The sequence below is a fragment of the Trabulsiella odontotermitis genome (assembly GCF_001297775.1).
In the GTDB taxonomy this organism is placed as follows: domain Bacteria; phylum Pseudomonadota; class Gammaproteobacteria; order Enterobacterales; family Enterobacteriaceae; genus Trabulsiella; species Trabulsiella odontotermitis.
In genome coordinates, this window is the sequence record NZ_LIFX01000004.1 from 56,435 (window position 1) to 283,715 (window position 227,281).

Consider the following 227,281-nt stretch of genomic DNA (forward strand, 5'->3'; position numbering starts at 1 on the left):
ATCATCGCGTTCAGACCGCCGGTTTCGGCAATCAGCGGCGTCGGGCGGCCCTGTGCGTCGAGGCGGCTGGCGATATTGCGCTGCAACAGCGAGGCGACTTCTGTCGAGCCGGTAAACATCACGCCACGTACGCGGTTGTCGGCGGTCAGTTGCGCGCCGACGGTTTCACCGCGCCCCGGCAACAGCTGGATCACGCCTGCCGGAACACCGGCTTCGCGCAGAATGGCAATGCCCTGAGCGGCGATAAGCGGCGTCTGCTCCGCGGGTTTCGCCAGCACGCTGTTGCCCGCCGCCAGTGCCGCGGCAATCTGGCCGGTGAAGATCGCCAGCGGGAAGTTCCACGGGCTGATACACACCACCGGGCCTAACGGGCGATGGGTTTCGTTATCAAAATCGTGGCGCACCTGCCCGGCGTAATAGTGGAGGAAATCCACCGCTTCACGCACTTCGGCAATCGCGTTGCTGAAGGTTTTCCCGGCTTCACGCACCAGAATGCCCATCAGCTGCTGCATCTGGCCTTCCATCAGCACAGCGGCGCGTTCTAGGATGGCGGCACGTTCTTCCGGCGGCGTCGCGAACCAGATAGGCGCGTTGCTCACTGCGCTGTTCAGTGCCTGTTCGACTTCGCTTTCGCTGGCTTCACGCACATAACCAACCCGGTCTTTCGGCTCTGCCGGGTTGATCACGGGCGTCAGTTCGCCGTCTTCCACCGGATGTTCCAGCATCGGCAGCGCCTGCCATTTCTGCAACGCGCTGTTCAGCAGTGAAGAGGAGAGGGAGGCGAGACGGTGCTCGTTCGCCAGATCCAGCCCCGCCGAGTTGGCGCGCCCTTTGCCGTACAGATCGCGCGGCAGCGGGATTTTCGGATGCGGCAGACCCGGCTGGCCTTCCTGCGCCGCCAGTTTTTCCACGGCGTCCACCGGATCAGCAACCAGCTCGTCCAGCGGCAGGGTGTTATCGGCGATACGGTTCACAAACGAGGTGTTGGCACCGTTTTCCAGCAGACGACGCACCAGATACGCCAGCAGCGTTTCATGCGTCCCCACCGGCGCATAAATGCGGCACGGGCGGTTCAGTTTGCCGTCCGCCACTTTGCCTACCACCTGTTCGTACAGCGGTTCACCCATGCCGTGCAGACACTGGAACTCATACTGACCCGGATAGTAGTTCTGCCCTGCGAGCTGGTAAATCGCCGCCAGGGTATGGGCGTTATGGGTGGCGAACTGCGGGTAAATCAGGTTCGGCACGCCGAGCAGTTTTTTCGCACAGGCAATATAGGAAACGTCGGTGTAGACCTTACGGGTGTAAACCGGATAACCCTCCAGCCCTTCCATCTGCGCGCGTTTGATTTCGCTGTCCCAGTAAGCGCCTTTCACGAGGCGGATCATCAGGCGACGGCGGCTGCGGGTGGCAAGATCAATCAGGTAATCAATCACGAACGGGCAGCGTTTCTGGTATGCCTGAATGACGAAACCGATGCCGTTCCAGCCAGCCAGTTCCGGCTCAAAGCACAGTTTTTCCAGCAGGTCGAGGGAGATCTCCAGCCGGTCAGCTTCTTCGGCATCGATGTTAATGCCGATGTCGTACTGGCGCGCGAGCAGGGTTAATGACTTCAGGCGCGGGTAAAGTTCGTCCATCACCCGGTTGTACTGCGCGCGGCTGTAGCGCGGGTGCAGCGCCGACAGTTTAATGGAAATGCCCGGCCCTTCATAAATGCCGCGACCGTTCGACGCCTTACCAATGGCATGAATGGCCTGCTGATAAGAAACCATATACGCCTGCGCATCGGCGGCGGTCAGCGCCGCTTCGCCCAGCATGTCGTAGGAGTAACGGAAACCTTTTTCTTCCAGTTTACGGGCGTTGGCCAACGCTTCGGCGATGGTTTCCCCGGTGACGAACTGCTCACCCATCAGGCGCATCGCCATATCCACACCTTTGCGGATCAGCGGCTCGCCGCTCTTGCCGATGATGCGGTTCAGCGAACGCGACAGGCTGGCTTCGTTATGCGTCGATACCAGTTTGCCGGTAAACAGCAGGCCCCAGGTGGCGGCGTTAACGAACAGTGACGGGCTGCGGCCAATGTGTGACTGCCAGTTACCGTTGCTGATTTTGTCGCGGATCAGCGCATCGCGAGTGGCTTTATCAGGAATACGCAGCAGCGCTTCGGCAAGGCACATCAGCGCCACGCCTTCCTGAGAGGAGAGGGAGAATTCCTGCAACAGGCTCTGCACCATACCGGCGCGACCGCTGGCGGTTTTCTGGTTACGCAGTTTTTCTGCCAGCTGATACGCCAGCTTGTGCGCCTGTTCCGCTACATTTTGCGGAAGACGCGCCTGCTCGAGCAGCATCGGCACCGCATCTGTTTCGGCACGACGCCAGGCGGCGGTGATGTTCGCGCGGGTGACGGACTGCGGCAGGATCTGCTCGGCAAATTCGAGGAAAGGCTGGTGTGTTTCATCGACCGGCGCGGCCGCGTCTTCGCTTTCGTTGGCGGCGCCAGAGAGCAGCGCAGGCAGCTCCGGCAGGGCATCGTCGTTATCCAGTCTTTCGAGATAGTTAAAAATCGCCTGCTTAATTAACCAGTGCGGTGTGCGATCGATTCGGGTTGCGGCCGCTTTAATGCGTTCGCGGGTGGCGTCGTCAAGCTTAACCCCCATGGTGGTGGTGCCCATTGCCGTTCACTCCTGTGTCTGTTATTTGTGTACTTTTATTTGGTTACGCAGAAATATCTATCATGTTGCAACTTTGTGCAACCTTGTTAATTGTGACTTGAGTAGCAAGCTTAAAAATGAATGAAATGTTAATAACAAAAGAAAAATAAAAACGACGATTAACAGAACGCAAAACGTTTCCATGCGCTACTTAACAAAAATAAAAGGTGCAACTGTGAGAAGTGTGAGCGAGTGCAACCTATGCTAATTTAGCTCAGGGAGCAGGGTACAATCGTTGTAAATGATGTGTTAAATCGTTTGTGAAATTTTAAAGCTTCGGTCAGGATACGGTCCCCCTGACAGTCACAGAATCATCACTCCGTTCCGGTGATGGCACATAACGGCGAATAAAAAAGAGTTCTGGAGAGGTTTAATGGCTATTAGTACACCGATGCTGGTGACGTTTTGCGTCTATATCTTTGGCATGCTTTTAATCGGGTTTATTGCGTGGCGCTCCACGAAAAACTTTGATGATTATATTCTTGGCGGTCGCAGTCTCGGTCCGTTCGTGACAGCGTTGTCGGCCGGGGCGTCTGACATGAGCGGCTGGCTGCTGATGGGCCTGCCGGGCGCGATTTTCATCTCCGGGATCTCCGAAAGCTGGATTGCCATCGGCCTGACGGTCGGGGCATGGATCAACTGGAAACTGGTGGCCGGTCGCCTTCGCGTCCACACCGAAGTGAACAACAATGCCCTGACGCTGCCGGACTATTTCACCGGCCGTTTTGAAGACAGCAGCCGCGTGCTGCGCATCATCTCCGCGCTGGTCATTCTGCTGTTCTTCACTATATATTGTGCCTCCGGGATTGTCGCCGGTGCGCGTCTGTTCGAAAGCACCTTCGGGCTGAGCTACGAAACGGCGCTGTGGGCCGGTGCGGCAGCCACCATCATCTATACCTTCATCGGCGGCTTCCTCGCCGTCAGCTGGACCGACACCGTGCAGGCCAGCCTGATGATTTTCGCGCTGATCCTGACCCCGGTCATCGTTATTCTGACCGTCGGCGGCTTCGGCGATTCGCTGGAAGTGATCAAACAGAAAAGCATCGAAAACGTCGACATGCTGAAAGGGCTGAATTTCGTCGCCATCATCTCGCTGATGGGCTGGGGGCTGGGCTACTTCGGGCAGCCGCACATTCTGGCGCGCTTCATGGCGGCGGATTCGCACCACAGCATCGTGCATGCCCGTCGTATCAGCATGACCTGGATGATCCTGTGCCTGGCCGGTGCGGTATCGGTCGGTTTCTTCGGCATTGCTTACTTCAGCAACAACCCGTCACTGGCAGGTGCGGTGAACCAGAACGCCGAGCGCGTGTTCATCGAGCTGGCGCAGATCCTGTTTAACCCGTGGATTGCCGGTATTCTGCTGTCAGCGATTCTGGCGGCGGTGATGTCGACTCTGAGCTGTCAGTTGCTGGTCTGCTCCAGCGCCATTACTGAAGATCTCTACAAAGCGTTCCTGCGTAAAGGCGCGAGCCAGCAAGAACTGGTATGGGTCGGGCGCGTGATGGTGCTGGTGGTCGCGCTGGTGGCGATTGCCCTGGCCGCGAACCCGGCAAACCGCGTACTGGGGCTGGTGAGTTACGCCTGGGCGGGCTTCGGCGCGGCCTTTGGTCCGGTGGTGCTGTTCTCGGTGATGTGGTCCCGCATGACCCGCAACGGCGCGCTGGCCGGGATGATCATCGGCGCGGTGACCGTCATCGTCTGGAAACAGTTCGGCTGGCTGGGTCTGTACGAGATTATCCCTGGCTTTATCTTTGGCAGCATTGGCATCGTGGTGTTCAGCCTGCTGGGTAAAGCGCCGTCAACGTCCATGCAGCAGCGTTTCGCACAGGCCGATGCGCATTACCGCTCTGCGCCACCGCCGCGTTTACAGGCGGAATAATCCTCCGGAAAATCATCCTGAGCCTGGTTTTCGGGCTCAGGAATTTCTCTCCTGAATCCATCCCCATGTAATTTTTACATCCTGTCATCATTCTCACGACATTTTACTTGTGTTTATTTGCTGCGTAATGATAATCGCTATCACTAAGATTTACTTTTCTTTGCACCAGCTGACCGTGATTCACATTTAAGGACATCGGCATGTTTGTTCCATTTCTCATTATGTTACGTGAAGGACTTGAGGCGGCGCTTATCGTCAGCCTGATCGCCAGTTATCTGAAGCGCACCCAACGTGGTCGCTGGATTGGCGTAATGTGGATCGGTGTGTTTCTCGCCGCGGCGCTGTGCCTCGGTTTAGGCATCTTCATCAACGAAACCACGGGCGAGTTCCCGCAAAAAGAGCAGGAGCTGTTTGAAGGGCTGGTGGCGCTGATCGCGGTCGTCATCCTGACGTGGATGGTGTTCTGGATGCGCAAAGTCTCCCGCAACGTCAAAAAACAGCTGGAAGAGGCGGTGGATAACGCGCTGCAAAAAGGCAATCACCACGGCTGGGCGTTAATCCTGATGGTTTTTTTCGCCGTGGCGCGTGAAGGGCTGGAGTCAGTGTTCTTCCTGCTGGCGGCGTTCCAGCAGGATGTCGGCATCTGGCCGCCGCTGGGGGCGATGCTTGGGCTGGCGACGGCGGTGGTGCTCGGTTTCCTGCTTTACTGGGGCGGCATCCGGCTCAATCTTGGTGCGTTCTTCAAATGGACCAGCCTGTTTATTTTGCTGGTGGCGGCCGGGCTGGCGGCGGGGGCGATCCGCGCCTTCCATGAAGCCGGGCTGTGGAACAACTTCCAGCAGGTGGCGTTCGATTTCAGCAATGTGCTTTCCACCCATTCTCTGACCGGCACGCTGATGGAAGGCATTTTCGGCTACCAGGAAGCGCCGAGCGTCAGCGAAGTGGCGGTTTACTTTATTTATTTGATTCCGGCGCTGGTGCTGTTCGCACTGCCGCCGCGTGCCGGTACGACAGCGTCCCGTACAGCACCCTGATGTCATTCGACGCATTACACCATTTAGTTACAACATACTTATTGAAAGGGATAGGTCATGACAACTAACTTCCGCCGTAGTGCGCTGCAAGTGGGTATTGCTGCGCTGTTCGCCTCTGCTTTTGCCGCTCAGGCTGCGGATATTCCGCAGGTAAAAGTCACCGTCAACGACAAACAGTGTGAGCCGATAAGCATCACCGTCAATGCCGGTAAAACGCAGTTCATCATCCAGAACCACAGTCAGAAAGCGCTGGAATGGGAAATCCTCAAAGGCGTGATGGTGGTGGAAGAGCGTGAAAACATCGCGCCGGGATTCACCCAGAAGATGACGGCCAACCTGCAGCCTGGCGAATATGACATGACCTGTGGCCTGCTGACCAACCCGAAAGGCAAGCTGATTGTGAAGGGCGAAGCAACAGCGGCTGACGCTGCCAAAGCGAATGCCGTGCTGAGCCTCGGCGAGGCGATCACCAGCTATAAAACCTACGTCACCGCTGAAACCGCAGAACTGGTCAACGGTACTAAAGCCTTTACCGATGCCGTGAAAGCCGGGGACATCGAAAAAGCGAAAGCGCTGTACGCACCGACCCGCCAGCACTACGAGCGCATCGAACCGATCGCCGAACTGTTCTCTGACCTTGACGGCAGCATCGACGCCCGTGAAGACGATTATGAGCAGAAAGCGGACGACCCGAAATTCACCGGTTTCCACCGTCTCGAAAAAGCGCTGTTTGGCGACAACACCACCAAAGGGATGGAACAGTACGCCACGCAACTGAACACCGACGTGCTTGAACTGCAAAAACGCATCAGCGAACTGGCATTCCCGCCATCAAAAGTGGTGGGCGGCGCGGCCGGGCTGATTGAAGAAGTGGCCGCCAGCAAAATCAGCGGTGAAGAAGATCGCTACAGCCACACTGACCTGTGGGACTTCCAGGCCAACATCGATGGCGCGCAGAAAATTGTCGACCTGCTGCGTCCGCAACTGCAAAAAGAGAACAGCGCGCTGCTGGCGAAAGTCGATGCCAACTTCAAAAAAGTGGACGCGATCCTGGCGAAGTATCGCACCAAAGACGGTTACGAAACTTACGACAAACTGACCAGCGCTGACCGCAACGCGCTGAAAGGGCCGATCACTACCCTGGCGGAAGACCTTGCACAGCTGCGTGGGATCCTGGGGCTGGACTAAGCATCATGGCACAACAAAAACATGACGACGTGAACGAACCGTCACGTCGCCGTTTACTCAAAGGTATCGGCGTGCTGGGAGGCGCGCTGGCATTCAGCGGCGGGTGTCCGGTCGCTCATGCGGCAAAACCGCAGAGCGCGCCAGGCACCGTGTCGCCGGATGCGCGTATGGAAACGCAGCCGTTTTATGGTCTCCATCAGTCCGGCGTGCTGACGCCACAACAGGCATCGATGATGCTGGTGGCGTTTGATGTCCTGGCAGGCGACAAAGCCGAACTTGAGCGGCTGTTTCGCCTGCTGACGCAGCGTATCGCCTTTCTCACCGCGGGCGGCCCGGCACCGGATACGCCGAATCCGCGCATGCCGCCGATGGATTCCGGGATCCTCGGGCCGTATATCGCCCCGGATAACCTGACGATGACCGTATCGGTGGGGGATTCGCTGTTCGATGAACGTTTTGGCCTGGCCGGAAAAGCGCCGAAAAAGCTGCAAAAGATGACGCGCTTTCCGAATGATTCTCTGGATGCCTCACTGTGTCACGGCGACCTGTTACTGCAGATTTGCGCCAACACCCAGGATACGGTGATCCATGCGCTGCGCGACATCATCAAGCACACGCCGGATCTCCTCAGCGTGCGCTGGAAGCGGGAAGGGTTTATCTCCGACCACGCGGCGCGCAGTAAAGGCAAAGAGACGCCAGTAAACCTGTTGGGCTTCAAGGATGGAACGGCAAACCCGGACAGCAGCGATACGTCGCTGATGGACAATATCGTCTGGGTGACCGCCGATCAGGGTGAACCTGCGTGGGCGGTGGGCGGCTCTTACCAGGCGGTGCGCATCATTCAGTTCCACGTTGAGTTCTGGGATCGTACGCCACTGAAAGAACAGCAGACGATTTTCGGCCGTGACAAGCAGAGCGGGGCGCCGCTGGGGATGCAGCATGAGCACGACGTGCCGGATTACAGCCGTGATCCGAACGGCGACGTGATTGCCCTCGACAGCCATATTCGCCTGGCGAACCCGCGTACGCCGGAAACGCAGTCCAGTCTGATGATGCGTCGGGGGTACAGCTACTCGCTAGGTGCGACCAATTCTGGTCAGCTCGACATGGGGCTGCTGTTTGTCTGTTATCAGCACGATCTGGAAAAAGGTTTCCTGACAGTGCAGAAAAGGCTCAACGGCGAGGCGCTGGAAGAGTACATCAAACCGATTGGCGGTGGTTTTTTCTTTGTACTGCCAGCCGCGAAAGATGAGCAGCATTATCTCGGTCAGACGTTGCTGTCTGCCTGATTTATAACCTGCCCGCAAGGGCAGGTTAAATGACAGACTGGACAACAAACGCTTCACTGGCTTATTGTTATCGCAGCGCATAATTCAATTTATAATAATTCGATATTTTTTCTGATTCCAGGTGGCTGATATATTTCTGTAATATAAATGCCAGATACTTTCCCGGACTGGACGGGACACTGAACGTTATGTTCAGGTAAAAAATATGTTGCATTAATGATAATTTGTGATGTACTTATTGACATAAGCGGTAGTTCCCGGCAGTGATGTAGTTTCACGATGGAGATCGCTAATGGTAGCGTCCTGTACTGGACAAAACAGAACAGCAACAACCCGCAATACCCAGCACGGAGCCTCAGCCTCCGGCAGCGACTTCTTCACCCCTGAATTTTCCCCATTTTCAACAGCAAACGCATTCACCAGTGTGACGCACGATGCTTCGCATCGTGCGCTTACACTATCTTCAGTAGCAAGCAATGGCTTACAAGGAAGCCAAACCTCAATCGTTCGTACGCATAGTCGTGCCGTTCAAGGCACGTGTGATGAATACCTACAACGCAAGGTGCTATCCATGGGAAGACAAAAAGCAGTGATCAAAGCTCGTCGTGAAGCAAAACGTGTGCTGAGACGAGATTCACGTAGCTATAAGCAACGTGAAGAAGAATCGGTCACATCGCTTGTGCAGATGAGTGGCGTGGAATCAATTGGCATGGCACGGGAAGGCCGTGATACTTCTCCAGTTGAAGCACGCAATGACGCTCAGGTGCACTACCTGAATGCTATCGAAAGTAAGCAACTGATCTTTGCAACCGGTGAGGCCGGATGCGGTAAAACCTGGATCAGTGCGGCGAAAGCGGCGGAGGCCCTGATACATAAGGATGTGGACAGGATCATTGTTACCCGTCCGGTCCTGCAAGCTGACGAAGATCTCGGCTTCTTACCCGGAGACATTTCCGAGAAGTTTGCACCTTATTTCCGCCCCGTTTACGACGTGCTTGTGAAGCGGTTGGGGGCATCCTTCATGCAATACTGCCTGCGACCAGAGATTGGTAAGGTGGAAATCGCGCCGTTCGCCTATATGCGTGGACGTACCTTTGAAAATGCGGTGGTGATCCTTGACGAGGCCCAGAACGTCACCGCAGCGCAAATGAAGATGTTTTTAACGCGCCTCGGGGAGAACGTGACAGTCATCGTGAACGGCGACATCACCCAGTGTGACTTGCCCTCTGGCGTCCCGTCAGGGTTAAGCGATGCGCTCGCGCGTTTCGAGGAAGACGAAATGATAGGTATCGTCCGTTTCACCAAAGACGACTGCGTACGCTCTGCACTGTGCCAGCGTACGCTGAATGCCTATAGCTAAATAACGGTTCTGTTACTGTACTCAGGGCCCGGGAAACCGGGCTTTGTTTTTTTAACGGCTAATGCGGAAAGCGCAGCCAGAACGTTGTCTGGCGCTGTTCGCATGTTACGCCGCAGCGCCCCTGATGCAGTTGCATAATACTGCGAACAATCGACAATCCCAGCCCGCTGCTGTTTTCCGAGGCGTGGCGTGCGCTGTCGGCGCGCCAGAAGCGATCAAACAGCCTTTCCTGTTGCTCCTGGGGGATAGCATCACCGTGGTTGGTCACGGTAAGCAGAACGCCATCGGCCTGGTGTCGCGCCTCAATCTGTACGTCGCTATGGCTGTCGGCGTAGCGGATCGCGTTAGCTAACAGATTGGCGACGGCACGCTGTAGCAGGTCGGCATCGGCCATGATTTTCCCAGTGACCGAAAAGCGCAGGGTGATATGTCGCTCTTCTGCCGGACCTTCAAAATAGTCTGCCAGCGGATGCAAAACTGCCTCCAGCGACAGTGGCACTTTGTTAATCGCCTGGCTGGCATTTTCCGCCCGGGCAAGAAACAACATCTTGTCGATCATGGTCGACAGGCGCACCAGCTCTTCAAAGTTGGAACCGAGTAGCGCGGTGTAATAGGCTTCGGGACGTTTTTGCGTCAGCGCAATCTCGGTTTGCCCCAGCAGATTGCTGATCGGCGTGCGAAGATCGTGGGCCATATCCGCACTGACCTGACTGAGCTGTTGAAAGCTGTTTTCCAGCCGGTCCAGCATCTGATTAAAAGCACTGATCAATGGCTGCAGTTCCGTGGGCGCGCTGCGCAGTGTGATGCGCCGTCCCAGATGGCGCACGTCAATGGCCGACGTTTCCCTGGCCAGACGTTGCAACGGCCGCAGGCTGCGGCGGGCTAAAAATGCGCTGAGGATGATCACCGCCAGTGCGGCGCACAAGGTGATAAGGACAATCTGGCGAAGGTAGTTCCCCTGGATTTGTGCCCGTTCAGTCATGAGCCTGCCGGTAATAATCTCGAGCTGACGCGGAGGCTGACCAGTGATCGCCAGCGCGGCGGCTGAGATAAAAGGGACGCCATTTTGCGTTGGCTGATGATGCACGTCTGACAGACTGAGCGGCTGGCTGGCAACCACCGGAACATGCTCTGGCAACGGGCGCTGACCGGGATTCACCTCGATCAGCGGCGGCTGACCCGGGAACCGCAGCACCAGCAGGGATTCGGTGTTGCCCAGCATGTTGGTAAACAGGTGTGGCTTCTTGCGGAGCATCTGCTGGACATCTTCATCAAGCACCAGCGTGCGGATTTGATCCAGACGATTGAGCAACGCGGTGTCGTCACGAATGCTGAGTTGCTGGCAAAGCGACTGATAGAGTGCCGTTCCCACGCCGATCAACACCACCAGAACCGCGGTCCCCATCATCAGTGATAATCGGGTGCTGATCGCCAGATTTCTCATCGCTTTTCCTCACAGCAATAACCCACGCCATGCACGGTATGAATCAGCGGAAAGGCGAAGGGCGCGTCCACTTTTTGTCGCAGGCGGCGGACGGCCACATCCACCACGTTAGTATCACTGTCAAAATTCATATCCCAGACGCGCGAAGCGATAAGCGTCCGGGTCAGTACCTGGCCGGGGTTCTGCATAAACAGCTGTAATAAATTGAATTCTTTGTTGGTCAGATCCAGGCGCACGCCTGCGCGTTCCACCCGGCGCGTACTCATATTCAGGCGCAGATCGCCGACTTCCAGTTGTTCTTCCCGCTTTGCCTGACCACCACGGCGCAGCGCGGTACGGATACGCGCCAGCAGTTCGGCAAAAGAGAACGGTTTGACCAGATAGTCATCGGCACCGAGCTCCAGCCCTTTGATTTTGTCTTCCAGAGTCCCTTTGGCGGTGAGGAAAATCACGGGCGTATCAAGCTGCTTATCCAGTTGCGCCATCACCTCCCAGCCATTCATTTGGGGCATCATTACATCCAGCAGGATAAGGTCGTAATAATATTCCTGGGCCATAAACAGCCCTTCCTGACCATCTGTCGCGACATCAACCACATAGCCGGATTCGGTCAGGCCGCTGCGCATGTACTCACGCGCCTTGGGTTCGTCTTCTATCACCAGTATTTTCACTTTGGCTCCTGGACGTGTTTCCCTGCGCAGCAGCGGTAACTCAGTTCTGCGCGATGTTAGCCGCTTGCTCGATCAGCGTGGCGACTTCATTAGGGTGCGACTGATAAACGGAATGGCTGCCATCGACTTCCACGGTATGGCTTTTGGCGCGTTTAGCGTACATACGCTGCAGATCGGGATTAATGATTTTGTCCGATTTGGCGACCATATACCAACTGGGTTTGGTTCTCCATGCCGCTTCTGTCACGACAGCAGCAAGCGAGGTTGGCGACGTGGGAATTTGCGCCTGCGCCTGGAACTGCGCCAGCTCACGCGGCAGGTCGGCAGCAAAATCACCCGGGAAGTACTGTGGATCAAGCATAACGTAGCCATCCGATGTTTTAATAAAAGGATGGGCCGTGTTGGGATATTTTTTACTGATTTCTGCCCGGTTCTCCCCGGCATCCAGCGCATGGGCGGCGATATAAACCAGACCGGTCACTTTGGGATCATTACCGGCCTGCGTAATAATCGCGCCGCCGTAGCTATGGCCGACCAGAATCACCGGGCCATCCTGGCGGTCCAGAATACGCCGGGTTGCCGTAACATCGTCGGCAAACGAGGTTAACGGTTCCTGCACCAGCGTGACCGTATAACCGTCACGACGCAAAATATCATAGACCGGTTTCCACCCCGAGCCATCAACGAAGGCGCCATGCACCAGCACAATGTTTTTTACCGGTGCGGCGTGGGCGGCGTGGCTGACGCCGATCATCATCAGCGCTGCGGCGACAATACCCATAACTGCTTTGCTTTTCAGTTTCATGCTCATTTTCTCCTCACAGGAATTGACTCTGAATGTGGGAGTGAGTGTAGCGAGAGGGTTCTGACAACAGGGTGAGTGAGTTATGACAAAAAAATGACGGAGCGGGAAGGGGAGAAATAAAAGGTTGTACTCCGATCGGGCGTTCGAATCCCCCCAGCGGAGAACATAAAAGAAAAAGCCCGTACTTTCGTACAGGCTCTTATCTAGAATATGGCGGTGAGGGGGGGATTCGAACCCCCGATACGTTGCCGTATACACACTTTCCAGGCGTGCTCCTTCAGCCACTCGGACACCTCACCATATTGTCTTGTTGCCTGACCACACAGGGGGCAACGGGGCGGTACTATAGGGAGTTGCAGGAAAACGGTCAAGCATATTTTCAGCTTTCTGTATCATTCGGTTAAGCAATAATCATTCCCCGCATCGTCCATGAGGCGGGGAACAGTTGATGCTCCCGTCCGGGAGGATTACATCTGCCCAAAACGGCCGGAATTGAAATCCTGAATCGCTTCGGCGATCTCCGCTTTGCTGTTCATGACAAACGGACCATAACCGACAATCGGTTCGTCGATGGGTTCACCAGACAGCATCAACACGCTGGCGTCTGACGAGGCGTGCAGATGCAACGAATCGCCACTCTGGCTCAATACCACCAGTTGCCCCTCATGCGCGTCTGACGTGCCGTTGACCGTCACGCTGCCTTCGAGGATCACCAGCGCTGTGCTCCAGCCTTCCGGCTGTGTCAGCGTCAGGTCATGTCCCTGATTAAGCTTCATATCCCAGACGTTCATCGGCGACCAGGTGTGTGCCGGGCCTGTCGCGCCGTCATAATGACCGGCAATCACCCGCAACGTGCCGCTGCTGTCGGGCAAAGTCACCGTCGGGATGGTCTCCTGGGTGATGCTCTGATAACCCGGTGCCGCCATTTTGTCTTTCGCGGGCAGATTAACCCACAACTGGATCATCTTCAGCTCACCGCCCTTGCGCGAGAAATCAGCAGAGTGGAACTCTTCATGCAGAATACCTGCACCCGCTGTCATCCACTGAACATCACCGGGGCCGATCACGCCGCCCTTGCCGGTAGAGTCGCGATGCTCAACTTCGCCTGCATACACCAGCGTCACTGTTTCAAACCCGCGATGCGGATGCTCACCCACGCCACGTTTCACGCCATCCGCAGGGAAGGTGTGCGGACCCGCGTAATCCAGCAGCAGGAACGGGCTGAGCTGCTTGCCATGGGACTGGTAAGAAAACAGGGAACGCACCGGAAAGCCATCACCCACCCAATGCGGACGTGGCGCGGTATAAACACCGGTAATCTGTTTCATAACACTCTCCTGCGATGTGAATTTTCGATATGAATTAGCTTACATTCAGCATTAATGGATCGGTAGATCGCAAAAATGCTCTACACTGTTCTGAAAAGGGAACAATGGAGCAAATATGCAGGATCTCAACGACTTCGCCTGGTTTGTACAGGTGGTGGATCACGGTGGATTTGCCGCCGCAGGGAGAGCGCTCGGTCAGCCGAAATCAAAACTGAGCCGTCGCATTGCGCAACTGGAAGAGCGGCTCGGCGTGCGGCTGATTCAGCGAACGACGCGCCAGTTTACGGTCACCGAATTAGGGCAAACCTTTTATCAGCACTGTAAAGCGATGATGGTGGAAGCGGAAGCCGCACAGGATGCGATTGCCGCGTTGCAGGTGGAGCCGCGTGGCACGGTTAAAATTACCTGTCCGGTGACGCTACTGCATGTGCATGTCGGCGCCATGCTAGCGAAATTTATGGTGCGCTATCCGGACGTTAAACTGCAACTGGAAGCCACTAACCGCCGTGTTGATGTGGTGGGTGAGGGCGTTGACGTGGCGATCCGCGTGCTGCCCCCGCCTTTCGATGACAGCGATCTGGTCATGCGGGTGATCGCTGATCGCGGCCAGCGTCTGGTCGCCAGCCCGGAACTGGTGGCGCGGATGGGGGAACCAGGTGCGCCTGCCGAACTCAGCAACTGGCCGGGGCTGAGCCTGAGTGAGGGCAAGCATCTGCACCGGTGGGCGCTGAACGGCCCGGAGGGCGCTCACGCCGACGTGCATTTTACCCCGCGGCTTATCACCTCCGACATGCTGGCGCTGCGCGAAGCCGCCATCGCTGGCGTGGGCATTGTGCAATTGCCGCTGCTGATGGTGCGCGATCAACTGGCCTCGGGCGAGCTGGTGGTGGTGCTGAAAGAGTGGGAACCGCGCCGGGAGGTCATTCACGCGCTGTTCCCGTCCCGCCGTGGGTTGCTGCCATCTGTCAGAGCACTGGTTGATTTTCTCACCGAAGAGTATCGCGCGATGGTGGAAGATTGAGGGAAGTGTAGTCTGTAGGTCGGGTAAGCGAAGCGCCACCCGACAAGCAAACCGCACAAAAGCCAACGGTTCGAATATTGGCACTGAGTGGCATCAGGCACCGGGGGGGATTGACTCGCTTCGCTCGCCCTGCGGGCAGCCCGCTCACTGCGTTCGCGGTCTGTCCAACGTGCTAAAGCACGTTGTCGAACCCCGGTCGGGCGTTCTCATCCCCCCTTACGGAGAACATAAAAGAGAAAGCCCGTACTTGCGTACAGGCTCTTTTCTTTAAATATGGCGGTGAGGGGGGGATTGACTCGCTTCGCTCGCCCTGCGGGCAGCCCGCTCACTGCGTTCGCGGTCTGTCCAACGTGCTAAAGCACGTTGTCGAACCCCGGTCGGGCGTTCTCATCCCCCCCTGGTGCGGCGCTACATGCAAAAAAAAAGCCCGCATTTGCATGCGAGCTCTTCTTTAAATATGGCGGTGAGGGGGGGATTGACTCGCTTCGCTCGCCCTGCGGGCAGCCCGCTCACTGCGTTCGCGGTCTGTCCAACGTGCTAAAGCACGTTGTCGAACCCCGGTCGGGCGTTCTCATCCCCCCCGGCGCGGAGTTACATGCGAAAAAAAAGCCCGCATTTGCATACGAGCTCTTCTTTAAATATGGCGGTGAGGGGGGGATTCGAACCCCCGATACGTTGCCGTATACACACTTTCCAGGCGTGCTCCTTCAGCCACTCGGACACCTCACCATATTGTCTTCCCGGCATCACCGGGACGGGCGCTAATGTAGGGAAAACCGTACCGATCGTCAACTGACTTTTCGAAAAAATCGCGCAGTTAGCTAATCTTCAGGCAACTTGCTTCTAAATCGAACCGGAAACGCTTTTTTTGTCAGCAATCGGCTTTTTAAAGGCTGCGCGAAAGAAATTTGCTATGCTGATAAACCGCGACAAAACAACCAGTAACCGCATGCGTGATTGTCATTAAACCGTAAAAGCGCGTTTATCCGTCTGGAGACACAATGAACATCATTTTCTACCATCCCACCTTTGATATTCCGTTCTGGATTTCAGAACTGGAGAAACGGCTCCCTGGCGCGAAAGTGCGCGGATGGAAAAGCGGCGATAACGGGCCTGCGGATTATGCGCTGGTCTGGCATCCGCCAGTGGAAATGCTGGAAGGACGGTCGCTGAAAGCGGTGTTTGCCCTGGGCGCGGGGGTGGATTCGATTCTGAGCCAGTTGAAAGCCCACCCGGAAATGCTGCCGGAAACCACGCCGCTGTTTCGCCTCGAAGATACCGGCATGGCGCAACAGATGCAGGAATATGCTGTCAGCCAGGTGCTGCACTGGTTCCGCCGTTTCGACGATTATCAGCAGCAAAAGTACAATGTCCACTGGCAGCCGCTGCCTGATTATCAGCGTGAAGATTTTACGGTAGGCATTCTGGGCGCGGGCGTGCTCGGCAGTAAAGTCGCGGAAAGCCTGCTTGGCTGGGGTTTCCCGGTGCGCTGCTGGAGCCGCAGCCGCAAGAACTGGCCCAACGTGACCAGCTTTGCCGGGCGAGACGAACTGGCGGATTTTCTGCGCGAAACCCGCGTGCTGATCAACCTGTTGCCCAACACTCCGGAAACGGTGGGCATTATTGATAAGACCCTGCTGGCGCAGCTCAGGGATGAGAGTTATCTGCTCAACCTGGCGCGTGGCGTGCATGTTATTGAAAACGATCTGCTGCAGGCGCTGGAGCGCGGTAAAATCAAAGGCGCGATGCTGGATGTTTTCAATCAGGAGCCGTTACCGGCGGAAAGCCCGTTGTGGAAACATCCCCGAGTGGCGATAACGCCGCATGTCGCGGCGGTCACGCGCCCTTTGCAGGCAATCGAGTTTATCTCCCGCACCATCCAGCAGCTTGAGCGGGGTGAAGCGGGTAGCAAACCAGTGGATCGTCACTCAGGTTATTGAATGCCACACCCGGCGGGTCGCGTCGGGTTTTTTACTCATAAAGTTCACGCAATCCTGTTATCCTTTGCGTAAAACAGAGAGGAGAAAGCAATGTATCCCGTCGACCTGCACATGCACACCGTCGCCAGTACCCATGCCTACAGCACCCTTCATGATTATATTGCTGAGGCCAAGCGCAAAGGGATCGCGCTGTTTGCTATCACCGATCACGGCCCTGACATGGCCGATGCGCCACACCACTGGCACTTTATCAATATGCGCATCTGGCCGCGGATGGTCGATGGGATCGGTATCCTGCGGGGTATTGAGGCAAACATTAAAAATACACAGGGTGAAATTGACTGCACCGGACCGATGCTGACGTCATTAGATCTGATCATCGCCGGTTTCCATGAACCTGTTTTTCCGCCGCAGGATAAAGCCACCCATACCGAAGCGATGATCGCCACCATGGCCAGCGGCAACGTGCATATCATCAGCCATCCGGGTAACCCGAAATTCCCGGTCGATATTCCGGCCATCGCTAAAGCGGCGGCGAAATATCAGGTGGCGCTGGAGATTAACAACTCCTCGTTTGTCGCATCTCGTATTGGCAGCGAAGACAACTGCCGCGCCATCGCCGAAGCTGTGCGCGACGCGGGTGGCTGGGTGGCGCTCGGCTCTGACTCGCACACCGCGTTTTCGCTGGGCGATTTCACTGAATGCCAGAAAATCCTCGATGCCGTCGATTTCCCGGAAGATCGCATTCTCAACGTCACGCCGCGCCGTTTCCTGAATTTCATGGAATCACGCGGGATGGCGCCGATCCCTGAATTTTCTGAACTGTAATTTGTTAACTGGAATAACTGAATGAACGAGTTTTCAATCCTCTGCCGCGTGCTGGGATCGCTGTTCTACCGTCAGCCGCAGGACCCGCTGCTGGTGCCGCTGTTTACCCTGATCCGTGAAGGCAAACTGGCGGAAAGCTGGCCGCTGGAGCAGGACGAACTGCTGGAGCGCCTGCAGAAAAGCTGCGACGGGCAGCAGATCGCCACTGACTACAACGCCCTGTTTGTTGGGGAAGAGTGCAGCGTACCGCCGTTTGCCAGCCACTGGCAGAGTGAGATCAAAGAAGCGGATGTGCGCGCGTTCTTGTCCGAACGCGGTATGCCGCTCAGCGACGCACCTGCCGATCACCTCGGCACGTTGCTGCTGGCAGCCTCCTGGCTTGAAGATCAGTCGGAAGAGGATGAAAGCGAGGCGCTGGAAACCCTGTTCGCAGATTACCTGCTGCCCTGGTGCGGCGCCTTCCTCGGCAAGCTGGAAGCGCATGCTGCGACACCGTTCTGGCGCACGATGGCGCCGCTGACCCGCGAGGCGATTTCCGCCATGTGGGATGAATTACAGGAAGAAAACGAAGGGTGATGTAAATCACGTTATCAATGTAACGTAAAATCATTGCGTGATGATAATGTGCTCACAATCACAATTGTGCGCCGCGTTTCTGCTATGATCCGCGCCATGAACATACTCTTTTCTATTGCACTGACGACAGGCATTCTCTCCGGCATCTGGGGCTGGGTGGCTGTCTCTTTAGGCTTACTGAGCTGGGCCGGTTTTCTCGGTTGCACCGCCTATTTCGCCTGTCCGCAGGGCGGACTGAAAGGGCTGTTGATCGCCACCTGTACGGTGATGAGCGGTGTTCTGTGGGCGCAGGTCATTATGTATGGCAGCGCGCTGGCGCCGCATCTGGAAATCCTCAGCTATTCCCTGACCGGTATCGTGGCGTTTCTGATGTGCATTCAGGCGAAACAACTGCTGCTGTCGTTTGTCCCTGGCACTTTCATCGGCGCAGGCGCGACGTTCGCGGGGCAGGGCGACTGGCGGGTGATCGTCCCGTCGCTGGCGCTGGGGCTGTTGTTTGGTTATGCGATGAAAAACAGCGGCCTGTGGCTGGCGTCCCGGCGGCTGAAAACGGAATCGCCCTCGTTACAGGGTGAATAAAAAAGCGTGGCCCGATGCGGTGCCACGCTTTTTTTTGCCTGCAATCAGGATTCCGGCGGAACCGACATTTCGCGGTACTTCGCCAGCACCGGATTATTCACATCGGCTTTGTTTTGCAGATCCCACAGGCTGCGGTCGATGCCATCGTTAATCAGATAGATAACTCCCGTTTCAATCGCCGACATCAGGCACAACATCACCGGTTCGTTGGCGGTGTAACCAATTTCCCCTTCCAGCAGGCGCTGATAATCAATAAAGCGGAACACCCCGGCCTGCACTTCATAAGAGAGAATGGTTTTGCTGGTGTTCACCGACGACAACACTTCGCCGGTGCTGACGTTGACCACCCGCAGGTTGACCGCGATTTGATCGAGCTGGTATTGCGTGTCGGCGCCAATCCCGAAGTAACGTGCCCCCACGCCGCCCGACTTCACATTGCTCTCGTAGCCAATAATCGAGCCTTCAATCATGATATTGGCCGCGGTCAGCGACTGCAGCGGAATGCGGTTGTTGATCGCCACCGTGCCGTTTTCCTGTGCCGCGCGAATGATTTTGCGCTCGTTCAGCAGGTTTTGCAGACCCTGGCGCTCCAGCGGTACAAACCAGCGTGAATCTTTCAGCGCAGTGACCAGCATGGCGGTGGCGCTCTGCGGTACAGCCGTCGAGAAGTTACTGGCCGGGTACGGTTTGAACTGCCCGGTTTCATCCTGAATGTTGTACACCGAAACAAAAATCTTCCCGCTGGGCATCGGTAAATGGGTTAAATCGCGATAGCTTTGCGCCCTCGGCATTAACGTCGGTTTTGCGGCTTCTTTTGGCGGGGCCGTTAAACATCCGCTCAATAAACTGACGGCCAGGAGAAGTAATAAGCGCTGCATGATAGTCGTCCTGTAATAACTGAGCGTTAGAAGTCAGTGGAATTGGTTTGTAAACCTGAAACCTCAATGGTTGAGGTTTTCCCGGTTTTACGGTCGGTGACGTTTAATTGCAGCTGGCCGTCCCGGTTGGAGATATCGATGATGAAATCATTGGTCACCATCCTTCCCGGTTTGCCGGTGTTAATATTGGTGAGCAGCCCGCCTAATATTTGCGACTGGATCGCCTGAGTGAAATTATCCAGCGCCGAAGTCGGCTCCAGGCCGTAATCGTCATAGTTCGGATCTTTATACGAGTTCTGCGCCTGCGCGCTGTTGAGCAGGAAAGCGCCATTATTCGGGTTTCCGCCAAAATTCGGGTTCCGGAACTGGAATACCATATTCCCGCCCCAACTGACGGTAGGGATCAGGATGAGTGAAATCACTGTATATGCAATACGCATGACAGCCTCCGCGTTATATTCAGTTTTTTAAAATTCGTCCTGAGCTAAATCTTTAGTGCTCAGCAACGTCTGATCGATCTGCCGGCGTTTTATCGCCTCGTCAGTCGCTGCCAGCGCCTGACCCACCGTATTTTCAAAATCGTGTTTGGTTGGAAAGAGAAACGTCTGGAAAATCACATCCTGATTAATGGCGATGGTTATCCAGCTCCCCCAGCGGGCGCTGGGTCGCTCATTAATCGTCAGATTTCCCTTGTAATCACTTTCCCACTTGTCGCTGAAGGAACGATAAAAATCATGTCCTGTCGACGAGACCGTGTGGTCGGTCAATAAGCCGGGGATTTCCACCTCAACGGCGTGCAGACTCCCGGTGACGAGCAGGAGTTCTGCTGCCACAAGCCAGGCAAAATAGCGTTTCATGGGCTCACCGCCTGAGATTATCGTTGGCCCATGAGACCGCCTGAGTGCGGTTTTTAACGGATATCTTTTTGAAAAGATTATAAAGATGTGTTTTGACCGTGTTCTCGCTGATAAACAGCGAGCGGGCGATCTCGTTGTTGGAAGCGCCAATCCGTAGCTTGTTGAGGATCTCTTTCTCACGATGGGTGAGCAGCGCGGTATCCGTCCCGTTGTAGCGGTAGTTGCCGGAATGGGTAATCAGATAACTCGCTAATTTCTGTGAGAAATAACATTCGCCGCGCAGAACGCCGTGCAATCCTTCAATCAGACGCGATTCATCTTCAGAGACATAAAATACGCCATTGATATGCGGCCAGTTTTCAATATCGCGGAAAGGATATTCATCAGGAGTATTTAACAGCAGCATCCTGATATTATTGTTTTTTCTGCCTAAGTTTTCCTGCCAGTAATGAATGAGCTTTTTATCGGCTTCCATCATATCAAATAATATAATGCTATTAGCCGAAATATCATCGAGAGATCGCTGAATATTATGCAGTTTTGTCGTTAATACCAGCGAATGCTTTAAATGCTGTAGCAGGGCAGTGGCCTGCAAAGAAGGTTTAGTGATCAACAATAATGTATGACCATGAATACTATGGACTTCATTAAACATGATGAAACCCCACTTTTTGAGCGCACCTGACAGCTGCTCACGGGAAGACCGTGAGTACCAGAAGTACTGAAAGATGCGGAACTGCTGTGTGTAGAAAGTGCCATAAACCCCGCAATGGGGGCAAAAGTAAAACTAATTGAGTACGACTAATTTCAATCTAGTCATTACCAACCTTAAAGCAAGTGTTAATCGTGTAACAGAATGTAAAACTAAATATTTAAATGTGTATTTCTGGATTTTAAACTGTTTAGATTTAATAGAAAAGTTGTACATTTCAATAATTGTGCACAAATTTACCGGACGCTGGTGTGTGCATTTATCTATTGATTTAAATGGTTTTTATTGATTTTAAAATGTGGTTCAGAGTGCAATTTATTACAAAATTCTGACAGGTTGATCGGTACACGCTCACAGCTTAAGAAAAGTCGAGCGTGGTCACGTGATGATCACGAATAACCATTTCTTACGCGATGAATAGCGTCAACTTCTCTTGACGGCAGCACCTCCGGGCGATGCGTTTTTATCTGGCAAACATCAGGAAACAGGAAGAAATAAAACGCCTCTGCCGCTTCGATTACGCTTTACTCCTCATACTTTGGGGTGAATATAAGCAATAAAATACCACTGGCGGGTGAGATATTTAAAATGTTTCTCCCGACATACTCTCCAACGTAACGCCGCGTTAACAAAAAACGCAGATCGTTTACATATTATCGGTACGTTATTATTACAACAGAACCAGGTCCAGGGCGACAACATGAAAAACAAATTGTTATTTATGGTGTTAACAATACTGGGTTCGCCTGGGTTAGTCATCGCCGCAGGTAATGATCTGGCAAATTCAGAATATAACCTCGCGGTTAATGAGTTAAGTAATCCATCTTACAATCAGGCAGCCATTATTGGTCAGCAGGGTGGTTATAATAATGCCACTATTCGCCAGAGCGGTTCAAAAGTCCTTTCCGCTATTTCACAGGAAGGGTCCGGGAATCGGGCGAGAATTGACCAGTCAGGAACCTACAACCTTGCTTATATTGCGCAGACCGGCAGTAGTAACGATGCAAATATTCAGCAAGGAGGATACGGAAATACTGCGGCCATTATCCAGCAAGGATCAGGTAATAAAGCAAATATTACGCAATATGGTACGCAAAAAACCGCAGTTGTAGTGCAACGACAGTCGCAGATGGCAATACGCGTCATTCAACGCTAGCTATTCACGGCAATTAAAATCAATCCGATGGGGGTTTACCATGAAACTTATCAAAGTAGCAGCATTCGCAGCAATTGTAGTTTCTGGCAGTGCTCTGGCAGGTCTTGTGCCGCAGTACGGTGGTGGTCATGGCGGCGGTGGCAGCACCACAGGCCCTGAGTCAACCATGAGCATCTATCAGTATGGTAGCGGCAACCTGGCGACCGCGCTGCAAAGCGATGCCCGCAACTCTGATCTGACCATCAAACAATATGGCGGCGCTAACGCAGCCGATGTGGGCCAGGGGTCTGACACCAGCACTGTCGACCTGCAGCAGAATGGCTATGCAAACAATGCCACTGTCGATCAGTGGAACAGCAAAAACTCTGAAGTCGAAGTGCGTCAGTTCGGTACCAGCAATGGTGCTCTGGTGACTCAGTCTGCTTCTGATTCCAGCGTCACTGTCCATCAGGTTGGTTACGGTAACAACGCAACGGCCAGCCAGTACTAACATCCGATATTGTCATCTGAAAAACAGGGCGCTGGCCCTGTTTTTTTCTGGAGGTGAATATGCACAGCTTGTTGCTGCTGGCGGCGCTGAGCAATCAGATTGCGTTTGATGTCGCACAGCAGGGCGATATCACTACGATCGTTCCTGTCGTTACCTTAAATCAATCCTGCGTCTGCCGCGTTCAGGTGTTGACCCTGCGGGAAGGGCAGAGCGGCACCAGCCAGATACAGCAGAGTAAGACCCTCTCTTTGCCCGCTAATCAGGCGATTGATCTGCCACTGCTTCGTATAAATTTGACCCCTGAAGACACAGTTAAAGTGGTTGTCACCGTCACCGACGGGCAGGCGCTTCATTTGTCACAGCAGTGGTTGTCATCGAACAAAACGTGACCAAAAAAATTCAGTAAATCAAGTCATTGACTCGACTGGCGGAAATACGAAAACGTTAATATGCTGTAATAAATGTTAGTGACCGTGTCATGTTGTAAACACAGTAGCTATCGTCTGGTGCAATGCTTACCGCACTCAAGGATGAGCCATACTGAAGAGGTTTGACATGAAAACATTTGTGAGCACGACGCTTCCCTTACTTCTCCTCATCTCATCCACAGCAAGCCTCGCAGCGAACACCTCGCCAGGCGGAGTGATTCACTTCCGTGGCGCCATTGTCGAAGATCCCTGCAACGTCTCGCGCACTGCGGATAACCTGGCAATCAGTTGCTATCGCGATGGCGTAACAAAAACCTCGGTCTATTCCCTCGAACAGGCTGAAAAAGGCGTTAAAGGGAATAATGCGATTGCGGCGGTGAAAATGGATTACATCAACCCGCAAAAAACCATGGCGGTGTTGCGGGTCGATTACCAGTAACCAGAAAAAAGCCCCTCCTGCAGGGGCTTTGATTAACCGGCGCTGGCCTGCGCTTTTTTCGGCGCCTGCAAAGGCTTGCCGGAAAAGAGGAAGCGCAGTAGCGGAATGCGCAAATGTATCTCATATAAAATCAATGCGCAGCCGATAACAAAGATCAGCCCGGCGAGAAAGCCCAGCGTATCAGATGTAATGAAAGGCGTGATCCACGCCCCGTAGAAAAGCGTTAAGGGATGATGTACCAGATAGATAAACAGCGAAGCGTTGACGAAGTAGGTGACGCGCGACGATTGAAAATTCAGCAGTCGATGCCCGAAAGCAAACACCACATTCACCATCCACAGCCCCAACACCATCGTAATCACCGATTCCGTCTCGTACATCCATGCATCACCGGAACCGTATTGCTGATTAAGACGATAGGCGATAAAGCCCAACGCCGCACCGACCGCGCACCACGGAGAAGGGGTGGTGAACAGCGCTTTCAGCCGCGGATTGATAAACGCCTGCGCGCCAATGATAAAGAACGGCACGTAAAACAGCGTCTGCATCACGGCGAAGTTGAACAGGCCGTCGCTCAGAATGGGCGGATACAGGATAAACAACGTGCGGCGGATCGCGGCATACAGCACACCGAGCGCCAGAAACAGCAGTGTCAGTTGCCAGAGCGTCACATGTTCGAAGAAACGTTTACGGGTGCGGGTCTGGCGACGTCTCAGCCAGCGGAACACCACGATGCTTATGGTTGTCAGCACCACCAGCACCAGCAGGAACCACAGGTGCGAAATCAACTCCCACACCAGCGTGTTGTACTTGTCATACAGCGACAGGTCCTGCCAGCTGTCGGTTTTGCCCTTCACGTACTGCAGCATAATAAACTGCGGCAGCGTCAGCAGCGGAATGGCGGTCAGCAACGGGATGCCGACGCGCTCCACGCGCACCTTCCACCATTTTTTAAGCGGATAGCGCAAAAACAGCATGTAGGAAAAGTAGCCAGAGATGACGAAAAAGACCTGCATGCGGAACGAATGAATGAAATCATTGAACAGCGTCAACCACCATGATGGCTCCACGCTGTTCACGTGCCAGGCATGGCTTGAGTAGATCAACGATATGTGAAAAGGAATCCCTAATAACATCAGCCATGCACGGATAGAATCAAGGAAATATTCACGTTGTGGCGGTACTTTATTCATAGACTTACATACAATCTCAGACTTTTCGTCTTATCGCGAGTGGCGATAACGTTTAAATTCGGCAGCAACCCTACACGATGTCCGGGAACCTGTCTCCAGGATAAGCACGCAAAGTACAAAAAGGCAGCGGATCAGTCACTAATCCATGAGCCGGCGTGTTGAACATGACTGGGATTCAGTTGTCGGATTGCTTGAGTTTCCATTAAAATAGATCGGATCGATTTAAGCACACAAAGGGGGAAGTGCTTACTTATATGAAACATAAACCACAGATGATGAAACTGCGCTGGATTGGCGCAGCCGTAATGTTATCCCTGTGTACTTCATCTGCATGGGCATTTAGTATTGATGACGTTGCAAAGCAGGCAAAATCACTCGCTGGCAAAGGCTACGAGGCACCAAAAAGCAACCTGCCCTCCGCATTCCGCGATATGAAATACGCGGACTATCAAAAGATCCAGTTCAACCACGATAAAGCCTACTGGAGCAACATCAAAACCCCGTTCAAATTAGAGTTCTACCATCAGGGGATGTACTTCGACACGCCGGTTACCATCAACGAAGTGACGGCCACCGCCGTGCGTAAAATTAAATATAGCCCGGATTACTTCAATTTTGGCGATGTCCCGCACGATAAAGACACGGTCAAGGATCTGGGCTTTGCTGGTTTCAAAATCCTCTATCCGATCAACAGCAAAGATAAGAACGATGAGATCGTCAGCATGCTCGGCGCCAGCTATTTCCGGGTGATCGGTCAGGGGCAGGTTTATGGTTTATCCGCACGCGGGCTGGCTATTGATACCGCGCTGCCATCAGGTGAAGAGTTCCCGCGTTTTCGCGAGTTCTGGGTTGAACGTCCGAAACCAACTGATAAACGCCTGACGATTTATGCCCTGCTGGATTCTCCTCGCGCCGCGGGCGCTTACCGTTTTGTGGTGATCCCGGGCCGCGATACCGTGGTTGACGTGCAGTCTAAAATCTATCTGCGCGACAAAGTGGGTAAACTCGGCGTTGCGCCGCTGACCAGTATGTTCCTGTACGGGCCAAACCAGCCGTCGCCGACGACCAACTATCGCCCGGAAATGCATGATTCCAACGGTCTTTCCATTCACGCCGGTAATGGCGAATGGATCTGGCGTCCGGTCAACAACCCGAAACACCTCGCCGTCAGCAGTTACGAAACCGAAAACCCGCTGGGCTTTGGTCTGCTGCAGCGTGGCCGTCAGTTCTCGCGTTTCGAAGATCTGGACGACCGCTACGACCTGCGCCCGAGCGCGTGGATCACACCGAAAGGGGACTGGGGCAAAGGTAAAATCGAACTGGTTGAAATTCCGACCAACGATGAAACCAACGACAACATCGTCGCCTACTGGACGCCTGAGCAACTGCCTGAGGCGGGCAAGGAGATGAACTATAAATACACCATCACCTTCAGCCGTGACGAAGATAAGCTGCACGCACCGGATAATGCGTTTGTGATGCAAACCCGCCGCTCTACGGGCGACGTGAAACAGGCGAACCTGATCCGTCAGCCGGATGGCACCATCGCTTTCATGGTTGATTTCACGGGCGCCGACATGAAAAAACTGCCGCAGGATACCCCGGTAACCGCGCAGACCAGCATTGGCGACAATGGTGAAATCGTTGAAAACAGCGTTCGCTATAATCCGCTTACCAAAGGCTGGCGCCTCATGCTGCGCGTCAAAGTGAAAGATGCCAAGAAAACCACGGACATGCGCGCCGCGCTGGTCAATGCCGATCAGACGCTGAGCGAAACCTGGAGCTATCAGCTGCCTGCCAATGAATAAGACAACGAAGTACATTGACGCTCTGCCACTTTCAGAGGCTGAAAAAGCCGCGCTGCCTGACACGGATCTCCGTGCCATTCACGAAGCGCTGGATGCCGACCACCGGACGTTTGCGCGTGACGACGACACGCCCTTAGCGTCGGTGAAAGCGCGTCTCGAACACAGCTGGCCGGACTCTTTGGCGAAAGGTCAGTTTATCAAAGACGATGAAGGTCGCGATCAACTGCAGGCGATGCCGGAAGCGAAACGTTCCTCCATGTTCCCCGACCCGTGGCGCACCAACCCGATTGGGCGTTTCTGGGACCGGCTGCGTGGCCGCGACGTTACCCCCCGCTATCTGGCGCGTCTGACCAAAGAAGAGCAGGCGCGTGAGCAGAAGTGGCGTATGGTCGGCTCGATTCGCCGCTATATTCTGCTGCTGTTAACGCTGGCGCAGACGGTGGTTGCCACCTGGTATATGAAAACCATCCTGCCTTATCAGGGCTGGGCGCTGATTAACCCGGCGGATATGGTCGGTCAGGACTTGTGGGTCTCCTTTATGCAGCTTCTGCCGTATGTGCTGCAAACCGGGATCCTCATCCTCTTCGCCGTGCTGTTCTGCTGGGTGTCGGCGGGTTTCTGGACCGCGCTGATGGGCTTTTTGCAATTGCTCATCGGCAAAGACAAATACAGTATTTCCGCCTCCACGACCGGCAATGAACCGATTAACCCGGAACATCGCACCGCGCTTATCATGCCTATCTGTAACGAGGACGTGAACCGCGTCTTTGCCGGGCTGCGTGCGACCTGGGAATCGGTAAAAGCCACGGGGCAGTCACAGCATTTCGACGTTTACATCCTGAGCGACAGCTACAACCCCGATATCTGCGTGGCTGAGCAAAAAGCGTGGATGGAACTGATCGCCGAAGTGCAGGGCGAAGGGCAGATCTTCTATCGTCGCCGTCGCCGTCGCGTGAAACGCAAAAGCGGTAACATCGACGATTTCTGCCGCCGCTGGGGCAGCCAGTACAGCTACATGGTGGTGCTGGACGCCGACTCCGTAATGAGCGGCGAGTGCCTGACCGGGCTGGTGCGTCTGATGGAAGCGAACCCGAATGCCGGGATCATCCAGTCCTCGCCGAAAGCCTCCGGGATGGACACGCTCTATGCGCGCTGTCAGCAATTTGCCACTCGCGTTTACGGCCCGCTGTTCACCGCCGGTCTGCATTTCTGGCAACTGGGGGAATCCCACTACTGGGGCCACAACGCCATCATCCGCGTGAAGCCGTTCATCGAGCACTGTGCGCTGGCGCCGCTGCCGGGTGAGGGTAACTTTGCCGGCTCCATCCTGTCGCACGACTTTGTGGAAGCCGCGCTGATGCGCCGTGCTGGCTGGGGCGTGTGGATTGCCTACGATCTTCCGGGGTCGTATGAAGAGCTGCCGCCGAACCTGCTGGATGAACTCAAACGTGACCGCCGCTGGTGCCAGGGTAACCTGATGAACTTCCGCCTGTTCCTGGTGAAAGGGATGCATCCGGTACATCGTGCGGTGTTCCTGACGGGCGTTATGTCCTATCTCTCCGCGCCGTTGTGGTTTATGTTCCTCGCGCTGTCGACGGCCCTGCAGGTAGTGCACGCGCTGACCGAACCGCAATACTTCCTGCAACCGCGGCAACTGTTCCCGGTCTGGCCGCAGTGGCGACCAGAACTGGCGATTGCGCTGTTTGCCTCCACCATGGTGCTGCTGTTCCTGCCGAAGCTGCTCAGTATCATTCTGGTGTGGTGTAAAGGCTCGAAAGAGTATGGCGGCTTCTTCCGCGTGACGATTTCTCTGCTGCTGGAAGTGCTGTTCTCGGTACTGCTGGCGCCAGTGCGCATGCTGTTCCACACGGTGTTTGTGGTCAGCGCGTTCCTCGGCTGGGAAGTGGTCTGGAACTCGCCGCAGCGTGATGATGACTCCACCCCGTGGGGCGAAGCCTTCATGCGTCATGGCTCTCAGTTGGTGCTTGGTCTGGTGTGGGCCGTGGGGATGGCATGGCTCGATCTGCGCTTCCTGTTCTGGCTGGCGCCGATCGTCTTCTCGCTGATCCTGTCGCCGTTTGTCTCTGTGCTTTCCAGCCGCGCCACGATCGGTCTGCGCAGCAAGCGCTGGAAACTGTTCCTGATCCCGGAAGAGTATTCTCCGCCGCAGGTGCTGGAAGATACCGACAAATATCTGGTGCTCAACCGTGGGCGTGAACTGGAGCATGGCTTTATGCAGGCGGTGTTCAGTCCGGCGTTCAACGCGCTGGCGACGGCGATGGCCACCGCGCGTCACCGTGAAAGTCATGTGCTGGAGATTGCCCGCGACCGTCACGTTGAGCAGGCGTTGAACGAAACGCCGGATAAACTTAATCGCGACCGTCGTCTGGTGCTGTTGAGTGACCCGGTGACGCTGTCGCGCCTGCACTATCGTGTGTGGGCCGCGCCGGAAAAATATTCGTCCTGGGTAAGCTATTATCAACAGTTAGGGCTGGACCCGCTGGCGGTGAAAGTGCAGTAAGCCGCAGGTTAAGGAAAAATACCGGCCACTGTGCCGGTATTTTTTTCCCGCAGGGTATCCATCACAGCCCGTAGGACTACTCAGCGTTCATCCCATTCATCGGCCGCCGTCTGGCCTTCCTCGGTATCAAGCGGCGGCTCGAGCTGGAATTCACCTTCATCCCATTCGTGCAGGGTGTTCTCTTCCATCCACTCCTGACGAAGTTCGATTTCGTCGTAATCACCGTCAAATACGCTCTGCGCGGCCTCACCGAACAGCACTGGCAGACACTCGCCGTCATCACTTTCTTCGGCTAAAAACTCCGCCTGCCACATGATGTCGCCGTCTTCTAACACGTATTTTTGAATATTCAGCTGCTGTATATCAGCATTCTCGTCGTCGAGTTGCGGATTATCGGCGAGGAACTCTTCGCGAGCCGCATCAATAGCTTCTTCGAGCGTGGCATACATAGTCATCTCTTTTCTCCCTGCAGGTTGATGTGGTATTCAGGGAAAGAATAGCTGAAGTTTGCGTTATGCAAGGTCTGCAGACAAAAAAACGTTCTGATAAGGGTAAGGTTAGCGCTCAGCGGTGGCTCGCTGTGCCCGTGGGCGGCGCAGGGTGAGCGTCGAGTAGATGACGTTAAACAGCACCACGCCTGCCGTGACGCAGAAGACGGCGCGAAAGCCGTAGCTGGCGGAAACCGCCGCGCCGATAAGCGGCCCGGTGACGTTGCCGATGTCGCGAAACGACTGGTTGTAGCTGAACACACGCCCGGCGATCTGGTTGGTGGCATTATAGACCAGCAATGTCTGCACCGCCGGGAGCAGCGCACCGTCGGCGGCACCAAGCAGGAAGCGCAAAATCCCAAGTTGCAGGGGCGTCTGTACCAGCGCCATTGGAATTAGCAGCAGCACGGACACCACCAACGCGGCAATCAGGATCTTCTCCGGCCCGATGCGGTCACCGAGCTTGCCGAGTCGTGGCGCGCTGAGCAGGGCCGCGACGCCCGGCACTGAGGCGATCATCCCGCTGATAAACGCGATATTGCTGACGTTTCCCGCCAGATCACGGACGTAGAGCGTCAGAATCGGGGCGATAGAGCCGGTCGCCACCTGAATGATCATAGTGGTAATAAACAGGCTCAGCACCAGCCGCGGGCTCTTCAGTGAGCCGATCACCTCGCGAAAGTGGAGCATCTCTTTTTTCGATACCGGGGTAAATTGTTCGCGGATCAGCAGCAGGGTGATGACAAAGCAGACGAACAGCACGCTGGCGGTCATGTAAAAGACCGGACGCAACCCCCACGTATCCGCCAGCAGTCCGCCTGCCAGCGGTCCGAGTAGCGCGCCGCTGACAGCGCCTGTCGACAGCGTCCCCAGCGCCCAACCGCTTTTGTTGCGTGGTACCTGGGTGGCAATCAGGGCGTTGGCGTTCGGCACAAACCCGCCCAGCAGACCGAGCAGCGCGCGAAGGATCAGCAACTGCCAGACGTTCTGCGCCAGCCCCATCAGCACCATGACAATCGACATCCCCAGCGCCGAGCGCAGGAGCATGATTTTTCGACCACGGCGATCCGCAAGACCGCCCCAGAAAGGCGAGGCGATGGCGGAGAAAAGAAAGGTGATGCTAAAGACCAGACCGGACCACATGTTCAGCTCGCGCAGACCCGTTACGCCCAGCTCTTCGACGTAGAGCGGCAGAAAGGGCATGACCAGGCTAAAAGCGGCGCCGGTAAGAAAACAACCGAGCCAGGCAACGGCGAGATTGCGTTTCCAGTTAATGGGTGTCTCAGAAGAAGGCATAAAAATCCACAGCAGCGCGCAGAGCGGCTGTAATCAGCTGATTAAAAAGTCTATAGCAGGCTAATTATGCGCCTGCGGAAAGGGTTCTGCAAATCAGAGACATCAGAAAGGGAGAGGTGGCAGCCGTGAAGGCTGCCTGTGGATCAGTAACGCGAAGGAACGCCTTCCGGGCGGGTCTTGAAGCGACGATGCAGCCACATATACTGCTCCGGCGCCATCAGAATGCACTGCTCAACGACGCGGTTCATCCATGCGGCGGTGGTTTCGGCATCATCCAGCGGCGGTGAACACTCCGGCGGCAGCATGATCAGCTCATAGCCTTTACCGTCTGCCCGGCGGCGCGGCACAAACGGCACCACGCAGGCTTTCGACATCTTCGCCAGCATCCAGGTGCCGGTCGTCGTGGCAGCCTGCTCAACGGCAAAGAACGGCACAAACACGCTGCTGCGCGGACCGTAGTCATGATCTGGCGCGTACCACACCACATCACCATTTTTCAGCGCTCTGACCATCCCTTTGAGATCTTTGCGGTCGAGCATATCTTTGTTGGAACGCAGACGTCCCCAGGTTTGCAGCAGATCCAGTACCGGGTTGTCGTTAGGGCGATACACGCCGATACCCGGCCAGTTGAGGCCAAACATTCTCGCGCCCATTTCAAGCGTGAGAAAATGAACGCCGATCAGCAGAATGCCTTTCTTTTGCGCTTCCAGCTCACGTAACGGTTCGAAACCGGTCACTGTCGTCCAGCGCGCGATGCGCCTGTCTGACCAGAACCAGGCCATACCGGTTTCCATCAACCCCATTCCCACGGACTCAAAATTCTTCACCACTAACTGGTGGCGCTCCGCGTCGCTCATATCAGGAAAACAGAGTTCCAGATTACGGTAAGCGATACGGGCGCGGCGTTTCATCAGACGCATTGAAAGGCGACCCATTGAGGTGCCGACGCGATAAATGACCGGATAAGGAAGCTGCACCATCAGCCACAGGGCGCCGATACCGAGCCAGGTTAACCAATAACGAGGGTGCAGAAGCGCTGCAGAAAATTTGGGTAAATGGGTCATGTCATTCCTGTCATTACAAACAACTCCCTCTATTGTCGCATTTTTTTTCCGTCAGCCAAAATCCGTGCCAACGATGTGCGGTGATAACAGACAAATGTTGAGAGTACATATAATAAGGTGAGAGAAATGTAGCGCAAATTGTGGGGATGTAAATTGTGATTCTTTGCTATATCATGCGGCCCGACTCATATTTCCCTTAGACGATTGCAGGAACCGGACACCATGCCAGTGTTACATAACCGCATTTCGAATGAGGCGTTGAAGGCGCAAATGCTGGCGGAAACCGAGCCGCGCACAACGATCTCGTTCTATAAATATTTCACCATCACCGATCCTAAAGCGACCCGCGACGCACTGTATGTGGCGTTCAGCGCCCTTGGCGTCTTTGGTCGCGTCTATCTTGCGAAAGAAGGGATTAACGCCCAGATCAGCGTGCCGGAAAGCCGCGTGGAGGCGTTGCGTGAATTGTTGTACGGTTTTGACCCGGCGCTGAACGGCCTGCGTCTGAACATTGCGCTGGATGATGACGGTAAATCATTCTGGGTGCTGCGCATGAAAGTGCGTGACCGCATTGTGGCGGACGGTATTGATGACCCGAGCTTTAATGCCGGTGATGTCGGTGACTATCTGAAAGCGGCGGAAGTGAACGCGATGCTGGACGATCCGAACGCCATTTTCATCGACATGCGCAACCACTACGAATACGAAGTCGGCCATTTCGAAAATGCGCTGGAGATCCCCGCCGATACCTTCCGCGAGCAGTTGCCGAAAGCGGTGGAGATGATGCAGGAGCATAAAGACAAAAAGATTGTCATGTACTGCACCGGCGGCATTCGCTGCGAAAAAGCCAGCGCCTGGATGAAACACAACGGCTTCAATAAGGTCTGGCACATTGAAGGCGGGATCATTGAATACGCCCGTCGTGCGCGCGAGCAGGGGTTGCCGGTGCGTTTTATCGGTAAAAACTTTGTCTTTGATGAGCGCATGGGCGAACGCATCAGCGATGAAGTCATTGCCCATTGCCACCAGTGCGGCACACCGTGCGACACCCACACAAACTGCCTGAATGACGGCTGTCACCTGCTGTTCATACAATGCCCGGCGTGTGCGGAAAAATTCGAAGGCTGTTGCAGCGAAGCCTGCCAGCAGGAGCACAAGTTGCCGGAAGAGGAACAGCGTCGTCTTCGCGCCGGGCGTGAAAATGGCAATAAAATCTTCAATAAGTCTCGCGGGCGACTGAATACGAAGCTGGGTATTCCGGATCCGGAGTAAGCGCCTGTCATCAGGCGCTTTCACTTAACGGTTAAAGCGCGCCAGCGAAAAGGGTGTGAGGTCGAATTCCGGCGTCGTGCCCTGGGCAAACTGCGCGGCGATTTCGCCGAGCACCGGGGCAAACTTGAAACCGTGACCGCTGAGACCGCTAATCAGCAGCGTCTCACGATGGCCGGGCAGGGTGTCGATGATGAAATCTTCATCCGGCGAGTTGTCATAGGTGCAGGACGCGCCATGCAGGCAACCGCCGATCCCCGGCAACACCTGACGCAGGAAACTGAACGCCTCTGAACCGTCAGTGGCGACGGTGCCAAATGGTTTCCGCTCCGCTTCGGAGGAAATGATTTGCCCGCCGTTGTGCCTGCCGATTTTCAGTTCGTTATCTTCCGCCGGGAAGCCGTAATATTGATCCCCGTTCGGCAGTTCACCGGTAAAGGCCGGGAAATGGTTTTTACTGCTGTAACGACCGTCGGCCTGGAACCAGGCAAATACTTTGCGTACCGGCTGTACGGGCAGTTCCGGCAACAGTTTCGTTACCCAGGTTCCGGCGCTGATCAACAGTTTTTTACCGTGAAAATTCTCTTCGGCAGTCTCTACCATCACGCCGTCGGCCTGATGATGAATGGCGGTGACCGGCACGTTAAACTGTTGCGCCGCACCGGCTTCCCGCGCCAGGCGGATCCACGCTTTCACGGCCAGCTCGCTTTTCAGCACCCCGGAGGCAGATTCAAAAATCCCGCTGTAATTGTCGGGCACCCGGATTTCCGGCCAGCGGGACATGACCGCCTGCGCATCAAGCGTTTCAACCGCCAGACCAAACTGCTGCGCGCTGTGCGCGACATTAGCCAGAAATGGCGAACCAGACGGGCCGAGGTTAATCACCCCGGTTTTTTCGAAAATGGCTTCGCCGCTGAGGGTGGCGAGTTCATCCCACAGTGCCTGCGCCCGCAGCACCAGCGGGACATATTTTTCACCTTCGCCGTAGGCATGGCGGATCAGGCGGGTATCGCCATGATGACTGCCCTTGTCATGCGGCGGAAGATGGGCGTCGAGCATCAGAACATTAAGACCCGCACGGCGCGCGTAATAACCGGCGGCAGCACCGACGGAGCCGCTGCCAAGAACAATTAAATCGTATTGCATAGTCTCTTCCGGAAAATCTTTCTTAGCAGAGTAATTAATTATCAGTTGTGATACAACACTATAAATAATAAAGGCACCCGAAGGTGCCTGTGAAGCTATGCATTACGTTTAATGTCTTCGATACTCATCTTTCTGATAATCGCCTGCTTCTATTTTGGCGATGCCCGCTTCCAGAATCGAAATAAACTGGCGGGCGACATCCGTTGTCAGCCACAATGTCTGGCCGATTTCCGCGTCGTTACTGCTCGCTTGAGTGGGGTTTTGGTAGTGTAAGCGCAGCATCAGCGCATCGTAGCTGTCTACGGTGCTGATGTCCCATCCGACGAGGGGATGGGTCTGAATGACTTCATTAATTTTTTCCATCATAACCCCTTATCTACGTGTTAAATGATAACGACTCTCGAGGTTCTGCGTGTTTTATCTTTATCTGAAGCAAAGTAAGTATATCAATAAATAACCGATTACTCGAGAAATTAAATAATCTGCAACACAAATTATTTAACACTGCGCATTTTTGAATGACAATCCACCAGATTGTTCATTATTTTTTAAGAGATTAGAGAATATATCGGAAAGAGATTAAAAATTAAGCAAGGCGGGAAAACAAAAAAGCCGGGGCGACCCGGCAAGACAACACAATGAGCGAGTAATATTTAATCAGTGATGAACCAGTCATCAGCGCTTTCCCACGTTTCCTGCAGGATTTCGCTGATGCGATCTTTGTCTTCTTTGATGCCGCCGATAACGGAAAGATTATTGTTAGCCGCGTACCGGACGGTAACGTTGCCATCGGCGTCAGGGTATTGGTTGTTGATGCGGCGGGAGAGTTCTCCTGCCAGCGCGTCTAATGCTCCGGCAGGTAACGGCGTTGTTTTAGCAATCGTCACTTCAATTCGCATAGTCACGTCATCCTTCAGGCTGTTTCCTGGCAGGCGGCTTTCGCACACCCCCTGTATTTATACTGTATATGTATACAGGTAAATAAACTAACTTACAACAGGGGGTTGCGATTTTTTTATGCCTTTACCGTCCAGCGCACGGTTTCACCGGCGAGGAAGGGGATGAGCGTATCGTCCGGCAGGGCGATGCTGTCCACGACGGTACTCTCTTCGCGAACCAGTTCAATGAAGCTGTTATTGACCGGCAGATTGTAAAAGCGCGGGCCATTCAGGGAACAGAAGGCTTCGAAATGCGCAAGCGCGTTCATCTCTTCAAACACGGTGGCATAACTGCCAAGCGCGGTCGGGGCGTTGAAGCAGCCCGCACAGCCGCAACTGGCTTCTTTGCGATGACGGGCGTGCGGCGCGGAATCCGTGCCGAGGAACGCGCGGCTGAAACCGCTGGCGACCAGTTCACGCAGCGCCTGCTGGTGGATATTGCGCTTGAGGATCGGCAGACAGTACAGATGCGGGCGTACGCCACCCACCAGCATATGGTTGCGGTTAAACATCAGGTGTTGCGGCGTAATCGTGGCGGCCAGACGATCGTTGCCGTCGCGAACATATTCCGCGGCATCTTTGGTGGTGATGTGCTCAAAGACCACTTTCAGCCCCTGCAGGCGCTGACGCAGCGGCTCCATGACGGTATCGATGAAGCGCGCTTCGCGGTCGAAAATGTCGATCTCCGCCTGCGTGACTTCACCATGCACCAGCAGCGGCATTCCCAGTTTTTCCATGCGCTCCAGTACCGGCATAATGGCATCAATACTGGTCACGCCATGGCTGGAGTTGGTGGTGGCATTGGCCGGGTAGAGTTTGGCGGCGGTAAACACGCCTTCCTGAAAACCGCGTTCCAGTTCGTTCGGATCCAGCGTATCGGTCAGATAGCAGGTCATCAGCGGGGTAAAATCATGCCCGGCGGGGATCGCGTCAAGAATACGCTGGCGATAAGCGATGGCGGCGTCCACCGTGGTCACCGGCGGCACCAGATTCGGCATTACAATCGCACGCCCGTAGAGTTCGCTGGTATAAGGCACGACGGTTTTCAACATATCACCATCACGCAGATGAATATGCCAGTCGTCAGGGCGGCGGATTTTTAAAACCTGGGGTTGTGCTGTCATGAGGGGCTCCGGCTGGTTGGTTCAGTCATCAGGCTGCTTTTTGCCGGGCACTAAGGATAAGCGGAAACGTTTTCGTTTGCACTCTTTATCCGAAAAAAAACGGGCGCCTCAGCGCCCGTCAGGTCAGTCGGTGAAAGGGATGATAATTTCACCCGGTTTCACTTCAATGCCTTTCGCATATTTCTTCGCCAGCGCTTCGCCTTTGCTGGCATCCTCGCGCAGAATATACGCCGGTTGCTGGTTAAAGTAGTTTCGCAGAGACTGGTTCAGATAGGGCATCAGCGTCTGAACGACCGACTGCATTTTCTCCGGCGCGACTTTCGCGTCCACGACTTCCATCTCCTGCAGGTAAATAGCGCCTTGTTCTTTATTGAAAACCGGCTGCGCTTTGAGTTTCAGGTCGATGGTCGCTTTCTGGTTACCGAACAGGGAGGTCATGTCCAGCTTTGCAATGCCGCTCAGCGTGACCTTGTTGGGATCTTCGCGCCCGATAGCGCTGGAAAGATTAGTGAGTTGGATGTGGGCATCCGCCACGCCTGGCAAACCAATGTCTTTCGAAAAGTTATTATGCTTTTGCAGTGCCTGATTAATTTCCTGTTCACTGACGGAATACTGTGTGAGCTGATTACAACCCGCCAGCAAGCCGCCCGTGAGCAGTGCGGCAATAACCAAAATCTTTTTCATGGGGTTCCTCTACATGATGCCAGCGTTCATCCTGACACAAAGCAGCATGGTCTGTCAGCATTCAACAGACCAGCAGAATACGCTGAATTTGACGGGTGATGATCAGACTCGCGGCTCCAGCATCCCGGATGCAGCGGGTTTCTGACCGAACTGCCACCATAGCGCAATGAAGGTGATGAGGCCGATAATCGCCAGCATGATCCACGGTAATTCGGGCTGGTTGAAGGCTTTGCCGGTATCAAACAGCCAGCCGCCACCGGCATAGCCAAAAGCACCGCCGAAGGCCAGCCCCAGACGGCTGAACCCCATATAACTGCCGCGGGCGCGGGGATCGGCCAGCTCTGCGCTGAGCGTTTCACGCGCCGGTTCGGCGATGATCGAACCGATGTAAAAGGTACAAATCAGCGCGAACAGTTGCGAAAGCGTGCTGATCATCCCGATGGGCAGCATGGAAAGCGACATCACCACCAGCCCCGCCATCAGCCGTTGTTCGAGGCGGAAACGTTTTTCGCTCCAGCGGGCGATGGGGTACAGCAGTGACAGCGACAGCGCCGCTTCGATGGCGTACATCCATTTCACCGCCGAGGGCGACCCGGCAATATCGTTCACCATGATTGGCAGCATCAGCATCACCTGTACGGCCAGCATGTAGTAGCCGGTGAGCGTCAGCACGTAGGTGACGAAGCGCTTGTCATGGAGCACGCGCGCCAGCCCTTCGCGTACGGGCGTTCTGACCGTGGAGAGTTTCCAGGCGGGGAGATACCAGGCGTTAAACCCGGCACAGAGAATGAACAGCAATGCGCCAACACTGCACACCAGACGGAAATCGTATTGCAGCAGCCAGCTACCGAGCAGCGCGCCGATCACCGCACCCGCGCTGTCCTGCATCATCAGTATGGAGAAGAAACGTCCACGTTGATGCGGGCGCACCAGTTTAATCACCAGCGCTGTACGCGGTGGGTCAAAGAGGGTGCCGCCGAGCCCGGAAAGAATGCAGGAGAGCCAGAGCATCCACGGCTCCTGCGCCACCGCCATGGCGGCGAAACCGCCTGCACGCATTAGCATCCCGGTGACGATCATCGGCTTTGCGCCGAAACGGTCGGCAATGGCGCCGCCAAACATCCCGAGACCCTGCTGAACAAGCTGACGCAAACCGAGCGCGATGCCCACCATCAACGCCGCCCAACCTAATTGATCAACAAAACGGATTGAAATCAGAGGAAACACGACAAAAAAACCGAGAACCACCAGCATATTGTCAATCAACAGGAAATATTTACCCAGGCTCCTTGCCTGCGATACGCGGGACATTTCCCCCCCTGGGAAATAAAAAGAAGAGTGCCGTTCTATTCTGCGTGGTTAAGGCTTGTTTTCCCATATTGCCTGCGACAATATTTTTTTATCAAGGTACAACTTCGATAGAGGCTTTTAATCGAAAAGCCGATGTCGCGCAGAAAAATGGTATGTTGCTGTTTTCACAGAGTGCCTGTGGGCAGGTATTATAAATCAGGAAAAGGGTGAAACCTGCGGTCATTGCTTGCGTGAAGGAGTGGGGAAAATGTTTGGCTATCGCAGTAACGTGCCGAAAGTACGCTTAACAACAGACCGGCTGGTGGTGCGTCTGGTTCATGATCGTGACGCCTGGCGTCTTGCTGATTATTACGCCGAGAACCGCCAGTTTTTGAAACCCTGGGAGCCGGTTCGCGACGACAGCCACTGTTATCCCTCTGGCTGGCAGGCGCGTCTTGGCATGATCAATGAATTTCATAAACAGGGCTCCGCGTTTTATTTTGCCCTGCTCGATCCGGATGAGAAGGAAGTCATCGGTGTCGCTAATTTTTCCAACGTGGTGCGCGGCTCTTTCCATGCCTGTTATCTCGGCTATTCCATCGGGCAAAAATGGCAGGGGCAGGGGCTGATGTTTGAAGCGCTGACTGCGGCGATCCGCTATATGCAACGATCGCAACATATTCATCGCATCATGGCTAACTACATGCCGCATAATCAGCGCAGTGGCGACCTGCTCGCCCGACTGGGCTTTGAAAAAGAGGGTTACGCCAAAGATTACCTGTTGATTGACGGGGAGTGGCGCGACCATGTGCTGACGGCGCTGACAACGAAGGAATGGACGACTGGCCGCTAAGCGCCAGGGTCTTTGAGGAGAAAACATGAAGTATCAACTCACCGCTTATGAAGCGCGCGTCATTGGCTGTCTGTTGGAAAAACAGGTCACGACGCCGGAGCAATATCCGCTGTCGGTCAATGGTGTTGTGACCGCCTGCAATCAAAAAACCAACCGTGAACCGGTGATGAATCTCAGCGAAACAGAGGTGCAGGATCTGCTCGATGCGCTGGTGAAGCGCCACTATCTGCGCACGGTCAGCGGGTTCGGTAACCGGGTCACTAAATATGAGCAGCGTTTTTGTAATTCTGAATTTGGCGATCTGAAGCTGACCGCGGCGGAAGTGGCTATTATCACCACGCTGTTGCTGCGTGGCGCGCAGACGCCGGGTGAACTGCGCGGTCGCGCGCAACGCATGTATGAGTTCAGCGACATGGCGGAAGTCGAAGCGACGCTGGACGGTCTGGCGTCGCGTGAGGATGGCCCGTTTGTCGCCCGTCTGCCACGGGAACCTGGCAAACGTGAAAGCCGCTATATGCATCTGTTCAGCGGCGACATTGAAACGCTGGCGACCGTCGTGGAAGCGGTGGCGCCAGTGGGAGACGATCTGCTGGCCCGCGTCGAAACGCTGGAAGGGGAAGTGGCCGAACTGAAGCAGCGTCTGGAATCTCTACTCGCGCACCTGGGAGAATAACGGTGACAGCAAAACTTCGCGTCGGCGTCGTTGGGCTAGGCGGCATTGCGCAAAAAGCGTGGCTGCCGGTGCTCAGCGCCGCAACAAACTGGACCCTGCAGGCGGCCTGGTCCCCCAACAAAGAAAAAGCGCTGCGCATCTGCGACACATACCGTCTGCCGTATGCGGATTCGCTGACCGCGCTGGCGGCGCAGTGTGATGCAGTGTTCGTTCATACCTCCACCGCGACCCACGCGGCGGTGGTCAGTGAGCTGCTCAATGCCGGTGTGCATGTCTGCGTGGATAAACCACTGGCGGAAAAACTCACCGATGCGGAACGGCTGGTGGATCTGGCGGCGAAGAAAAAACTCACGCTGATGGTGGGCTTTAACCGTCGCTTTGCGCCGCTGTACCGCGAACTGAAAAACAACCTGTCTTCGGCGGCGTCGTTACGGATGGACAAACACCGCACCGACAGCGTCGGTCCGCAGGACTGCCACTTCACGTTGCTCGATGACTATCTGCATGTGGTGGATACCGCGCTATGGCTGGCGGATGGCGCTTCCCTGAGCGGCGGGAGTCTGCAAACCACCGATCAGGGAGAAATGCTCTACGCTGAGCACCATTTCAGCCATCCGCAGTTACAGGTCACCACCAGCATGCATCGCCGTGCCGGCAGTCAGCGGGAGTGGGTACAGGCGGTGACTGACGGCGGGCTGTTCAGCGTGACGGATATGCGCGAATGGCGGGAAGAGCGGGGCGCTGGCGTGGTTGAACGCCCGGTGCCAGGCTGGCAGAGCACGCTCGAACAGCGTGGTTTCGCCGGTTGCGCGCACCATTTTATTGAATGCGTGCAAAATCAGACGGTTCCGCAAACGGCAGGCGAGCAGGCCGTGCTGGCGCAGCGTATCGTCGAAAAGATCTGGCAGGAAGCCATCAGCGAATAAAACGCTGTAACAACTGGCAGTAGTAATTCACGACGATCCCGGTAGACTATCGCCACTTTCCACGCCTGCACTGCAGGCGTTTTGCTCCAGGGTTGTGGAATATCACTTCAATGAATCTATTAAAATCGCTGGCCGCCGTCAGCTCGATGACCATGTTTTCACGCGTGCTGGGATTCGCGCGCGATGCCATTGTGGCGCGGGTCTTTGGCGCGGGACTGGCGACAGACGCCTTTTTTGTCGCCTTTAAGCTGCCGAACCTGCTGCGCCGTATTTTTGCTGAAGGCGCGTTTTCACAGGCCTTTGTGCCGATCCTCGCCGAATACAAAAGCAAACAGGGCGACGACGCCACCAAAGTCTTTGTCTCTTACGTCTCCGGGCTGTTAACGCTGGCGCTGGCGGTGGTGACCGTTCTCGGGATGCTGGCCGCGCCGTGGGTCATCACCATTACCGCGCCGGGCTTTGCCAATACGGCAGAGAAATTCGCCCTCACCACGCAACTGCTGCGCATTACTTTCCCCTATATTCTGCTGATCTCGCTGGCCTCGCTGGCGGGGGCGATTCTGAATACCTGGAACCGTTTCTCGGTACCGGCGTTTGCGCCGACCTTCCTTAACATCAGCATGATTGGTTTTGCGCTGTTTGCCGCGCCGTATTTTAATCCGCCAGTGCTGGCGCTGGCATGGGCGGTGACGGCGGGTGGTATTCTGCAACTGGTCTATCAACTGCCGCACCTGAAAAAAATCGGCATGCTGGTGCTGCCGCGCATTAATTTAAAAGATGCCGGGGCGATGCGGGTGGTGAAACAGATGGGCCCGGCGATCCTCGGCGTGTCGGTCAGCCAGATTTCCCTCATCATCAACACCATTTTCGCCTCGTTTCTGGTGTCAGGTTCGGTGTCGTGGATGTACTACGCCGACCGCCTGATGGAGTTTCCGTCCGGCGTGCTGGGTGTGGCGCTGGGGACGATTTTGCTGCCGTCGCTGTCGAAAAGTTTTGCCAGCGGCAACCATGACGAATATTGCCGTCTGATGGACTGGGGGCTGCGCCTTTGTTTCCTGCTCGCGCTGCCGAGCGCCGTGGCACTGGGGATCCTGGCGAAACCACTGACCGTGTCGCTGTTCCAGTACGGCAAATTTACCGCTTTCGATGCGGCGATGACCCAGCGCGCGCTGGTGGCGTACTCTGTCGGGCTGATGGGGCTGATCGTGGTGAAAGTGCTGGCGCCAGGGTTCTATTCCCGGCAGAACATCAAAACGCCGGTGAAAATTGCCATTATCACGCTCATCATGACGCAACTGATGAACCTGGCGTTTATCGGCCCGCTGAAACACGCCGGACTGTCGCTCTCTATTGGTCTGGCGGCCTGTCTGAACGCCAGCCTGCTGTACTGGCAGTTACGTAAACAAAACATTTTTACTCCGATGCCGGGCTGGGGCGCGTTCCTGCTGCGTCTGGTGGTGGCGGTACTGGTGATGTCCGCCGCGCTGCTGGGGATGATGTATGTGATGCCGGAGTGGTCGCAGGGCACCATGCCGTTCCGCTTATTGCGTCTGATGGCTGTGGTGGTGGTGGGTATTGCCGCCTATTTCGCGACGCTGGCGCTGCTGGGCTTTAAAGTGAAAGAGTTCACCCGCCGGACGGTATAAATACCACGCTGCCGGTTAGCGCGAGGCTAACCGGCAGACTAATAGCATTCGTGGGGAAATCAGACGGAGAATTTTTTCCCGCCGCGGGAGGCGTTGAAAGTTTGCCCGTCCCGGCCATACAGCCCCGGTTCCTGATGCGGTTTCAGGACGTCAAGCGCCTGCTGATTGCGGGCAATCTGCCCCTCCAGCAGCCAGCCGTTGTGCTGGTTCAGATCGCGCAGATGCTGCGTTTTTTTGGTAATAAGCTGCCAGCGGTCGGTAATATCGTCATTGGCGCAACGCTGGGCTTCTTGCTCCACACGGCGCTTCTGTTCCAGATAATCGAGTGCCGCCAGCAGAGAGCTTTTCTCTTCGGTAATGCGCTGCAACGCGCTACCGTTCACGCTGCCAAAAGAGAGCTGCTGTTGCTCAGCATCCATCACCTCTTTCAGTGAGTTCAGGATGGTGGTCATTTGATCCAAAATATCTGACAACCGACTCATACGCTTATTGACTCAGTGAGTTCTGGGCTTCCTGGATCAGCGCGTCGGCGATTTTACCAGTATCCATTTTCAGTTGGCCGTTACGAATCGCCGTCTTCAGTGTCTCAACGCGTTCCACATTAATATCGCTGGCGCCAGCCTGGGTCAGTCGGGTTTGCGCATCGCTCAGCGTCACGCTGGTGCTGTTGCTCGCAGCGGATTTTTCGGTACGGTTTTTCGGCGTGCCGACGTCGTTCGGTTCGCGAGGTTGTACTGCGTTCACTGGCTTCAGGGGCGATGTACGATCAATACTCATTATGCTGTCCTCATCGAGGGTTCGTGGCACTACAGCCTGCCATCATCATTTGTTGATATTTTATCGGCAGGGGCCGCAGATTCTTTATGAACATTATAAATTAATCAGAATATTCCCATCAGCACTCACTTTCCCGCTGACTACCTGGCCCGACGGCATGCGGACCCGCGCGTTTTGCGCGACCGCGGCGTTGTTTAACGCCTGGCCTTCGCCATTGACATAAAAGCCGTCACCGCTGGCGATTACCTGCACGCGCTGACCGGCTTTCACGCGCCATGACTGACGTAACATCGACAACTGGATCGGCTGCCCCGGCGCGATATCCCGCAGACTGACCGCATCCTGCGCCTGGTTGATGTCCAGCATCGCGCGCGGCGGGAGTTGATCCAGTCGGCCGCGTTTAAGCTCAACGCTGCCAGACTGCAACTGGCTGCCACGGGCAATGGCCTGCGCCGCCACCACGTAATTTCCCACCGCCTGAACATTCACCTGAAGATAGCGTTTCTCGTTGCCGCACTGCGCCAGCACGTTCAGGTTTCCCCACAGACGGGCGCTTGCCGGAACGCTCAGCGTCGGTTGATCACACTGCGGTAACTGGTTCTGCGGCGTGCGGACGTCCACCGTCACGTCATCACTGAAGCCGGTCAGCCGCTGGGCAAAAAAGTCCTGTAGCTGCGCGCTGAGGTCCTGCGCCAGCGCCAGCGGGCTAAGCAGCAATAACGTTGCTGCCAGAGTGCTTTTCAGGTTTCGCATCGCCAACTCCAGTCTGTCCAGGGATTGGCAGGATTTTACTCGCAAGGTGATTTCTTCAACGCAATAAATAGCGACGCATTTTGCGTTTATTCCGACGATAGGGAGACAGGCCAGAGAATTAAAGTGTTAGCTGAAATTTTGTCATTAGCGGAGGAGCCATGCTCGATAAACTCGACGCTGCGCTACGTTTCCAACAGGAAGCGCTGAACTTGCGTGCCGCGCGTCAGGAGATTCTGGCTGCCAATATCGCCAACGCCGATACCCCGGGGTATCAGGCGCGCGATATCGATTTTGCCAGTGAACTGAAAAAGGTGATGGAGCGTGGCAGAGCGGAGACCAACAGCGTTGCGCTCTCGCTCACTTCTGCTCGTCATATACCTGCCGAAACGATTTCGTCGCCTGCTGTTGATCTGATGTACCGCGTTCCCGACCAGCCGTCGATGGATGGCAACACCGTCGATATGGATCGCGAACGGACGCAGTTTGCCGACAACAGCCTGCAGTACCAGACAGGACTGACGGTTCTTGGTGGTCAAATCAAGAGCATGATGAGCGTCCTGCAACAGGGGAATTAATAAATGGCATTGCTGAATATTTTTGATGTCGCCGGTTCCGCGCTGACCGCACAGTCCAAACGCCTGAACGTGGCGGCCAGTAACCTGGCGAACGCCGACAGCGTCACCGGACCGGACGGACAGCCTTATCGCGCCAAACAGGTGGTGTTTCAGGTTGATGCCCCTGTCGGTGCGGCGACCGGCGGCGTAAAAGTCGCTGATGTTGTTGAAAGTCAGGCACCGGACAAACTGGTGTATGAGCCGGGCAACCCGCTGGCCGACGCCAAAGGCTATGTGAAGATGCCGAACGTCGACGTGGTCGGCGAAATGGTGAACACCATGTCCGCGTCGCGCAGTTATCAGGCCAACGTGGAAGTGCTCAACACCGTGAAGGGCATGATGCTGAAAACACTGACGCTGGGACAATAAGGAGAAAACCATGACAATTGCCGTCAATGTCAACGATCCCACGAATACCGGTAACGATGTCCAGACCGGAGCCAATTCGCTCACCGGCAACAACGCGGCGGATCTGCAAAGCAGCTTCCTGACGCTGCTGGTCGCACAGTTAAAAAACCAGGATCCGACTAACCCGATGCAGAACAACGAGCTGACCTCTCAGCTCGCGCAAATCAGCACGGTAAGCGGTATCGAAAAACTGAATACCACGCTTGGCTCTATTTCCGGCCAGATCGACAGCAACCAGTCTATGCAGGCGGCAACGCTGATTGGTCATGGCGTGATGATCCCGGGCAACGTGGTTCTGACCGGTAAAGATGATGACGGTAACGTCAGCACGACACCGTTCGGTCTGGAGCTGCAACAGGCGGCGGACAAAGTGACCGTCACCATCAGCGACAAGACCGGTAAAGTGGTGCGTACGCTTGAGCTGGGCGAGCAGTCCGCCGGTGTTCATACCTACACCTGGGACGGCAAGCTGGAAGATGGCTCCTATGCGACCGACAGCGCCTACAGCATTTCCGTTAATGCCACCAGCGGCGGTACACAGCTGACAAGCCAGCCACTGCAGTATGCGCTGGTGCAGGGTGTTATCCGTGGCGCGAATGGTAATACCCTGGATCTCGGGGTTTACGGTTCTACCACGCTCGACGATGTTCGTCAGATTATTTAAGCCTTCAACCTTATCAGGAGAAAGACATGTCCTTTTCTCAAGCGGTCAGCGGTCTGAATGCTGCCTCTACTAACCTCGACGTCATTGGTAACAACATCGCCAACTCCGCCACCTATGGCTTTAAGTCCGGCACGGCGTCTTTCGCCGATATGTTCGCAGGCTCCAAAGTGGGTCTGGGCGTTAAAGTAGCGGGTATCACTCAGGACTTTAACGACGGGATTACCACCAGCACCGGGCGTGCGCTGGACGTCGCTATCAGCCAGAACGGCTTCTTCCGTCTGGTCGACAGCAATGGTTCGGTTTATTACAGCCGTAACGGCCAGTTCAAACTGGATGAAAACCGTAACCTGGTGAACATGCAGGGGCTGCAACTGACCGGGTATCCGGCCACTGGTACGCCGCCGACCATTCAGCAGGGCGCCAACCCGGTTGGGCTGAACATCCCGAACACCCTGATGGCCGCCAAAATCACCACCACAGCGTCAATGCAGATCAACCTGAACTCCACTGACAAGCTGCCAGCGACCACGCCGTTCGACGCAACCGACGCGGACACCTACAACAAAAAAGGTACGGTGACCGTTTATGACAGTCAGGGTAACTCCCATGACATGAACCTGTACTTCGTGAAAACCGCAGACAACACCTGGGAAGTTTACTCGCAGGACAGCAGCGTCGCCGGTAACGCCGCAACGCTTGCCACCACCATGGTGTTCAACAACGACGGCGCGCTGGTCACTGGCGGTACCGCTAACCTGACCACCGGAACCATTAACGGTGCGACCCCGGCGACATTTGCGCTGAGCTTTGCCAACTCTATGCAGCAGAATACCGGTTCCAACAACATCGTGGCGTCCGGCCAGAATGGTTATGGCCCGGGTGATCTGGTGAGCTATCAGATCAACGACGATGGCACGATTGTAGGTAACTACTCCAACGAGAAATCGCAGGTTCTGGGGCAGATCGTACTGGCGAACTTCGCTAACAACGAAGGGCTGCAGTCGGAAGGCGATAACGTCTGGTCGGCAACGCTGGCTTCTGGCGTGGCGCTACTCGGTACGGCGGGTGAGGGTAACTTCGGTTCGCTGACCAACGGCGCGCTGGAAGCTTCCAACGTCGATCTGAGTAAAGAACTGGTGAACATGATCGTCGCGCAGCGTAACTATCAGTCGAACGCGCAGACCATCAAAACCCAGGATCAGATCCTCAACACCCTGGTTAACCTGCGCTAAGCGCCTGACGGGATAACGGAATGGATCACGCAATATATACCGCGATGGGTGCTGCCAGCCAGACGCTGGATCAGCAGGCCGTCACCGCCAGCAACCTTGCCAACGCCTCAACGCCTGGCTTTCGCGCTCAACTGACGGCACTGCGTGCGGTGCCGGTCAACGGCGAGACCGTCCAGACCCGTACGCTGGTGGCAGCATCAACGCCGGGGGCGGACATGACGCCAGGTCAGCTTGACTACACCGCGCGTCCGCTGGACGTGGCGTTGCAGCAGGATGGCTGGCTTGCCGTGCAGGCTCCCGATGGCAGCGAAGGGTATACCCGTAACGGGAATATCCAGGTGACGCCTACCGGGCAACTGACCATTCAGGGGAATCCGGTGGTTGGCGAAGGCGGCCCGGTGGTGGTGCCGGAAGGTTCTGAAATCACCATTGCCGCCGACGGTACCATTTCCGCACTGAATCCGGGCGACCCGGCAAACACCATTGCGCCGGTCGGGCGTCTGAAGCTGGTGCGCGCTCAGCCGAATGAAGTGGTGCGCGGTGATGACGGTATGTTCCGCTTAAGCGCCGCGGCGCAGGCGACGCGTGGTCCGGTCTTACAGGCCGACCAGAGCATCACGCTGCAGTCTGGCGTGCTTGAGGGCAGTAACGTTAAACCTGTGGCCGCGATGGCCGATATGATCGCCAGCGCGCGTCGGTTCGAAATGCAGATGAAAGTCATCAGCAACGTTGATCAGAACGCGCAGAAGGCTAACCAGTTGCTCTCCATGAGCTAATAACAGGACCACTATGATCAGTTCATTATGGATCGCAAAAACCGGTCTTGACGCACAGCAAACCAATATGGACGTCATCGCCAACAACCTGGCGAACGTCAGCACCAACGGTTTCAAACGTCAGCGCGCGGTTTTTGAAGATTTGCTTTACCAGACCATTCGCCAGCCTGGCGCACAGTCTTCTGAGCAAACCACACTGCCATCAGGGCTGCAGATTGGTACCGGTGTTCGTCCGGTGGCGACAGAGCGTCTGCACAGCCAGGGCAACCTGTCACAGACCAACAACAGCAAAGACGTGGCGATCAAAGGGCAGGGTTTCTTCCAGGTGATGTTACCGGACGGCTCCATGGCCTACACCCGCGATGGCTCGTTCCAGGTTGATCAGAACGGTCAGCTGGTGACGGCGGGCGGTTTCCAGGTGCAACCGGCGATTACCATTCCGGCGAACAGCCTGAGTATCACCATTGGTCGTGACGGTGTGGTCAGCGTGACGCAACAGGGGCAAACCAACCCGGTGCAGGTCGGTCAGTTGAACCTGACGACATTCATGAATGACTCCGGTCTGGAGAGCATCGGTGAGAACCTGTACACCGAAACGCAATCCTCCGGCGCGCCAAACGAAACCACCCCGGGCCTGAACGGCGCCGGTCTGCTGTATCAGGGGTATGTCGAAACGTCGAACGTTAACGTAGCCGAAGAGCTGGTCAATATGATCCAGACTCAGCGTGCTTACGAAATTAACAGTAAAGCGGTTTCGACCACCGACCAGATGCTGCAAAAATTGACTCAGCTCTAAGACGTAACCGGTGCGGAATACTTCGCACCGGCTTTTTTATTCAGAAGATGAAAGCAATGCAAAAATCCGCAGCGTTTCGTTATCCGCTTCTCGCCGTCATGGCGTTCATCATGACGGGATGCGCATTGATCCCTTCCAAACCACTGGTGGAAGGTGCCACAACCGCTCAGCCTGTTCCCGGTCCGGTACCCATGGCCAATGGCTCTATTTTCCAGACCGCGCAGCCGATTAATTACGGCTATCAGCCGCTGTTTGAAGACCGGCGTCCGCGCAATATCGGTGACACGTTAACGATTGTGCTGCAGGAAAACGTCAGCGCCAGTAAGAGCTCGTCAGCGAACGCGAGCCGCGACGGTAAAACGAATTTTGGCTTCGACACCGTACCACGTGCGATGCAGGGGCTGTTTGGCGGCGATCGCGCCAATCTCGATGCGTCTGGCGGCAATACCTTTAATGGCAAAGGCGGCGCCAATGCCAGCAACACCTTCAGCGGTACGCTGACAGTGACCGTGGATCAGGTGCTGGTGAACGGCAACCTCCACGTGGTGGGCGAAAAGCAGATCGCCATCAACCAGGGGACGGAATTCATCCGCTTCTCCGGGGTGGTGAATCCACGCACCATCAGTGGCAGCAATACGGTTCCGTCCACACAGGTGGCGGACGCCCGCATCGAATATGTGGGTAACGGCTATATCAATGAAGCGCAGAACATGGGTTGGCTGCAACGTTTCTTCCTTAATCTGTCGCCGATGTAACGAGGTGAATTATGTATAAGTTCCTGGTTGGCATTGCTCTGGTTCTGGTGGCGGGTTTCGCCCAGGCCGATCGCATTCGCGACCTCACCAGCGTACAGGGCGTGCGGGAAAACTCATTGATCGGTTATGGCCTGGTGGTTGGCCTTGACGGCACCGGCGACCAGACGACGCAAACACCGTTCACCACACAAACGCTGAACAACATGTTGTCGCAGCTTGGCATTACGGTGCCGACCGGCACCAACATGCAGTTGAAAAACGTGGCGGCGGTGATGGTTACCGCCCAGTTCCCGGCGTTTGGTCGTCAGGGGCAATCCATCGATGTGGTGGTCTCTTCGATGGGGAACGCCAAAAGCCTGCGCGGCGGTACGCTGCTGATGACGCCGCTCAAAGGGGTCGACAGTCAGGTGTATGCGCTGGCGCAGGGTAACATTCTGGTTGGCGGTGCGGGCGCGGCAGCCGGTGGCAGCAGCGTGCAGGTGAACCAACTTAACGGCGGTCGCATCACCAACGGGGCGATCATCGAACGTGAACTGCCGACGCAGTTTGGCGCCGGAAATACCATCAACCTGCAACTGAATCAGGAAGATTTTGGTATGGCGCAGCAGATTGCCGACACCATTAACCGCCGCAGCGGCTACGGCAACGCTACCGCGCTGGATTCGCGCACGGTGCAAATTCATGCGCCGTCAGGCAACAGCAATCAGGTGCGTCTGCTGGCGGATATTCAGAATCTGGAAGTCAACGTCACGCCGCAGGAGGCGAAAGTCATTATCAACTCCCGTACCGGCTCCGTGGTGATGAACCGCGAAGTGACGCTGGATACCTGTGCGGTGGCGCAGGGCAACCTGTCGGTGACGGTTAACCGTCAGGCGCAGGTCAGCCAGCCGAATACGCCGTTCGCCGGGGGGCAGACGGTAGTGACGCCACAGACGCAAATCGATCTGCGTCAGAGCGGCGGCGCGTTGCAGAGCATTCGCTCCAGCGCCAGTCTGAACAACGTGGTGCGGGCGCTGAATGCACTGGGGGCATCGCCTATCGAGCTGATGTCTATCCTGCAATCCATGCAAAGCGCAGGTTGCCTGCGTGCGAAAGTGGAAATCATCTGATGCTGAGCGACAGCAAATTACTGGCGAGCGCGGCGTGGGATGCGCAGTCGCTGAACGAACTGAAGGCCAAAGCGAGCCAGGACCCGGGCGCGAACCTGCGTCCGGTGGCGCGCCAGATGGAAGGGATGTTCGTGCAGATGATGCTGAAGAGCATGCGTGAGGCGCTGCCGAAAGACGGCATTTTCAGCAGCGACCAGACCCGCCTCTACACCAGTATGTACGATCAGCAGATTGCCCAGCAGATGACCGCCGGAAAAGGACTCGGGCTGGCGGACATGATGGTCAAACAGATGGCTGCCGCGCAGGGCACGCCTGCGGAGAACGATGCGCAGGTGCCGATGAAGTTTGATATGCAGACCATCACGACCTACCAGAACGATACGTTGCGCCAGATGGTACGCAACGCGATGCCAAAAGCGCCAGCGGCCAGCGATGTCGCGCTGCCTGATGACAGTAAAGACTTCCTGGCGCAACTGTCACTTCCCGCGCGGCTGGCGAGTGAGCAGAGCGGTATTCCGCATCACCTGATTCTGGCGCAGGCGGCGCTGGAGTCCGGCTGGGGGCAGCGGCAAATCCGCGGTGAAAACGGCGCGCCAAGCTTCAACCTGTTCGGCGTGAAAGCCTCGCCAGACTGGAAGGGCAAGGTGACGGAAATCACCACCACCGAATACGAAAACGGCGAAGCGAAAAAGGTGAAAGCCAAATTCCGCGTCTACAGCTCATACCTTGAAGCGCTGTCTGATTACGTCGGCCTGCTGACCCGCAACCCACGCTATGCGGCGGTGACCAACGCGGCGACGGCGGAGCAGGGCGCGCAGGCATTGCAGAACGCCGGGTATGCGACCGATCCCAATTATGCCCGCAAGCTGACCAGCATGATCCAGCAACTGAAATCGATGGGCGAGAAAGTCAGCAAAGCGTACGGCAGCGATCTCGAAAATCTGTTCTGAAACGGCTCAAGTTCAGCGAACGCCTGCCGATAATCTTCGATAGGACCCGTGTCTGAGAGAATAAAAGGAACCAGCATGTCCAGCTTGATTAACAGCGCAATGAGTGGGCTGAACGCAGCCCAGGCGGCACTGAACACCGTCAGTAACAACATCGCCAGTTATAACGTTGCGGGCTATACCCGCCAGACTACTGTGCTCGGGCAGGCGAACAGCTCCCTGACCGCGGGCGGCTGGGTCGGCAACGGCGTGTACGTGAATGGCGTGCAGCGTGAATATAACGCGTTTATCACCAACCAGTTGCGTGCCGCACAGACCCAGAGCAGCGGTCTGACCGCACGTTATGATCAGATGTCGAAAATTAACGACATGCTCTCGGACACCACTAACTCATTGTCTGCGACGTTGCAGGACTTTTTCGCCACCCTGCAGACGCTGGTCAGTAACGCCGAAGATCCGGCGGCACGTCAGGCACTGCTCGGCAAAGCGGGCGGCCTGGTGAACCAGTTCAAGGTGACCGACCAGTATCTGCGTGACCAGGACAAACAGGTTAACCTGTCAATCTCTTCAAGCGTTGACCAGATCAACAGCTACGCGCAACAGATTGCCGACCTGAACGAAAAAATCACCAAGATGACTGGCGTTGGCGCCGGGGCATCACCTAATGATCTGCTCGACCAGCGCGATCAACTGGTCAGCGAACTGAACCAGATTGTCGGCGTGGAAGTGACCCAGCAGGACGGCGGCACTTATAACGTCACCATGGCGAACGGCTACAACCTGGTGCAGGGCAGCAAAGCAAACCAGCTGGCGGCAGTACAGAGCAAAGCCGATCCTTCGCGCATCACCGTGGCGTACGTTGATGATGTGGCGGGCAACGTGGAAATCCCGGAAAAACTGTTGACCAACGGTTCACTGGGCGGCCTGTTGACTTTCCGTTCGCAGGATCTCGACCAGACGCGCAATACCCTTAACCAGATGGCGCTGGTATTTGCTGATTCCTTCAACCAGCAGCACCGTGAGGGTGTGGACGCCAACGGCAATACCGATGTTGATTTCTTTAACTTCGGTGGCTCGTCTGTTGTATCAAACGCCAAAAACACCGGCACTTCCGCGCTGACGTCGACCATCACCGATAGCAGCCAGGTGCAGGCGACGAACTACAAAGTAGTTTTTGACGGCACTGACTGGCAGGTTACCCGCCTGGCGGATAACACTACCTTCACGGCGACAGTGACCGGCGGCAAGATGAACTTCGACGGTCTGGAAATCGATGTGACCGGGACGCCAAACGCCAAAGACAGCTTTACTGTGAAACCGGTCAACGATGTGATCGTGAACATGGAACTGGCTATCACCAACGAATCGCAGATCGCGATGGGGGCGAACGACGCCGACAACGGCGAGAGCGACAACCGTAACGGTAAGGCGCTGCTCGACCTGCAAAACCAGAAGCTGGTCGGTGGCACCAAAACCTTTAACGATGCTTATGCGACCCTCGTCAGCGATGTTGGTAACCGTACCGCGTCACTGAAAGTCAGTACCACCACTCAGGGTAACGTCGTCACTCAACTGACGAAACAACAGCAGTCGATTTCCGGGGTTAACCTGGATGAAGAGTACGGCAACCTGCAACTGTACCAGCAATATTATCTGGCGAATGCCCAGGTACTGCAGACGGCCAGTACGCTGTTTGACGCCCTGATCAACATTCGCTAAGGAGACAGCCAACAATGCGTGTAAGTACGTTAATGATGTACCAGCAAAATATGCGTGGTATTACCGACTCGCAATCTCGCTGGCTGGGCTATGGCGAACAGATGTCTACCGGCAAACGCGTGAATCGCCCGTCTGATGACCCGATTGCCGCATCGCAAGCCGTTGTGCTGGCGCAGGCGCAGGCTCAAAACAGCCAGTTCGCTACCGCACGTTCTTTCGCGACGCAGCGCGTTTCGCAGGAAGAGAACGTGATGAGTCAGGTGACAACGTCAATTACTTCCGCACAGGAAACGCTTGTTGCGGCCAGTAACGGCACCCTGAGCGACGATGACCGTGCCTCGTTTGCGGCTCAACTGCAGGGCGTTCGCGACCAGTTGATGAACCTGGCCAACAGCCAGGACGGTAACGGCCGCTATATGTTTGCTGGTTACCAGACGGATACGCCTCCTTTTGCCGATGACGGTACCTATGTTGGCGGGACAGTGAACGTCGAACAGCAGGTGGATACCTCCCGCAGCATGGTCATTGGCCATACCGGCGACAAAATTTTTGACCACCTGACCAGTAACGCTACACCCGGCACGGACAGTAACCTGTTCGTGATGCTTGATACCGCCATTGCGGCGCTAAAAACCCCGGTAGAGGGTGATGATGCGGCGGCAGCGGCGGCACAGGCGGTGATTAATAAATCCGCGGATGGACTGAAAAACTCGCTCAACAACGTCGTAACCGTTCGTTCTGAACTGGGGACCCAGCTTGTCGAACTGGGTAAGCTCGACGATTTGGGTGATGACCGGGCATTGAGTCAGACGCAGCAAATGAGCGATCTGATCGATGTAGACTGGAACGCCACGATTTCTAACTATGTCATGCAGCAGGCGGCTCTCCAGGCGTCGTACAAAGCGTTTAGCGACATGCAAGGAATGTCGTTGTTCCAGCTGAACAGCTAAACGCTTTGCCTCTTAGCATGTCCTGAAACCGGCATGTTTTATCAGCCCGCTCCCCTCACCCCGGAGCGGGTTTTTTTTAGCGTGATGCCTGCGGTGCTGACGTGCGCGGAGATCTGTCGGTCAGACGGATCAGCAGCGCAATCGCCCCTGCGGCGGTCGCCAGCATGACCACGCCCGTCCATCCGGCCATGGCATACAACTGGCTGCCAAGCGCCGAGCCGGACGCCATCCCGATAAACACCACCGTAAACAGCAACGCGTTCAGACGGCCCCGTGCTGGCGGTTCAAGGCCGTAGACCAGATTCTGGTGCGCCACTAAGCTCGACTGCAGACCGAGATCAAAACCGACGGCAGAGATCGCAATCAGCACCAGTTGGCCTTCGGCAGGCAAGGCGGGCAGGGCAAACATCAGGGCAAAGGAGAGGGTGACCAGTGCTGCACCCAGTTGCGTTACCCGTGCCGCGCCGACTTTATCCGCCAGCCCACCGGCGAGCGGAGCGGCAAGGGCGCCTGCGGCACCAGCAATGCCGTAACCGCCAGCCGCCGCACTACCCAGCCGGAAATGCTCAAACAGCATAACTGCCAGCGTTGACCAGAAGGCGCTGAAAGCAACCGACAAAAAGCCCTGCGCCAGCGCGGCACGGCGCAGTTCAGGATAACGGCGCCACAGGTGCGCCATCGAGGCCATCAGCGCCGGATAGCTCAGCGTCGAGTGGATGGCGAAACGCGGCAGGGCAAACCACAGCAACACGCCCATTGCGGCGATGCTGACCGCGGCGGCCTGATACATCTCCCGCCAGCCAAAGGCGGCCCCGACCAGCCCACTGACGGTACGCGACAGCAGAATGCCGAGCAACAGGCCGGTCATCACCGTACCGACTGTTTTCCCCTGCTTCCCGGCGGGCGACAGAATGGCGGCAGCGGGGACGATATCCTGCGCCATGGTCGCCATCATGCCTGTCAGCAGGCTGACGACCAGCAGCGTATGCAGTCCATTGCTCAGGCTGCAGAGAAACAGCAGCACTGCCAGCAGCGCGCTTTTAGTGACAATCAGCGTGCGACGATCGTGACGGTCACCCAGCGGCAGCAGAAACAGAATGCCGAGCGCATAACCCGCTTGCGTCAGCGTAGGCACCAGCCCCATACCTTCGACGCTGAGGTGCAGATCGCGGCCCATCAGCGGCAGCAGCGGCTGGGCATAGTAGATCGCGGCAACGCTGAAACCCGCGCCCAGCGCAAGTATGAAAATGATCCAGTTGGGTCTGAAAGCCTGTGTCATGATGATTCCTCGTAAACGGTATGGCGCTATTTTTCCCGGTTTACGGCTGGCACTGTAGCAGGGGCGATGGTAAAACAGTTATACGTAATGTGTATGACTAACTGATTAATGATGAAGAATGAGCGTATAGATCGCGTTGAACTGATGCGCACCTTTATCCGCATCGTGGAGGGCGGTTCGCTGTCAGCCGCGGCGAGGCAACTGGAAACCACGCAGGCGACCATCAGCCGCCGCCTGCAATCGCTGGAGACGCTGTTGGGCGCGAAGCTTATCCTGCGCACCACCCACGCGATGAAGCTTACGGATGACGGCGAGCGCTGCTACCAGCACGCCAGAAACGTGATTGATGCCTGGCTGGCGCTGGAAGATGATTTGCAGGTCGCGGAGGATGAACCCGTCGGCGTGCTGAAAGTGCGCGCGCCGCATGCTTTCGGGCAACAGCAGTTGCTCGCGCCGCTGGTGTCGTTTCTGCATAAATATCCACGGCTCTCTGTGGAGTGGATGCTTAACGACAAATCGGTCGATTTTCTCAGCGATAACATCGACTGCGCTATCCGCGTCGGCGCGAAAGTCGATCCGGCAACCGTCTCCGTTTTACTGGCGGAAGTACCGCGCAGCATGGTGGCAACGCCCGCGTTTCTGGCCCGCTATCCGGTGATCACTACGCCGGAGCAGTTGTCGGCCCTGCCGTGGATAGCCATCAGTACCTTTTATCAGCACGATGTGACACTTCAGCAAATGACAGGTGAAAATTACACGGTAGACATTGTTCCCCGCCTGAGTACAGACAGTATTTATGTTGCACGCAGTACGGCGCTGGCGGACACCGGTGTGGTTGTCATTTCCAGCTGGATGGTGGAAGAGGATTTGCGGGCAGGGCGGCTGGTGGAGATCCTGCCGTACTGGCAGGCGGCACCGTTACCGGTACATCTGGTTTATCCGTGGGCGCGCTATTACCCGACGCGGCTGCGGCGTTTCCTCGACCTGATGCGTGAAGTGATGCCGCAAATCGCCGGAATGCGGCGCCCGGAAACGGAATAAAAAAAGCCGACCCTCGGGTCGGCTTTATCGTACTTAGCGCTTACTCAATCGGCCGCGGACGCGTTGGTCCGGACTGCGCCTGTTGTGTTGCGCTGTGACCGCCAGCGGCGCCTTTGCCTTCGAAGTCAAAGGCCGGGCGAACCCAGTCGCTGTGACGCGGCGGTTCCGGGGTATATTCCGGGGCCGGTGCGCGGGTCATCGGCGCAGTGGCGTGATGATTACCGGCAGGCGCGGCTTTTTCGGCTACCACCGCAGCCGGTTTCACCTCTTCAACAGGCTCGACCGGTGCCGTGACGACAGGTTCAGCAACCGGCTCAGTCACGACCGGCTCAGCGGCAGCTTCAGCCACCGGCGTTTCTTCAACCGGCGTCTCTTCTGCAACGTCTGTAGATTCCACCGCGGCTTCGACTTCAGCGGCCACTTCTTCAGCGACGATGTCATCTTCTGCGGCGATCAGGTGCGGTTGCTCATCCACTGGCGTGGCAATAACCTCCGGATGCGTGGTTTCAACCACCGGCTCCTGCGGTTCGCTTGCCACTGGCTGCGGTTCAACCACAACCGGCTGCGCTTCCGGTGTTAACGCTGCGTCGGTAACGACAGCGGCAACGTCAGGCTGAACATCGGTGATAACCGGTGCGGCCTGCTGCGTGTCTTCCTGCTCAATCTGCTCGTCAGCCGGACGGGCAACTGGATAGCGGATCCACACTTTACCGGAAGCCATTTCCGGTGAGGCGCAGGCCACGGTCAGCGGCATCGGCGACTGCAGCGGGTAACGCTCGTCACGATAGCGGCGACGGCGCTGGCCACTGACGCGCAGGTGACGTGGTGAACGACGCGAGCGGCGCGGCATACCGGCGGTATCGCGTGCTTCGGCGTTGTCATCCTGCTCAACTGGCGTGACAATCACGGACGGCAGATCGACTTTCGCCAGTTCAGTACGCTGCGCGGTGACAGCTGGTTGCGGCTGTTCGGCGATGTCGTCGGTAACCGCAGCAGCGGCAGCCGCTTCCTGCTCAGCAGAGAGGATGCGAACTTTTTGCGTCAACTGGCGCGGCTTACGGCGCGGCATAACCTGAACGCGTTCTTCCTGTTCGGTCTCCTGCGCTGCAGGCTGCTCATCACGGCTCTGCGCTTTGGCGTCCTGCTGTGCCTGGCGTTTGTCATCGTTACGACGACGGTTACGCTCACGACGCGGCTGTTGCGGCTGCTCGTCACGATTCTGCGGTTTTTCCGTTTCATCAACCGTGGTTTGCTGACGGGCTTCACGCGTTTCGGCGTTCTGCTGCTGTTTATCGCGACGGTTACGGCGGTTATCTTCACGACCCTCGCCATTGTCGCTGCGGTTGTCACGGCGATCGTTACGGTCGCGGCGGTTGTTCTGCCGCGATTTACGACGATCCTGCTGACGTTCAGGTTTCTCTTCTTTCTTCACCGGCTCCGGTTCAACGGCCTGCGGTGCTTCGCTACCGGCAAAGAGGTTTTTCAGCGCGCCGAAGAAGCGAGACACCAGACCCGGTTCTGCCGGAGCCGCAGGGGCTTTCGGCGCAGCAGGCGCGGCAGCTTGTGCTGTCGGCGCCACGGTTTCGGCTGGCGGTGCAGGCGGAACGTCAGGCATGGCGAAGGTCGCCAGAGCAGGCTGCTCAGGACGTTTACGCTCCGCTGGCTCTTCTTCCGACGGCATAGCCATCTCTTCTTCGTGCAGTTTCGGCAGCAGATAGCTCAGGGTTGGCGTTTCTTCGCCTTTACGTACACGCAGTACGGAGTAGTGCGGCGTTTCCATTTGATCGTTCGGCACGATCACGCAGCGTACGCCGCCCTGACGGGTTTCGATGGCGCTCACGGCGCTACGTTTTTCGTTCAACAGGTAGGACGCAATCGGCACAGGGACAATCGCATGCACTTCCTGGGTGTTCTCTTTCAGCGCTTCTTCTTCAATCAGACGCAGAATAGAGAGCGACAGGGATTCGTTATCACGGACGGTGCCGGTGCCGCTACAGCGCGGGCAGACGTGATGGCTGGACTCGCCCAGCGACGGGCTCAGACGCTGACGGGACATCTCCAGCAGGCCGAAGCGCGAAATGTGGCTGATCTGAATGCGGGCTCTGTCCTGACGCACCGCTTCACGCAGACGGTTTTCAACCGCGCGCTGGTGGCGTACCGGGGTCATATCGATAAAGTCGATAACGATCAGGCCGCCGAGGTCGCGCAGGCGCAACTGACGTGCGATTTCGTCTGCCGCTTCCAGGTTGGTGTTAAACGCCGTTTCTTCGATGTCGCCACCGCGGGTTGCGCGCGCGGAGTTAATATCAATCGCGGTTAACGCTTCGGTGGAGTCGATAACGATTGAACCACCGGACGGCAGACGCACTTCACGCTGGAACGCGGATTCGATCTGCGATTCGATCTGGTAGTGGCTGAACAGCGGAATTTCACCGGTGTACAGTTTGATTTTGCTGCTGAAATCCGGACGACCCAGTGCCGCGATGTGCTGGCGTGCCAGCTCAAGCACTTTCGGGTTATCAATCAGGATTTCGCCGATGTCCTGGCGCAGGTAGTCACGGAAGGCGCGAACGATAACGTTGCTTTCCTGATGGATCAGGAACGGCGCCGGGCGGCTCTCTGCGGCTTTCTGGATAGCTTCCCAGTGCTTCAGACGGAAGCTCAGGTCCCACTGCAACGCCTCGGCGGATTTACCCACCCCGGCGGTACGCACGATAAGACCCATGCCATCCGGCAGTTCAAGGCTGGACAGCGCTTCTTTCAGTTCGGTACGGTCATCGCCTTCGATACGGCGTGAAATGCCACCCGCACGCGGGTTATTCGGCATCAGCACCAGATAGCTACCCGCCAGGCTGATAAAGGTGGTTAATGCAGCGCCTTTATTACCACGCTCTTCTTTATCAATCTGAACGATAACTTCCTGACCTTCGCGCAGAACATCTTTGATGTTGGGACGGCCATGAGCGTTGTAGCTGGCAGGAAAATACTCGCGGGCGATTTCTTTCAGGGGGAGAAAACCGTGACGTTCAGCACCGTAATCAACAAATGCGGCTTCCAGACTCGGTTCAATGCGGGTGATTTTACCTTTGTAGATGTTCGCTTTTTTCTGTTCGTGTCCTGGGCTTTCGATATCCAGATCGTACAGACGCTGCCCATCAACAAGGGCGACACGCAACTCTTCCTGCTGAGTTGCGTTAATTAACATTCTTTTCATCGTAACTTACTCATTATTCGTACATTGACGACTAAGCTGCGGGCAGAGTAATGCCTTTCCGGGGGTGAACCGATGGCCTCGTGTCTGTTCACGTCGCCAACCTCACGGTTGTCGCTCGCTTAAGAGGCGCAGAGTGTCGGCTGCCTGTGTTGTTGAGACAAACACAGCGCAATTAACAGGGGAACAGCCTGGGAAAACTCTCCAGAGTTGCTTCCATTTACCGGTAAGGACTGCAACCCGCAGCCCGCTAACTGCCTGAAAGATCAATACGTCTTACGCCATTGCTGCGTGGATGATCGGTCGGGCAAAACTGGTAATTCCGCAAATTTCCTTGTTTTAACAAGATTCAACACGGAAAACGGCATCATTATTCCATTGCTAACCTTGTTATAGCAAGATGACTTTTACCATTTGTTACCCGGTTACTCACAGTTTTTGCACCTCTCTGTCAGGATTGTTCTAATAACCAGCAATCCGGTCAGTAAGATATCTGCTGTAACCAGGTCACCATAATATAAGCATAGAAAAATGAGTGGCGCGAATGCGCCTGGCTATTTAGAATCGCCGACCATGAAAACTGAGACTCCAGCCGTAAAATTAGTCGCGATTTCTGCTGATGAAGCGGGACAACGCATCGATAACTTTTTGCGCACCCAATTAAAAGGTGTGCCGAAAAGTATGATTTACCGCATTCTGCGTAAAGGCGAAGTGCGGGTTAACAAAAAACGTATTAAGCCTGAATATAAACTCGAGGCGGGCGATGAAGTGCGTATTCCGCCGGTTCGCGTCGCCGAACGCGAAGAAGACGCCGTTTCTCCGCATTTACAAAAGGTCGCCGCGCTGAGCGACGTTATCCTTTATGAAGATGACCATATTCTGGTGCTGAACAAACCGTCGGGCACGGCGGTGCATGGCGGTAGCGGGTTGAGCTTCGGCGTGATTGAAGGGCTGCGCGCACTGCGCCCGGAAGCGCGTTTCCTTGAGCTGGTGCATCGTCTCGACCGTGATACCTCTGGCGTGTTGCTGGTAGCGAAGAAACGCTCGGCGCTGCGTTCGCTGCACGAACAACTGCGCGAAAAAGGCATGCAGAAAGATTATCTGGCGCTGGTTCGCGGCCAGTGGCAGTCGCATATGAAAGTGGTGCAGGCGCCATTGCTGAAAAACATTCTCCAGAGTGGCGAGCGTATTGTCCACGTCAGCCAGGAAGGGAAACCGTCTGAGACGCGTTTTAAAGTCGAAGAGCGCTACGAGTTTGCCACGCTGGTACGCTGCAGCCCGGTGACCGGGCGAACTCACCAGATCCGCGTTCATACGCAGCACGCCGGGCATCCCATCGCCTTTGACGATCGCTACGGTGACCGTGAATTTGATAAGCAACTGGCGTCAACCGGGTTGTCACGCCTGTTTCTTCACGCCGCGGCGCTGAAATTCCAGCATCCGGGAACCGGTGAAACGCTGCGCATTGAAGCGCCGATGGACGAGCAGTTAAAACACTGCCTGAAAGTGCTGCGTGGTTGATTGAGTGCCGGGTGGCGCTGCGCTTACCCGGCCTGGAAGGCATTGCTCATGCCAGCAACGGATTCAAATGCTCGCGCCGCAACATCTGACAGAGCGCGATAAGCGGCAGGCCGACCAGCGTGTTCGGATCGCGCCCCTCCAGTCGCTCGAAGAGCGAAATACCCAGACCTTCACTTTTAAAACTGCCCGCACAGTTCAGCGGGTTTTCTTTGCGGATGTAATCGCGAATTTCCTGTTCCGTCAGATGGCGAAAATGCACATCAAACGGTTCGCATTCGGTTTGCAGATGACCGTTCGCCGAATTATAAAGCGCCAGCCCGGTATAGAAGGTGACGATATTGCCGCTGGCTTTCTTTAATTGTGTAAACGCGTTCTCTTCCGTATGCGGTTTACCGGTAATGACGCCATCCAGAATACAGACCTGATCGGAACCAATAATAAGGTGCTGCGGGAAGCGCTGTGCGAGCGCCTGTGCTTTGGCCTGCGCCAGCCGCAAAACCAACTGGCGGGGCGATTCCTCCGCGACCGGCGTTTCATCAACCTGCGGCGCGGCACACTCGAAGGGAATACCGAGCTTTTCCAGCAGCATTCGGCGGTAGGGTGAGGTCGAAGCAAGTACAAGGTTTGGCATATTTTTTCAGTCAGGTATGGCGAATCGGTTAGCGTCATTTTAAACTACAGGCCGCAATGTGTGCGAATAAATGGCAAAAGGCGTCTTCGGGTGCCTTTTTCTTTGACTATATGACGTTACAAAGTTAATATGCGCGCCCTATGCAAAAGGTAAAATTACCCCTGACTCTTGACCCGGTTCGTACCGCGCAAAAACGCCTCGATTACCAGGGTGTCTATACGCCCGATCAGGTTGAGCGCGTTGCCGAGTCTGTAGTCAGTGTGGACAGCGATGTAGAATGCGACATGTCATTCGCTATCGATAACCAGCGCCTCGCGGTGATAACCGGCGATGCAAAGGTAACGGTAACGCTCGAATGTCAGCGCTGCGGGAAACCGTTCACGCATCATGTTCACACAACGTATTGTTTCAGTCCGGTTCGTTCTGACGAACAGGCTGAGGCACTCCCGGAAGCGTATGAGCCGATTGAGGTTAACGAATTCGGTGAAATCGACCTGCGGGCGATGGTTGAGGATGAAATCATTCTCTCCTTGCCAGTAGTTCCGGTGCATGATTCTGAACACTGTGAAGTGTCCGACGCGGACATGGTCTTTGGTGAACTGCCTGAAGAGGCGCAAAAGCCAAACCCATTTGCCGCATTAGCCAGCTTAAAGCGTAAGTAATTGAGGAGTAAGGTCCATGGCCGTACAACAGAATAAACCAACCCGTTCCAAACGTGGCATGCGTCGTTCCCATGACGCGCTGACCGCAGTTACCAGCCTGTCTGTAGACAAGACTTCTGGTGAAACCCACCTGCGTCACCACATCACCGCCGACGGTTACTACCGCGGTCGCAAGGTTATCGCTAAGTAATCACGCGAAAGCGTGAAGCTTAGTGCGGATTTCCCCGCGCATGCGGGGAGAAACGAACCGGGCAGCGACGATACCTTGACACGTCTGACCATAGCGTTAGATGTCATGGGGGGCGATTTTGGTCCTTCCGTGACGGTGCCTGCAGCTTTGCAGGCACTGGGTTTCAATTCGCAACTCTCACTTCTTTTAGTCGGCGATCCCGACGCCATCTCGCCATTACTTGCCAAAGCTGATTTCGAACAACGTTCGCGTCTGCAGATTATCCCTGCACAGTCAGTTATTGCCAGTGATGCGCGACCGTCTCATGCTGTGCGTAACAGCCGGGGCAGTTCGATGCGTATTGCACTCGAACTGGTGAAAGAAGGGCGTGCACAGGCCTGCGTCAGCGCAGGAAATACCGGCGCGCTGATGGGGCTGGCGAAATTATTGCTCAAGCCAATAGAAGGCATTGAGCGTCCGGCGCTGGTGACGGTATTGCCGCATCAGCAGAAGGGTAAAACGGTCGTGCTTGATCTGGGCGCGAACGTCGATTGTGACAGTACAATGCTGGTGCAGTTTGCGATCATGGGGGCGGTGCTGGCGGAAGAAGTCGTCGGTATCAGCAAACCGCGTGTCGCGCTGCTTAACATCGGTGAAGAAGAGAGCAAAGGGCATGAAAGCATTCGTGATGCTTCTGCTTTGCTTAAAACAGTGCCAACTATCAACTATATTGGTTATCTTGAAGCCAACGAGTTGCTGACGGGCAAAACCGATGTGCTGGTTTGTGATGGCTTCACCGGAAACGTCACGTTAAAAACCATGGAAGGCGTTGTCAGAATGTTTCTTTCGCTGCTGAAATCTCAGGGGGAAGGGAAAAAACGGTCGTGGTGGCTGATTTTATTAAAGCGTTGGTTACAAAAAAGCCTCTCCAGGCGATTCAGTCACCTCAACCCCGACCAGTATAATGGCGCCTGTCTGTTAGGATTGCGCGGCACGGTGATTAAAAGCCATGGTGCAGCCAATCAGCGCGCGTTTAGCGTCGCGATTGAACAGGCAGTGCAGGCGGTGCAGCGGGAAGTTCCTCAGCGGATTGCCGCTCGCCTGGAATCTGTATTACCGGAAAAAGACTGAGCGTACATGTATACGAAGATTATTGGTACCGGCAGTTATCTGCCCACACAGGTGCGAACTAACGCCGATTTGGAAAAGATGGTTGATACGTCTGACGAGTGGATTGTCACGCGCACAGGTATCCGTGAACGTCGTATTGCTGCGCCGAATGAAACTGTTGCCTCAATGGGCTTTGAAGCCGCACAGCGCGCGCTGGAGATGGCGGGTATCACGAAAGATGATGTCGGCCTGATTGTCGTGGCGACGACGTCCTCCACGCACGCTTTTCCAAGCGCTGCCTGCCAGATCCAGGGCATGCTCGACATTAAAGGTTGCCCGGCGTTTGACGTCGCTGCCGCCTGCGCCGGTTTCACCTACGCGCTGAGCGTTGCCGATCTGTACGTGAAATCCGGTGCGGTTAAGCATGCGCTGGTGATCGGTTCCGATGTACTGGCGCGCACCTGCGACCCGACCGATCGCGGCACGATCATTATTTTTGGCGATGGCGCGGGCGCTGTCGTGTTAAGTGCCTCCGAAGAGCCGGGTATCATCTCTACCCACCTTCACGCGGATGGCAGCTATGGCGAGCTGTTAACGCTGCCAAACGCGGATCGCGTTAATCCGGATAATTCCATTTACCTGACGATGGCGGGTAACGAAGTCTTTAAAGTGGCTGTCACGGAACTGGCGCATATTGTCGATGAAACGCTGGCAGCCAACAACCTCGACCGTTCGCAACTGGACTGGCTGGTACCGCACCAGGCGAACCTGCGCATCATCAGCGCGACCGCGAAAAAACTGGGCATGTCGATGGACAACGTGGTTGTCACCCTCGACCGCCACGGCAACACCTCTGCCGCGTCGGTGCCTTGTGCGCTGGACGAAGCCGTTCGTGATGGCCGCATCAAGCGGGGTCAACTGGTGCTGCTTGAGGCCTTCGGTGGCGGCTTCACCTGGGGTTCTGCGCTGGTTCGTTTCTAATAAGGAAGAATAAAATGACGCAATTTGCTTTTGTGTTCCCGGGTCAGGGTTCACAGACTGTCGGGATGTTGTCTGAAATGGCAACCCAGTACCCGATTATTGAAGAAACGTTTGCTGAAGCCTCTGCGGCACTGGGTTATGATCTGTGGGCGTTGACGCAACAAGGGCCTGCGGAAGAACTGAACAAAACCTGGCAGACGCAGCCTGCGCTGCTGACAGCGTCTGTCGCGCTGTACCGTGTCTGGCAGCAGCAGGGCGGTAAAACGCCTGCGCTGATGGCCGGTCATAGCCTCGGTGAATACTCTGCGCTGGTATGCGCGGGCGTGATTGCTTTCGCTGATGCCGTTCGTCTGGTTGAACTGCGTGGTAAATTCATGCAGGAAGCGGTACCGGAAGGCACGGGGGCAATGTATGCCATCATCGGGCTTGATGATGCCGCGATTGCCAAAGCTTGTGAAGAGTCGGCCGAAGGCCAGGTGGTTTCGCCGGTCAACTACAACTCGCCGGGCCAGGTGGTGATCGCCGGGCATAAAGAGGCGGTTGAACGCGCGGGTGCCGCCTGTAAAGCCGCGGGTGCAAAACGTGCACTGCCGCTGCCGGTCAGCGTACCGTCACACTGTGCGCTGATGAAACCTGCCGCGGAAAAACTGGCGGTGGAACTGGCGAAAATTACATTTAATGCGCCGCAGATTTCCGTGGTGAATAACGTCGACGTGAAATGCGAAACGTCCGCAGACGCTATCCGTGATGCGCTGGTTCGCCAGCTGTACAGCCCGGTTCAGTGGACGAAGACCGTCGAGTTTATGGCCGCGCAGGGCGTTGAGCACTTATATGAAGTCGGGCCGGGTAAAGTCCTCACCGGGCTGACAAAACGTATTGTCGACACACTGACAGCGTCGGCCATTAATGAGCCGGCAGCGATGTCAGCGGCGTTAGAACAATAACAGAGGAAAAACAAAACCATGAGTTTTGAAGGAAAAATCGCGCTGGTTACCGGTGCAAGTCGCGGGATTGGCCGCGCCATCGCTGAAACGCTCGTTGCCCGTGGTGCGAAAGTCATCGGTACAGCGACCAGTGAAAGCGGCGCGCAGGCGATCAGCGACTATTTAGGTGCCAACGGGAAAGGTCTGATGCTGAATGTGACCGATCCGGCATCTATCGAATCTGTACTGGAAAATATTCGCGCAGAGTTTGGCGAAGTCGACATTCTGGTCAATAATGCCGGGATTACTCGCGATAATCTGCTAATGCGAATGAAAGAAGAAGAGTGGTCAGACATTCTCGAAACCAATCTTTCATCAGTTTTCCGTCTGTCAAAAGCGGTAATGCGCGCTATGATGAAAAAGCGTCACGGGCGTATTATCACTATCGGTTCTGTGGTTGGTACCATGGGAAATGCCGGTCAGGCCAACTACGCTGCGGCGAAAGCAGGTCTTATCGGTTTCAGTAAATCGCTGGCGCGCGAAGTGGCGTCACGCGGAATTACTGTGAACGTTGTTGCTCCGGGCTTTATTGAAACGGACATGACGCGTGCGCTTTCTGATGATCAGCGTGCGGGTATTCTGGCGGAAGTTCCGGCGGGTCGCCTCGGCGACGCAAAAGAAATCGCCAGTGCGGTTGCATTTTTAGCTTCTGACGAAGCGAGTTACATCACGGGTGAAACTCTGCACGTTAACGGCGGGATGTACATGGTTTGATCGCGATTTGCACAATATGCTCAGGAACCACGCACTTCGTGTCATCCGGAGCAGGTTAATGTGCAAAATAATTTGCGTTATTAGGGCGAATACCCGCAAAATAGCGTAAAATCGTGGTAAGACCTGCCGGGATTTAGTTGCAAATTTTTCAACATTTTATACACTACGAAAACCATCGCGAAAGCGAGTTTTGATAGGAAATTTAAGAGTATGAGCACTATCGAAGAACGCGTTAAGAAAATTATCGGCGAACAGCTGGGCGTTAAGCAGGAAGAAGTTACCAACAATGCTTCCTTCGTTGAGGACCTGGGCGCTGATTCTCTTGACACCGTTGAGCTGGTAATGGCTCTGGAAGAAGAGTTTGATACTGAGATTCCGGACGAAGAAGCTGAGAAAATCACCACCGTTCAGGCTGCCATTGATTACATCAACGGCCACCAGGCGTAAGTGAACATCTCCAGGCGGTCACTCGACCGCCTGAGTTTTATCTATTATTCGTCCCACGAATCTCTTTTTTTATCCCTCCCTGGAGGACAAACGTGTCTAAGCGTCGTGTAGTTGTGACCGGACTGGGCATGTTGTCTCCTGTCGGCAATACCGTAGAGTCTACCTGGAAAACTCTCCTTGCCGGTCAGAGTGGCATCAGCCTGATCGACCATTTCGATACTAGCGCCTATGCAACGAAATTTGCTGGCTTAGTAAAGGATTTTAACTGTGATGACATCATCTCGCGTAAAGAACAGCGCAAGATGGATGCCTTCATTCAATACGGAATTGTCGCTGGCGTTCAGGCCATGCAGGATTCTGGCCTTGAAGTGACGGAAGAGAACGCCAGCCGTATCGGCGCCGCTATCGGCTCTGGTATTGGCGGTCTCGGTTTAATCGAAGATAACCACAGCTCGCTGGTTAACGGTGGTCCGCGTAAGATCAGCCCGTTCTTCGTTCCGTCCACAATTGTGAACATGGTGGCGGGTCACCTGACCATCATGTTTGGTCTGCGTGGGCCAAGTATCTCCATCGCGACCGCCTGTACGTCAGGCGTGCATAATATTGGTCATGCGGCCCGTATTATTGCGTACAACGATGCTGACGTGATGCTGGCAGGTGGGGCAGAAAAAGCCAGTACGCCGCTGGGCGTAGGTGGTTTCGGCGCTGCACGTGCGCTGTCTACCCGCAATGACAACCCGCAGGCGGCGAGCCGTCCGTGGGATAAAGACCGTGATGGCTTCGTGCTGGGCGACGGCGCAGGCATCATCGTGCTGGAAGAGTACGAGCACGCGAAAAAACGCGGTGCCAAAATCTACGCTGAAATCGTCGGTTTTGGTATGAGCAGCGATGCCTACCATATGACGTCACCGCCGGAAAATGGCGCAGGCGCTGCGCTGGCAATGGTCAACGCGCTCCGCGATGCAGGCATTGAACCGGGGCAGATTGGCTACGTCAACGCTCACGGCACGTCCACCCCGGCGGGTGACAAAGCCGAAACGCAAGCGGTGAAAAATGTCTTTGGTGCAGCGGCAAGCCGTGTGATGGTCAGCTCAACCAAATCCATGACCGGTCACCTGTTAGGTGCGGCAGGTGCAGTAGAATCTATCTACTCCATCCTTGCACTGCGCGATCAGGCGGTTCCGCCGACCATCAACCTGGATAACCCGGATGAAGGTTGCGATCTGGACTTCGTTCCACACGAAGCGCGCCAGGTCAGCGGAATGGAGTACACCCTGTGTAACTCCTTCGGCTTCGGTGGCACCAACGGCTCTCTGATCTTCAAAAAGGTCTGATCCTCTCTTTAAGGCCTGCTTTTGCAGGCCTTTTCTTTCAGCGCATTCCCCTTGTAACCCTTCCGGGCTGCTGCCAGACTGACAGACACAGATAAGGAGCTTCTATGTTCTTGATTAACGGTAAAGAACGGGACTCTCTGGCGGCGAACGATCGCGCTATTCAGTTTGGCGATGGCTGTTTTACGACGGCGAGAGTCCGTAACGGCAAAGTCGATTTTCTCGGGGCTCATCTGCAACGCCTGCAGGCGACCTGTCATGCGCTGATGATCCCTTTCGCCGACGACATCCCGTTACGTGAAGAGATGCAGCAACTGGCGGCAGAGCAGGGTGATGGCGTCCTGAAAGTGATCATCACCCGCGGCAGTGGCGGGCGTGGCTACAGCCCGGCGGCCTGCCTGACGCCAACCCGTATCCTCTCGGTTTCGCCCGCGCCTGCACACTATGTTCGCTGGCGAGAAGAGGGCATTACGCTGTCGTTAAGTCCGGTACGGCTCGGTCGTAACCCGCATCTTGCCGGGCTTAAGCATCTGAATCGCCTCGAGCAGGTGCTGATCCGCGCGCATCTTGAGCAGACGGATGCACAGGAGGCACTGGTCCTTGACAGCGAAGGGTGGGTTACGGAATGCTGTGCGGCTAATTTGTTCTGGCGGGCTGGCGATACCGTTTTTACGCCACGGCTCACCCATGCTGGCGTCAATGGCATCATGCGCCAGTATTGTCTCTCACGGCTGGCACAAAGCCGCTATCACGTTGTCGAAGTGAGTGCGCGTGAAGAGGCGGTACAGCAGGCGGATGAAGTCCTGCTGTGCAACGCGCTGATGCCGGTCGTGCCGGTGAAAGCGTTTGGCGATGTTCGCTACCTGTCACATGAACTGTTTGAATTTCTGGCCCCTTATTGTGAGTTGTCCGATTAGCCATGAAGAAAATGTTACGTTTTGTCCTGTTATTGCTGGTGGTGCTGGGTATTGCCGCGGGCGTTGGGATGTGGAAAGTCCGCCAGCTCGCGGACAGCAAATTGCTTATCAAAGAAGAGACCATTTTCACGCTGAAAGCTGGCACCGGGCGCAAAGTGCTGGGCGATCAACTGTATGCGGATAAGATCATTAACCGCCCGCGCGTGTTCCAGTGGCTGCTGCGCGTTGAGCCTGATCTCTCCCATTTTAAAGCGGGCACCTACCGGCTCACCCCGCAGATGACCGTGCGCGAGATGCTGATGCTGCTGGAAAGCGGTAAAGAAGCACAGTTCCCGCTGCGGTTTGTGGAAGGGATGCGGCTCAGCGATTACCTGAAACAACTACGTGACGCGCCTTACATCAAACATACGCTGAAAGACGATGCGTACGCGACCGTCGCGAAGGCACTGGAACTGGAACATCCCGACTGGGTGGAAGGCTGGTTCTGGCCGGATACCTGGATGTACACCGCCAACACCACGGATATTGCGATCCTCAAACGCGCGCATCAGAAAATGGTTAACGCCGTTGAGCAGGCCTGGGAAGGGCGGATGGACAATCTGCCGTATCAGGACCAGAACCAGCTGGTGACCATGGCGTCGATCATCGAAAAAGAGACCGCGGTCGCCAGCGAGCGTGACCGGGTGGCGTCGGTGTTTATTAACCGTCTGCGGCTTGGCATGCGTCTGCAGACCGATCCCACCGTGATTTACGGCATGGGGGCGAGTTATAATGGCAAGCTGTCGCGCAAAGACCTGGAAACGCCGACGGCGTACAACACTTATGTCATCGCCGGGCTGCCGCCGGGCCCTATCGCGACCCCGGGCGAAGCGTCGCTGAATGCCGCCGCGCATCCGGCGAAGACACCGTATCTCTATTTTGTGGCTGACGGTAAAGGCGGCCACCAGTTTACGACCAATCTCGCCAGCCATAACCGGGCGGTGCAGGATTACCTGAAAGTGCTTAAGGAAAAAAATGGCCAGTAATTACATCGTCATCGAAGGTCTGGAAGGAGCGGGCAAAACCACCGCGCGCAACATGGTGGTGGAAACGCTGAAACAGCTGGGCATTCACGATCTGGTTTTCACTCGTGAACCAGGCGGAACCATCCTCGCAGAAAAACTGCGCAGCCTGGTGCTGGACATCAAATCCGTTGGCGATGAAGTGATTACGGACAAAGCGGAAGTGCTGATGTTCTACGCCGCTCGCGTACAGTTGGTTGAAACGGTGATTAAACCGGCGCTGGCGAAAGGGCAATGGGTGATTGGCGATCGCCATGATCTCTCCACACAAGCCTACCAGGGCGGCGGGCGTGGTATTGATCAGCATATGCTGGCGACGCTGCGCGATGCGGTGCTGGGCGATTTCCGTCCGAACCTGACGATTTACCTCGATGTGACGCCGGAAGTGGGCCTTAAGCGCGCCCGTGCGCGTGGCGATCTCGACCGCATCGAGCAGGAGTCGCTGGATTTCTTCAATCGCACCCGCGCGCGCTACCTTGAGCTGGCGGCGCAGGACAGCAGTATTCGCACCATTGATGCCACCCAGCCACTGGAAAACGTCATGCAGGACATCCGCGACACCGTGACAACGTGGGTGAAGGAGCAAAATGCATGAAATGGTATCCGTGGTTGCGTCCCCATTTTGAACAGCTGATTGCCAGCTATCAGGCCGGGCGTGGGCACCATGCGTTACTGATTCAGGCGTTGCCCGGTATGGGCGACGATGCGCTGATTTATGCGCTGAGCCGCTGGCTGATGTGTCATCAGCCGGACGGGCACAAAAGCTGTGGGCAGTGCCACAGTTGCCAGTTGATGCAGGCGGGAACACATCCTGACTACTATCATCTGCTGCCGGAAAAGGGCAAAAACACGCTTGGCATCGACGCCGTACGCGAAGTGAGCGAAAAGCTGTACGAGCACGCGCGGCTGGGCGGCGCGAAAGTGGTGTGGATAAGCGACGCGACGCAACTCACCGATGCTGCCGCCAACGCGCTGTTAAAAACACTCGAAGAACCGCCGGAGAAAACCTGGTTTTTCCTCGCCTGCGAAGAGCCTGCGCGACTGCTGGCAACGCTGCGCAGCCGCTGCCGGTTACATCATCTGTCGCCGCCTGCGGAAAGCTGGGCGATGGCATGGCTTGAACGAGAAGTGACAACGTCACAAGAAGCGCGTTTAACGGCGTTGCGCCTCAGCGCCAGTGCCCCTGCGGCAGCGCTGGCGCTTTTACAGGAAAATCACTGGAATGCGCGCCAGCAGCTTTGCCAGACGCTGGACGCTACGCTCACCAGCCATGACTGGCTGTCACTGCTTCCAGTCCTGAACCATGACGACGCAGCGACGCGGCTGCACTGGTTTGCCTCGCTATTGCTGGATGCGCTCAAAATTCAGCAAGGGATTACACTGTTAACCAACGCCGATGCCCTGGCGCTGACCGGAAAACTGGCCAACATCGTGCCGGTAGCGACGCTGCGGGCCATCGTTCAGGACGCCTGCGAATGCCGCGAGCAACTGCTGAGCGTGGTCGGCCTCAATCGCGAACTGATCCTCACCGAGCGCCTGTTGCGCTGGGAGCATTACCTGCAACCGGGAGCGGTACTTCCCGTATCTCAATTCTGAGAGAGACATTATGTTTTTAGTCGACTCACACTGCCATCTCGATGGCCTGGATTATCAATCCCTGCATAAAGACGTTAACGACGCGCTGGCCAAAGCCGCCGCCCGTGACGTTAAATTTTTCCTCGCGGTCGCCACGACGCTGCCGGGTTACCGCAACATGCGTGAACTGGTGGGAAACCGTGATGATGTGGTTTATTCCTGCGGCGTGCATCCGCTCAATCAGGATGAGACCTATGACGTTGAAGCGCTGCGCAAGCTGGCGGCAGAAGAGGGCGTGGTCGCCATGGGCGAAACCGGGCTCGACTATTACTACACGCCGGAAACAAAAGCGCGGCAGCAGGAATCGTTTCGCCATCACATTCGCATCGGGCGCGAGCTGAACAAACCGGTCATTGTGCATACCCGAGACGCACGCGAAGATACACTGGCGATCCTGCGTGAAGAGCAGGTGACGGATTGCGGCGGTGTACTACACTGTTTCACTGAAGATCGGGAAACCGCAGGCAAATTGCTGGATCTCGGGTTTTATATTTCGTTTTCCGGCATCGTGACCTTCCGCAATGCTGAGCAACTCCGGGATGCCGCGCGTTACGTGCCGCTGGACCGGCTGCTGGTGGAAACCGATTCCCCGTACCTGGCGCCGGTTCCCCATCGCGGAAAAGAGAACCAGCCTGCGCTGGTGCGTGATGTTGCTGAATACATGGCCGTGGTGAAAGGTGTAACCGTGGAACAACTGGCGCAACAGACCACCGAAAACTTCGCCCGCCTGTTCCATATCGCCCCTTCCCGCCTGCAAGACGCCTGATTTCTTAGGTTATTTTAAAGCTCGTAATTAATAAGCAAACCGGGTAAAGTTCACCGCCATAAAATGGGCGGTGGACGGGTTATTTGACACATCCTGACATCACTTATGTAAAGAAACGCAAGTTTTTCGGCTGGTGCTAACCGAAACGTGATAGCCGTCAAACAACATTCAGCTGATTTATTTTACTCTGTGTAATAAATAAAGGGCGCTTAGATGTCCTGTCCACGGCACGGCTCTCCCCCCGTGCCAATGCGTGAATACGTACTAAAAGCACAAATACTCAGGAGCACTCTCAATTATGTTTAAGAATGCATTTGCTAACCTGCAGAAGGTCGGTAAATCGCTGATGCTGCCAGTATCCGTACTGCCTATCGCAGGTATCCTGCTGGGCGTCGGTTCGGCTAACTTCAGCTGGCTGCCAACCGTCGTTTCCCATGTTATGGCGGAAGCGGGCGGTTCGGTCTTCGCCAACATGCCGCTGATCTTCGCTATCGGTGTTGCACTTGGCTTCACCAATAACGATGGCGTTTCTGCGCTGGCTGCAGTAGTGGCTTACGGCATCATGGTGAAAACCATGGCGGTTGTCGCACCGCTGGTCCTGCATTTACCTGCGGAAGAGATTGCGGCGAAACACCTCGCAGATACCGGCGTGCTTGGCGGTATCATTTCGGGTGCGATCGCAGCCTATATGTTCAACCGCTTCTATCGCATCAAGTTGCCTGAATATCTGGGCTTCTTTGCGGGTAAGCGCTTTGTACCGATTATTTCCGGTCTGGCGGCTATTTTCACCGGTGTGATCCTCTCCTTCATCTGGCCACCGATTGGTACTGCTATCCAGACCTTCTCCCAGTGGGCGGCGTATCAGAACCCGGTTGTCGCTTTCGGCATCTACGGTTTCGTTGAGCGTTGCCTGGTACCGTTCGGTCTGCACCATATCTGGAACGTTCCTTTCCAGATGCAAATCGGTGAATACACCAACGCTGCGGGTCAGGTGTTCCACGGTGATATTCCGCGCTACATGGCAGGCGACCCGACGGCGGGCAAGCTGTCTGGCGGCTTCCTGTTCAAGATGTACGGTCTGCCGGCAGCGGCAATCGCCATCTGGCACTCTGCGAAACCAGAAAACCGCGCGAAAGTGGGCGGTATCATGATCTCCGCCGCGCTGACCTCGTTCCTGACCGGTATCACCGAGCCGATCGAGTTCTCCTTCATGTTCGTTGCGCCGATCCTGTACGTGATCCACGCGATTCTGGCCGGTCTGGCTTTCCCGATCGCTATCCTGCTCGGTATGCGTGACGGTACGTCGTTCTCGCACGGTCTGATCGACTTCATCGTCCTGTCCGGTAACAGCAGCAAACTGTGGCTGTTCCCGATTGTCGGTATCTGCTACGCCATCGTTTACTACACCATTTTCCGTGTGCTGATCAAAGCGCTGGACCTGAAAACGCCGGGTCGCGAAGATGCTTCTGACGATGTGAAAGCTGGTGTTTCCAGCGAAATGGCGCCAGCCCTGGTCGCCGCTTTTGGTGGTAAAACCAACATCACTAACCTCGACGCCTGTATTACGCGTCTGCGCGTCAGTGTCGCGGATGTGGCGAAAGTGGATCAGGCTGGCCTGAAGAAACTGGGTGCCGCAGGTGTGGTTGTTGCAGGTTCCGGTGTACAGGCGATTTTCGGTACCAAATCCGATAACCTGAAAACCGAAATGGATGATTACATCCGCAACAACTAAGTCAGTTTGAGGGGAGACTAAGGCAGCCGAATGGCTGCCTTTTTTACTTTTTGCCCGGTGGCGGCTGCGCCTTACCGGGCCTACAACGACCTGGATCGTAGGTCGGGTAAGCGCAGCGCCACCCGACTCTTTTTTAGAAACTGTAGCTTGCGCTGACAGAGAAATTACGCGGTGCGCCATAGACACCGTAGGTGCCCAGATAATCGTAATATTCTTCATCAAACACGTTGTTCAGGTTGCCCTGAATCGCGAAGTCTTTGGTCACCTGATAGCGGGTAAAGAGATCGACCACGGTATAGCCATCCTGGGTAATCTGCGTCACGCCATTCGGGCCGTTATCGATATCCTGCCAGGTTTTGTTCTGCCAGCGAGCACCGCCACCGACGGTCAGCTCAGGCAGCATTGGCAACTGATAACGGGTGAACAGCTTCAGCGAGGTCCGCGGCTGGCTTGGGTTCACGGCGTTACCGTCTTCATCTTCCGCAATGTAACGGCTACCGCCAAAGGTCAACTGCCAGTTGTCGGTCAGCGCGCCGTTCAGCTCGAATTCGATACCTTTACTGACGGTGCCATCAACCGATTTATAGGCGGTCTGCCCACCGGAACCCGGAATCGTTGTCCCGGTTGAAACGGCCACATTGTCCTGTTCGATACGGAACACAGATACCGAGGCGGTCAGACGGGTATTAAACCAGTCGCCTTTCACACCCGCTTCGTAGCTCTTACCGGTCGTTGGATCGATAAACTTGCTGTTCACGTCACGCTGACCCGATGGCTGGAAGATAGAGGTATAGCTGGTATAGACGGACCAGGTATCATCAATGTCGTAAATCAGACCGGCATACGGCGTGACGTCATCGAATTTTGAAGTGCGGATTTCATCGGGCTTGCGCTCGAGGTTATATTTCGCGCTCCATTCGGTGTAACGGGCCCCGAGGATCAAATGCAGCGGGTCGGCAAGCGAGAGACGTGTCGCGGCATAGACGGATTTCTGGCGAATCACGTCACGCTGGTAAAGGGCAAAATCAGACCAGGTCGGATCGGCCAGCTTACCGTTGTAATCGTAGATACTGCCCACATCCATCAAACCGAAGTTACTGTTAACCGGGAAGGAATTGTCGTAGTTATTGCGCTGACGGCTGTAACTGCCGCCCAGCATCAGCTCATGCTGACGGCCCAGCAGGTCGTAACCGCCGCGGACGAACGCATCCACGGAGTCCTGTTTCCGTTCGCCACGGTTCCAGCCGCCCCAGGCGCCGTACCATTTGGAGGCATCATACAGGCCGGTGGCTTTATCCGGGTAACCATCGATGTACATCAACTTGCTGTCGAAGTTGGTTTCCGCGTGCATGGCGTTGAGCTTCGCTTCCCAGCCGTTATCAAAGCGTTGGGTCAGGTTGGCAAAAATCTTTGTGGAATCTTTATTGGAATAAGTCCAGTCAGCGGAGGTGTTAAAACCGCGACGGAAATGGGTTTTGCTGCCGTCGCTGAACATGGACGGGAAGCCGCCCCAGGTCGGGCTGTCTTCTTCGCTTTCCTGGTAATCATAACCGACGGACAGGGTGGTGGAATCGGTGACATCGGCATCCACAACGCCGTAAATGAATTTCTTACGATAATGGTTGCGCTCGATCCAGGAATCGTTGTCCTGATAACCGGTGATCATGCGCCCGCGAACATTGCCGGATTCGGTCAGCGGTGCCTGCAGATCCAGCACGTAACGCTGTTTGTCCCAACTGCCATAGGTCGCGGAGGCTGTCCCTTTGAATTCTTTGCTGTCGGCATGTTTACGTACCATGTTGACGTAGGCGGAAGGGTTACCGGTGCCGCTCATCAGGCCCGCCGCGCCGCGCACCACTTCGATTTTATCGTAAATCGCCGTATCGCCAGCGGTATCGCCAAAGTTCCAGCGGTTATCGAGGAATGTTGGCATATCTTCATAGGCAAAGTTGCTGATGAAGAAACCACGGGAATAGAAGTTGGTACGGCTGGTATCAATGCGGGAAGCGCTCACCCCGGTGGTGTTATCCAGCACCTGACCGATGGTGTTCAGTTCCTGATCCGCCATACGCTGCTGGCTGATAACGCTAACCGACTGCGGAATATCGCGCGGAACCAGCAGCAGTTTGGTGCCGGTGGTGGTGGTTTTGACGCTGTAATCCTGATCCTGGCTGTCGCTACTGGTATCTGTAGTGCCTTCAACGACGATCTTCTCCTCCTGATCCTGGCTGGCGGCGCGCAGGGTATTGGGGAAGAGTGCCGCTGCAATACAAACTGCCAGTACTGCCGGCGCGGTGGCAGGGGAGCGCCGCTCGTCCCTGATGTTATCAATGAAAGTCATAATAAACCCTTTAATATAATTGTTGTTCTGGCTTACACCCCGTCGTCGCGGGGCCAGCGTTATGGTGAGACGCGGTTGTGCATTTTGTGCATACAAATGCAAATGAGAAATATACGCATTCGAATTACGACTGTAAACAGATGTAACCGATATCAATGAAACTTTGTTTTACGTCTGCAGAGAGGTCGGCGGGAGAAGAGTGGTTATTCCGGCAGCAGCTAACGGCTAAGAGGATAAGAAATCACGGTTTCAGGTTGAAAGACAGGGAGTAAGTCGCTCATACTCAGTGTTCTATTCTGTTTGTCAGATTACCGCACGGTGAATAATTAAAAAGGAACAGGCCATGGCAGAAGAAACGATTTTCAGCAAAATCATTCGTCGCGAAATCCCGTCGGATATCGTTTATCAGGACGATCTTGTCACCGCATTTCGTGATATCTCGCCGCAGGCGCCGACGCACGTCCTGATTGTTCCCAACCTCCTGATCCCGACGGTCAACCACGTCACCGCCGAGCATGAACTGGCGCTGGGGCGCATGATGACCGTCGCCGCTAAAATTGCCGAACAGGAAGGGATTGCCGAAGACGGTTATCGCCTGATTGTGAACTGCAACCGCCACGGCGGGCAGGAAGTCTATCATATTCATATGCACCTGCTCGGCGGTCGTCCGCTGGGGCCGATGCTGTCGAGAAAGTGAAGGTGAACATGAAGACAGGGCGTTTCACCCTGATGCTGGCTTTGCTGACGCTGGCGGGCTGCGGTTCGCACCCGGAGATCCCGGTTGGCGACCAGCAGACGCTGGTCATGGAATCGAACGTTCTGGTCGCCGGGATCAGCGCGGAAAAGCCGGAACTGACCACCTCAGAAATTCAGGCGACCGCTTCTTCTGTCATCTTCAACGAGCGCCGCGAACCGGTGACGCTTCACTATCGTTTTTACTGGTATGACGCCAGAGGGCTGGAAATGCATCCCCTCGAAGCGCCGCGCAGCGTGACGGTGCCGGGCAATGCCTCCGTGACGCTCTACGGCAGCGCAAATAATCTTGGGGCGCATAAAGTCCGCCTTTATCTTTATCTTTAAGGGGTAATCGTGATGTCAAAATTGAGTCGCTATGCATTAATGACGGCACTGGCGATCGTCCTGTCAGGGTGTGTGGGGCAACGCGAAGAGCCCGCGCCTGTCGAACAGGTAAAACCGACACCGCAGCAGCCGGTGCCACAACAACCGGAGCCGACGGTCCCCTCCGTGCCGACGATTCCGCAGCAACCCGGCCCGATTGAACAAACGGATCAGACCGGGCAGCCCGCGCCGCGTGTTCGTCATTATGACTGGAATGGCGCCGTACAGCCGATGGTCGGCAAAATGCTGCAGTCCGAAGGTGTCAACGCGGGCAGCATTCTGCTGGTCGACAGCGTCAATAACCGCACCAATGGTTCGCTGAATGCCAGCGAGGCCACTACGGCGCTGCATAACGCGCTGAGCGGTAACGGCAAATTCACGCTGGTCTCCGTGCAGCAACTGGCTGTCGCCAAACAACAGCTTGGCCTGTCGCCGCAGGACAGCCTCGGTTCCCGCAGCAAAGCGATGGGCATTGCGCGTAACGTCGGTGCCCAGTATGTGCTGTACTCGAACGCCACCGGCAACGTCAATGCACCGACGCTGCAAATGCAACTGATGCTGGTTCAGACTGGCGAGATTATCTGGTCAGGTAAAGGTGCAGTGCAGCAACAGTAAACTGACGCGTGACGCGGTCCTGTCACGCTTTTTCCCCGATTATCAGCCCGCCGCGAATGCCGTTTCTACAGGATTAAGCGGCGGTAGCTGCATCATTGAAAACGGCGACCAGCGGTTAGTGCTGCGTCAGCATCACACCCCGCAGGACGCCGAATACCATTTTCTCCGCCAGTATCATGCGCTGTCGCAGCTTCCTGATGATCTGGCGCCGCGCCCGCGCTTTTACACACCCGGCTGGATGGCGGTGGACTATTTCGCAGGCGAGGTTAAAAGCGCGCTGCCGGAACCTCGTCAACTGGCGGCAATGTTGTATTATCTGCATCAACAGCCCCGGTTTGGCTGGCGAATATCGCTGTTGCCGTTGTTGCAGGGTTACTGGCAACAAAGCGCGCCCGCGCGCCGTACACCGTTCTGGTTGCGCCAGTTGCACCGCTTGCGCAAAGCCGGTGAACCCGTTCCGCTGCGCCTGGCGCCGCTGCATATGGATATTCATGCCGGAAATATCGTCCATACGGCGGCGGGGTTGCGGCTGATTGACTGGGAATATGCCGGTGATGGCGATATCGCTCTGGAGCTGGCGGCCGTCTGGGTCAGCAGTGACGCGGAGCATCGCCAACTGGTCGGAGATTACGCGGCGCTGGCGAAGATTGAGCCACAATGCCTGTGGCGGCAGGTTCAGCGCTGGCGGCCATGGCTGCTGATGCTAAAAGCGGGCTGGTTTGAATGTCGCTGGGTACAGACCGGCGAGCAACGATTTATCACGCTGGCAGATGAGACATGGTGCCAGCTTAAGACAAATGGATAAGAGAGGTCTTTGTGGGTCCAGTAATGTTGGATGTCGAAGGGTTTGAGCTGGATGCGGAAGAACGCGAAATCCTGGCCCACCCGCTGGTTGGCGGGCTGATTATTTTTACCCGCAATTATCACGATCCCGCGCAACTGCGCGAGCTGGTGCGCCAGATCCGCTCCGCATCACGCAATCATCTGGTGGTTGCCGTTGATCAGGAAGGCGGGCGCGTTCAGCGTTTTCGTGACGGTTTCACCCGTCTGCCTGCGGCGCAGTCCTTTGCTGCGCTGCTGGGGATGGAAGAGGGCGGCAAACTGGCGCAGGACGCCGGATGGCTGATGGCCAGCGAAATGATTTCAATGGATATCGACATCAGTTTCGCCCCGGTACTGGACGTCGGGCATATCAGCGCGGCGATTGGCGAACGTTCTTACCATGACGATCCGGCCAAAGCGCTGGCGATGGCGCGTCACGTTATCGACGGCATGCACAGCGCTGGCATGAAAACCACCGGTAAACATTTCCCGGGTCACGGCGCGGTGACGGCTGATTCTCATAAAGAGACGCCGCGGGACCCGCGTCCGCAGGCGGAAATTATCGCCAACGATATGTCGGTGTTCCGCACGTTAATCGACGAGCAACGTCTTGATGCCATCATGCCTGCGCATGTCATCTACAGCGATGTCGATCCGCGTCCGGCCAGCGGCTCGCCGCACTGGCTGAAAACCGTGTTGCGCGGCGAACTGGGTTTCGATGGCGTTATCTTCTCTGACGATTTGTCGATGGAAGGGGCCGCAATTATGGGCAGCTACGCGGAACGCGGGCAGGCGTCGCTGGATGCAGGTTGCGATATGATCCTGGTCTGCAATAATCGTAAGGGTGCGGTCAGTGTGCTGGATAATCTGTCGCCGATCAAAGCAGAGCGTGTTACGAAATTGTATCATCAGGGAACATTGACGCGTCAGACGTTGATGGATTCCTCTCGCTGGAAGACGGTCAGCGCACAGCTGGAACAGCTGCATGAACGCTGGCAGGCGCATAAAGCGGATCGTTAATTCTCCCGCATCGGGATCGGAAGTGTTGTGAGGATGTGATGATTATTTATTTACACGGTTTTGACTCGAACAGCCCGGGTAACCACGAAAAGGTGTTGCAGCTGCAATTTATCGATCCGGATGTGCGGTTGATAAGCTACAGCACGCTCCATCCGAAACACGATATGCAGCATTTGTTGAAGGAAGTCGACAAGATGCTACAGCTCAACGTTGATGAACGACCGCTCATCTGTGGCGTCGGGCTCGGCGGCTACTGGGCGGAACGTATCGGTTTCCTGTGCGATGTGCGCCAGGTGATGTTCAACCCGAATCTCTATCCTAATGAAAACATGGAAGGGAGGATTGACCGCCCGGAAGAGTATGTGGATATCGCCACCAAATGCGTCAGCAATTTCCGCGAGAAAAACCGCGACCGCTGCCTGGTGATCCTCTCCCGACAGGATGAATCACTGAACAGCCAGCGTTCGGCGGATTTACTGCACCATTACTATGAAATCATCTGGGATGAAGTGCAGACCCATAAATTCAAAAATATCTCCCCACATCTGCAGCGTATCAAGGCGTTTAAAACCTTAGGTTAATCTCTTCAGGCCCGGCGGCGTTCTGTCTGCCGGGCGTCCGAATGCCCCCTCAACCGCTAAACTTATTCATCATCACAAGCGTAAAACTTGATGCATATCAATTTTGGTATGACCAATGCACCGTTCGTGTTATTCTCAGTGCTGCTGAATGGTTTCGCGCAGGTAACCTGTTGTTAATTAAAGGCTATTTAAATAACTTTTAATTAACAATTGGTTAATAATTTAAGGGGGTCACGTTGACTACACCATTGAAAAAGATAGTGATTGTAGGCGGTGGTGCTGGCGGGCTGGAGCTGGCGACTCAGTTGGGCAGAAAGCTGGGCCGTGGCAAAAAAGCAAAAATCACGCTGGTGGATCGCAATCACAGCCATCTGTGGAAACCGCTGCTGCACGAAGTGGCGACCGGTTCGCTGGATGAAGGCGTTGATGCGCTGAGCTATCTGGCGCATGCGCGTAACCATCATTTCCAGTTCCAGTTGGGTTCAGTGGTCGATATCAATCGTGAGAGCAAAACCCTGACTCTCGCGGAAATTCGCGACAGCAAGGGCGATCTGCTGGTACCGGAACGCAAACTGCCGTACGACACGCTGGTAATGGCGCTGGGCAGTACCTCAAACGATTTCAACACGCCGGGTGTGAAAGATCACTGCATCTTCCTCGATAACCCGCATCAGGCGCGCCGTTTCCATCAGGAAATGCTCAATCTGTTTCTCAAGCACTCCAGCCATCTCGGCGCGAACGGCAAAGTGAACATCGCGATTGTCGGCGGTGGGGCGACCGGCGTTGAGCTCTCCGCTGAACTGCACAATGCAGTGAAACAGCTGCACAGCTATGGCTACAAAGGGCTAACCAATGAAGCGCTGAATGTCACGCTGGTGGAAGCGGGCGATCGTATTCTGCCTGCGCTGCCGCCGCGCATTTCTGGTGCCGCGCACAACGAGCTGACGAAAATGGGCGTGCGCGTACTGACGCAAACCATGGTCACCAGCGCGGACGAAGGCGGTCTGCATACCAAAGAAGGCGAGTACATCAAAGCCGATCTGATGGTCTGGGCGGCAGGCATCAAAGCGCCGGACTTTATGAAAGAGATTGGCGGCCTCGAAACCAACCGCATTAATCAACTGGTGGTGGGTCCGACGCTGCAGACAACCCGCGATGCGGATATCTATGCGATTGGCGACTGTGCCTCCTGTGCGCGCCCGGAAGGCGGTTTCGTTCCTCCGCGTGCGCAGGCCGCACACCAGATGGCGACCTGCGCGCTGAATAACATTCTCGCGCAGATGAAAGATAAGCCTCTGAAATCGTACACCTATAAAGATCATGGTTCGCTGGTGTCATTATCGAACTACTCTACCGTCGGCAGCCTGATGGGTAACCTGATGCGCGGTTCGATGATGGTGGAAGGGCGCATTGCGCGCATGGTCTATATCTCGCTATACCGCATGCATCAGATTGCGCTGCACGGTTATTTCAAAACCGGGCTGATGATGCTGGTGGGCAGCATTAACCGCGTTATCCGTCCCCGCCTGAAACTGCATTAATTCCACGTTTTACCGCTGACCCGGACAAGCCGCCGGGTCAGCGTTTTCAGCATATCCTTCGGCATATTGCTTTTATCGCTTAAGAGTACTCTGAATCGATGCGATTTGCCGGACGATCACGCACTTTTCATCCGCTTTCTGATTTGCTTAACCCCCTTGCTCGTTGCAAAATTGTTACTAACAGCAACAAAGGAGGAACTCCCGTGAATAAATCAATGTTAGCGGGCATAGGGATTGGCGTGGCTGCCGCGCTGGGCGTGGCGGCAGTAGCCAGTCTGAACGTCTTTGATCGCGGCCCACAGTATGCACAGGTGGTTTCCGCCACCCCGATTAAAGAGACCATCAAAACGCCGCGGCAGGAATGTCGCAACGTCGCCGTCACGCATCGTCGTCCGGTGCAGGACGAAAACCGTATTGCCGGTTCGGTACTGGGCGCAGTCGCCGGTGGGGTTATCGGTCATCAGTTCGGTGGTGGGCGAGGGCGTGATGTCGCCACGGTCGTCGGCGCGCTGGGCGGGGGTTATGCCGGTAACCAGGTGCAGGGATCGCTGCAGGACAACGACACCTACACCACCACGCAGCAGCGCTGTAAAACGGTGTATGACAAGTCGGAAAAAATGCTCGGTTATGATGTGACTTACAAGATTGGCGACCAGCAGGGGAAAATCCGTATGGATAAAGATCCTGGCACGCAGATCCCGCTGGATAACAATGGCCAGCTGATCCTGAATAATAAAGCGTAAAAAAGCAGTTCCCGGAATATTCGCCCCTCATTTGCTCAGGCTGAGGGGCTTTTTTATGTCAGGCGGCGAGGATTTGCGGCCACAGACGCAGCGTGGTGTCGGTGATTTGCATCAGCGAGTCAAAGCTGGCACCGTCACGGGCGCTGATGGACATCCCCTGCAGGATGCAGCTCAGAAATTGCGCCAGATCGTTAATCTCTTTTTCCTGCGGAATTTCACCGCGCTGTTGCCGTTCGGTGAGGAACTGACGCAGCGTCTGCTCCTGCATGGCGTGGCGCGATTTAATGGTTTTCGCAATCTCTTTTGATGATGCCGCGAGGGTCGCTGAGGTGCTGATCAGAAAGCAGCCCGCCGGGGTTTCTTTGTTGGTAAAGCAGGCAGCAACCGCGGTGAAATAATCACGCAGGGCCTGTTCTAACGACTTTTCTTCGCAAAAGAGTTGAGCTTCATGCTTCGCTGCAAAACGCGCCACATAGCGGTCAAGCACTGCGCGAAACAGTCCTTCTTTATTCACGAACTCAGCGTAAAGCGTAGGGGCTTTCGCACCCGTTGCCTCTACGAGATCTGCCAGCGACGTGGCTTCATAGCCATGTTGCCAGAAGAGTGTCATGGCCTTATCAAGCGCCACATCCCTGTCGAACACTTTAGGTCGGCCACGGCTTTTTTTTGTGCAACTCGGAACGTCAGTTGTCATGGTGCCGGTGTACCTTAGTCAGTAATAAAAACGTGCCTATTATAAAAACATTTCTTATGTACGAACAGTAGCGACACCACAAAAATAAAAAAATCCTATCGGTATGAAAAATATGGATTTTTGGATTATTTTAATGATCATTAAAAAATTATATTGACGTGTGATGTGGATCACATTATGATTTCTGTATCGTTCGTTAATTTAATAATTAACGGCAGTACATAATTCATCTGCAAAGGTTTATCATCATGAAAAGTATTAAAACTCTTATCGCCGCAGCCGTTCTTAGCTCACTGTCATTTGCCAGCGTCGCGGCAGTTGAAGTGCAATCCACCCCGGCAAATCAGCATAAAGTGGGGACTATCTCCGCAACGGCGGGTACGAACCTGGGTTCACTGGAAGACGAGCTGGCGCAAAAAGCTGACGCCATGGGTGCAAAATCTTACCGCATTACCTCTGTGACCGGTCCTAACACCCTCCACGGTACCGCTGTCATCTACAAATAAGCATCGCTAACCCTTGATGCCACTGCCACAAAAAAAGCCCTGCGTTGTAAGACGCAGGGCTTTTTTACGTCGCGGGACGGAAATTACAGCGCTTGTTGCACCACCTCCCCATGACGAGTCACATCCACCGGCATACCTGAGCGTATTTCCATTACCTGGGTCATCACGTCAGCGTCCGTCTGTGGTGCATCTTTGAATGTCTGCATCGCGGATGTCAGAACAATCGGCAGTGTCTGCGGATCGTCATCAATATCCTTCGACAGCGGCTGGTGTACTTCGACCAGGCGCACGCCGCCAGGCTCCACCGAGGTTTTGATCGGCGTATTGATGATATTGACCTTCGTACCCGGCTTAATCACTCTGAACAGCGTTTCGATGTCACCATCGCGCAGGCGAATACAGCCGGAACTGACCCGCATACCGATGCCGAAATCGGCATTGGTGCCGTGCAGAAGATACACACCACCGTAAGCGGCCAGACGGATCGCGTGGTGACCCATCGGGTTATCCGGGCCTGCCGGAACCACTGCCGGCAGAATAATGCCCTGCGCCTTATAACGCGCGCGAATGTTAGCGGTCGGCGTCCAGGTCGGATTCGCGCGCTTATCAGACACCGTCGTGACCATGGTTGGCGTCAGCGTATCTCCGCCGAGCTGACCAATGCCGATCGGATAGACCGTCACCACGTTTTGACCCGGAGGATAATAGTAAAGACGCAGTTCCGCCAGATTGATCACAATGCCCACCCGCGGCGCGTCCGGCAACAGGGTTTGCAGCGGGATCGTCAGCACGCTGCCCGCGCGGGGAACGTAAGGATCCACTCCCGGGTTTGCCTGTAGCAGGGCGAGAAACCCGACGTTGTATTTTTTGGCAATCGCTTCCAGCGAGCCGCCGTTATCTTCGACGACATGAAAGCGGTTTTCGCCCACCACGCGACTGCCTTCAGGCGGTAAAGGCCAGGTATTGGCGTGAGCGGGAAGGGCGAGCGAGAATAATGAGGCGACCATTAACAGCGGTAGCCAGCGGAAAAACGCGACAGGTTTAATCATCACTGAATATCCATCATGGTAATTGTCAGCTACTGAAATAGCTAAACATCTATTATGGATTCAGTTGATGAGAAAATGTTTCAGTGGATTGCAAAGAGTTTGTAAATTAGCGTGTTGCGCGCCGGGCAACCAGTGCCACCCGGCGACATCGTCACTCAGGCGACCGCATTCTCTTCAAGTTGCTGCATGAACTGGCGCACCCAGTCCATACGGGTTTTGCGCTCGGCCAGATCCTGCATAAACCGGAGACGGGTAGGGCCGTCGAGGCGGAAATGCTGCGGCTGCTTCTGCAACAGGCCAATCAGCCATGCCGGGTTCACGTGATTTTTCTCGTTAAATTCAATCACCCCGCCTTTTTCATTGCCTTCCAGCTTGCGGATGCCGAGTTTCTGCGCCTGCTGGCGTAAACGGGCGATATCCAGCAGATTTCGCGCCGGATCGGGCAGCAGGCCGAAACGGTCAATCAACTCGACTTTCAGCTCTTCCAGCACGTTTTCACTTTTCGCACTGGCGATGCGCTTGTAGAAGGAGAGGCGCGTATTCACATCAGGAATGAAATCATCCGGCAACAGCGACGGCATCCGCAGTTCCACTTCCGTTTGCTGACTGGTGAGATCTTCCAGCGACGGTTCACGACCCGCTTTCAGTGCATCCACCGCGTTTTCCAGCAACTCCATGTACAGCGAGAAGCCGATGGTTTCCATCTGCCCGCTCTGATCTTCGCCGAGCAGTTCACCCGCACCACGGATTTCCAGGTCGTGCGTCGCCAGCGCGAAACCGGCACCCAGGTCTTCCAGCGAGGCGATCGCTTCGAGACGTTTTTGCGCATCGGTGGTCATCGCTTTCGGGTGCGGCGTCAACAGCCAGGCGTAGGCCTGATGGTGTGAACGCCCCACGCGCCCGCGCAACTGGTGCAACTGCGCCAGCCCGAAATGATCCGCGCGTTCGATGACAATGGTGTTTGCCGTCGGAATGTCGATCCCGGTTTCGATGATGGTGGTACAGACCAGCACGTTAAAGCGCTGGTGGTGAAAATCATTCATCACCCTCTCAAGCTCACGCTCGCGCATCTGCCCGTGACCAATCGCAATACGCGCTTCCGGCACCAGCTCCGCCAGCCGATCCGCCGCTTTCTGAATATTTTCCACGTCGTTGTACAGGTAATACACCTGGCCGCCACGCAGCACTTCACGCAGAATCGCTTCGCGAACCACCAGGCTGTCGTATTCACGCACAAACGTTTTCACCGCCAGACGGCGTGCCGGTGGCGTGGCGATAATCGACAGGTCACGCATTCCGCTCATCGCCATGTTCAGCGTTCGCGGGATCGGCGTTGCGGTCAGCGTCAGGATATCGACATCCGCACGCATCGCTTTAATGCGCTCTTTATGACGCACCCCGAAACGGTGCTCTTCATCGACGATCAGCAGACCGAGATCTTTCCACTTCACATCACTTTGCAGCAGCTTGTGAGTGCCAATCAGAATATCGATTTTGCCTGCAGCGGCTTGCTCCAGCACCTGTGTCTGCTCTTTGGCGCTACGGAAACGGGAGAGCATTTCGATACGTACCGGCCAGTTGGCAAAGCGGTCGCGGAAGTTGTCAAAGTGCTGCTGCGCGAGCAGGGTCGTCGGCACCAGCACCGCGACCTGTTTGTTGTTTTCCACGGCCAGGAAGGCGGCGCGCATGGCTACTTCCGTTTTACCAAAGCCCACGTCGCCGCAGACCAGACGATCCATCGCCAGCGGCTGGCACATGTCGCTGAGCACCGCGTTGATGGCCTGCGCCTGATCCGGCGTGGTTTCGAAGGGGAAGCTGTCGCAAAACAGCTGGTACTGCTCGCGGTCGTGCTTGAAGGCAAAACCGGATTTCGCCGCGCGCTGGGCATAAATATCCAGCAACTCAGCAGCGACATCGCGGACTTTCTCGGCCGCTTTCTGCCGCGCCCGCGCCCAGGCATCACCGCCAAGCTTATGCAGTGGCGCGTTATCTTCCGCACCGCCCGCATAACGGCTGATCAGGTGCAGCGAAGATACCGGTACGTACAGCTTTGCATCGCCCGCGTAGGTCAGCATCAGGTATTCGCCCTTGATACCCCCCGCTTCGAGCGTGGTGAGCCCGGCATAACGCCCGACGCCGTGCTCCAGATGCACCACCGGCTGACCCGGATGCAGCTCCGCGAGGTTACGAATGAGGGTGTCCGGGTTGATGGTCCGGCGGCTGTCCTGACGGCGCTGCGCCACGCGCTCGCCGAGCAGGTCGCTTTCACAAATGAGCGCCCGGTTGCGCAGGGTATCAATATAACCATGTTCCGCCGCGCCGAGCATCAGGTAACGGCCGCTGGCAGTCGCCTCTTCAAGAAGAAGGATACGCTTCGGCGCCAGCTTGATGCGCGCCAGCAATTCGCCCAGCGCTTCACGACGGCCCTCACTTTCCACGGAGAAAATCACCGGACCAGTAAAGGCTTCAAGGAATTTACGTAAGTTATCCAGCGGTGATTTTTGCTGCGCCTGAACGGCGAGATCCGGCAACGTCTGGTAACCCAGATTCTGATGCGCGGCTTTCTCCGTCAGGTGCTCTTTTTTCAGCTGAACGCGGGGCCATTTTTTCAGTTCGCTGAACAACGCGTCAGTACGCAGCCAGAGTTGCTCGGGCGGCAGCAGTGGGCGCATCGGATCGACGCCGCGGCTTTCAAAGCGTGCCTGCGCCTCTTTCTGAAAACGATCCGCGCTGGCCTCAAGATCGCCGGTATTCACCAGCAGCGTACTGGCCGGGAAATAGCTGAACAGGGTTGGCAGCGGCTCGCTGAAAAACAGCGGCTGCCAGTATTCGATCCCCGCCGGGAGCGTGCCTTTGCTGACCTGCTGGTAGATATGTTCGGCGTCGCGTTTGACGTCAAACTTATCGCGCCACTGGCTGCGGAATAACTCAATGGCGGCTTTGTCGGTCGGAAACTCATGCGCAGGCAGCAAGTTAATGGCGTCGACTTCTTCCAGCGTGCGTTGCGAATCGACATCGAACAGACGCAGGCTGTCGATTTCATCATCGAAGAAATCGAGACGGTAGGGCTGTTCGCTGCCCATCGGGTAGAGATCCAGCAATGCGCCGCGGGTGGCGTATTCGCCGTGTTCCATCACCTGATCGACATGCCGGTAACCGGCGCTGTCGAGTTGCGCGCGCAGGGCATCGCGCGAAAGCTGTTGCCCTTTTTTCATCACCAGCGCATGACCGTGAAGGAAACTGTGCGGGCATACGCGCTGCATCAACGTACTCAGCGCGACGATAAGCACGCCGCGCTGCATGGTCGGCAACTGATACAGCGTAGAGAGGCGGGAAGAGATGATTTCCTGATGCGGAGAAAAACTATCGTAGGGGAGCGTTTCCCAGTCCGCGAGGTTCATCACCAGCTCATCGGTAAACTGCCTGACTTCATCCTGCAACCGCAGCGCGTTCTGCATATCCGGCGCAATTAACACCACAGGACCGCGATGACGTTCAATGATTTCGGCAACTTCGGTCGCACAGGCGGCGCCGGTTAACTCGCCCAGCAGACGCTGCTCGCCTGCTTTTGCGGGCAGGACGTATCGTTGTTTTTCAGGCATAAATGACATCAGTATCTCGTAAGGATTTGCCCCGAAGTATGGGGGCAAATCGCTGAAATTCAATGCTGATTATTATCCCCGATCGTTACACATTAGCAAACGTTCGTGAGGGGGGCGTAAAAAGCACATCGCCAAACACCGCACGGGAGAGGCGGCGCGCCGCAAGCCCGGCCAGCACGCACAACCCCAGCGACAGGAACGGATAGACCAGGATTAGCCCCAGTTCGACGGCGGCGGAATCATTCGTCGCGGTCAGATAATGCAGCGCCGTCAGGCTGAAAATCTCCACCAGAATGCGATGTGTGGTGTAGATAGCGATCGTATTGGAACCTATTACATTCAGCAAACCCGCTTCCCGCGGCTCGATGCGACGTCCGACGGCGTAAAACAGCTTCATGATCATGAAAATCGACAGCAGCGACAGAAACAACGGCGTACGGGCAAACCAGGTGACCACGGCGAAAACTGCCGCTGCCGCGAGCAGTAGCCAGTAACGGCGCAGGTTGAAGCACTTCATCCACTCCATCAGCGCGGTGCCGTACCAGGCGCCCAGCGCATAGTAAATCACATTACGCAGCACGCTGTTCATTCCCCACCACGGTGAAGGGAGGAAATTAATGGCGATGCTGAGTAACGCCAGTGCGATAAGCGTCGGCGCTTTGAAGCGGTGTGTGACTTTGCAGAAGATGAAGTAGACCACCAGCGCGTAGAGGTACCACAAGCTGGTGCTGGCGGTCAGCATACCGTGCAGAAATTCGCTGGTATTGCCCGCATAGGCGGCATTGGACGCCTCGCTCAGATCGCGCTCCGGCGCCAGCCAGAGGTTGATTTCACTCAGCGCCAGCCATTGCAGTATGCCCCACAGCATCAGCACATAGAAAATCGCCCAGATGCGCTTGTTAAACCCGTCACGCCAGCTGACGTCGTCAATATAACGACGGATCAGAAAGCCTGAAATAAAGAAGAATACCGGCATACGAAACGGCGCCAGATACAAATTAAAGTAAACCCAGCACTTCGCCAGCGTCTCTGACCAGGGATGATGGAAGCCGCTCAGGTGGGGATAGAAGGTGATCACCGAGTGATACACTACCACCAGACAGATGCATAATCCCTTGATTTGGTTGATCCACAACGCTTTTTGTTTCATCGCGCTCAATGCCTTTCTTTGCCATAAATGAAAGAGGGATCGTGCCGGGCGCAGCGCGCTGAGTAATGAGTAACATTCTGTATTTTGTTCATTTTCAGATTAAGATCAGGCCCGTCAGATCTGACTTCTCAGATTTACGCTCCGCGCTTTCGCTTATATACTCGTGCATCTGCTATCAGTAACCAGACGGATTACATGTACCAACCTGTCGCACTATTTATCGGCCTTCGCTATATGCGCGGGCGTGCAGCGGACCGCTTCGGTCGCTTTGTCTCCTGGCTGTCGACTATCGGCATCACCCTTGGCGTGATGGCGCTGGTGACTGTGCTGTCGGTGATGAACGGCTTTGAACGCGAGCTGCAAAACAACATTCTGGGGCTGATGCCGCAGGCCATTCTTGGCGCGAAGCAGGGGTCGATTAACCCGCAGACGCTGCCGTCAGACGCGCTGAAATTACAGGGCGTGAACCGTATTGCGCCGCTCTCCACCGGTGATGTAGTGCTGCAAAGCGCGCGTAGCGTTGCGGTAGGCGTGATGCTGGGTATCGATCCGGCACAAAAAGATCCCCTGACGCCGTATCTGGTGAACGTCAAACAAACCGATCTCGAAGCGGGCAAATACAACATCATTCTTGGCGAGCAGCTTGCCGGTCAGCTGGGCGTGAAGCGCGGCGAGCAAATCCGCGTGATGGTGCCTTCCGCCAGCCAGTTCACCCCGATGGGGCGCTTGCCGAGCCAGCGTCTGTTCACCATCATCGGTACCTTTGCCGCCAACAGCGAAGTGGACGGTTATCAGATGCTGGTGAATATTCAGGACGCCTCGCGCCTGCTGCGCTATCCGGCCGGGAATATCACCGGCTGGCGTCTGTGGCTGGATCAGCCCTTACAGGTTGATACCCTGAGTCAGCAAACGCTGCCGGAGGGCACGAAATGGCAGGACTGGCGCGATCGCAAAGGCGAACTGTTCCAGGCCGTCCGGATGGAAAAAAATATGATGGGGCTGCTGCTGAGCCTGATCGTCGCCGTCGCGGCATTTAACATCATCACCTCGCTGGGGCTGATGGTGATGGAAAAACAAGGCGAAGTCGCCATTCTGCAAACGCAGGGGCTTACGCCGCGTCAGATCATGGCGGTCTTTATGGTGCAGGGCGCCAGCGCCGGGATCATCGGCGCGCTGCTCGGCGCACTGCTTGGCGTGCTACTTGCCAGCCAGCTCAATAACCTGATGCCGGTCATCGGCGCGTTCCTGGATGGCGCGGCGCTACCGGTTGCCATCGAACCGCTGCAGGTAGTGCTGATCGCGCTGGTGGCGATGGCGATTGCTTTACTTTCTACGCTTTACCCTTCCTGGCGCGCTGCCGCCACTCAACCCGCTGAGGCATTACGTTATGAATAAGATCCTGTTGCAATGCGACAACCTGTGCAAACGCTATCAGGAAGGCTCGGTCCAGACGGATGTGCTGCACAACGTCAGCTTCAGCGTGAAGGAAGGGGAGATGATGGCGATTGTCGGCAGCTCCGGCTCCGGTAAAAGTACGCTGCTGCATCTGCTGGGCGGGCTGGATACACCCACCTCCGGGGATGTGATTTTCAGCGGTCAGCCGCTGAGCCAGCTTTCTTCCGCGGCAAAAGCGGAGCTGCGTAACCGCGACCTGGGCTTTATCTACCAGTTTCACCATCTGCTGCCGGATTTTACCGCGCAGGAAAACGTCGCGATGCCGCTGCTGATTGGCCGGAAAAAACCGGCGGAAATCCAGCAACGCGCACTGGCGATGCTGGAAGCGGTAGGGCTGGGACACCGGGCGAATCACCGGCCGTCTGAGCTTTCCGGCGGTGAGCGTCAGCGCGTGGCGATTGCCCGTGCGCTGGTGAATAATCCTCGTCTGGTGCTGGCGGACGAACCAACCGGTAACCTCGACGCCCGCAACGCTGACAGCATTTTCCAGTTGCTCGGTGAGCTCAACGCCTCGCAGGGAACGGCGTTTCTGGTGGTGACGCACGATCTGCATCTGGCGAAGCGCATGAGCCGCCAGCTGGAGATGCGTGACGGTCATCTGTCGGAAGAAACGACCCTGATGGGAGCAGATTAATGGCTTCCCCGTTATCGTTATTGATTGGCTTACGCTTCAGCCGGGGGCGTCGTCGTAGCGGCATGGTGTCGCTGATCTCGGTGATTTCCACCGTCGGGATTGCCCTCGGGGTGGCAGTATTGATCGTCGGTCTGAGCGCGATGAACGGCTTTGAGCGTGAGCTGAATAACCGCATTCTGGCGGTGGTGCCGCACGGCGAAATTGAGCCAGTCAACCAGCCGTGGAACGACTGGAACGTCGCGCTCAGCAAAGTGGAAAAGGTCAACGGTATTGCCGCCGCTGCGCCGTATATCAATTTCACTGGCCTGATCGAAAGCGGCAGCAACCTGCGTGCCATTCAGGTGAAGGGCGTTGAACCGGCGCAGGAGAGCCGTCTCAGCGCACTGCCGAATTTCGTGCAGAATAACGCCTGGGCCAGCTTTAAAGCGGGCGAACAGCAAATCATCCTCGGCAAAGGCATTGCCGATGCGCTGCATGTAAAGCAGGGCGACTGGGTGTCGATCATGATCCCCAATTCCGACGACGAACATAAGCTGCTGCAACCAAAACGCGTGCGCCTGCACGTCACCGGGATCCTGCAACTGAGCGGTCAACTGGATCACAGTTTTGCGATGGTCCCCTTGCAGGATGCGCAGCACTATCTCGATATGGGCAGCAGCGTCACCGGTATCGCTATTAAAGTGAATGATGTGTTCAGCGCCAATAAACTGGTGCGGGACGCGGGCGAAGTGACCAACAGTTACGTATATATTAAGAGCTGGATAGGCACCTACGGCTATATGTATCGCGATATCCAGATGATCCGCGCCATCATGTATCTGGCGATGGTGCTGGTGATCGGCGTGGCCTGTTTTAACATCGTCTCGACGCTGGTGATGGCGGTGAAAGATAAGAGCGGCGACATCGCTGTGCTGCGTACGCTCGGGGCTAAAGACGGCCTGATCCGCGCCATTTTCGTCTGGTATGGTCTGCTCGCCGGGTTGCTGGGGAGCCTGATTGGCGTGGTGATTGGTGTGATTTGCGCCTTCCAGTTAACGCCGATTATCAAAGGCATTGAATCGCTGACCGGCCATCAGTTCCTGTCCGGCGATATTTATTTTATTGACTTCCTGCCGTCTGAACTGCACTGGCTGGATGTCTTTTATGTGCTGGTCACCGCACTGTTGTTGAGTTTGCTGGCAAGCTGGTATCCCGCCCGCCGCGCCAGTCGAATAGATCCAGCGAGGGTGTTAAGTGGTCAGTAATTTCGTCATGGTTTGACGGCTCTGCCGCCAAATCAGAAAGAGGAATGCGTTATGTATTATGGATTTGATATTGGCGGCACTAAAATTGCGCTGGGCGTATTTGATGACAATCTGCGCTTACAGTGGGAAACCCGTGTTTCCACGCCGCGCGACAGCTACGACGAATTTATAGAAGCCATCGCCGCGCTGGTGGCGCAGGCCGATGCGCGCTTTGGCGGCCAGGGTTCGGTGGGCATCGGCATTCCCGGCATGCCGGAAACGGCAGACGGCACGCTGTATGCCGCCAACGTTCCTGCTGCCAGCGGAAAACCGCTGCGGGCGGATCTCAGCGCACGGCTCGGGCGCGATGTTCGTCTCGACAACGATGCCAACTGTTTTGCGCTCTCCGAAGCCTGGGACGACGAATTTACCCAATATCCGCTGGTGATGGGGCTGATCCTCGGCACCGGCGTCGGCGGTGGGCTGGTGCTGAACGGCAAGTCGATCACCGGGCACAGCTACATTACCGGCGAGTTTGGTCATATTCGCCTGCCGGTGGATGCCCTTGAGGTGGTCGGCCGCGATTTCCCGCTGACGCGCTGCGGTTGCGGGCAACTGGGGTGCATCGAAAATTATCTTTCAGGCCGGGGTTTTGCCTGGCTGTACGAACATTTCTACCAACAATCACTCTCGTCACCCGACATTGTTGCTCTCTGGCAGCAGGGTGATGCGCGTGCGCGTGAGCACGTCGAACGCTATCTGGATTTGCTTGCCGTTTGTCTTGGCAATATTCTGACTATAGTCGATCCTGATCTGCTGGTAATTGGCGGCGGATTGTCTAATTTTAGTGCCATAACAGAGGGCCTTGCGGCACGTTTGCCGCGTCATCTGTTACCCGTCGCTCGTGTGCCGCGCATTGAACAGGCGCGCCACGGGGATGCAGGAGGAATGCGCGGAGCCGCGTTCCTCCATCTTACTGACTAATAACAGGGGTTGTGTTGTTATGCTGACGCGTCGCTTACATCGACTGAGTCGTTTTCGCCGTAACAAACGCCGGCTGCGCGAACGTCTGCGTCAGCGGATTTTTTTCAGAGATAAAGTGATGCCGGAAGCGATGGAAAAGCCGAGAGTCGTTGTGCTGACCGGGGCGGGGATTTCCGCCGAATCCGGGATCCGCACGTTCCGCGCGGCGGACGGGTTATGGGAAGAGCATCGGGTGGAAGATGTGGCGACACCGGAAGGTTTCGCCCGCGATCCGGCGCTGGTACAGGCGTTCTATAACGCCCGTCGTCACCAGTTACAACAACCGGAAATTGCGCCGAACGAAGCACACAAAGCGTTAGCGCGTCTGGAAGAAGCGCTCGGCGATCGCTTTACGCTGGTGACGCAGAACATTGATAACCTGCATGAAAGAGCCGGGAGCCAGCGTGTGATCCATATGCACGGCGAACTGCTGAAGGTTCGCTGTTCATGGAGCGGCCAGGTGCTGGAATGGACGGGTGATGTCACGGCTGACGATAAATGCCACTGCTGCCAGTTTCCGGCGCTGTTGCGCCCGCATGTGGTGTGGTTCGGCGAAATGCCGCTCGGTATGGATGAGATCTACAGCGCGCTGGCAACGGCGGATGTGTTTATCGCCATCGGCACGTCGGGCCACGTCTATCCTGCCGCCGGTTTTGTGCATGAAGCGAAACTGCATGGCGCGCATACCGTTGAACTGAATCTCGAACCAAGCCAGGTCGGCAGTGAGTTTGAAGAGAAACATTACGGACTGGCAAGCCAGGTGGTGCCTGAGTTTGTCGAGAAATTACTGAAAGGACTGTGATCAGTGATTCACCCTCTCCAGAGCGGAGAGGGTGATGCTATTACCGGCCCGCTTTCAGCTTCTGGTAGTAATCTTCATAAAGACGGCTGGCATCGCCGACGTCGTTCTGCCATTCGCCATGTTTGATGGTTTCCGCATCCGGATAAAGTGACTTGTCATTCGCCACTTCCGGGCTCAGCAATTTACGTGCTGCCAGGTTTGGCGTCGGGTAGCCGATGGTTTCCGCCACCTGTTTTGCCACATCAGGGCGCAGCAGGAAGTTAATCAGTTTCAGCGCACCATCAACGTTTTTCGCATTAGCCGGAATAGCAAGGCTGTCCATCCAGAAAATACCGCCTTCCTGCGGCCAGACCACTTCCAGCGGCGTGCCTGCCTGACGCGCCACATACGCAGAGCCGTTCCACACCATCCCCAGATTCACTTCCCCTTCCATGTACGGGTTCGCCGGGTTATCGGAGTTGAACGCCGCCACATTCGGCATCAGCTTTTTCAGCTCGTTATAAGCCGCTTCAATCTCTTTCGGGTTGGTGGTGTTACCGGAAAGCCCCAGCTTGCGCAGCGCCACCTGGAACACTTCACGGGCATCGTCGGTCAGCAGCAGGCTGCCTTTGTATTCCGGTTTCCATAAATCAGCCCAGCGGGTGACGGTTTTCGGGTCAATCGCGTCGCTGTTCACGCCAATGGTGGTTGCGCCCCAGATATACGGGATGGAATAGTCGTTACTCGGATCGAACGGCTTGTTGAGCATGTCAGGATCGAGATTATGGAAGTTGGTCAGCTTCGTTTTGTCGATCTTCTGAATCATGCCTTCTTTGCGCATTTTGTCGACGAAATAGGTGGAAGGCACCACCAGATCGTACGCGCCGTCTTTATAGGTTTTGAGCTTGGCGTACATGGTTTCATTCGATTCATAGGTCGAATAGATAACCTTAATGCCCGTCTCTTTCGTGAATTGCTCCAGCAGTCCCGGCGGCACATATTCCGTCCAGTTGTAGAAATAGAGCGTTTTGCTGTCGTCCGCGTGTGCCGCGTTCATGCCCAGTGCGAGAGCGCCTGCCGCGAGCAGGTGGCGTGACCATTTTTTCATTTTAACGTCCCCTGAATAGCGAGCCTCACAGGCTCTTTGTTTTATCTCGAGCAATAACCTGGCTGGCAATGACCATCACCAGCGACAGAACCAACAGAATGGTCGCCAGCGCGTTCACCTCAGGTGACACGCCGACTTTCACCATTGAGTAAATTTTCAATGGCAGAATTTCATAACCCGGCCCGGTGACGAATGACGAAACGACAACATCGTCCATCGACAGGGTAAAACTCAGCAGCCAGCCCGCCGCGACGGCAGGCATTGCCAGCGGCAGAATGATTTTGCGCAGAATGGTTATCTCGCTGGCGCCGAGATCTTTCGCCGCTTCCAGCATCCGCACATCAAAACCGTTCAGTCGCGAAAAGACCGTCACCACCACAAAGGGCAGGCAGAAGGTGATGTGCGAAAACAGCAGCGACCAGAAGCCTAACTGGACACCCAGCAGCATAAACAGCACCAGCAGGGAAATCGCCATCACGATATCCGGCGACATCATCACCACGAACAGCATGCCGCTGACAAAGGGCTTACCGCGAAAACGGTAGCGATACAGCGCGACGGCAGTGAGTGAGCCAATCAGTGTCGCAAAAGTCGCAGAGAACACCGCCATGGTCAGTGAGTGCTGTGCGGCCTGCAGCAGGCTGTCGTTATTCAGCAGCAGGTTATACCAGTCAGTGGTAAACCCCTGCCAGTTGATGCCGAAACGCGAATGGTTAAACGAATTGACGATCAGGATAATGATCGGGATATACAGGTAAGCGTAAATGGCGGTCATGAAACCGCCGCGAAGCAGTCGGCCGATCATTCCAGTTCCACCTTTTTATTCAGCATGCGTGAGACGCGCCAGTACACCAGCAGCATCAGCCCCATCACCACGGTCAGCGTGATGCTGGTGGCGGCACCGAACGGCCAGTCGCGGATATTGAGGAACTGGCTCTTGATGACGTTACCCACAAGCAGGTTTTTCGCACCGCCCATCAGATCGGAAACGTAAAACAGCCCCATCGCCGGGAGCATCACCAGCAGGCAACCGGCAACGATCCCCGGCATGGTCAACGGGATGATGATCCGGGCAAAGGTCTGGAATTTGCTGGCGCCCAAATCTCTCGCCGCTTCCAGCAGCGGTTTATCCAGTTTTTCAATGCTGGAATAAAGCGGCATCACCATAAATGGCAGCAGAATATACACCAGACCGATAATCACCGCGCCGGGGGTATACATGATGCGCATCGGCGTATCAATCACCCCCAGCCACAGCAGAAACTCGTTAAGATAGCCTTTGGTGCTGAGGAAAATTTTCAGGCCGTAGATGCGGATCAGCGAGTTGGTCCAGAAGGGGACAATCAGCAGAAACAGCAGCAGTGGCCGGACTTTTTTCGGCAGTTTAACCAGAAACCACGCAAAGGGATAACCCAGCACCAGACAGGCGAGGGTGGCGATCACCGCCATATTCAGCGAGTGCATCAGCACATCGAAATAGAGCGGATCGAGCAGGCGCGTATAGTTGTCCAGCGTAAAGACCAGGCTGACGAAACGGGTATCGTCGCGGGTCAGAAAACTGGTGCCAATGATCATCAGGTTGGGCAGGAAAACGAACAACACAAGCCAACCGACGATAGTGACGATCACCACATTCTGGAATTTACTTGTGTTCTTCATCAGCCAGTACCACCTCCCAGCTTTCTACCCAGTTGATCGCCATTTTTTGATCGAGGGAGTGGTCAAAATCCGGGTCGTCTTCGTTGAAGAACTCGCTGACCAGCACCATTTTACCGCTTTCCAGCTCGACCACCGACTCCAGCGTCATCCCCTTGTAGTTACGCTCGCGTACGTAACCGATCAGCCCTTCGATGTGGTTGTCATGGTTGATTTCATCAACGCGTAAATCTTCCGGACGTAACAGCACATTCAGCTTCTGGCCTGTCTCAACGGCAAAATTGACGTAGATATTACACTCGCGGCCTTCCACGTTCGCGCGAACGCGGTGTTCGTCGAGACGTTCAATCACCGTGGCGTCGAAGTGGTTTATTTCGCCGATGAAGCTGGCGACAAACAGGTTTTTCGGCTCTTCATAGATTTCACGCGGCGAACCGTCCTGCTCAATACGACCGTCGCGCATCACCACGATGCGGTCGGACATGGTCAGCGCCTCTTCCTGGTCATGAGTGACAAACACGAAAGTGATGCCAAGCTTACGCTGCAGGGCTTTGAGTTCGTTCTGCATCTGCTTGCGCAGCTTATAGTCGAGCGCGGAGAGGGATTCATCGAGCAACAGCAGGCGCGGTTTGTTGACCACGGCGCGGGCAATCGCCACACGTTGTTGTTGACCACCGGAGAGCTGATGCGGTTTGCGTTGCGCGAACTCTTCGAGCTGCACCATTCGCAGGGCGTCAGTCACACGCGGAGGGATTTCAGCCGCCGGGGTTTTTTGCATTCGCAGACCAAAGGCGACGTTTTCAAAAACCGTCATGTGCGGGAACAGCGCGTAACTCTGAAAGACTGTGTTGACGTGGCGATCTTCAGCGGGAACATCAGTGATGTCGTGGCCTTCAAGGTGGATCCTGCCGACATCAACATTTTCCAGCCCGGCAATCAGGCGCAGTACAGTGGTTTTACCGCAGCCAGACGGCCCCAGCAGGGTGAGAAATTCACCGTTTTTGATGGTCAGATTCAAATCTGCGATGACTGCTTTCCCATCAAAGCTTTTGCAAATCCCCGCCAGATGTACCAGCGGTGACAGCGAACACGGTTGTGTAGTCAATTTTTTACTCTGTCCCTTATCAACGCAACGGAAATTGCCGATGCGGGGTGTGTGGTTAACCACCTTGGTGACTCTTAATGAGGGCGGACATTCTACGGCAAACCACAGTAATCTCCAATCCTTGTTATACATTGATAAGCGACCTTTATTTCATTTCATCGCGGAATGAAAAAAATTGGCGCTTGCAGGTCTAAAAGTGACCTGACGCAATATTTGTGTTTTCGCGCTTCCTGATAATGTTGTCACAAAAAATGAGGGTGACTACATGGATAAATTACTTGAGCGTTTTTTACAGTACGTTTCTCTGGATACGCAGTCTAAGCCTGGCGTGCGTCAGGTACCGAGCACTGAGGGACAGTGGAAGCTGTTGCGTCTGCTCAAAGAACAACTGGAAGAGATGGGACTGGTTAACGTCACCCTGAGTGATAAAGGCACCGTAATGGGGACGCTGCCCGCCAACGTGCCAGGTGATATCCCGGCGATTGGATTCATTTCTCACGTCGATACATCGCCGGACTTCAGCGGTAAAAATATCAACCCGCAGATCGTCGAGAACTACCGCGGCGGTGATATTGCCCTCGGTATTGGTGACGAAGTGCTTTCACCAGTGATGTTCCCTGTGTTGCATCATCTGCTGGGTCAGACGCTGATCACCACCGACGGTAAAACGCTGCTGGGAGCCGATGACAAAGCCGGTGTCGCGGAAATCATGACCGCGCTGGCGACGCTGAAAGGGAAAAATATCCCGCACGGTGATATCCGCGTCGCGTTTACCCCGGACGAAGAAGTGGGCAAAGGGGCGAAGTTTTTTGACGTTCCCGCGTTTGACGCTCAGTGGGCGTATACCGTGGACGGTGGCGGCGTCGGTGAGCTGGAGTATGAAAACTTCAACGCGGCGTCCGTGACCATCAAAATAGTCGGTAATAACGTACATCCCGGAACCGCAAAAGGGGTGATGGTGAACGCCCTGACGCTGGCGACGCGCATTCATACTGAAGTCCCGACGGATGAAACGCCTGAAACCACAGAAGGTTACGAAGGGTTCTACCACCTCGCCAGCATCAAAGGCTCGGTGGACCGCGCCGAAATGCACTACATCATCCGCGATTTTGACCGTAAGCAGTTTGAAGCGCGCAAACGTAAGATGATGGAGATCGCCAAAAAAGTCGGTAAGGGTCTGCATCCGGACTGCTACATCGAACTGGTGATTGAAGACAGCTATTACAATATGCGCGATAAAGTCATGGAGCATCCGCATATTCTGGAGATCGCCCGCCAGGCAATGCAGGATTGCGACATCGAACCGCAGCTGAAACCCATTCGCGGCGGCACCGATGGCGCCCAGCTCTCTTTCATGGGACTGCCGTGCCCGAACCTGTTTACCGGCGGGTATAACTACCACGGTAAGCACGAGTTCGTGACGCTGGAAGGCATGGAAAAAGCGGTGCAGGTGATTGTGCGAATCGCCGAGTTAACCACAAAACATTAAAGCTGGGCGGTTAGATAACGTAGGCCGGGTAAGGCGTAGCCGCCACCCGGCAAAAGGCAAGGATTCGCCCATATGTCAAACTATCGCCGTTCATACGTTAATGGCGGCACCTGGTTTTTCACTGTTAATCTGCAAAATCGACAAAGCGATCTGCTAATACGTCATATTCAGATGCTTCGTGACGCTGTGCGCACGGTTAACCGACAGAAACCCTTCAGGATTAACGCCTGGGTGATTTTGCCGGAACATATGCACTGTATCTGGACGCTGCCAGAAGATGACAGCGACTATTCCGGTCGCTGGCGTGATATTAAGAAGACGTTCACCAAAGGAATCAATGCGGTCGGGATCTGGCAACCGCGTTTTTGGGAACACACCATTCGTAATGAAGAAGATTACAGGCGACACATGGATTACATCTATATTAATCCGGTGAAGCATGGGTGGGTTCGTCTCGTCAAGGAATGGCCCTATTCAACGTTTCATCGTGACGTTCGAAATGGGTTATACCCGGGAAATTGGGCAGGCGAGGTGGATAATATGGATGCGGGAGAGCGGAAGTAAAATGCCCGGTGGCGCTGACGCTTACTGGGCCTACAATACTACGCGTCGCTGGTGGGTTTAATCCTCAAAAAACCAATAACCGCTATTGACCAGCGCGGCGAGCATGGCGAGGAACGGCGGATCCTCCAGCGCATCACCAAAGTGGCTGTCGTTCAGCACGATGTGGCTGGCCAGTGCTTCCAGTGCCGGACGGTGCGGCGAGTCAATCTTTTCGCCATTCACATAAACCTCGCCATCGATGCGCAGCACGCGCAACCCGCCGAGACGTACCAGCTTGTCGCCTTGCTTCAGCGCATCATAGATCTCATCTGGCTGATAAGGCGGCTCCGGCGGCGCGATATCCAGTTCATGACGGGACTGGGTAACAAACTCGCCGAACCACTGATTAAAGTGCTCAGGCTGATTAATCAGCGACAGCATCATTTCGCGCAGGCGATCAAGTTCTGACGGCAGAATATCCGCAGGGTGATCACGCCCCGGCACGTCAGGATCGGTATAGCGCAGACTGCCCAGCTCGCGTTGCAGCACGTAGTCGGCAAAACCGCTGATCATTTCCCGGCCGCTCGGTGCGCGGAAACCGACGGAGTAGTTCAGCGAGTTCTCCAGCGAGTAACCTTCGTGCGGGAATCCCGGCGGAATATACAGAATATCGCCGGGCTCCATCTCTTCATCAATGATGGCGTCAAACGGATCCACCTGCAGCAGGTCAGGATGCGGGCAGTGCTGTTTCATCGGCACTTTTTCGCCCACGCGCCAGCGACGACGGCCGGTGCCCTGAATGATAAACACGTCGTATTGATCAAGGTGCGGGCCAACGCCGCCGCCGGGCACAGAGAAAGAGATCATCAGATCGTCGATGCGCCAGTCAGGCAGTGCGCGGAAAGGGCGCATCAGTGCGGCGGTCGGTTCATGCCAGTTGTTGACCGCCTGAACCAGCAGCGACCAGTTGCTTTCACCCAGATGATCATAGCTCTCGAACGGACCATGGCTGACCTGCCATTTGCCGTCGAGATGGCTGACCAGACGACTGTCGACTTCGCTTTCCATCGCCAGCCCCGCCAGCTCATCAGGGGTGATGGGATCGAGAAAATTAGCAATGCCCCGCTTCAACACCACCGGACGTTTTTGCCAGTAGCGTTCGATAAAGTCGGGCCAGTTGAGTGTTAAGTGATAGTCCATATTTATGATTCCGCAGGCAGGTAGCTGAGACGGATTATAACGGAACCTGCTGCAGAACGATGCAGGCGCCGTTAAATTTATGTCATACGGATGTTTCTTTGCTTCCGCTATGCTGGCGGCCAAAAATCACTTCCATGCGCGCGCCGCCCAGCGGGCTGTCGCCTGCGCTGATGCTGCCGTCGTACTGCTCGGCGATTTCACGTGCCACGGAAAGCCCGACACCCTGGCCGGGGCGCAGCGTGTCCGCCCGCTGACCGCGGTCAAACACCAGCGTGCGTTTGCCGCGCGGGATGCCGGGACCATCATCTTCAACAATAATATGCAGATGATCATCCGTCAGGCGCGCCGAGACCTCGACAAACTCAAGGCAGTATTTACAGGCGTTATCCAGCACGTTGCCCATCACTTCCATAAAGTCATTTTTCTCGCCGACAAAGCTGGTCTCCGGCGAAATATCGAGCGAGAGGTTTACCCCTTTACGCTGATAAACTTTGTTCAGCGCCGAGATGAGGTTATCCAGCAGCGGCGCCACCGGGTGCAGTTCACGGCTGAGGATCCCGGTACCGCCGCGCATGCTGGCGCGATGGAGAAAGTAACCAATCTGCTGCGAGATGCGGCTGATCTGCTCCAGCATCACCGGCTCGGCCTCGCTAACGGTCAGCTTTTCACTGCGTAACGAGCGCAGCGTGCTCTGCAGAACGGCCAGCGGTGTTTTCAGACTGTGGGTCAGATCAGTGAGGGTGGTGCGGTATTTGTCATAGCGCTCGCGCTCGCTTTTCAGCAGACGGTTCAGGTTTTGCACCAGACTGGTGAGTTCGCGGGTGGTTTCCGGGTTCAGCGCCTCACGGTGATGCTCTTCCAGTTCGCGCACTTCCCGCGCCAGCGCCTCAATGGGCCGCAGGCTCCACCACGCCGCCAGCCACAACAGCGGGATCACCAGCAACAGGTTGGCGGCCAGCACGTACACAAACCAGCTCCACACCATGTATGAACGCTTGAGTTCGATAGGGATGGTATCGACCACCACAATCGTCAGTTCCGGCATACGGGCGGTTGCCGGGTAGATATTCACCGCCACCGAGTGGGTCATTTCTGAATCGTCATGACCTTCACGAATTTCATTAAGCTGCTGCTGAACTTCGTGATCGCTACGGATCAGCGCACTGCTGGCGTTGATATCGGCCTCTATTTCGTGAAAACCGTTGGTTTTCAACCAGTCCGGGCTGATGCGCTCAACCAGCCACGGCACGTCCTGTTGCGTCCACAGCAGTTTGCCATGCCTGTCGTAAATCAGCGCCATGGTGGGGCTTTGCAGGCTGAGATTTTCGGGCATCTCAACGCTGACCTTGCCGTTTTCCCATTTCGCCAGTGTATAGAAGAGGTTACTTTCGCCGCGCAGCAGACGGAAGGTGGTTTTATCGAAGCTGACGCTGTAGCCGACCAGCGCCACCATCCCGTACGCCAGCGACAGCACCAGCACCACAGCGGCGGTGGCGAGCAGAAAGCGGATGCGCAGGGAGAGCGGCAGAAAATGCCGTAACAGTCTGCCCATCAGCGGAGTTCGAACAGATAACCCTGGCCGCGCACGGTGGTGATCACGTCGTGCGGATACTGTGCCTGGATTTTTTTCCGCAGACGCCCCATCAGCACATCAATGGTGTGGCTCTCGCGCAATTCCGCATCGGGATAGAGCTGGAGCATCAGCGAATCTTTGCTCACCACTTTGCCGTTGTTGCGGATCAGCGTTTCCATGATGGTGTATTCAAAAGCGGTCAGTTTGATCACCTCGTCGTTAATCGACAGCTCACGACGCGACAGATCCACCTGAAACGGTGGCATGGAGATCACCTGCGAGGCCAGCCCGCTGTTGCGACGCATCAGCGCCTGGATCCGTGCGGCGACTTCTTCGATATGGAACGGTTTGGTGACGTAGTCGTCCGCACCGGCGCTCAGCACTTCGACTTTATCCTGCCAGCCTTCCCGTGCGGTCAGCACCAGCACCGGCAATGAAACGTCGTGGCTGCGCCAGCGGCGAATGAGCGACAGGCCGTCTTCGTCCGGCAGCCCGAGGTCAACAATAGCGATATCAGGAAGGTGTTCGCCGAGATAGTAATCCGCTTCTCTGGCGTCTTCTGCGGCATCCACCTGATGCCCCATTTCCTGGAGCTGTACTTTGAGGTGATGGCGTAACAGGGCGTTATCCTCAACAACGAGTACGCGCATAGCCTGACTCCCTTTTCTTTGCGATGTCTCTAGTTTAACGCTGATTATGGCGCGGTGGGGATAAACATTGCTTAAACCGGGGAGAGAGAACCCTTCTGCCCGGCGGACAGAAGGGGATGGTGCAGATTATTTGAGGTCGTCAACCATCTGAATCGCCCGGCCAATATAGTTGGCTGGCGTCATGGCTTTCAGGCGGGTTTTCTCAGCGTCCGGCAGGGCCAGACTGTCGATGAACTGTTTCATGCCTTCCGCGTCGACACGTTTGCCGCGGGTCAGCTCTTTCAGTTTTTCGTACGGCTTTTCGATGCCGTAACGGCGCATCACCGTCTGGATGGGCTCAGCCAGCACTTCCCAGTTGTGATCCAGTTCATCCAGCAGATGCTCGCGGTTCACTTCCAGTTTACTGATGCCTTTCAGCGTGGACTGGTAAGCGATCAGCGCATAGCCGATGCCCACGCCGAGGTTACGCAGCACCGTGGAATCCGTCAGGTCACGCTGCCAGCGTGAGACCGGCAGTTTACTGGCCAGATGTTGCATCACGGCGTTGGCGAGGCCGAGGTTGCCTTCCGAGTTTTCGAAGTCAATCGGGTTCACTTTATGCGGCATCGTTGAGGAACCAATCTCCCCGGCGATGGTTTTCTGTTTGAAGTGACCCAGCGAGATATAACCCCAGACGTCACGGTCGAAGTCGATCAGAATGGTGTTGAAGCGCGCGATGCAGTCGAACAGCTCAGCAATGTAGTCGTGCGGCTCGATCTGCGTGGTGTACGGGTTCCACTGAATACCCAGCGAGGAGACGAACGTTTCGCTGAATTCATGCCAGTCCACTTCCGGGTAGGCGGCGATATGGGCGTTATAGTTACCTACCGCGCCGTTGATTTTGCCGAGGATTTCCACCTGATTCAACTGACGGTACTGGCGCTCCATACGGTAAGCGACGTTCGCCATCTCTTTACCCATGGTGGATGGCGTGGCCGGTTGACCGTGGGTGCGCGACAGCAGCGGGATATCGCGATACTCCACCGCCAGCGCTTTCACTGCCGCGATGATCTGGCTCCAGTAGGGCAGGATCACTTCATCACGCGCGGTTTTTAACATCAGCGCGTGCGACAGGTTGTTGATATCTTCCGAAGTGCAGGCGAAGTGGATGAACTCAGACACAGCATGCAGCGCCGGAATATCCGCCACTTTCTCTTTCAGGAAATACTCAACCGCTTTCACGTCGTGGTTGGTGGTGCGCTCAATGGTTTTGATGCGCGCAGCATCCTGTTCGTTGAAATCAGCGACGATCTTATCCAGGTAACCGTTTGCGTCGGCAGCAAAAGCAGGAACTTCCTTGATCGCTGCGTGCGCGGCCAGTTTTTGCAGCCAGCGTACTTCAACCTGTACACGGAATTTCAGCAAGCCGTATTCGCTGAAAATCCCGCGCAGCGCGCTGACTTTATCGCCGTAGCGTCCATCGACAGGGGAAACGGCGGTCAGGGAGGATAATTCCATAAATCACAACTCCGGAGTTAAATGAGCGAGAATTTGTTTCGCCTGAGTGGTCAGGCGCTTACGGGAAAACATGAGCTGCAGTCGGCTACCGCCGACCTGGTGCCACAGCACCGCGGCACGAATACCGGCGAGCAGCGAGGCACGCACTTTGGCCTGCACCTGCGGGCTTTGCAGAACGGCGGGCGAGCCAGTGACCTGAATGCGCGGGCCCAGCGGGCTAATCACATCAACGTAGATGCCAGCCATTGCGCTGAGCAGCGTTTCAGATTGTAAGTCAAAATGGTCAAGCTGGCGTTGCAGCCCGGCAATGCGGTTACCCAGCGTATCCATTGCCCCTTTGCTGGCGGCCAGTTTACGCTCAAGCACCATCAGGCTGAGGGTATAGCGGGTCAGTTCGGCATTAAGCCCCTGACGGCTGCTGGCGTTCAGAACGCCCAACAGGGTTTCCAGACCGGTACGAAGATTGGCTTCGCTGCCGCCAAAAACGCCCAGCGTTGACGCCGGGTTCATATCGATAATGCTGTTCAGCGAAACGTGCAGGGCATCGCTATCACAATGTCCCTGATGTGCCAGTTGTTGCACCAGTCGGGCTGACTGGCAGATCCCTGCCAGCGCCAGCGTGATGTCATAATAATTCTTCGCCACACTTGCTCCTTTCTGTGCGCAATTGGCTTATTCAACAGGCAGCGGCAGACGCTGCTCGATAATCCCGCCGCCGAGGCAGACGTCGCCGCTGTAGAAGACGGCGGACTGTCCTGGCGTTACGGCGGCGACCGGCTCGTCAAAACGGACATCGATGCGATCGTCCTCTAACGCCGTAATGGTGCAGGGGATGTCAGTCTGACGGTAGCGGGTTTTGACTGTGCAGCGCAGCGTGCCCGTAAACGGCAGGCGATCAACCCAGTGCAACTGCTGGGCAATCAGCCCGACGGACATCAGGCGAGGGTGGTCATGCCCTTGCGCCACCACCAGCACGTTATTTTCAACGTCTTTATCGACCACATACCACGGATCTTCGGTCCCTTCTTTGGTGCCGCCGATGCCGAGCCCTTTGCGCTGGCCGAGCGTGTGGTACATCAGCCCCTGATGTTCGCCAATTTCATCGCCATCAACGGTAATGATTTTACCCGGCTGTGCGGGCAGGTAGCGACCCAGGAACTCACGGAATTTACGTTCACCGATAAAGCAGATACCGGTGGAGTCTTTTTTCTTCGCGGTGATAAGCCCCAGCTCTTCGGCAATTTTACGCACCTGCGGCTTTTCCAGTTCCCCGACCGGGAACAGACTCTGGGCGATTTGCTCATGGCCGAGGGTATAGAGGAAGTAGCTCTGGTCTTTGTTACCGTCAAGCCCACGCAGCAGGCGGCTTTTGCCGTCAACGTCCGCACGGCGCACGTAGTGACCGGTGGCGATATAATCCGCACCGAGATCTTCAGCGGCAAATTCGAGGAAGGCTTTAAATTTGATTTCTTTATTACACAGAATATCCGGATTCGGCGTGCGCCCGGCTTTATATTCCGCCAGGAAATGTTCGAACACATTGTCCCAGTATTCTGCGGCAAAGTTTACGGTGTGCAGTTCAATACCGAGTTTGTCGCAGACCGCCTGTGCATCGGCCAGATCCGCAGCAGCGGTGCAGTATTCCTCGCCATCGTCTTCCTCCCAGTTCTTCATGAACAGGCCTTCCACTTTATAGCCCTGTTGTTGTAACAGGTACGCGGAAACGGAGGAATCGACACCGCCGGACATGCCGACGATCACTTTTTTCTGGCTGTTATCTGACATGGAATACTCACGACATTGAACTTCAAGGCGGCGTATTCTAGCACGCGCCCCCTCACTTGACACCCTCTGTAAACGGCCAGTTAAATTCTCCGACCAGCGACAACGGGTGACGCTCACCGCTCTGCCAGCAACGGATGCTTTCGGCAACCAGCGCAGAACGCAGGTTTTTCGCGTTGAGGATCTCCTCTGCTGTCAGCCACAGGCAGCGATCGATGTCGCTGTCGTGCGGTTCAGTCGCGCACGTATCGTTAAGGTCGATAGCAAACAGGAAGCGCAGAAAGGGAGTTTTGTCCGGTGCCAGCCACTGATGCATGCGAATGAAATGCTGTGGCGTGGCGCGAATACCGGTCTCTTCCCACAACTCGCGTTCGGCGGCCTGCACCAGGGTTTCATCCGCTTCAAGGTGCCCGGCAGGCTGGTTCCACAGCGCCTTGCCATTAATCGTCTCTTCGACGACCAGAAATTTGCCTCTGGCATGCACCACGCAGGCGACGGTTACGTGCGGCTTAAACATCCGGACTCCTTGATTTATGCATCCCGCCATTCACCACTGGCGAGGTTGTCGAGTGTGTAATTGCCCATCGCATAGCGAATTAAACGCAGGGTAGGGAAACCCACATGGGCGGTCATACGGCGCACCTGACGGTTGCGGCCCTCATATAAGGTGACTTTCAGCCAACGGGTGGGGATCGATTTACGTTCACGAATCGGCGGATTGCGCGGCCAGAGCCATTCAGGTTCGTCAACCTGTTCAATGCCCGCGGGCAGGGTGGGGCCATCGTTCAGCGTGACGCCGTTACGCAGCGCGTTAATCGCTTCGTCCGTTGGTTCTCCTTCGACCTGCACGTAATAGATTTTGCCCGTTCGTTTCCCTGGCTGAGTCAGTTGCGCCTGCAACACGCCGTCGTTGGTCAGCACCAGTAAACCTTCACTGTCGCGGTCGAGTCGCCCGGCGGCATACACGCCCTGAATGGCGATATAGTCTTTCAGCGTGCGGCGTCCCGCGTCATCGGTAAACTGCGGCAGCACATCGTAAGGTTTATTGAACAAAATGACGCGCTTCGGCGAGTTATCGTTACGCGGTCTGGCGGATTGTCTTGAGCTGAATCGCTCAACCCGGTGATTTCTATAAGAAGTTTTCGGCATGGTATTTTCAGGCATGGTCAATTGCCGCATTATAGCCTAATTACGAATGCCTTTCATGGAACCAAACATTCAGGTAGTATTGACAGGCCCATTACAAATCATTAACAAAAAATATTGCTCAAACTTGTCCGCGCCTGCGGTGCGAGAGAGGAGGAGCAAACCCAGAAGCGCTCGAAGGAGAGGTTAATGGAAAGCAAAGTAGTTGTTCCGGCGGAAGGCCAGAAAATCACCCTGCAAAACGGCAAACTCAACGTCCCTCACAACCCGATTATCCCGTTCATTGAAGGCGATGGCATCGGCGTTGACGTTACCCCGGCGATGCTGAAAGTGGTGGATGCCGCTGTCGAGAAAGCCTATAAAGGCGAGCGTAAAATTTCCTGGATGGAAATTTACACCGGTGAAAAATCCACCAAAATTTACGGCCAGGACGTCTGGCTCCCGCCTGAAACGCTTGATCTGATTCGTGACTATCGCGTTGCCATCAAAGGCCCGCTGACCACCCCGGTCGGTGGCGGTATTCGTTCCCTGAACGTTGCGCTGCGTCAGGAGCTTGATCTGTACGTCTGCCTGCGTCCGGTTCGTTACTACCAGGGCACCCCAAGCCCGGTAAAACACCCGGAACTGACCGACATGGTTATCTTCCGTGAAAACGCTGAAGATATTTATGCCGGTATCGAATGGAAAGCGGACAGCGCTGACGCGGAAAAAGTGATCAAATTCCTGCGTGAAGAGATGGGCGTGAAGAAAATTCGCTTCCCTGAGCATTGCGGCATCGGCATCAAGCCGTGCTCTGAAGAAGGGACCAAGCGCCTGGTTCGCGCAGCTATCGAATATGCGATCGCTAACGACCGTGATTCTGTAACGCTGGTTCACAAAGGCAACATCATGAAGTTCACCGAAGGCGCGTTCAAAGACTGGGGTTACCAGCTTGCTCGTGAAGAATTCGGCGGCGAACTGATTGATGGCGGCCCGTGGCAGAAAATCAAGAACCCGAGAACCGGTAAAGAAATCATCATTAAAGACGTTATCGCTGACGCCTTCCTGCAGCAGATCCTGCTGCGCCCGGCAGAGTATGACGTCATTGCCTGTATGAACCTTAACGGCGACTACATCTCCGACGCCCTGGCGGCGCAGGTTGGCGGTATCGGTATCGCACCGGGCGCAAACATCGGTGACGAATGTGCACTGTTCGAAGCGACCCACGGTACTGCGCCGAAGTATGCCGGTCAGGACAAAGTGAACCCGGGTTCCGTTATCCTTTCCGCAGAAATGATGCTGCGCCACATGGAGTGGTTCGAAGCCGCAGACCTGATCGTGAAAGGCATGGAAGGCGCCATCGCTGCCAAAACCGTGACCTACGATTTTGAACGTCTGATGGAAGGCGCTAAGCTGCTGAAATGTTCAGAGTTTGGCGACGCGATTATCGCGAACATGTAATCCAGTTACTGGGTTAAATGCGAAAGGGAGTCATTCGGCTCCCTTTTTTACTGCTCTCGAAAAATTCTTCCCCAAAACTTTCCCCAAAACGTTTCCCCAAAACCCCCTCATCATGACCCTGCTTTTGTGATGACGATCACCCAGTCTTTTCCGCGATCATCGTTGTATTTATCGGTCATTTCTCTGGATTTATGCCCAAGCAGTTTTTGAGTATTCACCCCTTGTTCTCTGTAGAGTCTTTCTGACAATGAACGCTGCTCGTGGAAAGTAGGAGCTGTTCCTGTATCCCAGGTAAGACCGCTTTTATTTCTCGCTTTTTTGAAGGTGGATGTCAGTGAACTGATAGAAACCTGGTCACCACGATTGGCCCGCGATGAGGTATGTCTGAAATGCACAAGATATTTGCTCACAACGGCATCACGGCATTTAGAAATTACGTCACGCAGAGTTAATCCAATGGCATCACATTTTAAATCCAGTGGGATAGCCAGGCGGGAACCTGTTTTTTCCTGCTCAACGTGAAGCATGTCGTCCCAGATGTCTTTAAACTGCATTTTGCAAATATCACCGAGACGCTGGCCTGTAACCAGCGCTAATAACATGCCGGTCTGGAGGTATGGTTCCTGCCGTTCTGCACTGGCGTATATCGTTTTCCATTCTTCCAGTGAAAGACGCTGCCTGGTGACTTTGTTTCGTGGCTGCTTAGTGGCCAGTGCCGGGTTATGACCTGGTGGGACATGCCCACTGTGTTGCGCTTCTTTAAACACATCTATAAGAACCATACGTACAACCTGTGCCATACGGTTGTGTCCCTCAGCTTTCACGGCATCTGTTATTTCGGCAATATCAAGGGCAGAAATATCTTTCAGGTACTGCATTCCACAATGTTCACGAAATAAACGTAGAGGTTTAGCTTTTTGTTTATAGGAGTTAAGTCGAAGCTCATTGAGCTTTAGCCGCTCATCCTGGATAACCAAATATTTATCCAGCCATTCAGTTACGGTGATATCTGTTCGATTGCCCTTCATCCTAGCCAGCCGATCATTAATGCTCAGGATTTGTCTGGTGCGCTGCTCAGCGATGATTGTATTGGCTTCGGTTGCTACCTGCTTCGCCTCAGCTTCATCGGTACCGAGGCTGTGAAAACGGCCGGAAAGAGGGTGCTTATATTGCCAGTATACTTTGCCGGTCCGCTTATCAAGTTTGCAATAGAGGTTTGGCACGGCAATTTTATGTGTACGTGGTCTAGCAGCCATCGGAAATAATCCTTCGTAGTTTAGGACTGGCGCTAACAGGTAACTGCGGTGCCGCGAGTATTCCAACATAGCGTGCGCTACGATCTACCATCCAATAGCGGCCAACCTTAATAGCTGGTGGGGCGATCATTTTGCCTTTTGCGTATTTTTTCAATACACGCTCACTCGGGGCTTGCTCGCCAAATTCCTCTCTTGCCCAGTCGAGTAGGGGGATCATTCGAGACATGATTATTTCTCCACTTTACCGGCTGCATCCGGCAATTTTTTAAAACAGCAGGTACCACAACCGCCGCGGGCACCCTCAACACATACGTCACATCTGTCTACTTTTTTTGTGAACCAATGTTCTCCCTAACAGGTGCCACATATTCATAATTATTTTTTACCGCTTCCGCACAGGTAACTAATTCTTCCGGACTAATATTTTCATTAATCATTATCATCTGAAGGCGATGGATAATGGCTAGCAGCTTCAATGTTTTTCCGCCATGTTTCAGTGGTGGGTATGGTGGTACATACGTGGTCATGCCGCTTGCTCCTTATTCACATAAACCGTAACGAGACGAACACACTGACGTGTCCAGACTGGCTTTCACAAGGTCGTAGACTTTGCCACTACGACCTGTTTTAGCCCACTCGACCACCTCTTCAACGCCTGGAGAGTTAAGGCCACCACGCGGGCCATAAAACCCAGACCAGTCGATATTCTGGACTTCAGGTGTTATGCCATACATCTGTACGTTTCTGCCCAGAGGTAAATCGAACTGCTTCATCCATCGCTGGCTTACCTCACCAACGCTCATCCAGTGAACCCAACGGCTTCTTAAGCGAACTTTCAGTTCCCACTGTTTGTGCTTCTCAATATGCTCTGGCCAACGCGCTGTCGTTTCAGCAATTTCTTCTTTGTTACACAGCACGCAGTTCATGCAGCCGACTCGCGAAGCTCCCTGTGTGTAAAGCGGGTTCGGTTTGATACCAAAATATTTATGAACAGCAAAAACATCTGCGGCTGTCCATCTGTGTATTGGCAGGAAGTTGTAAAGGAAGTCCGGGTCTCTACGATCGGCAGAGAAGCGTTCATAACCGGCACGCTTGGATGACTCGTCAGCCCGGACTCCGGACCACTGAACCACCACATCGCCGTTATCCAGCAATGGCTGCATTACCTTTTCGTAAGCTATCTGGATTTTCAGCTCATCGGTGCAAAAGCGGTCACGTAGCATTGGGAATTTTCCATGGAGCAAGGCACAGTCGAGAAAGCTATTTCCACTCGGATGCATAACTGACATGGCGGCATCAAGAGCTGTTTCATATTCGATCCCCCAACGCTCTGCGGTACGTAGCCATGCCTGTCCGAATTTAGTGTCTGAGCGAGCCAGTGAAGGCATAACGACGCCGCGGTACACGCCCATTCTGATGACCTGACGCTTTGGCCAGTTTTTCTGCAGGTGCGCACGGCGTCTGGCGAAATCATCTTCGGTGTAAATACGCTTTACCATCTGCACCGGTTTGCAGCCGATTTGCTCATGGATGGTTTTGCCAAACTTGATAGTTAGTTCATGCTCGTTGTCTGTGTCTGCCATTACACCCTGCGCACGGTCGCCGAATAGCGCATGAGCGACAGCGAGAGTCGCAGTACTGTCTTTACCGGCAGAGTAATTCACAACGATTTTATGGTCGTCCGGGATGCGAAACTCAGTAAGATATCGGTCATATGCGACTTCGATTTCTCGAATCATCGAGCGAATATCCGTATGTGTAATAATCATTGCTGCCCCGTTCATTGTGGGACCTCCCAGCGATTTTGGGTTGTGCGAAGCCCTCGCCGGATGGCGATAATTTATAGAATTGCGCTTCGCTAATTAGCTTGGACGGATTGGGTCATGAGTACGTCGCCTGGCGACATCATTGTCTATTGTGTAAAAAGGGCGGTACCGCGGTAGAACATTATCTTCTCCTCCAGTAGTTGGAAGACCCGGGTACCGCCAAGGCTACACACAGCAATGTCGTACTACCTGATATCACGGTCCTAAGTCGTGATTTGGTTGTGGCGGGGTTGTCACTCAGGCGTATGGTCAACCTGACAACCCGGTGGACATTCCCGGGGAAAAGGATAAAGCCCGGGCCATACTTACCGCCGCGCCGTTTCACGGATTACCACAACGGAAAGAGCATTCCGATCTTCAACCAACGCCCCGAGTTCTGCGTTTCGGCGCATCAAGTCGCGGCAGCTATCTCCGGGCACACGGGCTGACCCATTGATTTACCGTCATCCGCCAAGCGCTTGGGTTTCAGCAGTCATGTGGCGGGAATGCTCTTACCTGTTATGTGCCTGTCTTTTCACCACTTCAGGCTCAGTGGAATCTGCTATTCTCCAACTATCAGGACCCGTTTAATCTGACTATCCAAAACATGAAAGTGGTAAAACATGCTTGCTGAATTCACGGCCTCACTATCAGCCATAAAGGCTTCTTTCGACCTTCTGCAGGTGATCAATGATGCGGATGAATCACCGGTAGTTCAGAAGGCAACCAATGAGCTACATCGGCAGTTGGTCGCGTTGCAATCCGAAAACCTTAGACTTGCTCAGCTTCTGACGTCTCAACTTGATGAGATAAATTATCTTCGTGTGCTACTCCGCAAACACGAGGATCCGCTGAAGTAGTAAGCCGTTCAATCCTGATAAAGATTCGGCTAATCTGAATGTCCCCAACACAGAGAGGGTATTAAAGTGATCGCTGAACTTGCATCTGCCATGACCGCTATAAAGGAGACTGCTGGTCTCGCAAAAGTATTTGGTGAGGCTAAAACAGACTCTGAAGTAAAGGCAGCGACGATCGAACTTCAGAGCAAGCTACTTACTCTTCAGAGTGAATGTTTCTCCCTTGGCGAAGCTATCCGCCTTAAGGACGAAGAGGTAATGCAACTCAAAGCAAAGATTGCCGAATTCGAAAACTTTCGTTCCCAGGTAGAAGGCTATGTTTTGAACCAGCTTGAATCGGGAACGTTTGTTTATTCGAAGGATGAAGTTGTGAACGAAAAATACGTAACCGTGCACCTTTGTCAGCTTTGCTATTCCAAAAACATAAAATCTATACTTCATCCTATCCCGGTAGGTAAGACCTCTGCCTTTCATGAAAGCCGTTGCCTCCACTGCGAAAATAAATATTTAATGGACAGGAACTCCCGCTATGAAGCCCCGATGTCATTTGGTGAAATTGGACGGGTGCTTAACGGGGATAGTTGACTGAGACAGGACAGATTTAGTGATTGATAGGTTCGCCATATCCATCAAGGAGAATGTCGAACACACAGTCGCTTAAACGGATGATTTCTGCGTCTGTGTGCAGATACACCCATTTACGCTCCGGAATGACTGCAGATACGCGATAGGTGCGCCCTTTATGTATTGCCATCATCCCGGTAGTGACACACTGGCGAATCATCGGGGTAGTGCCATAGTGGGAAATCACGATTTTCCCTCCACCTGTTCCAGCAAACCGGCCAACAGCATATGCTGGCGGTTTAGCGTGATTTTGTTATTTGGCTGTCCGACTTCGGTCAGTCGCCATTGATACCCTGAAGCTAACGTTACGACGGTGTATTGCTTTCCGTTGTGTGTAATTTTCATCAGAACCTCTTGCCCGTAAGCTGGGCTGCTGAACGTTAAAACAAGACTTCTGCGCTTAATGTTTGGCGGTGGATGGCCGCCAGTTGTCATAACTAAGCCGCCTCGGTGAAGCGAATGAGGTATGAAAAAAGTCGCACTTGGCGACCTGTTAATGCCGGGATATTTATCCACGCCGGCTCGTGGTTTCCTTGCTTTCCACAGACAAAAGAAACTGATAAATTGAATATTCCACAGACAATTAAAGGGAAAGGTATGAGCGAATATAATGGTCATAAAGAAGGCCATTTACCGCCGAGACCACAGCCAAAGCCGCAGCCGAAACCAACTCATAAGTTGAAAACGGATGCTTAAGAGAAAAGGGTCAAATGGAACGAGAAGAACTACTTTATCGAATTGAATACTCATATAACTTTGAGCTGATGTTCAGCAAAATTACATGGCGTATTGATAAGCTGATATCGCTGACTCTTCTTATTCTTGGCTCTGTAGTTTTCTCTGGGGTTCAGGGGACTTTCTGGTATGGTCTTGCTGTTGCGGTGTTATCTGCGATTCAGATGACGTATCAGTATGCTAAAGCATCAGAACACTCTTCAACTCAAAGCAAAGCTTATATGAAGCTTCTGAACCTTGAGTCCAGATATTCTGATGAGGAGTTGTTGGATAAATTCGTTGAAATAGAAGATAGTGACCATAAGCCATGGCTACTTCTTTCAGACTTAGCGATTGTCAGAACCAATATCCGAAAAGGTTATGACCCTGAGTCAGATCCACAACTTCCCTGGAATATAAAAATTATTGGCTGGTTTGCTGGAGATTGTCCTCACCGTTAAACCTTCAGGATTGCTAATGAGTAGAAAAGAAATTATACCTAATCATGCTATTCCGCGGCCTACTCCTAAGCCGCCACAACCACAGCCGAAGTGATAAATCAGCGCGACTGCGGTCGCGTTTTTCATATCATTTTTCGGTTTGATTCACCAAAGAACACTCGAAAATGACCTCTGGTAAATCACCCGGTCTGGTCACGCCTACGCTCTCACGTACACTTTACCCCTCGCACTCGCTACGATTCAGGCATCCCGGTGAATTGGGTCGTAGGTCTAAGCGGTCATCGCAACGTCTGGCGCGGCTTACTTCCGAATGTCGCATCATTGTTCCGTAGCAATGATCAGAAAATACAGATAAAACTGTAATATAGTCAACAGATAAATCTGTATTTGAATGTGTAAAATACCTATCTATCTGTAAACTAGAGGTTTTTATTTTTGTAAAGGTATAAAAAAACCGGCCGAAGCCGGTTTTATGAGGAAATAAGTAATGGATCAGCGTTTCCGACGATAGATGCGGTGTTCAACCATAACGCCAATTATTTTTAGAGGCTGCATTTCACTGTTAATTTTCGGAAAATCGTCATTGAGCGGCAGAAGCTCAAAATGCTGAGCACCCTGCGCATCAGTATAGGTTGGACGAAACTTTTTGAACGTTGCCTCATCTCCGCCATTTTTAGCTACGACAAATTCACCGGGTGCAGGCTCAATATCAGGGTCAACTATGATGACGTCACCAGCCTTGAAGTCAGGTTCCATGGACTCGCCTTCAATTCTGAGAGCAAAACTGAATTCTGATAATTCAAGGTCGGTCATGACATATTCAAAATTACCATCAAACGCTTCTATTGGTGGCTTTTCTGCAAGAGCTCCTGCCTGTACATAATTTATCAGAGGAACTTTCCTTGAGTTAACTTCCGCAGTTGACATGAATGCGCCACCATTCAATAACCAATCCGCATCGCACTTTAATGCCTTGGCTATTCCCACAATATTTCGTGGCTTACGGGTATCCCCATTTTCAATACTCTGCCATGACTGCTGGCGAATACCAGCCAACTGAGCTGCTTCTGCCTGAGTCAGCCCAAGTTCCGTTCTTTTCTGTTTTACGCGATCAGCAAGGCTCATAAATCCCTCTCTCTCTATGCCTTGATAGTCACAGTTAAAACTGTAATTGACAAACAGAAATAACTGTTACAAAGTACAGATAAAACTGTGGAGATGATATGGAAACAATTTCTCAACGCCTCAAGCAAAAACGTGAAGAGATGAATTTATCTCAGTCTCAGCTAGCAACTCTGGCAGGCATGAAACAGCAATCGCTTCAGGCCATAGAGGCGGGGACTACAAAACGCCCACGTTATTTGGTTGAGCTAGCCAGAGCCTTGAAGTGCGATCCGGAATGGCTACTGTACGGTGATAACGACGAGAAGCCTCACTAGCGTGCCGAATTCTTTTTAAAAGACGGAAAGCAAAAATTAACAAACAGGTAAATCAGTCAGTAATTGATTCAACGAAAGAGGGCTTATGCGATCACTTACGTACCAACACAATAACGGATTTCGCCAGAACGTTTTGATTTTTGAAAATCAGCGCGAAATCAAATCCGGAGGTATAAATCACAAAGAAATACGATCAGCTGTTCGTGCTTGGGCTTCTACTTGCCGCAGTCGTGAATTCGTTGCTGCACAGATCGTTAAAGAGTGGCATGCGAATGGCGGAAAAGGGCTGGATATACCAACAGACCCTTACCTCCAAATGCAGAAAATCTTCCGCTGGATAGACAGTGACACTAAGTATTCGACCGAGAATATTCGTCTGCTTACACCAGCAATACTGTCAGTTCTTCCTCTGGAGTTTCGCGGTCGGCTGGTGGGGGAAGATAATTTCATGACTCGCATCGCGTCCATGGAGAAGGAAATCAGTGAGGCCAAACAGGCGGTACTGCTCAACGCGCCAAAACACCAGAAGCTGAAAGAAATGAGCGAGGGGATCGTATCGATGTTTCGAGTTGAACCTGATCTAGCGGGACCGCTGGTGGCAATGGTGACCACTATGCTGGGGGCATTATGACAGGTTTAAAAAAGGCGAAAGCCGTGGTGCAGCAACACCAGCGGCTTTCTGTGCGAATTAACTGGAACAATTCACAGGAATAATTATGACAACGCTTTCTCAGCTGTACAAGCAAAAGGATAAAAACGGTACCGGAACCACCGTGAAGAAGACTTTCATGGTGCCGACTGACGAACTTTACCTGGAGGAGGGCAGCAATATCCGCCCGGTGGAACAGGAGCACGCTGAGTATATGCGTGACTGCTGGATAGATGGTTCTGATTTGCCACCATTGTCGGTCGAAGTGACGGAGCAGGGTATTAAAATTATCGACGGCCAGCACCGTTTCATTGGTGCGAAGCTGGCTATTGCGATGGGGCACGACATCCCGCGCATCGAGTGCAGAGATTTTGTCGGTACTGAGCTGGACAAGCTTGCGCACATGGCCAAATCGTCACAAGGGAAGCCAATTACTCCGCTGCAGCGTGCCGGCGCATACAACCGGGCCAGAAATCAGGGCCACACATCCGCTGAAATAGCCAGGGCGTTTGGACGTTCTGTTGCTGATGTCGAAACCCACCTGCAGCTGCTTTCATCCGGCGATGTGCTGATAGGCATGGTTGAATCCGGTGAAGTGGCAGCGACAACGGCAATCGCATTATCCCGCGAACATGGCCCCAAAGCTGGCACGGTTGCCACCGAAAGTCTGGCAAAGGCTAAAGCAGCCGGAAAGAAAAAACTCACCCGCAGCGCAGCTATTCCCCAGTTCAGCGCGGTCAAAGCGCGCCAGTTCATCCAGTCCATTGTCGACTGTGAGGATGCCATTGTGTTACCGCCGGAAGCGACTGTGATTCTGGAAGAGTACAAAGCATTCCTGAAAGACGCAGGTCAGGAGAGCGGGTCATGAATACGGCTGAAATCATCAATTTCCCCGGCGCTGATGCCGGGGTACAGGAGCACCGCGTGGCCGATACAGACGACGGGTACACCCGTCTGGCAAACGAGCTGCTGGAGGAGCTTATTGGCGCGAACCTGACAAAGAATCAGGCAAAGGTCGCATTTGCTGTTTGCCGGAAAACCTACGGTTTCAACAAAAAGACGGACCGCATTGCTGACACCCAGCTCGCAACGCTGACGAAGCTTCCCCGGCAGAAGGTTAACGCCGCCAAGAATGAGCTGCTGGCGATGCGTGTACTCATCGCTGAAGGTAACCAGATTGGGCTGAATAAAACCCTGAACGAATGGGTTATTCCTGATGTAAAAAAAGGGCCAAATTGTCACCACGGTGGTGACTGTCACCATAATGATGACACTGTCACCACGGTAGTGACAAAAAGTGTCACCAGAACAGTGACAGGGGTGTCACCAGCATGGGGACACACAAAAGACACTATTACAAAAGACAAAAAAGATATTATTTCTTCGTCCCGGAATTCTGACGAATCCCCGGACAACCCCACTGAAAAATTCCTTTCCCGTCATCCTGAAGCAGCAGGGGGGATTTATACCCCGGCCGGGAAATCATGGGGCACCTCTGAAGACCTCCGCGCAGCAAACTGGATTTACGCTCAGCTGCTGGTTGTCAACGCCAGCCTGTCAGAGCCGAACTGGGTTGAGTGGGCTAACACCATCCGTCTGATGCGCCTGCAGGATAACCGCACACACTACGAAATCTGTGAGCTGTTCAGATGGGCCAGCAAAGACGATTTCTGGAAAGACAATATTCTCAGCCCGTCCAGTCTGCGCAGGCAGTGGGACAGACTTACCACCCGGCGACAGAGCGGGCATACGAACGGCAAATCCACTGGCCAGCCGATTGACTGGAACAACACTGACTGGATAGACGGGGTATTCGATGAAAACTCTTTCTGAGCAGCTTCATAACTTTGACCAGGAAAACTTTCGCCGCATCGCCAGTGGATTACCTGAAGTTCAGGCAGAAGCCGTGCAGGCGCACCAGACGGCCGAGATTTTCAACTCACTGTTCAGCCAGCTGCGTGCGGCGTTCCCGGCAAGCATATCTAACTTCAGCGACCAGGCGCAGTTCAACGAATTACGCCGCCAGTGGCTGCTGGCCTTCATGGAAAACGGTATCACGACGATGGAGCAGGTTAACGCCGGTATGCGTGTTGCCCGCAGACAGAACCGTCCATTCCTGCCATCGCCTGGCCAGTTCATCGCCTGGTGCAAAGAGGGCACACGAGCTTTTGGCATCACTGCTGACGATGTCATGACTGAATTCTGGAAGTGGAGAAAGCTTGTTTTCAGATACCCAATAAGCGAGCAATATCCATGGCCTCAACCCGTGCTGTATCACATCTGCCTTGAACTCCGCAGACGCAGCACAGAAGGGCAACTCAGTGAAAAAGAGATGCAACGGGTAGCTGCAGAACTGCTGGGGAACTGGGAAAAGCGGACAGGCGCAGGAATTCCTGTACCACCAATCCGCCGCGCGATAGGTGCACCTAAACGCGATATGGGCCCGACGCCAGCGCAAATTCTGCTGGCCAAATATGAGCGAAGCAAAGTGAAGGGGGATAGCAGTGATACGCAACAAGTTTGATGTGTTTTTTAAGCTTGTTGAGCATATCTGACAGTCTGCTTTGTGCCAAAAGCAGACATTCGCCTCAGGTAGAGAAACCATCAAATTCGAAATTAGCCAGTTTGCTCGTTATGGCAATTATGCGGGTTATAAGCAAATTTTTTTGCTTTATCGCGCTAGAGCTATTGCAAAAATTGCTTAACTATGGATGATTATTGTTGCCATGTTAACATTAAATTAAGGATTAATTTATGGAGTTTCCAGCAAGTCTAAAAGGAAGATATGCATATCATTTTACTTATCTAGGCAACCTTGAATCGATAATCGAGAATGGACTATTGTGTACAAACTTAAAAAATGATCAGAATATAACTCATCATAATGTTGCCGAGCATGGGATACAAGGAAGAAGAAGCACTATGCAGGTACCGTGTTCTAATGGGAAATTTGTTCACGACTATATCCCTTTTTACTTTTCAAAAAGAAACTCCATGCAACTTGGGGTGATTAATAAAAAAAATGTAGACCAAGCGTTTCTTATTTACTTTGCTATTCCCATAGAAATTATTGTACAAAATGCTGATGTTGTATTTTCAGATGCTTCAGCAAACACAGATGTGCCGCCAAATTTTTATAATTCCCAATCACTAAATATGCTTAACTCTTTAAACTGGGATGCTATTGATAGAAAGAAATGGTCGTGCCCGTCAGAGAGGTATCGTCAACAGAAGATGGCAGAGTTACTTGTTCCCGGTAGCATTAATATCTCAGAACTGGATCACATAATAGTTTGGAATGAATGGATTAAGGATACAGTAGTGGGGATATTTAAAGACAAAGGAATAGAGCCACCTGAAATTAAGTGTGATGAGGAACACTATTACATAAACTTTTACGATGGCAAAAGAAAATCAATTGTGACTGGGCCATACTTTTTAAAAAAAGACATGGAAAAAACAATTGAAAAAATATATAAAAGTGATAACAAAATCAATAAGTATAAAAGCCTTCGTGATGCTTTAGATGCAATTAAAAAAAACTTCTCATCAATAAAAGAACTTGATGATATAGACGGGTTAAAGGCCAGCTATTGGCCGCACACTGATGATGTTGGCACGCATAGCAGAAAAGTTGCGGGTGCTCTCGAACAGTTCCATGAATATAATGGACTGTCTGATGCGGATAAAGAAATTGTTCTTATTGCCGCATATCTACATGATATAGGTAAAGGGCCGAAGTCTCGCTGGGGGCAAGATGGAATGACCAAAGCTGATAATGACCATGCTGCAAAATCCTTGCCTATGTTAAAGCGAATTCTTACTGAAGATATTGGCGGACTAAGTGAAGAATCTATAAGAAAGATAGTAACATTAGTAACTTATGACGACTTGATTGGTGACATTGTTGTGAAGGGCCGAGATGAGAAGCAATTGATTGATATAATCAAAGATGAAAATGACTTGAAAATGCTCATTGCTCTATCAAAAGCTGACATGAATGCAATCAATCCTGAATGGGTGACAACCCACAGTAAATCAATAGCGGATTTAGAATCGAGAGTACTGTGTGTGATTAGGAGTAATAACATATGTTAGAGTTTGTTAAAGGAAACTTCTTTGATTTTGATGCCGATATTAGAGTTAACACAGTTAATTGTGTAGGTGTCATGGGGGCGGGGGTCGCTCTAGCCTTCAAAAACAAATATCCTGAGATGTTCAAAGAGTATGTCCGTCAATGCAAGGCTAATGAAATATTGCCTGGAAAACCTAGCGTATGGAAAAAAGAAGACATGTTTTCGAAAGGAATTGAGATTATAAACTTCCCTACTAAGGATCATTGGCGAAACCCATCTGAGTACGAATACATTGAAAGTGGTCTTATCTGGCTTTCTGACTACGTAAAGAACAAAGAAGGTTTGACGATAACACTACCAGCTCTCGGCTGTGGGCATGGCGGATTGGATTGGGAAAAAGTTAAAAAACTTATTATTCATTACCTTGCAGAAACGAAAAGTAATATCTTGGTTTTTGAACCAGAATCTTCAAAAAATGCTGAGAGAGTGTCATCCATTACATCTAACAAACTTGCAGATCTTGAAAGTTTAGGTATAAGTGTAATAAAGAAAAATGAAAAATCTTACCCGCCAGGGTTGATTCGCTATACAGAAAAAGACCTCTGGATTTTCGGTAGAGTAATTAGAGAGTTCGATATTTCTTTGATCTCAAGTACCAAACCTAATGAGCAAGAAAAAAAGGTCGTCCTAAAATTAATAGAACATTGTAAAATTAACCGCCTTAGTATTTTGTTTGGCGGTTCTTCTTTTGATAAGAAAATGGCCTTGCACTCTATTAGACAAGGAATTGAAACTGGAATTTTTTTGCCGAGCGGAATTTCATTCTCAGCAGAAAAACATCGGGAAAAAGGTGCTACGGATAACATTTCTATTCTTTCATTAGGTGATCCTTTTAAATTATTTGATAGAAAAGCCTACATGCCGTCTGTTATGGGCCGAATGTTTATCTGCAAATCAGTTATTTTCACCACTGAAAGGTTGAAATGGCTAGAAAAACAGAGGAGTGAAATTATAAGTGGTGGGTTAAAATCGTATTTCATAAAATACGAAAATCTTCAAGAGGAGGATTTTTTTGCTGCTATCAATATAAACGCAAAACCAATCAAACCATTTGAAGGTGAGCAAGTATCGGAGATCAACCTCTGAGATGTGTTACAGCTAACTTATCAATAATGTCCGCGCCTCGATCACAGCGGACATCGATCTTCGGGCCGGTCCGCTCTGTGCCATGAGGCGCCATAGCTAACCCAGACATCTTTTTACTATTTCTGAGTCGAGTGCTTTTTAGTCATAACGTCTACTTCTTGCTCTGGCCTCAAGATGACGTAGCCACTGGCCGATTTGTGTCAGAAGCGGGTATGACTAAAACCAAAAAGTGTTAACCAGTGGCACATCATGGAATAATATCCATACGGCAAAGCTCGGAAATTATAAAATGAATGACGAGTTGAATCGCTGCATACGAAAGAGGCTTTCGAGGTCGAAGACATTTCTATTAGGGAAGGGAGTGAGGTCGAAAATGGTTAATCATATTAAAGAGATGGCAACGACCGAATCGGTGGCTGACGTTTTACGTTATTTTGGCCCTAAACTACATATTTCTCACATTGACAGGATGTATACCTACCACAACTTTGAAATAATATCCTCAGGAACGATTTTGCTTGAGTATAAAAAACTCTTCACTGCTGGAGAGTTGGTATACGATGCTAACAAAAGGGTCGTAAAAGGCCCGAACTGGAAAGAACCAGATTTTGTAGCGAAGGGAACGTACTTTAATCATGATGGCAAAGGCTGAAGGTAACCAGACTGATACTCCGGTAGTTCCAGTGATCCGCCGAAAGTCTGCCAGCCCGGTTTCTGAGTCACTACGGTTAACCCCAACATCTTTTCGTTATTTCTGAGCCGGGTGCATAACGTCTGCTTCTTCCTCTGGCCTCCTGATGACGTTGCCACTAGCAGATTTGTGTTAGAAACGGACATAAAGATGAGTGGTTAAACGCAATAAGGCGGTCACTACAGTTAAGGGAAATTAATGCTTACAACACAATCTACATGAATTAATTATTCATTCTCAGTGTCTGAAGACCTGCCAGATATTTTATATAGTGCTTAATATCTGTATACTACTTTGATAGTGTAAATCATCTACACACAGTAAGGATGCCGATTCGTGAAAAGAGATATCCGCTCAATAAATTTTAATCTAATTAAACTCGACCAAGAAAATGTTAGGTTTGGTGGTGATGTTGCTCAAAACCAACGTGAAGCAATTGAGTTGATGCTTGCTGATCCTGAAGACACAAAAAAGATTCTAAAACTTGCAGAGCACATAGTTCTCTATGGTCTTGATCCGACAGAACTACAGCTTGTCATACCTGATGATGAGGGAAACTACATAGTTCTTGAAGGGAATAGGCGGCTCACTGCATTGAAGCTGTTGCAGAATCCAGATTTGTGTACACAAGAAAAGTACTATAAGGACTTTTATGCGGCTCATAAAGAAATTGCAGAGCGTTTCCCCAGCGAAATTGAATGTAGTGTTGTTGCTTCCCGAGAAGATGGGGATGTTTGGATAGAACTGAAGCACACAGGACAAAATGGTGGCGCAGGACGTGTACCATGGGATAGTGATATCCGCGATGAGCGCAGAGCAAGGCAGACGGGGGTTGACTCTATAGGGCGACAGATAAGAGAGATTGTCAGAGACAATCCTCAAATCTTTAGCGAGATAATTATAAGTGATATTTATCAAATTCCAGTAACTACACTCACACGTCTTTTCGCCTCTAAAAGAGCTCAAGATGCATTCGCAGTATTTATCAAAGACCGTCAAATCCAGTTCAAATACACATTAGATATATGCGCGCCGTCAATTGAATTCGCTATACGCATGTTTCGGCATGAAGGATATAACGTTAATGATGTCCGAAACGATGATGACCGAAAGGCATTTCTCAATCATATACCGCCCGAATTAAGCCCGGAACATTTATATCAAGAGTCCCTTAAACGTACCGTTACTTCAGATGGGGGGACGGCTGGTAGTGAATCAGAGGGTAGACAAGATAAATCGTGGGGAGGCCACTCTGGCTCTGAAGGTGATGGGGGGGCTGGTAGCGATCCAAGTAAACAAAAGACAGATGAAAGAAATAGTCCAAAAACAAAGGCAAAAGGTTCTTCGAGAAGCCGAAAATATCTTGTTCCATGGTCCCTCAACATTCCCAACAGCCGAATCAATGAAATCTACCGAGAGTTACGGGGTTTGCTTGAAGTAGATCGTGTCCCAAACGCTACCGCGATTACATTTAGGGTTTTTCTTGAGGTTAGTTGTGAGGATTACAGGAGGCGCATGACTCATGCTGGTGATGGCGTTTATCGGCATGATAACAATAAGCCTCTCAGTGATGAGGATAAGCTTGCGACCAAAATTGTTTCTGTCGCTAAACATCTCGAATCTGCAGGGTTACTAACAAAAGCAGAGTCGAAAGCTATAAGTCGTCGGGCAGCAGGGACACAAGTAGTTGGATCTGTAGACCATTTAAATCAGTTTGTCCACAGTACTGCAAGCCCTCCGTTGCCTTCAGAGTTAAAAGATGTCGCTGAAGAATATTTGCCAATGCTTAAAGCAATCTGGCCGTAATGTACTGGCCAACTTAGGTCTTTTGAGTTAAACTGTATCCTAAGTTGGCAAACTAACTCATTGTTTTACTATGGCAAAATCAATCTATTCGACACCATTGAGGTACCCCGGTGGTAAAGGGAAATTCGCGTACTACCTCAAGAGGTTGATCGAGACTAATGGCCTCAATGACGGTCACTATGTTGAACCCTATGCTGGGGGGGCAGGGGTTGCTTTAGACTTATTGTTTAATGAATTTGTCTCGAGAATATATATTAATGATCTAGATCCTGCTGTGTATTCATTTTGGTGTGCCGCTGTTAATCATACCGAGGAACTTTGTGCTGCAATTTCAAAAATACCTGTCACCATAGAACAATGGGAAATACAAAAGAAAATTATCAATGATATCGATAACAATTCTATTGTGGATGTTGCATTGGCCACTTTTTTCCTAAATCGGACAAATCGTTCTGGGATATTAAAGGCTGGGGTTATCGGTGGTAAGAATCAAAGTGGTAAATGGACCTTGGATGTAAGGTTTAATAAGCCGGATTTAATATCCAGAATTCAGATGATCGGCTCATTTGGCGCAAGAATAAATGTTCATAATTACGATGCTATCGAGTTGATGGATAAAGTTGTAAAGCCTCTGCCAAAGAACACACTCCTATATTTAGATCCTCCTTATTATTATAAAGGCTCTGGTTTATACCGAAATTTTTATAATCATGAAGATCATGTTTCCATCTGTAAAAAACTCAGTGAGGTAGAACATCCTTGGATTGTGTCTTATGATAATGCTGAGGAGATTAAAGAAATTTACTCGGATTATCGACAGGAAGAGTACTTCTTAAACTACACTGCGCAGGAGAAACGTAAAGGAACTGAGGTAATGATTTTTGGCCCAAACGTTCTCATGCCTTCCAAAGGATTACTGAAGTAAACCGGTGTTATTCAAGTACGTTACTTGATGAGGTTCAGGTCAACCTTTATAAACATGTTTTGATTTTCCATAATCAACCCGCCATAATCATATCACCGGAGCCTGAACACCTCCGGTGACTTCTGCGCTTTGAGGGGACTCAAAGTGCAAACAACAATCAGAACACATTCCCGCCAGTTACAGATGCAGAAATGCACCTGCGATTGTCTGTTCCCAGCGTTTTATCTCTGCGGAGGTGAAGCGTGAAGCCTCAACGCCGGTGCAAAATCTGCCGCCAAAAATTCACTCCTGCATTCGATAATGTTCGCTGGTGCTGCCCGGAACATGGTGCGCAGTTCGCGCTGGTGGAGCTGGAAAAGAAACGCACTAAGCAGCGTAAAGCTATGGTGAAGAAAGAACGTGAAGCCTGGCGTAAGCGCAAAGAAGCCGTCAAACCCCTTAAGCACTGGATAGACCTTACACAGCGGGCCGTGAATGATGTCTGCCGTGAAACTGCTCTGGTGAACGGGGAGGGGTGTATTTCCTGTGGAGCGAAAACCGCTAATGCCTGGCATGCCGGACACTATCGTACTACAGCTGCAGCGGGACATCTCCGTTTTACCCGCATCAACATAAACCTCCAGTGCGACGCCTGTAATCTTCATAAATCTGGAAACATTGAAGCCTATCGAATAGCTCTTGTCGCGCGATATGGAGAAACCGCAGTACAGGAACTTGAGAATAACAACACACCGCATCGCTGGACGCGTGAAGAGCTGAAAGAAATCAGACTCACCGCCCTGGCGGAACTTCGTGCGCTTAAAAAAAGGGAGGCTGCATGAAACCAGAACTCATTGAATCACTCCGCACTCGCTGGCAGCACCTTCGCATATATCGACGGCCGGGCTCAGTGCTGGTGGACTACAGGATACTTCGTAATCTCGTTCGGATTTACCGGTCAACTGGCGCAACAAGATGAACCTGCAGCGTGCGCTGAGTATTGGCTTAATAGTGAAGGCTTAGGTGTATGGAGAATAACAATGCGTGATATTCAAATGGTACTCGAACGCTGGGGCGCATGGGCTGCCAGTAACCATGAAGATGTTGCCTGGTCCCCGATAGCTGCGGGGTTTAAGGGGCTTATTCCCACAAAGATAAGATCACGCCCTCAATGCTGTGATGATGATGCAATGGTTCTCTGCGGCTGCATGGCTCGCCTGAACAAAAATAACAGCGACCTGCACGATCTGCTGGTGGATTATTACGTGATAGGCATGACGTTTATGGCTCTGGCACATAAGCATGACTGCTCTGATGGCCATATCGGAAAAAAACTGCAGAAAGCAGAGGGCGTCGTTGAAGGTATGCTGATGATGCTCGATGTCCGACTGGAAATGGACAGGTTTGTTTCCCGCGAGCCTGAAACGAAATTAGTGGCTAATGGATAAAAAAGTTTACGTACGTAAAAAACAGAATACTCTGTTAAGAGTGGTTACTTCGCCACATTGCTTAACCCTATCAATAAGGGTTCCTGCGAGGGTTTAATTTAAGAATCCAGGAGATTGCCGTCATTACATCGCTTATTTACATTTAAAGTGCGTAATCCATCTTGAGGAATATATCATGTTTAAGCGTCGCACTTTTAAGACTGCATTGGCGGCGGTTATCTCGCTCTCAGTGATTGCCACCCCTGTGTTAGCAAATCCGGGGAATGGTAATGGTGGGGGTAATGGGCACGGTAATAGCGGCGGTCATGGCAATAGTGGTAACAGCCATGGCAACAGCAGCGTAAAGAATGACAAAGGGAACGCTTACGGCCTGTCTTCCGAAAAAACGAATAACGGGAAGAACGACAGAAAGCCTGACCATGTTGATACGGACATCAGCTTCTCCAGAGCCCGTTCACTGGCAGTAAATTATGGTCTGACTGGATACCAGTCGTTACCCCCGGGAATCGCAAAAAATGTGATGCGTGGTAAGCCACTGCCCCCGGGGATTGAAAAGAAAACTATACCAGCTTCAATGCTTGGGGAACTGCCAAACTACCCGGGCTATGAATGGAAGAGGATTGGTGATGATCTGGTGCTGGTGGCGCTGAGCACAGCGATAGTTACAGCCGTTCTCAATGGTGTATTTGATTAAAACCTAAATTATTGCATTTCTAAAAGCCTCGCAAATGCGGGGCTTTTTGCTGTGAAGATGGGCAGCGTGTGAGTGTTGTAGCACTCGACCAGATGTTCATTCATGTGTCTTAATCCAGTTTGTAGTTTTTCTAAACCCATTATCTCTCTGGTACCGCTATACTCACGGCATCACAAGTGGGAGGTGCTTATGCAAGAAGGCTACTACTGGATTCAGTACAACGGCGGACAACAGATAGCGTACTACGTTCCGGAGGTTATAAACGACCTCGACACTGGTAAAACGGTGATTGGTGCGTGGTACGTCACGCGCGGCGATGACCTTTGCAATAACGGTGAAGTGGAAGTTATTAGTGGACCGCTGGAAGCTCCTGGCGATTTACCTCGTACCTTCGACTCAGTAGAAGAAGCAACGCAGCAATGCGACTTTTTGCGTCTCCATGTCGAACGTGCAGCAGAACTGTGCAACGATGCCAGACGTGAGTTGGAACGAGCCGAACTTGATCTTGAAGCTCTGGTAGAGCAGTACAACGAGCAGGCAAAAATAGCAGGTGTTAAAGCTATAGAACTGAATGTGGCGAAGTAGCTGTGTGTATATTAAGCGTGTCTGTGCACCGCTGATGACCGCAATATTTTTGTGGTCTTATTTTTATATATAATGGGTTGCAATGTAATAAGGCTCAACTAATCTTAATTTGCCCCTTAGAGTGGATTAGGGCAAAAATAATAAACAGCCATTATCTGCACGATAATTTGACTCAGGACCAGCGAACCCCATCGCTGGTCTTTTTTTTAAAGGCTGACTTAACTCATTGCCGATATATTCTATATTGACTATTTGCATTTAATTAGTCAGTTTCAAACGCCTCCATTAACTGGGGGCTTCCTGCTGTGAAAATGGGCGGCTGGTGGGTGTTGTAGCACCCGACCAGCCATTCGCTCATGCTACAGATCACAAGCGAACCAAGGCCCACCGCTTTAGCGCAAAAGCATAGTGAGCCTATCAGAGTCCCGCTTACTGATCTATGAAAAATACTGTAAAAATATCCAGTGTTGAGTTGATCAACGCTGATTGCCTGCTTTACCTCGCATCTCTTCCTGATGACTCCATTGACCTGATAGTTACCGATCCGCCTTACTTCAAAGTGAAGCCGGATGGATGGGACAATCAGTGGAATGGTGATGAGGATTATCTGCGCTGGCTGGATAGTTGCCTCGCCGAATTCTGGCGTGTGCTGAAGCCCGCAGGAAGTCTTTATCTGTTCTGCGGTCACCGGCTGGCATCAGATATCGAAATCATGATGCGTGAGCGCTTCAATGTTCTGAACCACATTATCTGGGCAAAGCCTTCGGGGCGCTGGAACGGCTGTAACAAAGAAAGCCTGCGGTCTTACTTCCCGGCGACCGAACGCATCATTTTCGCAGAGCATTATCAGGGGCCATACAGCCCGAAGAGTGACGGCTTTGCGGAAAAGAGTACCGAATTAAAACAGCACGTTATGGCTCCGCTGATTTCATATTTCAGGGGCGCGCGTGATGCGCTGGGTGTGAGTTCAAAACAGATAGCCGATGCCACAGGAAAGAAAAACATGGTGTCGCACTGGTTCGGTACCAGCCAGTGGCAGTTGCCGAACGAGCAGGACTATCTCAGGCTCCAGAATCTGTTTACCCAAACAGCAATGGATAAACACCAGAACGGTGAACTTGAACAGCCGCACCACCAGCTGGTGGCGACGTGGCATTCGTTAAACCGAAAATATTCAGAGCTTCTGGAGGAGTATCAATCTCTCCGGCGCTATTTCTCTGTGAATGTGACTGTACCCTTTACCGACGTATGGACACATAAACCCGTCCAGTTTTATCCCGGCAAGCATCCCTGCGAGAAACCGGCTGATATGCTGCGGCAGATAATCACTGCCAGCAGCAGGCCCGGCGATCTTGTTGCTGACTTTTTCATGGGGTCAGGTTCGACGATTAAGGCCGCTTTAGAGCTGGGTCGTCGTGCGGTAGGGATTGAACTGGAAACCGAAAGGTTCATCCAGACCGTCAACGAGGTGCGGGGGCTGACAGGGAAATAATTCATGCGGGGCGGCTATGAGTCGCCTTTTATTTTCCCTCAATACACCTCAAGCAGGAGGTGTCGGATGAAAAACATCATGCCTGACAAAATAGCTTCGGTGGTGGGGTATTGCACATCAGGTAGCCTCATCTGCTGGGGCAGTTTCGCCAGATGGGTGCAAGACCTTGACTGGAACATGATCGCTGTCATCGGCGGCTTCGTTATTGGCCTGCTGACATTCTTCGTGAACTTCTATTTTAAACGCCGCCAGATCAAAGCCTATGAGGCGGCGCTGGAGCGCGGCTATATTACGCCCCCTCCTCAGGATAAATGATATGGCAGCGCTAAAGAAAGCTGGTGGTGCGGCCGGTATCATCTGTTCAGTTGCCGTAATTATCTCGATTGTGCTTGGAAACGGACATGTACGAACCAATGAGCGCGGCCTCGAGTTAATCGGTAATGCAGAATCCTGTCGTCGTGATCCTTACGTTTGCCCTGCGGGTGTACTGACCGACGGTATGGGCAACACTCATGGTGTTAAGCAGGGCACCATTAAGAACGACCAGCAGATCGCGGCGGAATGGGAAGCAAACATCCTCGATGCTGAATCCTGCGTTAACCGTTATGGCAATGGACGAAACCTGTCCGACGATACATTTAGCGCCGCCGTGTCGGTAACTTTCCGCTCAGGATGCGGCAATATGCGCGGCTCGACTATGTTCTCTTTATTCCGCAGCGGTGACCTGAAGGCAGCCTGTAATCAGTTTTCGCGCTGGGTGTTTGGTGGTGGGCGCGTTCTTCCTGGACTGGTTACGCGCGCCGGTAAAGAAGAGACTCTCTGTCTGGATGGTGTGAAATGATTACCCTGGAAAATATCAAAGCTGCCTGGCGTCCGATATTGCTGGTGGTTGTCGTTACGATAATCGCTGTGCTGTGTGTCCTGCTGGCAAATAGCCGCGCATACTTTGCCACTGTGCAGAGCGACAATAACGTTCTGCGCAATGACAACGCTCTGCAGGGGCAGGTTATCGCCACGCAGGCATTCAATTTCAACCGGTTTAATCAGGTAGCAGAGCATGCCAGCAGCCTCAATTCTCTGATTGATGTCAGCACCGATAAAACCATTATTGAGTACCGGGAGATCCTTAAACGTGAGAAAACCTGTGATCTGCCTGTTCCTGCTGATGTCGCTGGTGGGTTGCTCGACTACGCGAACAGTTTACGTACCAGCGCAATGCACACCGATTCCGGGAACGCTGACGCAGCCAGTGATAGCGCCACTTCCACCAGCTCGCTGACATATTGCCAGGCAGTTTTGTGGATTAAGCCGCTGCTTGCCGCTATCGACAAGGCGAATAACCAGTTATCTGGCATACGAGAAATAGAGAAATCCAGATCATCGCAAGGAGATTAAAACTCTGTCCCCATACGGGTGTGAACCTGTGTCGCAGGGGTTATTTTTTAAGAAAAAATCGGCCAGAACCGGGTTGATTGATGGAAAGGGGAAATGTATAAAAAGAAAAACCTTTCACCTCAAATGGATTTTGAAAAATGCGTAAATCAATATTGGTTATGTGCTCGGTATTTGCTGTAAGTTCTTCTGTTGCATGGGCTGCAGATAGTTCCTCGGGAAATGCCGTGAAAGAAGGAGTCGGTTCTTTCGTTACAGATATGGTGTCCACAGGAAAAGACGCGCTTGCCGGGGTAGTTGAAGGGGTCGATGCTGGTCGAAAAGAAGGCGAGAGCGCGGACGGTGCGAAAGTGGTGACGAATAAAAATGATTTTCAAGAACTAATAAAGGTCACCGTTATAAAAACCGAACAACTTGAAGGGCAAAAAACGCAATTGACCATTGCGGTGCGTAACGATAATGACTTTCCGGTTCGTATGTCCGGACTTAATGAGCCAAAGAATGTGGTTTTGATTGACGCAGACGGTTTCTCCTATTCCCTGAGTAATCAAATTGCTCAGGGAAGAGATATCACTGCTTTACCAAAGTCATTGACCCGCGTCCGCTTTGTGTTCAGTGATGTAGAAGGAGGACCCTCCACACTCCGACTTTATGAAACCGACATAGTGGTGCCTAAATAACTGATCCTAATACCGCTACACTTTAGTCAGCCCATGCTTTCCATCGGGGAATGGGCTGACGGTATCCAATGCCACAATCACCACGATGGAGGCCAGACAAACCGCGCTGGCGGCGCTGGATGCGAAATATACGAAGGTGTTAGCCGATGCAAAAGCTGAAAATGATGCTCTTGAGCGCAAACTTGATGCTGGTGGCCGGGTGCACGTCGCAGGCAGATGCCCTGTGCAAACCGCAACCAAAGCCACCGGCACCGCCGGCATGGGCGATGATGGCACCGTCGAACTCTCTCCAGTTGCTGGACGAAACATTCTCAGTATCCGATCCGGGATCATCAGTGATCAAACAGCATTAAAAGCACTGCAGGAATACATCGAGACACAATGCTTAAAATAGATGCAAATATGACGTGATCCTGATCGCAAAACACAATTTTTTATTATCTTGGCAAGATTGTTTATCTCTATTCATATCTATTCATATCTATCCATATCTATCCATTCATGTGTTTTAACTCTCTGAAAATATTTGTTTTACTCAAGCCTTGTTGATGCGGGGCTTACTTTGTTTCTGAGTTTCACCGCGCATCTCACGCGCACTTCAACGAGAGCCTTTCAGTAAGCGATCCTGAGAATAGCCGTTATAGGTGGCGACCTTCTCTCGGGCGGCTTTTCTGTGAGACAGGCTCGCTTTCTAAAAGGTTAACGCTATGAAATATCCTACAGTGTCAGTAAACGGCGTGTCTGTACGTGTCGATAGTGAGGGTAGATACAACCTGAATGATCTGCATTCTGCAGCCGTAGCTAATGGACAGGCTACTGAATCACAGCGTCCGAGTAACTTCACAAAAAGCAAATCAATCAAAGTGTTCGTTGATGAATTGACCGCCGCTACGAAAATAGCGGCGCTAAAAACCATTAATGGCGGCCCGAATCATGGTGTCTGGGGACTGGAGTTAGTAGCTATCAGATATGCAGCGTGGCTGAATCCTAAGTTTGAGATCAGGGTTTACAACACGTTCCGTGAATGCGTTTTAGACGTCGTCAGTAACATGAACCGCCTAAACCGTCTTGACCTGCTGATCGCTTCCGAAGCAAAAGAGGTCAGTTCTTGTGCTAGGACAATGAACCGCTGGGGAGTTGGTGGCCGTAAAAAGCTTCTCAACGGCACACGTGATCGTATTGTCAGTCAGATGGATCCTGACATGGTTGAACTGATGGAAGTTAAACCTTATTGACAGGCACAACAAAAGCCATTCACTGAGAGGCATCAGCCAGCTAGGTAATCCAATCTTGACGGCCGGATCATGCGGAAATAGCTAAGCAATATCGAGAAATAGTAGCGACCGCTGCGAATGAGTCGTAATTGGTAATCATTAACGTTTACGGGTCCTTTCAGGCATCTCGCTCAATTACGGGGCGGCGGCCTCGCAGATTCTGGCGATGTATGACTTTTTTCAGGAGGTTGGTTGTTGTTTTGTTGTCACTGATAAATAGGGAGCGGAGATGGCTGTTTTGCTGAACAAATCAGATATGGCTTCCTCTCTCGGGATATCGGTGCAGGCTTTTGATAAATGGGGAGTTTTACCTGCACAACGCAAGGGCCGGGAGGTCCTCTACGATGTGAAATCTGTACTCGAAAACCGACTGACTCATCAGCAGCGGAAACAACAACCTGACGATGAAAATACGGATCACGACAAGCAACTTCTGCTGGCGCGCATTGCGCTGACCGAAGAGCAGGCAATTGGCCAGAAGCTTAAAAACGATCGGGACAGCCGCCGCGTAGTGGATACCGAGTTTTGTACCTTCGCGCTTAGCCGAATTGCCGGAGAAATTGCTTCTGTTCTTGATGCACTTCCCCTGTCAATACAACGGCGTTTTCCGGGAACGGAAGATCACCAACTTGCATTTATCAAAGCTGAAATTGCCAGAACAATGAATCTTGCCGCCGGTGTCGGGGAAAAACTACCGGGTATCCTTGATGAATATATCCGAATATCAGATGAGTAATATGGTCCGTTGCATTAGCGACGGGTTACGGGGGCTGGTTCGTCCTGTCCCGGTGAGTGTGGTTGAATGGGCTGACAAGCATTATTACCTCCCCAAAGAATCCTCCTACTAGGAGGGGCTCTGGAAAACATTGCCTTATCAGCGGGCGATCATGAACAGCATGGGGGCGGATTATATTCGTGTTGTGAATATCATCAAATCGGCCCGCGTCGGCTATTCCAAAATGTTGTTGGCCACCTTCGCATATTTCACCGAGCACAAGCAGAGAAACCAGCTTCTTTTTCTGCCTACCGAAACGGATGCGGCGAATTTCATGAAGTCCCACGTCGAACCGACAATTCGCGATGTTCCAGTGTTGCTGTCGCTGGCGCCATGGTTCGGTAAAAAACACCGCGATAATACCCTGGTCATGAAGAGGTACAGCCACGGCAAAATTTTCTGGTGCCTTGGCGGCAAGGCAGCAAAAAACTACCGCGAAAAATCTGTCGATGTCGTTGGTTATGATGAACTCGCATCGTTTGATGAAGATATTGAGAAAGAAGGTTCTCCCACATTCCTGGGTGATAAGCGTATTGAAGGCTCTGTCTGGCCGAAATCCATTCGCGGGTCGACACCAAAACTTCGTGGCTCATGTCAGATAGAGCGTGCAGCCAGTGAATCTGAGCATTTTATGCGGTTTCATGTCCGCTGCCCGCATTGCGGTGAAGAGCAATATTTAAAATTTGGGGATAAAGAAACCCCGTTTGGCTTTAAGTGGGAAGCGGATAACCCGGCCAGCGTTTTTTATCTTTGCGAACATAATGCCTGCGTGATCAAACAGCAGGAACTGGACTTCACCAGCGCCCGCTATATCTGCGAGCGTACCGGGATTTGGACGTATGACGGTTTAAGCTGGTTTTCATCCTCCGGCGCTGACATTGCCCCACCGGAAAGTGTCACTTTTCATATCTGGACGGCTTACAGTCCTTTCACCACCTGGGTGCAAATAGTCCGCGACTGGCTGAAAACGAAAGGGGACACAGGTAAGCGCAAAACCTTCATCAACACGACGTTAGGTGAGACGTGGGAGCCCACGATCGGCGAACGTCCGGACGCCGAGACGCTGGAAGCGCGTAAGGAACACTTCATCACAACTGTTCCGGATCGTGTCGCTTACCTTACTGCAGGAATTGACTCCCAACTGGACCGCTACGAATTGCGTGTCTGGGGATGGGGCCCGGGAGAAGAAAGCTGGCTTATCGACAGGCAGATCATCATGGGCCGTCATGATGATGAAGTCACGCTTCTCAGGGTCGATGAGGCGATCAATAAAGTCTATCCCCGGCGCAACGGTGTGGAAATGTCGATATCCCGCATCTGCTGGGATATCGGGGGTATTGATCCCACCATTGTTTATAAACGGTCGAAAAAACACGGTCTGTTCCGTGTCATTCCCGTCAAAGGGGCGTCGGTATACGGTAAACCGGTGGCGAACATGCCGCGCAAGCGTAACAAAAACGGCGTGTATCTGACGGAAGTGGGGACCGATACCGCGAAAGAGCAGATTTACAACCGTTTCACTCTGGTTGCTGAAGGTGATGAACCGCTCGCCGGTGCTGTGCATTTCCCCAATAACCCTGACATTTACGATCTGGCTGAGGCACAGCAACTGACCGCTGAAGAGCAGGTCGAAAAATGGGTTAACGGGCAACGAAAAATCCTCTGGGACAGTAAAAAGCGGCGTAACGAGGCGCTGGACTGCTTTGTCTACGCGCTGGCTGCGCTGCGGATCAGTATTTCCCGCTGGCAACTCAACCTTGATTCACTTCTGGTCAGTCTGCTGGAGGATGACGGCAATCCGAAAAATAACAAAACCCTGGCAGATTATGCCCGGGCTTTAGCCGGAGACGAATGATGGCGACACAGGCCGAACTGGACAGCGCCCGCACCGCGCTGCATGAACTGATGACGGGCAAGCGGGTGGCGACGGTGCAGAAAGACGGTCGCAGGGTGGAGTTTACTGCCACCTCTGTCACTGACCTGAAAAAATACATCTCCGATCTGGAAACACAAATCGGTATCACTCACAGGCGCCGGGGACCGGCAGGGTTCTATGTATGAAATCACCAGCGTTATTAGGTCCGGACGGGAAAACCTCTTTGCGGGAGTACGCCGGGTACCATGGCGGGGCTGGTGGGTTCGGCGGTCAGCTGCGCGCCTGGAATCCACCCAGCGAAAGTCCTGATGCGGCACTTCTGCCAAATTTTGTCCGCGGTAACGCCCGCGCTGACGATCTGGTAAGGAATAACGGTTATGCGGCAAATGCCGTGCAACTGCATCAGGATCATATTGTCGGCTCGTTTTTCCGCCTGAGCCATCGTCCCAGCTGGCGTTTTCTGGGGATTGGTGAGGAGGAAGCCCGGGCCTTTTCCCGGGAAGTGGAAGCGGCCTGGAAAGAGTTTGCTGAGGATGACTGCTGCTGCATTGATGTTGAGCGTAAACGCACCTTCACCATGATGATCCGTGAAGGCGTGGCGATGCATGCCTTTAACGGGGAATTATGTGCTCAGGCTACCTGGGACAGCAGCGCCAGCAGGCTGTTCAGAACGCAGTTCAAGATGGTCAGCCCGAAACGCATCAGTAACCCGAACAATTCCGGAGATTCACGCAACTGTCGCGCGGGTGTGGCTCTCGATAACGGTGGTGCGGCCATCGGCTACTACGTCAGCGAGGACGGTTATCCCGGCTGGTCGCCGCAGAGATGGACCTATATCCCGCGCGAACTGGCGGGTGGTCGCACGTCGTTCATTCATGTCTTTGAGCCGCTTGAGGATGGTCAGACCCGGGGCGCCAACGTGTTTTACAGCGTGATGGAGCAAATGAAAATGCTCGATACGCTGCAGAACACTCAGCTGCAGAGCGCGATCGTGAAAGCGATGTACGCCGCCACCATCGAGAGCGAGCTGGATACGAATACCGCGATGGACTTTATCCTCGGTTCTGACAATAAAGAACAGCAGAGCAGAATGACCGGCTGGCTGGGTGAAATGGCTTCGTATTACACCGCCGCGCCGGTACGACTCGGTGGCGCGAAAGTGCCGCACTTGCTGCCCGGTGATTCCCTGAACCTCCAGTCTGCTCAGGATACCGATAATGGCTATTCCGTCTTCGAGCAGTCGCTGCTGCGTTACATCGCTGCTGGTCTCGGTGTGTCGTATGAGCAACTGTCGCGCAATTATGCCCAGATGAGCTATTCCACCGCGCGGGCCAGCGCCAATGAGTCGTGGGCGTATTTCATGGGGCGCCGTAAGTTTATAGCCTCCCGGCAGGCATGCCAGATGTTTTTGTGCTGGCTTGAAGAGGCAATTGTTCGAAGGGTGGTCACGCTGCCATCCCGCGCCCGTTTCTCTTTTCAGGAAGCCCGAAGTGCCTGGGGCAACTGTGACTGGATTGGCTCTGGCCGCATGGCGATTGATGGTCTCAAGGAAGTGCAGGAAGCGGTCATGTTGATCGAGGCCGGGTTGAGCACCTACGAAAAAGAGTGCGCCAAACGAGGTGAGGATTATCAGGAGATTTTTGCCCAGCAGGTGCGCGAAACAATGGAACGACGGGCTGCCGGGTTAACGCCGCCAGCGTGGGCGGCTTCGGCCTTTGAATCAGGACTGAAAAACTCCACTAAGGAGGAGAAAGATGACGCACGAGCTGCGTAATCTCCCACATATTGCCAGTCTGGCCTTTAATGAGCCGCTGCTACTTGAACCCGCCTATGCGCGGGTTTTCTTTTGCGCGCTGGCGGGCCAGCTGGGAATAACCCGACTGACCGATACCCTGTCCGGCACCACGCTTAACAGCGAGCAGATTGCTGAGCCGATGGCGTTCTTTGGTGAAGATGACGAACCGGGGCCACGGCTGGCAAGAAGCTACCAGGTGACGAACGGGATTGCGGTGTTGCCGGTTACCGGCACGCTGGTGGGCAAAACCCGCAGCCTGCAGCCGTACTCCGGCATGACCGGATACAACGGCATTATCACGCGCCTCCAGCAGGCAGTCAGCGATCCTGGTGTCGACGGCATTCTGCTGGACATGGACACCCCCGGCGGCATGGTCTCGGGTGCTTTCGACTGTGCTGACCTGATTGCCCGCATGCGGGACATCAAACCGATCTGGGCGCTGGCAAATGATATGAACTGCAGCGCCGGACAGCTTATCGCCAGTGCTGCCTCTTACCGTCTGGTTACGCAAACGGCCAGAACCGGGTCAATTGGCGTGATGATGGCGCACAGCAACTACGGCGCGGCGCTGAAAACACAGGGGGTTGAGGTCACGCTGATTTACAGCGGCGATCACAAGGTCGACGGCAATCCGTACGAAAAGCTGCCGAAAGATATCCGCGCGGATTTTCAGGCGCGTATTGACGCCACCCGCCAGATGTTCGCTGAGAAAGTTGCAGGTTACACCAGCATGTCCGTCAGGGACGTGCTGGATACCGAAGCTGCGGTCTACAGCGGTGCGGAGTCGGTTGATGCCGGTCTGGCGGATGAACTTGTTATTAACACCGACGCGCTCAGTGTGATGCGCGATGCACTTGATAAACGACGTGAAACGATTACCGGAGGAAACATGAAAGGTACCACTGCATCCGCAGAAACAATTCCGGCGGCGGTCGCCGCTGTAACTGAGCCCGCCGCGACTGAGCCCGTTGTGACAGAGAATGTCACGACAGCAGCAACATCGGATATGGATGCCCGTATTTCAAAAGCAGTCAGTGAAGAAAATGCCCGCATTATGGGGATCCTGAACTGTGAAGAAGCCAGAGGGCGGGAAACACAGGCCCGGGCGCTGGCGGAAACACCGGGAATGACGGTGGAGAATGCACAACGCATTCTGGGGGCGGCTCCGCAGAGTGCCCAGATTCGTACGGATACTTCGCTGGACCGTCTGATGGAAAGTGCGCCCGGCGCGGTGGCGGCAGGAAACCCGGACTCAGATGCCGGGGATGATTTGATGAACACTCCCGTTTAAGAGGCTTTTATGGCAATCACAGAAGAGTTTAAGCATAACCAGCCGCTGGGCAACAGTGACCCGGCATTTACCGCAACCGGCCCGGGTGGTCTTGCTGCGGCAACACCGGCCATGACGCCGCTGATGCCTGACGCAACCTCCGGGAAACTGACGGTCTGGGACGGTGCGAAAGCTGGCACGGCTACCGGGGTGCTGGCGATCGCTGCTGACGAAAACAGCGTGCAACTGACGTTCTATAAAACCGGCTCATTCCGCTTTGAAGACGTGCTCTGGCCTGCTGCAGTGACAGATGAGGTCAAAAAACGTAACGCCTTTGCGGGCTCCGCCATCAGCATTGTGTAACCACACCGGCTGATCGCTATCTCTGTCCATACGGGTCGCCCTGGCGGCCCTTTTTTACGGGAAAAAATCTATGTCCATGTATACCACCGCTAAACTGCTGGCGGTTAATGAAAAGAAATTCAAGTTTGACCCGCTGTTTCTGCGGATTTTCTTTCGTGAGAGCTATCCGTTTACGACTGAGAAAGTCTATCTCTCGCAGATCCCCGGTCTGGTCAATATGGCGCTGTATGTCTCGCCAATCGTGTCCGGTAAGGTGATTCGCTCCCGCGGCGGCAGCACCTCTGAATTTACGCCGGGCTATGTGAAGCCTAAGCATGAGGTTAATGCGCAGATGACCCTGCGTCGTCTGCCGGATGAAGATCCACAAAATCTGGCGGACCCGGCCTATCGCCGTCGCCGAATCATCCTTCAGAACATGAAGGATGAAGAGCTGGCGATTGCACAGGTAGAGGAGAAACAGGCTGTTGCTGCTGTTCTCCAGGGCAAATACACCATGACGGGTGAGCAGTTTGCACCGGTTGAGGTGGATATGGGCCGTAATGCCGGTAACAACATTACGCAGGCAGGCGCGGCAGCCTGGTCAGGCCGTGATAAAGCGACATATGACCCGACCGATGACATTGAGGCGTATGCGCTCAGTGCCAGCGGGGTTGTGAACATTATCGTTTTCGACCCGAAAGGGTGGGCGCTGTTCCGTTCGTTTAAGGCAGTGAAGGAAAAACTGGATACCCGACGTGGATCTAACTCCGAGCTGGAAACTGCACTGAAGGACCTGGGCGAAGTCGTTTCCTATAAAGGCATGTACGGCGATGTGGCCATCGTGGTGTATTCCGGCCAGTTCATCGAAGACGATCAGAAGAAAAACTACCTTCCTGATTTAACGATGGTGCTGGGTAACACGCAGGCTCGCGGGATTCGTACCTACGGCTGTATTCAGGACGTGGACGCGCAGCGTGAAGGTATCAACGCCTCGGCGCGCTATCCAAAAAACTGGATCCAGACCGGTGACCCGGCTCGTGAATTCACAATGATCCAGTCAGCACCGCTGATGTTGCTCCCTGATCCGGATGCATTCGTGTCGGTGAAACTGGCGTAATTGCGGCCCTTCGGGGCCGTTTCTTTTTCTGGAGAGATAACCGATGGCAAAGAAAGAACTCATTGCGCGCCTGGAAGAACTGGGCGTACTGCTGAACCGCGAGGTAAGTACAACCGGATCAGAGGTGGAGCTGAAACTCCGTGTGACTGAACTGGAAGAAGAGCTGCAGGACGATACGTCTGACGCGGATCCTGATGACGATGCGGCAGCATCTGGTGAGGCTGGTGAGCAGACTCCAGTAACTGACGCTGGTGGTGAGTCTTCCCCGGCTGGTACTGGAACAGACACAAAACTGGTAACGACAGGCGAGCTGGTGACAGTTGAAACACGGGTGACGCTGCATATCGACGCTCTTCACGCGACAAAGAATGAGCGTCTCTCGATTGTTGAGCCTGATACCCCGATTCGGGTCTCTCCTGGCGATGCTGCCGATCTGATTGCTCAGGGGCTGGCAGCAGAATACTGACAGGAGGCGTCATGTCTGAATTCGATAATCTCTTCGACGCTGCTTTATCACGCGCCGACGACACTATCCGTGAGGTGATGGGAACCGAAGCCCGTGTCACATCAGGGGCTCAGACTGGCGCAGTTCTGTTCGGGGTATTCGACGATCCTGAGAATATTGGCTACGCAGGGGCTGGCGTCAGGGTGGAAGGTTCCAGCCCGACGCTGTTCGTCAAATCTGTCACCGTGAGTCTGTTAAAACGCCTGGATACGCTGACCATTTACGGGAAACCGTTCTGGGTCGATCGTGTCGGGCCGGATGACTGCGGCTCCTGCCATGTCTGGCTCGGGAATGGTGCGCCGCCAGAGAGCACCCGGCGCCGCTGAGGAAATGTTATGTCCATACAAGGTCTTGAGCAGGCAATCGCCAATCTGAACAGCATCAGCACAACTGCCGTTCCGCGGGCATCCGCCCAGGCGGTAAACCGTATTGCTAATCGTGCTGTCAGCCGGAGTGTCGCCATCGTGTCGAAAGACACCCGGGTTCCCCGGAAACTGGTGAAACAGCGAGCGAAAGTCCGCCGCGCTACCACCAAAAAACCGCGGGCGATGATCCGGGTGAACAGGGGCAACCTCCCGGCCATTAAGCTGGGTATAGCAAGTGTTCGTTTATCACGCCGAAAACGTGATACCCGGGGCGCTAACAGCGTGCTGCGCATTGGCCCGTTTCGTTTTCCCAATGCCTTCATCCAGAAACTGAAAAACGGGCGCTGGCATGTCATGCGCAGAACGGCAAAGCCGCGCTACCCGATTGAAGTCGTCAGCATTCCTCTTGCAGCACCGCTGACCACAGCGTTTAAGGATGAACTGCCAAAACTGATGGAAACCGATATGCCCAAAGAATTACGGGCTTCCCTTAAAAACCAACTCAGGCTGATTCTGACGCGATGAAACATAGTGATATTCGACTGGCGGTGCTCGATGCCCTTGAAGGGGTCATCGGGGGTGACGCCACCTTCTTTGACGGACGTCCCGTCGTGTTTGAAGAGAACGAATTCCCGGCGGTGGCGGTTTACCTCACCGATGCGGAGTATACCGGCGAAGAACTTGACGCCGATACCTGGCGGGCAACACTGCACATCGAAGTTTTTCTTCCTGCGCAGACACCAGATTCACATCTCGATGACTGGATGGAATCACGGGTGTATCCGGCGCTGGCGGATGTTCCTGCTCTGTCCGGTCTTCTCTCAATGATGGTTCAGCAGGGCTATGACTACCAGCGTGATGACGATATGGGGTTATGGAGTTCTGCCGACCTGAAATATTCGATCAGTTATGTAATGTGAGGACACTATGCCAACACCAAACCCGCTGGCACCTGTAAAAGGTGCCGGTACCACGTTCTGGATTTATGGCGGTTCAGGCGATCCTTTCGCTAATCCGCTGTCAGATGTCGACTGGACCCGACTGGCACAGGTGAAGGATTTAACCCCCGGCGAAATGACCGCGGATTCGGAAGACGACACCTACATCGATGATGAAAACGCCGACTGGACCAGCACCGCGCAGGGGCAGAAATCTGCCGGTGACACGTCGGTCACTTTGGGGTGGAAACCGGGCGAAGCCGGGCAGAAAGACCTGGTGAGCTGGTTCAATGACGGTACTGTCCGGGCGTACAAGATTAAATACCCCAATGGCACCGTGGATGTGTTCAAAGGCTGGCCGAGTAGCCTCGGCAAGACCATCACCTCGAAGGAAGTCATTACCCGCACGGTGAAAATCACCAACTCCGGGAAACCGAATCTGGCAGAAGAGAGTGGTGCACCGGTGATTGCGGTTACCGGCGTCACGCTCGATAAAACCACCGCGGCCGTCGCTGTTGGTGCCACCGTGACGTTAAACGTCTCCGTTCTGCCCGCCGGTGCATCGGATAAATCCTTCCGCGTGTCCACCTCAGACCCCGAAAAAGCCACAGCCAGCGTCAGCGGCAACATCGTCACGGTGACCGGCGTGGAAGCGGGCGTGGTGCCGGTGGTTGTGATGACGAACGACGGCAACTTTGTGGGCATCTGCGAAGTCACCGTTTCCTGATAAACGGGGCTCCGGCCCCGCCTCCCGGAGTACAGCATGTTTTTAAAAACCGATGAAATGACCCGTAACGGGCAGACCATTATTCTGTTCGAACTGTCCGCGCTGCAGCGCATCAGTCATCTTGAATATCTGAAAAACATCGAAGCGATCGAAGAGGGTGATTTTCAGAAAGCGATGGAGGTGACCGTGCAGACCGGTGCCTGGGTGGTCGCGATGTCTCTCTGGCAAGGGCATACCCTGAAAGGCACCCTCCCGGAAGGGGCGGTTGCGGAATACGTGAAAATTCAGCAGGAGGTGTTGTCCACCTGGCCGCTGGATTTAATCGCCGAAGCGGACTTCCGGGTGAAACAGCTCTCCGGCATGCTGCCGTCGCCTGATGAGGACGGCACCACAGACGATATTGCGATTGAAGCAGAAGCTGAACCGGTGTCTGCGGAAAAGTCCTTGCCAGTGAGCTGACCTTTGTCATGAAGCTGGCGCGTGAGTTCGGTCGCCCGGACTGGCGCACCATGCTGGCTGGCATGTCCTCCACAGAATACGGCGACTGGCATATTTTCTACCGGGACAACTACTTTCATGACGCGCAGCTTGATCTGCATTTTTCCGGGTTGCTCTACACCCTCTCAACGATGTTTTTCAGTGATCCTGAGCTTACACCCGGCTCTTTCAGCATTCTTTCCCCGACATCTGACACACTCCCGGACGACGCGCCGGATGACGATGTGCTGATGGCAAAAGCAGCAGGCATTACAGGAGGCGTTCGCTATGGCCCAGACGGCAGTCGGTGATCTGGTTGTTAACCTTGACGTCAATTCATCAAAGTTTACTGAGCAGGTCAGCTACGCTCAGCGGCAGCTGAAGCAAACCGGTGATGCTGCAAACGATGCGGCATTACGTATTCAGCAGTCGTTCAGCAGGCAGCAAAGCGCGGCGCAGAAGGCCGGAATATCCGTCGGTCAGTACACCGCGGCGATGCGGATGCTTCCGGCACAGTTTACCGACGTGGCCACCCAGCTCGCTGGTGGCCAGAGTCCGTGGCTTATCCTGCTCCAGCAGGGCGGTCAGATTAAGGATTCCTTCGGCGGGATCATCCCGACGTTCCGTGCCCTGACCAGTGCGATATCACCGCTGGTGGTTGGCTTCGGCGCGCTGGCGACGGCGACAGGTGCCGTTGTGTATGCCTGGTACCAGGGCTCCTCCACACTGTCTGATTTCAATAAAACGCTGGTGCTGTCAGGTAACAGCGCGGGGCTGACGGCTAACCGGATGCTGACACTGGCCCGCGCCGGGCAGAGTGCCGGTCTGACGTTTAATCAGTCCGGTGAAGCGCTGACGGCGCTGGTAAACGCGGGTGTTCTCGCCGGTGCGCGGTTTGATTACATGAGCCAGGCCGTGGCCCGCTTCACGCAGGCGTCCGGCCTGCCGCTGGACAAAGTTGCCGCAGCGTTCGGTAAGCTGACGAATGACCCGACGTCCGGCCTGATTGCGATGGCGCAGCAGTTCCATAACGTGACGGCAGAGCAGATTGCTTACGTCGCGCAGCTGCAGCGTTCCGGTAATGAAGCGGCGGCCCTGCAGGCGGCAAACGATGCCGCCACAACCGGGTTCAACACGCAGACCAAAAGCCTGCGCGACAACATGGGCACGATAGAGGCCGCGGCGGATTCCCTTAAGCGGGCGTTTAAATCCATGTGGGACGCGGCGCTGGATATCGGGCGACCGGACAGCGCGCAGGAAATGCTGAGCAAAGCGGAGGCCGCGTTCAGGCGGGCAGACCAGACGTGGGAGCTGGAAAAAAACGACCGCTTCATCAATGAAGAGGCGCGGGCCCGTTTCTGGAATGACCGTGAAACGGCCCGGCTGGCGCTGGATATGGCGCAGCAGCAGGCCGGAATAGCGAAAGCGAACGAGGCTAATGCAGAGAAGGAAGCTGCCGCGGAGTCCGACAGGCAGAAATATGCGGTTCAGGCACAGGCGAATTACGCGAAAACGCAGAGTGCGCTGGAGAAATACACGGCGCGGCAGAACGAGCTCAACAACGCGCTGAAAGAAGGGCGGATCCTCCAGGCTGACTACAACATCAACATGTCGGCGGCCAGAAAAGAGTACGAGGACACGCTCAAAAAGCCACAGGCAGTGAAAACCCCGGAGGGAACCCGCACCGCAGATACCGCGAGCGCGCAGACGCTGGAGCTGGAAACACAGCTGAGGACGCTGCAGGAGCACAGGAGTATCAACGATACCATCAGCCAGCAGCGCCAGAACCTGTGGCGCCAGCAGGCCCGCTTTACGGTGCTGGAGGACGCGGCAAAAACCCGCACGCTGAGTAACGAAGAAAAATCCCTGCTCGCCAGTAAAAACGAAGTGTTGTCCCGCGCCGAACTGAATGCCCGCCTGGGCGATCAGATTGTGGCGCAGGAGCGGCTCAACCGCCTGCAGGACTCCTCGCAGAAATACGTCACGCAGATGGGTGAGAAAACCCGTGCGCTGCTGGACAGCGCCGGAGCGGGTAGCCGGGAGACGCAACGGCGCAATGAAGAGGCGCAACTCCGTCAGGGCTGGATGAATGCGGGTGGCTCAGATGCCGATCAGGGTTATCAGAATGAGCTGGCCGCGCTGAAAAACTACTATGCCGCCCAGGATACCCTGCGTGGCGACTGGCTGTCCGGCGCGAAATCGGCCTGGGCGGATTACACCGACTCCGCGACCGATGCTTACGGTCAAATCCGGACGGCGGCAGCGACCGCGTTTGACGGGTTCTCGAAGAACCTCGGCGACATGCTGGTATCGGGAAAAACGAAGTGGGCCGATTTCACCCGCTCCACGCTGTCGATGCTGGCCCAAATCGCCATGAAGCAGGCGCTGGTCGGACTGGCTGGTTTCGCCTCCACGGCGTTCGGTTTTGCGGGTGGCGGGTTCACCGGATCCGGCGGGAAATATGAGCCTGCCGGGGTGGTTCACCGCGGTGAGTTCGTTTTTCACAAAGAAGCGACCAGCCGGATTGGTGTCAACAATCTCTACAGGATGATGCGCGGGTATGCGACGGGCGGGTATGTCGGTAATGCTACCGGCGGCGCGGCTTCCCCGTTCGGGGTGAGTGTCTATGCACCGGTGACGGTCAACAATGATCAGTCGGACAATGACGGGAAAAATACCGGCGATCAGATCGGTCGGGCGTATCAGCAGGTTATCAATAAATCCGTACAGGATGGCATTAAGCGGGAGACCCGCCCCGGCGGTCTTATCTGGAGTGCCAGCAATCGCAGGTGATTATTATGGCCGTTGAGGCATTTATCTGGCCGGTTCAGGCGGCTGGCCAGCCGACAACCAAAAGCAAGGACACCATTCGTAAAGCCCAGTTCGGCGACGGCTATGCGCAGGTGAGTGGCTCGGGTCTGCACGACGAAATGCTGACCTTTGATTATACCTTCCGCGGGCGGCCGGAGACCGGACTTGAAATTTATGCCTTCCTGCGCCGCCACAAAACAACGTCATTTTCTTTTGCACCGCCTTTCGGTGAGCTGGCGTTGTGGCGGGTACAGGCGGACAGCCTTCAGAAAGTCATTCTCGGTCAACGTGTGATGACCATTACCGCAACCTTTGAACAGGCATATGCACCATGAGTCTTAATGCTGATTACCAGAAACTGGAGCCGGGCAATACAGTCCGGCTGATTGAGGTGGACGGTACCGCATTCGGCGTATCGGATGTGATGTACTTCCATGCTTACAATATCCCGCATACGACGGAGGAGATTGAAGCGGCGGCTGGCGATGAAACAAAGCTGCAGGTGAAATCCCTCTGGTGGCAGGGGAATGAATACCGCGCGTGGCCCTGTCAGATTGAAGGGATTGAGGCATCGACTGACGGCTCAAGTGCGCAACCAAAACTGTCAGTGGCAAACCTGGACAGTTCTGTCACCGCGTTATGCCTGGCGTACGATGATTTGCTTCAGGCCAAAGTCGTTATTCATGACACGCTGGCGCAGTACCTGGATGCGAACAACTTCCCGGACGGTAATCCGGCGGCGGATCCGACGCAGGAAATCCGCCGGGTGTATTACATCGATGGCAAGGAGCTGGAGACGAACGAGGTGATTCAGTTTGTCCTCGCCAGCCCGATGGATCTGCAGGGACTGCTGCTCCCGACACGCCAGCTTCATTCTCTCTGCACCTGGTGTATCCGCAACAAATACCGTTCCGGTGATGGTTGTGATTATGCCGGGACGTTGTATTTCGACAAAAACAACAACCCGGTCAGCGATCCGTCGCTCGATGAGTGCAACGGTACGCTGACCGCCTGCAAACTGCGACACGGCGCTAATAACGAGCTGCCGTTTGGCGGGTTCCCCGGCACGTCGCTCATTAGGAGCTGATATGCGACAGAAAACCATTGATGCCATCATGGCGCATGCTGCTGCGGAATATCCGCGGGAATGCTGCGGCGTCATCACGCAAAAAAGCCGGGTTGAGCGGTATTTCCCCTGTCGTAACCTGGCACCGTCGCCGGAGGAACAGTTTCATCTTTCGCCGGAGGATTACGCCGCGGCAGAGGACCGGGGGACGGTGATCGCGATTGTTCACAGCCATCCTGACGCCACGACGCAACCGAGTGAGCTGGACAAGGCGCAGTGCGACGCGACGCTGTTACCCTGGCATATTGTCAGCTGGCCGGAAGGCGACCTGCGTACTATCCAGCCACGCGGCGAGCTGCCACTGCTGGAGCGTCCGTTCGTGCTCGGCCATTTCGACTGCTGGGGGCTGGTGATGAGTTACTTCCGGCAGACGCACGGCATTGAACTGACCGATTACCGGGTGGATTACCCGTGGTGGGAAGACCAGTATCCGGACAATTTTTACCGGGACTGCTGGTATGACTGTGGATTCCGGGAGTTCACCGGGTCGCCGATGCCGGGTGATCTGGTGATCATGCAGGTGCAGGCGAATAAGTGGAACCACGCCGGGGTTCTGCTGGAAGGCAATATGCTCCTGCATCACCTCTATGGTCATCTGAGCAAGCGCACGCCCTACGGTGGTTACTGGATGGACAGAACCATGAAAGTGGTGCGCTATAAATCATTCATCTGAGAGAGGGCTGACCTGTGCAGGAAGTCATGACACGTATCGAGCTCGGTGGTGTGCTCGGTAAAACCTTCGGCAGGGTGCATTATCGTTTGATCCGCACTACCGGCGAGGCGGTGAACGCACTTTCAAAAACCGTGGATGGCTTTGAAAAATACCTGAATTCGAGCCGTATGCGCGGGCTCACCTACGCCGTCTTTAAGGGCAAAAAGAATATCGGTATTGATGATTTGGGGTTTGCGGTTAACGGTGACGTTATCCGTATTGTCCCCGTGGTGATTGGCAGTAAAAAGGCAGGCCTGTTACAGACCATCCTTGGCGTTGTGCTGGTGGTCGTCTCTATCTGGATGCCCGGCCTGAGTATCGCGGCAAGTAACCTGCTGTTTTCTGCCGGTGCCGCGATGACGCTCGGCGGCGTTGTACAGATGCTCTCGCCGCAGCCCGGCGGCCTTGCCAGCAAACAGGATGCCGACAACCGCGCTTCCTATGCTTTCGGCGGGGTGACCAACACCACAGCCCAGGGTAATCCCGTTCCTCTGCTCTATGGTAAACGCCGCATTGGCGGGGCGATCATCTCAGCGGGTATTTACGTCGAAGACCAGCAATAAATCCTTTCGTTATTTCAATGGCCACCTGCGGGTGGTTTTTTTGTGGGAAAAATATGGCCAGAGAAATTAAGGGCAAAAAGGGCGGTGGCTCAAGCGCCCGCACGCCAGTTGAACAGCCTGACGATCTCCAGTCTGTGGCAAAGGCGAAAATCCTCATCGCGCTTGGTGAAGGGGAGTTTGCCGGTGGTCTGACGGGGAAAGACATTTATCTGGATGGTACCCCACTGGAGAACAGCGACGGTTCGCAAAACTTCAGCGGCGTTGTCTGGGAGTTCCGCCCGGGAACGCAGGCCCAGCAATATATTCAGGGCATACCGGGTAGCGAAAATGAAATCAACGTCGGGACAGAAATCACCAGCACCACCGCGTGGACACATACCTTCACCAACACCCAACTATCCGCAGCCCGCCTGCGCCTGAAATGGCCCTCACTGTACAGGCAGGAGGACGACGGTGATCTGGTGGGGTATTCCATCAAATACGCCATTGATCTGCAGACCGATGGCGGCGCGTGGCAAACGGTTCTGAATACCAGTGTGACCGGGAAAACCACATCCGGTTACGAACGCAGTCACCGCATCGATTTGCCGCAGGCCGGAAGTACCTGGACTCTTCGTTTACGCAAACTCACGGCTGAAACCAATAGTGCAAAGATCGGCGAACGCATGACGCTCGAGAGCTATACCGAGGTGATTGACGCCAAACTGCGCTATCCGAACACGGCGTTGCTCTACATTGAATTCGACTCGAGTCAGTTCAATGGCGCTATCCCGCAGATCTCCTGCGAGCCACGCGGTCGGGTGATCCGGGTTCCTGATAACTACGACCCGGAAACCAGAACCTACAGCGGCACCTGGACGGGAGCCTTCAAATGGGCGTGGACGGACAACCCGGCATGGATTTTTTACGATCTCGTGATCACCGACCGCTTTGGCCTGGGGAACCGACTCACCGCGGAGAATATCGATAAGTGGGCGCTTTACCAGGTCTCACAGTATTGCGATCAGATGGTGCCTGACGGCAGGGGCGGCAGCGGCACTGAACCCCGCTATCTCTGCAATGTTTATGTTCAGGAACGTAATGATGCCTTTACTGTGTTGCGGGATTTTGCGGCAATATTTCGTGGCATGACGTACTGGGGCGGCGACAAAATTGTCTGCCTGGCGGATATGCCCCGTGATGTGGACTACAACTACACGCGGGCCAATGTCATTGACGGTAAATTCACCTATTCCGGCAGCACGACCAAAACACGCTACACCACTGCGCTGGTGTCGTGGTCCGATCCGGGCAATGGCTATGCCGATGCCATGGAGCCGGTATTTGAGCAACCGCTGGTGGCCCGGTACGGATTCAACCAGCTCGAGATGACCGCCATCGGTTGCACCCGTCAGTCCGAAGCTAACCGCAAAGGGCGCTGGGGCATCCTCACCAACAACAAAGATCGCGTGGTGACCTTTCCGGTCGGTCTGGACGGCAATATCCCGCAACCCGGTTACGTCATCGCGGTCGCCGACGAAATGCTGTCCGGCAAAGTAACGGGCGGACGAATCAGTGCGGTAAACGGGCGCGTTATTACCCTCGACAGGGAACCCCATGCGTCGCCCGGCGATCGGCTGATGGCGAACCTGCCCTCCGGCGCTTCCCAGAGCAGGACGATTCAGGCCGTGAATGGTCGGGTTGTCACGGTGTCTGCCACATACAGTGAAACGCCGGTACCGGAAGCTGTCTGGGTGGTTGAGTCTGATGAATTGTATGCACAGCAGTACCGGGTGGTAAGCGTCGCTGACAATAATGACGGGACTTACGCCGTGTCCGGGTCTTTCCACGATCCGGATAAATACCAGCGTATTGATACCGGCGCCATCATTGACCAGCGGCCCGTCTCGGTTGTTCCGCCAGGGAGCCAGCGCGCGCCGGAGAATATCGTCATCGACAGCTATTCCTCTGTCAGCCAGGGGATCAGCCTGGAAACACTGCGGGTGGCATGGGACGTGACTACAAACGCCATCTCTTATGAAGCTCAGTGGCGGCGTAATGATGGTAACTGGATCAATGTGCCGCGCAGCTCCACCACCTCGTTCGAAGTACCGTCCATCTACGCCGGGCGATATCTGGTCAGGGTGCGGGCGATCAATGCCGCGGAAATCTCCAGCGGATGGGGATATTCGGAAGAGAAAACGCTGACCGGCAAGGTGGGCAATCCGCCGAAGCCGGTGGGGCTTACCGCGACGGGCATTAACTGGGGGATCCGCCTTAACTGGGGATTCCCGGCCAATACCGGCGACACGCTGAAAACGGAAATTCAGTACACGGCGAACGCTGACTTTTCGGATCCGTTGTTACTCAGCGATGTTCCGTACCCGTCCTCGGAATACATCCAGCTCGGGTTAAAGGCAGGCCAGGAATTCTGGTACTGCGCGCAGCTGGTCGATAAGGCCGGTAATGAATCAGGATTTACCGACTGGCTCCGCGGCATGGTCAACAATAATGCGGAGGATTATCTCGGCGATATCGGAGATGGTTTCCTGACGTCAGCCGACGGTGAACAGCTGACCAGTGATATCAATACCAGTCTCGAAGCCGCCCTGCAGAATGCGCTGGCAAACAACGCCGCAGTCGATCACCAGTGGCGACAGTATGGCGAAGTGCGCGCCGATATCCTGGTCGTCAAAACTACTGTTGCCGGTATTGATAAGGCAATGGCCGATCTGACAACCACTGTCCAGGCGCAGATCAGCGACGTTACCGCGTCGCTCGAGGACAAGCTCACCGCGACGGTGGATTCTGACGGCGCAACGGCTATTCACACCCTGAAAGCGGGCATCAGGATTAACGGGGTGATGTACAACGCCGGGATGAGCATTGCGGTACTGGCCGAAACAGGGAAGCCCGTGGTCACACGTGTGGGTTTCAATGCTGACCAGTTTGTTCTGCTGAGCGGCAGCGGAGATACGCAGTATTCACCATTTGCGGCCATCGACGGGCAGGTGTTCATCAGTTCTGCGTTTATCCAGGAAGGCACGATCGATAATGAAAAAATCGGCAATTACATTCAGTCGGACAACTACGTCTCGGGAGAGGCTGGCTGGAAACTGGACAAGAGCGGGACGTTCGAGAATTACGGGACAGATGGTGCCGGTGCCATGAAGCAAACCAACACCACAATCAGCGTTAAGGATGAAAATGATCGCCTGCGCTGCCAGTACGGGAAAATTACGGGGGTATTCTGATGGCCTGGGGGTTTCAGTCATGGGATGCCAGCGGAAAACCAAATAACTATGGCATCGTTCCGATTACGATCGTGGGGCGGCTCTTGCTCAATTTTGAACAGCTGACAGCGTCACAGACCTTTACCGTGCCGGACGGGTATGTGCTGGATTATATCCAGTGCCCGAGAAGTATCAGCTATACGACGAAGAGAAGGGTGATATCCGTCAGTGGCGGGACGGTAACCGTCAGGCAGGGCGGGGACACCAGTTTCGGGATTGGTACGGAATCCGCGCAGGCGGCCACGATTGTTGTTTATCTCAGGAGGGCCTGATGACGTGGGGTGTTTTACTGACGACAGAAGATGGCGTGCCATTTTTAACGGATGAATCCACGCCCATTTCCTTACAGGGGAAATACTCAGCTTCCGGTAGCGGAAATGTCAGCGTTACCATCACGGTTGATACTGATGATGTGGCAATGCCTTTTTGTGTTTCTACAGCCGACACTTTTTTTGCCTATTCCCTGTCAGGTACTTCACTGACCGTAACGGCGTACCCGATTAGCACCTTCAGTGGTTCCTATACCTTAACCTGCTACCTGTTCACCACCAGGGCACAACCTTTACCCGGCTGGGGGCTTGCGATCTGGGATAAAAACGGAAAATGCATCCTCACCAACGAAACCAGAGTCCTGACCGATATCGTCAGTATTGGAACGAAAGGTGGGGCGAATTCGGGGCTCAATCTGAGTGATACCCGTTCCGGTAAATGGGGGATCATACCTGAGCTTGCCGGATTTTATGTCGGTGTCTATCAGCAGCGCCCCTTCCAGATAGGGATTGGTATGGCGGCGAAATATAATGGTACTTCAACCGTAATCCACCCGGTAATGTCCGTGCCCGTGCCTGTTGGCGGGCAACTGGGGACACCGCTGGATGCGAAAACCGTGGTGCGAGCGATAGACCTGTCGAAATATGATTGATCGTTTTGAACGATCAATTTTATGTGATTGATCTGGCAAATCAATTATACCCATTACTTTAATGTTGCTATTGTTTTATTTCATAAATTCAAATGGATATAACCCAAATGACAAAGCTGCTCTTATTCGCGGCTGTTTCAGTCATGTTGACCGGCTGCGCCGGTGTACTTGAGAAACAGGCGCCCGTTTGTCAGGGAACGGCAATGATTGGTGGGCAGGAAACAACGGTTGAAATCTATGGTGTGAGGAAGGTGGGGGCACAGACGCAGTATCGTGCCGGTCCCCCGTTCAGCTGGCACTGGGTCAGCAAAAACAATTTTACCAGCACGACCTGCAAGTAATTTAAAGCACTCTTCGAACCCCGCTCAGGCGGGGTTTTTTATTACCTGAATACAGGAGCCAGTATGTCTGCAGGAACGTTAGCCCTGACGAACAATTCAGCCTCCGTGGGGGGGGACGGCACCACGTTTACCACGGATCTGACGGCGGGTGATTTTATTGTGGTGACGGTCGGCGGCGTGCCATACACGTTGCCGGTTAAAGCGGTGAACAACAACACCGCGCTGACGCTCGTCAGTAATTACTCCGGACCGACTCAGGCAGGCGCCGCATGGTCAGCGGTACCACGCGCAGCGCTCAATATGGTGACGGCGGCGCTGGTGGTCCAGAGCACCGAAGCCTTGCGAGGACTCAATGACGACAAACAGAACTGGCAGGCCGTTTTCAGTGCCAGCGGTGATATCACCGTGCTTCTGCCGGATGGTTCCACGTTTACCGGACCGAGCTGGAAAAGCATTCAGGACATACTGACCAGTATCGACATTGATGTAGTGCAACAGCTGGCTGACCAGGTACGGGGTGATGCGCTGCAGGTGGCGACCGACAAGGATGCCGCGCATTCTGACGCGGTGGCGGCCCGCGCTGATGCGGAGGCAGCGGAATCCGCTAACAGCAGCGCGCAGAGCGCGAAATCGGCAGCAGAAACAGCCGCAGGAACCGCCACCAGTAAAGCTACTGAAGCTGAGGGCCATGCTGACGCTGCCGGGACGGCGCGGGCGGCGGCGGAACTGGCCGCCGCCACGGTGCAGCCTGAGAACCTGCTGCAGAACATGAACAACCTTAATGACCTGACAGACAAGCCTGCTGCGCGCAGTAATCTGGAGGTATTCTCCAGAACTGAGATTGCCGACCTGCTTCCTGGCTATCTGGGGCAGGTTGACTGGCAGGAGATGCGCGGGGCGCTGGAGCCGGGAACCGCGCCGCGGGACGGGCAGGAAGTTGACCAGACGGGCATCTTTGCGGATCTGTATGCCAGAGCGATCGCCGGTAAGCTGCCGACCTGCACTGAAGCGGAATGGCAGGCCGACCCACTGAAACGCGGCTGTTATGTGCCGGAATCTTCGCCAGGTAAAATGCGCTTACCGGATGATAATGGCGTGCAGCCTGGATCGTTGCGTATTCCGGTAAAAGTCGGCGACGCGGGTGATATGTCCCTGATGGGGACCATGGCAGGATCTGCGCTGCCTAACATCAAAGGGACTCTTCTGGGTAGCACCGCCCGGGGCGTCTATAAAGATGATGTTTCAGAGATAAACGGCCCAATCCAGAAAATTCAGCAGTACACCGGGAACGGGATCGTGCCCCAGAGCACGGCGTCAGCGGCGAACGAGCGCTATCAGATTGGGTTCAATGCGACGCTCGCCAGCGGCGTATATCAGGATGGCGTAACGGAGATTCAGCCTAACCGCCAGTACGGCTGCTGGACGGTGCGTTTCGCCACCCGGGCGACTAACGGCGGCAGTATTGATGCCCTGGCACTGGCGACGGCTATCGCTGAGGGCGATCAGATTAATGCGAACGCGATTATCGCGACCAATGAACGCATCGACTATGCGCTGCTGGACTTCGGGGCAATGGCGCTGTCGCAGCGGAAGGTGCTGGCTAACCCGTTCGGCAATAATCAGCCGGTAGAGGTTATTGCGGAAATCCTGCGGACAGATCTTACCGGACAGGCGCGGTGGGGGGATTCAGGCTGGATTTACTCCGCTGGTGGGTATGGAACCAAAGGCAGTTATATGGAAGGTGAGGGGATTGTCGTTCAGTGCGGCAATAACTCGATGGGGAACACCAGTACTCAGACAGGCACACCACACCAGATCACCGCGACGACAGCGGTCAATAACGTCCCTGTCCGCGTCCATGTCAGGAAAATAACAGCATGAAAAAAATCTATGTAAGCCAGGCCGATAACCGGAGCTGGAGCACAAGTCCTTCGGCATTCGAAGGGCTGAACTACCCGGCCCTCGTCCCGGATAACTTCACTGGTGGCGCCATGACCCACAACCGCTTCACGGATGAATGGGTGAAGGATGCACCGCACATCAACACGCATGAAGATGATGTGATGGAGGCTGAGGCGAACAAAGTCATTCTGGTCAGCGAAGCCGAACGGATCATGTCTGGCTGGGTGGTTGACCTGACACTGGGTACAATCAGTGAGGAAGACAAAGCTAAGCTAATCGCCTGGCGTAACTATGTGAAAGAACTGGATGCGCTTAATCTGGATGTGGTACCGGATATCGTCTGGCCATCACTTCCTGCCGCTTAATTCCTGAACAGCATGAAAAAGGTTATCTGGCACCGGTTATTGAAATAAGTGAGCGAGTGGAGCGATGAATGTGCCTCTTTAAATAATTATATATATGATTTACCATATATGTAAGTGAGCGCTGTCGAGGCTAAAAAATGCTACATCCGGTCCAGCTTTTCAAAACTCTCTCCGATGAAACCCGTTTGTCGATTGTGATGCTACTCAGAGAATCTGGAGAGCTCTGCGTCTGCGATCTCTGCGCAGCTACAGGTGAATCCCAGCCTAAAATCTCCCGGCATATGGCTATCTTACGCGAATATGACCTTGTGGTAGACCGGCGCGAAGGTAAATGGATTCATTACCGCCTGTCTTCGCATATTCCTGCCTGGGCTGCTGGTGTTATCGATACTACCTGGAATTGCCTGCGGGAAGACGTCCGCGAAAGGCTGAAATCGGTTGCACCAGGTAAGTGTTAAAAGAATAAGACACATTCAATTATTCATATGTGATGGAGTAGGTGATGTTACTCGCAGGCGTGATTTTTTTGCTAACCCTCGTATTGGTAATCTGGCAGCCGAAAGGGTTAAGTATTGGATGGAGTGCTGTTATTGGTGCTGCGCTGGCGATGGTCAGTGGCGTGATCAGCATTAGCGATATTCCCGTTGTGTGGAATATTGTATGGAATGCTACGGCCACCTTTATTGCCGTCATTATTATTAGTCTCTTACTTGATGAATCTGGTTTTTTCGAATGGGCAGCGCTGCATGTTTCTCGTTGGGGAAATGGCCGTGGTCGGCTCCTGTTCACTTATATCGTTTTGCTTGGCGCCGCAGTGGCGGCGTTATTTGCCAATGATGGTGCAGCGCTGATCCTGACTCCGATCGTGATAGCCATGCTGCTGGCCTTGGGATTCAGCAAACGTGTCACCCTGGCGTTCGTAATGGCAGCAGGTTTCATTGCAGATACAGCCAGTCTGCCCTTGATTGTTTCGAACCTGGTAAACATCGTCTCGGCCGATTTTTTCCGGCTCGGGTTCACCGAATATGCGTCGGTGATGGTACCGGTGGACATAGCAGCAATTGCCGCCACGCTGGTCATGCTGCACTTGTTCTTTCGCAGGGACATTCCACCAGTGTATGACCTGGAGAAACTCAGGGAGCCTGCACAGGTGATTAGGGACCCAGCAACGTTCCGTACTGGCTGGATTGTTCTGTTAATGCTTCTTGTTGGTTTTTTTGTGCTGGAGCCGCTTGGTATTCCGGTGAGTGTTATTGCAGCAACCGGTGCGGTCATTTTGTTCGCTGTTGCGAAAAAAGGGCACGCCATCGATACCGGGAAAGTATTGCGCGGTGCACCGTGGCAAATTGTTATTTTCTCGTTGGGAATGTATCTGGTTGTCTACGGATTGCGTAATGCCGGATTAACTGGATATCTCACAGGCATCCTGAATTTACTGGCGGATAAAGGTTTGTGGGCGACTACAATGGGTACGGGGTTCATTACCGCTTTCCTCTCTTCTGTCATGAACAATATGCCTACGGTGTTGATCGGGGCTCTCTCCATTGATGGCAGCGCGGCAACCGGCGTCATAAAAGAGGCAATGATTTACGCCAATGTAATAGGGTGCGATCTGGGGCCGAAAATCACGCCTATCGGTAGCCTGGCAACGCTCCTCTGGCTCCATGTTCTTGCGCAGAAAAATATGACCGTCACCTGGGGATATTACTTCCGTACTGGTATTGTCATGACGCTGCCAGTGTTGTTTGTGACGCTGGCGGCACTGGCACTGCGTCTCTCTTTTAACCAATAATTGGGTATCGTTATGAGCAACATTACCATTTATCACAATCCGGCCTGTGGCACTTCGCGTAACACGTTAGCGATGATCCGTAACAGCGGTGTTGAGCCGACAGTTATCCTTTACCTCGAGACGCCGCCGTCGCGTGATGAACTGGAGTCACTCATTGCAGAGATGGGTATTAGGGTGAGGGATCTGTTACGCCAGAATGTTGAACCTTATGCGCAACTGGGACTTGATGAAGATAAATTTACGGACGATCAGTTGATTGATTTTATGCTCCAGTTCCCGATTTTAATCAACCGTCCAATCGTCGTGACTCCTCTGGGTACCCGGCTATGCCGTCCTTCTGAGGTTGTGCTGGATATTCTGCCAAACCCGCAGAAAGGTTCCTTTGCGAAAGAAGATGGTGAACAAGTCATTGATGAAGCAGGGAAGCGGATCAAGTAATTGCTCGGATAAGTGAACACTTCACCGCCGGGCGCTCAACTGCATAAATACTGGATTTAGCGTTCCCCAAAACGATAAATAAGTTAAGTATTATCAATGCATTAGTATTTGGCTTCGAAAGTAAAAAAAGATCCATATATTAATGTTTATTCAAATTAAATCAGACAGTTATTGTAAAATTTTGTATGTAATGCTGCGCCACATGGAATGGTTCGAAGCCGCAGACCTGATCGTGAAAGGTATGGAAGGCGCCATCGCAGCCAAAACCGTGACCTACGACTTTGAACGTCTGATGGAAGGCGCTAAGCTGCTGAAATGTTCAGAGTTTGGCGACGCGATTATCGCGAACATGTAATCCACTTGCTGGGTTAACTAAAAACGGGAGCCTGAGGGTTCCCGTTTTTATCTGCCACTCGCGTCAGTGAAACGTTTCCCATATCAGTTTTATCAGCAGCGTACACGCCAGTAACAGGAAAAGCCGACGTATCCAGTGATTTCCTCCCTTGAGTGCAATCTGTACGCCGACAAGCGAGCCACCAATGGCCGCAATCCCCAGCGGAATAGCCAGCTCATAATGAATAAGACCGTTCGGGATGAGAAAAAATAGTGTCGCGAAGTTCGTGCCAAAATTGACGACTTTTGCGCAGGCGGTGGCGCGCAAAAAATCAAAATGAAAGAAACGGATAAACAAGAACAGCAGAAAACTTCCCGTTCCCGGACCAATAAATCCGTCATAAAAGCCAATCGCAAACCCCAGCAAGATCCCCTTGAGAAGGTCAGCCCGGTCAGGTGGCTGGCTGCTGTCATGATGCCCGAACTGCGGCCGGAACCAGGTGTAAGCCACCATGATCGCCAGTACGACGATAACGACCGGGCGCATCCATGCGGATGGCATAAAGTCCAGTAGCCTGATCCCCGTGTACGCACCAACCACCGCGCTGACTGCCGTGGGCAGGATCAGTTTCCAGGGAAGCCGCAGCCTTGTCATGAACTGCCTGACAGACATCAGGTGCCCCATCACAGACGAGAGCTTGTCGATGCCCATGATTTGGGCAGGGGTGAAATGTGGGAGGGTGGTATAGAAGGTCGGAATCGTGATCAATCCGCCACCGCCGACTGCCGCGTTGATGATCCCGGCAATAAATGCCACCGGCAGCAGTATGTAAAGCTCGTGGTTCATTATGTTCTTTTCTCAACGGTACACACATTGGCCGCTATGGTAGGATTGCGCTGTCTTACTGTCTAATATATAAATAAGCGATGATTTATATAGCAGGACATATAAGTGGAATTTCGCCATCTCCGGTATTTTCTGACAGTTGCTGAAGAACTGCACTTCACACGCGCAGCAGAAAAACTCAATATCGGCCAGCCTCCGTTGTCGCAGCAGATTCAGTCACTTGAAAGCGAGCTGGGCGTCAGACTCTTCAACCGGACGAGACGCAGTGTGGCTCTGACGGAAGCGGGTGAGCACCTCGTCACTCAGGCGAAGGAAATCTTACGCATGAGCAGCAGTCTGCGTGCTGAACTGCTTGATATCGAGCAGGGGAAAACGGGAGAGCTGCGGATAGGCTTTACCACTACCGGTTTGTTTGTGGATGAACTCAGCCAGCCGCTGAAAACCTACAGACGCCGTTATCCTGATATCAGGATTTCACTCTGTGAGATGTACTCCCGCCAGCAATTTGACGCTCTTCTTAATCAGGAAATCGACGTCGGCTATGTGCGTCTCACACCCGGAACACGACAGGACGGGCTGGATATTCGCATCCTGCGGCATGACCGGCTTTGTGTTGTTCTGCCTGAAGATCATCCTGAAGCGGCAGCAGATTCTCTGACCCTTACGGATGTGTGCAATGAGCCGTTTATCTTTTACCCCGAAAAATCAGGGGCTGCAGTTCCTGAACTGGTCAGACGGCTTTGTCAGCGATCCGGATTCGTGCCGACGGTCGTTCAGGAAGCCGCTGAAGTTTTGACTCATATTGGCCTTGTCGCGGCGGGTGTGGGCATTTCTGTTCTCCCAAAACCGGTTGACAGCCTCAGGCCCGGCGGGGTGGCGTTCATCCCTCTAGCGGATGAAGGTGCTGAATTGTGTATGGGCCTGGTGACCCGCGACGAAGAGAAAAGTATGCGGATCCTTAACTATATCAATCTGGCTACATTTCGGTGATTACACCGTTTAGCAAATAGTGCTGTCGCTAAATCAATGAGCAGATCGCTTATTGTGAATAAAATTCTTACGACATTGACAAATATTCCTGAATATAAACCCGCACGCCTCTTTAATTCGTGACAGAGCAACTCAATGAAATAAGCACTACTAAGAATTTACGTATGTAATTTTTTTAGAGGCATTATTAAGACCTTGCCTGCCTGTTTTTCCTCTATTGACTTGCTCTCAGCGTAGTGTGAAACTTTATCCTGGATGCAATATAAATAACGCTAATGAATTTATAGCTCGTTTTAGCAGGAATGCCTGTGGAAAAGGCAAGGGAGATATATTGTGTTTCCTGTCGGTGCTCTCATGACGCCCCCAAAAATAACGACCTTGTAGTATTTATTGATTTGTCCATCGCCGGGATGCATGGGGAGATTAAATAAACCACCTCACTTAATGATAATTCCCACTGCGATAAAGATGCTTTTCAGAAAGTTTTTCTGAAAAGACGGCGTCTGTTTATTGTTTAATAAAATAAAACTGTCGAATTTATTTGTATTTTTGATAACAACAATGAAACAGACAGGCGGACTAAAATATTTAACGAGTGTGAAATATGAATAAAATTTATCGCGTCATCTGGAACAGTACTCTGATGCAGTGGGTCGTCACTTCCGAGTTCGGACGCGCCAGAATTAAAAGAGCGGTCAGCAAGGCTGCGAAGGCTGCTGGTCTGATGGTTGTGCTGGTACCGGGTGCGTATGCTGCCATCGATGTTCATGCCCGTGATGGCGGTAACGTGACCATTTCCGGTGCCGGGTCGGTGAACTTTGCTTACGGCATCAACCAGATCGACTACTACGTTAATGGCCCGACCGCCTCCATCTCCAACACCATCACCGGCGCGCAGGATGTCAGTACGGATGATTCCGTGCTGTTCCGCGTCGATGGCGGTGCCGGGTTTATCGGTGGTGCGGGTGCAGCCTCAGCCCTGACCGCCTCCGGCGAGGGCTCGACTATCGTGGTCGCCAATGGGCTGGATACGGTCAGCGGTAAGGTGTCATCCTTTAACTCCGGTGGCATGACCATCAATCTCTCAGGGAAGAACGCCACCGGCGTGACCATTCAGGGCGGCGCGCAGGGGAAAATCGCGTCGGATGCCATCATCAACATGACCGCCACCGGCACGGTGGCCGGGATTGCCGACGGTCAGGGTTATGACATCAACGATAATCCGGTAGGTAGTCCGGTTGCCGGGATGCTGGCTGATGCGACGCTGGCAGCGGGTGCGGCAGGCTTCGGTACCGGCACCCTGCTGGTGACTGAGGCGGAGCTGAACTCCGCGCTGGATGCGGTCACTGGTTTCATTGCCCGCAACGGGGCGGAAGTCAGCAACGCCGGGAACATTGTATTCACCGGGGAAAACACCACCGGTCTGCGGGTCGAGGCGGGCGCACGCGGGAATAACACTGGCAGCATCACCATCGGTGCCGGTGGTACCGGTATCATTGCCAGTGGCGCGAACACCACCGTCAACATGACCGCCGGAACAGTCACCCTGAACGGTAACGGCGCCACGGGCGTACAGGCTTCCAACGGAGCCACTGCCACTATCAGGAGCGGAAGTCAGTTTGCGGTGAATGGCAGCCTCGCCACCGGGGTGGTCTCCACCGGTAATGCTTCCGTCACCATTGAGAACGGCGCCACGCTGACGCTGACCGGCGGCGCTGCAATGGCCGGTCTGGTGGACGGTAACACCTACGCCCAGAACGGTTCGATTGATTATCTCAGTACCGGGGCTGCGCTGATTAACGCGGCGGACATCAGTTCCACGAACGACGGCGCCATGGCCTTTATCGCGAAGAATAACGGGACACTGACCAACACCGGCAATATCGCGCTGACCGGGAGCAGCTCCACCGCCGTCAGGGCAATGGGGGGGAATGTCGACAACCGCGGCAATATTGAAGCCAAAGGCACAACCCTGTATATCGGGGTCGGAGACCAGGGGCAGAACTCGTCGGTCACCAACAGCGGTAAGGTACTGGCCACGGACGGACGTGCCGCCATTGAACTGGCGGACGGCAGTCTGAACCTGACAGGCAGCGGCACGGGCACCATTGAAGCCCGCGGGTCGGCAGACGGCGTGCTGGTCGGCAGTAGCGCGACCGGACTTGACGTGACGAATGCGCATATCATTGTCAGTGCGGCGGGCGCCACCGGTAACGGTATCGAGAACGCCGGTAACCTGACGAACCTGCAACTGACCGACACCACCATTGATGTGGCGAACGGCGCCGGGGTGCGCACGTCGGTCACCATCGACAGTACCAACAGCGGCACCATTAACGTCAGCGGCGCGGGGACCGGGATTGCGTTTGAGAACGCCGACGGCAGCGCCACCACCGGCGACCTCGACCTGTCCGGCTCGTCTGACCTGACCATTAACGTCAGCGGCGCGGGCGGGACGGGGATTTATGCAAACACCTCCGGCACCGTGGATACCGCAGTGAACGTCAATGTGAGCAATGCCGCAGGCGGCTCCGCCCTGAAACTGGGTAACAGCGTCATGTCTGTCATCAACCACGGCACCCTGACCTCGGCCAGTACCACGGCGCCGACGGTCGATACCGCAAATGCCACCGCGTTCACCAACACGGCTACGGGGGAGATTACCGCGTCGGCTTCCGGCAGCCCGGCACTGGCCATGAATGCGGCGGGTGCCATGGCAACCAACGCCGGGACCATCAACGGCGACATGGTGATGAACGGGGCAAACGGCACGGTGTATAACAGCGGTACGGTCAGTAACAATATCACCACCACCAGTGGCAACAACGCGGTCACGGTGAATGCCGGTACTGTCGGCGGCAATATTGCGCTCAAAGGCAGCGGCAGGAATATCGTGCTGCTGACAAACAGTGCCGACGTGAACACCATCAGTGGTTCCACAGGTAACGATACGGTTACCATTCTGGGTAACGGCAACACCTTTACCGCCCTGAACGGCAGCACTGGCATCTCCACAGTGGTATTTGACGGTGTGACGGCGGGCTTCCACATGGACGGCACCGGCGCACAAATCAACAACTACAACCAGGTGAACCTGCATCACGGTTCGCTGTTCAGTCTGGATAATGGTTACTCACTCGCCGGTAAACCGGTCGGTGGCGCGGGCTTTGACATCGATTCCGGCTCGGTACTGGCGGTAAACGGTACTGCTGACCGGATACTGGCCAATAAACTGTCCGGTACCGGTACCGTTGATGTGGACAACGGCGGAGCCTCGTTTGACTTTGCTTCCACCACCGGCAGTTCTTTTATCGGGACCGTGGACCTGAGCAATGCCACGCTGGCGCTGGGCGGGGTGAACACCACCGCTATGACGAATGCGACCCTGAAAGCCAACACCGGCAGCAGCATCACGGTGGCGGACGGTGAACAGGCTATCGGCGGTCTCACCTTCGCCGGGGGTGAAATGGCATTCAACGGTACGGCACCGGACCAGAAAGTGGCGACCAGTCATGTGACGGCCGGGAAACTGGATGCGTCCGGCAGCGGTACGGTGCAGATTAACATTCCTGACTCGTATGTACCGGGCCATGACACGGCGACCACCTCGTCGCTGATGACCCAGGATGACGCTAACATCGGTCTGGGGCTGGTCAGTGCCACCACCGTCACCGGCAGCGGCGGTAACCTGACGCTGCAGGACCAGAACGGTAACACCATCACCGCTGCCACGCAGGTGGATATCGCCCAGGGCAGCAACACGGTGGCGAAAGGCACCTATGACTACCGCCTGACCACCGCCGGAACTTCTGGTAACCAGGACGGCCTGTACGTCAACTACGGCCTGACAGAACTGGAACTGCTGGCGAACCAGACCCTGACGCTAGAAGGCACTCCGGATGCCACTGGCGCGGCCGCGGACCAGTCCGCCCGCATCACCGGCAGCGGTAATCTGGCTGTCAGCACCACCGGCAGTGACGTGCTGTCGCTCTCCAGCAGCGATAACGATTACACCGGTGACACCACCGTGCTGAGCGGCACCCTGCGTACGGATGTCGATGGCGCGCTGGGCGATACCGCGAAACTGACGATGAACAGCGGTGCAAAAGTCGACCTCAACGGCACTGCGCAGGTGGCGGGTATGCTGGCAGGCGATGTCAGTTCCGTCCTCGACATGAACGGCGGTACGCTGACCCTGGCAGATGGCGGATACAGCAACGGCAGCCTGACTGGCAGCGGTAACCTGAACGTTGATGGCGGCGTGCTGGCGATTGACGGCGCCAACAGCAGCCTGACGGCCATCACCACCATCAGCAGCGGTGCGGAAGTGACCATTAACGATACGCAGGGCGCAGGCACTGGTGATATCAACAATGACGGCACCCTGACGCTGGACGGCGCGACCGGCATGCTGGCGAACAACATCAGCGGCTTCGGTAATGTCGATGCAACGAACAGCACGGATGCCACCGTCAGTGGCGACAACAGCGGCTTCAGCGGTCTGTTTAACATCGATGACGGCAGCAGCCTGACCGTCAGCGAACAGAACAACCTCGGTGCGGCGTCGGTGAACAATGACGGGTTGCTGACCGTGGATACGGACAGCGACTGGACGCTTGGCAATAATGTCATCAGCGGCAGCGGCGATCTCACCAAAACCGGTACCGGCACCCTGACGCTGGTACAGGACATGGTGACCTACACCGGTACCACCGACATCACCGAAGGGGAACTGGCACTCGGTAGTGACGTCGCCTCTGCGGTGGACCTGCTGAGCGGGCTGGTGAACGTGTATGACGGCGCCAGATTTACCGGTTACGGCAGCACCGCCGGAGATGTGGACGTCATGCAGGGCGGTACCATGCAGATGACGGACTTCCGGGTGGGTGGCAGCCTGACCAACAGCGGTTCTGTGCTGCTGACCCGTGATGACGGGACACCGGGCAACACCCTGACGGTCAACGGCAACTACACCGGTAACAACGGTCTGCTGGCGTTCAACACAGAACTGGGTGGTGATGATTCGCCGACGGACAAACTGATGGTGCAGGGCGACACCGCGGGTAATACGCGCGTCAGCGTCAACAACACCGGCGGTACCGGCGCACAGACGGTGAACGGTATCGAAATGATTCAGGTCGGCGGCACGTCAGCCGGCAACTTCGCGCTGACCACCGGGACTGTCGAAGCCGGGGCGTATGTCTATACCCTGGCGAAAGGCACCGGGGATGCGGCGAAGAACTGGTACCTGACCAGTAAATGGAAAGGCAACACTCCGCCAGTGGATGACCCGGTAGATCCTGTAGATCCGGTAAAACCGCCAGTAGTCGACCCGACCGCCCCTGACGCACTGCGCCCGGAAGCCGGTAGTTACATCAGCAATCTGGCCGCAGCTAACACGCTGTTCAACCACCGCCTGCACGATCGCCTCGGTGAACCGCAGTACACCGACAACACCACCAGCATGTGGATGCGTCACGTCGGCGGCCATGAGCGTTCCTCAGCCGGTGACGGTCAGCTCAAAACCCGGAGCAACCGCTACGTGCTGCAACTGGGCGGCGACATCGCCCAGTGGAGTTCCGACGGTCTTGACCGCTGGCATCTGGGCGTGATGGGCGGCTATGCGAATGAGCACAGCAACACCCGAAGCGGCCGTGCCGGATACGACTCTGACGGCCGTGTCAGTGGTTACAGCGCCGGTCTGTACGGCACCTGGTACCAGAACGGCGCGGACAAGACCGGGGCGTATGTCGACAGCTGGATGCTGTACAACTGGTTCGACAGCAGCGTGACCGCCGAGAACCGTGACAGCGATGAGTACAAATCGAAAGGGCTGACCGCCTCTCTGGAAGCCGGTTACACCCTGAAAGCCAGTGAGTTTACCGGCAGCCAGGGCACGCTGAACACCTGGTATATCCAGCCTCAGGCACAGGTCACCTGGATGGGCGTGAAGGATAACGCGCACACCCGGAATGACGGCACCCGCATCGAAACGGAAGGCGACGGCAACATCCAGACCCGTCTCGGGGTGAGAACATACCTGAACAGTCACCATAAAATGGATGACGGTAAACAGCGTGAGTTCCAGCCGTTCGTGGAAGTGAACTGGATACATAACACCGAAACGTATGGCGTGAAGATGGACGGCACCCGGGTCAGCCGTGACGGCGCCCGCAACCTGGCCGAAATCCGCACCGGTGTGGAAGGCAAGCTGAACGACCGCCTGACCGTGTGGGGCAACGTGGGTGTGCAGATGGGTGACAAAGGCTACAGCGACACCCAGGGCATGCTGGGGGTGAAATACAGCTGGTAAGTGATAGACCCGAAAGAAACGGAGCCGGGAAGTCCGGCTCCGCTTTTAAGGTGCCCCGGAAAAGCAGGAACAGTGATCATATCTAAAGCAAAACAGAAATAACCTTTCCAGATTACCTGACCAGAAAAACCTCAAACGTGAAGCCGCTTGCTCTGCTAAAATATCAGGACTGCCGGGATGCCATTAGCGCTGCACTGTCTGGATGAGATATTGCAAGCCGGATACCACCACCAGAATACCGGCATTCGCCGGGCAAAGATCCAATAAACAGCGCAGATAACGCGCTAAATGCTGTCACCGCGAGGCACAATGACAGGTTGATCTTAAATGCTTAATTTAGTTCTGTTTCTTTTGGTTGTGCTGCCAGTGATCATTATTATCAAGGTCCTCAACCCCGATATGCGCGCTGCAAAAGTTATAGGCTTTATTACATTGGTTTTTCTGGTGTTGTGCTTAGCTGGCTATGGCGTATTGATGTATAACAAAAACCAGCAGGATGTTGTCTACATCGAGAAACTGAAAGCATATTCTACAGCGCTGGATGACTATACCGAAAATCACGGTTATACCGTGTCTGAGATACTTGCGGATACATCGGGGAAGTTTGATGAACCGGAAAAGGACTATTTTAGAAAACAAATATCAGTAATAGATCCTGACAAAAAGATTGCCCCAATTAGTGAGGTGGTCGCATTTGCTAACCACTATCGAAGTGAAAATAGAATAAGAACCGGCAGTACGTATATAGATGCAAATTCCCGGGCGAAGAGGGCCACACGCCTTTCGATGCCATTAGATGACGTATCGGACGTCGTGATAATGTTTAATCCCTATTTTGTCGATGCCGGAGATGCGGAAAAACTGGTAGAACATGGTCAATATGATGCATGGATGTATGGTTTGTATAGCGCGGATGGTACTAAGGTATACACAAGTAAGTCAGGGTGGCAGTCAGCAACTGAGCGCGAAAAAAACATGTTTTACAACGCAAAAAACTAATAAGCTCACCGCATCATGCTACTGATAGTGCCGGACACCACGCCGGGAGCGTCCCTGCTCCTGACAATCAGTATCTGAAACTCCGCTGACCTAATACACTCAGGGACGTCATGAATTTCCCGATACTGGAAAATAATAATGCGCCAATATTCATGTTCAACTTATCATGGCTGTAAGTACCCGTCGGGATTGCTGGCATCTGAATATCCTGACTGCGGGTAATAATATCAGCAACCACAGGTTGAATATCGCTGACTTTCACTTTATTGACCACCGCATCAAAATGGATGCGGAATCCTCTTCTGGGGATGGTATTGATCAGTTTATCTCCATCAGGGATCATTTCCTTAAGCGCACGGCGAATAAGCGAAATATTCTGATACAGCGTGTTCGGCGTGGTATTAGCCCCGCGTTCTTCCCATACCTTCTGATAAAGTTCAGCGTGAGAAACAATCTTCCCGTGCTGCTCCAGCATGATCTCAAGACATCTTGCCGCCGGATAAGTCAGTTTTGCGACAATATCGGAACCTTTCAGAACCAGCTGGTTTTGTCCCGCGCGGAAATCAATGCAGTTATTAATTACATATAACGTCATGGTATCTATTTCTCAAATTACTCACGGATAACAGAATCAGTCTGGTTCCCTCGGGTGGCGAGGATGTATATCAGACGCCGGATTCTGGCATTTCAATAACAATAAAATGGCTGTGCTCTGTTGTTGCCCGAAAAGTCAGTGTTGTCGGGCCACAGATTTCCAGTGAATCGCGTTCATCCAGAGTTCCAATTTCATTAACCGTCAGACTGCCTTCAACATTGTTGATATATGCCTGACGACCTTCTTTCAGTTCAAATGTCACTTTATGATCAGTATCTACCAGTTCACTGGCGTACATGTTCACATCCTGATTCAGTAACAACGGTGCATCACCGTTGCTGATACTTCCCACAATGTGCAACAGCCTGTTGCGTCGATCCTTTGCAGTGAACTTATGATTTCTGTAACGCACTTCCAGTCCCTGGGCTGGCGGGATAATCCAGATTTGCAGAAAACGACACCAGTCATCGTCGTTATTCAGCTCCGAATGCCAGACCCCTTTTCCTGCAGTGATCGCCTGAACATGTCCGCGTTCCAGAACGTCCTCTTCACGAGTGGCACTGTCCCAGTGCGTCAGTTTGCCATCGATGATGTAACTGACAATTTCCATATCCTTATGAGGATGTCGGTTAAACCCATGATGAGGTTTAACATTGTCATCATTTATCACCCGCAGCACACCGAAGTTCATATTGTCCGGGTCATAGTAATTCGCGAATGAAAAATGAAAAAAAGTATCTGCCGGGTGGTATTCACTGGCTGGCAGATAATGCAGCACATTTGCTTTCTTTACACGATAAGGGGTTGTCATTGTCCGCCTCTGGTCTACACATAATGAGTGCATGATATATTTCGCTTCGTTGCTGATAAATGGGGCGGTGGTTAAAACACCGTTACGTAAAATGAAAGAATATGATCTGATTTCCTTACGCAGTTTCGTGGCCGTGGTGGAAACAGGCAGTTTTAATAATGCCTCTGTTCAGATGGAAACCAGCAGCGCGTCTATCAGCCGTCGGATCTCCTCTCTGGAAAATGCTCTCGGGGTTCATCTTCTTAATCGCACAACACGGCAGCTCGAACTGACAACCGCGGGGCAACAGTTTTTTCAGGATGTAAAAGAGATACTTGAGTCATTCGAGCAGGCGGAAGAGCGCCTTTCCAGTATTCAGGAAACGCTGAGCGGGGTAATTCGCATCGCCGCGCCGATGACTTTTGGCATCAGAAAACTGTCTCCGCTGTTGCCGGCATTTATGAATAAGTACCCGCAGATAATGATTCAGCTCCAGCTGGAAGATCGTATTACTGACCTCGTGGGAGAAGGCATTGATTTGTCGTTAAGAATCGGCGAACTCCAGGATTCAACGCTGGTCAGTACACGGATAACGGAACTTCCTCGTCTGTATTGCGCCTCGCCAGAGTATCTTGAGAAATATGGCACGCCGCAAACGCCTGCAGATCTTAAAGGGCATCGTTGCCTTCGTTATTCGTACCTGACCGCCCGAAGCGAGTGGGGAATTACGGAAGGGGGAGAATTACCGGATATGCATTTCCCGTTATTTGCCGGAAATGGCGAAGTGTTACGGGAAGCTGCAATTCAGGGGATCGGGATAACCATGTTGCCGTGGTTTATCGTCGAAGATGCTGTTCATGCCGGGGTGCTGGTACCGGTGCTCCAGCCCTATGCACCATCACCCCTCCCTCTGTCCATTGTTCGTCCGACTCGTCGCTATACACCCCTGCGGGTCACAACCCTGATGGAATGGTTGCGCGGGACGTTGTTCACGACCGGAAATTAGCAGAACCGCCAGGGAGGCCCGGCGGTTTTCTGCGTTTAACCCTTAATACTTTGCGCTGCGTTATCGATGGCATCAGCAACCGCAACCGCTTTCGGTTGGGTGAGGAAAAGCACATGACTGGCGTTCACCTCAACGACCCGGGCGTTGATCCGCTCAGCCGTTTTGTGCAGCAGTCTGGGGTCGATGGCCTTATCCTGGGTGGCGATAATGGCCCAGCTTGGTTTATTTCTCCAGGCGGCATGCGTCACTTTAGCGTCGAAATTCGCCATATTCAGCGGGACTTGCGAATCACGCAAAAATGCCGCATCGGCATCACTCGTATCACCAGCAAAGCCTGTCTTAAATTTTTCCAGATTGATAAAACCAAAACCGTCTCGCTGCGTGTCGATAACAAATTCAGCGGGTGGGGGGATTTGCGTAAACTGTGAAGCCGTCGATTCACCCACATCAGGTGCCAGCGCAGACACATAGACCAGCCCGGCGACCTTCGGATCAACACCGGCTTCAGTGATCACAGTGCCACCATAAGAGTGACCAACCAGAATCGTCGGTCCTTGTTGCCGGTCAAGGACACGTTTTGTTGCGGCCACATCATCCGCCAGTGAGGTCAGCGGGTTTTGCACAATAGTCACCCGGTAGCCGCGCCCGGTCAGTTCATCGTACACACCGCGCCAGCCAGACCCATCAGCAAACGCGCCATGTACCAGCACAACATTACGCACAGCTTGTGTGTCGGCAATACGGTCGGCGGAAACCGCCAGGGTGGCCGTGGCAAGACCCACAGTAGCAGTAATGGCGGCCAGGAGAGTTTTTATCTTCATGGTCAAATCCTCGATTGTTCGCGATAACATTTATCGCGATAAATAAAAACTAGAGTGAACTTTGTTTTATGTCAAGCGATAAAATTTATCGCGATAGTTGTTGTTGTGGTATGCTTAGTAACGATGAGCAGGAGTGCAAGATGACGACATTGAAAACCAAGAAGAATACGCCCCCTCCACCCCTTGATGACCAGCTGTGTTATGCCGTGTATTCGGTGGGCATTGCTATTCAGCGGATCTATAAACCCCTGCTGGATGCGATGGGACTGACGTACCCCCAGTATCTGGTGCTGAATGTGTTGTGGCGGGATGATAAGCAGACTGTCGGTAAAATCGCCCAAAAGCTGGCGCTGGAGCCCAGTACGCTGACACCGCTCCTCAAGCGTCTCGAAGCCGCTGGTTTTCTGCAGAGGACGCGAAACCCGGACAACGAACGCCAGGTGGTGATCGCCCTGACGGAGCAAGGGCGGCAGTTGCAGGCCCGGGCGGGCTGTCTGAGTGACTCGCTGCTGGAAGCATCAGGGCAATTACCTGCTGAGCTGGCGCAACTGAACGGCCAGCTCCGCCAGTTGCGGGACGCACTGTATTCACATCTGGATGGCTGGGATACCCCTGCATAGCTGTGCTTTGCGCCGAATACCGTGATATTCCGGGAGTTTTATTTTTCAATGGCGCCGTTGATACCTGGTGCTACGCTTTTCTTGGGTATCAGGGGATATATCATGAACAATAAAGACGAACAAACCGGGCTTGTGGGGCTCGCCATTGGCGCTGCCGTGATCGGCCTGATCTCTGCGCAGAAGGCGATTAACCGGAATACTATCGTAGAAGAGCTGGTGCGATTAGGCAGACAAAATGGCGATGGTGTCGAAGACGAGGTATTCGTAAAAGCGGCGGAATTAGTCAGGAAGGGCATATGAATGCCCGTATTGTTTCCATTAATTATTTCCGCGCGCATCGTTAGCGTTATTTTCCCTCGTCCTGCCTAAAAGCTAATTGCCAGGCATAGTGACGAATATCCTGCGGCCAGCTCGCGATGCAGGCGGTGAAATCGGCTTCATCATCCGCAAACAATGCCCGCAGGCTGGCTTCGTAGTCGGGAAGATCGCCTGCGATTTCATACATAAACTGATACGCACGTTCATGCCTGCGACGTTTGTTTTCGGCCGGTTCATTGCTTTTTCTGGCCTGATCGATGAGTCTGCGCAGCGTGGCGGATGCGCCGCCCGGCTGGGTCGCCAGCCATTCCCAGTGGCGGGGGAGCAGGGTGACTTCTTTCGATGAGACGCCCAGCTTCGGTCTGCCGCGGGATTTCACGACGGCGGTTTCTTCGCTCTGAGGATTCCCCAGCTCCGGATAAACCGCTAAAGCGCTGGCTTCATCGCCATGAACATGAATATCCAGCCGCTTGCCGTTACGGTCATTAAAGATGAAAACCGGCTCTTCGCCGACGCGGGTTGCCTGAATCTGTTGCAACAGCTCGCTCAGATTGCCGTGCGCGATTTGCCGCTGCTGGTGAAAGGCCGTTAAGATGACACGAGTCATAAGGATAACCTTTTTATCCGGGTAAAAATAACAGCCTACTGCGGGTGCAGGCGGTTGTCAATTATACCCGGGTAAAATTATCTGGCAGGCTACGGTAATGCCAGCGCATCAGCTCCCGCGCGAAAACGAAGCCGGTCAGACGTATCATTTGCCGCTTCAAACACCGCTTCGGCCACATCGCTCTCCCGCGTAAATGCGGTGGCTTTCGCAAACCCGTCAAAAACCTCACCAGCAAATGACGCATAAGCTTCCGGGATCAATCCCTGCATTCGCTGCTGACCATTGGCGGCGAAACGGGTCGTCGGGCCATATCCGGGCTCGACAAGCTTAACGCGGACACCGAAATGGTTAAGTTCGTGTTCCAGCGAACCGGTAAACCCTTCGATGGCGGCCTTACTGGCGGTATACGCCGCCACCAGGGGATAGGCGGCCAGTGTGGCGCTGGACGTCACGTTGATAATCGTACCGCTCCGGCGCGCCCGAAATTGCGGGATCACCGCCTGGCACATCGCCATGACGCCGAAGGTGTTGGTCTCGAAGATATCGCGGACGGTGGACATCGGCGTCACCTCAAACGCACCAAACAAACCAACACCGGCGTTATTCACCAGCACGTCGATCGGTCCGGCGGCTTTCAGGGTCTGTGCGATGCTGTCAGGGTCAGTGACATCCAGCGGCAAAAGCTGGAGATGCCGGGACGCAGGAAACAACGTTGCCTGCGGCGTACGCATGGTGGCAATAACGTTCCAGCCCTGCGCGAGGAAATAGCGGGCAGTCTCCAGGCCATAGCCGGAAGAGCAACCAGTGATCAGTACCGTTTTCATATCCGTCTCCGGGTGTGGGTGAACTCGGAGTCAACAATAGACGTCTGCATCAGGATTAACGATAATTGATCATCCTGTTTTGTTTAGCGTGAGTCCTGAAATGAGTGATCCGCTTTCAGATGTGGTGCGGCTGCTGCACCCCGGTGCCGCTTTTGCCAATATTATCAGCGGCAAAGGCAACTGGGCTGTGCGCTATTCCGAATACGGCCTGCCCGGCTTTTGCATTATGCTGGAAGGCAGTTGCCTGCTGAAGGTTGATGGTCAGGAGCCTGTGACCATCAGCGCCGGGGATTTTATCCTGCTGCCCACGACGCCCGCTTTTACGTTGTCGAGCTTTGTGCCAGCGCCGCCGGTCTTTCTTGATCCGTTCAATGTCGCGAGTGAACACCGCGAGCTGCGCTATGGCGATCAGGAAGGCCCCCCGGAAATGCGCTCGCTGGGCGGCGCTTTTCTGTTTAATTGCGCCGATCCCGACCTGCTGGTTTCCCTGCTGCCGACGGTGGTTCACGTCCGGGGTTCCGCACGTTTATCGCAACTGGTACAGATGGTGGGGGAGGAGTCCGCAGAGCAGAAACCGGGCAGCGAATTTATGCTTTCCCGACTGGCGGAACTGCTGCTGGTGGAGGCGATGCGCTCAGCCACCACCGGGAGTGCACCCCCCGGATTATTGCAGGGGTTAGCGGATGAACGGCTGGCGCGGGCGTTAAAACAGATGCATGCGCACATTGAACACGCCTGGACCATTGATGAGCTGGCGAAGGCCGCAGCACTGTCCCGCTCCGTCTTCTTTGCGCGCTTCACTCGCCGGGTAGGGATGGCGCCAATGGAATACCTGCTTGCCTGGCGTATGAAAATCGCGAAAGATTTACTGCGTGACAAAGAACTCTCAGTGGCCGCGATTGCAGAACGGACAGGCTACGGCTCGGCCAGCGCGTTCAGCGTGGCGTTCAGCCGCCATGTCGGACTGCCGCCGGGTCGCTATGCCCGATCACATTTATCAGAACAGAAGGGCTGAAATGAACGCTGCTGAACTGAACGCGCTCTATCGCGCGACAACGGAACGGACTTTAGCTGTCTGGCAGAACCTGCGCGGTAGCGAGCTGGTGGAGCAGGGCAATGCGTATGATCCACATAAGCTCGCCATCGGCGCGGGGATCCAGCCGGTGATGAGCGCGGAAATACGCACGCTGCTGCAGGCGCTGGCGGACATCACCCGCGATGATCCGCTGGCTGACGTCATGCCGGAAGCGGCTTTCCATTTCACTTTCCTGCCGATCACGTTACCCCTCTGGACTATCGATGAGCCCTTACCCGCAAAAACAGAAGCGTTACGCCAGCTCTGGGCGTCCTGTCAGGGCGCGACAGTGATTGTCAGCGATCTCAGGCTGGTGGCACTGCCCGGCCAGTTATTACTGGCGGGTATTCCTGATGCGCGATCCGTTGCCCTGCGTCAGCAGTTTTGCGCGCAGCTTTTAGCCTCTCCATGGGAAAACGAATTACGCTTACGCCATGCCAGCACGCCGCTACCTGCGCCGTTCTGGCACAGCACGTTGTTACGCTACCGGGCGCAATGTCTGCCTGAGCAGTTACAGCAGTTTTTCCTTGAGCGTCAGGCGTGCCGTTACGGTGACGTCTCTGGTGCGTTGACGCTGACAAAGGCAATCTACAACTGGGCGGTAGCTTATCCATTAGGGTACTGCGGATAAAAGTGTAAATTAGTAAATACGATAATTATCTGAATAACGAATACGGGAAATACCGTGCATTCGTTATTCTCATTTCACTTTTATCAGAATAAATATCAAATATAATGCAAGTCGATAAATATTAAATTCACCATGCCTTTAATTTTTTGATTGAAAGTCGTAAATCAATTGTTATATTAATGATGGCTATTGTTAATGCAGGGATATAAGAATGAAAAAGAAAATCATTCAACGGCGAATTAATAGAAATCAATACGTTAATCCTGAACATATCGTCAAGATTGACTGGCTTAGCCACGATGAAGTATTTGTCATCCAGATTGTGACAGGAGAACGGATCACGCTGGATAAACAAGAGTCTCATGATTTAATGGATTATTTCGATTTTAAAAATCCATTATGATCGTTGGCCGCGGCAGCGGCCTTTTTTCATTTATTTGCTGGTGTTACAGGTTAATTGCCAGCGCTGCGTGAAATAAAATAACTGCCCTTCCTGAAATTGTCACTTTTTCCGGCTGGTTATTGTCAATGGTGACGGTAATATCCACCACGCCGCTGCGACCTATCGCGCGACCCTGATGACCACGGATGCGAAGCTGTTTGCCGTCATGGGCCATCAGACCGTGATGCACCAGCCACGCGCCCATCGGGCCGTTGGCATTACCGGTGACCGGATCTTCGGCGATGCCGATCGCCGGAGAAAACATCCTGCCGTCGGTTTCTGCTTTACCGGGGCGGATGAGAAACGGGAAAAAGCCGTTACAACCGATGCGCTGGCTGACAGCCGACAGTGCCGGAAGGTCAGGATCGAGCGCATCGATATCCACGTCAGGCTTCAGCGGCACCATCACTTTGGAGTGGCCCGTAGAAGCCACCTGAACCGGCAGCCCTGGCAGGATATCGTTTTCATCAAGCCCCAGCGCGGTAAGGATCGCCGCGCGGTTTTCCCCCTCCAGCGGCGGCTCAAACGTCGGTGCGCCCTGTTCCAGAACGACACGCAGGTCATCCCCCTCAGAGAGAATATCCACCCGATGGCGACCCGCCAGCGACGTCTGCCAGACGGTGCAGTCCCGTAATCCGAGCACTTTCGAGCGCACATAATGCGCCGCGACAGTGGCATGACCGCAAATCGGTACTTCCACCGTGGGAGTGAAGTAGCGAATGCGGACATCGCTGTCATCGCTTTTTAACAGAAAAGCGGTTTCCGAATGACGCAGTTCACGGGCAATGAGCTGCATCTGCGCTTCGCTGAGTCCGTCGGCGTTCAGCACAACGCCAGCAGAATTGCCACGAAACGGTTCGGTGGTAAAAGCATCAACGTGATAGATCTGCGGCGTCATTTTTTCTCCGTGACGTTTGAAGGTGATAAGGAAATCAGACGCCACGTATCTGCGTGTTATAGCGAATGGCGGCCATGGTTGCTGTCATGCTACTGCAAAACAGACGGTTATACGCCAGATTCCAGTAGTTGTTGCGGTGCACAAACACCATGAATTTTTCGGTACCGCAGCAGGGCACGACACAATAACAGGGCGATGTCTGTTCGCTGGGCGGGAGCCCTTCGCCATAGGAAGAAAAAAGAATGCGGGTTTCTGCGAGAGTAAGCTGATCCATATTGATACTGTCCATTTCCGGGGGCTGATAACGCAAAATTCAGTCCCCAACCATAGCGCATTGACGTACTTTTAGCGAGGGTAACGCGCGGTTTCACACATATGCAGTGTGCGGGAGGCAAAAAAAACCTGCCACAGGAACGTGGCAGGGAAACTAAGAATATTTACATCGAATGTCGGAAAAGAGTATTGATCATTTGTATGACAAATAAAAGATAAATTTACGTTTAGCGCTTTGCACTTTGTGCCAGTCAGGGGCGATGTAACATTAAACCTTCAAAATGTTTTTCATTAGTGTTACAACTAGCCGCGAGCACGAGCGTCGCCTGTCGAAGAGGAGGGAAGCGCGATGATTCTGGAAAGGCTGAAGAGTAAGAACGGCAAGAAGTTTATCGCTGTTGTGGTGATTGCGTTTATTGCCGCGGTGGCTGTTGTCGGGAGGGCAACCTTCGGGGGCGTGGTCAGAGAGTACAATCTGCCGTATTCCGAATGGACAACCGGCATGTTTGTGCTGCAGGGCGCCATGGTCTGCATTTACAGCATCGTCTTTACGATCCTGATTTCCATTCCTTTCGGGTTTATCCTGCTGGGTAGTGACAGTGCGAAAGAGAAGTCATGATGCAGAAGGCGACGGCATAACCGAGCGCCTTCACGCAGCATGCATTACCACCAGCCCAGTTGTGTTCCGGCAACCGCGACGACAGCAATCACAATCATGATCAGCGTGGTTTTACGCATCACGCGCCTCCGGGAGCGGCATAGCCGCCAACAAAAAACCAGGTCAGAAACACAACGGCGGCGATGAAAATCGCCACCGGAAACAGTACGCCTAATTTCATCGTCGTTCCTTATTAATAAAACGCGCTTATCATACCCGAAGCGTCACTCTATGGTGCTGAAAAAGAGCGTCTGACGACGACTTTTTTTATCCAGATACATGGCGTCGTCCGCTGCGCGCAGCGCAGTTTCGGCATCAGTCGTTGCGGGGTCAACGGCGACCAGACCGATGCTGGCGCCAGGATAGGTAAACGTCACGCCGGGAAGCACGTACTCGCCACGCGTATGCGCGCGCAGTGCTTCGCATTTTTCCTGCAACCGCTCGCCGGTCAGCGGACCGTCAGTTTTACTGATGCTGGCGAACAGGAATTCATCACCGCCAAGCCGCGCCACAATGTCATCACCGGTTCTGACCGCCGCCAGACGCGCAGCAACCTGACAGAGAAATTCATCCCCCGCCTGATGGCCGTAACGGTCATTAATGGCTTTAAAGTTATCGAGATCGATAAACGCGACAATGACCTTGTGATTCATATGACTGGCGATGGAAAACAGCGTCGGCAGATGATCAAACAATGCGCGACGATTCGGCAACCCGGTCAGTTCGTCGGTAAACGAGGAGGCTTTCAGCGCCGCATTGACCTCACGCAACTGCGCGACCAGTGACTCGCGCTCAATATGACGGGCAATCAGCCCGGCGAAAAGATGCAGAACATGTTCGCCACGCAGCGTGAAATCATGTTGCGTTTTACTGGTTGCGCACAGCGTACCGTACAGCGATCCGTCGTTCAGATGCACCGGGGTGCTGAATAACGTTTTGATGCCGAGCGCCCGCGCGGCATCGCAATCCTGCCAGCGGACATCTACTTCATCTGAATAAAAACAGTCATCCCGGATCGCCCGTCTGCAGAGCGTCTGCTCCCAGGGCAGCGTAAATCCTTCCGGGACCTGCATTTCACCGCTGTTACGCGCGAACTGAATATGCTGCAACTCGGCGCCCATGTCGATCCGGGTGAGATAGGTGGTTTCCATATCAGTCACCATCGCCAGCATCTCCAGTAGCTGACGGACAAGGCCTTCCAGTGACTGTTCTCTGGAGAGACTATGTGAAACCTGGGCAAGAATAATATCGGACATTACCGCGACGACTCCCGCATGCTGGTCCTGACCAACACGCGCATTGCTGAAAATTTAGACGACTCTTATATAGTAAATCATGAAAACAGCAAATTTCATATATTCACGGCGCGCGACAAAAAAAAGGCCCCGTCGGGGGAGACGGGGCAAAACTCATTGATTATGGAATGATGTGTTCTCTGGTCATTCGAGAACAGGGAGAGCGTACGTGGCAAAAGTGCAGGTAAAATGAAGAAATCATGAAGATTAGCGGGGTGAAAACGCGCGAGGCCAGTAAATTCGCGAGTTTACTGCTATACAGACCCGATCGGATTTATCCTAAATTAAGAGAAGTGCCGCTGCTGCCTGTTTACCGGAGATGTTCCAGCCACTCCGCCAGCACCTGCGCGTGGTTTTGCCGGGTATTTTTGGCGGCGTAGAGCAGCGTCAGTCCTTTCTCGTCAGCCATTTTCGCCAGCCGTTTGCCTTCCTCGCGCTGCGCATCTAACTCTTTGCGGTAGTGCTGGCTGAAACTGGCGAAGTCGATCACCTCGCCGTGAAACGCTTTACGCAGCTCCGCCGACGGAGCAAGGGTTTTGCACCATTCATCCTGCACCAGACTTTCCTTTTTCACCCCACGCGGCCATAACCGGTCAACCAGCACGCGGTAACCGTCGCTGGCCTCTGGTGCATCATAAACGCGCTTACACTGGATCATCTTTCATCTCCCGGATTCGTGCATACCAGGATAGTCCATCCGTCGCAGATATGACAGTATTACGCCTGCGTCCAAAAACTGTCAGGCATAAGGATCCCTTTATGGAACAAACCGCGCTCAATTCCGTACTTCGCATTGCCCTGGTGGGCGACCACAGCGACACCGTACTCGCGCATCAGGCCATTCCGCTGGCGATCGATGATGCAGCCGCCGTGCTGGACATCGTTGTTCAGTATGACTGGCTGAATACGCCAGCGATAACCTCGGCGGACGACCTCGCTGATTACGATGCGATTTGGGTGGTGCCGGGCAGTCCCTATAAAAACGCAGAAGGCGCGTTTACCGCGATTCGCTATGCGCGCGAGAACAGCATTCCGTTTCTTGGCACCTGCGGCGGTTTTCAGCACGCCATTATCGAGTATGCCCGTAATGTGATGGGGTGGGTGGACGCTGCGCATGCAGAGACTGACAGCAGCGGACGGATGGTGATTGACGCGCTGGCCTGCTCGCTGGTGGAGAAAACCGATGCCATCGAGCTGCGCAGCAATACGCTCGTTCACCGTGCCTATGGCCGCGATGTCATTCAGGAAGGGTATCACTGCAATTACGGGATCGCCCCGGCGTTTGCCCGCGAGCTGGAGCATCAGCCGCTGCGGGTGACCGGCTGGGATGAAGAGGGCGATATTCGGGTAGTTGAACTGACCACGCATCCGTTCTTTGTGGCGACGCTGTTTCAGCATGAACGTAATGCGCTGGAAGGGCACCCGGCACCACTGGTACAGGCGTTTCTGCACGCTGCCGCGCAATAATCCAGGCTGCCCGGCGAACGCTGTCGCCGGGCAGGTACTGTGTTATGCGTGAATTTCCCGATCACGCCCCGCGCAGGCGCCGAAGCAGGCCATGATGATGGCAAGCAGCGCCACGGCAATCAGTGGAATATGCCAGTCGCCACTGGCGTCATGAATTTTCCCCATCACCGGCGGACCGCAGGCCGCCAGCAGATACCCCACTGCCTGCGCCATTCCGGAAAGCGCCGCCGCCTGATGCGCTGAACTGGCGCGTAAACCGATAAACGTCAGGCCGAGGATCATCGTCGCCCCTGAACCGAAGCCGAAAATCAGCGTCCACAAGATGGCCTGATCCGGCAGCAGCCAGTAACCGGCCGCGCTGACGGCGCACATCAGTGAAACCAGTACCGCGATGCCACGCTGGTCGCGTAACTTATGCAGGATCAGCGGAATGGCAAGCCCCGGGGCGGCAGTCGCTAACTGCAACAGCCCGTGCAGGGAACCGGCCTGCGATTCACTGTAGCCGTGGCTGATGAGAATAGCCGGTAGCCAGCCGATAATCACGTAATAGACCAGCGAATTCAGGCCAAGAAACAGCGTCACCTGCCAGGCCAGCGCCGAGCGCCAGATGCCGCGATCATGCAGCGAACGTGAGCCGGTGACAGCAGAAGCCTGGTGATTGCGCCACTGCGGCAGCCAGAACAGCAATGCCAGCAGCGGGAAAAACATCAGCATCAGCAGCGCGCCGCGCCAGCCGAAGCCGTGCAGCGCCAGCGGGACGACCAGCGCGGAGCCGAGCGCTGCCGCGCCGCCCATCGTCAGGGAATAGGCGCCGGTGAGCCGGGCGACGTGCTGCGAAAAATCACGCTTGATGAGGCCCGGCAACAATACGTTACCGAGCGCAATGCCACAGCCGATGATCGCCGTACCAACAAACAGCAGCACAGGCGAGGGTAATGACCGCACCGCGATCCCTGCGCAAATCAACAACAGGGCAGCGAACAGGCTGCGCTCAATGCCGACGCGCCGGGCGATGCCTGCCGCCAGCGGTGAAACCAGACCGAACGCCAGCAGCGGCAGGGTGGTCAGCAATCCGGTCTGGGCGGTTGTCAGGCCGTATTCTGCGCGAATACTGTCCAGCAGTGGCGCCGCACCGGTAAACGTCACGCGCAGCGTCGTGGCAATCAGCAGCATTCCGGCGATAAGCAGCAGAGTATGGCGGCCGGAGGGAGTAACAGAAACAGACATAATATTCTCAGTATCGAAAACGTGACGACACGATAGCGGTTTTCGCCTGTGATTAAATCAAGCTAAAATGACAGATTATCGCTAAATTCGGACAAGATGATGTACGGACTGGGACTGGATGGTTACGCTCCCGACAGCCAGCACGATGCGGCGGTGGCCTTTCGCATTCGCGTCGTCGAGGACGAGCAGTTCATTCCACGCCACCAGCACCGCAAAGGGCAACTGATCCTCGCGCTGCACGGCGCGCTGACCTGTGAAGTGGACAACGCCATGTGGATGGTGCCGCCGCAATATGCCGTGTGGGTCCCCGGTCAGGTGCCGCACAGTAATCGGGCGACGCCTGGCGCGCGGATCTGCTTTTTGTTTATCGAACCCGGCGCGGCAGAAATGCCTGATCATTGCTGTACGCTGAAAATCTCACCGCTGGTGCGGGAGCTTATTCTCACGCTGTCAGAACGTACCGGCGCAGAAACCGGGCGGCTGGTGCAGGTGCTGTTTGATGAACTTCCGCAGCAACCGCAACAGCACTTGCAGTTGCCGGTTTCGCCGCACCCGAAAATTCGTGAGATGACCGAGACCATGGCAAAGGCGCCGGATCGCTGGCAAACCTTAGGCCAGTGGGCGAGTCATTTCGCCATGAGCGAACGAAACCTTGCCCGACTGGTGGTGAAGGAGACCGGACTCAGTTTTCTGCGCTGGCGTCACCGCCTGCAGCTTATTCTGGCACTACAACTGTTGATTCGCGGTCAGGCTGTGCAGCAAGTGGCGCACGCGCTGGGCTACGACTCAACCACCGCGTTTATCACAATGTTCAAAAAAGTGCTCGGTAAGACGCCGAAAGCCTATATTGCAGAGCTGGGTCCTGGCTTATGATTTTCCGAGGATCAGCGACACCAGACCGGCGGCAATCAGCGGCCCGACCGGCACACCGCGGAAGAGTGCCACGCCCAGAACTGTACCCACCAGCAAACCGGCCACCAGTTGCGGCTGCACGCTCATCAGTGCAACGCCACGACCACCCAGCCACGAGACCAGCACGCCGATAGCGATCGCCACCAGCGACTTCCAGTTAACAAACGAGTGCAGCAACGTTGAGGGCGGCAGCGAGCCGCTGGCGATAGGCGCCATGACGCCGATAGTCAGAATGATGATCCCAAGGGAGAGCCCCTGTTTCTCAATCCACGGAAAAAAAGTGTTGAGGGGCGTCACGCGGACGATGATCAGCACCAGAATAGACACGGCAACCGTGGTGTTGTGGCTGATAAATCCCAGTGCGGCGAGTCCCAGAAGAATCATTAATGTGGCGTCAAACATGCGAAAATCCCTGCAATATAAACATTAGCCCGCTTACTTTACGCGCAAACGGGCCACCCGACAGTGATTTTTCGCAGTGTTGCTGCGGTTTGGGCAAATGCACGTGGCATCACAGGACGGAAAAAAATTACTGGTCTGTGTCATCAAATTGACATTATATTGTGTAAGGATTTCCTAAAAGGCAGGCTGTACGAGGTAAATACCGTGAACGATCCGATGTGGGTTGAAACGATGATCATCACCGCCAGTTTCCTGGCGATCATGATGACCCTTGTTATGTCAGTGCTGTGGCTGGAGCGATACGAAGGCTAGTGACTGCTGTCGCGACGAAAATCCACCAGTTCAGGGCGAGCGATTCGCAGGTAGTCGCTTGTGTTCAGAATAATTGACTTTTCCAGCAAGCCTGCGTTAAACGCGATTTCATCAAAACGCGAGAACAGCAGCGGATCGGCCACCAGTTTCAGTGACGGATGAAAACTGAAAGGGGGGATTGCGCCAAATTCGCATGCCGTCAGCGCGTCCACTTCCACCGGACTTGCCAGCGACGCTTTCAGCCCACCCAGATGTTGCGCCAGTCGCGCCAGGTCAGCCTGCTGATCGGCTGCCAGAATCGCCAGCACGTGCTGATTTACGCCGTTTCCTTTCACCTTACACACCAGCGCTTTAGCGCCCTGGCCTAACGCGGTTCCGCGGATCTCCGAAACAGCTTCACACTTCCCGACGGCCTCATGCGCCACTACGCGAAATTGCGCGTGGCCGTTTTGCAGTAAATCGAGGATTTGCTGATGGATGTTGCGATCTTCAAGCTCTGTCACCTGTTTCTCCTTGATAACCATATCATCGGAATACTTTACTGCAGGTGGAGAGGGGGAACAACATCGCTGCCCTGGGGAAAGGCAGCGATGAAGGCGTTATTTTTCAGCACCCTGTTTCTGGAACAGTTCCCGGAAGACGGGGTAGATATCGTCCTGATCGCGGATGTGCTGCATGGCAAAGTTTTCGAACGTCGCCTGCAGGTGTTCATACTCCCGCCACAGCGTCTGATGCGCCCGGCGGGTGATTTCGATGTAACTGTAATACCGCACCACCGGCAGCAGTTTTTTCGCCAGAATTTCATGGCACAGCGGGGAGTCATCCGCCCAGTTGTCGCCATCCGACGCCTGAGCCGCATAGATGTTCCACTGTGCCGGGTCGTAGCGCTCTTTCACCACATCATCCATCAGCTTCAGGGCGCTGGAGACAATCGTCCCGCCGGTTTCCTGCGAGTAGAAGAACTCATGTTCGTCCACCTCTTTGGCCTGGGTGTGGTGGCGGATATAAACAACGTCAACGTTTTTATAGGTCCGGCTCAGGAACAGATAGAGCAGGATATAAAACCGTTTCGCCATATCCTTGGTGGCCTGATCCATCGAACCGGAGACGTCCATCAGGCAAAACATCACCGCCTGACTCGACGGTTCCGGGCGTTTCTCGTAGTTCTTGTAACGCAGGTCAAAGGTGTCGATAAACGGCACGCGTTCGATTTTCGCGCGCAGCTCGGCGATCTCTTTGCGCAGGCGCTCCTCCTCAAGCAGTTGCGCGGGCTCGCTGTGGCTGACGACATCAAGACTTGCTTCCAGTTCGCGCAGCTCACGACGTTTACCGGCGGTCATCGCGGTGCGACGCGCCAGCGAGTTCTGCAACGAGCGCACCACGCTGATGTTGGCGGGCACACCGTTGGAGGTGAACCCGGCGCGGTGCGTTTTGAACTCATTCAGTTGTTGCTGCTGGTTTTTCTTCAGGTTCGGCAGCGCCAGATCTTCGAACAGCAAATCCAGGTATTCATCTTTCGAAATCTGAAAGACAAACTCATCCTGACCTTCCCCGTCAGGGCTGGCCTGGCCCTGGCCGCCGCCGGAACCGCCACCGCCGCCCTGCGGACGTTCGATGCGGTCGTTCTGGACAAAATGGTCGTTGCCGGGATGCACGCGATGGCGCAGCCCGCCGCGACCCTGATGAAACATCGGCTCGTTAATATCATCCGTCGGAATGGAAACGGACTCGCCGCTGTCGATGTCAGTCACTGACCGTTTGTTGATGGCCTCTGAAATCGACTGCTTGATTTGCGCTTTGTAACGGCGCAGGAAGCGCTGGCGGTTCACCGCGCTTTTGTTTTTACCGTTCAGGCGCCGGTCAATAAACCAGGTCATAGGCCCCCCGTACTGCTTTTGCCAACCTTACGCAGCCTGGTAATGCCGGATGGCGCTTCGCTTATCCGGCCTACCGGTGGTTGTAATTGTGTAAACCCGGACAGCACAAGTGCCGCCGGGCATTACTGTTATGACGATTTACGTACGCGGAGATACCATTCGCACAGCAGACGCACCTGCTTACGGGTATAGCCTTTCTCCATCATCCGGTCGACGAAATCATCGTGCTTTTTCTGCTCGTCGGTTGAGGTTTTGGCGTTGAACGAAATGACCGGCAACAGCTCTTCGGTATTCGAAAACATTTTCTTCTCAATAACCGTGCGGAGCTTCTCGTAGCTGGTCCAGTTCGGATTACGGCCATTGTTATTCGCTCTGGCACGCAGTACAAAGTTGACGATTTCATTACGGAAGTCTTTCGGGTTGCTGATCCCGGCAGGCTTCTCGATTTTCTCCAGTTCCGCGTTCAGGGATTCACGGTCAAATAGCTGGCCGGTATCCGGGTCACGGTATTCCTGATCCTGGATCCAGAAGTCAGCGTAGGTGACATAACGGTCAAAAATGTTCTGCCCGTACTCTGAGTAGGATTCCAGGTAGGCGGTCTGGATCTCTTTGCCGATAAACTCGGCGTATTTCGGGATCAGATAGCCTTTGAGGAATTCGAGATAACGTTCCGCCTGCTCCTGCGGGAACTGCTCGCGCTCAATCTGCTGCTCCAGCACGTAAAACAGATGCACCGGGTTTGCCGCCACTTCCGCATGATCGAAGTTAAAGACGCGGGAGAGAATTTTAAAGGCGAAACGCGTCGACAGCCCGTTCATGCCTTCATCCACCCCGGCGTAATCACGATACTCCTGATAAGACTTGGCTTTCGGGTCAGTGTCTTTCAGGCTTTCCCCGTCATAAACACGCATCTTCGAGTAGATGCTTGAATTTTCCGGCTCTTTCAGACGCGAAAGGATGGAGAAGCGCGACAGCGTTTCCAGCGTACCCGGCGCGCACGGCGCATGAGTCAGCTCACTGTGATTAAGCAGTTTCTCGTAGATTTTGATCTCTTCGGAAATCCGCAGGCAGTAAGGCACCTTGACGATGTACACACGGTCAAGGAACGCTTCGTTGTTTTTGTTGTTACGGAAAGTCACCCACTCAGATTCGTTCGAGTGCGCGAGAATAATCCCGTTAAACGGCAGGGCCGAGATGCCTTCCGTCCCGTTGTAGTTACCTTCCTGGGTCGCGGTCAGCAACGGATGGAGCACCTTAATAGGCGCTTTAAACATCTCGACGAATTCCATGATCCCCTGGTTGGAGCGGCACAGCGCGCCGGAGTAACCATAGGCATCCGGGTCATTCTGCGCATAGTGTTCCAGTTTACGGATGTCGACTTTACCGACCAGCGCAGAGATATCCTGGTTATTCTCATCGCCAGGTTCAGTCTTGGCGATGGCAATCTGTTCGAGAATAGACGGTCTGACTTTCACCACGCGGAATTTGGTGATGTCGCCGCCGAACTCATGCAGTCGTTTTGCCGCCCACGGCGACATGATGGTGCCGAGATAACGGCCAGGGATGCCGTATTCTTTATCCAGAATCTGCGCATCTTCCTGCGGGTTAAACAGACAGAACGGGTGATCATTGACCGGGCTGCGTTCACCGTTGGCGCTCAGCACATAAATCGGTACGCGCTGCATCAATGATTTCAGCCGCTCAGCAAGCGAGGATTTACCACCGCCCACCGGCCCCAGCAGGTAGAGGATCTGTTTCTTCTCCTCCAGCCCCTGAGCGGCGTGCTTCAGGTAAGACACAATTTGTTCGATGGCTTCTTCCATGCCATAGAACTCTTCAAACGCCGGGTAGCGTGCGATGACCCGGTTCGAAAAGAGACGGGATAGCCGTGGTTCCTGAGCAGTATCGACCATGACAGGCTCACCGATAGCCATCAATAGCCGTTCTGCCGCGTTGGCATAGGCACTGCGATCTTGCCGGCATACGGTAAGAAATTCCTGCAGTGTGAACTCTTCGTCCTTGGCAGCTTCATAGCGCTGGCGATAGTGATCGAATATATTCATGGCATGCCGTCCTTTCGTTTTTTAGCACAGGTTATAAGAGCCGTTCGTATGAATAATGGAGGCTCCCGGAAGAGGTAAGCACAACGCCGTTCACGGATGTACCAGCAACCCTTGTGCCAGGTTGCTGGTACGTCCAGCTAAACGTGCCCGGCAATTACACCTTCTGAAATTAAGCGTAGATGGCATTTGCGAAACTTGCATGGTGGCAAAAATTAATTTCAATGACATATCAATGACTCATCCAAAAATAGTTACTGGTTATTAACACGATATGGCCAGTGTTCATCTGTGGTTCATCGAACGGTCAAAAGAGTGTCATCTGAAAATGCCACTTTAGGCAGTTTTATGATCTAAATGAAAGTAAAAGAATTGAGCTCAGAAGGCCAGACGGTTACACTTTTTTGCCGCTTAGAATTAGACAACAGGATAATGGATTGTGACTAAACTAAAACTTTTAGCGCTGGGCGTTCTCATCGCGACGTCCGCCACCGCTGCGCAAGCTGAAGGAAAATTCACGCTGGGTGCAGGTGTTGGCGTCGTTGAGCACCCTTACAAACAATATGATGCCGATGTCTACCCGATTCCAGTGGTCACCTATGAAGGTGATAACTTCTGGTTCCGTGGCCTGGGTGGTGGATACTACCTGTGGAATGACACCAGCGACAAACTGTCAATCACCGCCTACTGGGCGCCGCAATATTTCAAACCGGGCGACAGCGACAATAACCAGATGCGTAAACTGGATCGTCGTCAGTCCACCATGATGGCCGGTCTTTCCTGGGTGCATAATACCGAATACGGTTTCCTGCGCACCACGCTCGCTGGCGATACGCTGGATAAGAGCAACGGTATCACCTGGGATCTGGCCTGGCTGTACCGCTACACCAACGGCGCGCTGACCCTGACGCCGGGCATTGGTGTTGAGTGGGCAAGCGACAACCAGAACGAATACTACTACGGCGTTTCGCAGCGTGAGTCGCGTAAGAGTGGCATGCGCAGCTATGACCCGGACAGCAGCTGGAACCCGTATCTGGAACTGTCGGCGAACTATAATTTCCTCGGCGACTGGAGCGTTTACGGTCTTGCCCGTTACACCCGTCTGTCTGATGAAATCACTGACAGCCCGATGGTCGATAAATCCTGGAGCGGTCTCATCTCTACCGGGATCACCTACTCCTTCTGATATTGCACATTTATTGTGCATTATGTGCATCAAAACAGGGCGCTTGCGCCCTGTTTGCTTTTTTATGGTGCAGGCTACCAGGCGTACTGCACCCGGAACGTCCAGTTATCCACGTCTGGCGTCGTGTAACTCCGATGATCCACCGTCTTTAACCACGACACCATGCCGCCAAAATGAGGTGTCAGCATAAAACCGACCGAGGCACCCAGCGATGTGCTTTGCTGCTGATTATTCTGCACATCGCTGTTAATCGTCGTTTCACCGCCACCCGCCCAGGTGCCGTCTGCCGACACCCACAGCGCCGGGGAGAAGGTATAGCTGATATGCCCCTCGGCGGCGTACTGTGGCCGTTGCGACAGCGTCTGATTACCGTGATAGTCAGTGTTGTCGGTATAGAACGTGGCCCAGGTATTCAGTTCAAACCAGAAGGGGCCAATCGGATAACCGCTTGCCAGCTCCGGGCGAAACGCCCAGCGATTAGCGCCAGTGTTGATAGTTTTATTCCTGTCATAACTGCCGGTGGGCACGGTTACCCAGAAGGCGGCGGTAACAAAAGGTTCCGGTGACCATCGCCGGAATTCCTCTTTACTCAGCGCCGGGCCGCCCGTCAGATTGTGAACAAACAGGATTTGTGTATCAGCGAGGTTGCTGGCGCCCTTTGAACCGGTCAGCCATTCGGCGTCATTCAATGATGCCGAGACACTGGCATACGGCTGGATAATCTGTATCGCCGACAATCGCCCGTCAATGGCGAACGTATGGGCATAACGCAGAACGAACAGGTCAGCATCGGTATTCACACCATCAAAAGGCAGCGGGGAGTTGACGGCAGTTGAGGCATTAATGTTGCTGTAATAGGCAAAAACCATGTCGAGATCGGTAGGCAGCGCCTGCCAGTCACGTGCGTTGTCCGCAAGCGCAAGCGGCGAAAACAACGCAGCAGAAAGCGTCAGCCAACGAAGGGCAGTCTGTTTACGGGTCATGATAGGTATTCCCAGTATCAGATAAACGATGGCGCTCTGGTAAGGTCGTTACCAGAGCGGGTAGATTTATGGTTTGGGCACGACGGCAGGCGGCTGCCAGCGGTGCTGCAAAATGTCCTGCTCAGGGCCATAGGCGCGGATCATCAATGAAAACGCCCCGTTCTGTGGTGTGGGAAGCCAGTTGGTCTCCCGGTCTTTGCCTGGCGAATCAGATTGCAGATAGAGGGTCAGCGAGCCATCGTCGTTATAGCGAAGGTCTTTGTTGCGGGTCCCCAGCGCATAACGGTTGATGCTGTTCTCAACAAAAAAGTGCTGCGGGTTATATACCGTCAGAGACCAGAACCCGGCAACCGGCGGCGTTTGCCCGGCGGGGAAGGTCAGGGTATAGCGCGATTTCCCGTCAAGCAGCGTGCCGTTTTTATCGAAGTCCTGTGCGAAATACTGCGTCTCCTCGGGCTTATTCACGAAAATAAACGCGCGGGCGGAGGCGGTACGAGTGAAGAAATCAAAACCAAACTTCGCACCGTTGATGTTGGCGCTCCAGTAATTACCGGCGGGTCTTCCGGCTAAATGAAACGCCAGTAGCGGCTGGGTGAGCTCGCGTTCGGCAGTTTGCGTTGCCTCATCCATCAGATGGCGGTAGCGCGGCGACTGATACAGTTCGAGCAACTGCTTCGCTTTAGCATACTGCGCCTCTTCACCTGCCAGTGGTTGTGCGTCCTTAAGCACTTCCGGCAGCAACTTCCAGAAGTTTTCCGGCGTTACCCAGCGGGTTTCGCCTTCCGTTTTCTGTTCGGCGGGGTATTGCCTGAGCGCACCCCAGTCACGCAGCTGCGGTTTGCCGGTATACTCCGCAAGCGGATAGAGGTTGATGCCGGAGATCAGCGCCTTCACCGCTGTTTTATCCTCAGGCGTATCGGCCTGGAACAGGCGTGGGATCAATACCGCGGTGTTGCTGGTGGCACGAAAGACTTTTGTGATCCCCGGCGGGACAGACCCTTGCCAGTCAGGCCCGACCAACAAGTAGAAACCCGGCCGGGTGTCATACTGTCTGCCGAGGCTGGCAAAGCTGTCGGTACGCAGGTCGACCGCCTGGAAAACCCAGAAGCGACTGCCGAAATCGGGGATTTGCACCACCATCGGGGATTTATCCAGCGCCAGCGCGGCAAAACCATACACCACATCCTGATTCGGGCATGCTACCTGGCGCTCATCGGGTTTGATGTAATCGTTCAGCATAGAGAGCGCGTTCGGTGGACCGACCGGAACAGTACCACCAAGCAGCCCCGCTTCGGGCAGATGGCTGAAGGCCAGACGGCGTTGGTAGATATTGATCATTGGCCAGGCCCACACCCAGGTATCTTTCACCGCCAGGTTAAGCCAGGCATCGCTGACATTCATGCTTTCTACTGTAGCGGCAGCGGCGGTCGTGCTGGTTGACGCGCTGGCGCTAAAGCCAGATGCCAGCACTACCATGCTCACTGCGAGTACTACCTGTTTTGTTTTCATGTGATCCCTCTCAGAACTGGTTTTCATCGACAGGCGTTACCGCCGGTGGAAAACGATCGCCTGCGGCAACGTCTGCTTCAGGGACATAAGCCCGGAAGGTGAAGGCGAACGGGTTGTTGGTCGCGGAAGGCAACCAGTTGCTTTCAGGGAAATGTTTCGGCGGGCGAGGGCCGATGACGATGTCCAGCGAACCATCGCTGCTCTTTTTCAGCCCGGAATAATTGTTGAAGTTGTAGCGTTTAAGCGGATTCGGGATGACCTGATAGTCAGGAATGCTGACCATAATGATGGACCAGAACGCTTTTGCCATCGTCTCCGGTAACGCGTTAGCCGGGAAATGCAGACGATAAAAGTGTTCACCGCTCAGCGCCTGGCCGTTGCTGTCTTTGGTGGCCAGGTAATAGACCGCTTCACCAGGGCTGTTCGCCCAGATCCCGAGCAGGTTAATGGCAGTACGCATGCGGTAGTCGGTGCCATAATGGCCGTTATAACCGCGACCCTCTTTATGCCCGCCAAGCCAGTTATTCTTCATGACGGCGATCCCGCTGTGCGCTTCCTGCATGAATGCCGGGATCACCCGCTCAGTCAGGGCATTGTCCGTCTGCTGGCGGTACTGGTTGCTGGCACGCACTTTCTGTGCAATATCGCGAACGCTTTGCTGCACTTCGGCGGCAACCGGTGTGTAATCAGGTGCGCTTTGCAGGATGGCGTCGGCGTTATCAAACAGCGTTACGCCCGGCAGTTTGCCATTGGTGAAGTCAGGAATCGCTGGCGGCGGTACGATATGAGGTGTTCCGCTGATGGTCAGGGTGACCGCCCGCTGCAGTTTCGTTGCCTCTTCAGGGGAGTTTTTCAGCTCAAAACGCCCCAGCAGTTTCGCTTTGTTGGTCGGCAAAATAACCGGAACCGCGCCTGCGGGCAATTTGACCTTGCTGTGAGCGGTAATTAACGCAAATACACCAGATGGATGATGTGGATAGACTCTGCTATTTATATTGGTAATATTATCTCCCCATTCATTTAATAATTGAATGGTGTAATAGCGATCTTTAATTTCCGGCACAGAGAGCAGTGCTGCTGAGTTATCATCAATTGCAATCCATGACTCAAGATAGGTAACATCAAAGTTTGGATTAACGAATGCGGTATCGCTGGCTAAATTATAATATTTAATTTTGTTATAATTCATGCCCGGCTCACGCAGATCGGTATTTTCCTGACGGATAATAAGCGCGCGCCCGAGTAAATAACTCCAGGCATTATAGAGCTGATTCTCGTCAGCCGGTGCTTCGGCTCGCGCCACTGAAGTCAGCGACATTGCGCCGATAAGTAGCGAGACAATAAATAATCGAATTGAATTCATACCCACTCCTTTGTAAGCCTACGTTATCTGCTGCGACACAATAATGTGAAGAACAGAAAGATATTGCTGCGGACAGGACATAAGGGAGAGACTGCGGATCCCATTTAATTACTATTACTGCTAATACTCTTTGGTAATCGATACCGAATAACGACATGTCAAGGGGATAATACATAAAAGCCTGTCTTTAGAAAGTACGAAGGCGGGAGAAAATGAGAGGAGGGGAGTTTATATTTCTGAACTGGAAAAAGGATCGCAAATTTACGTTATTGCCGAAAGATTCATACACATTTTTAAAATGACATTATCTTTCTAAGAAATGGCTTAATACAAAATGGCCGGGACATCCATTCACCCGGCCATTTTCTTCGGTTAGTGATTTACCCGAATGGTCTGCGCCAGACGCGCTGGCTTGTCTTCCTGCGCCTTCTGGGTTTTGCTTGCGCAGGCGGTTTCCACGCAAACGAAGGTTTTGTAACCGTCGTCCGGCATATCACCCATGCTGACGGAGAGCGCAGGGCCCGGGTTCCAGCCGACAACGTCGCTGTTGTGGCTGTGGATGACGTTGATGCGACGCGCAAGCGCGCTGTCGTGGATAACGCTGCATCCTTCGGCATTCATGTACACGCGGTCGGTACGATCCGGGAACGTCTGCACGCCGTCAGTGAGCGCGTCTTCTTTCGCGTTGTTAACCTTGTCGATGAAGCGGTCGCCGAGGCCGGTGACTTTCACCGCCGCGATGTCGCCAACGTTGAAATAGGTATGCAGGGCAGAGGTGGTTTCGAAATCCCCGTGTGCTTCCAGCTCGATCTCGCAGGTTTTACCCAGCTTGAAGCGCGCGTAGAGAGTGAAATCATGCGGCCAGAATTTGCGGGTAGCGTCGCTGCTCTGCAGTTCAAACGTCAGCACCACGCCATTCTCGTCTTCATTGTGGGCTTTCAACGTCCACGGCAGATTGCGGGCAAAACCGTGCGCAGGCAGACCCTGTTGTGCTGCCGGGCCAAACCACGGCCAGCAAATCGGCACGCCGCCACGCAGCGCGACGCCATTTTTGAACGGCGTGTTGTTGCTGAGCCACAGCACGTCTTGTTCACCGGCCGGTTTCCAGGAGAGCAGATGCGCACCCTGTAACGCCAGCGAGGCTTTGACCTGTGGGTGATCGACGACAATAAGTTCCAGCTCATCAAGCTGGCGACGAGAAAGGACTGGGGTAAGCTGTTCAACAACCGGGAGAGCAAAAATTTTAGTAATCATGGTGCAATCCTTCGTTAAGCCACAAAAAAGAAAAAGGCGACCGAGGTCGCCTTTATAGATCAGTTTCTCATCTCAACTTATTTGGAGATGTGAGCGATCAGATCCAGAACTTTGTTGGAGTAGCCGGTTTCGTTGTCATACCAGGAAACCAGTTTCACAAAGTTGTCGTTCAGTGCGATACCAGCTTTGGCATCGAACACGGAAGTGCAAACTTCGCCGTTGAAATCGGTAGAAACAACGTCGTCTTCGGTGTAACCCAGAACGCCTTTCATCGGGCCTTCAGAAGCGGCTTTGATGGCTTTCTTGATGTCTTCGTAGGAAGCTGCTTTTTCCAGACGAACAGTCAGGTCAACAACGGATACGTTCGGAGTCGGAACGCGGAACGCCATACCAGTCAGTTTGCCGTTCAGTTCCGGCAGTACTTTACCTACTGCTTTAGCAGCACCGGTAGAGGACGGGATGATGTTCTGAGCCGCGCCACGGCCGCCGCGCCAGTCTTTGTGAGACGGGCCGTCAACGGTTTTCTGAGTCGCGGTAGTTGCGTGAACGGTGGTCATCAGACCTTCGATGATGCCGAAGTTGTCGTTGATAACTTTAGCCAGCGGTGCCAGGCAGTTGGTGGTGCAGGATGCGTTGGAAACGATGTCCTGGCCAGCATATTTTTCAAAGTTAGCACCACGTACGAACATCGGGGTGTTGTCTTTGGACGGGCCAGTCAGAACGACTTTTTTCGCGCCAGCGGTGATGTGTTTACGTGCAGTTTCGTCGGTCAGGAAGATACCGGTTGCTTCAGCAACAACGTCAACACCGACTTCGTTCCACTTCAGGTTAGCCGGATCACGTTCAGCGGTAACACGGATTTTTTTACCGTTTACGATCAGATGACCGTCTTTCACTTCAACGGTACCGTCAAAACGGCCGTGAGTGGAGTCATATTTCAGCATGTAAGCCATGTAGTCAGCGTCTAACAGGTCGTTGATTGCTACGATCTCGATGTCAGAACGTTTCTGAGCAGCACGGAAAACAATGCGACCGATACGGCCAAAACCGTTGATACCTACTTTGATAGTCATATATTCCACCAGCTATTTGTTAGTGAATAAAAGGTTGCGTGTAAAATTACAAAAACCTTACGCAGCGTCAAGCGGAATCGTGTCAATCATTGCGACAAATCAATCCTCGGAATAACCTTTGAACGACTGACTCGCCTCACTTTCCCTTTGAGCTTGCAACCATATGGGGGCTGCGCCCGGAATTTTAAAGGGCCAGAGAGATAAAAATGTGACTTATCTCACAATTACCCGGCCGCGCATTTGCTCCGAGTAAGTTTAGAACAAAAGTCTACGCCTCAGTGTTAATGTTTTGTTAGAATCGGACTATTGTGATGTCTGTTTCAACCGCGAGATGTGAGCCCATGGCGAATCAAAAAACCCCGGAAGAACTGAAAAAAGATCTGAGCGAAATGCAGTTCTACGTGACGCAGAATCACGGCACGGAACCGCCTTTCACCGGACAACTCCTGCATAACAAACGCGACGGCGTCTACCACTGCCTGATATGCGATGCGCCGCTGTTTACCTCGCAAAGCAAGTATGATTCGGGCTGTGGCTGGCCGAGCTTTTACGAGCCCGTCAGCGACGATGCGATCCGCTATCTGAATGACTACTCGCACGGCATGCAGCGTATTGAAATCCGTTGCGGCAATTGCGATGCCCATCTCGGTCATGTTTTCCCGGATGGCCCGCAACCTACCGGCGAACGCTATTGTGTTAATTCGGCCTCGCTGAGCTTCACCGACGACGAAAATGGCGACAAAACGAAAGGCTGAAAAAACGATTCAGCAAATTATTCCACAGGAGCGGAAATCATAATGAATGTTGATGAAATGATCAGCGTAATGACGCCGGAAATTTATCAGCGTCTGGTGACGGCGGTAGAGCTCGGAAAATGGCCGGACGGCGTTGCACTGACGCCGGAGCAGAAAGAAAACAGTCTGCAACTGGTGATGCTGTGGCAGGCGCGACATAACACCGACGCGCAGCACATGACCATCGACACGCAGGGCCAGATGGTGATGAAGAACAAGCAACAACTGAAAGAAGATTTTGGCATCGCGCCGAAGTCCATCGCCACGCTGAAAATGCAGTAATTAGTTTATCTGTCGGGCAGGCATTGCGCTCGCCCGACATGTCTTCGTTTAGTGTTTAATCCCTAACGACGTCGCCAGTTGTTTCGCCAGCTGGTTTTTATCGTCTGCGCCATATTCCCAGAACATTGCACCGCCTAAACCTTTCTCCTTGATGTACTGCGCCTTGAGATCCACAGAGCGCGGATTCTCATACGACAGCGCAAACAGCGGCTCGCCACTGGCGGATTTCACCGACAGCCATGGCACTTTGGCCTGCTCGTCCCAGTGCTCGGTAAAGCGTTTTTGCGGATCGTTAATCAGCTTGCTGACGATGTCGTTGTACTTCACGTACGTGTCTTTATCGAGCTGGTAGCCGAGCGAACTGAACAGCGCTTTTTCTGCTTCGCCAAAATAGGGTTTGGTTACCGGGTTATTCTGGGCGTCCGGTTTCGTCCAGTCGATGCCTGGCTCCACTGCGCGTTTCGGTACCCGGCCATAGAACCCGATCCCCAGGTTCATCTGTTCAGGCTTGAGTCCGGCCGCCAGATAGTTATTGACCACGAAATCGGCGCTGTATTTATCCGCTGCGGCGACCGTCGGCCAGGCGCTGGAGTCATACAGGTTCGAGTTGAAATACTGGGTGCCGTACGCCATGTCGTAGGTCATCAGGTTGATATAATTCAGCACCGGCGCGATGGCCTTCACATCAACCCAGCTTTTCGGGCTTTCCGCATTCGCACCGACAGCAATGGTCACCAGTTTTTTATCACCCAGCGCCTGACGCAGCTCTTTCAGCAGGGCCGTGAAGTTATCACGATCCGCAGGTTGCTTATCCACCAGGCCCCAGGCGCCGTTCACCGGATATTCCCAGTCGAGATCGATACCGTCGAGGCCATAGCGATCCATCACCTCCTGAACAGAACGAATGAAGGTTGCGCGACTCTCTTTGTTATCCGCCGCGCCGGAGAACCCACGCGCGCCCCAGCCACCGACTGACAGCAGGACTTTCAGATCCGGATTCTGCTTACGTAATTCAGGGACCTTTTGCAGATCGGCCTGCACTTTCGGTGATAACCAGAGCTGATGCAGCTTGTTCGGATCTTTCAGCGCATCATTGGTTTCGTCTTTCTCATTGTTGTAAATCAGGCCGAACGAATAATTGAGATGGGTGATCTGGCGGACATCAAGTTTGTCGATATCGCCGCCGGGACCGGCAGTGACGTCACCGCCGCCGTTAAAATAACCAACAGAAATCAGCGGAGCGGCAAATGCATGGGAAGCGCAAAGCAAGGGCAATGCTGCCAGTAATGGCAAAAGTTTCATACGGTTTCCTCTTTGACATTTAAAAACAAACACGCCACGGGAATGGCGTGGCGAAAAAAACAACGGGATCAGAATAGCAACGAAGCGGCAACAAAACTGCGAGTGAGATTCAACTTATGGTCATAATGCGGAAAATGCCCGGCGGGAAATGCCGGGCAGGGGGATCAGGCGTGGGTTTCCTGCCAGTCAGCCAGCGTATACAGCGTGGCGCCTTCAGCCGCCATATCCATAAACGCCTGTGCGCTGTCCTGCGGCTCAATATTGACGCCGCGACAGCCGTCGGTGATCACGCTGACGGTATAGCCCAGTTGCAGTGCATCCAGCACGGTAAACTTCACGCAATAGTCTGTCGCCAGCCCCATCACGATAAGCTCGGTGATTTCATGGTGACGAAGCCAGACGTCAAGACCGGTTTTTTGCCGGTGACCATTGTCAAAAAACGCGCTGTAGCTGTCGATCTGCGGGTTTTCGCCTTTATGAAATACCGCGTTGATCGCTTTCTGTTTCAGCAACGGGTGAAGTGCAGCGCCTTCGCTCTCCTGTACACAGTGATCAGGCCACCAGGTTTGCGCTAAGCCGTCCAGCTCGCCCTGGGTATAGGGTTCAGCGTCATGCTGACTGGCAAAACTGCCGTGGTCTGCCGGGTGCCAGTCCTGGCTGGCGACAATCGCCTCGCCACGCGCTTTACACCAGTCGATCAGGGTGTTGGCGATGTCTACCGTGCTGTCGCCTTCCGGCACCGCCAGCGCGCCGCCCGCGCAGAAATCATTCTGTAAATCGACTAGTAATAATGCCCGGTTTTTCATCAATACTCCTCAGTCGTCCGGCGTCAGTTCACCGCGCAGGTTCTGCTGCATGGCGTCCCGGATCGCCGGTGCGTCCAGATTTTGACTTAACAGATAGTGAAGTTTAGTCAGCGTCGCCTCAACGGTCATATCAAACCCGCTGATCACGCCCGCCTGCGCCAGCGCGTTGCCGGTGGCGTAACCGCCCATATTCACCTTACCGGACATACACTGCGTCAGATTAACCACCACAATCCCGCGCTGGCTGGCCTGCGCCAGTTCCTGCAAAAACTCACCGTTTTGCGGCGCGTTACCCACGCCATAGGAGCGCAGGATCAGCGCCTTCACCGGCTGGCGGAGGAAGTTACGCACCACGTCCGCGGAAATCCCCGGATAAATCGTCACCACGCCAATCGGCTGCGGCGTAATCGGGTGAACGGTCAGCGTTCCGCTGCCGTGCGGGGCGGGTGGTGTGCCGAGACGGCGGATATGAATACCGGCTTCCAGCAGCGCGGGCAGGTTAGGCGAGGCAAAGGCGTTGAAGCCGTCGGCATGCGCTTTGGTGGTGCGGTTGCCGCGATAGAGACAATTATTAAAAAACAGCGTTACTTCGTTGATCGGATAATTCGCCGCCACATACAGCGCATTCAGCAGGTTGATTTGCCCGTCGGAACGCAGTTCAGCAAGTGGAATTTGTGACCCTGTCACAATCACTGGCTTGCCCAGATTCTCCAGCATAAACGACAGCGCTGAGGCGGTGAACGCCATGGTGTCGGTGCCATGCAGGATCACAAAGCCATCGTACTCGTCGTAATGTTGTCTGATGTCATCGGCAATATGCTGCCAGTCCTGCGGCGTCATGTCCGATGAATCCATCAGCGGGGCGTATTCGTGGATGGTGAAGTCCGGCATTTCAGGACGGTGGAATTCAGGCATCAGCGCCAGTTGACGCTGCAGATGACCGGAAACGGGAATGTAACCCTGCTCAGATCGTTGCATACCGATCGTACCGCCGGTATAAGCAACGTAAATCGATTTTTTTTGCATGGTATCAGGCTATTACGTAAAGAAAATCCCCTCCATCAGGAGGGGATACCAGTTACTTAATATTGGCGCAGGTGAGGCAAAATGCATAGCGGTTTTGCGGATCGTTAAACGCGGCGAGTTTGTCGGTCTCCGCTTTCACGGCGCTGGCGGCCGTCACGACAGGTGCAGGGAAGTAAGCCTGCAACACCTGTGGCAGTGCGGCGTGAACCGAGCCGCCCAGGCTGTCCATTAACCGGTTGAACAGGCTCGGCTCTTCCTGATAGTAATCGACGTGCCACGTTTTCACTTTGGCGAGTGACGCGGCTTTCGCCACTGCATCGTCAAAATCACCGAGACTGTCGACCAGACCGTTGGCTTTCGCATCCTGACCCGTCCAGACGTGGCCCTGAGCGATTTTGTCGATCTGCTCCGGCGTGCTCTTACGGGCCTGCGCCACCAGCGTGATAAAGCGCTGATACCCGTTTTCAATGCTCAGCTGCATCATCTGCTGCACTTCCGGCGGTAACGTTTTGGTCAGCGAGACATCCGCCAGCGGTGAGGTCGCCACGCCATCGGTGTGTACACCAATTGAATCCAGCGAGTTTTCAACCGTGTTGATGACGCCAAAAATACCGATCGAGCCGGTCAGCGTGCTGGCGTTCGCTACAATGTAGTTTGCCGGGGTGGAGATCCAGTAGCCGCCGGACGCGGCCATACCGCCCATCGACACCACCACCGGTTTACCGGCCGCTCTGGCCGCCGCCAGTTCTGAACGGATCACTTCCGACGCCGTCACGCTGCCGCCAGGGCTGTTCACCCGCAGCACAATCGCTTTTACTTTCGGATCGAGTCGCGCATCGCGGATTTGTGACGCGGTGGTATCGCCGCCGACATTCCCCGGCGTCTCCTCGCCATCCATGATTGCGCCGTTGGCGAAGACCACAGCAATGCTGTCGCCCTTGTCGGACGGGGTATTCAGCGAGTAATCGTAGTAGCTGACCGCGCGGTAGTTTTTATCCTCCGCATTCCAGCCAAACTGCTTCGACAGCGCTTTTTCCACCTCGGCGCTGGAAGCCAGTTGATCGACCAGCTTGCTGTCCAGCGCATACTGCGCGGTATCGCCGTTGGTCTTACGCAGACCGTCTAACAGACCCTGCGCGCCAGGGAACACCTGCTGCGGAGTGATTTCGCGGTTAGCGGCGATGGTGTTCAGGTAGTTCTGCCACAGCTCGCCAATCCAGCGGCTGTCCGCTTCGCGGGCGGCGGGAGACATATCGTCGCGGATAAACGGTTCAACGGCAGATTTATAAGTGCCGACGCGGAACACATGGGTGGAGACTTTCAGCTTGTCGAGCAGGGATTTGTAATACAGACCATTGGTGGCAAAACCATGCAGATCCACCAGCCCCTGCGGCGAGAGATAAATCTTGTTGGCAAAGCTCGCCAGGTAATACTGGCCCTGCGAGTAGTTATCGCCGATGGCGTAAACCGGTTTACCGCTGTCGCGGAATTCGCGCAGCGCCTTACCGATGTACTGCATGGACGGCTGATCGCCTCCGGCAAAATCTTTCAGATCAAGCACGATGCCGGTGATGTTGCGGTCATCTTTCGCCTGACGGATGGTCTGAACGATATCAAACAGCGAGTTTTCCTGCAGGCGGTCGGAACTCGCGCCGAAGAACTGACGGCTGAAAGCGCCAAATTTGCTGCTGGTGGAGGGTTTATCCACCACCACGCCGGTGATATCCATCAGCAGTGCGCCGCGCGATGCATGTTCGGTCGTGGTATTGCTGAACTGCGTCCAGATCCCGACAACCACCAGCACCAGCAGGATAAAAAATAAATTCAGCACCAGCTCACGGATAAAATTGAGCAATCGCCATGTCCATTTAAAGAAACCGGCAATTATTCGCCAAAGGGTTCGCATGTATTCTCCCTGACCAGACAAATAAAGAGTGCGCTACTTCAGGCGTAACGTACGGGTATCCTAAAGTTACCGCCGCCGGTTGTCAGCAGGAATCGGCAACCGCTCTGTAACTAAATCGCTAACCATGTTAATTTTGTGAAATATTATCCCACAGGAGCACGCCAAATGGATGCACTTGAACTACTGGTAAACCGCCGCAGCGCCTCTCGCCTGGCAGAGCCTGCACCGGCGGGTGAGCAACTGGAAAATATTCTGCGTGCAGGTATGCGCGCGCCGGATCACGGGACGTTACAGCCCTGGCAATTCTTTATCATTGAAGGCGACGGTCGCGAGCGTTTCAGCCAGTTGCTGGCTGACGGCGCAATCCAGGCCGGAGAAGATGAAAAAGCGGTCGATAAAGCGCGCAATGCGCCGTTTCGCGCGCCGCTGATTATCGCTGTGGTGGCGAAATGTCAGGAGCATCATAAGGTGCCGCAATGGGAGCAGGAGATGTCTGCCGGGTGCGCGGTGATGGCCATGCAAATGGCGGCGGTGGCGCAGGGGTTTAACGGCATCTGGCGCAGCGGTGCGCTGACCGAAAACCCGCTGGTTCGCGACGGTTTTCACTGCCGCGCGCAGGATAAAATCGTCGGTTTTCTTTATCTCGGTACCCCGCAACTGAAAGCCTCTACCACCGTGTCGGTGCCCGATACCTCACCGTTCGTGGTGCGTTTCTGACGCCCGCTGGCCCGGTATGCCTTCCGCTACCGGGCATGACGCTTCGTTTCCCCGCCAGGACTGCGCGCATAATGAGCAACAGTGCGCGAAATCAGACAGCAGCACTTATCACGCCACGCTTTGAGCGGTACCATAGCCGGATTGCAATGACAGGAGATGTCCATGAGCGAGCAAGCCATTCGTTTAACGCAATACAGCCACGGAGCCGGTTGCGGTTGTAAAATTTCCCCCAAAGTGCTGGAAACCATCCTGCACAGTGAACAGGCGAAGTTTGTCGACCCGAACCTGCTTGTCGGTAACGAGACCCGCGACGACGCGGCGGTCTACGATCTGGGCAACGGCACGTCGGTCATCAGTACCACCGATTTCTTTATGCCGATTGTCGATAATCCGTTCGATTTCGGTCGCATTGCGGCCACCAACGCCATCAGCGATATCTTTGCGATGGGCGGTAAGCCGATCATGGCGATTGCCATTCTGGGCTGGCCTGTCGATAAGCTGTCGCCGGAAATTGCCCGTGAAGTGATTGAGGGTGGGCGTTTTGCCTGCCAGCAGGCGGGCATTGCGCTGGCGGGCGGCCATTCCATTGACGCGCCGGAGCCGATTTTTGGTCTCGCGGTCACCGGGATCGTCCCGACCGAGCGGGTGAAGAAAAACAGCACCGCGCAGGCGGGCTGTAAGCTGTTTCTCACCAAACCGCTGGGCATTGGCGTACTGACCACCGCGGAGAAAAAATCACTCCTCAGGCCAGAACATCAGGGGCTGGCGACGGAAGTGATGTGTCAGATGAATCTCGCCGGTGCGGCGTTTGCCAACATTGACGGCGTGACGGCGATGACTGACGTCACCGGTTTTGGCCTGCTGGGTCACCTCAGTGAAATGTGCCAGGGCGCAGGTGTGCAGGCGCTGATCCGTTTTGCCGATGTGCCGAAACTGCCGGGCGTGGAAGAGTATATCGCCAAAGGCGCAGTACCGGGCGGCACCGGGCGTAACTTCGCCAGCTATGGTCATCTGATGGGCGAAATGCCGGACGAGTGGCGTTCGCTGCTCTGCGATCCACAAACCTCCGGCGGTCTGCTGCTGGCAGTTCTCCCGGAAGCGGAAACGGAAGCGAAAGCGGCGGCGGCGGAGTTCGGCGTCACGCTGACGGAAATCGGTGAGCTGATCACGGCACGCGGTGGCCGACCGATGATCGAGATCCGTTAAGTCGATGCGTCTGTTCATCGCGGAAAAGCCGAGTCTGGGTCGTGCCATTGCGGACGTGCTGCCAAAGCCGCACCGCAAAGGGGACGGCTTTATCGAGTGCGGCAACGGGCAGGTGGTCACCTGGTGTATTGGTCACCTGCTGGAGCAGGCGCAGCCGGATGTCTATGACAGCCGTTATGCTCGCTGGAACCTGATGGATTTGCCGATCGTCCCGGAAAAGTGGCAGCTACAGCCGCGTCCGTCGGTCACCAAACAGCTTAACGTCATCAAACGTTTCCTTCACGAGGCCAGCGAAGTCATCCACGCGGGTGACCCGGATCGCGAAGGGCAATTGCTGGTCGATGAAGTGCTGGATTACCTGCAACTGTCGGCGGAAAAGCGCCAGCAGGTGCAGCGCTGCCTGATTAACGACCTCAACCCGCAGGCGGTCGAGCGGGCGATTTCTCGTCTGCGCGCCAACAGCGAGTTTATTCCACTGTGCGTGTCGGCACTGGCCCGCGCCCGCGCTGACTGGCTGTATGGCATCAACATGACCCGTGCGTACACGCTACTCGGGCGTAACGCTGGTTATCAGGGCGTGCTGTCGGTGGGCCGCGTTCAGACCCCGGTGCTGGGGCTGGTGGTGCGGCGCGATGAAGAAATTGAAAACTTCGTCGCCAAAGATTTTTTCGAAGTGAAAGCACACATCGTCACCCCGAAAGAGGAACGGTTTACCGCCACCTGGCAGCCGAGCGACGCCTGCGAACCGTATCAGGATGAAGAAGGGCGTTTGCTGCACCGTCCGCTGGCGGAACATGTGGTGGCGCGCATTTCCGGGCAACCGGCGATAGTCACCGCGTACAATGACAAGCGCGAATCCGAACCGGCACCGCTGCCGTTCTCGCTTTCCGCCCTGCAGATTGAAGCGGCAAAACGCTTCGCCCTGAGCGCGCAGAACGTGCTCGATATCTGCCAGAAGCTGTATGAAACTCACAAACTGATTACCTATCCGCGCTCCGACTGCCGTTATCTGCCGGAAGAGCATTTTGCCGGTCGTCAGGCGGTGATGAATGCGATTGGCGTTCATGCGCCTGATCTGCTGCCGCAACCGGCGGTTGATCCCGATACCCGCAACCGCTGCTGGGATGACAAAAAAGTCGATGCCCACCATGCGATTATCCCCACTGCCCGCAGCGCGTCGGTACGTCTCAGCGAACACGAAGCCAATGTTTATAGCCTGATTGCGCGCCAGTATCTGATGCAGTTCTGCGCCGATGCGGTGTACCGGAAATGCCAGATTGACCTCGACATCGCCAACGGCAAGTTTATCGCCAAAGCGCGTTTCCTCGCCGAAGCAGGCTGGCGGACGTTGCTGGGTGCGAAAGAGCGCGACGAAGAGAACGACGGCACACCGTTGCCGGTGATGGCGAAAGACGATGAATTGCTGTGCGAGAAAGGGGAAGTGGTGGAGCGCCAGACCCAGCCGCCGCGCCATTTTACTGACGCGACGCTGCTGTCTGCGATGACCGGTATCGCCCGTTTTGTGCAGGACAAAGATCTGAAAAAGATCCTTCGCGCCACCGACGGGCTGGGTACCGAAGCCACCCGCGCCGGGATCATCGAACTGCTGTTTAAACGCGGGTTCTTAACCAAAAAAGGGCGCTATATCCATTCGACCGATCCGGGCAGAGCGCTGATCCACTCGCTGCCGGAACTGGCATCGCGGCCGGACATGACCGCGCACTGGGAATCAGTGCTGACGCAAATCAGCGAAAAACAGTGTCGTTATCAGGACTTTATGCATCCGTTGGTGGGTACGCTTAATGAACTGATTCAGATGGCGCGCAATACGCCAGTGACACAGTTCAGAGGCATAGTCGCGCCAGGCGGCGGGAATAAACCAGCACGGGCCGTAGGCCGGGTCAGGCGCAGCCGCCACCCGGCGAAGGGTGGCAGCGAAGCATGAAAAAGCCCGGTGGCGCTGGCGCTTACCGGGCCTACAACAGCGCTTCGGAACTTTAAATCACGCCCTGCGCCAGCATCGCGTCGGCCACTTTTACAAAGCCGGCGATGTTTGCGCCACGCACATAATGCGTCTGCTTGCCTTCACCGCCATACTCCACGCAGGCCTGGTGAATATCCAGCATAATGTGGTGCAGACGGGCGTCGACTTTCTCGGATTTCCAGCTCAGTCGCGCGGCGTTCTGCGCCATCTCCAGCCCTGACGTCGCCACGCCACCCGCGTTAGCCGCCTTACCCGGCGCAAAGAGCACACCGGCTTCGAGGAACAGATCGGTCGCGGCGATGGTCGTCGGCATGTTTGCGCCTTCTGCCACTACCTTCACACCGTTGGCGATAAGCTGTCGCGCGGCGTCAACATCCAGTTCGTTCTGCGTGGCGCACGGCAGGGCAATATCTACCGGTACTGACCACGGCTGTTTACCTTCCAGATAGGTCAGGCCAAACTCTCGGGCGTAATCGGCAACACGGCCATCGCGGCTGGTTTTGATTTCGCACAGACGCGCCAGTTTTTCCGTCGTAAACCCGGCTTCATCCACCACCGTGCCGCTGGAATCCGACGCGGTCACCACGCGGGCGCCAAAGGCCATGGCTTTTTCAATCGCATATTGCGCGACGTTACCGGAACCGGAAACCGCGACGCGCATCCCTTCCAGACCGAGCCCGTGGCGTTTCAGCATGGCGTCGGTGAAGTAAATCAGGCCATAACCCGTCGCTTCCGGGCGGATCAGGCTGCCGCCGAACGACAGGCCCTTGCCGGTGAATACACAGGCGGTGTTGTTGGACAGTTTTTTCATCATCCCGGCCATAAAGCCGACTTCACGCGCACCCACGCCGATGTCCCCGGCCGGGACGTCAGTATCCGCGCCGAGATGGCGATACAGTTCGGTCATCAGGGCCTGGCAGAAACGCATGATTTCGCCTTCGCTTTTGCCTTTTGGATCGAAATCGCTGCCGCCTTTACCGCCACCCATCGGCAGCGTGGTGAGGGCGTTCTTAAAGGTTTGCTCAAAGCCAAGGAACTTCAGGATCGACAGGTTCACTGACGGGTGAAAACGCATGCCGCCTTTAAACGGACCGATAGCGGAGCTGAACTGGACGCGCCATGCGCGGTTGACCTGCACCTGATTGCGGTCATCAACCCAGACAACGCGGAACTGGATCACGCGCTCCGGCTCTACCAGTCGCTCAAGCAGCGACAACTGGCGGTAGCGTGGGTTCTGTTCAAGAAATGGCCAAAGTGTCGACATAACTTCTCTTACCGCTTGCGCGAACTCGTGTTGCTGTGGGTCGCGCTGTTGAACGTGTGAGAGAAAAGTCTCCAGAGATGCTATCTGTTCCATAGACGGTTAAACCTCTTGTGATTGTGAATCGTTTCGTAGTGTTGTATTTGCTTTACTTATAATTATCAGGACAGCAATTTTCGAATATACCACCGCCAGCGCAGCGGCTGACAAGGAAAATTCTGCTCGACGGTAAAATTCATAATTTGCGGCAGGTCATAACTAAATGCGATGGTGAGTCAAATTTAAGGAAGTCAGAATATCTGCCGATAATCCGATGATGAGGTGTTATCAGGACGAAAAATGATGAAACGACATGTGATGATTGGGTTGCTGGCGGTTATCGCGTTGGGCGTGCAGGCTGAGGAGCGCTACCGCCCGGACGTACAAGTGAACGTACCACCCGAGGTGTTCAGCTCCGGCGGGCAACCTGCGCAGCCCTGCGCTCAGTGCTGCATCTATCAGGATCAAAATTATTCCGAAGGGGCGGTGATCAAAGCCGAAGGGGTGGTGTTGCAGTGCCAGCGAGATGAGAAAACCCTCAGCACGAATCCGCTGGTCTGGCGGCGAGTAAAACCATAAACGCTTCCAGCAGCGGGACGTCCGCAGGTGCCAGCGGGTAATCAAACGCTTCCTGCGGCGAGCACCATACCAGCTGGCTGTGGTCGTGCGCCGTCAGCTCGCCGTTAAATGACGGGACGTGCCAGGCGTGCAGATGAATGCATCGTCCGGAAACTTCACGCTGATGGCTGGCGACATACGCTCCCGGCTGCGCCTCAATGCCCAATTCTTCACGCAACTCGCGGATCAGCGCTTCTGGCTGCGTTTCCCCTGCCTCGACTTTACCGCCGGCAAATTCCCATAACCCTGGCTGATCGGTATGCGGCGGACGTTGCGCCAGCAGGATTTTTCCGTCGCGTTCAATGATTGCGGCGACAACATCAATCGTTTTAAGCATATGAATCAACACTCTTGTTAACGTGATGCCATACTATCGTTTCCTTTGTGATGACTAAAGCACACCAGGAGTCTGCAGGTGAAAAATGATGCGCCGTGGGTGGCCCCGCTGCAACAGCTTCCCGTCAGTCTGAAACCCATCGCCGCCATGCAACAAAAACATTATGGCGCGGTGCTGAACCCCACCCGCTGGTGGGGGCGTATGCCGCGGCTGTTCTGGCTGGTGGCGCTGTTTGTCGGTTTTCTTGAGCGCCGCCGTTCGCCGCTGGCCCCGGAATTGCGGGCGCTGCTGATGACCCGTATTTCGCAGGTTTGCCATTGCGATTTCTGCATTGATACCAACAGTCTGCGGCTGGCAGAGCGCAGCGGCGCGATGGAGAAAGTGCTGGCGGTCGCCAGCTGGCGGGATTCGACGCTGTTTACTGCGCAGGAACGGGCGGCGCTGGCCTATGCCGATGCGGTTACCGCGACGCCGCCACAAGTCGATGAAGCCCTGAAAGCAGAATTGTCGGCGCATTTCAACGCAGACGCGATCAGTGAAATGACGGCGTTGATTGCGTTTCAGAATCTTTCGGCGCGCTTTAATGCCGCGCTGGAGATCCCGTCACAGGGCTTGTGTCAGCGTGCGGGGCATCCTGATGCTTGACCGTCATCTGCACCCGCGCGTGAAACCATGGCTCAACGCCCTGGCGGCGCGGCTCGACAACACCAGTGTTACCCCGGACGGCATTACGCTTACCGGCTTTGCCATCGGGCTGCTGGCGCTGCCGTTTCTGGCGCTGGGCTGGTACGGGCCTGCGCTGGTGGTGATCATCCTGAACCGCCTGTCTGGCGGGCTGGATGGCGCGCTGGCGCGGCGGCGAGGGCTGACAGACGCCGGTGGCTTTCTCGATATCGCGCTCGATTTTCTCTTCTACGCTCTGGTGCCGTTTGGCTTTATTCTCGCCGACCCGGCGCAAAACGCGCTGGCGGGAAGCTGGTTGCTGTTCGCATTTATCGGCACTGGCAGCAGTTTTCTGGCCTTCGCTGCACTGGCGGCAAAACATCAGATCGATAACCCCGGCTATGCGCACAAGTCGTTTTATTATCTGGGTGGCTTAACCGAAGGCAGCGAGACGATCGCACTGTTTGTCCTGAGCTGTCTGTTCCCGGCGTGGTTCCCGGCGTGGTTCCCGGTGATGGCGTGGGTTTTTGGCGGCCTGTGCTGGCTGACGACGCTGACCCGCGTGTGGAGTGGATATGTGACGTTGAAGCGGTTATAAGCCCGGCAGACGCGCTGCCGGGTATCCGGGGATTACAGTGTGCTGTCCGGCCCGCGTTCGCCGCTGGCGATCGGGTTTTTCGGATTCTGGCTCCATTCATACCAGCCGCCGTCGTACACCGACACCTTCGTCCAGCCCATCGCCCGCGCGTACATGAAGGTTTCCGAGGCGCGCCAGCCAGTGCCGCAATAGAAAGCCACCTGCTGTTCAGGGAGAATATTCCAGCTTTTCCACATTGCGGCGATGTCGTCCGCGGACCGCATAGTGCCGTCCGGGTTATGGAAATCTTCCATGTGGGTCGAATCACTCCCGGCATGTCCCCAGCGGGCGCCCGCGATTTCACCTTTCGGTTTGATATAGCTGTAACCGCTGGTTACCCCGGTAAACTCTGGCCACGAACGGATGCTGACCAGCGAGGCGTCCTGACGATGCAGCAGGGCGCGCGCCTGTTCCATATTGAGCATTAACTGTGGCTGACCGGGGATCGGCGCGCCAAAATCTGGCGCAGGCGTCTCTTTCGACGGTGTACCGCGCTCGACCGGCAGACTGGCGTCAGACCAGGTTTTCCAGCCGCCATCCAGCAGACGCACATCTTTCACGCCCGCGTAGAGCATGATCTGCGCCACCCGCGCAGCGGCATACACATCGCGTCCGTAGAGGACAACCGTGGTGTCGTGACGAATGCCGTGCTTCGCCAGCATCGCTTTTAGCTGCGCATCGGAGACTTTATTCCACAGCGGCTCGCTTTCCACTTCGTTGGTATCGATGTAACCCGCCCCCGGAATGTGGCTTATCAGGTAATACTTCGGCGCACCCCAGCCCGCTTCAAACACTTTCCAGTCGCCGGTCGGTGCGGCCGTCACCGTTTTTCCCTGTTGCAGATCATGCAGCCATTGCGGGTATACCAGTTGCTCGAAGTGCGGCAGTTTTTGCAGCCGTGCCGGGTCGTTCAGTGCATCGCTGAGGGTGCTCAGATGGTTAAATCCGGCTTTTTTCAGCCGCGCGGAGACCGCACGAACGTCCTCCTCGCTGCCGTACAGGGCCAGCGCGGTGTCAGCGCGAAGCTGATGTTGTTTCGCCCAGTCACGGAGTTGCTCGTCGCTCATCGCGGAAAGCCAGCGAGCAGCGAGGTTACGCGCCGCGGGTTCATGACCCTGCGGCCCATTCAGCGCCTGCGGCCAGCCGTTATAGAACGCGCTCGGGCGCGTATCGACGACCACGCCATGATGCTGTTGAAGCTGTGAGAAGGTCAGAGAGGTCGCCATGTCAGCGGCAAAGGAAGATGCAGAAGAGGCAAGCCCGATAACCAGGGCCAGCGCGGTCAGTTGAGAAACACGTTTCATCGAATTGCCCGTCATTGTCGATAAATTGAAGCGCCATTCTGCGACCCCGGTATGAGAAAAACGTTGCGCAAACGCAGTTTATTGCCAGTTTTCCAGTGACATACAGCGACCGTTCAGCGGAATGTCGGCGACATCATGCGTCACCAGCACCACCGGGATCGCCAGCCGTGTCAGTTCGGCAAACACCCACTGGCGAAAGCTTTCGCGCAGGGAAACGTCGAGGCGGCTGAAGGGTTCATCCAGCAGCAGCGCGGCAGGTTGCGCCAGCATCGCCCGTAACAGGCTGACGCGCGCCCGTTGTCCGCCGGAGAGCGTCGCCGGGTCACGATGATAAAATCCGGCGAGTTCTGCCTGTTCCAGTGCCGCTTCCACACGGGCTTTGCGCTGCGAGCCTTTTACTGTCGCGGGCAGCGCCAGCAGAAGATTTTGCCCGACACTGAAGTGGTCGAACAGCAGCGCATCCTGAAACAGAATGCCGATTTCCCGCGCCTGCGTTGGCAGCGTGTCGCGGCGGCGATCACTGAGCCACAGCTCGCCCTGCGCCTGAAACACCGCAGGTAACGCGCCCGCCATCCAGGCAAACAGAGTCGATTTACCGCTACCGGATGCGCCCATCAGCGTCAGTATTTCGCCAGGCGCAACGCTGAAATCGACGTTGCGCAGCAGCGGCGTATCGTGAAGGGTCAGGGTGGTGTTTTTGACGATAAGCATCAGCGTAAACCTTGTCGGTAGTGCCCGACGCCACGGGCGAGCAGGGCTGTCAGGGCGAAAACCAGCGCCGGGAGCAGAAGCTGCCAGAGCGATAATAGTGCCAGCAGACGCATGTCGCCGCCGCTGCTTTGCGCCACCGCGTCCGTGGTCAGCGTCGGAACGCGTCCGGCGCCCAGCCACAGGGTCGGTAAATATTGTGCAATGCTGACTGAGAATCCCACCGCCAGCGCGGCAAGCAGCGGGCGTATCAGCAACGGGCAGGTGATCCACAGAAAAATCCGTCCCTGTCGCCAGCCGAGTGTGCGGGCAATCAGCAACAGGCGCGGGTCGATGCGCTGCCACGCCGGGCGCAGGACAAACAGCATCCACGGGATCACCCACAGCAGATGCCCCCAGAATACCGCGAAAACTGTGCCATCGAGCCAGGCGCTCAGTGCGAGGTGATATTGCCCGGCCACCAGCGGCAATGCGGGTAACAGCAGCGGTAGCCAGAGCAGTGGCGTCAGACGCGCCAGTCCCCATTCGAGCCACAACAGGCAGAGTACAGCGCCAGTCAGCGCCGTCAGCGTTGCCAGCAGCAGACTGTTCATCAGGCTTTCACTGGCAGGGATGCGCCATTGCGCCAGCAACAATAATACCAGTGCGCATAACAACCCACAGAACGGAAGCAGGGCGGTGAGACCGCGACCCGGCCATGCCACGCGGCCGGGGTGGCGATGGCCGCGAAAATCGGGCACCCGGCGTTGCCAGAGCCACCAGAATCCCCGGCCTGACAAGACAAACACAGCCAGTAACAACAGCAGGATCAGACACGCCAGCGCGCCTTTTGCCTGCTGCGACGGGTCACCCTGACTGATCCACGTCCAGGCAAGCACCGCCAGCGTCGGCGGATTACCTGGCCCTAAAATCAGCGCCACATCCACTGCCGACAGCGTCCAGGCGGCGGTGGCGACCAGCACCAGCCCGAGCGCGGGGGCGATGGCAGGCAGGATCAGATACCACAAACACTGCCAGCGGCTGTAGCCCTGGCTTTTCAGCACCAGCGTTTGCTGCGCCAGCCGGGTTTCGCCGAGTACGCCGTACATCGCCCAGAGAATAAACCCGCTCTCTTTGACCGCCAGCGTCAGCCCCAGCCCGACGCCATAATGATCAACCACCGGAACGCAGACACGGCAGAGCTGAAACAGCCAGCCGCCTTCGGCAAACAGCAGCAATGCGCTGGCGGCAAAGGCGACATGCGGCACTGCCAGCAGCAACGGCAGGCGTGAAACCAGCGTTTGCCAGCCAGTCCCCGGCCAGCATACGGCGATGGCGGTCAGGGCGAGCGCCTGCGCGCCGAAAACAGCAATGCCCGTTGAGACCAGCGTGGCGGCGAGCGCCTGCCAGAGTTGCGTGTCAGCGAACAGCGCCTGCCAGTGGTCAGGCGACAGCGCAGGTTCCGCCATCAGCTTCAGCGCAGGCAGCAGCGGCGCATAGATGGCCGCCATAACCCCGACGACCAGCAGCGTCAGTGCGTACCGTAGCGGCGTAGCCATTCCTGCTCCAGCGCGTTGACCCACAGCGCATGAGGCTCTGCCAGCACCGGCGGCGCATGTGGCGGCAGGCGAGACGCCAGCACCTTACGCTGCGCTTCCGGCAGTTTTTGTGGGTCGAGTACCGAGGGATCGCCCCAGACCGCCGGGTCGGATTTTCGTAACTGCGCCTCCGGCGACAGCAGGAAATTCGCCACCACCTGCGCACCTGCCGCCGCACTGGTGTTTTTGGGGATAGTCACAAAATGCACGTTGCCAATCATGCCGTCGCGAAAGCCAAAACTGTAGCTGTCTTTCGGCAGATCGCCGCTGGCGATTTTCTGCTGTGCATGCATGGGGTTGAAGGTCAGTGAAAGCCGCAGTGTGCCTTGCGCCAGCATCTGATCCATGCGTGCAGGTGAGGCCGGGAAATCGCGGCCGTCACGCCATAAATACGGATGGAGTTTGTCGAGATAAGCCCAAAGTGACGCTGTCACGCGCGCGAACGCCGCCGGATGCGGCGGTTTTTTCAGTGCGGCGGGATCGTCGGTCAGCGCCATCAACAACTGTTCGAGAAACGCGGTCGCGGTAAAGTCGGGCGGGCGCGGATAGCTCACCGTGCCGGGGTGTTCAGACGCGAACTGCAACAGCGCCGCGGGAGAATCAGGCGGCACGGGCGTTTCCCCCTGACGGGCGATAAACGTCAGTTGCGCGCTGCCCCAGGGCGATTCCGCGCCTTCCACCGGCAGCGAAAAATCTTCACGCACCGGCTTTTTCGTATCGACATAACGCCAGTTCGGCAGTGTCTCCGCCCAGCCGGTACGCACCAGCCCGGCCTCTTTCAGCGTACGGAAATTCTCGCCATTCACCCACAGCAAATCGATGGAACCGCGAGTTTTGCGTCCCGCCTGCGCTTCGGCCTGAATGCGTTTCACGCTGTCGGCTGCATCGGCAATCGGCACAATGCGCAGGTCAATGGCGTAATCGCGTTTCACTTCGCCACGCACCCAGTCGAGAAAACGGTTAACCGCCGGATCGCCGCCCCAGGCATTGAACCAGACCGTCTGACCCTGCGCTTGCTGTTTGATGGTCTGCCAGTTGTCGGCAGCCAGTGAGTGGCCTGCGAACAGCAGACTGAGGGAGAAGAGACAATAACGCACACGGCGCATAATGCATCCTTACTGTTGAATAAAGCGCGCCATCAGCTTGCGGGAGATCAGCGGCAACAGGCCGATCAGCGCGAAGGCCAACAGCATCGCGGGGGAGAGAATATCCTGTAACGTATTCAGTTGTCCGAGTTGTCGCCCGGCATTTACATACACCACCGTGGCGGGGAGCATGCCGAGCTGGCTGACCCACCAGTAACGGGCCACGCCAATGCGTGTCACCCCGGCCAGCAGGTTGACCAGAAAAAAGGGAAACAGCGGCATCAGCCGCAGGGCGAAGAGATAAAATGCCCCGTCGCGCGCCATGCCTGCATTGACGGTATTCATCTGCCCCGGAAAGCGCTGCGTAACGCCGTCAGCCAGCAGATAACGGCTGACCAGCATCGCCAGCGTCGCGCCTGCGGTAGAGGCAAAAGAAACGACGACAAGCGCCAGCCAGAAGGGAAACAGCGAACCGCCGAGCAGCGTTAACAGCGCCGCGCCGGGGATCGATAATGCTGAAACCAGCACATAGAGGAAAAAATAGAGCGCCACGCCCGCCAGCGGATGCTGGCTGAACCCCTCAGCGAGGGCGGCGTGGGATTGCTGCAGGGCGGTGAGTGAGAGCAGGTTGCGGGGTATCAGGGCGATCCCCGCCGCGATACACACCATCAGCACGACCAGCAGCAGGATTTTACGACGGTTCAACGGCGTTTATTTTCCTTTAAAGGTCGCCCACACCGGCGCATGGTCGGACGGTTTTTCCATGCTGCGAATGTCATAGTCAATGCCGGTTTCAACGCAGTGCTGTGCCAGCGGCGAACTTGCCAGCAGCAGGTCGATGCGCAGGCCGCGATTGTCATCAAAGCCTTTGGAACGGTAATCGAACCACGAGAAACGATCCTGCGTGTCCGGGTGCGCGTGGCGGAAAGTATCTACCAGACCCCAGCCGAGCAGGCGCTCCATCCACTCGCGCTCTTCCGGCAGGAACGAACATTTACCGGTGCGCAGCCAGCGTTTGCGGTTCTCATCACCAATACCGATATCCAGATCCGTCGGGCTGATATTCATGTCGCCCATGATCAGCACCGGGTTTTCTTTTTTCAGTTCGCCGTCGAGATAGTTCTGCAGGTTTTGATAGAACTTCTCTTTCGCCGGGAATTTGATCGGATGGTCGCGGCTTTCACCCTGCGGGAAATAGCCGTTAATTACTGTGACGTTGCCTAATGGCGAGGGAATTTCCGCCATGATGATGCGGCGCTGAGCCTCTTCGCCATCATCAGGAAAACCGCGGCGCACGGAGATCGGCGTCTCTTTGGTGAGCAGTGCCACGCCGTAGTGGCCTTTCTGCCCGTGATAAAAGACGTTATAGCCGAGCTTCGCCACCTCTTCGAGCGGGAACATATCGTCGTGAACTTTGGTCTCCTGCAGGCCGATCACGTCCGGTTGATGCTTGTCGACGATGGCTTCCAGTTGATGAGGACGGGCGCGCAGGCCGTTGATATTAAAAGAGACAAATTTCATAGTCGCTGCCACTGTGCAAGGTGAATAGTGAAGGGATGGTAGCAGAATTTCCCCCGTCTGACTTCATCGCCCGCAGAGTTTCTGCGGCGCGTGTTTAAACCCTCATCGCCGGGCGCAATGATTGCCCCATTCTGAAGCATCCGCCCCACTTTGGGGCAGTTTTCCGCGTCAAATTTCGCAGGTGATCACAAATCACGAATTAAGTTTTGCTAATGCATAATGTTGCGATTATTAGCATCGCTAATGCTTGATTTTGCGGTTTTATTCACTTTTTATGCAGTTTGTGTGAATAGTGGCAGGTCGTAACTCATTGATTTCAGGTTATCCACTTCTGGTTATGCACTTTTAACGCTGGCTGGCACGAACTGTGCAATCTACATTTACAGCGCAAACACACCATAATATTTAACAATATTGAAACCTTTAATTTACCGGAAGAGGTCACTATGTCTCAGTCAATGACGCGTAACAATTTTGATGAATGGATGATGCCGGTTTACGCCCCGGCGGCCTTTATACCGGTACGCGGAAAGGGTTCACGCCTGTGGGACCAGCAGGGTAAAGAATACATTGATTTTGCTGGTGGGATCGCCGTTAACGCGCTCGGTCATGCGCACCCGGTGATGATCAACGCGCTGACCGAACAGGCGAACAAATTCTGGCACACCGGCAACGGCTACACCAACGAGCCTGCGTTGCGGCTGGCGAAACAGCTTATCGATGCCACCTTCGCCGAACGCGTGTTCTTCTGCAACTCCGGCGCGGAAGCCAACGAAGCAGCGCTGAAGCTGGCGCGCAAATATGCCCATGACCATTACGGTAAGCACAAAAGCGGCATCGTGGCGTTCAAAAACGCCTTTCACGGACGCACGCTGTTTACCGTTTCGGCGGGCGGTCAGCCTTCCTATTCACAGGATTTTTCCCCGTTGCCGCCGGACATCAGCCACGCGGTTTACAACAATCTGGACTCTGCCCGCGAACTGATTAATGACACCACCTGCGCGGTGATTGTTGAGCCAATGCAGGGCGAAGGCGGCGTGGTCCCGGCAGATCCGGCGTTCCTCAAAGGATTGCGCGAGCTGTGCGATCAGTACAACGCGCTGCTGATTTTTGATGAAGTACAGACCGGCGTTGGCCGTACCGGCGAGCTGTATGCCTATATGCATTACGGCGTGACGCCGGATGTGCTGTCCACCGCCAAAGCGCTGGGCGGCGGCTTCCCGGTGGGCGCGGTACTGACCACTGAAAAATGCGCCAGCGTGATGACCGTTGGCACCCACGGCACCACTTACGGCGGTAACCCGCTGGCGAGCGCGGTGGCCGGTGCGGTCTTTTCTGTTATCAATACCCGGGACGTGCTGAACGGCGTTAAGCAGCGCCACCAGTGGTTCACTGAGCGGTTACAGGCAATCAACGCCCGCTTCGGCCTGTTCAATGAGATTCGCGGCATGGGGCTGCTGATTGGCTGCGTGCTGAAAGACGAGTATGCCGGTAAAGCAAAAGCCATCAGCCAGCAGGCCGCTGAAGAGGGACTGATGATCCTGATTGCGGGCGCGAACGTCGTGCGTTTCGCCCCGGCGCTGATCATCAGCGAAGAAGAGGTCAACAGCGGTCTCGACCGCTTTGAGCGCGCCTGTGAACGCTTCCTGAAAGGAGCCGCATCATGATGGTCATTCGTCCGGTCGGGCGAGAGGATTTGCCCGGACTGATGGCGCTGGCAGGGAAAACCGGAGGTGGGCTGACGTCGCTTCCTGCGGATGAAAAAACATTGTCCGCGCGTATCGAACGCGCGCAGAAAACCTGGGAAGGCACGCTGCCGAAGGGCGAGCAGGGCTATGTGTTTGTGCTGGAAGATACCGACAGCGGCGAAGTGGCGGGAATTTGCGCCATCGAAGTGGCGGTTGGTCTGAACGATCCCTGGTACAACTATCGTGTCGGTACGCTGGTGCATGCCTCCAAAGAGCTGAACGTCTATAACGCGCTGCCGACGCTGTTCCTCAGTAACGATCATACCGGCAGCAGCGAACTCTGTACGCTGTTCCTCGATCCGGCGTGGCGCAAAGAGGGTAACGGCTATCTGCTGTCGAAATCCCGCTTTATGTTTATGGCGGCGTTCCGCGACCACTTCAATGAAAAAGTGGTGGCCGAAATGCGCGGCGTGATCGACGAGCACGGCTATTCGCCGTTCTGGGAGAGCCTCGGGCAACGCTTTTTCTCAATGGCCTTCTCCCGCGCCGACTATCTGTGCGGCACCGGGCAGAAAGCGTTTATTGCGGAACTGATGCCCAAGCATCCGATCTACACCGATTTCCTCAGCGAAGAAGCCCGTGCGGTGATTGGCGACGTCCATCCGCAAACCGCACCGGCCCGGGCGGTACTGGAAAAAGAGGGCTTCCGCTATCGCAACTACATCGACATTTTCGACGGTGGCCCGACGCTGGAGTGCGATATCGACCGGGTTCGGGCAATCCGCAAAAGTCGGCTGGTGGAGGTTGTTGAAGGGCAGCCTGCGCCGGGCGAATGGCCCGCATGTCTGGTGTCGAATGAACAGTATCAGCAGTTCCGCGCGATGCTGGTGAATGCGGATCCCCACACCGAACGGCTGGTACTGACCGGCAAACAACTGGATGCCCTGAAATGCCGTGCGGGCGACAAGATCCGCCTGGTGCGCCTTTGCCCTGAGGAGAAAAAATCATGAGTTTATGGATCAACGGTGACTGGGAAACCGGGCGCGGGCAGGCGCGCAACAAAACCAACCCGGTGACGCACGAAACGCTGTGGAGCGGCAGCGATGCCGATGCAGAGCAGGTGGCGCAGGCGGTGACCGCCGCCCGCCGTGCTTTCCCGCAATGGGCAAAACAGCCGTTTACCGTTCGCCAGGCGATCGCTGAAAAATTCGCCGGGTTGCTGGAAACCCACAAAACAGAACTGACCGAAACCATCGCCAGTGAAACCGGCAAACCGCGCTGGGAAGCGACGACGGAAGTGACGGCGATGATCAACAAAATCGCCATTTCGGTGAAGGCGTATCACAGCCGGACGGGCGAGCAGGAGACGGCAATGGCGGACGGCGCGGCGACGCTGCGTCATCGTCCGCACGGCGTGCTGGCGGTGTTTGGCCCGTATAACTTCCCCGGCCATTTGCCGAACGGGCATATCGTTCCGGCACTGCTGGCGGGGAATACCGTGGTGTTTAAGCCGAGCGAACTGACACCCAAAAGCGGTGAGGTGGTGGTCAAACTCTGGGAACAGGCCGGGCTTCCGGCGGGCGTGCTGAATCTGGTTCAGGGCGGTCGCGAAACCGGCGAAGCGTTAAGCGCGCAGGAAGGCATCGACGGCGTGTTGTTTACCGGCAGTTCCGCCACCGGTTTCCATCTGCACCGTCAACTGGCGGGGCAGCCGCAAAAAATCCTCGCGCTGGAGATGGGCGGCAACAATCCGCTGATTGTGGATGATCCCGCTGATATCGACGCCGCGGTGCATCTGACCATTCAGTCTGCGTTTATTACCGCCGGGCAGCGCTGCACCTGCGCCCGCCGTTTGCTGGTTAAACGTGGCGAGCGTGGCGACGCCTTTCTTGCCCGCCTGGTGGAGGTCAGTCGCCGCCTGACGCCGGGGCGCTGGGATGCCGATCCACAACCCTTTATGGGCGGGCTGATTTCCCCGCAGGCCGCGCAGAACGTGCATAAAGCGTGGCTGACGCACGTCTCGAACGGCGGCAAAACGCTGCTCGAACCGCGTCTGCTGGAAGCCGATACCTCGCTGCTGACGCCGGGCATTATCGAAATGACCGGGGTGACCACCGTTGCGGATGAAGAGGTCTTCGGACCGCTGCTCTGCGTCTGGCGCTACGATACCTTTGATGAGGCCATCGCGAAGGCCAATGCTACCCGCTACGGTCTGGCGTGCGGGCTGATTTCCCCGGATCGCGAGAAATTTGACCAGTTACTGCTGGAAGCGCGCGCGGGGATCGTCAACTGGAACAAACCACTGACGGGTGCCGCCAGTACTGCACCGTTCGGCGGTACCGGCGCTTCCGGCAATCATCGCCCTGGCGCGTGGTACGCCGCCGATTACTGCGCATGGCCGATGGCGAGCCTGGAGTCGCCAGCCATTGCGCTGCCGGAAACGTTGAGTCCGGGGCTGGATTTTTCGCGTGAGGAAGGATTATGAATGCCTGGGAAGTGAACTTTGATGGCCTGGTCGGTTCAACGCACCACTACGCCGGGCTGTCGTTTGGCAATGAAGCCTCTACGAAGCATCGTTTTCAGGTGTCTAACCCGCAACTGGCCGCGAAGCAGGGGCTGCTGAAAATGAAAGCGCTGGCCGATGCGGGCTATAAGCAGGCGGTGATCCCGCCGCAGGAGCGGCCTAATGTGCCGCTGTTGCGGCAGTTAGGTTTCAGCGGCAGCGACGAGCAGGTGGTTGAGAAAGCGGCAACGCAGGCACCGCAACTGTTATCGGCTGTCAGTTCGGCGTCGTCGATGTGGGTGGCGAATGCCGCCACGGTGGCACCTTCCGCAGATACCCTCGACGGTCGCGTGCATCTGACAGTCGCCAACCTTAACAATAAATTCCACCGTGCCAGTGAAGCGCCCACCACCGAAGCGGTGCTGCGGGCGTTGTTGCCGGACGAGCACTATTTCGCCATCCACAGCGCACTGCCGCAGGTGGCGATGTTTGGTGACGAAGGCGCGGCGAACCACAACCGTTTTGGCGGCGCGTACGGGCAGCCGGGCGTGCAGATGTTTGTTTACGGGCGCGAGGAAGGGGGCGAACAGCACCCGTCGCGTTACCCCGCCCGTCAGACGCTGGAAGCCAGCCAGGCGGTGGCGCGGCTGAACCGGGTTAATCCGCAACAACTGATTTTCGCCCAGCAAAACCCGGCGGTGATCGACAAAGGCGTTTTCCATAATGACGTGATTGCGGTCAGCAACCGCCAGGTGCTGTTCTGCCATCAGCAGGCGTTTGTCGATCAGGAAGCGTTGCTGGCACAACTGGCTGCGCGGGTGCCTGGCTTTACCCCGATCGAAGTCCCGGCGTCGCGCGTGTCGGTGGAAGAGGCAGTGGTGACTTATCTGTTTAACAGTCAGCTACTGAGCAAAGCGGACGGCAGCATGATGCTGGTGTTGCCGAAAGAGTCGCAGTCGCATGAGGGCGTCTGGCGCTATCTCAACGATCTGCTGGCGCAGGATAACCCGATCAGCGAACTGAAGGTGTTCGACCTGCGCGAGAGCATGGCGAATGGCGGTGGTCCAGCGTGTCTGCGTCTGCGCGTGGTACTCAACGAACATGAACTGGCGGCGGTTAACCCGGCGGCATTGATGAATGAGACGCTGTTTACCACGCTCACCGACTGGGTGGATCGCTACTATCGCGATCGGCTGACGCAGGCGGATCTGGCTGACCCGCAACTGTTGCGCGACGGGCGCGAAGCGCTCGATCGCCTGACGCAGATCCTGAAGCTCGGATCGGTGTACCCGTTCCAGCGCTGAGAGGGCACGATGAAGGATTTTCTGGCATTAACGCTGGCGGGGCGATTGCCCCACAGTTTTCACGGCAACACCCCGCATTTTCGCTGGCACTGGCTGGATTGCGGCATTCTGCAACTGACGCCGCATCAGCCTGCTGAACGGTCGCTGGTGCTGTCGGCGGGCATTCATGGCAATGAAACGGCGCCGGTGGAGATGGTTGACCATCTTCTGCAACGCCTGTTTGCCGGTGAACTGGCGCTGCGCTGTCGGCTGCTGGTGATCCTCGGTAACCCGGCGGCGCTGCGGGCGAACCGTCGTTATCTGCACAGCGATATGAACCGGATGTTTGGTGGCCGCTGGCAGACGTTCCCGCCCGGCAGCGATACGGCACGCGCCGTGGTGCTGGAGCAGACGCTGGCGCAGTTCTGGCGTGAGTCTGACGGGAGCGAACGCTGGCATCTGGATCTGCATACGGCGATCCGCGGCTCGCACCATGTACGTTTTGGCGTACTGCCCGCTCGCAGTACACCGTGGAAACCGGCGTTTCTTGACTGGCTGGGCAACGCCGGGCTGGAAGCACTGGTCTTCCATCAGACACCCGCCGGAACGTTCACGCATTACAGTTGCGAGCAATTTAATGCGCTCTCCTGCACCCTCGAACTGGGTAAAGCGCTGCCATTCGGGCAAAACGATCTGACGCTGTTTGCCCAAACCCGGCAGGCGCTGGCCGCGTGGATCGCGGGTGACAAACTGGAGGCGGTGACTACCGCGCCGGTACGCTATCGCGTGTCACAGCAAATCACCCGCAAGAGCGAAGCCTTCGAACTGTATATGTCTGACGACACGCTCAACTTTACACCGTTCATGCAGGGAACGTTGCTGGCGGAAGACGGCGAGACCTGTTACCAGGTGGAGCATGAGCGGGAGTTTGTACTGTTTCCCAATCCAACCGTGGCGCTGGGTTTGCGGGCCGGGCTGATGCTGGTGCGGGAGCCGTGATCAGAGCAGGTCGCTGTCGTGCTGTAGCTGACAGGTGACCAGCGCGCCCTGGTGCATGGTAATTTCGCCGTTGCTGCGCAACAGGGCCAGACATTTCATGACGTAGCTGCGGGAAAGACCGGAACGCGTGCGCACATATTCAGCAGCCGGGATGCACTGGCGAATTAACGACGGTTCCCGCTCCAGCGCCTGCAGGAAATAGCGGATTATCGCCAGCGAACTTTTACCTGAAGTATTGAGCAAAATACCGTGCATGGCGGTGGCTGTTGCGTTGCTCACTTCAAACATGTCCCGCCACAGGTTTTGCTCTTCCACAATCGCCATGACCCGGCTCAGTGAAATGACAGTCAGCGCGGTGGAGTCGTACGCCTGAATATAGTAATCCGTACGGTTTTCCAGCACCGTATTAAAGCCCAGTATGCCCGGCGCTGACAGGCAGTAAATCAACCGTTCGTCGGAACTTCTCTGCAACGCAATCAGCCCCTCGCGAATTAACAATGTTTTTGCGTCCTCGCCTGTGCTGAAGGTAAAGATCTGCCCGCGCTCCAGCGTGTAGTCAGTTCCTTCGTGGTGGAGGGCAGTCAGCAGCCTGTCCAGGGCGGCAATGGGTTTTATGTTCATGGTGGTGGCGTCTGTTCCTGAGGCAGGCAGGGTTAACGGATATCAGAAACCTTAGCCTGGATACAGACATTTCCCCAATGAATGTTGAGAAAATTATGGGTCTCATAATGGACTTCATTTTGGGTAATAATCAATTTGTTAACCCCGTCGAATATTCATATCGTTTATCTCACCACCCGCATCAATCATAAAAAAAAAGTGTGCGCCTTTTTTAGCACGTGTGTTGCTTTTTTTAGCGATTGAGGGTGAGCAATATTATCAGTCTTAACGCTGATAACAGGATTTATTAACTATCAGGATGCAATATGAAAAAAGTATTATTGGGTGTCGCGCTGTTACCGCTCGCGGTTATTGCAACTATGCAGACAGCTACCGCCAGCGACGGGACAATTAAATTTAATGGCTCAATTGTGGATTCACCCTGTGTTATCTCTTCGGAATCGAAGAATCAGGAAGTGGATCTGGGCGCAGTGAAAAGCTCAACCTTTGCGGCGACAGGCGACAAATCTACGGCCACACCGTTCCAGATTAAGCTCGAAGAGTGTGATCTGACGGCGGGTCAAACCAAGGTTAACGTGGTGTTTACCGGCATCGGCGATGACGATGACACCTCGCTGCTTTCCGTTGATAACGGTGCGGGAAGCGCGACTGGCGTAGGGATCGGTCTTTTCGATGCGAAAGGCGAAGCCATTGCCCTGAACGATGGCGCTTCTCTTGAGGCCCTGTCTGAAGGCGAAACCATCCTCAATTACGATGCCCGCTACGTGAGCACCAAAGATGCGGTGACAGTCGGTAGCGCCAGTGGGCAAGTCGATTTTAGTCTGACCTACGAATAATTATTGGGTCGCCCTGGCAGGCATTTGTCTGCCAGCCTTTCATTGAGGTTAATATGTTACGTATTTCAACTGCGCTTGCTGCGGTCTGTCTTTTTGCGCCTGCCTGTTTCGCCGGCGGTATTTCATTAAATGCCACCCGGGTGATATATCAGGAAGGGCAGAAAGAGGCATCACTGACGGTACAGAACCATAGTCAGAAGGATGTATTTCTGGTGCAGTCATGGATTGACGATATTAACGGCAATAAAAAGACGCCTTTTATTATTACGCCGCCGCTGTTTCAGATGCAGCCGAATAAAAACAACGCCCTGCGGATCGTGAATATTAATAACCAGTTACCCGCTGATCGGGAATCCGTGTACTGGATTAACGTCAAAGCGATTCCGTCAGTGAGCGACGACAGCGCGGGGAAAAATCTGTTGCAGATTGCGGTTCGCACACGCCTGAAGCTGTTTTATCGCCCTGACGGACTGCCTGGCGACCCGGTCAGCGCCGCGAAGACGCTGACCTTTGCCCATGCCGGAAATCAGCTCGCCATCGATAACCCGTCGGCATACGTGATGACGTTCCATGACCTGCGTGTGGGCGGCAAACAGATTAACGATTCGGTGATGGTCCCGGCGAAAGGACATCTGTCGGTCAAATTACCGGCGAATACCGGGGCGTTCAGTCAGGTGCAGTACAGTATCATCAACGATTTTGGTGTGGCCGGTGCGCAGATGACGCAACCGGTGCGCTGAGTCGTGTCTGCGGATTACGGTTATGGAAACGTCGCAACAAATACTCACCACACTGGTAATGAGCACGCTGGTGGCGAGCAGCACGTTTTGTGTGTTACCGGCCGTTGCCGCGAAGTTTAACCCGAAATTTCTCGAAAACGCAGAGGGTATCGACCAGCATCTCGATCTCTCCGTTTATGAACAAAACGATGCGCAGCGGCCTGGGAAATATCAGGTCGATATCTACGTCAATGACCAGAAACAGACGCGCATGATGCTGGCCTTTGCCGCTGCCCGCGATAAACAGCAGGGGCAAACGCTGTTGCCCTGCCTGACCAAAGCTCAGTTGCAGGCATGGGGCGTGCGTACAGCGGCTTTTGCCGACATTGCGAAATTACCTGCGGGTGCCTGTGTGCCGTTCTGGACGATTATCCCTGGTGCTAAAAGTGAGCTGGATTTCAGTGCGCTGAAGCTGTCTCTGAGCTTCCCGCAGGCGGCAATGCAGCAGACGGCGCGCGGTACGGTGCCGGAAAACCGCTGGGACAATGGCATTCCGGCGTTGCTGTTTGATTACAGCTACAGCGGCAGCCAGAGCCACTATCAGCCAGGCGGCGGTGACACCAGCGAGGACAGCAATGAACGCAGTGACTATCTCAACCTGCGCAGCGGTTTTAACCTCGGCCCGTGGCGTCTGCGTAATAACAGCGTCTGGCAGCACGGCAATGGTGAAAATCACTGGGACAGCATGGGCACCTATCTGACCCGATCGCTGATCCCGCTGAAATCGCAACTGACGCTGGGGGACACCTCCACCTCAGGAGACATTTTCGACAGTCTGCCGGTGCGCGGCGTGGTGCTGGCGTCGGACGATCAAATGCTGCCGGACAGCCAGCGCGGCTTCGCGCCGGTGATCCGCGGTATCGCCAAAACCAATGCAGAAGTGGTGGTTGAGCAGAACGGCTACGTGATTTATCGCCGCTTTGTGTCGCCGGGACAGTTTGAGATTAACGATCTCTATCCGACCGCGAACAGCGGCGATCTGACGGTGACCGTGAAGGAAAGCGACGGCAGTGAGCAAAAATTCATTCAGCCGTATGCCGCGGTCGCGATAATGCAGCGCGAAGGTCAGCTCAAATACAGCCTCGCCGCCGGGCGTTATCAGGCCGGTAATTACCAGAGTGAGTCGCCGCAACTGCTGGAAGCGACAGCGATTTACGGCTTGCCCGCCGGGTTTACCGCCTACGGCGGTGTGCTGACCGGCCAGGGCTACAACGCACAGGCGCTGGGGATCGGTAAAAATATGGGCGAGTGGGGCGCGCTGTCGCTGGATGCCACCCACGCCGCCAGCCAGGTCGTGGATGACATCGTATCAAGCGGCTACGCATGGCGACTGCTGTATGCCAAAAGTTTTGCTACAACCGGCACCAGTTTTAATGTTTCCGGTTACCGCTATTCAACACCGGGCTTTTACACCTTTCAGGAGGCCACCGACAGCCGCAGCGAGGCGGACAGTGATTACGGTCATTACCATCGCCGCAGCCAGTTGCAGGTCAATCTGACGCAGCAACTCGGCGCGTGGGGCTCGTGGTACGTCAATGCCACAGACCAGAAATACTGGCAGGACGACGATGAGAGCCTGACGTTTTCCACCGGCTATAACGGTCACATCGGCCGCGCCACCTGGTCGCTGGCCTGGTCGGCAAATCGCAATCCCGATGACGACACGACCGATCGCCTGTGGTCGCTGGATGTCAGCATACCTATCGGTTCGGCATGGACCAGCTTCCACACCACCCGCGATCAGGACAAGCGCACCGTCTCGCAGGTCAGCCTTAACGGCACACTGCTCGATGACCATAACCTCGATTACAGCGTGACCGAGGGCTACGGCAACGACGGGCAGGGCAACAGCGGCAGCGCCTCGCTGAACTATCAGGGCGGACGTGGAGACGTCGACGTCGGCTACAACTATGGCGCAGATTCGCGCCAGCTCAATTACAGCCTGCGTGGCGGGGTCATTGTGCACAGCGGCGGCGTCACGCTGTCGCAACCGCTCGGCGAAACCATGGCGCTGGTCAGCGCACCAGGCGCGCAGGGCAGCAGCGTCACCAATAACAGTGGCGTGACGATTGATCGCTTCGGCAACGCGGTCGTGCCGCAACTGACGCCGTACCGCGAGACCGAGGTCTCACTGCGCAGCGAAACGCTCAATAACCAGGTGGATCTGAACGATGCCTTCCTGCAGGTCGTCCCGACGCGCGGCGCAGTGGTACGCGCCAGTTTCGATACCCGCGTGGGTTATCGTGCGCTGTTGACCTTAACCCGCCCGGGGCAAGGGCCGGTACCGTTTGGCGCGACAGCCGCACTGGCAGATGACGCGGCGAAGACACCCACCACCGGCATGGTGGCGGAAGACGGCGAGCTGTATATCAGCGGTCTGCCGGAGAAAGGACGCATCAACGTGAGCTGGGGCAAGGAGCGCGATGAACGTTGTGTGGTGGATTACCAGCTTGCGCAATCACAATTACGCAGCGCGGTGATTTCACTGTCTGCAACCTGTCAGAGCGAATAATATGAAAAACATCATCGGGTTACTGGTCGGCGGATTATGGCTGGCCCTGAGCAGCGCACCCGCGCAGGCGGCGGGCGACTGGGGGCCGTGTCAGTCTGACACTGTCCATCAGTTTCCTTCATCCTTTAACGAGACGATCACCGATCCATCGCAGAACTATTCCGGGCATGAATTCGATAATTTTTCCCGCTGGGATAACGGGCAAAGGTATTCCATCACTTGCCAGTGCCCGGACGATATGTCGAACCCGCCGCCGGGGTATTACAAAGCCGAGGTAAACCTGCCTGCCGGTCATGCCGCCACCTGGTACAAAGTGAACGATAACCTGGAAGTTCGCACGACGATTAGCGTCTCCAATGAAGGGAATATCAATGCGCCATTTTATGATCTCACCAACAAAAACCCGAACTCGAAAGAGTGTGCTTCCAAAGGCGGCGTTCATGATGCGCAGACCGGCACCACCGGTAGCGTGTCGCTGTATATTGCTCATCCGTTTGTCGGCATTTCTACTATTCCGCAAACCGAGGTTGCCGCGCTGTACCTGTCTAAAAAAGCGGGCGTTTATTCGACGACGCCGATAGTGCGGGTACTGCTCAGCGGCACAGTTGAAGTGGATCAAGGCTGCGAAATGGATGCTGGTGCGGTAGTAAATGTTCCGCTGGGGGAATATGACGCACGTGATTTTGAAGTGCCTGCCGGAAGCAAACCGCAGAACGTGCAGATCATCAAAAAGAAACTGGTGCTCCACTGCCATAACATTTCTGACGGCGTCCGGGCATGGATACATATTGAAGGCACCGTCAACCGCAACAACGCCACGGCAATCGATATGGGCAACCCGGATATTGGCGTGCAGATTGCCGGTGACGACAGCGAGACCGTCATGGTTCCAAACGATGTCAACAGTGAAGCGCCGCTGGCACTGGGGGCTCAGGATAGCAGCGGTAGCCGTAGCGCGGAGTTCGATATGCACGCGTGGCCCATCAGTACTACGGGGAAACGCCCGGCGTCCGGTAATTATCAGGGCATTGCCACCATGCGGGTGGAGATCGAATAACCATGAAGCGCTTATTTCTCATCGGCATATGCTGCCTGCCATTGCTGGCGCAGGCGAAAACCGATATTGGTTCGCCGGGCGATCTGTACTTTTCGCTGTCGATCCGCCAGGGCACCTGTGAGCTGGTACAGAGCGATTTCAGCGTGGAGATGGGCGAGGTGACGTTAGCCCGCGGACACAGCGTCGGCGACGCGCTGAACCACGTTCCGTTTACCATCGGCCTGCAGCATTGCGGCGATGTGGTCACCGCCCGTGTAACGATGGATGGCACGGCAGATGCGGATAACCCCGATCTCTTTGCGCTCGATGAGGGCGGTGCCGAGGGCGTGGCGCTGGAAATTGTGGATGCCAGCGGCAAGGTACAAAAACCGAAAAGCACCGATGCGACCAGTCATGATTTTGCCATTAACCCGGCGGATGGCACGATTTCACTGGCCTGGACTGCCAGCTATGTGGTGACGCGCACGCCGGTCAAAAGCGGTGCGGCGAACGCGCTGGTGAATTTTTCCGTTGAGTACGAGTAGCTTAAAAA

229 protein-coding genes, 2 tRNA genes, 1 other RNA gene and 5 pseudogenes (2 of these 237 cut by a window edge) are annotated in these 227,281 nt (G+C 54.7%); 150 read left to right on the plus strand and 87 right to left on the minus strand.

What is annotated here, in order from left to right; translation table 11 throughout:
- Positions 1-2,672, minus strand: the 5' portion of a protein-coding gene (gene putA / locus AOY23_RS05825) for a trifunctional transcriptional regulator/proline dehydrogenase/L-glutamate gamma-semialdehyde dehydrogenase (protein WP_054178736.1). Its footprint begins 1,291 nt before the window's first position; only the first 2,672 of its 3,963 coding nucleotides appear in the window; it begins with the start codon at positions 2,670-2,672; the stop codon falls past the left edge of the window.
- A 412-nt stretch (positions 2,673-3,084) separates the two neighbouring features.
- On the opposite strand from putA, the gene putP reads away from it, so the two are divergent.
- From putP to phoH, 5 genes are all read left to right on the plus strand, one after another.
- Positions 3,085-4,593 (plus strand): sodium/proline symporter PutP, encoded by a 1,509-nt coding sequence (gene putP, locus AOY23_RS05830; protein WP_054178735.1) that lies wholly within the window; start codon positions 3,085-3,087, stop codon positions 4,591-4,593.
- 200 nt (positions 4,594-4,793) lie between these two features.
- A complete protein-coding gene (gene efeU / locus AOY23_RS05835; protein WP_054178734.1) occupies positions 4,794-5,627 on the plus strand; it encodes an iron uptake transporter permease EfeU in 834 nt (277 codons plus the stop codon).
- Between the two features lie 57 nt (positions 5,628-5,684).
- A complete protein-coding gene (gene efeO, locus AOY23_RS05840) occupies positions 5,685-6,815 on the plus strand; it encodes an iron uptake system protein EfeO (RefSeq protein WP_054178733.1) in 1,131 nt (376 codons plus the stop codon).
- Positions 6,816-6,820: 5 nt separating this feature from the next.
- Positions 6,821-8,104 (plus strand): iron uptake transporter deferrochelatase/peroxidase subunit, encoded by a 1,284-nt coding sequence (efeB, locus tag AOY23_RS05845; protein ID WP_054178732.1) that lies wholly within the window; start codon positions 6,821-6,823, stop codon positions 8,102-8,104.
- A gap of 571 nt (positions 8,105-8,675) precedes the next feature.
- Entirely contained in the window at positions 8,676-9,464 is a 789-nt protein-coding gene (gene phoH, locus AOY23_RS05850; RefSeq protein WP_054178731.1) for a phosphate starvation-inducible protein PhoH, read from the plus strand.
- A 58-nt stretch (positions 9,465-9,522) separates the two neighbouring features.
- Here phoH and AOY23_RS05855 read toward each other — a convergent pair whose 3' ends face one another.
- The 5 genes from AOY23_RS05855 to AOY23_RS05875 all read right to left on the minus strand — a co-directional run bounded on the left by AOY23_RS05855 (position 9,523) and on the right by AOY23_RS05875 (position 13,712).
- Positions 9,523-10,908, minus strand: a complete 1,386-nt coding sequence (locus AOY23_RS05855) for a heavy metal sensor histidine kinase (RefSeq protein WP_054178730.1) — start codon at positions 10,906-10,908, stop codon at positions 9,523-9,525.
- Positions 10,905-11,579 carry a heavy metal response regulator transcription factor gene (locus AOY23_RS05860; RefSeq protein WP_054178729.1) on the minus strand — a complete coding sequence of 225 codons (675 nt, stop codon included), beginning with the start codon at positions 11,577-11,579 and terminating at the stop codon, positions 10,905-10,907. Before AOY23_RS05860 ends, AOY23_RS05855 begins: the two co-directional genes overlap by 4 nt.
- Before the next feature lie 40 nt (positions 11,580-11,619).
- Positions 11,620-12,360: an alpha/beta hydrolase gene (locus AOY23_RS05865; protein WP_407830002.1), complete on the minus strand. Its 741-nt coding sequence runs from the start codon at positions 12,358-12,360 to the stop codon at positions 11,620-11,622.
- A gap of 235 nt (positions 12,361-12,595) precedes the next feature.
- Positions 12,596-12,683: transfer RNA gene (locus AOY23_RS05870), tRNA-Ser, on the minus strand.
- A 168-nt stretch (positions 12,684-12,851) separates the two neighbouring features.
- A complete protein-coding gene (locus tag AOY23_RS05875) occupies positions 12,852-13,712 on the minus strand; it encodes a pirin family protein (RefSeq protein ID WP_054178727.1) in 861 nt (286 codons plus the stop codon).
- A gap of 115 nt (positions 13,713-13,827) precedes the next feature.
- Here AOY23_RS05875 and AOY23_RS05880 point away from each other — a divergent pair, with 115 nt between their 5' ends.
- A complete protein-coding gene (locus AOY23_RS05880; RefSeq protein ID WP_054178726.1) occupies positions 13,828-14,733 on the plus strand; it encodes a LysR family transcriptional regulator in 906 nt (301 codons plus the stop codon).
- 458 nt (positions 14,734-15,191) lie between these two features.
- Here the strand turns inward: AOY23_RS05880 and AOY23_RS21590 are convergent.
- Together AOY23_RS21590 and AOY23_RS05885 are read right to left on the minus strand one after the other, a co-directional pair.
- Positions 15,192-15,329: non-coding RNA, RtT sRNA (locus AOY23_RS21590), on the minus strand.
- 45 nt (positions 15,330-15,374) lie between these two features.
- A tRNA-Ser gene (locus AOY23_RS05885) sits at positions 15,375-15,462 on the minus strand.
- Positions 15,463-15,734: 272 nt separating this feature from the next.
- On the opposite strand from AOY23_RS05885, the gene ghrA reads away from it, so the two are divergent.
- The 4 genes from ghrA to AOY23_RS05905 all read left to right on the plus strand — a co-directional run bounded on the left by ghrA (position 15,735) and on the right by AOY23_RS05905 (position 18,656).
- Entirely contained in the window at positions 15,735-16,673 is a 939-nt protein-coding gene (ghrA, locus tag AOY23_RS05890; RefSeq protein WP_054178725.1) for a glyoxylate/hydroxypyruvate reductase GhrA, read from the plus strand.
- Between the two features lie 90 nt (positions 16,674-16,763).
- Positions 16,764-17,501 carry a phosphatase gene (locus AOY23_RS05895; RefSeq protein WP_054178724.1) on the plus strand — a complete coding sequence of 246 codons (738 nt, stop codon included), beginning with the start codon at positions 16,764-16,766 and terminating at the stop codon, positions 17,499-17,501.
- A 21-nt stretch (positions 17,502-17,522) separates the two neighbouring features.
- Positions 17,523-18,077, plus strand: coding sequence for a TorD/DmsD family molecular chaperone (locus AOY23_RS05900; RefSeq protein ID WP_054178723.1), 555 nt, complete (start codon positions 17,523-17,525; stop codon positions 18,075-18,077).
- Positions 18,078-18,173: 96 nt separating this feature from the next.
- Complete coding sequence (locus AOY23_RS05905; RefSeq protein ID WP_152958451.1) at positions 18,174-18,656, plus strand: DUF1097 domain-containing protein; 483 nt, start codon at positions 18,174-18,176, stop codon at positions 18,654-18,656.
- 44 nt (positions 18,657-18,700) lie between these two features.
- On the opposite strand, the gene csgG is transcribed toward AOY23_RS05905, so the two are convergent.
- The 4 genes from csgG to csgD are packed head-to-tail and all read right to left on the minus strand — an operon-like array spanning position 18,701 to position 21,046.
- Positions 18,701-19,534 carry a curli production assembly/transport protein CsgG gene (csgG, locus tag AOY23_RS05910; protein WP_054178721.1) on the minus strand — a complete coding sequence of 278 codons (834 nt, stop codon included), beginning with the start codon at positions 19,532-19,534 and terminating at the stop codon, positions 18,701-18,703.
- Positions 19,535-19,560: 26 nt separating this feature from the next.
- Positions 19,561-19,974, minus strand: a complete 414-nt coding sequence (csgF, locus tag AOY23_RS05915; protein WP_054178720.1) for a curli production assembly/transport protein CsgF — start codon at positions 19,972-19,974, stop codon at positions 19,561-19,563.
- Positions 19,975-20,001: 27 nt separating this feature from the next.
- On the minus strand, positions 20,002-20,391 hold the full coding sequence (gene csgE / locus AOY23_RS05920; protein WP_054178719.1) for a curli production assembly/transport protein CsgE: 390 nt from the start codon (positions 20,389-20,391) through the stop codon (positions 20,002-20,004).
- Between the two features lie 4 nt (positions 20,392-20,395).
- Positions 20,396-21,046 carry a biofilm master transcriptional regulator CsgD gene (csgD, locus tag AOY23_RS05925; RefSeq protein ID WP_054178718.1) on the minus strand — a complete coding sequence of 217 codons (651 nt, stop codon included), beginning with the start codon at positions 21,044-21,046 and terminating at the stop codon, positions 20,396-20,398.
- Positions 21,047-21,803: 757 nt separating this feature from the next.
- Here csgD and csgB point away from each other — a divergent pair.
- From csgB to AOY23_RS05945, 4 genes are all read left to right on the plus strand, one after another.
- Positions 21,804-22,259: a curli minor subunit CsgB gene (gene csgB, locus AOY23_RS05930; protein WP_054178717.1), complete on the plus strand. Its 456-nt coding sequence runs from the start codon at positions 21,804-21,806 to the stop codon at positions 22,257-22,259.
- Positions 22,260-22,299: 40 nt separating this feature from the next.
- Complete coding sequence (csgA, locus tag AOY23_RS05935) at positions 22,300-22,749, plus strand: curli major subunit CsgA (RefSeq protein WP_054178716.1); 450 nt, start codon at positions 22,300-22,302, stop codon at positions 22,747-22,749.
- Positions 22,750-22,808: 59 nt separating this feature from the next.
- A complete protein-coding gene (gene csgC / locus AOY23_RS05940; protein WP_054178715.1) occupies positions 22,809-23,138 on the plus strand; it encodes a curli assembly chaperone CsgC in 330 nt (109 codons plus the stop codon).
- Between the two features lie 166 nt (positions 23,139-23,304).
- Positions 23,305-23,616: a hypothetical protein gene (locus AOY23_RS05945; protein ID WP_072170932.1), complete on the plus strand. Its 312-nt coding sequence runs from the start codon at positions 23,305-23,307 to the stop codon at positions 23,614-23,616.
- 32 nt (positions 23,617-23,648) lie between these two features.
- On the opposite strand, the gene mdoC is transcribed toward AOY23_RS05945, so the two are convergent.
- Positions 23,649-24,809, minus strand: a complete 1,161-nt coding sequence (gene mdoC, locus AOY23_RS05950) for a glucans biosynthesis protein MdoC (RefSeq protein WP_054178713.1) — start codon at positions 24,807-24,809, stop codon at positions 23,649-23,651.
- A gap of 254 nt (positions 24,810-25,063) precedes the next feature.
- On the opposite strand from mdoC, the gene mdoG reads away from it, so the two are divergent.
- Both mdoG and mdoH read left to right on the plus strand, forming a co-directional pair.
- Positions 25,064-26,617 carry a glucans biosynthesis protein MdoG gene (gene mdoG / locus AOY23_RS05955; protein ID WP_054178712.1) on the plus strand — a complete coding sequence of 518 codons (1,554 nt, stop codon included), beginning with the start codon at positions 25,064-25,066 and terminating at the stop codon, positions 26,615-26,617.
- Positions 26,610-29,138, plus strand: coding sequence for a glucans biosynthesis glucosyltransferase MdoH (mdoH, locus tag AOY23_RS05960; RefSeq protein ID WP_054178711.1), 2,529 nt, complete (start codon positions 26,610-26,612; stop codon positions 29,136-29,138). The genes mdoG and mdoH overlap by 8 nt, the downstream gene beginning before the upstream one ends.
- An 80-nt stretch (positions 29,139-29,218) precedes the next feature.
- Here the strand turns inward: mdoH and AOY23_RS05965 are convergent, their stop codons facing one another.
- From AOY23_RS05965 to AOY23_RS05975, 3 genes are all read right to left on the minus strand, one after another.
- Positions 29,219-29,593 (minus strand): MysB family protein, encoded by a 375-nt coding sequence (locus AOY23_RS05965; protein WP_054178710.1) that lies wholly within the window; start codon positions 29,591-29,593, stop codon positions 29,219-29,221.
- Positions 29,594-29,695: 102 nt separating this feature from the next.
- Positions 29,696-30,922, minus strand: coding sequence for a multidrug efflux MFS transporter MdtG (gene mdtG, locus AOY23_RS05970; RefSeq protein WP_054178709.1), 1,227 nt, complete (start codon positions 30,920-30,922; stop codon positions 29,696-29,698).
- A 143-nt stretch (positions 30,923-31,065) separates the two neighbouring features.
- A complete protein-coding gene (locus AOY23_RS05975) occupies positions 31,066-31,986 on the minus strand; it encodes a Kdo(2)-lipid IV(A) acyltransferase (protein ID WP_054178708.1) in 921 nt (306 codons plus the stop codon).
- 222 nt (positions 31,987-32,208) lie between these two features.
- On the opposite strand from AOY23_RS05975, the gene trhO reads away from it, so the two are divergent.
- A complete protein-coding gene (gene trhO / locus AOY23_RS05980; protein WP_054178707.1) occupies positions 32,209-33,258 on the plus strand; it encodes an oxygen-dependent tRNA uridine(34) hydroxylase TrhO in 1,050 nt (349 codons plus the stop codon).
- Between the two features lie 24 nt (positions 33,259-33,282).
- On the opposite strand, the gene solA is transcribed toward trhO, so the two are convergent.
- The 6 genes from solA to mdtH all read right to left on the minus strand — a co-directional run bounded on the left by solA (position 33,283) and on the right by mdtH (position 38,458).
- Positions 33,283-34,401 (minus strand): N-methyl-L-tryptophan oxidase, encoded by a 1,119-nt coding sequence (gene solA / locus AOY23_RS05985; RefSeq protein ID WP_054178706.1) that lies wholly within the window; start codon positions 34,399-34,401, stop codon positions 33,283-33,285.
- A 108-nt stretch (positions 34,402-34,509) separates the two neighbouring features.
- Complete coding sequence (bssS, locus tag AOY23_RS05990) at positions 34,510-34,764, minus strand: biofilm formation regulator BssS (protein WP_054178705.1); 255 nt, start codon at positions 34,762-34,764, stop codon at positions 34,510-34,512.
- Positions 34,765-35,054: 290 nt separating this feature from the next.
- Positions 35,055-35,300, minus strand: a complete 246-nt coding sequence (gene dinI / locus AOY23_RS05995; protein ID WP_038154516.1) for a DNA damage-inducible protein I — start codon at positions 35,298-35,300, stop codon at positions 35,055-35,057.
- Between the two features lie 116 nt (positions 35,301-35,416).
- Positions 35,417-36,463: a dihydroorotase gene (gene pyrC, locus AOY23_RS06000; protein ID WP_054178704.1), complete on the minus strand. Its 1,047-nt coding sequence runs from the start codon at positions 36,461-36,463 to the stop codon at positions 35,417-35,419.
- Between the two features lie 123 nt (positions 36,464-36,586).
- Positions 36,587-37,147, minus strand: a complete 561-nt coding sequence (locus AOY23_RS06005; RefSeq protein WP_054178703.1) for a lipoprotein — start codon at positions 37,145-37,147, stop codon at positions 36,587-36,589.
- Between the two features lie 102 nt (positions 37,148-37,249).
- Positions 37,250-38,458 (minus strand): multidrug efflux MFS transporter MdtH, encoded by a 1,209-nt coding sequence (gene mdtH / locus AOY23_RS06010; protein WP_054178702.1) that lies wholly within the window; start codon positions 38,456-38,458, stop codon positions 37,250-37,252.
- 247 nt (positions 38,459-38,705) lie between these two features.
- Between mdtH and rimJ the strand changes: the two genes are divergently transcribed.
- The 4 genes from rimJ to murJ all read left to right on the plus strand — a co-directional run bounded on the left by rimJ (position 38,706) and on the right by murJ (position 42,535).
- The gene (gene rimJ / locus AOY23_RS06015) at positions 38,706-39,290 is read left to right on the plus strand and encodes a ribosomal protein S5-alanine N-acetyltransferase (protein WP_054178701.1); all 585 of its coding nucleotides are present in this window, start codon (positions 38,706-38,708) and stop codon (positions 39,288-39,290) included.
- 25 nt (positions 39,291-39,315) lie between these two features.
- Positions 39,316-39,963 carry a YceH family protein gene (locus AOY23_RS06020; RefSeq protein ID WP_054178700.1) on the plus strand — a complete coding sequence of 216 codons (648 nt, stop codon included), beginning with the start codon at positions 39,316-39,318 and terminating at the stop codon, positions 39,961-39,963.
- A gap of 2 nt (positions 39,964-39,965) precedes the next feature.
- Positions 39,966-40,889, plus strand: coding sequence for a Gfo/Idh/MocA family protein (locus tag AOY23_RS06025; RefSeq protein WP_054178699.1), 924 nt, complete (start codon positions 39,966-39,968; stop codon positions 40,887-40,889).
- Positions 40,890-40,999: 110 nt separating this feature from the next.
- The gene (gene murJ, locus AOY23_RS06030; protein WP_054178698.1) at positions 41,000-42,535 is read left to right on the plus strand and encodes a murein biosynthesis integral membrane protein MurJ; all 1,536 of its coding nucleotides are present in this window, start codon (positions 41,000-41,002) and stop codon (positions 42,533-42,535) included.
- 59 nt (positions 42,536-42,594) lie between these two features.
- Here murJ and flgN read toward each other — a convergent pair whose 3' ends face one another.
- The 3 genes from flgN to flgA all read right to left on the minus strand — a co-directional run bounded on the left by flgN (position 42,595) and on the right by flgA (position 44,065).
- Positions 42,595-43,017 carry a flagella biosynthesis chaperone FlgN gene (gene flgN, locus AOY23_RS06035; protein ID WP_054178697.1) on the minus strand — a complete coding sequence of 141 codons (423 nt, stop codon included), beginning with the start codon at positions 43,015-43,017 and terminating at the stop codon, positions 42,595-42,597.
- A gap of 4 nt (positions 43,018-43,021) precedes the next feature.
- Positions 43,022-43,312 (minus strand): flagellar biosynthesis anti-sigma factor FlgM, encoded by a 291-nt coding sequence (gene flgM / locus AOY23_RS06040; RefSeq protein ID WP_054178696.1) that lies wholly within the window; start codon positions 43,310-43,312, stop codon positions 43,022-43,024.
- Positions 43,313-43,405: 93 nt separating this feature from the next.
- Positions 43,406-44,065 carry a flagellar basal body P-ring formation chaperone FlgA gene (gene flgA / locus AOY23_RS06045; protein ID WP_054178695.1) on the minus strand — a complete coding sequence of 220 codons (660 nt, stop codon included), beginning with the start codon at positions 44,063-44,065 and terminating at the stop codon, positions 43,406-43,408.
- A 158-nt stretch (positions 44,066-44,223) separates the two neighbouring features.
- Between flgA and flgB the strand changes: the two genes are divergently transcribed.
- The 11 genes from flgB to flgL all read left to right on the plus strand — a co-directional run bounded on the left by flgB (position 44,224) and on the right by flgL (position 54,035).
- The gene (gene flgB / locus AOY23_RS06050) at positions 44,224-44,640 is read left to right on the plus strand and encodes a flagellar basal body rod protein FlgB (protein ID WP_054178694.1); all 417 of its coding nucleotides are present in this window, start codon (positions 44,224-44,226) and stop codon (positions 44,638-44,640) included.
- Between the two features lie 3 nt (positions 44,641-44,643).
- Positions 44,644-45,048, plus strand: a complete 405-nt coding sequence (flgC, locus tag AOY23_RS06055) for a flagellar basal body rod protein FlgC (protein WP_054178693.1) — start codon at positions 44,644-44,646, stop codon at positions 45,046-45,048.
- Positions 45,049-45,058: 10 nt separating this feature from the next.
- Positions 45,059-45,751: a flagellar hook assembly protein FlgD gene (flgD, locus tag AOY23_RS06060; protein WP_054178692.1), complete on the plus strand. Its 693-nt coding sequence runs from the start codon at positions 45,059-45,061 to the stop codon at positions 45,749-45,751.
- 26 nt (positions 45,752-45,777) lie between these two features.
- Positions 45,778-46,983: a flagellar hook protein FlgE gene (gene flgE, locus AOY23_RS06065; RefSeq protein ID WP_054178691.1), complete on the plus strand. Its 1,206-nt coding sequence runs from the start codon at positions 45,778-45,780 to the stop codon at positions 46,981-46,983.
- 20 nt (positions 46,984-47,003) lie between these two features.
- On the plus strand, positions 47,004-47,759 hold the full coding sequence (locus tag AOY23_RS06070) for a flagellar basal body rod protein FlgF (RefSeq protein WP_054178690.1): 756 nt from the start codon (positions 47,004-47,006) through the stop codon (positions 47,757-47,759).
- Positions 47,760-47,772: 13 nt separating this feature from the next.
- Positions 47,773-48,555, plus strand: coding sequence for a flagellar basal-body rod protein FlgG (gene flgG, locus AOY23_RS06075; RefSeq protein WP_038154500.1), 783 nt, complete (start codon positions 47,773-47,775; stop codon positions 48,553-48,555).
- 56 nt (positions 48,556-48,611) lie between these two features.
- Entirely contained in the window at positions 48,612-49,310 is a 699-nt protein-coding gene (gene flgH, locus AOY23_RS06080; RefSeq protein ID WP_152958453.1) for a flagellar basal body L-ring protein FlgH, read from the plus strand.
- A gap of 11 nt (positions 49,311-49,321) precedes the next feature.
- Positions 49,322-50,419 carry a flagellar basal body P-ring protein FlgI gene (locus AOY23_RS06085; protein ID WP_054178688.1) on the plus strand — a complete coding sequence of 366 codons (1,098 nt, stop codon included), beginning with the start codon at positions 49,322-49,324 and terminating at the stop codon, positions 50,417-50,419.
- Positions 50,419-51,369: a flagellar assembly peptidoglycan hydrolase FlgJ gene (flgJ, locus tag AOY23_RS06090; protein WP_054178687.1), complete on the plus strand. Its 951-nt coding sequence runs from the start codon at positions 50,419-50,421 to the stop codon at positions 51,367-51,369. The genes AOY23_RS06085 and flgJ overlap by 1 nt, the downstream gene beginning before the upstream one ends.
- Before the next feature lie 75 nt (positions 51,370-51,444).
- Positions 51,445-53,085 carry a flagellar hook-associated protein FlgK gene (flgK, locus tag AOY23_RS06095; protein WP_054178686.1) on the plus strand — a complete coding sequence of 547 codons (1,641 nt, stop codon included), beginning with the start codon at positions 51,445-51,447 and terminating at the stop codon, positions 53,083-53,085.
- 14 nt (positions 53,086-53,099) lie between these two features.
- The gene (gene flgL, locus AOY23_RS06100; RefSeq protein WP_054178685.1) at positions 53,100-54,035 is read left to right on the plus strand and encodes a flagellar hook-associated protein FlgL; all 936 of its coding nucleotides are present in this window, start codon (positions 53,100-53,102) and stop codon (positions 54,033-54,035) included.
- A 76-nt stretch (positions 54,036-54,111) separates the two neighbouring features.
- On the opposite strand, the gene AOY23_RS06105 is transcribed toward flgL, so the two are convergent.
- The gene (locus tag AOY23_RS06105) at positions 54,112-55,314 is read right to left on the minus strand and encodes an MFS transporter (RefSeq protein ID WP_054178684.1); all 1,203 of its coding nucleotides are present in this window, start codon (positions 55,312-55,314) and stop codon (positions 54,112-54,114) included.
- A gap of 108 nt (positions 55,315-55,422) precedes the next feature.
- On the opposite strand from AOY23_RS06105, the gene AOY23_RS06110 reads away from it, so the two are divergent.
- Positions 55,423-56,355, plus strand: a complete 933-nt coding sequence (locus AOY23_RS06110) for a LysR family transcriptional regulator (RefSeq protein ID WP_054178683.1) — start codon at positions 55,423-55,425, stop codon at positions 56,353-56,355.
- 40 nt (positions 56,356-56,395) lie between these two features.
- On the opposite strand, the gene rne is transcribed toward AOY23_RS06110, so the two are convergent.
- Positions 56,396-59,569, minus strand: a complete 3,174-nt coding sequence (rne, locus tag AOY23_RS06115) for a ribonuclease E (RefSeq protein ID WP_054178682.1) — start codon at positions 59,567-59,569, stop codon at positions 56,396-56,398.
- Positions 59,570-60,139: 570 nt separating this feature from the next.
- Between rne and rluC the strand changes: the two genes are divergently transcribed.
- The gene (rluC, locus tag AOY23_RS06120) at positions 60,140-61,087 is read left to right on the plus strand and encodes a 23S rRNA pseudouridine(955/2504/2580) synthase RluC (protein ID WP_200906042.1); all 948 of its coding nucleotides are present in this window, start codon (positions 60,140-60,142) and stop codon (positions 61,085-61,087) included.
- Positions 61,088-61,133: 46 nt separating this feature from the next.
- On the opposite strand, the gene AOY23_RS06125 is transcribed toward rluC, so the two are convergent.
- Positions 61,134-61,718, minus strand: coding sequence for a Maf family protein (locus tag AOY23_RS06125; RefSeq protein WP_054178680.1), 585 nt, complete (start codon positions 61,716-61,718; stop codon positions 61,134-61,136).
- Positions 61,719-61,858: 140 nt separating this feature from the next.
- Here AOY23_RS06125 and yceD point away from each other — a divergent pair, with 140 nt between their 5' ends.
- The 14 genes from yceD to ptsG all read left to right on the plus strand — a co-directional run bounded on the left by yceD (position 61,859) and on the right by ptsG (position 74,226).
- A complete protein-coding gene (yceD, locus tag AOY23_RS06130) occupies positions 61,859-62,380 on the plus strand; it encodes a 23S rRNA accumulation protein YceD (RefSeq protein ID WP_038154489.1) in 522 nt (173 codons plus the stop codon).
- A gap of 16 nt (positions 62,381-62,396) precedes the next feature.
- Entirely contained in the window at positions 62,397-62,570 is a 174-nt protein-coding gene (gene rpmF, locus AOY23_RS06135) for a 50S ribosomal protein L32 (RefSeq protein WP_002435125.1), read from the plus strand.
- Between the two features lie 75 nt (positions 62,571-62,645).
- Complete coding sequence (gene plsX, locus AOY23_RS06140) at positions 62,646-63,680, plus strand: phosphate acyltransferase PlsX (protein WP_235501664.1); 1,035 nt, start codon at positions 62,646-62,648, stop codon at positions 63,678-63,680.
- A gap of 6 nt (positions 63,681-63,686) precedes the next feature.
- Positions 63,687-64,640: a beta-ketoacyl-ACP synthase III gene (locus AOY23_RS06145; protein WP_054178678.1), complete on the plus strand. Its 954-nt coding sequence runs from the start codon at positions 63,687-63,689 to the stop codon at positions 64,638-64,640.
- Between the two features lie 14 nt (positions 64,641-64,654).
- Positions 64,655-65,584, plus strand: a complete 930-nt coding sequence (fabD, locus tag AOY23_RS06150) for an ACP S-malonyltransferase (RefSeq protein WP_054178677.1) — start codon at positions 64,655-64,657, stop codon at positions 65,582-65,584.
- Between the two features lie 18 nt (positions 65,585-65,602).
- The gene (gene fabG, locus AOY23_RS06155; RefSeq protein WP_038154485.1) at positions 65,603-66,337 is read left to right on the plus strand and encodes a 3-oxoacyl-ACP reductase FabG; all 735 of its coding nucleotides are present in this window, start codon (positions 65,603-65,605) and stop codon (positions 66,335-66,337) included.
- Between the two features lie 210 nt (positions 66,338-66,547).
- Positions 66,548-66,784, plus strand: a complete 237-nt coding sequence (gene acpP / locus AOY23_RS06160) for an acyl carrier protein (protein WP_000103754.1) — start codon at positions 66,548-66,550, stop codon at positions 66,782-66,784.
- A 92-nt stretch (positions 66,785-66,876) separates the two neighbouring features.
- Positions 66,877-68,118, plus strand: a complete 1,242-nt coding sequence (gene fabF / locus AOY23_RS06165; RefSeq protein ID WP_054178676.1) for a beta-ketoacyl-ACP synthase II — start codon at positions 66,877-66,879, stop codon at positions 68,116-68,118.
- Positions 68,119-68,222: 104 nt separating this feature from the next.
- Positions 68,223-69,032, plus strand: coding sequence for an aminodeoxychorismate lyase (gene pabC, locus AOY23_RS06170; RefSeq protein ID WP_054178675.1), 810 nt, complete (start codon positions 68,223-68,225; stop codon positions 69,030-69,032).
- 2 nt (positions 69,033-69,034) lie between these two features.
- A complete protein-coding gene (yceG, locus tag AOY23_RS06175; protein ID WP_054178674.1) occupies positions 69,035-70,057 on the plus strand; it encodes a cell division protein YceG in 1,023 nt (340 codons plus the stop codon).
- A complete protein-coding gene (gene tmk / locus AOY23_RS06180) occupies positions 70,047-70,688 on the plus strand; it encodes a dTMP kinase (RefSeq protein ID WP_054178673.1) in 642 nt (213 codons plus the stop codon). Before yceG ends, tmk begins: the two co-directional genes overlap by 11 nt.
- On the plus strand, positions 70,685-71,689 hold the full coding sequence (gene holB, locus AOY23_RS06185; protein ID WP_054178672.1) for a DNA polymerase III subunit delta': 1,005 nt from the start codon (positions 70,685-70,687) through the stop codon (positions 71,687-71,689). Before tmk ends, holB begins: the two co-directional genes overlap by 4 nt.
- 10 nt (positions 71,690-71,699) lie before the next feature.
- Positions 71,700-72,494 carry a metal-dependent hydrolase gene (locus AOY23_RS06190; RefSeq protein ID WP_054178671.1) on the plus strand — a complete coding sequence of 265 codons (795 nt, stop codon included), beginning with the start codon at positions 71,700-71,702 and terminating at the stop codon, positions 72,492-72,494.
- 298 nt (positions 72,495-72,792) lie between these two features.
- Positions 72,793-74,226, plus strand: coding sequence for a PTS glucose transporter subunit IIBC (gene ptsG / locus AOY23_RS06195; RefSeq protein ID WP_054178670.1), 1,434 nt, complete (start codon positions 72,793-72,795; stop codon positions 74,224-74,226).
- Positions 74,227-74,359: 133 nt separating this feature from the next.
- On the opposite strand, the gene fhuE is transcribed toward ptsG, so the two are convergent.
- Entirely contained in the window at positions 74,360-76,567 is a 2,208-nt protein-coding gene (fhuE, locus tag AOY23_RS06200; RefSeq protein ID WP_054178669.1) for a ferric-rhodotorulic acid/ferric-coprogen receptor FhuE, read from the minus strand.
- A gap of 343 nt (positions 76,568-76,910) precedes the next feature.
- Here fhuE and hinT point away from each other — a divergent pair, with 343 nt between their 5' ends.
- The 8 genes from hinT (at position 76,911) to AOY23_RS06240 (ending at position 83,008) form a co-directional block, all read left to right on the plus strand.
- The gene (gene hinT / locus AOY23_RS06205) at positions 76,911-77,264 is read left to right on the plus strand and encodes a purine nucleoside phosphoramidase (protein ID WP_054178668.1); all 354 of its coding nucleotides are present in this window, start codon (positions 76,911-76,913) and stop codon (positions 77,262-77,264) included.
- Positions 77,265-77,272: 8 nt separating this feature from the next.
- Entirely contained in the window at positions 77,273-77,647 is a 375-nt protein-coding gene (locus AOY23_RS06210) for a YcfL family putative periplasmic lipoprotein (protein WP_054178797.1), read from the plus strand.
- A 12-nt stretch (positions 77,648-77,659) separates the two neighbouring features.
- Complete coding sequence (gene lpoB / locus AOY23_RS06215; RefSeq protein WP_054178667.1) at positions 77,660-78,301, plus strand: penicillin-binding protein activator LpoB; 642 nt, start codon at positions 77,660-77,662, stop codon at positions 78,299-78,301.
- Positions 78,282-79,106, plus strand: coding sequence for a thiamine kinase (gene thiK, locus AOY23_RS06220; RefSeq protein ID WP_054178666.1), 825 nt, complete (start codon positions 78,282-78,284; stop codon positions 79,104-79,106). Before lpoB ends, thiK begins: the two co-directional genes overlap by 20 nt.
- Before the next feature lie 11 nt (positions 79,107-79,117).
- On the plus strand, positions 79,118-80,143 hold the full coding sequence (nagZ, locus tag AOY23_RS06225) for a beta-N-acetylhexosaminidase (protein WP_054178665.1): 1,026 nt from the start codon (positions 79,118-79,120) through the stop codon (positions 80,141-80,143).
- Positions 80,144-80,181: 38 nt separating this feature from the next.
- The gene (gene ycfP, locus AOY23_RS06230; RefSeq protein ID WP_054178664.1) at positions 80,182-80,724 is read left to right on the plus strand and encodes an alpha/beta hydrolase YcfP; all 543 of its coding nucleotides are present in this window, start codon (positions 80,182-80,184) and stop codon (positions 80,722-80,724) included.
- A gap of 236 nt (positions 80,725-80,960) precedes the next feature.
- Entirely contained in the window at positions 80,961-82,265 is a 1,305-nt protein-coding gene (locus tag AOY23_RS06235; protein WP_054178663.1) for an NAD(P)/FAD-dependent oxidoreductase, read from the plus strand.
- A 203-nt stretch (positions 82,266-82,468) separates the two neighbouring features.
- Positions 82,469-83,008 (plus strand): glycine zipper 2TM domain-containing protein, encoded by a 540-nt coding sequence (locus AOY23_RS06240; protein ID WP_072170933.1) that lies wholly within the window; start codon positions 82,469-82,471, stop codon positions 83,006-83,008.
- Positions 83,009-83,066: 58 nt separating this feature from the next.
- Here AOY23_RS06240 and AOY23_RS06245 read toward each other — a convergent pair whose 3' ends face one another.
- Positions 83,067-83,702, minus strand: coding sequence for a TetR/AcrR family transcriptional regulator (locus AOY23_RS06245; RefSeq protein ID WP_054178661.1), 636 nt, complete (start codon positions 83,700-83,702; stop codon positions 83,067-83,069).
- A gap of 248 nt (positions 83,703-83,950) precedes the next feature.
- Here AOY23_RS06245 and bhsA point away from each other — a divergent pair, with 248 nt between their 5' ends.
- Positions 83,951-84,208 (plus strand): multiple stress resistance protein BhsA, encoded by a 258-nt coding sequence (bhsA, locus tag AOY23_RS06250; RefSeq protein ID WP_054178660.1) that lies wholly within the window; start codon positions 83,951-83,953, stop codon positions 84,206-84,208.
- An 83-nt stretch (positions 84,209-84,291) separates the two neighbouring features.
- On the opposite strand, the gene ldtC is transcribed toward bhsA, so the two are convergent.
- The 3 genes from ldtC to AOY23_RS06265 all read right to left on the minus strand — a co-directional run bounded on the left by ldtC (position 84,292) and on the right by AOY23_RS06265 (position 90,009).
- The gene (ldtC, locus tag AOY23_RS06255; protein ID WP_054178659.1) at positions 84,292-85,257 is read right to left on the minus strand and encodes a L,D-transpeptidase LdtC; all 966 of its coding nucleotides are present in this window, start codon (positions 85,255-85,257) and stop codon (positions 84,292-84,294) included.
- 155 nt (positions 85,258-85,412) lie between these two features.
- Positions 85,413-88,859, minus strand: a complete 3,447-nt coding sequence (gene mfd / locus AOY23_RS06260) for a transcription-repair coupling factor (RefSeq protein WP_054178658.1) — start codon at positions 88,857-88,859, stop codon at positions 85,413-85,415.
- Between the two features lie 85 nt (positions 88,860-88,944).
- Positions 88,945-90,009 (minus strand): acyltransferase family protein, encoded by a 1,065-nt coding sequence (locus AOY23_RS06265; protein WP_054178657.1) that lies wholly within the window; start codon positions 90,007-90,009, stop codon positions 88,945-88,947.
- A gap of 195 nt (positions 90,010-90,204) precedes the next feature.
- Between AOY23_RS06265 and lolC the strand changes: the two genes are divergently transcribed.
- From lolC to cobB, 5 genes are read left to right on the plus strand one after another with little or no spacing between them, the layout of a single operon-like run.
- Positions 90,205-91,404 carry a lipoprotein-releasing ABC transporter permease subunit LolC gene (lolC, locus tag AOY23_RS06270; RefSeq protein WP_072170934.1) on the plus strand — a complete coding sequence of 400 codons (1,200 nt, stop codon included), beginning with the start codon at positions 90,205-90,207 and terminating at the stop codon, positions 91,402-91,404.
- Positions 91,397-92,098: a lipoprotein-releasing ABC transporter ATP-binding protein LolD gene (lolD, locus tag AOY23_RS06275; protein ID WP_054178656.1), complete on the plus strand. Its 702-nt coding sequence runs from the start codon at positions 91,397-91,399 to the stop codon at positions 92,096-92,098. The genes lolC and lolD overlap by 8 nt, the downstream gene beginning before the upstream one ends.
- Positions 92,098-93,342 (plus strand): lipoprotein-releasing ABC transporter permease subunit LolE, encoded by a 1,245-nt coding sequence (lolE, locus tag AOY23_RS06280; protein WP_054178655.1) that lies wholly within the window; start codon positions 92,098-92,100, stop codon positions 93,340-93,342. The genes lolD and lolE overlap by 1 nt, the downstream gene beginning before the upstream one ends.
- A 51-nt stretch (positions 93,343-93,393) precedes the next feature.
- Positions 93,394-94,305 (plus strand): N-acetylglucosamine kinase, encoded by a 912-nt coding sequence (nagK, locus tag AOY23_RS06285; RefSeq protein ID WP_054178654.1) that lies wholly within the window; start codon positions 93,394-93,396, stop codon positions 94,303-94,305.
- Positions 94,306-94,324: 19 nt separating this feature from the next.
- Complete coding sequence (gene cobB / locus AOY23_RS06290; protein ID WP_054178653.1) at positions 94,325-95,146, plus strand: Sir2 family NAD+-dependent deacetylase; 822 nt, start codon at positions 94,325-94,327, stop codon at positions 95,144-95,146.
- A gap of 40 nt (positions 95,147-95,186) precedes the next feature.
- On the opposite strand, the gene potD is transcribed toward cobB, so the two are convergent.
- Genes potD through potA form a run of 4 tightly spaced genes read right to left on the minus strand, consistent with a single transcriptional unit; the run spans position 95,187 to position 99,036 of the window.
- Positions 95,187-96,233 (minus strand): spermidine/putrescine ABC transporter substrate-binding protein PotD, encoded by a 1,047-nt coding sequence (potD, locus tag AOY23_RS06295; protein WP_054178652.1) that lies wholly within the window; start codon positions 96,231-96,233, stop codon positions 95,187-95,189.
- A gap of 25 nt (positions 96,234-96,258) precedes the next feature.
- On the minus strand, positions 96,259-97,038 hold the full coding sequence (gene potC / locus AOY23_RS06300) for a spermidine/putrescine ABC transporter permease PotC (protein WP_054178651.1): 780 nt from the start codon (positions 97,036-97,038) through the stop codon (positions 96,259-96,261).
- Positions 97,035-97,892 (minus strand): spermidine/putrescine ABC transporter permease PotB, encoded by an 858-nt coding sequence (potB, locus tag AOY23_RS06305; RefSeq protein ID WP_054178650.1) that lies wholly within the window; start codon positions 97,890-97,892, stop codon positions 97,035-97,037. The genes potC and potB overlap by 4 nt, the downstream gene beginning before the upstream one ends.
- Positions 97,876-99,036 carry a spermidine/putrescine ABC transporter ATP-binding protein PotA gene (potA, locus tag AOY23_RS06310; RefSeq protein ID WP_072170946.1) on the minus strand — a complete coding sequence of 387 codons (1,161 nt, stop codon included), beginning with the start codon at positions 99,034-99,036 and terminating at the stop codon, positions 97,876-97,878. Before potA ends, potB begins: the two co-directional genes overlap by 17 nt.
- Before the next feature lie 223 nt (positions 99,037-99,259).
- Here potA and pepT point away from each other — a divergent pair, with 223 nt between their 5' ends.
- Together pepT and AOY23_RS06320 are read left to right on the plus strand one after the other, a co-directional pair.
- Positions 99,260-100,483 (plus strand): peptidase T, encoded by a 1,224-nt coding sequence (gene pepT, locus AOY23_RS06315; protein ID WP_054178648.1) that lies wholly within the window; start codon positions 99,260-99,262, stop codon positions 100,481-100,483.
- 72 nt (positions 100,484-100,555) lie between these two features.
- Complete coding sequence (locus AOY23_RS06320) at positions 100,556-101,047, plus strand: REP-associated tyrosine transposase (RefSeq protein ID WP_054178647.1); 492 nt, start codon at positions 100,556-100,558, stop codon at positions 101,045-101,047.
- 57 nt (positions 101,048-101,104) lie between these two features.
- Here AOY23_RS06320 and AOY23_RS06325 read toward each other — a convergent pair whose 3' ends face one another.
- The 8 genes from AOY23_RS06325 to rluE all read right to left on the minus strand — a co-directional run bounded on the left by AOY23_RS06325 (position 101,105) and on the right by rluE (position 108,907).
- The gene (locus tag AOY23_RS06325) at positions 101,105-102,226 is read right to left on the minus strand and encodes a ribosomal protein uL16 3-hydroxylase (RefSeq protein WP_054178646.1); all 1,122 of its coding nucleotides are present in this window, start codon (positions 102,224-102,226) and stop codon (positions 101,105-101,107) included.
- An 82-nt stretch (positions 102,227-102,308) separates the two neighbouring features.
- Positions 102,309-103,778, minus strand: coding sequence for a two-component system sensor histidine kinase PhoQ (gene phoQ / locus AOY23_RS06330; protein WP_054178645.1), 1,470 nt, complete (start codon positions 103,776-103,778; stop codon positions 102,309-102,311).
- The gene (gene phoP, locus AOY23_RS06335; protein WP_054178644.1) at positions 103,778-104,449 is read right to left on the minus strand and encodes a two-component system response regulator PhoP; all 672 of its coding nucleotides are present in this window, start codon (positions 104,447-104,449) and stop codon (positions 103,778-103,780) included. The genes phoQ and phoP overlap by 1 nt, the downstream gene beginning before the upstream one ends.
- Before the next feature lie 126 nt (positions 104,450-104,575).
- A complete protein-coding gene (purB, locus tag AOY23_RS06340; protein ID WP_054178643.1) occupies positions 104,576-105,946 on the minus strand; it encodes an adenylosuccinate lyase in 1,371 nt (456 codons plus the stop codon).
- A 3-nt stretch (positions 105,947-105,949) separates the two neighbouring features.
- The gene (gene hflD / locus AOY23_RS06345) at positions 105,950-106,591 is read right to left on the minus strand and encodes a high frequency lysogenization protein HflD (protein WP_054178642.1); all 642 of its coding nucleotides are present in this window, start codon (positions 106,589-106,591) and stop codon (positions 105,950-105,952) included.
- A gap of 27 nt (positions 106,592-106,618) precedes the next feature.
- Positions 106,619-107,731 (minus strand): tRNA 2-thiouridine(34) synthase MnmA, encoded by a 1,113-nt coding sequence (gene mnmA, locus AOY23_RS06350; RefSeq protein WP_054178641.1) that lies wholly within the window; start codon positions 107,729-107,731, stop codon positions 106,619-106,621.
- Between the two features lie 52 nt (positions 107,732-107,783).
- The gene (locus AOY23_RS06355) at positions 107,784-108,245 is read right to left on the minus strand and encodes an NUDIX hydrolase (protein WP_054178640.1); all 462 of its coding nucleotides are present in this window, start codon (positions 108,243-108,245) and stop codon (positions 107,784-107,786) included.
- 14 nt (positions 108,246-108,259) lie between these two features.
- Positions 108,260-108,907, minus strand: coding sequence for a 23S rRNA pseudouridine(2457) synthase RluE (rluE, locus tag AOY23_RS06360; RefSeq protein ID WP_054178639.1), 648 nt, complete (start codon positions 108,905-108,907; stop codon positions 108,260-108,262).
- Between the two features lie 156 nt (positions 108,908-109,063).
- Between rluE and icd the strand changes: the two genes are divergently transcribed.
- The gene (icd, locus tag AOY23_RS06365; protein ID WP_038154441.1) at positions 109,064-110,314 is read left to right on the plus strand and encodes an NADP-dependent isocitrate dehydrogenase; all 1,251 of its coding nucleotides are present in this window, start codon (positions 109,064-109,066) and stop codon (positions 110,312-110,314) included.
- A 110-nt stretch (positions 110,315-110,424) separates the two neighbouring features.
- Here the strand turns inward: icd and AOY23_RS06370 are convergent, their stop codons facing one another.
- From AOY23_RS06370 to AOY23_RS06385, 4 genes are all read right to left on the minus strand, one after another.
- A complete protein-coding gene (locus AOY23_RS06370) occupies positions 110,425-111,570 on the minus strand; it encodes a phage integrase Arm DNA-binding domain-containing protein (RefSeq protein ID WP_054178638.1) in 1,146 nt (381 codons plus the stop codon).
- Positions 111,560-111,796: an excisionase gene (locus AOY23_RS06375; protein ID WP_054178637.1), complete on the minus strand. Its 237-nt coding sequence runs from the start codon at positions 111,794-111,796 to the stop codon at positions 111,560-111,562. Before AOY23_RS06375 ends, AOY23_RS06370 begins: the two co-directional genes overlap by 11 nt.
- 97 nt (positions 111,797-111,893) lie before the next feature.
- A complete protein-coding gene (locus AOY23_RS06380) occupies positions 111,894-112,097 on the minus strand; it encodes a hypothetical protein (RefSeq protein WP_054178636.1) in 204 nt (67 codons plus the stop codon).
- Between the two features lie 12 nt (positions 112,098-112,109).
- Positions 112,110-113,354 (minus strand): phosphoadenosine phosphosulfate reductase domain-containing protein, encoded by a 1,245-nt coding sequence (locus AOY23_RS06385; RefSeq protein ID WP_054178635.1) that lies wholly within the window; start codon positions 113,352-113,354, stop codon positions 112,110-112,112.
- A 947-nt stretch (positions 113,355-114,301) separates the two neighbouring features.
- On the opposite strand from AOY23_RS06385, the gene AOY23_RS06395 reads away from it, so the two are divergent.
- The gene (locus tag AOY23_RS06395; protein WP_054178633.1) at positions 114,302-114,817 is read left to right on the plus strand and encodes a hypothetical protein; all 516 of its coding nucleotides are present in this window, start codon (positions 114,302-114,304) and stop codon (positions 114,815-114,817) included.
- Positions 114,818-114,833: 16 nt separating this feature from the next.
- Here the strand turns inward: AOY23_RS06395 and AOY23_RS06400 are convergent, their stop codons facing one another.
- Positions 114,834-115,043, minus strand: a complete 210-nt coding sequence (locus AOY23_RS06400) for a cell division protein FtsZ (RefSeq protein WP_054178632.1) — start codon at positions 115,041-115,043, stop codon at positions 114,834-114,836.
- Complete coding sequence (locus AOY23_RS22865; RefSeq protein WP_054178631.1) at positions 115,040-115,291, minus strand: hypothetical protein; 252 nt, start codon at positions 115,289-115,291, stop codon at positions 115,040-115,042. The genes AOY23_RS06400 and AOY23_RS22865 overlap by 4 nt, the downstream gene beginning before the upstream one ends.
- Positions 115,292-115,566: 275 nt before the next feature.
- On the opposite strand from AOY23_RS22865, the gene AOY23_RS06410 reads away from it, so the two are divergent.
- Entirely contained in the window at positions 115,567-116,031 is a 465-nt protein-coding gene (locus AOY23_RS06410) for a hypothetical protein (protein ID WP_054178630.1), read from the plus strand.
- A 492-nt stretch (positions 116,032-116,523) separates the two neighbouring features.
- Here AOY23_RS06410 and AOY23_RS06415 read toward each other — a convergent pair whose 3' ends face one another.
- Positions 116,524-117,156, minus strand: coding sequence for a LexA family protein (locus AOY23_RS06415; RefSeq protein WP_054178629.1), 633 nt, complete (start codon positions 117,154-117,156; stop codon positions 116,524-116,526).
- Between the two features lie 98 nt (positions 117,157-117,254).
- Here AOY23_RS06415 and AOY23_RS06420 point away from each other — a divergent pair, with 98 nt between their 5' ends.
- The 51 genes and pseudogenes from AOY23_RS06420 to AOY23_RS06660 form a co-directional block, all read left to right on the plus strand.
- On the plus strand, positions 117,255-117,470 hold the full coding sequence (locus tag AOY23_RS06420; RefSeq protein ID WP_054178628.1) for a helix-turn-helix domain-containing protein: 216 nt from the start codon (positions 117,255-117,257) through the stop codon (positions 117,468-117,470).
- 85 nt (positions 117,471-117,555) lie between these two features.
- Positions 117,556-118,101, plus strand: coding sequence for a toxin YdaT domain-containing protein (locus AOY23_RS06425; RefSeq protein ID WP_054178627.1), 546 nt, complete (start codon positions 117,556-117,558; stop codon positions 118,099-118,101).
- 85 nt (positions 118,102-118,186) lie between these two features.
- On the plus strand, positions 118,187-118,987 hold the full coding sequence (locus AOY23_RS06430; protein WP_054178626.1) for a ParB/RepB/Spo0J family partition protein: 801 nt from the start codon (positions 118,187-118,189) through the stop codon (positions 118,985-118,987).
- Entirely contained in the window at positions 118,984-119,952 is a 969-nt protein-coding gene (locus AOY23_RS06435) for a replication protein (RefSeq protein ID WP_054178625.1), read from the plus strand. The genes AOY23_RS06430 and AOY23_RS06435 overlap by 4 nt, the downstream gene beginning before the upstream one ends.
- The gene (locus tag AOY23_RS06440; RefSeq protein ID WP_054178624.1) at positions 119,936-120,643 is read left to right on the plus strand and encodes a replication protein P; all 708 of its coding nucleotides are present in this window, start codon (positions 119,936-119,938) and stop codon (positions 120,641-120,643) included. The genes AOY23_RS06435 and AOY23_RS06440 overlap by 17 nt, the downstream gene beginning before the upstream one ends.
- Before the next feature lie 230 nt (positions 120,644-120,873).
- The gene (locus tag AOY23_RS06445) at positions 120,874-122,217 is read left to right on the plus strand and encodes a DarT ssDNA thymidine ADP-ribosyltransferase family protein (protein WP_054178623.1); all 1,344 of its coding nucleotides are present in this window, start codon (positions 120,874-120,876) and stop codon (positions 122,215-122,217) included.
- A complete protein-coding gene (gene darG / locus AOY23_RS06450) occupies positions 122,211-123,341 on the plus strand; it encodes a type II toxin-antitoxin system antitoxin DNA ADP-ribosyl glycohydrolase DarG (RefSeq protein ID WP_054178622.1) in 1,131 nt (376 codons plus the stop codon). Before AOY23_RS06445 ends, darG begins: the two co-directional genes overlap by 7 nt.
- A 373-nt stretch (positions 123,342-123,714) precedes the next feature.
- Entirely contained in the window at positions 123,715-123,993 is a 279-nt protein-coding gene (locus tag AOY23_RS06455) for a hypothetical protein (protein ID WP_072170947.1), read from the plus strand.
- Between the two features lie 375 nt (positions 123,994-124,368).
- On the plus strand, positions 124,369-125,838 hold the full coding sequence (locus tag AOY23_RS06460; RefSeq protein WP_054178620.1) for a ParB N-terminal domain-containing protein: 1,470 nt from the start codon (positions 124,369-124,371) through the stop codon (positions 125,836-125,838).
- 70 nt (positions 125,839-125,908) lie between these two features.
- A complete protein-coding gene (locus tag AOY23_RS06465) occupies positions 125,909-126,763 on the plus strand; it encodes a DNA adenine methylase (RefSeq protein ID WP_054178619.1) in 855 nt (284 codons plus the stop codon).
- 242 nt (positions 126,764-127,005) lie between these two features.
- A complete protein-coding gene (locus tag AOY23_RS06470; protein WP_054178618.1) occupies positions 127,006-127,584 on the plus strand; it encodes a recombination protein NinG in 579 nt (192 codons plus the stop codon).
- Positions 127,581-127,721, plus strand: a complete 141-nt coding sequence (locus tag AOY23_RS22505) for a YlcG family protein (RefSeq protein WP_152958456.1) — start codon at positions 127,581-127,583, stop codon at positions 127,719-127,721. The genes AOY23_RS06470 and AOY23_RS22505 overlap by 4 nt, the downstream gene beginning before the upstream one ends.
- Positions 127,722-127,782: 61 nt before the next feature.
- Positions 127,783-128,190: an antiterminator Q family protein gene (locus tag AOY23_RS06475; RefSeq protein WP_054178617.1), complete on the plus strand. Its 408-nt coding sequence runs from the start codon at positions 127,783-127,785 to the stop codon at positions 128,188-128,190.
- A 175-nt stretch (positions 128,191-128,365) separates the two neighbouring features.
- Positions 128,366-128,884, plus strand: a complete 519-nt coding sequence (locus AOY23_RS06480; protein WP_054178616.1) for an anti-virulence regulator CigR family protein — start codon at positions 128,366-128,368, stop codon at positions 128,882-128,884.
- Positions 128,885-129,073: 189 nt separating this feature from the next.
- The gene (locus AOY23_RS23195; RefSeq protein ID WP_054178615.1) at positions 129,074-129,469 is read left to right on the plus strand and encodes a hypothetical protein; all 396 of its coding nucleotides are present in this window, start codon (positions 129,074-129,076) and stop codon (positions 129,467-129,469) included.
- A 439-nt stretch (positions 129,470-129,908) separates the two neighbouring features.
- Positions 129,909-130,961, plus strand: coding sequence for a DNA-methyltransferase (locus AOY23_RS06490; protein ID WP_054178614.1), 1,053 nt, complete (start codon positions 129,909-129,911; stop codon positions 130,959-130,961).
- Positions 130,962-131,027: 66 nt separating this feature from the next.
- Positions 131,028-131,276 (plus strand): class II holin family protein, encoded by a 249-nt coding sequence (locus tag AOY23_RS06495; RefSeq protein WP_054178613.1) that lies wholly within the window; start codon positions 131,028-131,030, stop codon positions 131,274-131,276.
- A gap of 1 nt (position 131,277) precedes the next feature.
- Positions 131,278-131,802: a lysozyme gene (locus AOY23_RS06500; RefSeq protein ID WP_054178612.1), complete on the plus strand. Its 525-nt coding sequence runs from the start codon at positions 131,278-131,280 to the stop codon at positions 131,800-131,802.
- Positions 131,799-132,356: a hypothetical protein gene (locus AOY23_RS06505; RefSeq protein WP_054178611.1), complete on the plus strand. Its 558-nt coding sequence runs from the start codon at positions 131,799-131,801 to the stop codon at positions 132,354-132,356. Before AOY23_RS06500 ends, AOY23_RS06505 begins: the two co-directional genes overlap by 4 nt.
- 137 nt (positions 132,357-132,493) lie before the next feature.
- Positions 132,494-133,033 carry a hypothetical protein gene (locus AOY23_RS06510; RefSeq protein ID WP_152958458.1) on the plus strand — a complete coding sequence of 180 codons (540 nt, stop codon included), beginning with the start codon at positions 132,494-132,496 and terminating at the stop codon, positions 133,031-133,033.
- A gap of 55 nt (positions 133,034-133,088) precedes the next feature.
- Positions 133,089-133,427: pseudogene (locus AOY23_RS21615) on the plus strand (lysis protein); the annotation flags it as partial.
- Between the two features lie 313 nt (positions 133,428-133,740).
- Entirely contained in the window at positions 133,741-134,268 is a 528-nt protein-coding gene (locus tag AOY23_RS06520; protein ID WP_054178609.1) for a KilA-N domain-containing protein, read from the plus strand.
- A gap of 268 nt (positions 134,269-134,536) precedes the next feature.
- Positions 134,537-135,043 (plus strand): terminase small subunit, encoded by a 507-nt coding sequence (locus tag AOY23_RS06525; RefSeq protein ID WP_054178608.1) that lies wholly within the window; start codon positions 134,537-134,539, stop codon positions 135,041-135,043.
- A pseudogene (locus AOY23_RS06530) lies at positions 135,015-136,937 on the plus strand (phage terminase large subunit family protein). The gene AOY23_RS06525 and the pseudogene AOY23_RS06530 overlap by 29 nt, the downstream one beginning before the upstream one ends.
- On the plus strand, positions 136,937-137,143 hold the full coding sequence (locus AOY23_RS06535) for a phage head-tail joining protein (protein ID WP_054178606.1): 207 nt from the start codon (positions 136,937-136,939) through the stop codon (positions 137,141-137,143). Before AOY23_RS06530 ends, AOY23_RS06535 begins: the two are co-directional and overlap by 1 nt.
- Positions 137,140-138,732, plus strand: a complete 1,593-nt coding sequence (locus AOY23_RS06540; protein WP_054178605.1) for a phage portal protein — start codon at positions 137,140-137,142, stop codon at positions 138,730-138,732. The genes AOY23_RS06535 and AOY23_RS06540 overlap by 4 nt, the downstream gene beginning before the upstream one ends.
- Positions 138,713-140,044, plus strand: coding sequence for a S49 family peptidase (locus AOY23_RS06545; protein ID WP_054178604.1), 1,332 nt, complete (start codon positions 138,713-138,715; stop codon positions 140,042-140,044). The genes AOY23_RS06540 and AOY23_RS06545 overlap by 20 nt, the downstream gene beginning before the upstream one ends.
- A gap of 9 nt (positions 140,045-140,053) precedes the next feature.
- Positions 140,054-140,386 (plus strand): head decoration protein, encoded by a 333-nt coding sequence (locus tag AOY23_RS06550; protein WP_054178603.1) that lies wholly within the window; start codon positions 140,054-140,056, stop codon positions 140,384-140,386.
- Between the two features lie 70 nt (positions 140,387-140,456).
- Entirely contained in the window at positions 140,457-141,482 is a 1,026-nt protein-coding gene (locus AOY23_RS06555; protein ID WP_054178602.1) for a major capsid protein, read from the plus strand.
- Between the two features lie 43 nt (positions 141,483-141,525).
- Positions 141,526-141,948, plus strand: coding sequence for a DNA-packaging protein FI (gpFI, locus tag AOY23_RS06560; protein WP_054178601.1), 423 nt, complete (start codon positions 141,526-141,528; stop codon positions 141,946-141,948).
- An 11-nt stretch (positions 141,949-141,959) separates the two neighbouring features.
- Positions 141,960-142,313, plus strand: coding sequence for a head-tail joining protein (locus AOY23_RS06565; RefSeq protein WP_054178600.1), 354 nt, complete (start codon positions 141,960-141,962; stop codon positions 142,311-142,313).
- A 9-nt stretch (positions 142,314-142,322) separates the two neighbouring features.
- Positions 142,323-142,877, plus strand: coding sequence for a phage tail protein (locus AOY23_RS06570; protein ID WP_054178599.1), 555 nt, complete (start codon positions 142,323-142,325; stop codon positions 142,875-142,877).
- On the plus strand, positions 142,874-143,272 hold the full coding sequence (locus tag AOY23_RS06575) for a phage minor tail U family protein (RefSeq protein ID WP_054178598.1): 399 nt from the start codon (positions 142,874-142,876) through the stop codon (positions 143,270-143,272). The genes AOY23_RS06570 and AOY23_RS06575 overlap by 4 nt, the downstream gene beginning before the upstream one ends.
- Before the next feature lie 7 nt (positions 143,273-143,279).
- A complete protein-coding gene (locus tag AOY23_RS06580; protein WP_054178597.1) occupies positions 143,280-144,017 on the plus strand; it encodes a phage tail protein in 738 nt (245 codons plus the stop codon).
- Positions 144,018-144,053: 36 nt separating this feature from the next.
- Positions 144,054-144,476 carry a phage tail assembly chaperone G gene (gpG, locus tag AOY23_RS06585; protein WP_054178596.1) on the plus strand — a complete coding sequence of 141 codons (423 nt, stop codon included), beginning with the start codon at positions 144,054-144,056 and terminating at the stop codon, positions 144,474-144,476.
- A gap of 8 nt (positions 144,477-144,484) precedes the next feature.
- Positions 144,485-144,799, plus strand: a pseudogene (locus AOY23_RS06590) (phage tail assembly protein T); the annotation flags it as partial.
- Positions 144,783-147,287, plus strand: a complete 2,505-nt coding sequence (locus AOY23_RS06595; protein WP_054178594.1) for a phage tail tape measure protein — start codon at positions 144,783-144,785, stop codon at positions 147,285-147,287. The pseudogene AOY23_RS06590 and the gene AOY23_RS06595, both read left to right, overlap by 17 nt.
- A gap of 5 nt (positions 147,288-147,292) precedes the next feature.
- Positions 147,293-147,640, plus strand: coding sequence for a phage tail protein (locus tag AOY23_RS06600; protein WP_054178593.1), 348 nt, complete (start codon positions 147,293-147,295; stop codon positions 147,638-147,640).
- Positions 147,637-148,392: a phage minor tail protein L gene (locus AOY23_RS06605; RefSeq protein WP_054178592.1), complete on the plus strand. Its 756-nt coding sequence runs from the start codon at positions 147,637-147,639 to the stop codon at positions 148,390-148,392. The genes AOY23_RS06600 and AOY23_RS06605 overlap by 4 nt, the downstream gene beginning before the upstream one ends.
- A 1-nt stretch (position 148,393) precedes the next feature.
- A complete protein-coding gene (locus tag AOY23_RS06610; RefSeq protein WP_054178591.1) occupies positions 148,394-149,104 on the plus strand; it encodes a C40 family peptidase in 711 nt (236 codons plus the stop codon).
- Between the two features lie 14 nt (positions 149,105-149,118).
- Positions 149,119-149,706 (plus strand): tail assembly protein, encoded by a 588-nt coding sequence (locus AOY23_RS06615; RefSeq protein ID WP_072170937.1) that lies wholly within the window; start codon positions 149,119-149,121, stop codon positions 149,704-149,706.
- Between the two features lie 53 nt (positions 149,707-149,759).
- Positions 149,760-152,939 (plus strand): TipJ family phage tail tip protein, encoded by a 3,180-nt coding sequence (locus AOY23_RS06620; protein ID WP_054178589.1) that lies wholly within the window; start codon positions 149,760-149,762, stop codon positions 152,937-152,939.
- Positions 152,939-153,250, plus strand: coding sequence for a hypothetical protein (locus AOY23_RS06625; RefSeq protein ID WP_054178588.1), 312 nt, complete (start codon positions 152,939-152,941; stop codon positions 153,248-153,250). Before AOY23_RS06620 ends, AOY23_RS06625 begins: the two co-directional genes overlap by 1 nt.
- Entirely contained in the window at positions 153,250-153,900 is a 651-nt protein-coding gene (locus tag AOY23_RS06630) for a hypothetical protein (RefSeq protein ID WP_054178587.1), read from the plus strand. Before AOY23_RS06625 ends, AOY23_RS06630 begins: the two co-directional genes overlap by 1 nt.
- Positions 153,901-154,007: 107 nt before the next feature.
- Entirely contained in the window at positions 154,008-154,241 is a 234-nt protein-coding gene (cor, locus tag AOY23_RS06635; RefSeq protein WP_054178586.1) for a phage exclusion lipoprotein Cor, read from the plus strand.
- A gap of 63 nt (positions 154,242-154,304) precedes the next feature.
- Positions 154,305-154,709: pseudogene (locus AOY23_RS06640) on the plus strand (hypothetical protein); the annotation flags it as partial.
- Between the two features lie 1,409 nt (positions 154,710-156,118).
- Positions 156,119-156,508: a tail fiber assembly protein gene (locus AOY23_RS06645; protein WP_054178585.1), complete on the plus strand. Its 390-nt coding sequence runs from the start codon at positions 156,119-156,121 to the stop codon at positions 156,506-156,508.
- A 137-nt stretch (positions 156,509-156,645) separates the two neighbouring features.
- The gene (locus AOY23_RS21620) at positions 156,646-156,966 is read left to right on the plus strand and encodes a metalloregulator ArsR/SmtB family transcription factor (protein ID WP_072170938.1); all 321 of its coding nucleotides are present in this window, start codon (positions 156,646-156,648) and stop codon (positions 156,964-156,966) included.
- Positions 156,967-157,010: 44 nt separating this feature from the next.
- The gene (locus AOY23_RS06650) at positions 157,011-158,300 is read left to right on the plus strand and encodes an arsenic transporter (RefSeq protein WP_054178584.1); all 1,290 of its coding nucleotides are present in this window, start codon (positions 157,011-157,013) and stop codon (positions 158,298-158,300) included.
- Between the two features lie 12 nt (positions 158,301-158,312).
- Positions 158,313-158,738 carry a glutaredoxin-dependent arsenate reductase gene (arsC, locus tag AOY23_RS06655; protein WP_054178583.1) on the plus strand — a complete coding sequence of 142 codons (426 nt, stop codon included), beginning with the start codon at positions 158,313-158,315 and terminating at the stop codon, positions 158,736-158,738.
- 187 nt (positions 158,739-158,925) lie between these two features.
- A pseudogene (locus tag AOY23_RS06660) lies at positions 158,926-159,093 on the plus strand (isocitrate/isopropylmalate family dehydrogenase); the annotation flags it as partial.
- Between the two features lie 63 nt (positions 159,094-159,156).
- Here AOY23_RS06660 and AOY23_RS06665 read toward each other — a convergent pair.
- Complete coding sequence (locus tag AOY23_RS06665; protein WP_054178581.1) at positions 159,157-159,918, minus strand: sulfite exporter TauE/SafE family protein; 762 nt, start codon at positions 159,916-159,918, stop codon at positions 159,157-159,159.
- 105 nt (positions 159,919-160,023) lie between these two features.
- On the opposite strand from AOY23_RS06665, the gene AOY23_RS06670 reads away from it, so the two are divergent.
- The 3 genes from AOY23_RS06670 (at position 160,024) to AOY23_RS06680 (ending at position 168,220) form a co-directional block, all read left to right on the plus strand.
- Positions 160,024-160,908, plus strand: coding sequence for a LysR substrate-binding domain-containing protein (locus AOY23_RS06670; RefSeq protein WP_054178580.1), 885 nt, complete (start codon positions 160,024-160,026; stop codon positions 160,906-160,908).
- A 604-nt stretch (positions 160,909-161,512) separates the two neighbouring features.
- Positions 161,513-167,221, plus strand: a complete 5,709-nt coding sequence (locus AOY23_RS06675; RefSeq protein ID WP_054181315.1) for an autotransporter outer membrane beta-barrel domain-containing protein — start codon at positions 161,513-161,515, stop codon at positions 167,219-167,221.
- Positions 167,222-167,548: 327 nt separating this feature from the next.
- Positions 167,549-168,220 (plus strand): hypothetical protein, encoded by a 672-nt coding sequence (locus tag AOY23_RS06680; protein ID WP_054178578.1) that lies wholly within the window; start codon positions 167,549-167,551, stop codon positions 168,218-168,220.
- A gap of 67 nt (positions 168,221-168,287) precedes the next feature.
- Here the strand turns inward: AOY23_RS06680 and AOY23_RS06685 are convergent, their stop codons facing one another.
- Positions 168,288-168,815, minus strand: coding sequence for a winged helix-turn-helix domain-containing protein (locus AOY23_RS06685; RefSeq protein WP_054178577.1), 528 nt, complete (start codon positions 168,813-168,815; stop codon positions 168,288-168,290).
- Between the two features lie 70 nt (positions 168,816-168,885).
- Positions 168,886-169,626 (minus strand): pirin family protein, encoded by a 741-nt coding sequence (locus AOY23_RS06690; RefSeq protein WP_054178576.1) that lies wholly within the window; start codon positions 169,624-169,626, stop codon positions 168,886-168,888.
- Positions 169,627-169,717: 91 nt separating this feature from the next.
- Here AOY23_RS06690 and AOY23_RS06695 point away from each other — a divergent pair, with 91 nt between their 5' ends.
- Positions 169,718-170,611, plus strand: coding sequence for a LysR family transcriptional regulator (locus tag AOY23_RS06695; protein WP_054178795.1), 894 nt, complete (start codon positions 169,718-169,720; stop codon positions 170,609-170,611).
- Between the two features lie 35 nt (positions 170,612-170,646).
- Here the strand turns inward: AOY23_RS06695 and AOY23_RS06700 are convergent, their stop codons facing one another.
- Positions 170,647-171,432, minus strand: a complete 786-nt coding sequence (locus AOY23_RS06700; protein WP_200906040.1) for an alpha/beta fold hydrolase — start codon at positions 171,430-171,432, stop codon at positions 170,647-170,649.
- A gap of 140 nt (positions 171,433-171,572) precedes the next feature.
- On the opposite strand from AOY23_RS06700, the gene AOY23_RS06705 reads away from it, so the two are divergent.
- Positions 171,573-172,052, plus strand: a complete 480-nt coding sequence (locus AOY23_RS06705) for a MarR family winged helix-turn-helix transcriptional regulator (RefSeq protein ID WP_054178574.1) — start codon at positions 171,573-171,575, stop codon at positions 172,050-172,052.
- 102 nt (positions 172,053-172,154) lie between these two features.
- The gene (locus AOY23_RS06710; RefSeq protein WP_054178794.1) at positions 172,155-172,352 is read left to right on the plus strand and encodes a hypothetical protein; all 198 of its coding nucleotides are present in this window, start codon (positions 172,155-172,157) and stop codon (positions 172,350-172,352) included.
- A 46-nt stretch (positions 172,353-172,398) separates the two neighbouring features.
- Here AOY23_RS06710 and AOY23_RS06715 read toward each other — a convergent pair whose 3' ends face one another.
- Positions 172,399-172,977, minus strand: coding sequence for a DUF2239 family protein (locus AOY23_RS06715; RefSeq protein WP_054178573.1), 579 nt, complete (start codon positions 172,975-172,977; stop codon positions 172,399-172,401).
- An 89-nt stretch (positions 172,978-173,066) separates the two neighbouring features.
- Positions 173,067-173,801, minus strand: coding sequence for an SDR family oxidoreductase (locus tag AOY23_RS06720; protein ID WP_054178572.1), 735 nt, complete (start codon positions 173,799-173,801; stop codon positions 173,067-173,069).
- Between the two features lie 100 nt (positions 173,802-173,901).
- On the opposite strand from AOY23_RS06720, the gene AOY23_RS06725 reads away from it, so the two are divergent.
- From AOY23_RS06725 to AOY23_RS06735, 3 genes are all read left to right on the plus strand, one after another.
- On the plus strand, positions 173,902-174,816 hold the full coding sequence (locus AOY23_RS06725) for an AraC family transcriptional regulator (protein ID WP_200906039.1): 915 nt from the start codon (positions 173,902-173,904) through the stop codon (positions 174,814-174,816).
- Position 174,817: 1 nt separating this feature from the next.
- Complete coding sequence (locus AOY23_RS06730; protein ID WP_054178570.1) at positions 174,818-175,507, plus strand: hypothetical protein; 690 nt, start codon at positions 174,818-174,820, stop codon at positions 175,505-175,507.
- Between the two features lie 211 nt (positions 175,508-175,718).
- A complete protein-coding gene (locus tag AOY23_RS06735) occupies positions 175,719-175,910 on the plus strand; it encodes a hypothetical protein (RefSeq protein WP_054178569.1) in 192 nt (63 codons plus the stop codon).
- A gap of 43 nt (positions 175,911-175,953) precedes the next feature.
- Here AOY23_RS06735 and AOY23_RS06740 read toward each other — a convergent pair whose 3' ends face one another.
- Together AOY23_RS06740 and AOY23_RS06745 are read right to left on the minus strand one after the other, a co-directional pair.
- Positions 175,954-176,847: a PhzF family isomerase gene (locus tag AOY23_RS06740; RefSeq protein ID WP_054178568.1), complete on the minus strand. Its 894-nt coding sequence runs from the start codon at positions 176,845-176,847 to the stop codon at positions 175,954-175,956.
- Between the two features lie 34 nt (positions 176,848-176,881).
- Complete coding sequence (locus AOY23_RS06745; RefSeq protein WP_152958460.1) at positions 176,882-177,121, minus strand: hypothetical protein; 240 nt, start codon at positions 177,119-177,121, stop codon at positions 176,882-176,884.
- Positions 177,122-177,469: 348 nt separating this feature from the next.
- On the opposite strand from AOY23_RS06745, the gene AOY23_RS06750 reads away from it, so the two are divergent.
- Complete coding sequence (locus AOY23_RS06750) at positions 177,470-177,739, plus strand: DUF2534 family protein (RefSeq protein ID WP_054178566.1); 270 nt, start codon at positions 177,470-177,472, stop codon at positions 177,737-177,739.
- 118 nt (positions 177,740-177,857) lie between these two features.
- Here AOY23_RS06750 and AOY23_RS22510 read toward each other — a convergent pair whose 3' ends face one another.
- The 3 genes from AOY23_RS22510 to AOY23_RS06760 all read right to left on the minus strand — a co-directional run bounded on the left by AOY23_RS22510 (position 177,858) and on the right by AOY23_RS06760 (position 179,731).
- Positions 177,858-177,959 carry a YoaK family small membrane protein gene (locus tag AOY23_RS22510; RefSeq protein WP_038154422.1) on the minus strand — a complete coding sequence of 34 codons (102 nt, stop codon included), beginning with the start codon at positions 177,957-177,959 and terminating at the stop codon, positions 177,858-177,860.
- Positions 177,960-178,002: 43 nt separating this feature from the next.
- Entirely contained in the window at positions 178,003-179,034 is a 1,032-nt protein-coding gene (locus AOY23_RS06755; RefSeq protein WP_054178565.1) for a sensor domain-containing diguanylate cyclase, read from the minus strand.
- A 349-nt stretch (positions 179,035-179,383) separates the two neighbouring features.
- Complete coding sequence (locus AOY23_RS06760) at positions 179,384-179,731, minus strand: DUF488 domain-containing protein (protein WP_054178564.1); 348 nt, start codon at positions 179,729-179,731, stop codon at positions 179,384-179,386.
- A 101-nt stretch (positions 179,732-179,832) separates the two neighbouring features.
- On the opposite strand from AOY23_RS06760, the gene AOY23_RS06765 reads away from it, so the two are divergent.
- The gene (locus tag AOY23_RS06765) at positions 179,833-180,540 is read left to right on the plus strand and encodes a CTP synthase C-terminal region-related (seleno)protein (protein ID WP_054178563.1); all 708 of its coding nucleotides are present in this window, start codon (positions 179,833-179,835) and stop codon (positions 180,538-180,540) included.
- Between the two features lie 42 nt (positions 180,541-180,582).
- Here AOY23_RS06765 and AOY23_RS06770 read toward each other — a convergent pair whose 3' ends face one another.
- The gene (locus tag AOY23_RS06770) at positions 180,583-181,767 is read right to left on the minus strand and encodes a CynX/NimT family MFS transporter (protein WP_054178562.1); all 1,185 of its coding nucleotides are present in this window, start codon (positions 181,765-181,767) and stop codon (positions 180,583-180,585) included.
- Positions 181,768-181,863: 96 nt separating this feature from the next.
- Between AOY23_RS06770 and AOY23_RS06775 the strand changes: the two genes are divergently transcribed.
- Positions 181,864-182,640 carry an AraC family transcriptional regulator gene (locus tag AOY23_RS06775; RefSeq protein WP_161804014.1) on the plus strand — a complete coding sequence of 259 codons (777 nt, stop codon included), beginning with the start codon at positions 181,864-181,866 and terminating at the stop codon, positions 182,638-182,640.
- Here AOY23_RS06775 and AOY23_RS06780 read toward each other — a convergent pair.
- Positions 182,635-183,081 (minus strand): DUF441 domain-containing protein, encoded by a 447-nt coding sequence (locus AOY23_RS06780; RefSeq protein WP_054178561.1) that lies wholly within the window; start codon positions 183,079-183,081, stop codon positions 182,635-182,637. The genes AOY23_RS06775 and AOY23_RS06780 overlap by 6 nt on opposite strands.
- A 204-nt stretch (positions 183,082-183,285) precedes the next feature.
- Here AOY23_RS06780 and yoaI point away from each other — a divergent pair, with 204 nt between their 5' ends.
- Positions 183,286-183,393: a small membrane protein YoaI gene (yoaI, locus tag AOY23_RS22975; RefSeq protein ID WP_235501648.1), complete on the plus strand. Its 108-nt coding sequence runs from the start codon at positions 183,286-183,288 to the stop codon at positions 183,391-183,393.
- Here yoaI and AOY23_RS06785 read toward each other — a convergent pair.
- The 3 genes from AOY23_RS06785 to yeaG form a co-directional block, all read right to left on the minus strand.
- Positions 183,390-183,872, minus strand: a complete 483-nt coding sequence (locus AOY23_RS06785; RefSeq protein ID WP_407830001.1) for a YbaK/prolyl-tRNA synthetase associated domain-containing protein — start codon at positions 183,870-183,872, stop codon at positions 183,390-183,392. The genes yoaI and AOY23_RS06785 overlap by 4 nt on opposite strands.
- 120 nt (positions 183,873-183,992) lie before the next feature.
- Positions 183,993-185,270 carry a YeaH/YhbH family protein gene (locus AOY23_RS06790; protein WP_054178559.1) on the minus strand — a complete coding sequence of 426 codons (1,278 nt, stop codon included), beginning with the start codon at positions 185,268-185,270 and terminating at the stop codon, positions 183,993-183,995.
- A 128-nt stretch (positions 185,271-185,398) separates the two neighbouring features.
- Positions 185,399-187,333, minus strand: coding sequence for a protein kinase YeaG (gene yeaG, locus AOY23_RS06795; protein WP_054178558.1), 1,935 nt, complete (start codon positions 187,331-187,333; stop codon positions 185,399-185,401).
- 436 nt (positions 187,334-187,769) lie between these two features.
- Between yeaG and AOY23_RS06800 the strand changes: the two genes are divergently transcribed.
- Positions 187,770-188,516, plus strand: coding sequence for a MipA/OmpV family protein (locus AOY23_RS06800; protein ID WP_054178557.1), 747 nt, complete (start codon positions 187,770-187,772; stop codon positions 188,514-188,516).
- Positions 188,517-188,590: 74 nt separating this feature from the next.
- Here AOY23_RS06800 and AOY23_RS06805 read toward each other — a convergent pair whose 3' ends face one another.
- The 5 genes from AOY23_RS06805 to gapA all read right to left on the minus strand — a co-directional run bounded on the left by AOY23_RS06805 (position 188,591) and on the right by gapA (position 194,698).
- Complete coding sequence (locus AOY23_RS06805) at positions 188,591-189,499, minus strand: transporter (RefSeq protein ID WP_054178556.1); 909 nt, start codon at positions 189,497-189,499, stop codon at positions 188,591-188,593.
- A 66-nt stretch (positions 189,500-189,565) separates the two neighbouring features.
- Positions 189,566-191,008, minus strand: a complete 1,443-nt coding sequence (locus AOY23_RS06810; RefSeq protein WP_054178555.1) for a DUF1254 domain-containing protein — start codon at positions 191,006-191,008, stop codon at positions 189,566-189,568.
- Positions 191,009-191,018: 10 nt separating this feature from the next.
- Entirely contained in the window at positions 191,019-192,371 is a 1,353-nt protein-coding gene (locus AOY23_RS06815) for a DUF1214 domain-containing protein (RefSeq protein WP_054178554.1), read from the minus strand.
- Between the two features lie 372 nt (positions 192,372-192,743).
- Complete coding sequence (locus AOY23_RS06820; RefSeq protein ID WP_054178553.1) at positions 192,744-193,625, minus strand: D-hexose-6-phosphate mutarotase; 882 nt, start codon at positions 193,623-193,625, stop codon at positions 192,744-192,746.
- A gap of 77 nt (positions 193,626-193,702) precedes the next feature.
- The gene (gene gapA, locus AOY23_RS06825) at positions 193,703-194,698 is read right to left on the minus strand and encodes a glyceraldehyde-3-phosphate dehydrogenase (protein ID WP_054178552.1); all 996 of its coding nucleotides are present in this window, start codon (positions 194,696-194,698) and stop codon (positions 193,703-193,705) included.
- A gap of 341 nt (positions 194,699-195,039) precedes the next feature.
- Between gapA and msrB the strand changes: the two genes are divergently transcribed.
- Positions 195,040-195,453 carry a peptide-methionine (R)-S-oxide reductase MsrB gene (gene msrB, locus AOY23_RS06830; RefSeq protein WP_054178551.1) on the plus strand — a complete coding sequence of 138 codons (414 nt, stop codon included), beginning with the start codon at positions 195,040-195,042 and terminating at the stop codon, positions 195,451-195,453.
- Between the two features lie 42 nt (positions 195,454-195,495).
- Positions 195,496-195,774, plus strand: coding sequence for a YeaC family protein (locus AOY23_RS06835; RefSeq protein WP_054178550.1), 279 nt, complete (start codon positions 195,496-195,498; stop codon positions 195,772-195,774).
- Between the two features lie 48 nt (positions 195,775-195,822).
- Here AOY23_RS06835 and chiD read toward each other — a convergent pair whose 3' ends face one another.
- The 4 genes from chiD to sppA form a co-directional block, all read right to left on the minus strand.
- The gene (chiD, locus tag AOY23_RS06840) at positions 195,823-197,076 is read right to left on the minus strand and encodes a chitinase ChiD (RefSeq protein ID WP_054178549.1); all 1,254 of its coding nucleotides are present in this window, start codon (positions 197,074-197,076) and stop codon (positions 195,823-195,825) included.
- Positions 197,077-197,240: 164 nt separating this feature from the next.
- Positions 197,241-197,882 (minus strand): bifunctional nicotinamidase/pyrazinamidase, encoded by a 642-nt coding sequence (gene pncA / locus AOY23_RS06845; RefSeq protein ID WP_054178548.1) that lies wholly within the window; start codon positions 197,880-197,882, stop codon positions 197,241-197,243.
- 9 nt (positions 197,883-197,891) lie between these two features.
- A complete protein-coding gene (ansA, locus tag AOY23_RS06850; protein WP_054178547.1) occupies positions 197,892-198,908 on the minus strand; it encodes an asparaginase in 1,017 nt (338 codons plus the stop codon).
- 52 nt (positions 198,909-198,960) lie between these two features.
- On the minus strand, positions 198,961-200,814 hold the full coding sequence (gene sppA, locus AOY23_RS06855) for a signal peptide peptidase SppA (protein ID WP_054178546.1): 1,854 nt from the start codon (positions 200,812-200,814) through the stop codon (positions 198,961-198,963).
- A 165-nt stretch (positions 200,815-200,979) separates the two neighbouring features.
- On the opposite strand from sppA, the gene AOY23_RS06860 reads away from it, so the two are divergent.
- From AOY23_RS06860 to AOY23_RS06870, 3 genes are all read left to right on the plus strand, one after another.
- Positions 200,980-201,531, plus strand: coding sequence for an NAD(P)H nitroreductase (locus AOY23_RS06860; RefSeq protein WP_054178545.1), 552 nt, complete (start codon positions 200,980-200,982; stop codon positions 201,529-201,531).
- Positions 201,532-201,693: 162 nt separating this feature from the next.
- The gene (selD, locus tag AOY23_RS06865) at positions 201,694-202,737 is read left to right on the plus strand and encodes a selenide, water dikinase SelD (protein ID WP_054178544.1); all 1,044 of its coding nucleotides are present in this window, start codon (positions 201,694-201,696) and stop codon (positions 202,735-202,737) included.
- A gap of 4 nt (positions 202,738-202,741) precedes the next feature.
- Positions 202,742-204,682, plus strand: a complete 1,941-nt coding sequence (locus tag AOY23_RS06870) for a DNA topoisomerase III (protein WP_054178543.1) — start codon at positions 202,742-202,744, stop codon at positions 204,680-204,682.
- 52 nt (positions 204,683-204,734) lie between these two features.
- Here AOY23_RS06870 and gdhA read toward each other — a convergent pair whose 3' ends face one another.
- Positions 204,735-206,078, minus strand: a complete 1,344-nt coding sequence (gene gdhA / locus AOY23_RS06875) for an NADP-specific glutamate dehydrogenase (RefSeq protein ID WP_054178542.1) — start codon at positions 206,076-206,078, stop codon at positions 204,735-204,737.
- A gap of 261 nt (positions 206,079-206,339) precedes the next feature.
- Here gdhA and AOY23_RS06880 point away from each other — a divergent pair, with 261 nt between their 5' ends.
- Positions 206,340-206,600, plus strand: a complete 261-nt coding sequence (locus AOY23_RS06880) for a YnjH family protein (RefSeq protein ID WP_407830000.1) — start codon at positions 206,340-206,342, stop codon at positions 206,598-206,600.
- Here the strand turns inward: AOY23_RS06880 and AOY23_RS06885 are convergent.
- Entirely contained in the window at positions 206,560-206,976 is a 417-nt protein-coding gene (locus tag AOY23_RS06885) for a pyrimidine (deoxy)nucleoside triphosphate diphosphatase (RefSeq protein WP_162838551.1), read from the minus strand. The two genes, AOY23_RS06880 and AOY23_RS06885, sit on opposite strands and share 41 nt — an antisense overlap.
- Positions 206,977-207,054: 78 nt before the next feature.
- On the opposite strand from AOY23_RS06885, the gene AOY23_RS06890 reads away from it, so the two are divergent.
- Positions 207,055-207,621 (plus strand): carboxymuconolactone decarboxylase family protein, encoded by a 567-nt coding sequence (locus AOY23_RS06890; RefSeq protein WP_054178541.1) that lies wholly within the window; start codon positions 207,055-207,057, stop codon positions 207,619-207,621.
- On the plus strand, positions 207,614-208,237 hold the full coding sequence (locus AOY23_RS06895; RefSeq protein ID WP_054178540.1) for a CDP-alcohol phosphatidyltransferase family protein: 624 nt from the start codon (positions 207,614-207,616) through the stop codon (positions 208,235-208,237). Before AOY23_RS06890 ends, AOY23_RS06895 begins: the two co-directional genes overlap by 8 nt.
- A 32-nt stretch (positions 208,238-208,269) precedes the next feature.
- Here AOY23_RS06895 and AOY23_RS06900 read toward each other — a convergent pair whose 3' ends face one another.
- From AOY23_RS06900 to xthA, 6 genes are all read right to left on the minus strand, one after another.
- Positions 208,270-209,580 (minus strand): sulfurtransferase, encoded by a 1,311-nt coding sequence (locus AOY23_RS06900; protein WP_054178790.1) that lies wholly within the window; start codon positions 209,578-209,580, stop codon positions 208,270-208,272.
- Positions 209,581-209,658: 78 nt separating this feature from the next.
- Positions 209,659-210,291 carry an ATP-binding cassette domain-containing protein gene (locus AOY23_RS06905; protein WP_054178539.1) on the minus strand — a complete coding sequence of 211 codons (633 nt, stop codon included), beginning with the start codon at positions 210,289-210,291 and terminating at the stop codon, positions 209,659-209,661.
- A complete protein-coding gene (locus tag AOY23_RS06910) occupies positions 210,291-211,826 on the minus strand; it encodes an ABC transporter permease family protein (protein ID WP_054178538.1) in 1,536 nt (511 codons plus the stop codon). Before AOY23_RS06910 ends, AOY23_RS06905 begins: the two co-directional genes overlap by 1 nt.
- Positions 211,799-212,971, minus strand: a complete 1,173-nt coding sequence (locus AOY23_RS06915; protein ID WP_054178537.1) for an ABC transporter substrate-binding protein — start codon at positions 212,969-212,971, stop codon at positions 211,799-211,801. Before AOY23_RS06915 ends, AOY23_RS06910 begins: the two co-directional genes overlap by 28 nt.
- A gap of 9 nt (positions 212,972-212,980) precedes the next feature.
- The gene (locus tag AOY23_RS06920) at positions 212,981-213,655 is read right to left on the minus strand and encodes a TVP38/TMEM64 family protein (RefSeq protein ID WP_054178536.1); all 675 of its coding nucleotides are present in this window, start codon (positions 213,653-213,655) and stop codon (positions 212,981-212,983) included.
- 6 nt (positions 213,656-213,661) lie between these two features.
- A complete protein-coding gene (gene xthA / locus AOY23_RS06925) occupies positions 213,662-214,471 on the minus strand; it encodes an exodeoxyribonuclease III (RefSeq protein WP_054178535.1) in 810 nt (269 codons plus the stop codon).
- Positions 214,472-214,917: 446 nt separating this feature from the next.
- Between xthA and AOY23_RS06930 the strand changes: the two genes are divergently transcribed.
- The 5 genes from AOY23_RS06930 to astE are packed head-to-tail and all read left to right on the plus strand — an operon-like array spanning position 214,918 to position 220,944.
- Positions 214,918-216,138: an aspartate aminotransferase family protein gene (locus AOY23_RS06930; RefSeq protein ID WP_054178534.1), complete on the plus strand. Its 1,221-nt coding sequence runs from the start codon at positions 214,918-214,920 to the stop codon at positions 216,136-216,138.
- A complete protein-coding gene (gene astA, locus AOY23_RS06935) occupies positions 216,135-217,169 on the plus strand; it encodes an arginine N-succinyltransferase (RefSeq protein ID WP_054178533.1) in 1,035 nt (344 codons plus the stop codon). Before AOY23_RS06930 ends, astA begins: the two co-directional genes overlap by 4 nt.
- A complete protein-coding gene (gene astD / locus AOY23_RS06940; protein ID WP_054178532.1) occupies positions 217,166-218,644 on the plus strand; it encodes a succinylglutamate-semialdehyde dehydrogenase in 1,479 nt (492 codons plus the stop codon). Before astA ends, astD begins: the two co-directional genes overlap by 4 nt.
- Positions 218,641-219,966, plus strand: a complete 1,326-nt coding sequence (astB, locus tag AOY23_RS06945) for an N-succinylarginine dihydrolase (protein ID WP_054178531.1) — start codon at positions 218,641-218,643, stop codon at positions 219,964-219,966. Before astD ends, astB begins: the two co-directional genes overlap by 4 nt.
- Positions 219,967-219,975: 9 nt before the next feature.
- Positions 219,976-220,944, plus strand: coding sequence for a succinylglutamate desuccinylase (gene astE, locus AOY23_RS06950; RefSeq protein WP_054178530.1), 969 nt, complete (start codon positions 219,976-219,978; stop codon positions 220,942-220,944).
- Here astE and AOY23_RS06955 read toward each other — a convergent pair whose 3' ends face one another.
- Positions 220,945-221,565, minus strand: coding sequence for a helix-turn-helix domain-containing protein (locus AOY23_RS06955; RefSeq protein ID WP_054178529.1), 621 nt, complete (start codon positions 221,563-221,565; stop codon positions 220,945-220,947). It abuts the gene before it with no gap.
- A 305-nt stretch (positions 221,566-221,870) separates the two neighbouring features.
- On the opposite strand from AOY23_RS06955, the gene AOY23_RS06960 reads away from it, so the two are divergent.
- The 5 genes from AOY23_RS06960 to lpfE are packed head-to-tail and all read left to right on the plus strand — an operon-like array spanning position 221,871 to position 227,273.
- Positions 221,871-222,401, plus strand: coding sequence for a fimbrial protein (locus tag AOY23_RS06960; protein ID WP_054178528.1), 531 nt, complete (start codon positions 221,871-221,873; stop codon positions 222,399-222,401).
- 53 nt (positions 222,402-222,454) lie between these two features.
- Positions 222,455-223,141 carry a fimbria/pilus periplasmic chaperone gene (locus AOY23_RS06965; protein ID WP_054178527.1) on the plus strand — a complete coding sequence of 229 codons (687 nt, stop codon included), beginning with the start codon at positions 222,455-222,457 and terminating at the stop codon, positions 223,139-223,141.
- Between the two features lie 22 nt (positions 223,142-223,163).
- The gene (locus tag AOY23_RS06970) at positions 223,164-225,692 is read left to right on the plus strand and encodes a fimbria/pilus outer membrane usher protein (protein WP_054178526.1); all 2,529 of its coding nucleotides are present in this window, start codon (positions 223,164-223,166) and stop codon (positions 225,690-225,692) included.
- Between the two features lies 1 nt (position 225,693).
- Complete coding sequence (locus tag AOY23_RS06975; RefSeq protein ID WP_054178525.1) at positions 225,694-226,749, plus strand: fimbrial protein; 1,056 nt, start codon at positions 225,694-225,696, stop codon at positions 226,747-226,749.
- 2 nt (positions 226,750-226,751) lie between these two features.
- Positions 226,752-227,273, plus strand: a complete 522-nt coding sequence (gene lpfE, locus AOY23_RS06980; RefSeq protein ID WP_054178524.1) for a long polar fimbrial protein LpfE — start codon at positions 226,752-226,754, stop codon at positions 227,271-227,273.
- 1 nt (position 227,274) lies between these two features.
- Here lpfE and AOY23_RS06985 read toward each other — a convergent pair whose 3' ends face one another.
- A protein-coding gene (locus tag AOY23_RS06985; protein ID WP_054178523.1) for a helix-turn-helix domain-containing protein crosses the window boundary here: on the minus strand, positions 227,275-227,281 show its end. Its footprint extends 605 nt past the window's final position; only the last 7 of its 612 coding nucleotides appear in the window; the start codon falls outside the window, past its right edge; the stop codon is at positions 227,275-227,277.

Excerpts from the sequence above, each read along its gene's own strand:
- gapA (WP_054178552.1), bottom strand. The coding sequence starts at position 194,698 with ATGACTATCAAAGTAGGTATCAACGGTTTTGGCCGTATCGGTCGCATT.
- AOY23_RS06630 (WP_054178587.1), top strand. The coding sequence starts at position 153,250 with ATGACGTGGGGTGTTTTACTGACGACAGAAGATGGCGTGCCATTTTTA.
- rluE (WP_054178639.1), bottom strand. The coding sequence starts at position 108,907 with ATGCGGCAATTGACCATGCCTGAAAATACCATGCCGAAAACTTCTTAT.
- AOY23_RS05905 (WP_152958451.1), top strand. The coding sequence starts at position 18,174 with ATGAACATACTCTTTTCTATTGCACTGACGACAGGCATTCTCTCCGGC.
- AOY23_RS06605 (WP_054178592.1), top strand. The coding sequence starts at position 147,637 with ATGAGTCTTAATGCTGATTACCAGAAACTGGAGCCGGGCAATACAGTC.
- AOY23_RS06420 (WP_054178628.1), top strand. The coding sequence starts at position 117,255 with ATGGAAACAATTTCTCAACGCCTCAAGCAAAAACGTGAAGAGATGAAT.
- AOY23_RS05900 (WP_054178723.1), top strand. The coding sequence starts at position 17,523 with ATGAACGAGTTTTCAATCCTCTGCCGCGTGCTGGGATCGCTGTTCTAC.
- lolC (WP_072170934.1), top strand. The coding sequence starts at position 90,205 with ATGTACCAACCTGTCGCACTATTTATCGGCCTTCGCTATATGCGCGGG.
- AOY23_RS06495 (WP_054178613.1), top strand. The coding sequence starts at position 131,028 with ATGAAAAACATCATGCCTGACAAAATAGCTTCGGTGGTGGGGTATTGC.
- AOY23_RS06665 (WP_054178581.1), bottom strand. The coding sequence starts at position 159,918 with ATGAACCACGAGCTTTACATACTGCTGCCGGTGGCATTTATTGCCGGG.
- flgG (WP_038154500.1), top strand. The coding sequence starts at position 47,773 with ATGATCAGTTCATTATGGATCGCAAAAACCGGTCTTGACGCACAGCAA.
- AOY23_RS06820 (WP_054178553.1), bottom strand. The coding sequence starts at position 193,625 with ATGATTACTAAAATTTTTGCTCTCCCGGTTGTTGAACAGCTTACCCCA.
- AOY23_RS06320 (WP_054178647.1), top strand. The coding sequence starts at position 100,556 with ATGTCAAACTATCGCCGTTCATACGTTAATGGCGGCACCTGGTTTTTC.
- pabC (WP_054178675.1), top strand. The coding sequence starts at position 68,223 with ATGTTCTTGATTAACGGTAAAGAACGGGACTCTCTGGCGGCGAACGAT.
- AOY23_RS06965 (WP_054178527.1), top strand. The coding sequence starts at position 222,455 with ATGTTACGTATTTCAACTGCGCTTGCTGCGGTCTGTCTTTTTGCGCCT.
- AOY23_RS06245 (WP_054178661.1), bottom strand. The coding sequence starts at position 83,702 with ATGACAACTGACGTTCCGAGTTGCACAAAAAAAAGCCGTGGCCGACCT.
- AOY23_RS06725 (WP_200906039.1), top strand. The coding sequence starts at position 173,902 with ATGAGTGATCCGCTTTCAGATGTGGTGCGGCTGCTGCACCCCGGTGCC.
- AOY23_RS06085 (WP_054178688.1), top strand. The coding sequence starts at position 49,322 with ATGTATAAGTTCCTGGTTGGCATTGCTCTGGTTCTGGTGGCGGGTTTC.
- flgE (WP_054178691.1), top strand. The coding sequence starts at position 45,778 with ATGTCCTTTTCTCAAGCGGTCAGCGGTCTGAATGCTGCCTCTACTAAC.
- AOY23_RS06775 (WP_161804014.1), top strand. The coding sequence starts at position 181,864 with ATGATGTACGGACTGGGACTGGATGGTTACGCTCCCGACAGCCAGCAC.
- AOY23_RS06750 (WP_054178566.1), top strand. The coding sequence starts at position 177,470 with ATGATTCTGGAAAGGCTGAAGAGTAAGAACGGCAAGAAGTTTATCGCT.
- ptsG (WP_054178670.1), top strand. The coding sequence starts at position 72,793 with ATGTTTAAGAATGCATTTGCTAACCTGCAGAAGGTCGGTAAATCGCTG.
- mdtH (WP_054178702.1), bottom strand. The coding sequence starts at position 38,458 with ATGTCCCGCGTATCGCAGGCAAGGAGCCTGGGTAAATATTTCCTGTTG.
- tmk (WP_054178673.1), top strand. The coding sequence starts at position 70,047 with ATGGCCAGTAATTACATCGTCATCGAAGGTCTGGAAGGAGCGGGCAAA.
- AOY23_RS06545 (WP_054178604.1), top strand. The coding sequence starts at position 138,713 with ATGACGCACGAGCTGCGTAATCTCCCACATATTGCCAGTCTGGCCTTT.
- AOY23_RS06815 (WP_054178554.1), bottom strand. The coding sequence starts at position 192,371 with ATGAATTCAATTCGATTATTTATTGTCTCGCTACTTATCGGCGCAATG.
- efeU (WP_054178734.1), top strand. The coding sequence starts at position 4,794 with ATGTTTGTTCCATTTCTCATTATGTTACGTGAAGGACTTGAGGCGGCG.
- AOY23_RS06570 (WP_054178599.1), top strand. The coding sequence starts at position 142,323 with ATGTCCATACAAGGTCTTGAGCAGGCAATCGCCAATCTGAACAGCATC.
- xthA (WP_054178535.1), bottom strand. The coding sequence starts at position 214,471 with ATGAAATTTGTCTCTTTTAATATCAACGGCCTGCGCGCCCGTCCTCAT.
- AOY23_RS06685 (WP_054178577.1), bottom strand. The coding sequence starts at position 168,815 with ATGACGTTATATGTAATTAATAACTGCATTGATTTCCGCGCGGGACAA.
- AOY23_RS06595 (WP_054178594.1), top strand. The coding sequence starts at position 144,783 with ATGGCCCAGACGGCAGTCGGTGATCTGGTTGTTAACCTTGACGTCAAT.
- AOY23_RS06565 (WP_054178600.1), top strand. The coding sequence starts at position 141,960 with ATGTCTGAATTCGATAATCTCTTCGACGCTGCTTTATCACGCGCCGAC.
- hinT (WP_054178668.1), top strand. The coding sequence starts at position 76,911 with ATGGCAGAAGAAACGATTTTCAGCAAAATCATTCGTCGCGAAATCCCG.
- astE (WP_054178530.1), top strand. The coding sequence starts at position 219,976 with ATGAAGGATTTTCTGGCATTAACGCTGGCGGGGCGATTGCCCCACAGT.
- AOY23_RS06720 (WP_054178572.1), bottom strand. The coding sequence starts at position 173,801 with ATGAAAACGGTACTGATCACTGGTTGCTCTTCCGGCTATGGCCTGGAG.
- AOY23_RS06870 (WP_054178543.1), top strand. The coding sequence starts at position 202,742 with ATGCGTCTGTTCATCGCGGAAAAGCCGAGTCTGGGTCGTGCCATTGCG.
- fabD (WP_054178677.1), top strand. The coding sequence starts at position 64,655 with ATGACGCAATTTGCTTTTGTGTTCCCGGGTCAGGGTTCACAGACTGTC.
- AOY23_RS06490 (WP_054178614.1), top strand. The coding sequence starts at position 129,909 with ATGAAAAATACTGTAAAAATATCCAGTGTTGAGTTGATCAACGCTGAT.
- AOY23_RS06480 (WP_054178616.1), top strand. The coding sequence starts at position 128,366 with ATGTTTAAGCGTCGCACTTTTAAGACTGCATTGGCGGCGGTTATCTCG.
- pyrC (WP_054178704.1), bottom strand. The coding sequence starts at position 36,463 with ATGACAGCACAACCCCAGGTTTTAAAAATCCGCCGCCCTGACGACTGG.
- AOY23_RS06680 (WP_054178578.1), top strand. The coding sequence starts at position 167,549 with ATGCTTAATTTAGTTCTGTTTCTTTTGGTTGTGCTGCCAGTGATCATT.
- AOY23_RS06790 (WP_054178559.1), bottom strand. The coding sequence starts at position 185,270 with ATGACCTGGTTTATTGACCGGCGCCTGAACGGTAAAAACAAAAGCGCG.
- potB (WP_054178650.1), bottom strand. The coding sequence starts at position 97,892 with ATGAAGAACACAAGTAAATTCCAGAATGTGGTGATCGTCACTATCGTC.
- AOY23_RS06355 (WP_054178640.1), bottom strand. The coding sequence starts at position 108,245 with ATGTTTAAGCCGCACGTAACCGTCGCCTGCGTGGTGCATGCCAGAGGC.
- AOY23_RS06905 (WP_054178539.1), bottom strand. The coding sequence starts at position 210,291 with ATGCTTATCGTCAAAAACACCACCCTGACCCTTCACGATACGCCGCTG.
- AOY23_RS06755 (WP_054178565.1), bottom strand. The coding sequence starts at position 179,034 with ATGTCCGATATTATTCTTGCCCAGGTTTCACATAGTCTCTCCAGAGAA.
- nagK (WP_054178654.1), top strand. The coding sequence starts at position 93,394 with ATGTATTATGGATTTGATATTGGCGGCACTAAAATTGCGCTGGGCGTA.
- AOY23_RS06710 (WP_054178794.1), top strand. The coding sequence starts at position 172,155 with ATGAACAATAAAGACGAACAAACCGGGCTTGTGGGGCTCGCCATTGGC.
- mfd (WP_054178658.1), bottom strand. The coding sequence starts at position 88,859 with ATGCCTGAAAAACAACGATACGTCCTGCCCGCAAAAGCAGGCGAGCAG.
- AOY23_RS06265 (WP_054178657.1), bottom strand. The coding sequence starts at position 90,009 with ATGAAACAAAAAGCGTTGTGGATCAACCAAATCAAGGGATTATGCATC.
- AOY23_RS06780 (WP_054178561.1), bottom strand. The coding sequence starts at position 183,081 with ATGTTTGACGCCACATTAATGATTCTTCTGGGACTCGCCGCACTGGGA.
- AOY23_RS05855 (WP_054178730.1), bottom strand. The coding sequence starts at position 10,908 with ATGAGAAATCTGGCGATCAGCACCCGATTATCACTGATGATGGGGACC.
- AOY23_RS06625 (WP_054178588.1), top strand. The coding sequence starts at position 152,939 with ATGGCCTGGGGGTTTCAGTCATGGGATGCCAGCGGAAAACCAAATAAC.
- AOY23_RS06580 (WP_054178597.1), top strand. The coding sequence starts at position 143,280 with ATGCCAACACCAAACCCGCTGGCACCTGTAAAAGGTGCCGGTACCACG.
- AOY23_RS06715 (WP_054178573.1), bottom strand. The coding sequence starts at position 172,977 with ATGACTCGTGTCATCTTAACGGCCTTTCACCAGCAGCGGCAAATCGCG.
- fhuE (WP_054178669.1), bottom strand. The coding sequence starts at position 76,567 with ATGACTTTCATTGATAACATCAGGGACGAGCGGCGCTCCCCTGCCACC.
- AOY23_RS06690 (WP_054178576.1), bottom strand. The coding sequence starts at position 169,626 with ATGACAACCCCTTATCGTGTAAAGAAAGCAAATGTGCTGCATTATCTG.
- flgN (WP_054178697.1), bottom strand. The coding sequence starts at position 43,017 with ATGAGTCGGTTGTCAGATATTTTGGATCAAATGACCACCATCCTGAAC.
- flgM (WP_054178696.1), bottom strand. The coding sequence starts at position 43,312 with ATGAGTATTGATCGTACATCGCCCCTGAAGCCAGTGAACGCAGTACAA.
- flgK (WP_054178686.1), top strand. The coding sequence starts at position 51,445 with ATGTCCAGCTTGATTAACAGCGCAATGAGTGGGCTGAACGCAGCCCAG.
- holB (WP_054178672.1), top strand. The coding sequence starts at position 70,685 with ATGAAATGGTATCCGTGGTTGCGTCCCCATTTTGAACAGCTGATTGCC.
- AOY23_RS06620 (WP_054178589.1), top strand. The coding sequence starts at position 149,760 with ATGGCCAGAGAAATTAAGGGCAAAAAGGGCGGTGGCTCAAGCGCCCGC.
- selD (WP_054178544.1), top strand. The coding sequence starts at position 201,694 with ATGAGCGAGCAAGCCATTCGTTTAACGCAATACAGCCACGGAGCCGGT.
- AOY23_RS23195 (WP_054178615.1), top strand. The coding sequence starts at position 129,074 with ATGCAAGAAGGCTACTACTGGATTCAGTACAACGGCGGACAACAGATA.
- AOY23_RS06885 (WP_162838551.1), bottom strand. The coding sequence starts at position 206,976 with ATGCTTAAAACGATTGATGTTGTCGCCGCAATCATTGAACGCGACGGA.
- AOY23_RS06805 (WP_054178556.1), bottom strand. The coding sequence starts at position 189,499 with ATGACCCGTAAACAGACTGCCCTTCGTTGGCTGACGCTTTCTGCTGCG.
- AOY23_RS05975 (WP_054178708.1), bottom strand. The coding sequence starts at position 31,986 with ATGACCCATTTACCCAAATTTTCTGCAGCGCTTCTGCACCCTCGTTAT.
- AOY23_RS06555 (WP_054178602.1), top strand. The coding sequence starts at position 140,457 with ATGTCCATGTATACCACCGCTAAACTGCTGGCGGTTAATGAAAAGAAA.
- purB (WP_054178643.1), bottom strand. The coding sequence starts at position 105,946 with ATGGAATTATCCTCCCTGACCGCCGTTTCCCCTGTCGATGGACGCTAC.
- AOY23_RS05895 (WP_054178724.1), top strand. The coding sequence starts at position 16,764 with ATGTATCCCGTCGACCTGCACATGCACACCGTCGCCAGTACCCATGCC.
- flgB (WP_054178694.1), top strand. The coding sequence starts at position 44,224 with ATGCTCGATAAACTCGACGCTGCGCTACGTTTCCAACAGGAAGCGCTG.
- yceG (WP_054178674.1), top strand. The coding sequence starts at position 69,035 with ATGAAGAAAATGTTACGTTTTGTCCTGTTATTGCTGGTGGTGCTGGGT.
- AOY23_RS06445 (WP_054178623.1), top strand. The coding sequence starts at position 120,874 with ATGGAGTTTCCAGCAAGTCTAAAAGGAAGATATGCATATCATTTTACT.
- AOY23_RS06930 (WP_054178534.1), top strand. The coding sequence starts at position 214,918 with ATGTCTCAGTCAATGACGCGTAACAATTTTGATGAATGGATGATGCCG.
- cobB (WP_054178653.1), top strand. The coding sequence starts at position 94,325 with ATGCTGACGCGTCGCTTACATCGACTGAGTCGTTTTCGCCGTAACAAA.
- ghrA (WP_054178725.1), top strand. The coding sequence starts at position 15,735 with ATGAACATCATTTTCTACCATCCCACCTTTGATATTCCGTTCTGGATT.
- potC (WP_054178651.1), bottom strand. The coding sequence starts at position 97,038 with ATGATCGGCCGACTGCTTCGCGGCGGTTTCATGACCGCCATTTACGCT.
- AOY23_RS06005 (WP_054178703.1), bottom strand. The coding sequence starts at position 37,147 with ATGAAAAAGATTTTGGTTATTGCCGCACTGCTCACGGGCGGCTTGCTG.
- AOY23_RS06105 (WP_054178684.1), bottom strand. The coding sequence starts at position 55,314 with ATGACACAGGCTTTCAGACCCAACTGGATCATTTTCATACTTGCGCTG.
- efeB (WP_054178732.1), top strand. The coding sequence starts at position 6,821 with ATGGCACAACAAAAACATGACGACGTGAACGAACCGTCACGTCGCCGT.
- AOY23_RS06880 (WP_407830000.1), top strand. The coding sequence starts at position 206,340 with ATGATTGGGTTGCTGGCGGTTATCGCGTTGGGCGTGCAGGCTGAGGAG.
- ldtC (WP_054178659.1), bottom strand. The coding sequence starts at position 85,257 with ATGATTAAACCTGTCGCGTTTTTCCGCTGGCTACCGCTGTTAATGGTC.
- yceD (WP_038154489.1), top strand. The coding sequence starts at position 61,859 with ATGCAAAAGGTAAAATTACCCCTGACTCTTGACCCGGTTCGTACCGCG.
- AOY23_RS06540 (WP_054178605.1), top strand. The coding sequence starts at position 137,140 with ATGAAATCACCAGCGTTATTAGGTCCGGACGGGAAAACCTCTTTGCGG.
- flgJ (WP_054178687.1), top strand. The coding sequence starts at position 50,419 with ATGCTGAGCGACAGCAAATTACTGGCGAGCGCGGCGTGGGATGCGCAG.
- AOY23_RS22505 (WP_152958456.1), top strand. The coding sequence starts at position 127,581 with ATGAAACCAGAACTCATTGAATCACTCCGCACTCGCTGGCAGCACCTT.
- astD (WP_054178532.1), top strand. The coding sequence starts at position 217,166 with ATGAGTTTATGGATCAACGGTGACTGGGAAACCGGGCGCGGGCAGGCG.
- AOY23_RS06430 (WP_054178626.1), top strand. The coding sequence starts at position 118,187 with ATGACAACGCTTTCTCAGCTGTACAAGCAAAAGGATAAAAACGGTACC.
- AOY23_RS06735 (WP_054178569.1), top strand. The coding sequence starts at position 175,719 with ATGAAAAAGAAAATCATTCAACGGCGAATTAATAGAAATCAATACGTT.
- pepT (WP_054178648.1), top strand. The coding sequence starts at position 99,260 with ATGGATAAATTACTTGAGCGTTTTTTACAGTACGTTTCTCTGGATACG.
- ycfP (WP_054178664.1), top strand. The coding sequence starts at position 80,182 with ATGATTATTTATTTACACGGTTTTGACTCGAACAGCCCGGGTAACCAC.
- AOY23_RS06970 (WP_054178526.1), top strand. The coding sequence starts at position 223,164 with ATGGAAACGTCGCAACAAATACTCACCACACTGGTAATGAGCACGCTG.
- AOY23_RS05880 (WP_054178726.1), top strand. The coding sequence starts at position 13,828 with ATGCAGGATCTCAACGACTTCGCCTGGTTTGTACAGGTGGTGGATCAC.
- AOY23_RS06695 (WP_054178795.1), top strand. The coding sequence starts at position 169,718 with ATGAAAGAATATGATCTGATTTCCTTACGCAGTTTCGTGGCCGTGGTG.
- gpFI (WP_054178601.1), top strand. The coding sequence starts at position 141,526 with ATGGCAAAGAAAGAACTCATTGCGCGCCTGGAAGAACTGGGCGTACTG.
- csgE (WP_054178719.1), bottom strand. The coding sequence starts at position 20,391 with ATGAAACGCTATTTTGCCTGGCTTGTGGCAGCAGAACTCCTGCTCGTC.
- csgG (WP_054178721.1), bottom strand. The coding sequence starts at position 19,534 with ATGCAGCGCTTATTACTTCTCCTGGCCGTCAGTTTATTGAGCGGATGT.
- AOY23_RS06900 (WP_054178790.1), bottom strand. The coding sequence starts at position 209,580 with ATGAAACGTGTTTCTCAACTGACCGCGCTGGCCCTGGTTATCGGGCTT.
- AOY23_RS06145 (WP_054178678.1), top strand. The coding sequence starts at position 63,687 with ATGTATACGAAGATTATTGGTACCGGCAGTTATCTGCCCACACAGGTG.
- AOY23_RS06455 (WP_072170947.1), top strand. The coding sequence starts at position 123,715 with ATGGTTAATCATATTAAAGAGATGGCAACGACCGAATCGGTGGCTGAC.
- rne (WP_054178682.1), bottom strand. The coding sequence starts at position 59,569 with ATGAAAAGAATGTTAATTAACGCAACTCAGCAGGAAGAGTTGCGTGTC.
- AOY23_RS22510 (WP_038154422.1), bottom strand. The coding sequence starts at position 177,959 with ATGAAATTAGGCGTACTGTTTCCGGTGGCGATTTTCATCGCCGCCGTT.
- csgA (WP_054178716.1), top strand. The coding sequence starts at position 22,300 with ATGAAACTTATCAAAGTAGCAGCATTCGCAGCAATTGTAGTTTCTGGC.
- mdtG (WP_054178709.1), bottom strand. The coding sequence starts at position 30,922 with ATGCCTTCTTCTGAGACACCCATTAACTGGAAACGCAATCTCGCCGTT.
- AOY23_RS06505 (WP_054178611.1), top strand. The coding sequence starts at position 131,799 with ATGATTACCCTGGAAAATATCAAAGCTGCCTGGCGTCCGATATTGCTG.
- flgA (WP_054178695.1), bottom strand. The coding sequence starts at position 44,065 with ATGCGAAACCTGAAAAGCACTCTGGCAGCAACGTTATTGCTGCTTAGC.
- AOY23_RS06610 (WP_054178591.1), top strand. The coding sequence starts at position 148,394 with ATGCGACAGAAAACCATTGATGCCATCATGGCGCATGCTGCTGCGGAA.
- AOY23_RS06835 (WP_054178550.1), top strand. The coding sequence starts at position 195,496 with ATGAATGTTGATGAAATGATCAGCGTAATGACGCCGGAAATTTATCAG.
- AOY23_RS06550 (WP_054178603.1), top strand. The coding sequence starts at position 140,054 with ATGGCAATCACAGAAGAGTTTAAGCATAACCAGCCGCTGGGCAACAGT.
- AOY23_RS06645 (WP_054178585.1), top strand. The coding sequence starts at position 156,119 with ATGAAAAAAATCTATGTAAGCCAGGCCGATAACCGGAGCTGGAGCACA.
- AOY23_RS06190 (WP_054178671.1), top strand. The coding sequence starts at position 71,700 with ATGTTTTTAGTCGACTCACACTGCCATCTCGATGGCCTGGATTATCAA.
- AOY23_RS06380 (WP_054178636.1), bottom strand. The coding sequence starts at position 112,097 with ATGACCACGTATGTACCACCATACCCACCACTGAAACATGGCGGAAAA.
- AOY23_RS06740 (WP_054178568.1), bottom strand. The coding sequence starts at position 176,847 with ATGACGCCGCAGATCTATCACGTTGATGCTTTTACCACCGAACCGTTT.
- AOY23_RS06435 (WP_054178625.1), top strand. The coding sequence starts at position 118,984 with ATGAATACGGCTGAAATCATCAATTTCCCCGGCGCTGATGCCGGGGTA.
- AOY23_RS06915 (WP_054178537.1), bottom strand. The coding sequence starts at position 212,971 with ATGCGCCGTGTGCGTTATTGTCTCTTCTCCCTCAGTCTGCTGTTCGCA.
- AOY23_RS06520 (WP_054178609.1), top strand. The coding sequence starts at position 133,741 with ATGAAATATCCTACAGTGTCAGTAAACGGCGTGTCTGTACGTGTCGAT.
- dinI (WP_038154516.1), bottom strand. The coding sequence starts at position 35,300 with ATGCGAATTGAAGTGACGATTGCTAAAACAACGCCGTTACCTGCCGGA.
- AOY23_RS06770 (WP_054178562.1), bottom strand. The coding sequence starts at position 181,767 with ATGTCTGTTTCTGTTACTCCCTCCGGCCGCCATACTCTGCTGCTTATC.
- trhO (WP_054178707.1), top strand. The coding sequence starts at position 32,209 with ATGCCAGTGTTACATAACCGCATTTCGAATGAGGCGTTGAAGGCGCAA.
- AOY23_RS06440 (WP_054178624.1), top strand. The coding sequence starts at position 119,936 with ATGAAAACTCTTTCTGAGCAGCTTCATAACTTTGACCAGGAAAACTTT.
- AOY23_RS06370 (WP_054178638.1), bottom strand. The coding sequence starts at position 111,570 with ATGGCTGCTAGACCACGTACACATAAAATTGCCGTGCCAAACCTCTAT.
- pncA (WP_054178548.1), bottom strand. The coding sequence starts at position 197,882 with ATGAAAAACCGGGCATTATTACTAGTCGATTTACAGAATGATTTCTGC.
- flgD (WP_054178692.1), top strand. The coding sequence starts at position 45,059 with ATGACAATTGCCGTCAATGTCAACGATCCCACGAATACCGGTAACGAT.
- AOY23_RS06510 (WP_152958458.1), top strand. The coding sequence starts at position 132,494 with ATGCGTAAATCAATATTGGTTATGTGCTCGGTATTTGCTGTAAGTTCT.
- AOY23_RS06475 (WP_054178617.1), top strand. The coding sequence starts at position 127,783 with ATGCGTGATATTCAAATGGTACTCGAACGCTGGGGCGCATGGGCTGCC.
- csgF (WP_054178720.1), bottom strand. The coding sequence starts at position 19,974 with ATGCGTATTGCATATACAGTGATTTCACTCATCCTGATCCCTACCGTC.
- AOY23_RS06070 (WP_054178690.1), top strand. The coding sequence starts at position 47,004 with ATGGATCACGCAATATATACCGCGATGGGTGCTGCCAGCCAGACGCTG.
- potD (WP_054178652.1), bottom strand. The coding sequence starts at position 96,233 with ATGAAAAAATGGTCACGCCACCTGCTCGCGGCAGGCGCTCTCGCACTG.
- rpmF (WP_002435125.1), top strand. The coding sequence starts at position 62,397 with ATGGCCGTACAACAGAATAAACCAACCCGTTCCAAACGTGGCATGCGT.
- murJ (WP_054178698.1), top strand. The coding sequence starts at position 41,000 with ATGAATCTATTAAAATCGCTGGCCGCCGTCAGCTCGATGACCATGTTT.
- AOY23_RS05865 (WP_407830002.1), bottom strand. The coding sequence starts at position 12,360 with ATGGGTATTGTCGCCGCAGCGCTGATGATGATCGGCGTCAGCCACGCC.
- astA (WP_054178533.1), top strand. The coding sequence starts at position 216,135 with ATGATGGTCATTCGTCCGGTCGGGCGAGAGGATTTGCCCGGACTGATG.
- AOY23_RS06705 (WP_054178574.1), top strand. The coding sequence starts at position 171,573 with ATGACGACATTGAAAACCAAGAAGAATACGCCCCCTCCACCCCTTGAT.
- phoH (WP_054178731.1), top strand. The coding sequence starts at position 8,676 with ATGGGAAGACAAAAAGCAGTGATCAAAGCTCGTCGTGAAGCAAAACGT.
- AOY23_RS06210 (WP_054178797.1), top strand. The coding sequence starts at position 77,273 with ATGAAGACAGGGCGTTTCACCCTGATGCTGGCTTTGCTGACGCTGGCG.
- flgL (WP_054178685.1), top strand. The coding sequence starts at position 53,100 with ATGCGTGTAAGTACGTTAATGATGTACCAGCAAAATATGCGTGGTATT.
- darG (WP_054178622.1), top strand. The coding sequence starts at position 122,211 with ATGTTAGAGTTTGTTAAAGGAAACTTCTTTGATTTTGATGCCGATATT.
- flgH (WP_152958453.1), top strand. The coding sequence starts at position 48,612 with ATGCAAAAATCCGCAGCGTTTCGTTATCCGCTTCTCGCCGTCATGGCG.
- AOY23_RS06760 (WP_054178564.1), bottom strand. The coding sequence starts at position 179,731 with ATGATCCAGTGTAAGCGCGTTTATGATGCACCAGAGGCCAGCGACGGT.
- rluC (WP_200906042.1), top strand. The coding sequence starts at position 60,140 with ATGAAAACTGAGACTCCAGCCGTAAAATTAGTCGCGATTTCTGCTGAT.
- AOY23_RS06525 (WP_054178608.1), top strand. The coding sequence starts at position 134,537 with ATGGCTGTTTTGCTGAACAAATCAGATATGGCTTCCTCTCTCGGGATA.
- AOY23_RS21620 (WP_072170938.1), top strand. The coding sequence starts at position 156,646 with ATGCTACATCCGGTCCAGCTTTTCAAAACTCTCTCCGATGAAACCCGT.
- AOY23_RS06745 (WP_152958460.1), bottom strand. The coding sequence starts at position 177,121 with ATGGATCAGCTTACTCTCGCAGAAACCCGCATTCTTTTTTCTTCCTAT.
- AOY23_RS06650 (WP_054178584.1), top strand. The coding sequence starts at position 157,011 with ATGTTACTCGCAGGCGTGATTTTTTTGCTAACCCTCGTATTGGTAATC.
- yeaG (WP_054178558.1), bottom strand. The coding sequence starts at position 187,333 with ATGAATATATTCGATCACTATCGCCAGCGCTATGAAGCTGCCAAGGAC.
- AOY23_RS06535 (WP_054178606.1), top strand. The coding sequence starts at position 136,937 with ATGGCGACACAGGCCGAACTGGACAGCGCCCGCACCGCGCTGCATGAA.
- AOY23_RS05965 (WP_054178710.1), bottom strand. The coding sequence starts at position 29,593 with ATGACTATGTATGCCACGCTCGAAGAAGCTATTGATGCGGCTCGCGAA.
- gpG (WP_054178596.1), top strand. The coding sequence starts at position 144,054 with ATGTTTTTAAAAACCGATGAAATGACCCGTAACGGGCAGACCATTATT.
- AOY23_RS06810 (WP_054178555.1), bottom strand. The coding sequence starts at position 191,008 with ATGAAAACAAAACAGGTAGTACTCGCAGTGAGCATGGTAGTGCTGGCA.
- AOY23_RS05945 (WP_072170932.1), top strand. The coding sequence starts at position 23,305 with ATGAAAACATTTGTGAGCACGACGCTTCCCTTACTTCTCCTCATCTCA.
- bssS (WP_054178705.1), bottom strand. The coding sequence starts at position 34,764 with ATGGAAAAAATTAATGAAGTCATTCAGACCCATCCCCTCGTCGGATGG.
- phoP (WP_054178644.1), bottom strand. The coding sequence starts at position 104,449 with ATGCGCGTACTCGTTGTTGAGGATAACGCCCTGTTACGCCATCACCTC.
- AOY23_RS06910 (WP_054178538.1), bottom strand. The coding sequence starts at position 211,826 with ATGGCTACGCCGCTACGGTACGCACTGACGCTGCTGGTCGTCGGGGTT.
- flgC (WP_054178693.1), top strand. The coding sequence starts at position 44,644 with ATGGCATTGCTGAATATTTTTGATGTCGCCGGTTCCGCGCTGACCGCA.
- ansA (WP_054178547.1), bottom strand. The coding sequence starts at position 198,908 with ATGCAAAAAAAATCGATTTACGTTGCTTATACCGGCGGTACGATCGGT.
- mdoC (WP_054178713.1), bottom strand. The coding sequence starts at position 24,809 with ATGAATAAAGTACCGCCACAACGTGAATATTTCCTTGATTCTATCCGT.
- solA (WP_054178706.1), bottom strand. The coding sequence starts at position 34,401 with ATGCAATACGATTTAATTGTTCTTGGCAGCGGCTCCGTCGGTGCTGCC.
- AOY23_RS06410 (WP_054178630.1), top strand. The coding sequence starts at position 115,567 with ATGGAACGAGAAGAACTACTTTATCGAATTGAATACTCATATAACTTT.
- acpP (WP_000103754.1), top strand. The coding sequence starts at position 66,548 with ATGAGCACTATCGAAGAACGCGTTAAGAAAATTATCGGCGAACAGCTG.
- AOY23_RS06415 (WP_054178629.1), bottom strand. The coding sequence starts at position 117,156 with ATGAGCCTTGCTGATCGCGTAAAACAGAAAAGAACGGAACTTGGGCTG.
- mdoH (WP_054178711.1), top strand. The coding sequence starts at position 26,610 with ATGAATAAGACAACGAAGTACATTGACGCTCTGCCACTTTCAGAGGCT.
- putP (WP_054178735.1), top strand. The coding sequence starts at position 3,085 with ATGGCTATTAGTACACCGATGCTGGTGACGTTTTGCGTCTATATCTTT.
- arsC (WP_054178583.1), top strand. The coding sequence starts at position 158,313 with ATGAGCAACATTACCATTTATCACAATCCGGCCTGTGGCACTTCGCGT.
- AOY23_RS06600 (WP_054178593.1), top strand. The coding sequence starts at position 147,293 with ATGGCCGTTGAGGCATTTATCTGGCCGGTTCAGGCGGCTGGCCAGCCG.
- AOY23_RS06125 (WP_054178680.1), bottom strand. The coding sequence starts at position 61,718 with ATGCCAAACCTTGTACTTGCTTCGACCTCACCCTACCGCCGAATGCTG.
- AOY23_RS06960 (WP_054178528.1), top strand. The coding sequence starts at position 221,871 with ATGAAAAAAGTATTATTGGGTGTCGCGCTGTTACCGCTCGCGGTTATT.
- AOY23_RS06860 (WP_054178545.1), top strand. The coding sequence starts at position 200,980 with ATGGATGCACTTGAACTACTGGTAAACCGCCGCAGCGCCTCTCGCCTG.
- gdhA (WP_054178542.1), bottom strand. The coding sequence starts at position 206,078 with ATGGAACAGATAGCATCTCTGGAGACTTTTCTCTCACACGTTCAACAG.
- rimJ (WP_054178701.1), top strand. The coding sequence starts at position 38,706 with ATGTTTGGCTATCGCAGTAACGTGCCGAAAGTACGCTTAACAACAGAC.
- AOY23_RS06955 (WP_054178529.1), bottom strand. The coding sequence starts at position 221,565 with ATGAACATAAAACCCATTGCCGCCCTGGACAGGCTGCTGACTGCCCTC.
- AOY23_RS06325 (WP_054178646.1), bottom strand. The coding sequence starts at position 102,226 with ATGGACTATCACTTAACACTCAACTGGCCCGACTTTATCGAACGCTAC.
- mnmA (WP_054178641.1), bottom strand. The coding sequence starts at position 107,731 with ATGTCAGATAACAGCCAGAAAAAAGTGATCGTCGGCATGTCCGGCGGT.
- AOY23_RS22865 (WP_054178631.1), bottom strand. The coding sequence starts at position 115,291 with ATGACAACTGGCGGCCATCCACCGCCAAACATTAAGCGCAGAAGTCTT.
- AOY23_RS06375 (WP_054178637.1), bottom strand. The coding sequence starts at position 111,796 with ATGTCTCGAATGATCCCCCTACTCGACTGGGCAAGAGAGGAATTTGGC.
- msrB (WP_054178551.1), top strand. The coding sequence starts at position 195,040 with ATGGCGAATCAAAAAACCCCGGAAGAACTGAAAAAAGATCTGAGCGAA.
- lpoB (WP_054178667.1), top strand. The coding sequence starts at position 77,660 with ATGTCAAAATTGAGTCGCTATGCATTAATGACGGCACTGGCGATCGTC.
- AOY23_RS06675 (WP_054181315.1), top strand. The coding sequence starts at position 161,513 with ATGAATAAAATTTATCGCGTCATCTGGAACAGTACTCTGATGCAGTGG.
- AOY23_RS06465 (WP_054178619.1), top strand. The coding sequence starts at position 125,909 with ATGGCAAAATCAATCTATTCGACACCATTGAGGTACCCCGGTGGTAAA.
- mdoG (WP_054178712.1), top strand. The coding sequence starts at position 25,064 with ATGAAACATAAACCACAGATGATGAAACTGCGCTGGATTGGCGCAGCC.
- lolE (WP_054178655.1), top strand. The coding sequence starts at position 92,098 with ATGGCTTCCCCGTTATCGTTATTGATTGGCTTACGCTTCAGCCGGGGG.
- icd (WP_038154441.1), top strand. The coding sequence starts at position 109,064 with ATGGAAAGCAAAGTAGTTGTTCCGGCGGAAGGCCAGAAAATCACCCTG.
- AOY23_RS06425 (WP_054178627.1), top strand. The coding sequence starts at position 117,556 with ATGCGATCACTTACGTACCAACACAATAACGGATTTCGCCAGAACGTT.
- cor (WP_054178586.1), top strand. The coding sequence starts at position 154,008 with ATGACAAAGCTGCTCTTATTCGCGGCTGTTTCAGTCATGTTGACCGGC.
- lpfE (WP_054178524.1), top strand. The coding sequence starts at position 226,752 with ATGAAGCGCTTATTTCTCATCGGCATATGCTGCCTGCCATTGCTGGCG.
- bhsA (WP_054178660.1), top strand. The coding sequence starts at position 83,951 with ATGAAAAGTATTAAAACTCTTATCGCCGCAGCCGTTCTTAGCTCACTG.
- AOY23_RS06385 (WP_054178635.1), bottom strand. The coding sequence starts at position 113,354 with ATGAACGGGGCAGCAATGATTATTACACATACGGATATTCGCTCGATG.
- AOY23_RS06020 (WP_054178700.1), top strand. The coding sequence starts at position 39,316 with ATGAAGTATCAACTCACCGCTTATGAAGCGCGCGTCATTGGCTGTCTG.
- csgB (WP_054178717.1), top strand. The coding sequence starts at position 21,804 with ATGAAAAACAAATTGTTATTTATGGTGTTAACAATACTGGGTTCGCCT.
- sppA (WP_054178546.1), bottom strand. The coding sequence starts at position 200,814 with ATGCGAACCCTTTGGCGAATAATTGCCGGTTTCTTTAAATGGACATGG.
- AOY23_RS06895 (WP_054178540.1), top strand. The coding sequence starts at position 207,614 with ATGCTTGACCGTCATCTGCACCCGCGCGTGAAACCATGGCTCAACGCC.
- AOY23_RS06765 (WP_054178563.1), top strand. The coding sequence starts at position 179,833 with ATGGAACAAACCGCGCTCAATTCCGTACTTCGCATTGCCCTGGTGGGC.
- chiD (WP_054178549.1), bottom strand. The coding sequence starts at position 197,076 with ATGAAACTTTTGCCATTACTGGCAGCATTGCCCTTGCTTTGCGCTTCC.
- fabG (WP_038154485.1), top strand. The coding sequence starts at position 65,603 with ATGAGTTTTGAAGGAAAAATCGCGCTGGTTACCGGTGCAAGTCGCGGG.
- lolD (WP_054178656.1), top strand. The coding sequence starts at position 91,397 with ATGAATAAGATCCTGTTGCAATGCGACAACCTGTGCAAACGCTATCAG.
- astB (WP_054178531.1), top strand. The coding sequence starts at position 218,641 with ATGAATGCCTGGGAAGTGAACTTTGATGGCCTGGTCGGTTCAACGCAC.
- AOY23_RS06975 (WP_054178525.1), top strand. The coding sequence starts at position 225,694 with ATGAAAAACATCATCGGGTTACTGGTCGGCGGATTATGGCTGGCCCTG.
- AOY23_RS06730 (WP_054178570.1), top strand. The coding sequence starts at position 174,818 with ATGAACGCTGCTGAACTGAACGCGCTCTATCGCGCGACAACGGAACGG.
- AOY23_RS06575 (WP_054178598.1), top strand. The coding sequence starts at position 142,874 with ATGAAACATAGTGATATTCGACTGGCGGTGCTCGATGCCCTTGAAGGG.
- phoQ (WP_054178645.1), bottom strand. The coding sequence starts at position 103,778 with ATGGGCAGACTGTTACGGCATTTTCTGCCGCTCTCCCTGCGCATCCGC.
- csgD (WP_054178718.1), bottom strand. The coding sequence starts at position 21,046 with ATGTTTAATGAAGTCCATAGTATTCATGGTCATACATTATTGTTGATC.
- AOY23_RS06110 (WP_054178683.1), top strand. The coding sequence starts at position 55,423 with ATGATGAAGAATGAGCGTATAGATCGCGTTGAACTGATGCGCACCTTT.
- AOY23_RS06500 (WP_054178612.1), top strand. The coding sequence starts at position 131,278 with ATGGCAGCGCTAAAGAAAGCTGGTGGTGCGGCCGGTATCATCTGTTCA.
- AOY23_RS05875 (WP_054178727.1), bottom strand. The coding sequence starts at position 13,712 with ATGAAACAGATTACCGGTGTTTATACCGCGCCACGTCCGCATTGGGTG.
- efeO (WP_054178733.1), top strand. The coding sequence starts at position 5,685 with ATGACAACTAACTTCCGCCGTAGTGCGCTGCAAGTGGGTATTGCTGCG.
- csgC (WP_054178715.1), top strand. The coding sequence starts at position 22,809 with ATGCACAGCTTGTTGCTGCTGGCGGCGCTGAGCAATCAGATTGCGTTT.
- AOY23_RS06700 (WP_200906040.1), bottom strand. The coding sequence starts at position 171,432 with ATGAAGATAAAAACTCTCCTGGCCGCCATTACTGCTACTGTGGGTCTT.